Origin of the sequence: Bibersteinia trehalosi, assembly GCF_004346205.1 — a bacterium.
GTDB lineage: Bacteria > Pseudomonadota > Gammaproteobacteria > Enterobacterales > Pasteurellaceae > Bibersteinia > Bibersteinia trehalosi.
Genome location: NZ_SMAM01000006.1, coordinates 1 through 215,371 on the forward strand (window position 1 = coordinate 1; position 215,371 = coordinate 215,371).

Here is a 215,371-nt window from a genome sequence, read left to right on the forward strand (position 1 = left end):
TCCCACCTGACTCCATACCGAACTCAGAAGTGAAACGCAGTAACGCCGATGGTAGTGTGGGGTTTCCCCATGTGAGAGTAGGGCAACATCAGGGTATTATTTTAATGCGGAGCGGTAGTTCAGCTGGTTAGAATACCTGCCTGTCACGCAGGGGGTCGCGGGTTCGAGTCCCGTCCGTTCCGCCACTTTATTTGATAAGCGAATAGAAAATTCGCTTATTTTATTTTAGAAATACGATAAAATTTAACAGGATTTTCCTGATGTCCATAGTGCTGTGGCTCCACCTGATTCCATTCCGAACTCAGAAGTGAAACGCAGTAACGCCGATGGTAGTGTGGGGTTTCCCCATGTGAGAGTAGGGCAACATCAGGGTTTAATTTAAAGGGAACCCCAAGTCGTAAGGCTTGGGGTTTTTGCTTATGTGTTATTTATAAAAATATTTATTTGTAGTTTAAGCTATTATGAATATGTTTATGAAATAGTAGCTTAATAAAATAATAGTGATAAGATAATTTTATAATGCGAATACATAGCTAGGAGATAATTTATGAAATGCAATAAGGTATTACAAATATGGTTTGCTATATTGTTTAATCTATTAACTGCTTCAGCTTTAGCAGAGGTATCTTTAAAAGAAATCTTGCTAATTGCTCTAGAAAGAGATCCTAGTTTAGATGAAGCAAGAGCAAATATTTTAATGGCGGAAAGCCAGACTAAAATTTCAGAGGCAGGGCATGAGCCTGTGATTTCTCTGGTAAATACAGGTGTGCTTGCTCAAAAGCATACAAATTCTAGCAATCGTCGCTCAGGACCTAGTGTTATGGGACGGATTAATCTTTATTCTTGGGGAGCAATTGAATCAGAAATTGAACGAGATAAATATAAAGAAGATTTTTTCCGCTATAAATTCTATGAGATTCGTGAACAGTTAGGGCAGCAGATTGGGAGTCTATATTTAGCAGCATTACGGGCAAAAGAAAATATTTCGATTTATAAAGAAAGTTTACAGCGTCATGAGAAGATGATTAAAGAGCTTAAAGTTATTGTTACCTACGATGAGGGGAGAATTTCTGAATTGAATGAAGCGCTTTCTCGTCGTAATCAGGTAGAATCTACTCTTTTGCAATATGAACGAACGATGTATAACGCATTGAGCCGCTTAAGCCGTTATACGCCTAAAAATTTAATGCCAGCTGATTTAGTTGATCCATTTTTGAATGTGTCAGCAGAACATTTTATTGCGAAATATCGTAATTCAAATATACAGTCTAACCCCACTTTTGTGGCACAAAAGAAAGAGTTTGAAGCAGCAAGGGCAGATGCCAATTCAGTAAAAGCGCGTCGCTTACCTGCAATTAATTTGGAAGGTTCCGCAAGTCGTCGTGAAAGAGAAGTTTATATTAATATGTCTTGGGATTTATATAACCCTGCGAGCAAGTATCAAGAACGCAATAGCTATTATTCACAAAAAGCAGCGGAAGCAAGAATGCAAGAGATCGAACTGGAGGTTGCTCAACAAGCACATACAGCAGAAATTGATATGGTGCATAATCAACAATTAGCTAAAGTGGCACATAAACAGATTGCATTACAGAAAAATGTGGTTACAGATACGGAATTGCAGTTCCAAATTGCAATGAAATCACTTTTAAATGTATTAGATGCTTATCAAGAACTCACAACGGTTCAAGCAACAGAAATTGCTGCTCGTAATGATTTTCGAGATGCTGCACTATTATACCTTGTTTCACAAGCTAGAGTATCCGTTTGGTCGGGTATTGCCCCCCTTTCTTTAGATAAAGAGTAATAAATGAAGTCTATTATTGAACATATTGCGTTAGTCACGCAGATTTATGGTAATCCTATTGCGAAAGAAGCATTAACTGCTCAAATAGTGCGAGATACTAAGAATAAAGTGAATTTTCACTCAGTTATTGAAGTATTAAGAAGTTATGGTTTTGAAAATTCCATTTCTCAGCGCCCTTTGGAAGAAATACCTAGCTTATCTGTGCCGGTTGTTGCTATTTTGCAAAATGAAGAGGCGGTGGTAATTACAAAAATTGAAGGTAAGGGGTTAGAGCGACGTTACTATATTCGCCAATCTGGTGATGCAGAACAAGTCATTGAGCACAAAGTATTAGAACAGAGTTATCTAGGTTACTGCTGGTTTATTAAACCAAAGATGGTCTCAGACATTCGTTCGGAACTGCCTGAATATGATATGCCAAAGGCATGGTTTTGGAAGGTAATTTGGCGTTTCCGTGGCTACTATTATCAGGTAATTCTAGCAAGTTTCATTATTAATTTTTTAGCGTTAGTCAATTCATTATATGTAATGAATGTGTATGACAGAGTTATTCCTAATCAAACATATGAAACTCTTTGGGCATTAACTATTGGGGTAGTGATTGCTATTGGTTTCGAATTTGTTGCGCGTATGATTCGAGGACATTTAACTGATGTCGCGGGTAAAAAAGCAGATTTAATTATTAGTTCAGCACTCTTCCGCCGAGTGATGGCATTACGTTTAATTGATAAACCAATCTCCTCAGGTTCTTATGCAAATAATTTGCGTGAATTTGAGTCAGTGCGTGAATTTATGACTAGCGCGAGCCTACTGGCTTTGGTTGATTTGCCTTTCCTATTGTTATTTGTTTTTGTGATTTATTTGATAGGTGGCGTGTTAGCGATTGTTCCGCTCATTGTGATTACAATTGTGATTATCGTCAGTTTTGCAGTACAGCCTAAATTGGCTGCGCGTTTGAATGATTCTATGAAAGAATCTTCTCAACGACAAGGCTTAATTGTTGAAGCGCTAGATGGGATTGAGACACTGAAAGCAAATAATGCGGTGAACTGGGTTCAACAACGTTGGGATGCATATACGGCAAAAGTTTCAGCTGCTCAAATTAAAGTCAAAGACTTAAGTAATTTTGTTACTAACTTTTCAACTAAAATGCAACAACTCAATACAGTCTGCCTTGTTATGGTAGGTGCATATTTAGTTCATGCAGAAGTGGAAGCTGAACGTATTACAATTGGTGCGATAATCGCTTCAGTTATTCTTTCAGGAAGAGCTTTAGCGCCCGTAGGGCAAATAGCTTCTCTTGCTATTCGATTTCAGCAAGCTAAATTAGCCTTAAAAGGTGTAGATAATATTGTCAAGCGACCAATTGAGCGAGACACTTCTCGTCAATACATTACTTTAAAGCAAGTTCAAGGCAAATTAACATTCCATAATGTTGCTTTTCAATATGAGCAGGCTATTCCTGATACATTGAATGGAATTAATCTCAATATTCAGGCAGGAGAAAAAGTTGGGATTCTCGGTAAAGTGGGGAGTGGTAAAAGTACTTTACTGAAACTTGCATCTGGTCTATATGAGCCAACTAAAGGCGGTGTAACTTTAGATGACGTGGATATTCGTCAGCTTGATCCAAATTATCTACGTAGTCAAATAGCCTTATTAACTCAATCAGAACGATTATTCCTAGGCACTTTACGTGAAAATTTAGATATGGCTCGTACTGATAATCTCACAGATGATCGTATTTTAGTGCAGGCTTTACAACGTTTTGGGTTATTACCGTTAGTACAGCGACATCCGAAAGGATTGGATATGCCATTAGGTGAAAATGGGTTAGGCTTATCTGGGGGACAAAAGCAGCTAGTTGCATTAGCACGTATGACGATAAAGGAACCAAAGATTGTTTTACTAGATGAGCCAACCAGTGATCTGGATCAGGGAACAGAAGATATGGTGCTACGTGCATTAGCTCAATGGCTGGCAAAGCGTACCTTAGTAGTAGTCACTCATCGCCCACAGGTATTGAAATTAGTTAATCGTATAATTGTCATGGATAACGGTAAGGTGGTTATGGATGGTCCGCGTGATGAAGTATTGGCTCGATTACAAAGTCAGCATAAGCAGCAGGTAACTTCAATGAAAGAACCAATGTTTGCTAAAGAAAAGCATAACACAACAGAGGAAAAATAATGCGTCAGAATCAAACACAGGAAAAAGTTAAACAAGCTGACTTATCCTTAATTAATGATTTAAATGCTGCTTTGCAAACAGAAAAACATCATAAATCTTTTGCGGTAATTATTTTATTTGCCATTTTTCTGATTGTTTTTGTCATTTGGGCTTACTTTAGCCCATTGGAAGAAGTTACTCGTGGGCAGGGGAGTGTTATTCCAAGCAGTCGAGAGCAGATCGTTCAAAGTTTGGATCCTGGTATCATTAGTGAAATGAAGGTGAAGGAAGGAGACATTGTAGAAAAGGATCAAATTTTACTGACTCTTGATGACACACGTAGCTCTGCTATTTTGCGTGAAAGTGAAGCAAAAGTACACAATCTTGAGGCTATCGTTAGTCGTTTACAAGCAGAAGCCTATGGGGTGGCATTGAAATTTCCTGCCGGGATAGCACAAGAGGTTAGAGAGCGTGAACTTGCTGCTTATCATGCTCGCCGTCGTGCGATGCAAGATGCAGTCAGTGGTCTCGCTAAAAGTAAAGCGCTGCTGGATCGTGAAATTGCAATTGTTGCTCCGATGGTAAAGCGTGGGGTGATGTCGGAAGTTGAACTATTGAGAATGCAGCGCCAATCTGCGGAGCTTGCAAATCAAATTACTGAACGAAAAAATCAATATGCGGCAAATGCCAGCAATGAATTGGTTCAGGCAGAATCTGAGCTTGCTCAGGCTCGTGAAAATATGGTTATGCGAGCTGATCCAGTAGAGCGATCACAAATTAAAGCACCACTACGTGGTGTGGTTAAAAATATTCGGATCAATACTGTTGGTGGTGTAGTGCAAGCAGGGCAAGATATCTTAGAAATTGTACCGCTTGATGACACTTTAATTGTACAAGCCTATATTAGCCCGAAAGATGTTGCTTTTATTCGTGTTGGACAAGAAGCATTGATTAAAGTTAGTGCTTATGACTATGCCATTTATGGGGGCTTAGAAGGTAAAGTAATTTTACTTAGCCCAGACACACTGCAAGATGATCGTCGTCCAAGTGAGTTGAAACTTAACCCAGATCAGGCATATTATCGAGTATTAGTTGAGACGTCTGGCAGTTATATTACAGACAAAGCTGGCAATCGTTTAGATATTTCACCAGGTATGACGGCAACGGTAGATATTAAAACAGGTGAGAAAACGATCTTTCAATACCTGATCAAACCGATTACACGTATGAAACAGGCATTACAAGAGCGCTAGGACGCTTAATTATGCAACATTAATTAGCGTAGAGCCTATACAAGCGGTGAAAAATTACCGAAATTCTGCAAAATTATGAGTACAGTTTAGGGAGATGAATTCATCTCCCTTTTTCTTTAATAGAGAAAAAAAATAAACCTTACCGTTTTAGTCTGGTATACTGCACAAATTAAACACAACTTAAGACTTGAAAGGAACTCAACTAATGTCTATCACTGTAAAAATATTGGATTCATCGAAAATTGTTGCAGAATATCAGCCTGTTGCAACAGAAACTATCGTTATACCTGCACAGCAGCATGTCAATTATCAACTCATTGATCATCTTAGTGGCTATGCACCACAAAATATTACCGCATTACGTAGTGGTTCTGACTTAACTATTATGTTAGAGGGCAGTGATAGTGTGCCTGCGATCATCATCGAAAATTATTATGAACAAGAGCAGGCGCAAACCAATTTATTAATTGGCATACATGAGAATGGGGCTATTTATGCTTATGTTCCTGAATCGGGTGTGGCAAGTGATGCGGTCTCTGTATTAGCTGAAGAAATGGTTGCACCACAGATTTTAGCTGGTGAGAAATTATCTACATTATTCTGGAGTACTTATCCAAATTGGTTATGGGGCTTATTACCTGTTGCCGGAGGGTTGACCGCTTTAGCTATTCATGGCGACTCCTCCTCTGCACAGCATGATGCGACATCGGAAGATCAGGCTGTAACGGATTATGATCAGCCGATTGAGCCAGAACAACCGTCTGAACCAGAACAGCCAACTGAGCCAGAGCAACCAACTGCGCCAGAACAGCCGCCTGAACCAGAACAACCGTCTGAACCAGAGCAGCCAATTGAGCCAGAACAACCGTCTGAACCAGAACAGCCAACTGCGCCAGAACAACCAACTGCGCCAGAGCAACCAACTGCGCCAGAGCAACCAACTGAGCCAGAGCAACCAACTGCGCCAGAACAGCCGTCTGAGCCAGAACAGCCAACTGAGCCAGAGCAGCCAGTTGAGCCAGAGCAACCATCTGAGCCAGAGCAACCATCTGAGCCAGAACAGCCAACTGAGCCAGAGCAACCGTCTGAACCAGAGCAGCCAATTGAGCCAGAACAACCGTCTGAGCCAGAACAGCCGTCTGAACCAGAGCAACCATCTGAACCAGAGCAACCGTCTGAGCCAGAGCAACCGTCTGAGCCAGAACAACCATCTGAACCAGAACAACCATCTGAGCCAGAGCAACCAACTGTGCCAGAGCAACCATCTGAGCCAGAGCAACCATCTGAGCCAGAGCAACCATCTGAGCCAGAGCAACCATCTGAGCCAGAGCAACCATCTGAGCCAGAGCAACCATCTGAACCAGAGCAACCGTCTGAACCGGAACAACCGTCTGAACCGGAACAACCGTCTGAGCCAGAACAGCCGTCTGAGCCAGAGCAACCGTCTGAGCCAGAGCAACCGTCTGAACCGGAACAACCGTCTGAGCCAGAACAGCCGTCTGAGCCAGAGCAACCAACTGTGCCAGAGCAACCATCTGAGCCAGAACAGCCAACAGAACCACAGCTGACCATAAATGCCATTACAGAGGATAACCGCATCAATATGGTGGAAGCTCAAGGTAAATTGTTATTAAACGGTACAGTCATTGTAGATACAGGGAATGATGTGCGTGTTGAAGTTGAGCTAAATGGTCAAAATTATCTAGCGAATGTGAATGGCGAAGCTTGGGAACTAGAAATTGAGGCTACTACTTTAGCTTTACAGCAAGGCGAAAATAGCCTGAAGCTCAAAGCAACAGCAACAAGTGCCTCAGGTTTAGAAGCCTCGAGTGAATTGGTGCATATCTATGATGTGGATACACTTATTGTGGATCCGCTGATCCAGCTTGAGCCAATTACAGGGGATGACATTATTCAGTATGCAGAAAGTAAGCAAGCAACCACAACGATTAGAGGAAATGTGGTAAATGTGGAACACTCAGCAGCAAAAGCGGGTGATATTGTAGAGATTAAAGTTGGTAATACCGTCAATCACAATGTATTAAAAGATGATGGTAATGGCGGGCTTACTTTCGAAGTAGAGGTAGGTACGATTGCCTTAATTAATCACGCAGCAGAAGGGATCAGCATTACACTTGCAACCTCCGATGATAGTGGAAATACATTAACTACTGCTGCATCACATAATTATAGAGTTGAGCAGCGAGATATTCGTATTGAGCTGACTTCAATTGCCGAAGATGACATTATCAATAGAGTAGAGAGCCAAGGTGAGATTGATATTGTCGGCTCTGTGGCTAATGGAGAGGAAGGCGATAGCATTGAGATTTATTGCTCTTGCCCTGAATGTGAAACAGGTTGGAAATTAATTCAAGAAGCCCGTTTAAGAGAGAGCGGCGATTTTAGTTTAACCGTAAATGGTGAGTTACTCTCACAAACAGGTGATAAAGCACCAACCATTAAGGCAGTATATAAAAATGACCCAAGTGTTGAAAATAGCCGTAACTATACAGTAGATACGGAACTAAGCGTGCCTCAAACTACGCTGACGATTGCTGGTGATAATAAAATTAATACGCTGACAGAGAGTGGAAATATCACGATTGCAGGGCAACTTAGTCAGATTGATAGTGATGTGACTGAGCTAGATGTTGTTGTGACGATCAACGGCAAGCAGTACTCTGCGACTATCAATGAAGAGAAGTCTGCGTGGACATTAATACAATCGGGCGCGGAGCTTGCTCAATTAGATGATAAATCAGTAAGTGTTAAAGTCACGGTTAAAGATCAAGCGGGCAATAGTGAAGAGAATTCTGCAAACCAAGTTTATACAGTCACTTCAAGTAAAGAAGCCCCTGTAATTATTTTTGATTCCGTTACCGGAGATGATTTTATTAGTCAGCCAGAAGTTGAAGCTGGATTAACTTTCTCTGGACGTGTTGAGAATGGTATTGCTGGGCAAACTATGCAAGTCGGCTACGTCTTTGCTCAAGTAAGACCATGGTCTTTTGTTTGGAAAGATGTTGTTATTCAAGATGATTTAACTTTCAAGGTCAGCTATACCGCGGAAGAATCAGCGATTATAGCTCATGCTGATAATAGATGGGGAACGAACTGGAACAACCAAAAATTCCCACTTTATCGTATTGGTGCAAAATACAGTGCAGATTATGGTGATGGTGTACCTGTTGTGGCAACGGGTTCTGCAATAATGCCAGATGGTAATGGTGGAACGAATAATGTGGTATATCGCCAATATTTTAACGCGGTATTTGAACCGTTGTTACAGTTAGAGTTAGATCCAATTGGCAATGAGGGCATCCTGAATGCAGAAATGGAACAATCAGGTGTTGTGAAGCTAACAGGCTATTTCCATAGTGGTTACAATGGACATAATAATGCGTTTGCTGACCGTGCCGAGTCTGCTAGTGTGAGCATTAATGGTGTCGTTTATGAGGGTAAAATTACAGGTAATCCTCTCTACCACAGTAATAGTAATGCCAAAATTGCAGTGGAATTTGAAGTACCATTTGTTGCATTGCAAACGGCTTTAACTGAGGGGAAAGGTGCAATTGTCCTTGATGCTATTGTGAAAGATGGCTATGGCAATGTGAAGGCGATTCAATCGGATACGGAGAATTATACAATTGATATTACAGCCCCTGAGCTTAGCGTTCATATTGAGCCTATTAGTTCGGATAGTATGATTAATCTTGCGGAATCTCGCCAAGATTTAACTATCTCTGGTTCATTAGCTTACGACAAAGCAGATGTAAAAGCGGGGAGCGTGGAAGTGATCCTTGAGTTTGATGGCAAGGAATATGTGGCGGAAGTTAATGAAGATACACAAACATGGTCATATACTTTCCCTGCTAAGCCAACCATCTTACTCGCTGCCAATGAAGGACAATTTGATATTGCAGTCAAAGCGAGCGCAAAAGATGTGGCGCATAACGTAGCAAATGCAGAAAGTAATGCGAACTTCACGGTCGATCTTACATTGCCAGCAGTGCAAATCACGCTAAATCCAATAGCAGAAAATGGTGTGCTTGATGTGGACAAAGCAGGTGAAAGTGTGATGGTAAGCGGTCAAGTTTCGGGTGAATTTTACCAAAATGACAAAGTAACACTTATTGTCAATGGGCAGACTTATCGTACAGAAATTACCGACAGTACAGGTCAGTTCTCTGTTGCCGTTAAAACAAGCGATTTGACTGAAAATACAGTGCCAGCAATACTTGCAACAGTTGTCACTCAAGATCCTGCTGGAAATAGTGCAGATGCCCAAGCTACAATCAGCTATGACGTTGTAAAAGGTGATATTCAAATTGAGATTGTTTCTGTTGCAGGGATCGATAATTTCATTAATGTGACGGAAGCAAGAGCAGAAAAAACGGTTATCCAAGGAAAAATATCAGGTTCTGCGGCAAGCCCAAGTAGTGTTGTACTTATTAGCCTAAATGGCAAAGATGTAGTGGCAACGGTTAAAGATGATCTCACTTTCAGTGCTGAAATAACGACAAGTGAATTGGTAAATAATAAAGGCTACTTAGTCAAAGGTTCTGTGACAGGTTCAAATGCTGCACATGCAAGCACAGCTCAAAGCTATACTGTTAGTCCAGATGCGTTAGCGAAAGTTGATATTACTGAGATCAATAGTAATTTTGCAGCCTACTCAGAATTAGGTGGCATGATGACTATTACTGGTAAAGTAGAGCTCAGTGGTCTTTTCAAACGAGGAATGAATGCCTCTGCCGTAAGTAGCTTTAAAGTGCTTATTGGTGAGAATAGCTATACAGCCTCATTAGATTACAAAACACAAACTTTCGAGTTAAAAATGCCAGTAGCAGAAGTCGCGGCAATGGATGGTAGCGCGATCAGTTTTGATTTTGGTACAACTAGTAATGTTTTTACTCCGGCAAGTGATGATAGAGGTTACTGGTTCCGTCGACATAACAATACCAAAGTGACTTATGATAGCCTAACTTTAACGGGGGATTATGTTGTAGATAATGGCAATGGTTCATATAGCATTAAAGTGCCAAATGAACAAATGGCAACTATTAGCGGTAAGGTGTCAGGCTTAGTACCAAAAGCTGGTGATATTGTCGAAATTGAGCTGGGTGGCAAACTATATCAAGCGGAGGTACAAGCAAATAATACCTTCAATGTGAATGTACCAGCGGCTCTACTTGCTGAAAACAATGAAAAAGTAGTAACCGCAACTTTAATTACCACTGATTTGGCAAATAACACGATTCAAGTGAGTGATATTGAGGCTTACCTTACACCAGAAAATGTGAGCAGCGACTATGTTCAGCCACTGCATGCAGATATACCGACGGATAAGCGTAAATACAACCATTTAGAACAAGAAAACCCAGAGGAATTTAATTATCCTTATTTTATGGATATGTTCCGTGGTGCGAGTTATGGTTACAACCATTACAGCAAAGTGCCATTTGGTGGCGGTGAAAATGCGGTGATTAAATACCACTTTGTTTCTGCGGATGAAGGTAATGGGCAATATGCAAGCAAAATGAGAGATGGTGCGATTGCAGGAACATATTTGGATCTTGATGATGAGCATAAAGAATTATTGCATCAAATTTTTGCTAAATTCGATGAGTATGTGAACGTAAAATTTGAGTACAGCAATGATTTCATTTTGGATAGCACCGGCATTAATATTTCGAAAGGTAAACACCCGAATACAGCAGCTTCTGCATTTGCTACTCAAGGTGTGGATCTCATCTTTAATGCTCATGGTGGCGGTGGCGTATATTGGGGAAATACCGGTTGGTCTGCTTATATTTCTATCCACGAATTAACTCATAACTTTGGTTATAACCACACCTCCTTGTATTTCACGGATGAAAAACGAGATACAACCTTTGGTGGGATGGGAGCTGGCTCTATTGAAGATACCACGCTATTGAGCTATATGTCTTACAACTATGGGGATAAAACAGCATTTGCTGTTACTGGTTATGATCTTGCTGCAATGCATTATCGCTATGGTGTGAATCCAAATACTCGTGCTGGTGATGATGTTTATTCATTCCAACGTTTTGCGGATGCAGAAGATTTTGGCGGCATTTATATTTGGGATGGTAATGGCGTTGATACCTTTGATGCATCAATGGAAAACGACAAAGTTTATATCAACCTCAAGCCTGGCTCATGGATTTATCGGGGCACACAAGAGAAAATGCTCACGATTAAATCAGCCACTAAATATAATGCAGTAGAATGGTTCGCTGATGAACTTGATCCAAACGCTAAAGTTTTAGAAAGCGATACGCGCACGGTAAAAGAATTTGTGGAAGGTCAAGCCTTTATTGGATACGGTACACAAATTGAAAATGCCATTGGTTCTGACTATGACGATATCCTTATCGGTAATGAAGCAGACAATAATTTATTGGGCGGTAAGGGCAACGATGTATTGAAAGGTGGTAAAGGGAATGACTACCTAGATGGCGGTGCGGGTAACGATGAAATGCATGGTGGCGAAGGCAATGATATCTATGTGGTTGATAGTGCAGGTGATAAAGTCATTGAACTTGTAAATGAAGGGACTGATACTGTAATCAGCTTTATTGACTACACACTTGGCGATCATGTTGAAAATCTCACCCTCATGGGCACAACTGCAACAATCGCTACGGGTAATGAGCTAGATAATACTTTGGTTGCTAATAATATTGGCAATAATTTAAACGGTGGCGCAGGTAATGACCGTTTAATTGGTGGTTTAGGCGCTGATACCTTAACCGGAGGTGATGGCAATGATACTTTCGTATTCAATACCGCGCTAAATGGCAATGTTGATACTATTGTTGATTTTAGTGAGGGCGATAAAATCGAACTTTCTAAAGCCGTATTTAGTGCAATTGATAGTGTCGAAAATGTCATGAATTACATTAAATACGATAAATCAAATGGCGAATTAAGTTACCAAGAAAGTAGCAATGTAGATGCAGTTCATTTTGCTACGGTACAAAGCCTATATGCTTTGGATCAGAATCATTTCACCTTAGTGTAATGAGCTAAGAATAAATCCCCATCATCCTAAAGATGATGGGGATTTTTTATACGAATGAGATTTTGCAAAAAATTTGTTAAAAGCGAGCGCTTGCTATCAAGACTAAGGCATAAAACGTTAATAGAGTAATCTTGCGCGAATAGTGCCTTCAATCGCTTTTAACTTATTAAGCATATCTGCACTATGCGGTGTTTCAACATCAATCACAACATAGCCAATCGCAGGATCTGTCTGCAAGTACTGCGCAGCAATATTCACATTCGCTTCAACGAAGATCTGGTTGATTTTATTTAGAATACCTGGGCGGTTTTCATGAATATGGAGTAAACGGGTTGTACCTGCGTGTTCTGGCAGAGAAACTTCTGGAAAATTGACTGCAGACAATGTTGAGCCATTATCAGAATATTTCACAAATTTACTCGCTACCTCAGTGCCGATATTGGCTTGGGCTTCGGCGGTTGAGCCACCAATATGCGGTGTAAGAATAACGTGATCAAATTGGCAAAGTGGAGAGTTAAAAGGATCATGAGCAGAAGCCGGTTCTTCAGGAAATACGTCTAATGCTGCTCCACGCAGTTTGCCATGAGAAAGCGTTTCTACCAATGCATCTAAATCAACCACAGTACCTCGAGCGGCATTAATCAAAACAGCATCATCTTTCATCTGAGCTAAGCGTTCGGCATTGATCAGGTTTTTGGTGGTTGCATTTTCTGGCACATGTAGTGAAACTGCATCACTGATACTGAGCAATTCTTCTAGGCTATCGACTTGCTGTGCATTGCCTAAAGGGAGCTTTGTTTCAATATCATAGAAATAAACTTGCATACCAACCGATTCAGCTAAGATGCCGAGCTGAGTACCGATATGCCCGTAACCAATAATCCCAAGTTTTTTGCCGCGTACCTCATTTGAGCCACTGGCTGATTTATTCCACACACCTCGGTGTACTTCAGCATTAGCCTTTGGCACTTGGCGCATTAACACAATGATTTCACCCAATACTAATTCAGCAACAGAGCGCGTGTTCGAGAATGGCGCATTAAAGACAGGAATGCCTAACGCTTTTGCTGCTTCAAGATCGACTTGATTCGTACCAATACAAAAGCAACCAATAGCAATAAGCTTATCTGCTTGTGCTAAAATTTCTTTTGTTAAATGGGTGCGAGATCGAATACCAACAAAATGCGCATCTTTAATCGCCGCAATTAATTCGGCATCATCTAACGCTTTTTTATGGTAATCAATATTGCTATAGCCAGCCGCTTTTAGGCTATCTACCGCATTTTGGTGTACACCTTCTAGCAGTACAAACTTAATTTTGCTTTTGTCGAGAGAGAGTTTAGTCATTGTGTTTGCTTCCTATATCTGTGAGGTTATTCGATAATTTTTGCCCCATCTGGTGTGCCAACGATAGTAACATTTGCATAACGTTGCGCAAAAATCCCATTAGTTACGACACCAGCAATATTGTTGAGCGTATGTTCCATTTTCAACGGCTCTATAATTTTAAAATTATGCACATCTAAAATAACATTACCGTTATCGGTCACTACGCCTTCGCGATACTCAGGGTTACCACCTAATGCGACAATCTGGCGAGCAACATAAGAACGAGCCATTGGAATGACTTCAACGGGGAGCGGGAATGTAGAGCCTAACACATCGACTTGTTTTGAGCTATCCACTATACAGATGAATTTTTTTGCCAGTGAACTCACAATTTTTTCACGTGTGAGTGCTGCACCGCCTCCTTTAATCATATAGCCTTGCGGCGTAATTTCGTCTGCACCATCAATATACACATCCAGCGAGCTCACTTCATTCGCGCTAAATACTTCAATCCCTTGAGCTCGGAGTAATTCCTCCGAATTTTTAGATGCAGCAACGGCCCCTTTGATTTGATCAGACATTTCGCCCAGTGCTTCAATAAAGCAGTTTACGGTAGAACCGCTACCTACGCCAACAATCGTATCAGGTTGTACAAACTGTAATGCCGCACGTGCAGCAATTTTTTTCATTTCAAGTTGATCCATTTTCATTTCCTCTAAAAAAATCAAGCGGTGCATTTTGCAAAATTTTCTGCAAAATGCACCGCTTGTTATCAGTTGCGTTTTACCGCATCCACAATTTCTTCTGCACTGCGTTGGGCTAGTTCGCCATCTTCGCATTCTACCATTACGCGAATTAATGGCTCAGTACCTGATTTACGCAGTAGAATGCGCCCTTTGCCGGCTAAACGTTCTTCAACCGCTTTTGCTACCGCTTTAACCTCATCGCTTTCTAGAGGATTTTCACCACCCTCGAAGCGAACATTTAATAATACTTGCGGGAAAAGCGGCACCGCTTTGGCAAGCTCATTTAGACTTAACTTATGTGCCGCCATTGCGCCTAATACTTCTAATGAAGCAATAATTCCATCGCCAGTGGTATTTTTATCTAGCACGATGATATGCCCTGAATTTTCACCGCCCAATTTCCAGCCTTTTTCTTTTAATAATTCCAATACATAACGGTCACCAACATTGGCGCGCGCAAATGGAATAGCCAGTTGTTTGAGCGCAATTTCTAGGCTCATATTGCTCATCAATGTCCCGACAACACCACCTTGTAATTTACCTGCACGCAAGGCTTCGCGTGCAATAATAAACAGGATTTGGTCACCATCGACTTTATTACCTAAATGATCGACCATAATCAAGCGGTCACCATCGCCATCATAAGCTAAACCAACATCTGCTCCCGCTTCAAGCACAACTTTTTGTAAGGCTTGAATATCGGTTGCGCCACATTTTTCATTAATATTTAGGCCATCTGGGCGAGTACCAATCTCAATGACTTCTGCGCCTAATTCACGCATAACGCTTGGAGCGATATGGTAGGTTGCGCCATTTGCACAGTCCACTACGATTTTCATGCCTTCCAAGCTTAAATGTGCAGGGAAAGTACTTTTACAGAATTCAATATAGCGACCAGCAGCATCGTTAATTCGGCTTGCTTTCCCTAGCTCGGCTGATTCAACACAATCCATTGGTTGCTCAAGCAGGGCTTCAATCGCTTCTTCTACTTCATCGGGTAACTTCTCACCTTTTGCAGAGAAAAATTTGATGCCGTTATCGTAGTAGGGGTTATGAGAAGCGGAAATTACAATCCCGGCCTCTGCTCGGAATGTCCGAGTCAAATAGGCTACAGCCGGTGTTGGCATCGGGCCAGTAAATGCTGCGGATAAGCCAGCAGCAGCAAGGCCTGCTTCTAATGCAGACTCCAACATATAACCAGAAATACGGGTATCTTTACCGATCAATACTTTTTTTGAGCCTTGAGTCGCGAGGATTTTTCCTGCTGCCCAACCGAGTTTTAATGCAAATTCTGGAGTAATGGGGAATTTGCCGACTTTGCCGCGTACACCATCGGTGCCGAAGTATTTGCGTTCAGCCATACGATAAATCCTTATAATAAACATAAAAATTAACGCTATCTTAACTTTTCTTGCTAAGTATTGCCAGTTTAAAGCTTGCAAGCGGGCGAAATCTCAGGAAATTTTGCGAAATTTTGTCCCCTGCCATAGCCAAAACCAAGGAAAACTGCTAAGTTAGCAGCATGTTGAAAACTATTCGTATTTTGCAGGTTGAGTAAAATGTTGTTTGCGATTTTGACGATTCTGGTCTATCTAATTGCTTTGCATTTTGGGGTGCTAGCAGGGATTGCGCCTGTACATAAACATATAGAAAAAAGCAAAGTGAGCAGCAGATTTAATTTAAACATGGTGGTAATCGCAGGTAGCCTAGCGACTTTGTTGCACTTAGTCGATCTGTCCCACCTTTTTATCGCTCAGAATGGGCAAAATTTCACATTAGCTAATGTAGCATCTCTGATTAGCGTGATTATGAGTTTACTGGCGACAATAGCGTTGCCGCGCTGGAAAACGATCTGGTTTCCGGTATCGATTATTTATGCCTTAGGCATTGTGAGCGTTGCTGTATCAAGCTTTGTGGAAGGCAGTGTAATAAAGCAGCTTACCGAAGATAAAGGTTTGTTGTTCCATTTAGCGATGGCGCTATTTTCTTATGCACTGTTTTTTATTGCACTGCTTTATGCATTTCAGCTTAAATGGTTGGATCGCAAATTAAAAGCTAAACAATTTTCACCAGATTTGCCGGCATTAATGACCGTTTCCCGCCATTTCTTTAATTTAACATTAGTTGCTCAGATTTTGCTGACTTTGGCATTAATCACAGGCATGATTTATCTGCATAATTTCTTTGCAAATGAGCATATCCATAAAGCGATTTTCTCCTCTATTGCTTGGTTAGTCTATGCGATCTTACTATTAGGGCAATGGAAACTGCATTGGCGAGGAAATCGGGTGCTTATTTATTCACTTTCAGGTATGATATTGCTCACATTTGCTTATTTTGCGAGCAGAATGGTGTAAGGTAACAAATTGTCGGGGCGAATAGTTATTCGCCCTTGTCGTTTCATATTGTGCTTTACGGTGATTAACTTATAAAGGATTTTTAATTTTGGACAGTATTCCCTTGAGCAGTTTATTTATTGCTCTGGCTATTCTTCTTTTTCTTTCTGCCTTTTTTTCTAGCTCAGAAACAGGGCTGATGTCTTTAAACCGCTACAAAATGCGCAATCTTGCCAAGCAAGGTAATCGTGGGGCCAAGCAAGCAGAAAAGCTACTTGAGAAAACCGATATTTTGCTTAGTCTCATTTTAATTTGTAATAACTTGGTTAATATTGCTGCTTCTGCTATTGCAACCATGATTGGTATGCAACTTTCAGGAGAAGCTGGTGTAGCGATTGCTACCGGATTGCTTACCTTTGTGATGTTGGTATTTGCCGAAATTCTGCCGAAAACAATTGCCGCAATTTATCCTGAAAAAGTTGGCTTTTTTGCCAGCTATATCCTTACTCCGCTTAAAAAATTGTTGCTCCCTGTCGTATTTCTGATGAATTTAATCATCAGTGGGCTCATGAAATTACTGCATATTCGCCGTTCTGAACAAGCAGGTTTAAGCCCTGAAGAGCTACGTAGTGCGGTGCTAGAAGCGGGTAAATATATTCCAAGTTCGCACCAGGAAATGCTGGTTTCCATTTTAGATATGGAAAAAGTGACGGTTGATGACATTATGGTCCCCCGAAACGATATTGGCGGCATTGATATTGATGATGATTGGAAAGCAATTATGCGACAGCTCACCGGAGCTGCGCACGCACGGGTTGTGATCTACAAAGGCAATATGGATAAAAATATTCTTGGAATGTTACGAGTGCGTGAAGCCTTCCGACTAATGCTTGAACGTAATGAATTTACCAAAGAGCAGCTCATTCGTGCGGTTGATGAAGTTTATTTTATCCCTGAAGGCACACCATTGAACACGCAGCTTATTAATTTTAAAGAGAATAAAGAACGTATTGGCTTGGTAGTGGATGAATATGGCGACATTAAAGGACTCATTACGCTTGAAGATATTTTAGAAGAGATTGTGGGGGAATTTACCACCTCTACAGCACCAACGCTTGAAGAAGAAGTTAAACCACAATCTGATGGTTCAGTACTGATCGAAGGTTCAGCAAACTTACGAGATCTGAATAAATTATTTGACTGGAATTTGCCATTAGATGAGGTCCGTACTTTTAATGGATTAATTTTAGAGCATTTGGAAAAAATCCCCGATGAAGATACGCAATTCATGCTATTAAACCTAAAAGTCACTGTTTTAGAAGTGGCGGATAATATGGTGAAATTGGCGCGAGTTGAACCAATGTTAGAGGTTGTTGAGCATTCGCATTGATTAGGAAAAAGCGCAATTCATTTTTAGTTGAAACATCAATGTGTCTGAGCGCAAATCATATTTTATCTCCCCTTATCACAAAGGGGGGATTCTCTTTTGTAAAATTCTCATCGGATCAGACCGCTTGTTACCATTCTTTTTTTGCCGTTCTGACTGCTTTCAGGTAAAATCTACGGTTATTTTCTATCGTAAACACAAAAATCAATGACTAGCCAACTCTCTCTCGAACAAATTGCGATGCTTGCTCAAAGTGATATGCAAGCAGTCGATCAAGCCATTCTTGCCCAACTGAATTCTGAAGTGGTGCTGATTAATCAGCTAGGGCATTATATTATTGCGGGTGGTGGCAAACGTATTCGTCCGTTAATTGCTGTGCTTGCGGCAAGAGCTTTGGGATATCAAGGGCAAGATCATATTACATCAGCAGCGTTTATTGAGTTTGTACATACTGCAACTCTTCTACACGATGATGTGGTTGATGAATCAGATAAACGTCGTGGGCGTGATACAGCAAATGCGGTATTTGGTAATGCAGCAAGCGTACTCGTCGGCGATTTTATCTACACTCGTGCTTTCCAAATGATGGCAAGTTTGCAATCCCTTGCAATGCTGAAAGTCATGTCAGATGCGACCAATGTGATTTCTGAAGGTGAAGTACAGCAATTGATGAATGTCAATGATCCGAATACAACCGAAGAAAACTATATGATGGTGATCTACTGTAAGACTGCTCGCCTATTTGAGGCGGCAACACAATGTGCAGCGATTGTAGCAAATGCTAATGAAAACCAAATTGAAGCAATGAAAATGTATGGGCGCTATCTCGGTACCGCATTCCAGCTAGTTGATGATGTGTTAGATTATTCTGCCAATGCGGAGAAATTGGGTAAAAACGTGGGTGATGATTGGGTAGAAGGTAAGCCAACATTGCCATTGCTACATGCAATGCGACATGGCACGGAAAGCCAAGCAGAATTGATTCGCTACGCCATTGAAAACGGTGGTGAACGTGAAAAAATTGGCGAAGTGTTAGCGATTATGGCAGAAAATAAATCGCTTGATTACGCCATGCAAAAGGCTCGTGAAGAAGCCCAAAAAGCAGTGGATTGCTTAAAAGATTTACCTGAAAGTGATTATAAACAAGCCTTGATCTCGCTGGCATATTTGTCGGTGGATCGTTCTTATTAATCTGCTAAATTGAATTATTTGTAGGGGCGAATGATATTCACCCTAAATAAAAATGGATATTGGGCGAATGACATTCGCCCCTATAATAAAAATGACTGAACAAAATCAACAACCCATTGAACATATTCAAAGTGTGCGAGCAAGACGCCGTGCACAAAATCAAAAAAAAGATCCTAATGCCCCTTTTGTGCGTCCAAAATTAGAATTACCAAATGGGCATAACAAATTACTGCTTCACTCTTGCTGTGCACCTTGCTCAGGTGAAGTGATGGAAGCCATTCATGCATCAGGGATTGAATTTACGATTTATTTCTATAATCCGAATATCCACCCACTGAAAGAGTATCTAATCCGCAAGGAAGAAAATATTCGCTTTGCTGAAAAGTGGGGTATTCCGTTTATTGATTTAGATGATGACTACGAAAACGACCGCAAAGAGTGGTTTAAAAAAGCCAAAGGTATGGAATGGGAACCTGAACGTGGTATCCGCTGCACAATGTGCTTTGATATGCGTTTTGAAAAAGCAGCGGAATATGCCCATAATAATGGTTTTCCAGTCTTTACCAGTTGTTTAGGGATTTCTCGTTGGAAAGATATGAATCAAATTAACGACTGTGGACATCGTGCAGCTGCCAAATATGATGATGTAGTTTATTGGGACTACAATTGGCGCAAAGGCGGCGGATCGCAGCGTATGATTGAAATCAGTAAGCGAGAGCGTTTCTATCAACAAGAGTATTGTGGTTGCGTATATTCATTGCGTGATACTAATAAATGGCGGTTAGAAACAGGGCGTGAGCGGATTGAAATTGGGAAACTTTATTATTCACCAGATTAAACAGAGAACCACAAACGGTGGTTTTTAATCTATTTTTTGCAAAATACATTGTAGGGGCGTACTGCGTACGTCCGTGGACGCAAGCATTGCGTCCCTACATATGAACATCATTCATATTCAAATTTAAAAAGGAAAAAACAATGTCAAAATTCGCGATGGTTTTCCCAGGGCAAGGCTCACAAGCGGTTGGTATGCTTGCAGATCTTGCTCCTCTTTATCCAGTGGTAGAAGAAACCTTCCAACAAGCAAGCCAAGTGCTTGGCTATGATTTATGGGATTTAGTGCAAAATGGTACGGCTGAAGATTTAGGTCAAACTCATCGTACTCAACCCGCGCTCCTTGCGGCAAGTGTTGCATTATTTCGCATTTGGCAACAGAAATTCCCTGAACAAAAACCGTCTGTAATGGCAGGGCATAGCTTAGGTGAATATTCAGCTCTGGTTTGTGCTGGTGTATTGGATTTCCAAGATGCAATTAAATTAGTGGAATTGCGTGGTAACGCAATGCAAGAAGCTGTGCCAGCAGGTAGTGGTGCAATGTATGCCATTATCGGTTTAGATAATGAGGGTATTATCAAAGCCTGTGAACAGGCGGCAAGTGAAACAGGTGAAGTAGTTTCAGCGGTAAACTTCAACTCACCGGGGCAAGTGGTCATTGCTGGCACGAAAACGGCAGCAGAACGTGCAGGTGCATTATGTAAAGAAGCTGGAGCAAAACGTGCATTACCATTGGCGGTAAGCGTACCTTCACACTGTGCATTAATGAAACCAGCAGCAGATAAACTCGCTGAGGCGTTAGTTTCTTTAACATTAAATGCACCACAAATCCCTGTTATTAATAATGTGGATGTGCAAGAAGAAACGAATCCTGCAAATATCCGCTTAGCCTTAGTTCGCCAACTTTACAGCCCTGTGCGTTGGACAGAAACAGTAGAAAAAATGGCGAAAGAAGGCATTACAACGTTATATGAAATCGGGCCGGGTAAAGTATTAACTGGTTTAACTTCTCGTATTATGAAAGAATTAAATGCGAAAGCGGTGAATGACGTGGCTTCATTTGACGCAGTAGAATTTTAATACGGGCTAATGCCCATTGTTTAATGAAGATTGTAGGGGCGTATTGCATGCGCCTACGGACGTACGCAGTATAACCCTGCAATTTTATCAAAATAGGAAAGAAAAAATGCAAAATAAAATCGCATTAGTAACAGGCGCAACACGTGGTATTGGGAAAGCGATTGCTGAAGAATTAATCGCGAAAGGTGCTTTTGTTATCGGCACCGCAACCAGCGAAAAAGGCGCAGAATCTATCTCTGCCTATTTAGGCGAAAAAGGTAAAGGCTTGGTACTTAACGTAACCGATGAAACCTCTATTGAGCAAGCATTAAAAGCCATCAAAGAGCAGTTTGGCGACATTGATATTTTAGTTAATAACGCAGGGATTACGCGTGATAATCTGTTAATGCGAATGAAAGATGATGAGTGGTTTGACATTATGCAAACTAACTTAACTTCCGTTTATCGCCTATCAAAAGCGGTAATGCGTTCAATGATGAAAAAACGTTTCGGTCGTATTATTTCTATTGGCTCGGTCGTTGGTTCAATGGGTAACCCAGGACAAGCGAACTACTGTGCGGCAAAAGCAGGTGTGATCGGCTTTTCTAAATCACTTGCCAAAGAGGTGGCAAGTCGTGGTATTACGGTAAATGTTGTAGCTCCGGGTTTTATTGCCACTGATATGACGGATGAGCTAAACGAAGAACAACGGAATGTGATTTTAAGCCAGATTCCATCTGGTGAATTAGGTTCTCCGTCTGATATTGCCAAAGCTGTCGCTTTCTTAGCATCTGAAGATGCCCGTTATATCAACGGTGAAACGCTACATGTTAATGGCGGCTTATACATGAGCTAGATAATTTTGAAGAGGTCGGATTTTGTAAAATATAACTAAAATCCGACCGCTTGTTTTTTTAGGTTTTACCTATTTTGAGTTTGCGGATAGTGTTTATCCGAGAGGATAACGTGTTTTACATTATGGAGAAGTGTGTATGACCAAAAATACATTTGTGGTCGGCTTTATGCTATTTGCCATTTTCTTTGGAGCGGGTAACTTAATCTTTCCTCCAAAACTTGGTTTGGACAGTGGCGTGGAATTTTTACCATCCATTATTGGCTTTGTAGCAACTGGTGTTGGTTTGCCGTTGTTGGGGATTGCTGTGAGCGGGTATTATCAAGGTGGCTATAAAGAAGCCTTGAGTCAGAATGTGCACCCTTATTTCTCACTGATTTTTTTAATGGTGATCTATCTCACAATTGGGCCTTTTTTTGCTATTCCGCGCACGGGCGCAACGGCTTATCAAATGGCAATCTTACCATTTAGCGGCGAGAGTAATGCCGTATCGTTATTTTTATTCACCTTAGTTTATTATCTTATTGCCGTATGGTTTAGTTTAAATCCATCTAAAGTGGTGGCGCGTATTGGTTCAATTTTAACCCCTGTACTATTAATTGCGATTCTTGCTTTAGTGGTTAAAGCATTCTTTTTGTTAGATGGTGATAATCTACAACAAGCTAGTCAATTAGAATCACCGTTTTTTAATGGTATTGTTGAAGGCTACCTGACCATGGATGCGCTTGCTTCTATCACTTTCTCTGTTATTGTGATTAAAGCGATTAAGGCACGGGGTAATCATGGCAGTGCATTATTAAAGCAAACTGCAATTGCTGGGATTATTGCCGCGGTAGCGTTAGGAGCAATTTATATCGCTTTAGCTTGGATTGGTAATCGCTATCCAATTAGTGCGGAGACTTTAGACGAGTTAAATGCAAAAGGACAAAATATTGGTACATTTATTTTAAATAGTGTGGCAAGCGATACCTTTGGCGATTTTGGACGCTCATTATTAGGGATTATTGTAACACTCGCGTGTTTAACCACTTCAATTGGGTTGATCGTGACTACAAGTGAATACTTCCATGAGGTATTTCCGAAAATTCGCTACCGCGTGTATGTGTTAATTTTTTCACTGATTAGCTTTATCATCGCTAACCAAGGGCTTGATTTTGTGATTTCAAAATCAGTGCCTGTGCTTTTAGTGTTATATCCTATTGCAATTACTGTCATTTTCTTAATGTTGATCAACATCTTTATTAAATTATCGCCAATCGCACAGCGTTTACCGCTCGCTTTGGTCACCATTGTTGCGATTTTATCGGTTTCAGGTGTAGAAATGATGAATAGCCTACCGCTGAAAGACATTTCAATGGAATGGTTACCTTTCGCTGGCGCTGGCTTTTTAGTGGGCTACTTGCTCTCTAAGTGTCGCGTTTTATCTCAGGAGTCATAATGTCAGAACCCGTTGAGCAAGCTGCTGCCGAGCTAGATTTACAGGCAGAGGCCGTAAAAATTATCGAAACTGTTGAAAATAGTAGTTTAGAAAGTATTCTGCAAGAATGGATTATTCCTTATGGTACTAAGCTGCTTTTAGCTATCGCTATTTTTTTCATCGGCAGATATATTGCACGTTTTGTTAGCCGTTTACTCGGTAAGGCAGTTTTAGCCTCTAGTAAAGATGAAATGTTGCAAAGCTTTGTCACTTCTATCAGTTATTTCTTATTTTTACTGATTACGGTCATTGCTGCACTTTCGCAGCTTGGCATCAACACTAGTTCATTAGTGGCATTGATTGGTGCAGCGGGTTTAGCGATCGGGTTGGCATTACAAAACTCTATGCAGAATTTTGCTGCTGGTGTCATGATCCTTATTTTCAAACCTTTTAAAAAAGGTGATTTTATTGAAGCCGCAGATGTCGCGGGCAAAGTTGAGCAAATGGGATTATTGATGTTAGAGCTACGCACTAATGATAATAAAACTATCTTGGTGCCGAATGGCAAAGTGTTTGCCGATAGTATTACAAACTATTCGCGTAATGAGATTCGCCGTATTGATTTTATTTTTGATATTAGCTATGACTCGGATATTGCTCAAGCGAAACAAATTATTGAACGTGTTTTTGCTGAAGATGAAAATGTCTTGGACTATCCTGAAGCGAGTGTTGCTGTTGGTGCATTAGCTTCTAGCAGCGTACAATTATTTGCCCGCCCTTGGGTGAGAACAAATCAGTATGTGCCGACACAGTTTGCTTTACTTGAAAAAGTAAAATTAGAGTTTGATAAAGCAGGGATTAGTATTCCATATAACCAGCTGGATTTACATTTGCCTGATAACCAGTCGATTAAAATTGAAACGCGACCTTAAGTTCACAAGCGGTCAAAAAAGCGGAATTTTTTGCAAATTCCGCTTTTGTTTTTCATGAAAAACCCTACTTTTTACCTTTCTATTCCTTGTTGAAAATGCCATAATACAGCGTTTTTCTGTCTTTCAGAACGGGCAACCGTCTTTGCAAAAAATAGGCAGAAAGCACCCGCTTGTATCGGGTATAAATATGCAAGCTAAGCATTGATATGCAGTCGAAAATTGAGTGTAAGACATAGAAAGCTTGGCATAAAAACATGATACATTCCCTTAGACAGTCGAGAGATTGACTTGCGAATATTCAAGAAACCAAAGGGAAGTTGATAAATCAAAACAATAAAATGAGAAAACACAATGAAAAGAATGTTAATTAATGCCACGCAAAAAGAAGAGTTGCGTGTAGCCCTCGTTGATGGGCAAAGATTGTTCGACTTGGATATCGAAAGCCCAGGACACGAACAGAAAAAAGCTAATATCTACAAAGGAAAAATTACCCGTGTCGAGCCAAGTTTAGAGGCTGCATTCGTTGATTATGGTGCTGAACGTCACGGTTTCCTCCCATTAAAAGAAATTTCCCGTGAATACTTCCCACAAGGTTATGTATTCCAAGGCCGCCCAAATATCAAAGATATTATTCAAGAAGGGCAGGAAGTTATTGTTCAAGTGAGCAAAGAAGAGCGAGGCAATAAAGGTGCAGCATTAACCACCTTTATCTCCCTTGCGGGCAGTTATCTTGTCTTAATGCCAAACAATCCTCGTGCAGGCGGCATTTCTCGTCGTATTGAAGGCGATGAGCGTTTAGAGTTAAAAGAAGCATTAGATTGCTTAGATGTGCCAGAAGACGTAGGACTTATTGTGCGTACTGCGGGTGTTGGTAAATCACCTGAAGAGTTGCAATGGGACTTAAAAGTGCTGTTGCACCATTGGGAGGCTATCAAGAAAGCGGCTGAATCTCGCCCTGCGCCATTCTTAATCCACCAAGAAAGCGATGTGATTGTACGTGCAATCCGTGATTATCTTCGTCGTGATATTGGTGAGATCTTAATTGATAGCAAAAAAGTATTTGAGAAAGCCAAAAATCATATCCGCTTAGTTCGCCCTGATTTTATCAACCGTGTTCGTTTATACGAAGGCGAAGTGCCGTTATTTAGTCATTATCAAATTGAATCGCAAATCGAATCAGCATTCCAGCGTGAAGTGCGTTTGCCATCAGGTGGATCAATTGTGATTGATGTCACTGAAGCATTAACTGCAATTGATATCAACTCTGCGCGTGCAACCCGTGGGGGAGATATCGAAGAAACGGCATTAAATACGAATTTAGAAGCGGCAGATGAAATTGCTCGCCAATTGCGTTTGCGTGACTTAGGCGGTCTAATTGTAATTGATTTTATTGATATGACCCCTGTGCGTCACCAGCGCGAAGTAGAAAACCGTATTCGTGAAGCGACTCGTCAAGACCGTGCGAGAATTCAATTTGGCCGAATTTCTCGTTTCGGCTTGCTTGAAATGAGTCGTCAGCGCTTAAGCCCATCATTAAGTGAAGCATCAAGTCATGTTTGTCCTCGCTGTCAGGGTACGGGTAAAGTACGTGATAATGAATCCATCGCACTTTCAATTTTACGTTTAGTCGAAGAAGAAGCGATTAAAGAAAATTCAGCACAAATTCATAGTATTGTGCCAGTACAGATTGCAACGTATTTACTTAATGAAAAACGTAAAGCGATCAGCGATATTGAAAAACGTCATGATGTACAAGTGATTGTTGTACCAAGTGAAAGTATGGAAACCCCGCACTTTAGCGTTTATCGCCTACGTGAAAATGAAATTGTGCCAGCACTTAGCTATGATTTAGCGAAGCGTTATCAAGATCGCCAAGAAGAGCAAATGCCGCACAGCCATTCAGATGAAGCGTTAGTGACTCGCAATGAACCGGTGATCACTGTTGAAAGCGTGCTACAAAATGCGGAATTAAATATTCAGCCAGCACCAACGCCAGTTAAACCAGCTAAGCCATCGCTACTGAGCCGTTTCTTTGCGGCAATTAAAGGTTTCTTTGCTGAGGAAGAAGAGAAAGCGCCAGAGAAAAAAACGCGTAATAAAACACGTAATCAGCGCGATCGCCGTAATCAGCGTCGTGAACGCCCAAATCGCGAGCGTAACCCAGAACGTAATGAGCGTAATGCTGTGCAAGCGGTTAAAAATGAAGAAAAATCTGCAAATATTAGCGAACCGAAAAAGCGTCGTGAGATTGTGGAAGAGATTGCTGGTAGCTCACCGCAAGCCGAGCAACAAGCAAAAGTAGCAGAACGCCGTCAGCGCCGTGAACTGCGTAAAAAAGTGCGAATTGAAGCAGCACCAGCGGTGGATGCAGGAGTAGTTGAACCGCGTGTTGAAAAAAATGAGCTAGAGACGACATCTGTCGCACCGGTAGCAAATGTTACGCTTGCCGAAGTCGTGATTCCTGAGGCAAAAGCCGATACATTGGAAATGAAAGGCGAAAATGACAATCGTGAAAATGGACGTCGTAGAATGCCACGTCACTTACGAGTGGGTAATCAACGTCGTCGTGAGCGTCGTGAAACAAGCCAAGTTGTCGCGCCAATGCCATTAACGGCTGCTGTAATGTCGCCAGAACTGGCTAGTGGTAAAGTTAGTGTTGCCTTAGCGAATACAAAAGTAGAAGAGAAACCGAGTTTCTTATCTGTTGATGAGATGCTGCAGCAAGAGCAAGTTGTTGTTACAACAGCAGAAACAGAAAACGCGACACATCAAGAATCTGCTCAGCCTTTCGTTGATTTCGTCACTCAAGGTACAAACCGTGACTTAGTGAAAGAAAACAAAGAGCGTAAAGAGCAAACTCGCGCTCAAACGGATGAGCATGTCACAAAATCGGTAAAACCAGAAATGCCAACTGCACAACCATTTGGTTTAGTGGTTAGTCAGCCGAGTACTCGTGATTTAGTGAAAGAAAACCATGAGCGTCGTGGTATTCCTGCAGGAAGCGCAAATTCTGTGGCGGCTCAGACTGTAGCAGACACAGAACTTGCACCAATGGACATGCCAACGTCCACTTATCAAAGTGAATACCAATTTAGCGGTAAACTTGGAACGGTGTCTCGTGTAGAACATACTACCGCAGAGAAAACCTTGGCTGCAGCGCCAAGTGAAGAAATCCATTTAGTTCAACTACATGAGTGGCAACATTCAAAATACTATTTCTTCGGTAAAGGCTTTGGTGGGCACACTAGCGCAATGAGCCATGTTTATTCGGTTGCGAGACAGCCTGAGTAAAATTCATGCAAATGATATGGTTCGAATGAACTATTATTCGAACCATTACTCTAAGACTAGTATTTTTTATACTTTAATAAGGACTCTTTTTTATGAAAAAATCACTCTTAGCATTAGTATTCGGTGCAGCATTGACATTAACTGCTTGTGATCAAGCAAAGGAAACAGCAAAAGATGTTAAACAAGCTGCAGAAGCCGCAACAGCAGAAGTAAAAGAAACTGTTGCTGAAGCAAAAGATGCCGTAGTAGAAAAAGCAGGAGAAGCCAAAGCTGTTGTTGCGGAAGCTAAAGATTCTGCAACAGCAAAAGTGGAAGATGTGAAAGAGGCTGTTTCAAATGCCGCAACAGAAGTGAAAGAAGCGGCGGTTGCTAAAGTTGAAGAAGTAAAAGAAGCAGCAACTAATGCAGTGGCAGATGCAAAAGAAACGGCAGTTGCGAAAGTTGAAGCGGCAAAAGAAGCTGCAACTAATGCGGTAGTGGATGCAAAAGATGCAGCAACAGCAAAAGTTGAAGAAGCAAAAGAAACTGCAACTAACGCAGTGGCAGATGTAAAAGAAGCGGCAGCAGCGAAAGTTGAAGCAGCAAAAGAAACTGCAACTAACGCAGTGGCAGATGCAAAAGAAGCGGCAGCAGCGAAAGTTGAAGCAGCAAAAGAAACTGCAACTAGTGCAGTAGCAGATGCAAAAGATGCTGCAGCAGAGAAAGTTGAAGCAGTTAAAGGTGCTGCAACTGATGCGATGAAAGCAGTAAGTGATAAAGCAGAAGAAGTAAAATCTGCGGTAGAAAGCAAATAATTTTAACTTGAAATAAGGCGTAGATAAGTTTCTACGCCTTTTATTTATGAGGATAAAAATGAGAAAATCACTGTTAGCATTGAGTGTATTGGGCTCAGCAGTTGCGCTTACTGCTTGTGATAACGGAAAAACCGAACTGCAAGCAGAAGTACAACATCTTAAAGCACAATTAAGTGAGCTACAAAAAACAAGCGATGAGAAAATTGCAGAAATCCGCAAAGAAGCTGAAGATGAAATTGCAATAGCCCAAAGGTTAGCGGATGAAAAAGTAGCGGCTGCACAGAAAAATCTTGAAGAAAAATTAGCAAGCTTACAAAAAGAAGTAGAAGCTGCTAAAAAAGAAGCAGAACAAGCACGGAAAGAAGCAAATGAAAAGAAAGATAAACTTTCTGATGCTCTAAATGGTTTGAAAGAAAGTTTTGGTCATTCTATGAATGAGGCAAAATCAGCCGTTGCTGATAAGATGAATAGTTTCGGCAAAGTGATTCAGAATGTGGCATCAGAGTTACAATCTGATGATAAAGAGATAGGTAAAATGCTTGAAAAAGCGGTTTCTGATGTGAAAAAAGAGTTAGCGGCAGATGCTGCTACATTAGAAGCAAAACCTGAAACAAAAAGTGAGTAGTCCACATACATTGCCCGCTTTTAAGCGGGCTTCATTTAAAGTATCAAAGCAACTTATTTTGCTAATTTAATCAACACGCCACTTCCTGGTATAAAGGAACTTGCTGCTTCAGCAGCAATATCAATAATCACTTCTTTAAATTTCTCATTAGATAAAAGCTCAATATTTTGCTCATTTTCGAGTCGCTCCCCATTTACGGCATTAATACGCATATAAACAGTTTCTTGAGTCGATTTTTTATAACATTTGAAAATATGTATTGGCACTAAATAAAGTTCAAATTTACGGTAACGAATAGTATCACTAATAATTCTGTGTGATTTTATTTCAGCCAATAATCGTGTATTAATTTTTTGTACCATATCTACTTTTGATAGAGCAGGTTTAATTAATTTATCATTATCTAAAGCAAAATCATATTTTTTGGGCTTAAATTTATTAATGAAATGGTTATGAAAGTTTTCGTCAGTCAGACCATTTTCATTATCAAATATTTGTGAAAGAATATTTTCTCGGACACAGCTTTCAGTAAATTTTAAGGTAATATTACCATTATCTACTGGATAAGAGGCTACTTGCATAGAATCATCACGAATAATACTGATGTTTTTGGCATCTGTATTAGAAATAGTGATTTTCTCTTCCCTATTATATTCATATTCAGTATGGCGTTCAGCCATAATTTTCCAGTAAGATTTCAAAAAACAACCTTCATAAGAAATATCAATATCATCATTTTCTTGCGAGGTATTCTTATTGACAAAACTTTTAATAAATTTTGTTGTTCTATTTTTGAGCATATCCAGTTTGCCAAAAGCTTCTTCTTTTAGCTTGGTTGCTTCGTTAATAGCTGCATCTTTACTGTAAATTTCTTTAAATTTAAAAATTTCTGTGGGAGGAATGGCTTCAAATTGTGTTTGCGTTGGAATTTCTGTTAAAGACATTTTCATATTCCTTAATATATTAAAGCGGTCGAAATATTGTAAATTTTTACAAAAATCCGACCGCTTGTTAATTAATTACAGGGTTTCAATTTCTTGATATTGCTGCTGTAATTTGGCAAGTCCGTCTAAGTAGCCTTGCATTTTTTCACGCTCTTTGGCGATAACTTGCTCAGGAGCTTTGGCAACAAAGGCTTCGTTTGAGAGTTTGCCTTCAATGCGAGCCACTTCACCTTTGAGTTTATCCATCTCTTTGGTTAAGCGTGCGAGTTCGGCTTCTTTGTTGATAAAGCCTGCCATTGGGATCAAGATCTCACCATTTGCCACCAGTTTTGCCACCGATAGCGGTGCGTTCTCGCCATTTTCCAGCACTTTCACGCTATCTAATTTCGCCATTGATTTGAGCAATACTTCGTTAGCGTTCAAGATTGCAACTTCGTTCGCTGAGAAGTTACGGGCGATTAAATCTAAGCCTTTGCTTGGGGCAATGTTGCTTTCTGCACGAATGTTACGCACCGCCACAATCACCTCTTTGATGAAGTTGATTTGTGCTTCTGCGGTTTTATCAATGCGTGTAGCGTCCACTTTCGGGAATGCTTGAAGCATAATGGTATCCGCTTCAATTCCCACAAAGCCTTTCACTTTCTGCCAGATTTCTTCAGTAATAAACGGCATTACTGGGTGGATTAAACGTAGAAGTTTTTCCAATACGTTTACCAACGTGCGACTTGCCCCACGACGTTGGGCATCTGTACCTTTGAAGAAAATTGGTTTGGTTAGCTCTAAATACCAGTCGCAGAATTGATCCCAAGTAAATTCGTAGATCGCATTTGCCACTAAGTCAAAACGGTATTGGGCAAGAGCGGTGCGGAAAGTTTCCACCGTGCGGTTGAATTGGCTTTCAATCCAACGATCGGCAAGGCTAAATTCCACTTCACCTTCACTTAAATCTAACTTATCGTTAGTCAGCACATAACGGCTGGCATTCCACAATTTATTGCAGAAGTTACGATAGCCTTCTAGACGTTTCATATCCCAGTTGATGTCTCGACCGTTACTTGCTAATGCCGCAAGGGTGAAACGTAGAGCATCTGTACCGTGTGCTGCAATGCCGTCAGCAAATTCTTTGCGGGTTGCCTTAGCAATTTTTTCCGCTAGTTGCGGCTGCATCATATTGCCGGTGCGTTTTTCGAGCAAATCGTCGAGGCTGATGCCGTCAATCATATCAATCGGGTCTAAAACGTTCCCTTTCGATTTCGACATTTTCTGCCCTTGCTCGTCACGGATCAAGCCCGTCACATACACGGTTTTGAACGGCACTTGCGGTTTGCCGTTTTCATCTTTGATGAAGTGCATCGTGAACATAATCATTCGAGCAACCCAGAAGAAGATGATGTCGAAACCGGTAATCAGCACATCGGTCGGGTGGAACATTTTCAGCTCTTTGGTGTTTTCAGGCCAGCCGAGCGTTGAGAATGTCCAAAGTCCTGACGAGAACCAAGTATCCAGTACGTCTTCATCTTGTTTTAATGGTAAGTCCGCAGGCAAGTTGTGTTTCGCGCGCACTTCCGCTTCATCTCGTGCTACATAAACATTGCCTTGCTCGTCATACCATGCCGGAATGCGATGTCCCCACCAAAGTTGGCGAGAGATACACCAGTCTTGAATATCACGCATCCAAGAGAAATAGAGGTTTTCGTACTGTTTCGGCACGAATTGGATTTCGCCGTCTTCCACCGCTTTGGTAGCGACTTCGGCAAGCGGTTTTACGCTCACATACCATTGATCGGTGAGCATCGGCTCAATCGGCACGCCGCCACGGTCACCATACGGCACTTTTAAGTCGTGCGGTTTGATTTGATCTAAAAGACCGAGGGCTTCAAAGTCGGCAACGATTTTCTTACGCGCAGCAAAACGTTCTAAGCCTTGATACTCGGCAGGAATTGGGGCGGCATAGTCCGCAAGCGGTTTACCGTCAGTGCCGATAATTTCCGCTTCCGCACGAATATCCGCATTCAAGGTCATTACATTCACCATCGGCAGTGAATGACGTTTACCCACTTCATAGTCGTTGAAATCGTGGGCAGGGGTAATTTTCACCACGCCCGTACCGAACTCACGATCCACATACTCATCGGCAATAATCGGGATTTCACGGTTAGCAAGCGGCAGAATTACGCTCTTACCAATCAAGGCTTGATAACGCTCATCTTCAGGGTGAACCGCAACCGCAGTATCGCCCAACATGGTTTCAGGACGGGTCGTTGCCACCACTAAGTAATCTAAACCGTCAGCGGTTTTCGCACCGTTGGCGAGCGGATAGCGGAAATGCCACAGCGAGCCTTTGCTCTCTTTGTTTTCCACTTCCAAATCAGAAATCGCGGTATGCAGTTTCGGATCCCAGTTTACCAGGCGTTTGCCACGGTAAATCAAGCCCTCTTCGTGTAAGCGAACGAACACTTCTTTCACCGCATTAGACAAGCCCTCGTCCATTGTAAAACGCTCACGATCCCAGTCAATCGAGTTGCCCAAGCGACGCATTTGCTGGCTGATTGTGCCGCCCGAATAGGCTTTCCAATCCCAAATTTTGTTGATAAACGCCTCACGCCCGTAATCGTGGCGGGTTTTGCCCTCTTCCGCAGCGATTTTACGCTCCACCACCATTTGGGTTGCAATCCCCGCATGGTCAGTCCCTGTTTGCCAAAGGGTATTGTTGCCCTCCATACGGTTAAAGCGAATCAGCGTATCCATCAACGTCTGCTGGAAAGCGTGCCCCATATGCAACGAACCCGTTACATTCGGCGGCGGAATAGCGATACAGTAGCTTGGAACATTCGGGTTTTCATTCGGCTTAAAATAGCCTTGCGATTCCCAGTGTTGGTAGAGCGCTTGCTCTACGGCGGAAGGGTTAAAACGGTCTTCCATTGTGAATTGTTTTGTCATTGGTTTTTCTCTTTTTTAATTTTATCTATTACTATTAAATTTCATAATGTTCTGAAATTTTACTCCATATCTTATGTAAGTAATCGAAATCTAGTTTTCCATTGTAAGTTACCAATGAGATATCAGAAACTTTTTGATATTCATCATATAATTGGTTTTGTTCATTTTCATAATGTTTTTTAAAAAACTCATCATTTTTAGGTACAGGGTATTTGCCTGCCCATAAAGTATATTCAGACAATATATCTAATAAATTAAATTCTTCTTTAGATAATTTTATACCAGCTTGTATAGCCAAGCTTCTCAGCTTGTGAGTATATTCAAAATCAATATTTTTCTGCTTTAAAATAGATTTAATTAATAATTCAAAAGCCATCCCCATTAACATCTTATATACATTCCAACAGAAAGGTTTTCTATTTAAATTATCCCACAAGACTTTAGCAGAAATGAGTAAATCTCCTGATCTTGAACGCCAATGCCCGTGCTCACTATTCATTCGAGTATAAGTTTTCTTATATTGTTCTATCATATCTTTTTCTTGTAAAAGTACCCTTTATGAATCAACAAAATCTTGTTTAAATTGAGCCACTTGTAACCCCACACGAGCCGTGTGGGGTTACGCATAGCCGAGCCACTTTGTGGCTCTAAGTTACAGCTCCAAAGGAGCTGAGATTATTTAGCCTAGCACGGCTCGTGCTAGGTGATTTCCAATGCATCACGCAAAGTTGATTTGCCCGCACCATTCGTACTGCAGTAGAAAATCGCTAAACTATTGTGCATATTTGATCACTTTTTCCGTACCGTCAGGATAATGCTGAATCAAATCTCCATTCTCACGGCGGTAAGTCAGCACTTCGTGTTTTTTCTTTTCTTCAAACCAAGCAGTGAAGAGAATATCTAGCTCTTGTTGTTTCCTAAGTAGTTCTTCTTTTAAAGTCATCACCTATTCCCCTTGCTCTTCATCAGGCTGCTGCCCATCGTGCTTTTTCCAAACACATTCGTCCATTCGCATTTCGCTGAACACTGCCGTAAAAGACGAATTTTCCGGGCTGCACGCATATAAGCCGAAGCGGATTTTGTCTGTGGCTTTGTTCAAATGGCAAATGCGAATTTGGGCAAAATGTACTCCGTCTTGGGAACACTCAATCCGAAAATCGTCTTTCCTACGGCTTAGACGATACCACATCTGTTTGATATTTAAGCCGATTTCGGTGGTTGCCCAATCCGAGTAGCCATTATTGGTGACTACCGAGCCTAAATGCTGAAACTGTTCATTTTCATATTCAACCGATGCTTTAAGCCAATTTTCACTATCTAGGTAAAGCACTATACCACACTGATCAAAACGCTGTTTTGCACTGCTGAAATCGGTTTTCACGACGAAAGAAAAGTACGGTTCCACAGTTTCAAATTGCAACATTGGAGCATTATCATTTTGAAAATGGTAGTAAGTTTTCTGCCACAAATCGGTATGCGGTTCGGTGGTGATTTCTACTGAATTTTCTGTGATAACAAACTGTTTTGGTGGGTTGAGCCACTGTAATTTTTGTGTATCAAACATCATTTTTCACCATATCCAAATGCGGTATCCCATCTTCCAAATACACTTCTGAAACCGCTTTAAAACCAAAGCCTTCATAGAACGCTTGCAGGTAACTTTGGGCTTGGGCGTGAATGGGTTGAGCAGGGAAATGCTCTTGGCAGTAAGCTATCGCTTTTTGTACCAATTCTCTTGCCAGTCCTGAACTACGAGCCTCTTTGACTACCAACACTCTGCCTATATGCACGCTATCATCACTTGGAATTAAACGGCAGTAAGCGGTGAGTTTTTTTGCATTTTTTGCAAAGAAATGCACCGCTTGTAAGTCTTTATAGTCCACTTCTTGGTAAGCACAATTTTGTTCAACCACAAATACCGCCGTGCGAGCGTAGTAGATCTCAAACAGGTCTAATGAACTTAATTCAGCAAATGTTTTTGCGTGCCACTGCATTAGGCATTCTCCGTGCTTAATTGCCAGCCCATTTGGCGATATTGTTTATAACGTTCACGAGCAATCGCTTTTTCAGCTTCATCGGTTGGTACAAAATCAATCACTTGATTAAAACTGGCAATAAAATCGGGGATTTGGCGTTGCAAGCTAATCAAAACATCTCGGCGTTGCGCATTACGTTTGCCTGCCCATGAGATTTCAATCGGGGTTGGGTAGGGCGTGCTTTCGCCAGATAAATTATGTGGAATAAAATCGTCGGGATTTCTTGCCCAAAGCGCATCATCAATTTGATAGGCTTGTTGTTCTGTTTCACAGGCAATTAACACTTTTTTGCCAGTTCGCCATTGTTTTACGGCTAAATTACATGCCGATTCAGTTATACAATCTTGGCTTAATAGGTAAAAAGTTACTTGTTTCACGCCCGTTATTCCCAATTATCAAAAGTCGGCTATTTTAGCTGAATAATGCTGAAATTAAAACAGAATGCGGCAGTTTATCTGAGAAATAAGTATAAGGAATATTTAGAAGAATGAGAAAGTGGTGGGCGATACCGGTCTCGAACCAGTGACCCCCTCCTTGTAAGGGAGGTGCTCTCCCAACTGAGCTAATCGCCCTTCTCTCGAAATGAAAATCGATATGAAGTTTATGCCTTAAGTCTAAGTGGTGGGCGATACCGGTCTCGAACCAGTGACCCCCTCCTTGTAAGGGAGGTGCTCTCCCAACTGAGCTAATCGCCCACTTGAGACTTAAAACAAAGGGAGTAAACCGAGAGTGGTGGGCGATACCGGTCTCGAACCAGTGACCCCCTCCTTGTAAGGGAGGTGCTCTCCCAACTGAGCTAATCGCCCACATCGGTTTAGTTATTACGACAGTACTTGAAAAGTGGTGGGCGATACCGGTCTCGAACCAGTGACCCCCTCCTTGTAAGGGAGGTGCTCTCCCAACTGAGCTAATCGCCCGTCGCAATGGGGGCGGATTATAGAGATTTGGAAAAATCTCGTCAAATGATTTTTTCAAAAAAATTATTTATTCGGCGGAATTTTCGCCCATTTTTATAAAATTCTGTTAAAATCTCGCCTTTCGTCTGCAAGGAAACATTATGCCATTTCTTCTTTTTATCTTCGGCTTTTTTCTCTACATCTACCTAGAAATTTCGTTATTGGTTTCTGTTGGTTCAAATATCGGAGTGTTACCAATGATTTTGCTGATGGTAGCAATTTCGGTGGTCGGTTTATGGGTGTTAAAGGCTCGTGGTATTTTTACGGCGTGGCAGATTAAAAAACAGCTTGGTGAAGGCAAAATCCCAACTCAGGCAGTTTCATCGTCCATCCTGTTTTTGATTGCTGGGATTTTATTGATTATCCCCGGTTTTATCAGTGATTTTCTTGCGGTACTAGCTTTGTTGCCCTTCTCTCGCAAATTCATTGAAAAACTGGCGAGCCGTTTTATTACCAACAAATTTAAAATTTTCTCTTTTGGCTCAACGGCTTACACGTCTCAATCGCAAGGCACAACCTTTGATGCGGAATTTGAGCGTAAAGCTGATGACGATAAAAGGATAAAATAGTGAATAAATACTCTCTTGCATTGCTGAAAGTCCACGGTACTGCGATTTTCTTTGGGCTTTCTGGCGTATTTGGTGTATTGATAGAAAGCTCATCTGAAGCACTTACTCTTGGTCGGGCGATAATTGCTTTTGCATTCATTGCTTTGTATTTTTTATTCAAAAAGCGACCGCTTACCAAATTAACTTATCAAGAAAAATTAATGCAATTTGTAATGGGAGGATTGCTCGCTTTACATTGGATTAGCTTCTATTTAGGTGTAAAAATTGGCGGTGTTGCGGTTGGTACGCTTGGATTTGCGAGTTTCCCTGCTTTTACTGCGTTATTTGAAATGTTATTTTTTCGGGAGAAACCCCGAGTAAGAGATTTCGTGCTATTGATTGCCATTTCATTCGGTTTAATTTTGATTACACCAGCGTTTGAATTTGGTAATCAAGTGACACAAGGCTTACTTTGGGGCATTTTCTCCGCTTTTTCCTATGGCGTGCTTGCGGTAATGAATCGTCACAGTGCAACTAAACTTTCAGGTGTAGAAAGTAGCTTATGGCAATATCTTGCGATTATGCTGATTTTATTACCGTTTTATAGCGGTGAACTCTTCTTTGCAAGCCTTTCCGACTGGTTTTGGATTGGCTGTATCGGTGTATTTTGCACCACTTTTGCCTATACGCTTTATGTTTCTAGCCTTGATACGATTAACGCTCGCACAGCCGCAATGATTATTTCGCTTGAACCCGTGTATGCCATTTTGGTCGCTTGGCTTTGGTTTGATGACGTACCAAGTTTAAAAATGGTTTTAGGTGGTGCTTTGATTATTGGAGCGGTAGCGTGGGCAAATTTGAAAAAATAGTTCTATTTCACAAACAACGTCACACTTTCCAAATGCCCCGTATGCGGAAACATATCAATCATTGCGGATTTTTCAATACGGTAGCCATTAGCGATCAGTTTTTGGGCATCTCGCACAAGCGTTGCAGGGTTGCAGGATACATAGACGATACGGCTTGGCTTGAGATCGCAGAGGTGATCTAAGCAGAATAATGCACCATGACGAGCGGGATCAAGCAGCACTTTATCAAATGCCTCTTTTGCCCACGCTTGTTCAATAAAAGGCTGGTCGAGATTAGTTTGGTAGAATTCTGCATTTTTTAACCCGCTTGTCTGGGCATTTTGGCGAGCCTGAAGTACCATTGCCTCAACGCCTTCTACACCAACTACTTGCTGAGCTTGTTGAGCAATTGGTAAGGTAAAATTCCCCATTCCACAAAAGAGATCCAAAACGCGTTCTGATCCTGACAAATCAAGCCAATTTATCGCTGTTTCAACCATTTTAGGGTTTAATTCACGATTAACTTGAATAAAATCTCGAATCGAAAAATGCAGCTTTAAGCCTTGAATTTCGTAATAAGGAGCTTCACCCCGCCACTGTTCAATCAGATCTTGTTCATACATGACAAATAGCATTAATTGATGATGTTCGGCAAAATCTCTTAGTTTTTGCTGATCACGAGGTGCAATTGCACCAATGTGGCGTAATAACAGAGCAATGCCATTATCCGCTTGCACAAGCTCTAAGTGCCCAAGCTGTTTTTTATTTTCCCATTGCTGTAGCAGTATTTGAATCTTCGGCAGTAAAGCTGAAAGCTCGGGCTCTAACACCTGGCATTGGTTGATGTGGATAATATCTTGTGAGCCAGCTTGGCGAAAGCCAATAGCCAGTTGATTTTTTTGTAAAGCAATGCTTAATCTTGCGCGCCGGCGATAACCTTCGCTATTGCCAACAATCATGGGCTGAAAGTCAATGGCTTCAGCTTGTAATTTTTGCAGACGCTGAAACAGTGAATTTTGTTTTGTTTGGCGTTGCATCTCCAATGGAATATGCTGCATTTGACAACCGCCACACTGCGAATAAACTGGGCAGAAAGGGGATTGGCGTTTTGCAGATTTTTGCAAAATTTCGACCGCTTGTGCGCGGCCATACTGGCGTTTTTCTTCTAATACTTTGGCTCTTACGCGCTCATTTGGTAGCGCATTTTCAATAAACCACGTTTTGCCATTTAGTTTGGCAACACCTAAGCCTTGATAATCTAAATTTTGAATTTGAAATACTGGGCAAGCGGTGGTTTTGGGCGATTTTTTTGCCAATTTGTCGGAATAAAACAGTGCCATTGGATTAAATTTGAACAGTGAAAATAAAGCGCGTATTATAGCGGGAAATTGGTAAGAAAGGGGAAGCTTTATGACTGACACAATCTGGACAGCACGTATTTCTGAAAGCCATCAGCGTGAGAAAGATCACCGTTCGCCATTCCAGCGTGATCGTGGGCGGATTTTGCATTCAGAAGCTTTTCGTTGTTTGCAAGCGAAAACGCAAATTCATGCGGTTGGCGAAGATGATTTCTATCGTACACGCCTAACACACTCCTTAGAAGTTGCTCAAATTGGTAGTAGTTTACGTGCAAAATTAGTAGGTGATGTGAGTGGCTTTCAAGCGCTGGCAAAAGAGCAAAAATCTGTAAAAGAGCTAGAAGCGCTGCTGCCTTCTCGTAGTTTAATGGAATCACTCTGTTTTGCCCATGACATTGGGCATCCACCTTTTGGGCACGGTGGCGAAATGGCATTGAATTATAAAATGCGCCAACATGGAGGCTTTGAGGGTAACGCTCAATCATTTCGGATTGTGACGCAGCTTGAGCCCTATACCGCCGATTTGGGAATGAACCTAACGCGGCGTACTTTACTTGGCATTATTAAATATCCTGCTTTTCTTGACCAAACCGCGCCTAGAGAGCCGAAGGCAATGCCTGAAAGTCGTTATATCAATTTGCATAATTTTCCGACTAATAAAGGTCTATACCGCGATGATCAGCGTTTTTTTGATTGGGTGCTTGAGCCGCTTTCTAAGGTTGATCGCCAGCTATTTTGTTTGGTGGCACCGAGCGAAAAAGCAAGCTTTCCTAATAAAACGCTCCATAAATCACTTGATTGTAGTTTGATGGAACTGGCTGATGACATTGCTTATGGGGTACACGATTTAGAAGATGCAATAGTCGGTGGCATGGTAACACCACAAACGTGGCAATACGCTGAATATGAATTTGAAAAGTGCCAGTCGCAATGGATTAAAAACCGTTTACCAAGTTTGCGAGAAAAACTCTTTTCTCTTCACCGCTACGAGCGTAAAGATGTCATTGGTGCGCTGGTAAATTATTTTGTCACCAATGTGCAGTGGAAAGTGAATGATGCGTTTAGTGAGCCGTTACTTCGTTATAATGCCGAGCTACCAAAAGAGGTGCGGGAAGTGCTAGCTGTACTAAAAAATTTCGTTTACCAATATGTGATTTGTGATGTAAAAACACAGCGAGTGGAATACAAAGGGCAGCGAATTTTAATGGAATTGTTTGATATGCTTTCTGTAGATCCCGCTCGTTTATTACCAAAGCCTATTGCGGAACGCTGGCAAAATGCGGAAGAGAAACTGCGTCCAAGGGTCATTTGTGATTATTTAGCGAGTATGTCGGATGGGCAGGCATTCAAACTATATCAGACGTTATAATAAACAGCAGCAATGCCGGTGGAGTGAAGACGAGCGCCATTATTATGTTTGAGTGTATTTTGAGCTGTTTTGGTTTGAGTGTTCAGCAATTTTGCAAATTTTTTGTAAAATTAAACCGCTTGCACAATAATTTTAAAGTAAAATGCACGGCTTTTTAGTGCGCCCCAGAAATGGAAAATTTATAGAATGGTTTTAGTTTATCGAAATCTATAGAGAGGATGAACTAAAGCCTATTTTCTTTGCACGCTGTTATTTTGGAAATACGATTATTTTTGATTGAGATAAAAAATGAATTTTGTAGTTGGACAACGCTGGATCAGCGAAAGTGAAAATAATTTAGGGCTAGGTATTGTACGGGCGGTGGATGTGCGTACTGTAACGATAGATTTCCCAGCCGCAGATGAACAACGCGTGTATGCGGTGGCTGTGGCGCCATTAACTCGCGTGCAGTTTCAGCAAGGTGATACGGTGAGTAGCGCGGAGGGTTGGCAACTTAGCATCAGTGATGTAGTAGAAAATCAAGGCGTGCTTATTTATTTAGGTAAGCGCTTGGATAGTGATGAAGAAGCGGTGCTGCCGGAAACATTACTGGATCACAAAGTGAGTTTTAGTAAACCACAGGATCGTTTATTCTCTGCTCAAATTGATCGTAGCGATCGATTTGCTTTGCGTTATCGCGCATTGCAGCACCAGCAAGCACAGTTTCAATCACCATTGCGCGGATTACGCGGTATTCGCGCAAGCTTGATTCCACACCAGCTGCATATTGCTCAAGAAGTGGGACAGCGTGTAGCTCCTCGTGTGTTACTTGCCGATGAGGTGGGGTTAGGAAAAACGATTGAAGCTGGCATGATTTTGCAGCAACAGCTTTTCTCTGGCAGAGTAGAGCGAGTGCTGGTGCTTGTGCCTGAAAGCTTACAGCATCAATGGCTGGTGGAAATGCTCCGCCGTTTTAATCTCAATTTCTCGTTATTTGATGAAGAACGCTGTGCAGATTTTGACAGAGAAGAGGCAGAAGGGAGCCAAAATCCATTTGAAACGGAAAGTATGGTAATTGCTTCTATCGATTGGTTGGAAAAATCGCCAAAACGTGCCGAACAAGTGCTGGGAAGTGAATGGGATTTAATGATTATTGATGAAGCACACCATTTAGAGTGGAATGAGCAAGCGCCGAGCCTCGCTTATCGTTTTGTTGAACAGCTTGCTGCCAAAATTCCTGCCGTATTGTTGCTGACGGCAACCCCTGAACAGCTTGGGCAAGAGAGCCACTTTGCCCGTTTGAAATTGCTTGATCCAAACCGTTTCTTTGATTACCAAGAATTTGTCAAAGAACAGCAACAATATCAGCCTGTTGCTGATGCGGTTGCAACATTACTCAATGATGCGCCTTTATCCAACTCAGAGCAGAATGCTATTAGCGAATTATTAAGTGAGCAAGATGTTGAACCAATGTTACGCATTATTAATAGCGATGCGGATATTGAGCAAAAACAGGCGGTACGCCAAGAGCTGATCAGTGAACTTATTGACCGCCATGGCACAAGCCGAGTGTTGTTCCGTAACACGCGTCAAGCTGTTAAAGGCTTCCCACATCGTGAGTATCATCAAATTAATTTAGCGATGCCAAAACAGTACGCTAATGCTCTCAAAGTGATGGGCATGATGAGCGGTAAAAAGCTAGAAGATTTGCTCTATCCTGAACGCCTATTCCAACGAATGAATCCGAATGCGGCTTGGTATGATTTCGATCCACGCATTGAGTGGTTAATTACTTTTCTGAAAAGCCATCGAGATGAGAAAATTTTAGTGATCTGTAAACAAGCAGACACCGCCATTCAGCTTGAACAAGCCCTTAGAGAGAAAGAAGCGATCCGTTCCGCTGTGTTCCACGAAAGAATGACAATTGTCGAACGAGACAAGGCTGCGGCTTACTTTGCTGACTTAGAAGAAGGCGCACAGGTGTTGATCAGCTCCAGTATCGGCTCAGAAGGGCGAAATTTCCAGTTTGCTCGTCATTTAGTGCTGTTTAATCTGCCTGATAATCCTGATTTACTAGAGCAGAGTATTGGGCGTTTAGATCGTATTGGACAAAAACATGATATTCAAATTTATGTACCATGCTTTGAACAATCTGCACAGCATGTGCTTGCGGATTGGTATCACAGTGGGTTGAATGCCTTTGAAGAAACCTGCCCAATGGGGGCGGCACTATTCCGAGAATATGCTGAGCAGCTCAATAGCTATCTGCTTGAGCCACAAGCGGTTGAAAATTTCACTGAATTTGCAAAACAGACCGCCAAACGCCGAGAGCAACTGAAAGCAGAGCTAGAGCAAGGGCGGGATCGTTTATTGGAGCTTAATTCTAATGGTGGCGATTTAGCTCAAGAAACGGCAAATGCGATTGCCGAACAAGATAGCGATCCAAAATTGGTGAGTTTTGCACTAAAACTGTTTGATGTAATTGGGCTTGAACAGGAAGATTTAGGTGAAAAAAGCATTGTGATTAGCCCAACAGGGCATATGCTCGTACCAGATTTCCCAGGGCTTTCGGAAGAAGGAAATACGGTCACTTTTGAACGGGAATTAGCCTTAATGCGTGAAGATGTGCTGTTTTTAACTTGGGATAGCCCAATGATTCGCAACGGTATTGATTTAATTACGGCTGGTGATATTGGTAAATCCGCTGTTTCATTATTGGTGAATAAAAATTTACCTGCTGGAACACTATTACTTGAGGCAATTTATGTCGTGGAAGCACAAGCACCAAAAGGTTTGCAGCTCACTCGCTTCTTGCCACCAACGCCAGTGCGAGTTTTACTGGATAATAAAGGCAACAATCTCGCTGCGCAAGTCTCGTTTACCGGTTTGGAAAAACAGCTGAAACCGATGGGTAAACAGATGGCAAATAAAATTGTGAAAATGGCTCGTTCAGATATTGAGAAATTAATTGCCTTTGGGGAACAGAAAATAGCGCCACTTGCAGAAAATTTAATTATGCAGGCAAAAGCGGAATGTGATCGCAAGTTATCCGCAGAATTACATCGCTTGCAATCGCTCCAAGCAGTGAATAAAAATATTCGCGATGATGAAATTGCAATGTTGGAAAGCATTAAAGCGCAATCGCTTGAACAACTCAATCAAGCAAATTGGCGATTAGATAGCTTGCGATTGATTGTGAGTAATCAAGCATAGAAATTCATCTGAAGTCCTATCAATTAGAGTGTTGTATCTTCAAATTTGGTTTGGAACCTTCAAAAATAGAGATGGCGCAAGCTTCCATGCTTGCGCCATTGTTTTTAGCGGTGAACACTTAATTTTTCTGTACTACGATTTCCCAAGATGCTTCACCTGTTTGTGCAAAGTGAGTGACTGGATAGCCCTGCTCTGCCGCCCACTGCGGGATACTTTCTGTCCCTTGGGTGCAATCAAAAGCAATAAATAACTCATCGCCACTGGCAAGTTCTGCCATTTTCTTTTTTGCCTCAATCAATGGAAATGGGCACACCATTCCGCCTGTTTCTAAATTGTAACGCATAGGATTCTCCTAAAGATTCAAATGAAATTTTGTAAATTATGCAGCACAAGCAACCGCTTGACGTTGTGGACGAATGAAAATGAAATATGTCATGCTCCATGCACCTAAGATAGTGAAAGCCAAAGAGAGCCAGCCTTTGCTACTCATCACCGCGGTAGCCGTGAGTCCGTTGCCGATCGTACAACCACCGGCTAATGAAGCTCCAATACCCATCGTAATACCACCAATAGTAGAGTGATAAATCGTTTTGAGATCAGGCAAACGCCATCTAAATTCATGGCTGCCTTTAGCCGCAATGTAAGAGCCAATGAAAATACCAAGTACTAAGAATACTCCCCAGTTCAAACGTTTTTCATTACCGGTAACAAGGAAATTGACAATATCGGCCGAAGGGGTGGTAATACCTAGCCCGCCAACTCTGCCTGTAGAAGTGCTGGTTACCCAAGCTAAAATTGCAAGTACACCAATAATTACGGCTGCAGCAAAAGGGTGGTAGCGTTTTTCAAAGAGCCAATGGCGTAAACCTGTGTATTTAGGAGTAAGGCTTGCGAGAGCAACTTTAGGACGTTTAAGCCAAGTGCGATAGATGCCATAAACTGTTCCAATTAACAATAAAGCAACTAGCCACCATACTGAGATACCCAGTGTCTCTGCAAGATTTTCATTCACTCTGCCATATTGCTCAATGGCTTTTTGGAAATTGTTTAGTGCGCCATATTTCATAATGGATGAAAACAGCATATACATTGCAAGTGCAATCCAGCTACCGATTAAGCCTTCGCCTGCGCGATACCAAGTACCGGTGGCGCAGCCGCTAGCCAGAATAATGCCGATCCCAAATAGAAATGAGCCAAAGATAACGGCTACCAATGAGAACTCTTTGTAGCTCAGAGGAATGTAGCCCGCTTGTACCAAACCGAGTACGCCGAAGCTTTGTACGGTAATTGCGAGCAGAAATGCGTAGAACATTTTGTTATTTTTATTCAGATACATATCGCGAAACCCGCCCGTCATACAAAAGCGTGTTCGTTGTAATACAAAGCCAAGTAAAATACCGACGCTGCCGCCAGCAAAAATTGTCCAAAGCATAGAGCCTCCATGAATCAAAAAATGAACAAGGCAGACTATAGCCAAAGATTTTATAGAACAAAAATAACTAAAAGAATTAATTTATATCGCAAAATAATATAAAAATTAGACTGCTTGAAGCTGACCTTTACATTTTTTACACAGATAAATTCTGCCATTACGCACAATGGCATGATGACGGCGGGTAGAAAGTTGATGAATTTGACAATGGCAACGGTAAGCAAACTGCTTTGCGGCATTCACTGTATCAAAGCAGTGGTAAGTGTTGGCAGATACGCCTAGTACATTTTCCATCATAAATTGCCACTCTTTACCATGGGGGCGGACGCGTCCAAAAAGCTGATAAACCAAAATATGTGCGAGTTCGTGTGGAACGACTTGGTTAATGAAATCTAAACCATTTTCTTGAAGCAGAATGGGATTAAAACGCACTTCATTGCGTTCAAGATAGGCAACACCAGCTTTTAAACCCCGCATATTATAAAGAATGTTTGGGGTATGAAAATCGGTTTGGAAAAATGCAGAGGCCTTTGTTAAATCTTGCTTTAAACGACGCTGCACCTGCATTTTTAGTTGAGGGAGAGAGAGCATTAGTTTTTCGGACAATCAATAACATTCCACTGTTTATCATAGCAGATGTAAAGTTCCGTTTTGCTGGCACCAATATAGGCATTTTTAAGCTGTGGATTGTGCTGTTTCAACCATGCAAAGAGCTCTTTACGGCTCATCGCTTGCTCTGGTAATTTAAGCTGTAAGAATAATTCTTTTTGTTTAGCAAAATAGCTATCGGCAGAATTGAAAGCACAAGCGCCATGTTTTTCCCACTGACCTTGTAATAGGTTAGCGCCCGGAGATTCAGGCATATGTTGTTTAATAAGCTCTTCTGAGAGCGGGGGAAGATCTCCTTGGCAAAAACGTGGATGCTCGGACGGTGAGCGTGCACTTGCCGCTTGAGGCCATAAGCCGTGAATCACCCAGCCAAATTTTTCTGCATTATCGCACTGATAGCGCAGGTGTTTTGGTATATCTCCTTCATTTTTACGTTTTTGTAGTTCACAAAAACTTGGTGACCAAGAAAGAGCCAGCTGGTAATAATCAACCCCTGCTTTTTTATTCTGACCTAAATTGTCATTTGCCATTACAGTATCGTAGTTACCTAAACTTGCAGGCAATTGGATTTCGCTTTTGCTGGTAGATGATTGTTGCGCTTTTTCTTCATTTTTGATCCAAGTAAAGATCGCAAAGATTAAAATAATGATGATAAAAAGCAGCTGGTTTAAGCTGCTTCTTTTGCTAAGTGGTTGAGAATTATGCTTTTTCATAGCTAGATAAATTGGCGACTGAAGATGGCGGTACTATACCAGCAAGCGGTTAGATTTTGTAATTTTTTTGCAAAATCCAACCGCTTGAAAAAGTTGGGATTATCTAAGGCTTAGATTTGTTATCCATTCGGCTGAAAATCATTGCCAAAATAGGGCCGGAGATATTATGCCAGAAACTAAACACCGCGCTTGGTACGGCAATAAGTGGGTTTGCTTTAAAATGTATTGCTGCTAATGCTGCACCTAAGCCAGAGTTTTGCATGCCAACTTCAATGGCAACGGCTTTGCTGTTATACACTTCAAGTTTAAACAGGCGTGCAACCGCATAGCCGATGACATAACCCAAGCCATTATGTAGTGCAACTACTGCAAAAATGAGTAAGCCAGACTCAATAATACGATCTTTGCTTACTGAAACCACCGCGGTGACAATCAGCACGATTGCGATAACTGAAACTAATGGCATTATCTGGCTAAACTGCGCGATTTTTCCTTTGAAGAGAGAGCGAAGCAGTACCCCGATAAAAATAGGCAATAGCACCATTTGTAAGACAGAGATAAACATTGCGCTTGCGTTAATTTCTAACCATTGACTGGCAAAGAGGTAGAATACGGCAGGGGTTAAAATCGGTGCTAATAAGGTTGAGATGGTTGTGCAAGCAACAGAAAGGGCTGTATTGCCTCTAGCAAGAAATGTCATCACATTAGAGGAGGTTCCACCAGGGCAGCATCCCACTAAAATAACACCAATAGCGAGATCGGCGGGGAGTTGGAAAAGCTTAGCCAGTAAGAAAGCAACGCAAGGCATCACCACAAATTGTGCAATAACGCCGATGAATACCGCTTTAGGGTGTCGGGTTACTTCGCTAAAATCGTTAAAGGTGAGTGTTAATCCCATACCTAGCATAACAATGCCGAGTAAATAGGGGATCCAGCCAACAAAAATCTGAAAAGTTTCAGGAAATTGAGCGGCAATAAAGGCAAACAAGATTACCCAAATTGCAAAAGTTTTGCTGACAAACTGGGTAAATTTCAATAAAGCGTGCATAGCATTCTCCGAGCAGATAAAAGAGTACAGAATAATCGAAACTTTTCTAAAAATAAACCACCGCTGTTTTTATTCTTTTTGGTTATATTAAATAGATTCTTTGTCCTTAACATTTCTCAAAAAATCAGTACGCTACCAAAACTTCCATTTCTAAATATAAGGTACGGATTATGAAAATTTATGAAGACAACTCACAAACTATCGGTAATACCCCATTAGTGCGCTTAAAAAATTTTGGTCATAATGGCAATATTTTGGCAAAAATTGAAGCTCGTAATCCAAGCTTTAGCGTGAAATGCCGTATTGGTGCCAATATGGTATGGCAAGCAGAAAAGGATGGCATTCTAACTGAAGGTAAAGAGATTATTGATGCTACTAGTGGTAATACTGGCATTGCATTGGCGTATGTGGCAGCGGCGCGAGGTTATAAATTAACATTGACTATGCCAGAAACGATGAGTATTGAACGCCGTCGTTTACTGCGTGGTTTAGGGGCAACCTTGGTATTAACCGAAGGCGCAAAAGGAATGAAAGGAGCCATTGCGAAAGCCGAAGAGATTCTAGCTAGTGATCCAAATCGTTATGTGATGTTGAAACAGTTTGAAAATCCAGCTAACCCAGCAATCCATGAACAAACAACAGGACCAGAGATCTGGCAAGCAACAGAAGGCGGGGTTGATGTGTTTGTAGCAGGTGTTGGTACTGGTGGGACGATTACTGGGGTGAGCCGCTATTTAAAACACACCCAAGGTAAAGCGGTAGTTAGCGTTGCGGTTGAACCTGCTGAGTCTCCTGTCATTACTCAAACGCGTAACGGCGAAGAAGTGAAACCAGGGCCACATAAAATTCAAGGTATTGGAGCAGGCTTTATTCCAAAAAATTTAGATTTATCTTTAATCGACCGAGTTGAACAAATCGATAGTGAAACGGCAATCGCAACCGCGCGCCGAGTGATGGCAGAAGAAGGAATTCTGGTTGGTATTTCATCAGGTGCAGCTGTTGCAGCGGCAGATCGCATCGCGAAGTTACCTGAATTTGCTGATAAAACCATCGTGGTAATTTTACCTTCTGCTTCAGAGCGTTATTTAAGTACATTGCTCTTTGAAGGTTTTGAAGCTTGATAAACCCTTAAGTGATGCAAAAGGCTGAACGTTTCTTGTTCAGCCTTTTTATTATTGATTGGCGTTGTAAAACTTATAGGCTTCGTCAATATTTTCAAACTGATGCATTACGCCTTTATTCAGCACCATTGCATTATCACAATATTCTTTAATTGCAGCAGGGCTATGTGAAACTAAAATAATTGAGCGGTCTTTGCGTTTTTCAAATAGCTCATGTTTACATTTTGCTGCAAAGCGGGAATCTCCTACGGCAATGACTTCATCAATTAAGTAACAATCAAATTCCACCGAAAGAGATAAAGCAAAGGCAAGGCGAGCTTTCATACCTGAAGAATATTTTTTTACTGGCTCATATAAATAGTCGCCTAGTTCTGAGAATTCCTCGGTAAAGGCTTTCATGTAATCAAAATCTACATCATAAATTCGGCTGATAAAACGTAGATTATCCATCCCTGTTAAGCTACCTTGAAACGCACCACTGAATGCAAGCGGCCAAGAAATACTCATTTTGCGTTCGATTGTGCCTGTTGTTGGCGGTTCTACACCACTCATTAGCCGAATAAGCGTTGATTTCCCTGCACCGTTGCGTCCTAAAATCCCGACTTTCTCGCCTTTTTTGAGATCAAAATTTACATTACTTAGCACAGTTCGCCATCCGGTACGAGTGAGGTAACGTTTGCTCACATTCTTTACACTAATCATCGTGGTTCAATTCCTTTACTGAAATTTCTTACCATCATTAACCCAAACCAAATCATGGCAAGATCGCAAATAAGCAAGAAACTAATATTTTCATAGGTGGGAATCGTATCGCCAAAATAACCATGGCGGAACATCTCCGTGCCATTAATCATAGGTATCCACTGTGCATATTCTCGAGCTTGTTGTGGCAACGTGTGCACAAAGAAAAATGCGCCAGATAACGGCAGCATCAAGAAGCTTAATGTTCCCCATAGTTTGCCAAACATTTCGAATTTTTGTGCGATACTACAGATAATTAATCCTAAACCTAGCGCAAAGAATGCCATCAACAGCCAAGCAAAAATCATATATAGCGCATCTTGTGGCATATCTATCCAACCAATGAGTATAAATAATGCCATAATTAAAATTTGTGCAATACTTGCTCCAGCGACTTCAAGTAACACGCGTGTAATAATTGTATCCAGTACTCGCACATTACGATGATAAAGCAAGCTTAAATTCCCTGAAATTGCTCCGATCGTACGGTTAGACGTATTCCGCCACATCATTGCGATGGGATAACCTGTAATCATAAACGCAATAATATTTAAAGTAGAAAACTTGTCTGCTCGGATAAAGTTCCACATTAACGTAATGAGTAGCGTCATTAGCAATGGCTCAATAAACAGCCATAGAAAGCCTAAGTTTCTGCGGCCATAACGTGTAATCACTTCCCGCATTAATAAGGCACCAATCACGCGCCCTTGGATAGCGAGTGATTGGCGAAAAGTGGTTTGATCTCCGTATTGCATCAGTTTTTATGCTCTCTAATACTTGCGATTAATAAGCCAAATACCCCATACAACATTAAACCGATAATAAAGGTGGCTAAAATGTTATATAAACGATAAGGCTCAACCGCCCAGTCTGGTTTGCTAGGTTGATTAATCACTTCCAAATAAAGTTGTTGGCGATCCGCTTCATTGCGTGTGTTTTGCAACGATACCATTGCTGTGGTTAATTGTTGCTGTGCAAGTTCATTATCTAGTACTAAGCGCTGGTAATCAGCTGCTTGTGTTGCAATGGAGTTACCACTGCCAGCTAAAGATTTAGACTGTTGTTCAAGCTGGGCTTTTAGGCTTTTTTGACGCTGTTTTAGCGCACCAACTTGCGGGTTATCTGGGGTAATAGATTCTAATTGTGCCAACTGGGTTTCAACCCGAATCAGTTCACTGCTCAAATTAGAAACTAACGCAAGCTGCGCATTAGATTGCGCGGGTAAATCAACAAACTTATTTTTTACACGATAATAAGTTAAAGCATCTGCTGTTTCTTTTACCTTTTGTTCTGCAATTTCAACCGCTTGCTCTGCAAATTCAACCGTATCCATTCTTGCCCGTTCATTTAAGCGATTAATCAACTCTTCGCCTTGTTTAATTAAGCGTTCGTTAATTGCAAATCCCTCTTCTGGATCAAAAGCGCGGATACGTAAAGTGGCAATGCCTGCAACAGAATCAAAATCCACATTCAAACGATCTTTAAAATATTTATAGAATGCCTCTTGTGAGTTATTCCAGCCAAAACCGTTAAAGCGGCTTAAAATATCGCCTTTTTCAGAATAGAATTCACGTACAGGCAAAGTTTGTTGCAACTGCTCTAGTGCGGTACGTGAACGCATATATTCTTGCACGGTGTAAGTATCATCTTGCGAACGGGCAAAACCGCTACCTTGCAATAATGCACCAACACCACTTAACGCTGTTTGATTACGCGGAGAGCGCACAACAAAGCTTGATTCTGAAATATAAATATCGGAAGCATAGCCACCAAAATAGATTGCAGAAAAGAGCGTTGGTAAAATAACAGTTAGCCATAACAATGGGCTAAATAGCTTGGATAATTTTTTCTTTTTTTTCGGTTGTATTTGGGCTTCTGCCGTTACATTGTTTTCCATTCTTTACTCCTACAAATTATGCACACTATTTACCGTACTGGTAACTGGCGAGGTGATTGAGAAGATCATTCTCAAGAATTTTTGGAATTCAGCCAGTGGCGCATTTGACACATAGACAATATCTTTATCTTGCATTGGAAAACGCTGCATTAAAAACATTGATTTCGGCTCAAGCAAGTTCACCCGATACACGGTTGGCACATCCATACCTGCGCCATAACCATGTTTTTCCCACTCAATCTGTTTTGCCATATCGAGTTGGCCAAATGGCACATAGCGGAATACGAAAATACCACGAGGATCTGAGCGGGTATCAATTAATCCTCCCATTTTACCAATGGCTTCAGCCAGCGTTAGCCCTTTGGTCGAAAATTTCACTTGCTGATTATTACCTACAGCACCTAAACCGGTAAAACTATAAGGGGTTGTCAGCATAGTGACTACATCGCCTGCGCGCAAAGCGATATTTTGATACGGCTCTGCGATTAAAGTTTCAAATGGCAGTGTTTTTACTTGATTACCCCGGGTAAGCTGAATGGTGACATCTTGGATATCTGCGCCAGAACCACCTACTGCAGCAATAGCATCTAATACGCGTTCATTATTCGCCGTTAATGGCATACGGATACTATTTCCTTGGCGAATAACAGTAACATCGGCAGAATTGTTATTGACAATGCGCACGACTACTTGAGGCTGATTTGCCTTACGTTTTAGGCGATTAACGATTTGTGCTTGAATGGCTTCTGGTGTTTTACCTACCACAGAAATCGCGCCAACAAAGGGGACGGTTACCGTGCCTTTACTATTGACCATCTGCTCTGGCAAGCGGGTTAGATGCCCACTACCTTGCCCTTCACTATCAAAAGTGCCTCCAAATAATACCGCAGGGGGGGCTTCCCAAATGGAAATTTCTAGCACATCGCCCACATTTACCATACCAGCATAGCCCGCGTTTCCACTAGTGCCTGCAAACCCAGAGAATTGCTGACTTTCTTGTAAACGATACATACCATTTACCGTAGCATGATCTAAATCAACAACGTTTACTTCAGGTGTTTGTTGTGTATTGCTATTGACTTCTAACACTCGGCTATGGCTAGGCCCCGAGGTAGGCAAGGAGGAACAAGCGGTCAATAATGCAGAAAAAACTGCAAGAGAAAGACCTTTGACATGGATAAATTTACGCATAAATAACCTTATCGGATGAAAATTGCCACGATTTTACCACAGCTTAGTTAAGGCGCCAAAAGCAGTGATAGTATGTAAAATAATGTAAATTATTTGCTTTACTCATCAAACTTTTAAACCCTTATTATTTTGTGGTAGAATCCTTGCCGTTTTATGGCTTGCAACACAGAGGAATCAATGGGAATAGCGGAGAATCAGCTTGATTCATCAAAGCGCATTGCGTTTCTGATTTGGAATACGTTCCAATTGTTGCACTTTAGATCCCTACTTCTACAGCTACCAACCGCCTTATTAGTGGTCGAACAACGTAAACGTAGCATTCCAATCGCACAAAATATACTCGCTGAAATTCCAAACAATGTTGCATATATTGCACAAAAAGACATTCAAAAAAAACTTGATGGCAAATTTGATGTATTAGTGATACAAACTGTCTTTGAGCAAATTGATTTATTCAAAGAAACGAAAATTGCTATGCTACAATATGGGTATGCTAAAGCACCACATAATTATGGCACTTGGCGAGCATTTGCTGATTTAAATCTTGTTTATGGTCAGCATGCCTATGAGGCTATCAGCTATTTTTCACCAACAGAATCAATCGGTTGCCCGCGATATGATCAATGGTTTGATGTGCATTTCCATCTGCAAAGTTACTATAAATACGCCTCTATCTTAGATAATAGTAAAAAAACGATACTATATGCACCAAGTTGGGGGGAGCTCTCAAGTTTTCACTTCTATATCGATCAACTGTATGCACTAAGCGAACGTTACAATGTTATTGTGAAGATTCATCATAATACAACCTTGCTAAGTAATACTTCACACAACCTGCAAGACCTCTTTTTTGGGGTACACTTTTTCTACGAGAATGAAGATATTATCTCGCTAATCTCCATTGCTGATATTGTGATTTCCGATTTTAGTGGTGCAATTTTTGATGCATTATTTTGCCGTAAACCTGTTGTATTGTTGAATATCCCTAATTCAGTTAAATCGCAAAAACTCGATGCCTTCAGTCTAGAGATTTTTCTTCGCTCACAACTGGGCACAGAAATTCATTCACCTGAAGAATTAGGAAGCGTACTTGATGAAATAACGGCAGCTCCCCAAAAGTACCAACTTGCTCAGGAATTATACGCGAACCTCTTTACCGAAACAGAATATGCAACTAAACAAGCAGTATATTGTCTGAACAGACTTGCAAACGGTGACTATGTACCTTCACAACAACAGCAATATATTCGTCAAACATTGTGTGAGCTCTACGCAGAAAAAAGGAAGGGCGCGGAAAAGCGAAAATCTTTTAGCAAAATGAAACAACTTTCAAAAAAACTACTTTTAGCAAAGTAATACTTGGAGAACCTTATGAAAAAAGTACTCACTTACGGCACTTTCGATTTATTACATCACGGGCACATTCGTTTACTTGAAAGAGCTCGAGCCTTAGGCGATCACCTCACAGTTGCTATCTCGACCGATCAATTTAATCTGGGAAAAGGTAAAACATGTGCCTATTCATATGAAGAGCGCAAGCATATTTTAGAAGCTATTCGTTATGTAGATGCAGTGATTCCCGAAACAAATTGGGAACAAAAAATAGAAGATGTAAAAAATCATGAGATTGATATTTTTGTTATGGGAGATGATTGGGCTGGAAAATTTGATTTTCTACAAGAATATTGTGAAGTAGTTTATCTACCAAGAACACCTGATATTTCGACTACTCAAGTGAAAAAAATGTTAGCAGAGAAAGATCTCGCAGCTGGGCAAAAACAAATTCACGAAACGGAATAATTAGGTATTTTATGTTTGGGATTTCCCCTATAAATTTAGCATTATTTAAGCGCTTATTGCGGGAGAGTGGCTTAAGCCTATCTCCCTTTTCCTACTGGTATGGATTGCAAATGCTAAAAGCGCTGAATAATGCTAACCACCATCAAATAAGAAAATTAGCGCAAAAGCCATGTGCAAAGAATTTGTTGATTAGCCACTATTTCTTAGCGTTAAGCTATTTTTTATGTGGTGAATATGCACAAGCAGAACAAGCGGTCAAAAATATCGAAAATTTTACCAAAATCCCAGAAATTATTTTTCTCTATTCCGAAATTTTACAAAAGCAGAATCGTAAAGCACAAGCACGTAAAATTCTTGAAGAATGCGCTTTAACTTTGCCAAGAAAAAAAGTGTGGGTATATTTGGCTAACCTTGTTGATAGCCCTGAAGAATATCAGCAATTTTGCCAGCACTTAGAATGTGTGCAAAAGAGGACAACATTTTTACAGCAGGATACACAACAGCATCAAAGAGTGAATGCTGCACTAAGGGCAGGTCTAGATGATATTGCTCTAGCGCTGTGCCAAAGTAGCCACAAAGCTAAAAAATCTAAAGTGAGTACTTATAGTGATAAACTTGCTGCTCAAGCATTGAATGATTTAAAGTTTGTGATGGCACAACAAAGTATCCCTTTTTTTCTAATTAGTGGAACACTGCTAGGTTGTATAAGGGAAGGTAAACTATTAGGACACGATAAAGATATTGATGTAGGTGTATGGGATGATTACGATTACGAGCAACTTGCTACATTGCTGGGGCAATCGGGTTATTTTTATATCGTCCCAACACGAACAAAACACTTCGTTATGCTACGTCATCTAAATGGTATAGTGATTGATGTTTTTATTCATTATCGTGAAGAAAATGATTATTGGCATGCAGGCGTTAAAATTAAGTGGCATAATTCAGCATTTGAATTGGCTGAGAAAGAATTTTTGGGGAATAATTATCTAATTCCTAAAGATTATGATCGTTATTTAACCGAAAATTATGGTGATTGGAAAACACCTAAAGTAGACTTTGATAGTGCGTTTGATACACCAAATATGGAAATTTATAATCAAACTGAAATGGCAATTTATAAAATAAAAAATAGACTCTAGGAATTTAATATGAAATATAAAGTTAAATTAAGCTTAATTCCCATGCTGCTAAAAGGTCTTTATGCATATAAACATAAGAACTATAATGAAGCTGAGCGAATTTTTGCATTATTGTTAGATAAGCAGGGTGACAATGCATATTTAAATTTTAGATATGGTATGGCATTGTATAAAAGTAAGAAATGGGATGAAGCAAATTATTATATACAAAAGGCGATTAATATTGATCCTTCTAAAAAATCATGGCAGGTTCAGCTAGCAACAAGTGAACGCTATAAACAAAATAGTGAAAAGGTAAAAGTTGCCGAGGCTAAAAAAGCTGCAATTAAGGATCCAAATAGCCCAGAAGTAATATGGGAGTATGCTATCTCTCTACTTGAAAATAAACAGTACTGGATGGCTAAATTACAATTTGAAAAATATCTGATACTCAAGCCAAATTCGGAGAAAGCATTTGATAACCTTGGTAAGGTCTCTGAAAAATTAAGCGACTATCCTGAAGCAATTAAATATTTTGAGAAAGCCGCCTCACTTTCTCCCTTCAATAGCAATTACAAATATAGAATTGGCTATTCATATGAATGTCTAGGAGATTTAGAAAATGCAAATACTTATTATGAGTTAGTAAGTTCATTTGCAAAGAGTAATGATGATGTAGCCCTTTTTGGAATAGGAGCTTTACATGCTAAAAGAGGTTTATGGGATAAAGCTTTAAATGCTTATAAACAATTTTTAGCTAAAACACAATCCAATAATCCTGAGCTATATTATCGTATTGGTGTTGCTAATGAGCGTCTCTACCTTTGGGAAGACGCGGGTAAAGCATTTGAACAAGCAGTTAAACTATCTGAAATAATTACAGCCCCTTGGTGTTTTAAATGTGGGCAAGCATATGAGCGGGCGAAGAATTATGCAAAAGCAGTGGAGTTTTATCAAAATGCTGTAGCACGTTCAAATAATTACAATGATTATTGGTTGTACCGTTTAGCTTATTCTATGGAAATGATGGGGAATTTTGAACAAGCTGCCAAATATTACCAACAGTCGCGAAGACGTAAGATCGCACATGCCGTGGCACCTAAAGATGTAATTAAAAATAAAGAAGAGGAATACCTAACCTATTATACAGAATATTATGAGACCTTAGCTGTTAATGAAAAACAAGTATTAATTGAAAGTTTCTTTGGCGGTAATATCAGTTGTAATCCATATGCAATTTTATTGTATATGCTAGATCACAACTATGATTTCACCTATATTGTTGTTGTTAAACCAGAAACTGTTATTCCTGATAGTCTTAAATTTAAACAAAATATTATTTTTATTAACCGTGGAAGCGATGCATATTTACGCTATTTATGTACGGCTAAATACCTAATTAATAATGTGAGTTTTCCGTACTACTTCATTCGTAAAGCAGAACAAATATATCTAAATACTTGGCATGGCACACCGATGAAAACACTGGGTAAAGATATTAAGAGCCCATTTCAAGATCATTCAAATGTCAGCCGTAATTTTTTACAAGCAACACATTTGATATCGCCGAATAGACATACTACAGATATTATGCTAGAGAAATATGATATTAAAGATTTATTTAGCGGCGAAATAGCAGAAACGGGCTATCCAAGAATTGACCTTAGCTTTTTATCTGAAGAGCGAAGAAATGAGATTAGAAAAAAACTCGGATTTAAGAATAATAAGCCAGTTGTTTTTTATGCACCAACATGGCGTGGTACATCACAATCTAAAGATTTTGATACTCAAAAATTACAAAATGACTTAAAAAGACTAAAATCGGACAAATACAATTTAGTATTCCGAGGACACCATTTAGTTGAATCTTTATTATCAGAGATCAAACTAGATGTGGTTGTAGCACCTAAAGAAATAGATAGTAATGAATTATTGGGTTACTGCGATCTATTAATTACAGACTACTCTAGTATTATTTATGATTTTCTTGCGCTTAATAAACCTGCTATCAGCTATGTTTATGATTTTGATGAATATAAAGAAGAGCGAGGCTTATATTTTGAAAAAGATGAAATGGTTGGAGCTGTATGTTCAACTATTAGTGAGGTAAGGCAGGCTATTTTAGAGAATCTGAATACAAATAAATCAAATGTGCTTGAAAGAGATATAGAAAAATATTCTTATCTTGATGATGGTCGAGCTACACAGAGAACTATAGATTTTATATTTGATAATGACAGATCAAGTATTTATCAATATAAACGTAGAGCATCTGATGTATTTTTTGAAGGACCATTTATTCCAAATGGCATATCTCGTTCATTTTTGAACTTAATGTCATCTTTAAATAATCATAAGAATAACATTACTCTGTTGATAAATGGGGCAGATATTGCTCAAGATCACAAAAGGATAAATGAATTTAATAACTTGCCAGATAATGTTACTGTCTTATCTCGAGTAGGTCGAACACCTATGACTTTAGAAGAGTTATGGGTAAAAACAAAGTTTGAGGAGACCTATCAATTTTATTCTAAAGAATTTGAAGAGACATTAATTAGAATCTACAAACGAGAATCTAGACGTTTATTAGGTGATTCAAAATTTAATAATGCAATCCATTTTGAAGGATATGCTTTATTCTGGGTGCTTTTGTTTTCTCAGATTAATGCTAATCAACATATTATTTATCAACATAATGATAAGTATAAAGAATGGAAAGGGCGTTTTCCATATCTAGAAGGCGTATTTAATGCATATAAATTTTACGATAAAATTGTGTCAGTCTCAGAGAAAACAATGGAAAATAATATTAATAACTTATCTAAAGAATTTAATCTTTCAAAAGACAAATTTGATTTTTGTAATAATTCCATTAATATTAACCAAGTTATCTCTAGCGCTAAGGATGGTATTGAAATAGAAGATGAATTTGCTAATTTTGCTGGAACTAAATTTATAAATATTGGAAGAATGTCACATGAAAAAGATCAGCTAAAACTTATAGAGGCATTTGCTGAAGTAAATAAAAAACATAAAGACACTCGTTTATTTATTTTGGGTGATGGAGCACTAAAACAAGAATTAATTACACGAATTAAGGAGTTATCACTTGAAAAAGACGTATTTTTATTAGGACAAAAGACAAATCCATTTGCTTATTTAAAGCAAGCTGATATTTTTGTGTTATCCTCAAATCATGAAGGACAACCAATGGTACTACTAGAATCTTTAATATTAGGTACACCGATTATTGCTACAGATATTGTCGGCAATAGAAGTATCTTAGGTAATAAATATGGATTACTAGTTGAAAATAGTAAACAAGGCTTAATCAATGGTATGAATGAATATCTTGAAAATGGCTCAAAACAAGATAATTTTGATCCTATTGCATATCAAAAAGATGCAATGGATAAGTTTTACGCATTGCTTAATGAATAAGGACAAATGTATATGCAAAATTTCCAAAAAATTGATTTTACATCTAATACAAAATATGAAGAGCTCAATATAAATTTTGAAGTAGATGAAATTTATATTGATAAATCAACTATTGGCAAAGATGAAAAAGAAAAATTGAATTTTAATTTTTTGGCTGTTGGACGGGCAAATAATGAAGCTAAGAAGTTAATAGCACAGCTCTCTAATAATAGGTATTTCTTAACAGCCCACTCTAATGGGGTATCCCTATTTAAGAAATTCAATAATGCAGATGATTTTCTACCAAATTTTAATAACAAAGCAGTTAAGACATGGAATGATACATTTTATATATTAGAAGAGCCTATTGAGAAGGAACAATCTAATTCTCGTTTACTTGTTATTTTTTCATCTATTGCGGATCTTCCATTTAACGCATCTATTGATCGTAGAATGTTTTTTAAAAACTTTCCGAAAGTTGGAAAATATATTCCTAAAAATACTTATATCTTACGTATTGCTGATATAGGAGGAGTTTTAGGTAGTTTTTACTTAAATAGCAATTCAGATATGCAATTTGAAAATAAAATTAAGGATTTAATTCATAAAATCCAATTAGAAAATTCTATATCTGATAAGCACACCGTATTATATGGCACTTCAAAAGGAGCGACTGGAGCTCTTTACCATGGTATAAAGATGGGATTAAATACCTTGGCAGTAGATCCTATCATTTCAGATGTACATTATCTAGAAAAGTTTAATGATTTACATTTTGTGTCAGATGTTTTTCCTGAATCAAAGCAGGATAAGTTTGCTAAATTATTTACAGAATACAAAGATAAAGATTTAACTCATATAAAATTAGTTACATCGCCTAACTCTGAACAATTTAATTATATTAGTGAATTAATATTGATTCCAAATATAAGACTCTGCTCATATATATTTAGTAACCCAAATATAAAAGGGCATACAGATATGGGGGAACATACGCTCAATTTTGTTACCTCTATGTTAAACAATATGTTATATGATCTAGAAATAAGAGATAGTTTATCTACGACTTATTGATTATTATAAAAGTTTAATACTATGTTTAATATTCTTAATTAATATGAGGATTCTTATGAAACTTTTAAAATCAATTCTCACTGCTTCGCTTGTCTCTGCATTTATCTGGGGTAACGCACAGGCAAATACACCTAAAAATAATCAGAAGCAATCAACTAAGCAGACACAAGCTAAGCAAACTAAAAAGCAGGCGGCTAAGTCGAAACAGCAAGCTAAAACAGCTCAAAAGAAAGCAACAACGGCTAAAAAAGCTGCTGTTGCAACCGCCGCGGCAGCGGCAGCGCCTGCGGTATTATCTCAAGATGAGGCACTAAAATTATTTAATCAATCTTTTGGTATTCGTTTGCTTGGTTATAAAGTTGATAATAATACAGAGGGCAAGCCACATCTTTACTTAAAGTATGAGCTTAGCAACAAAGGGCAAAAAGATGTTCAAGGAGTGAAATTTATTGGTGCATTTACGCATAATAATCAGATTATTTATGCACAAGAAGTGCCATTAACCTTTAATAATCCATTGAAAGCGCAGGATAAGACTGTAATTGATATGGCTATTCCATTTGAAAATGTGCCTGAAATCGCGCGTCCTCTAATGTTGGATCAAAATGCTCAGCTTGGTGTGGTAACAGGTGCACAAACGCTTGTATTTACAGATAATACCGGTATTCAAATTTACTAAGAACAAGCAGTTTTCTGCCGATAGCGCTAGTCTTTGACTAGCGCTTTTTATTTTATGCTAATAGTGGGAGTCGGCATACTCCTAAGGCAAATTACCAGCTATATCCCAGTTTGAAGCCGGCAAAATGTTGTTTGCCGATTTCGTTACCTTTCAATAGACCAAGGTGAGTGCTTAATTGCCATTGACCTTTTGTGACACCCACGCCCACTTCAGTTTTCAGATAACGTCCGAAACGTTGGCTAAAGGTATTGTCATTGACTGCCACACTCAAGCGTTTGCTGCTCGCATCGACATAATGTGCGGCAAGGCTAGGCTCAACTTTCCAGCCGGAGAGGTCAAAGGCCTTGCTGACTTTCACACCGGCTTGGTACGCCATAAAGTGTGCTTTCGGGCTACGGACTGCTACTTCACCCAGTTTGTAATCTTGTCCGCTGAAGCGATAGTAACGTGTACCCACAGCAGGCTGAACTTGTACGCCGGCTAAGTCGAAGTTATGTCCTATATTTGCCCCGAATGCCATAATATGACGGTTAAAGCGGTTTTCCCCGAATAGATTGATACGGTTTTTCGCTTTACCGTAGCTACTGTCTAGGCTGACGAAAGTCCCGTTTTCCGAATGCCATTTACCATATAGGCTTGCCATCAGTAAGTTGGACTTGCCGTTCACTCCCTCATCAAATTCCGCATTAGCGTGGTTGCGGGATAGCACCACACCGGCATTGATACCGTTTGCAAGCGGTAATTCTACGCCTAACTGAGTGAGGTTGGTTTGTTGCTCATAGGGGCGATATAAATCCGATTTGTGTTCGGTTTTTTGATGTTCGATACTGCTCCAAACGTGGAATGTATCGTGTTTTGCGAACAGTTGGCGATCTAAGCCTTGCCCGATTTGCAACGCAGAATTTGCCTGTGCCGATAGCTCGGAAAGAGCGGTATTGGCATATTGGCTTACCCAGTCGCTTTGGTGAATATTACTACTGTCAGTGTCTGCGTGTGCTTGTAGATGCTCACAATTTGCACCATTCTCTTGGCAAAGTTTTAGTGCCTCAGCGTTTAAAATTGCTTCACTATTTCCAGCCGTTATGCGTAAGGTAGCTAATTTTGCTTCTACTTGTTTTGCAATATTTTGTGCAGTTTCAACCGCTTGTTCTACGTTAGCAATTTGCGCAGCGGCTGCTTTAGCATTGTTTTCTGCTGTAGTGAGTGCAGCACTTGCTTGTGTGACTTTCTGCTTTGCTGTCGTAATTTGCCCTTGGATTTGGCGGTAATATGTTGGATAGTAACGGCGGTAGTAATCAGCATATTGTTGCAAACGGGTTAATTCGCTATTTGCTTGGCTAAGCTGAGATTGTGCGTTTGCAGCGGCTTGTTTAGCATTTTTCTCTGCTTGGCGCTCTTTCTCTGCTTCTGCGTTCAAACGGCTGATTTCCTGTTTTTGTTTATCCGCTTCTGCAATAGCACGGTCTAATTCCGCTTTCGCCGTTGCAATCGACTGATTCCGATCTTTAGCATCTTTTAACGGATTGTATAAGCGATAGTCGTTGCTTCGATTTGCCAGTACATAACGATATGCACCTAAATCAACATAACCATTTTCCAGTGAGACTTTAGCTTTATCGGCTTGCTCGTGGTGCGTTAAAGTTAATAAACTTAACGGGCTAACAATTTCAGCTTCTTTGCCACTGTTGCGTAATGCAAGAGTGAAAGTCCCCTCGGCGAGACCATTTACTTGTAGGTGATCGCCTTTGCCAGCAGCAATATCGGTTAAGTAGTTGATTTTGGCATTCCCTTGGAAATTACCGTCAATAATCAACGTATTAAAACGAGTCGGTATCTCGCCTGTTACAAATTTTTCATTCAGGTTGATGGTTGAACCGTTTTCTGCTACTAAATTGCCAGTACGGCTATCCCCAGTGTTTGTCCAGCTTGCTTGGTTAGCTAAACGAATGCTCGTTGTTGTTGCTGCTTGAATGGTGCCAATCAGGTTCGCTTTGCCGATGTGTAATTGGCTCTGTTCTGCCAAGCTGACATCACCATTAATTTGTGTTGTGGGCAGTGTTGCAAAAATTTCATCAGAAACGACCGCTTGTGTATCACAGCTTGTTTTACCAGTGTACTCAGAATAGTAGCAACTTGGAGTTTGCCCGTTGATAAAGCCTAAATGTAGCTGAGCATGGTCATTCGCTGCCAAGTTTGCTTGCAGGTTTGAGACATTACGACCAACATAAAGCTGAGCGTATTGGTTTAGCTGCATATTATCAGCCTTAAATTGACGATTTTGCCAATCATCGGCATAAACGACATCTTGCTTATTGATCACATCATAAGCGTGAGGAGTCGGTCTGCCGGAAAGTAGCACTTTACCGCCTTTCACAGTGAGATCGCCGTTTAAGTTCAAACCACCAGAGAAGGTATAAATACTATTGAGCTTTTCTTGCTCTATTGGTGCGTTTTTACGGGCTAATACTTTGTTGATCGCTTGATTGCGATCTGCAGCTAAAAATTCCCAATGCTCGCTGCTTAAGCCACCGCGAGGAACAGGTTGTTTTGGATCACCTTTTAATGCAAAGTATTCCCGAATTTTCGTTTTCGGATTGGTGAACAGATAAATATCTGCACCAGCTACTAGCCCCTTACCCCAAGTTACTTCAGAGGCAGTTGCCGGTGGTGTAGAGGCTTTTGGATCATACACCACATTCAAACGACCGTTATGCTGGGTGTTATCTGTTTCGCCAATAAAACCATTAAAGCTATTGTAGCGATGCTCCAGACCTTTTTGCGCGAGTACTTGTTTTACTGCTGTATCCTTGTCAGAAGAGAGGAAGGTCCAGTGGGTATTACTTGCGCCATTCGTTGGCATATATTGGTTTGGATTGCCTTTGAGCGTAAAGTAATCGGTACGGCTATTAGCATGTGGGTTGATATATTCATAAATATCAGCACTGTTTTCTTTCCACGTTCCCCATTTTAAGTCCGTTGCTTCAGGGGCCTTCGGGCCATTAATGGTGAGTGTTGCAGCTTTTTGTAGGTGATTATTAACAATACGCGCACCATCATCACTATTTTGAATACGATTAAACGCAATGTTGTTGCCGTTGAGATCTAAACGACCACCACGGAAGCCAAAGTAAATCTTATTTGGATCGACTTGATCAGCACTGTTTAATACAACGGTTGAACGGCCGCTCACAATACCAACTTGGTTAAATGCAGATTTTTTGCCATTTTCACCCGCTTGTTGGTTTAAAATCACTGTACCTTCGCCCACACTAATATCGCCAAGGTTTTCACCTTTGCCGTTAATATGTAGTGTTCCTTCGCCTAGTTTAGATAAACGGTCACCTTGTGGGTTTTTGACTTGCCAGTTGACTTGCTTATCTTTAGCAACAACTATCCCGGCACCAAGCCAAGTTTGGTCGTTTTCAGGTCGAACAGTAGTATTAGCATTGAAATATAATGCACCAGCACCTTGGTCAATATCGGTTTTTAATACGATAGTGCTATCTTGTCCTTCAATGTTTAGGGTTTTTCCGGTGTTATCTTGCGGAAGTTGTAGCTGAGGTGTGCCACCATAGCCTAATGGAGAAGCGCTATTGTCTTTAATTGAACGATCGGCAAGCGAAACCGTTAAGTTTTGTCCTTTATTACCAATGCTACTGTCTTTACCCTGTGCAGACCATTCAAAGACGGCATTTTGTTGGGCATTGGTTAATGTGCCGGCAATATCTTCAGCAAACTGTTTATCGTGATAATCCTGACGGATAATACCAGCACGGTTATAGTAGTTGTTTGCAGGCGTACCAAAGGTGTAAGTAGCCAGTAGTAGCCAGCGTTTCGTTTTCTGATCGTAGCCATACACACCTGAACCGCTATCACCACGAGTACCAAATGCAGTTAATGCTCCATATGGGCTATTGTTTAATGCATTTCCTCTAAAATCTAGCCAGTAATCGGAATTATGTACCGCGATTGGTAAATGAACTCCCCCGGTTAAATATTGGTAAGATGTTGAAATTTGGTTATCTTGATGCTCGGTATTTTTGACTATTTGACGACCAGAGCCTAAGCGAGCAAAGTGAGTAAAACGACTACTATCTTGGTAGGCTGAAGCGTTATTACCCAGATCAGTCACTGTTGCAGGAGCGACCTCAGTGACTAATTTATTGAGACGTGGCACTTGATAATCTTGATGTTGCCCACCTTCAACAATTCCATAGTCGTTACGATCAACGACTTTGTAAGTGTAGTGGTGTGCATCGGCATTAGTGCCTGGAGCGCCAAATTCCACAGTATTGTATTGTGTATTATGGGCAACGCTGACTAAATATTGCGGTGCAACTAGAGTTGCTATCCCTAAGTTACGGTTTGCAGCACTAAAATCTGGCATCGGTACATTTGGGAAGAGTGCATCTAATGTATTGCCGCTTTTATCTTTAATTTCAATATTGCTTGCACCTACGGTGAATTTACCCTTATTCTCCGCAAAATCACGGTAGTATTGAAGATCGATATCATCTCTGAAAACAGAGGCTGATAAGGGAGAACAAAGCGCTGCGGCAACTAAGCTGGCAAGGTAAGAGAGAGGAAATATTTTTGTATTCATTATTATGTTATTGTCATAAAAAGGGCGCGTATTCTATCGTTAAATAATTATTTAACAATAGGATAAATAGCAATATAAAAATATTTCATGTGGTGTTCTTTTTATGATCAAAATAATGAGAAAATAAAGACAATTCGCCTTTTAAAGTAGGCAAAACAATACATTTTGCCCTGTTTAGATTGGTATTAAATTAAAATTATTGATGATTTGGTATAGGAGGGCTATTAGTTAGCTCTACTGCTTTTGGATCTGCTCCATATTTATTGTTAAAACGTTGTCCGTCTTTGAAAAGGAGGTAGATGAAAAATGCAAAGTAAAATAGCAAAATTAATAATATAAGAGCAAGAAGCCCTTCACCTAATAATGCTCTATTGCTAAAGATAGTGCCTATTTCTGTTGTGAATACCGCTACAACGAGTGATAATGCAAGCGGTAATAGTTGCCACCACCCTGAGTGTCCAACGTCATGCAAGCGTCTGGTTGTTAAACTAACGCTTACTATTCCAAACCAAATGAACAAAATAAAATTGACGATAGACATAACATTCAATAAGTCAATAAGATTTAATGTTTCTGCGGCAATTTCAATAATGTCTAAAACAAAATGAATAAGTGAGTAGATTAGCATAAACCAGCCATATTCTTTTCGCCTTGCTCGACCTTGAAAATTAAAAATATTACGTAATGCTAAAATAAACCAATTCATATTTTTTCCCTTTGAAGATACTTTTGCTATTTTCTAAAAAAATAGCACGCATGTTACTGCGTGCTATTAATTTATTTAGCTAAACATTGGCTGAATTGGTCAGCTAAGTTTTGTAAGAACTGTGGATAAGCATTTTGGCTTAGTTCAATTTTTGCGCCAAGAGGATCCAATTGTCCAACTTGTACGGCAGTACCTTTACTTAAACTTTCAATCACTTTTGGTGTAAACTGAGGCTCCGCAAATAAGCATTGTGCTTTATGTTCTGTTAAGTGCTTTTTGATTTTTGCTAAGGTTTTTGCCCCTGGTGCAACGCTTGGGTTAATGGTAAATGAGCCTAATGGGTTTAGGTGATAAGCGCTCTCAAAATAGCGATAAGCATCATGGAATGTGTAATAACCCTTGCCTTGTGCGCTAATGAGTTGTTTTTCAATTTCTGCATGCTTGGTTGCAAGTGCAGTTTTGAAGTGGCTTAAATTTTCTGCGATTTTTGCTTTATGCTCTGGCATAAGTTGGCTTAAGCGTTCAGCGATCTGTTCAGCGATAGTTTCGCTTGCAATAGGAGAAAGCCAGATATGCCAATCTTCATCATGATCATGGTGGTGTTCATCATGTCCATGTTCATGCTTATGCTCATGTTTATGGGCATGACCATGTTCGTGTTCGTGTTCGTGTTCGTGTTCGTCATGTTCTTTTTTATGGCTTTCAACTAATGTTTTAATTTGTTCAACATCTTCTAGTGTAAGCACTTTCTCTTTAGGTAGCTTATCAAGGGTTTTTTCTAAAAATGTTTCCATTTCATCGCCAACCCATACGACTAATTGCGCTGATTTGAGTTTTTCTACATCAGACGGTTTTAGGCTGTAGTCGTGCGGGGAAGCGCTTGTCGGGAGTAGCACTTGAGTTTCTGTTACACCTTCAGTAATTGCTGCCGAAATAAACCCTAATGGCTTAATAGTTGTGAGTACATTAGCATTGGCGATACTGGCTGCGCTGAATAATGCGAGAGAGAGTAGGCTTTTTTTAAACATAGAATATCCTTAATTAAAATGTGGAATAAAGTGGGCAAAATATTAGCAGAAATCAATAAAAAAGCCATAGATTTTTCATACAAACAAGCGGTGCATTTTGCAAAAAAATCTGCAAAATGCACCGCTTGTTTGATTAAATTAAATTATGCTTTGCAACTTTCTTGACGGCAGTCGCAAGTTGTACCACAACGGCATTCACCTTCTGGGCAGCCGCAGTTTTGACCGCAGATACAAGTTGGGCTGCATTGGCAAGGGTGAGATTTGCATTGTACATTGTCTGTTGGATATACTTTGTTTACTGTCATTTTGAATTACTCCGTAAAAGTGTTTAACTAGTGGTGAGAGAGCTCTCATCAGAACGGCGCAAATCATAAAGATTAACCTAAGGTTAAGGTCAAATATTTTTCTCTACTTTTTTTAAAAAGTTGTCTAAAAGGATAAAAAATGAACATTGGTCAAGCTGCAAAAGCCTGTGGACTCTCTTCAAAGCAGATTCGCGATTATGAAAAATTGGGATTGATTCAGCCATCCTACCGTACAGAATCTAACTACCGAACCTATGCTGAGGCAGATATCCAACGCTTGGGGTTTATTCGTCATGCACGAGAGGTGGGCTTTTCATTAGCACAAATTGGTGAGTTATTGGCTTTCCGTGATGCACCAAGCCATAATTGTGAAGAAATTTTACATTTTACAGATAAGCATATTGCGGATTTATCTGAAAAGATTGAGGCATTGCAGTTAATGAAAGAGAAATTACTTGAATTGCGTGAGACCAGCTGTCTCAGTGGCGGTAATGCAGGCTGTGCGATTATGAGTTTTGAGGTGAAGTAGCCAAGTGCCCTGCAATTTGTTGCGGAATTTGTTGTTGGATCTGGTTTAGGGCATATTCAATAGCATAGTAGTAAGCGTTTACTCCGGCTCCACCATGGCTTTTAACCACGACTTTTGATAATCCGAGCAAGGTTGCACCATTATGGCGATCTGGGTTGATCTGCTGTAGTTTACGCAAATGGCGACGAAAAATAAGCCGTAAAAAAGCATTACGAATTTTTAGACAAATATGTGAATTTTCATCTGAATGGCGGAAAAAGGTAATCACATTTTTTGCGGTGCCTTCTAAGGTTTTTAAGGCAATATTGCCGGTAAAACCATCACATACGATCACATCAGCAAGATTATTCAGCAGCTTATCACCTTCAATAAAACCGAGGTAGTTCAAATGATATTGCTGCTTAAGTTGCTGATTTGCATTTTTCAAAGTTAGCGTGCCTTTATTCTCTTCTGTACCTATGTTTAAAAGCGAGATACGTGGATAGACTAAATTTAGCATAGCTTGTGCAAATACATTGCCCATCTCTGCAAATTGACAGAGTAATTTTTCATCGGCTTCAACATTTGCTCCAAGATCGAGCATAACACTAGATTTACCTTGTAAGGTTGGAATCAATGAGGTTAAGGCAGGGCGATCGATATTTGGAAGTGGGGCAATTAGGTTTTTGGCTAACCCCATCAATAAGCCTGTATTTCCGCCGCTTACGCAACCTTCGGCTTTGCCTTCAGCCACTTGCTCTAAAGCAAGACGCATTGAACTACCACGACTGTGTCGGATTGCTTGTAGAAATGGTACATGCTCATTAATGATTTTATCGGTATGGATAATTTGAATGCGCTTTTTAATATCGGCGGCAAGCGGTTCAAAATAGAGAGAAATTTGCGATTGGTCACCGCAGAGCAAGACATCAAGCGTTGGATGCTTTTCCAATGCTTTAAGTATGGCAGGCATAGTAATACGGGGACCAAAGTCCCCGCCCATTACATCTAACGCTAAAGTTAGACGACTCAATTTTCACCCCAAAGCGAAAATTGATTATTTGATTTTACGACCACGGTAGTAACCGTCTGCACTTACATGGTGACGTAAGTGAGTTTCACCACGAGCATCTACTGAAACAGCAGCGGTGGTTAATGCATCGTGAGAACGACGCATATCACGACGTGAACGAGATTTTTTATTTTGTTGAACAGCCACGGGCTTTCTCCTAGGATTAAAATTTAATTTTTCAATTTAGCTAAAATGGCGAACGGATTTGGTTTGCTTGCCAGTTCTTCTGGCAACTCACCGAAAACCTGTTCGTCTTCGGACACTTCACAGTGTTCTAGTTCATGCATCGGGACTAGCGGCAATGATAAAAGGAATTCGTCTTCTATCATCTCTAGCAAATTTACTTCACCAAAAGAATCAGTTTCAATAGGTTCATAAATTTCAGGCAAATCGCCTGCCTGATCCATATTCTTTACTGGGCTGAAAAGTAATTCACAGCTCAATGTTTGTGTAAAACTATTACTACAACGCTGGCAGTCTAATTCCACATCAATACTTGCAGTACCTTTAATTACTGTAAGACGTTGCGGATCAACATAGACTGACAATGCTACCTGAGCATCACTTTGCACACGGGTTACAGCATCATCCAAACGCTCAAACAATTCAGCCGAGATATAACCGTTATAGTCAATTCGGCGTTGCGCGTCTTTATATGGATCAATCGTTAAAGGGAGTTTTACTTTTTGCATAGGGGCGGAATTTTACCGATTTCGCTACCAATAGTCAAAGGGAAATCGGATTTTCCACAAAAATAGCTAGAATGAACAGCAAGCATTCCTTTACTTTATTACAATAATCAAACAATTTTGATGGCAATTACAGCGACTTTATGTTAAAAAGTTGCCCGTTTTTTTTGTTTAAATCTATTTGAAGGAAGCACAATGTCATTACAAAACATTATTGAAGCGGCATTCGAACGCCGTGCAGAAATTACGCCTAAAACTGTGGATGCAGAAACTAAAGCTGCAATTGAGCAAGTGATCGCAGGTTTAGATGACGGTTCTTTACGTGTTGCAGAGAAAAAAGATGGCGAGTGGGTAGTAAACCAATGGGTGAAAAAAGCAGTATTACTTTCATTCCGTATCGCTGACAACGAAGTGATTGACGGTGCAGAAACCAAATTCTACGACAAAGTACCAACCAAATACGGCAACTACACCGAAGAGCAATTCAAAGCAGACGGTATTCGTGCCGTGCCAGGTGCGGTGGTGCGTAAAGGTTCACACATCGAGAAAAACGTGGTGTTAATGCCATCTTTCGTGAACATCGGGGCATACGTTGGCGAAGGCACCATGGTGGATACTTGGGTAACCGTCGGTTCTTGTGCGCAAATCGGTAAAAACGTTCACCTTTCAGGCGGCGTGGGTATTGGCGGTGTATTAGAGCCATTACAAGCGAACCCGACCATCATCGGCGATAACTGCTTTATCGGTGCACGTTCTGAAATCGTAGAAGGCGTGATTGTAGAAGATAACTGCGTGATCTCAATGGGCGTATTTATCGGCCAATCTACCAAAATTTACGATCGCGAAACCGGCGAAATCCACTATGGTCGCGTTCCTGCGGGCTCTGTGGTTGTATCAGGTTCTCTTCCATCAAAAGATGGTTCACACAACCTTTACTGTGCGGTAATCGTGAAGAAAGTCGATGAGAAAACCTTAAGTAAAGTGGGCTTAAACGATTTATTACGTTCTATTGATGAGTAATCATTAACGTAGAGATCCCCGCTAAAGTGCGGGGATTTTTTATGTTTACAAGCGGTTTATTTTAAGCATTTTTTTGCAAAATTATGCCTCGTCTTGTGGTTTATCAGGGTGATTACCTAAAAATTTACTGATAAGAGCTTTACCTAATTCTGATTGATTTAAGCCTTCTAAAGTTGCTGCAATTTTTGTACCGCCAGTGGAGCTAAAGAGTTCGCCAACACGCTGAATGCCTTTATCTACACGCTCATCATTGATGATAAATTTCATATCGGAGTGAGACAATGCTTTTGCTTGTTCTATGCCGATGGCTTGGTTAGCCTCAATTTGGCGTATGCTGACCAAGTATTGTTGATAGCCTTCATTACCTCCAATTTCACGAGCCAATTCAATTTGTCCTGAAACAAGCGAAATCTCCAATTTCTGTTTGGCTTCGGCTTCTGCCGCCCCGATTTTGGCAATACCTTGAGCCTCTTTATCTTTTGTTTCAAGTAAAGCTTCTGCCTCTAAGAATGCTTTCTGTTTTTCCCCTTCTGCAACGAGAATTTGATGCTGTTTCTCAGCTTCGGAGTCTATAATCAGCGCATTACGGTTAGCTTCCGCTTTGATTTCTTGGGTACGCTTATCTTGATCAGCTTTCACGATTTCTACGTCTTTTTCGATCTCTGCTTGCTTAATTTCGGCCACCCGTTTTACTTCCATTTCACGTTCTTTAGTGATTTTTTCTTGTTGTTTCACTAGTTGCTGTGCTTGTTCATTAGAAACTGCAACTTCACGTTGATTTTCAACGGTTTTTAAGCCTACTTCTTTCTCGGCTTCTTGACGTTTTACATCAGCCTCTTTTTTCGCTTCAATTTCGGCAATTTGGGCTTCTTTTTGGTTACGTGCCACTTCAACACGGCTCTCTTTTTCAATAAAGGATTTTTTAATTTCCATAATATTGAAGATAACTTTCGAACCACCACTATCACGAATATCCATTAATTCAATATTTTTAACTGGCTCAATTCCCCAGTTTTTCAGCTGTTCTTTTACTGCAAGCGTGAAGTCATCTCCCAGTTCAGAGCGCACTTGCAAAATATCGTTTAAATTGCGGCTAGAGAGAATGGAACGTACCGACCCTTGAATAATATCAACAAGTTGAATATTCATATCGTGGAAGTCTGAAACCCGCTGTGCAGCTAGATTGGAATCGGCGACACGGAAGAATGCGGTGATGTCTACAACAAAGGGTAAACGTTCTAAATCATAAGCTTCGTAATTATCAATTTTTATGGAGAACACGGAGACGGGCAATACAATGGTACTTACCCCAATAAGTGGTAACCAAGATGGGAAGGCGTAATAAACGTTGCCATTGCCTGTGTCTTTGCCATAAGAGGTTGTTTTACCCCCTGATTGAACAATATGCACCTCATTTGTTTTGACTACGCGGCGGAAGAGTAAGGCAACTAATAAGGTAATAACCACGAGGGCAATAATGCCAATGATCGTAAGTAGTGTATAAAACTGCATGGAGCTCTCCTTTGTTATGAATAAGAACAATTCACACTTTAAGTGAACAAGCGGTGATTTTCTAGCAAAATTTTGCAAAAAAGCTGAATTTTCTACCGCTTGTATGTGAAATGAAAAAGGCAAATCAATCAAGATTTGCCTTTTAAGATTGCAATTTATTTAGAGCGAGCTAATGAAGATCACGCTAATAATGACAGGAATGACGTAACGCACATAGTTAAACCAAACTTTTGTAAAACCTTCACTGGCGCCAAGTTCTTTTTTCGCTTCATCTTTTAATACATAGCCCACAAAAATGGCGCTACCTAATGCAGTGAGCACAAATAGAATATTGCCACTGATATAGTCGAACGCATCAAAGATGCTCATACCCATAATGCGAATATCTTGCCATAGATTATCACCTAGCACAGAAGGAATATTGCCTACAACAAAAATGCCACCTAGTACGAGTGCAATGGCTCTTTTACGTGAAATTTTCGCTTTCTCAACTAAAGCGGTAATCAGTACTTCGTAAATAGTGATTGAAGTCGTTAATGCGGCGACTACCAATAGGCTAAAGAAGATCGTAGCAAAGACAGTGCCGCCCCACATATTAGAGAATACTATCGGTAGGCTTTGGAATACTAGTGCGGGGCCTGCTGTAGGCTCAATACCAAAGGTAAAGAGTGATGGGAAGATCATAAAGCCGGCTGCGACTGCAATTAAGGTATTGACTACACCTGTAATCGTGGCTGTTTTCACTAAGTTTTCTTTTTTATCTAAGTAGCTAGAAAGTGTAATTAGTACACCAAAGCCCAAACTTAATGCAAAGAAGACCTGACCTAAGACTTTAATAAAGAGCTGTGGAGTAATTTTGGAGAAATCGGGTAAAAGGTAAAATTCGATCCCTTGCGCAGCACCTGGTAGGGTAATATTGCGGATAACCATTACGATGAGAAAAACAAAAAGCAATGGCATTAGGAATTTCACTGCACGCTCAATGCCATCAACGATACCGCGAGCGAGAATAAAGTAGTTGGCAAGTACAAATACACCAGTGTAGCAAAGAATCATGAGTGGATCATTTTGGATATGGTCATTATAGAATTGTGCGGTTAATTCCGGATTAACTGGGGTTGAAAGATCTAAACCGCCACTGATTAGTGCGCCAATATAAGTGAGTACCCAACCGCCAAGTACCATATAGTAAGCAAGAATACCAAAAGCACCGAGTAAACCCATTAAGCCGAGTATTTTCCAACCCTTGTGGATTTCTTTGCCATTTGCAGTACCGCCAAAAGCATCAATTGAGTTAAGTTGCAAACGGCGACCGATAACATTTTCCACTAAAATCATTGGAATGCCGATCACAATCATTGCAATACAGAATAGTAATACGTAAGCGCCGCCGCCGTTTTCTCCTACTAAATACGGAAAACGCCATGTCGCGCCAAAACCAACAGTCGCCCCAGCCACCGTTAGCACATAAGTTAAGCGGCTCGACCAAGAGAGTCTTTGTTCTTTTGTACTCATAAGTTACCTCTTTTTGATAAAAATTCCCCTAACTCTACTGCAAATTAGGGGAAAAAGAGCGGTATTATCTAATAAATTTTAAGATTATCCTAATGATAATGCGTCTTTTGCTGGTGTATAAGCATAACCAAAGGCATCAGAGACCCCTTTGAAGGTGCATTTACCTTCATAGGTATTCAAGCCTTCTAAAATCGCATTATCTACCAAGCAAGCCTGTTTCACGCCGAGTTCTGCAATTTTCAGACCAAATTCAAGGGTCGCATCGGTTAAGCCTAGGGTCGAAGTTCTTGGTACGCTACCAGGCATATTCGCGACACAATAATGTACGATATCATCAACTAAATAGATTGGATCATCATGCGTAGTTGGATGAGATGTTTCAAAACATCCGCCTTGGTCGATAGCCACATCAACTAATACCGCCCCTTTTTTGAGTAATTTAAGATCGGCTTTACGGACTAAATGTGGTGCTTTAGCACCAGGAATTAACACCGCACCAATCACAACATCAGCATTTTTTAAACAGCTTTCAATATTGCCTCGTGAACTTGTTAATGTTGTTACTTTCATACCAAACATGTGATCTAAATAGGCAAGGCGTGCGGCGTTAATATCTAAAATTGTTACGTCTGCACCAATACCTACCGCAATTTGTGCTGCATTCACACCAACAACGCCACCACCCAAAATCACAACTTTTGCTTTTGGGGTACCAGCAGTACCACTTAGTAATAACCCTAAGCCACCGTATTTTTTCTGGATAAATTTTGCTGCCTCTAGTGTTGCCAAACGTCCTGCAATTTGGCTCATCGGGGTTAAGCAAGGTAATCCAGCTGGAGTTTTGATGGTTTCATAGGCGATGGCTTTAATTTTTTTCGCCAGCAACATGTCCGTGAGAGCTTGATCTGCGGCTAAATGTAGGTAGGTATAAAGGGTTTGTCCCTCTCGGAAGAAATCATATTCACATTCTATCGGCTCTTTTACTTTGATGATCATTTCACTGTGGGCAAAGAGCGTTGCTTTATCACTAATAATCGCTCCTGCTTCTTGATACAGTGTGTCAGAAAAACCAATAGCAGCACCTGCATCTTTTTCAATATAAACGGTATGACCAGCTTCAACGTAGCTTTTCACATTGGCAGGAGTTAATCCAACTCGATACTCTTGCACTTTCACTTCTTTTGGGCATCCGATGATCATAGAGATCTCCTTATGTTAGATTTAAGGGCTTGATGATATTGCTACTAAAATATGCAATAATCCTGCTTTTCATTTAGGGTTTGTCGATAATTTAACTAGCAATATTGGCGAATTATAAAAGATAGCTCAGACAAAAAAATGTGATTCACTTAACATTTTTTTTACAAAGTTTTATATTTAGGCAAAAAAATGGGACTTTTTGAATTTTTTATTGTATTGGCATTGCTGATTATTCTCAGCGGAATCATCTCATCGGCAGAAATATCCCTTGCTGGAGCAAGAAAAATCAAACTGCAAAATCTGGCAAATGAAGGCGACAAGCGGGCTGAAAAACTGCTTAAATTGCAAGAACAGCCAGGGCAGTTTATTACCGTTGTGCAGATTGGTTTGAATATGGTTGCAATTCTTGGCGGTATGCTCGGAGAAAGCTCTTTGACCATTTATGTACAACGTTTTTTACAGCAATATAGCCAAGCGGCTTGGGTGGAAAGTGCTTCTTCTTGGATCGCTTTTGGTGTGGTTACGGTGGCATTCATTATTTTGGCAGATTTAATGCCAAAACGCTTAGCAATGGCAAATCCTGAAAAAGTTGCTTTAAAGCTGGTGAATGTGATGACCGTCAGCATTACCTTACTTAAGCCGTTTGTGTTGTTTTTTAATACGATTGCGAATGGCTTATTCCGCTTACTGCGTATTTCAACTGAGCGCGAAGACACCATGACCTCTGATGACATTATTGCGATTGTTGATGCAGGAGCTGAGGCTGGCGTATTGAAAACCCAAGAACAATATTTAATCGAAAATATTTTTGATATGCAACAGCGTACGGTGACTTCTACCATGACCACGCGTGAGAATATTGTTTACTTAGATAAAGCTTATACTCGCCAACAAATTCTTGATACCTTAAGAGAAAATTCTCATTCTAAAGTCATTATTTGTGATAGCAGCTTAGATAAAATTTTAGGCTATGTAGAATCCCATACTTTGCTTACGCGCTATTTACAGGAAGAACAGGTTTCGCTTACTGACAATAAATTACTCCGCAAAGCCTTATATATTCCAGATACACTTTCACTTTACGAGGTGTTGGAGCTATTTAAGTCTTCTGGTGAGGATTTTGCTGTCATTATTAATGAATATGCGTTAGTGGTGGGGATTGTTACTTTAAATGACGTAATGAGTATCGTGATGGGGGAGCTTGTCTCTAACGAAGAAGAACAAATAGTTCAACGTGATGAAAATTCGTGGTTGATTGATGGTGCAACACCTTTAGAAGATGTCATGAGAGCATTAGAAATTAACGAGTTTCCGCATTCAGAGAACTACGAAACTATTGGCGGCTTTATGATGTATATGTTACGTAAAATCCCGAAAAAAACGGATTTTGTGCTGTACGCCAATTATAAATTTGAAATTATTGATACAGAGAATTTTAAGATTGATCAGTTGATGGTTTCTAAGCAGGGAGAAAATTGAATGATTACACTTTACCACAACCCTAAATGTTCCAAATCGCGGGAAACGTTGGCAATTTTGCAGCAACATGGCATTGAAGTTGAGATTGTTGAATACCTTAAAGTACCATTAGATCAAACAACAATTGCTCGTCTTATTCATGATAGCGGCATTATGCTTGAACAAGCACTTCGTACAGAAACAGACGAATATAAAACATTAATTAAAGATAAAAATTTATCCCAAGAGCAAATTATTGCTCTGATTGCCGCACACCCCAAGCTGCTCAATCGCCCGTTTGCAAGCGGTCGAAAAGGCACAAAATTTTGCAGACCACCTGAATTGGTTAAGGAGTTATTATGAAAAAAATCCTATTACTCAATGGGCCAAATTTAAATATGCTGGGCAAAAGAGAGCCAGAAATTTATGGTTCACAGACGCTGGCAGACATTGAACAGCATCTCCAGCAATGTGCGGCAGAGCGAGGTGTGGCATTAGACTATTTTCAATCAAATAGTGAAGAGGCCTTAATTAATCGCATTCATCAAGCTTTCCAGAAAGTCGATTTTATTCTCATCAATCCAGCGGCATTTACGCACACTAGTGTTGCGTTGCGTGATGCTTTGCTATCTGTAGCAATCCCTTTTGTTGAAATTCATCTTTCGAATGTACATGCTCGCGAGTCTTTCCGTCATCATTCTTATCTAAGCGATATTGCTAAAGGCGTTATTTGTGGCTTAGGCGCACAAGGTTATGAATACGCCTTAGACTTTGCATTGAAACAGTTGGAAAAACGGTAAAATTCTTGTATATTCCGCCATTTTTTAACAATGATTAACAAATGGGGAACAAATATGAAACACAACATGGCGAGGAAATTTGGGTTAAAGAAGAGGGTTAGCTTGCTTAGCGCTTGTTTGGCATTCACGAGCTTGGCAAATAATGCTCAAGCCGAAGGCAAGCTGACTATTTATTGCAGTGCACAAAATGCAACCTGTGAAAAAATTACCCAGACATTTGCGAAAAAATATAATGTGGATGCGAAATTTGTGCGTAATAGCACGGGGGCTACACTTTCTAAAATTAAAGCTGAGCAAAATAATCCTCAGGCGGATGTTTGGTATGGTGGAACAATTGAGCAGCATTTCCAAGCAGCAGATTTATCGCTATTAGAAAAATATCGTTCACCGATGCAGCAAGAGACCCTACCTCAATTTAAAACATTGCTGGAGAAAAAAGGCGATTTTACCTCGATTATTTATATGCTAGTGCTAGGCTTTGGCGTAAATACAGAAGTCTTCGCTAAATTAGGGATTAAGGAGTATCCACGCTGTTGGAAAGATTTGACTCATCCACAATTAAAAGGGCATATTCAACTGGCAGATCCCCAATTATCTGGCACGACTTATACTGCAATTGCCACATTGATTCAATTATGGGGTGAAGATAAAGCATTTGAATTTTTGAAACAGCTTGATGCAAATGTTTCACAATATGTAAAAAGTGCGCAAGTGACTTCAAATCTTGCTCGTGGTGAAAGTGCATTAAGCGTTGGTTTTATCCATAACTATGCCACAGAAAAAGAAAATGGCGCACCAGTTGAAGCGATCTTGCCTTGTGAGGCGGATAGTTACTCGTTAGGTGGGGCAAGTATCATCAAAGGCTCACGCAATTTAGATAATGCAAAATTGTTTATTGATTGGGTATTAGGGGCTGAGGCGCAAGAAATTCCATGGCGTGAAGTCGGTGTTTACCAACTGCCAACGAATGTCAATGCTGAGGCAGCACCACAATCGGTCGATCCAAAAACATTAAATCTAATTAAAATGGATTTTGATCGTTTTGGGACAAGTGAAGAAGGTAAGCGTTTAACCGAGAAATGGCTCAAAGAAGTTAAAATCAAATAGTAATTAACTGATACGATGAGTACCAAATTCTGTCGATTTTCACGCATTTTGTAAGATTTTTATCGCAAAATTGCCGAAATTCGGGTAATCTACGCAAGATTTTAATCAGTGCTTTTTTAGCGCTGATTTTCTATTTTCATTTTTAGCATTTACTACGGATCTCATTATGGATATTCGCAAAATTAAAAAACTTATTGAATTAGTTGAAGAATCAGGTATCACTGAATTAGAAGTGACTGAAGAAGAGGGTACTGTGCGTATTAGTCGTGCGGCTCCAGCAGCCCCTGCGGTACAATATGTTGCAGCACCGCAAGCTGCACCTGCCGTAGCACCTGTTGCAGCGGCTGCACCAGCGGCTAGTGCACCACAGGCAGCTTCTGCGCCAAGTGCTGAAGTGAGCGGACATGCAATTCTTTCGCCAATGGTAGGCACTTTCTACCGTAGTCCAAGCCCAGAGGCTGCTCCATTCGTTGAAGTTGGTCAAACAGTGAAAGCTGGCGACACGCTCTGTATCGTAGAAGCGATGAAGATGATGAACCGTATCGAATCTGACAAAGCAGGTGTGGTTAAAGCAATTTTAGTCAATGATGGTGAAGCGGTTGAATTTGATCAAAAACTGTTCGTTATTGAATAATTTTATGAAATAAAAGGGGAATGGATAATCGACAATTTGCAAATTTCGTTTGAAATTTGGGCGCTTGTCATTATCCATTTTCAATTTTCAATGTTCCATTTAAAAGGAAACCCCTATGTTAGAAAAAGTTGTGATTGCTAACCGTGGTGAAATTGCTTTGCGTGTCCTGCGCGCTTGCCGTGAGTTAGGTATTAAAACTGTTGCTGTTCATTCTACTGCTGACCGAGAACTCAAACACGTTTTACTTGCTGATGAAACGATTTGTATTGGCCCTGCACCTTCTACTAAAAGTTATTTAAATATTCCAGCAATTATTGCTGCTGCAGAAGTGACCGGTGCAGATGCAATTCACCCTGGTTATGGCTTTTTATCTGAGAATGCAGATTTTGCTGAGCAGGTTGAGCAGTCTGGTTTTATTTTTATTGGTCCAACTGCTGACGTTATCCGCTTAATGGGGGATAAAGTTTCTGCGATTAATGCGATGAAAAAAGCAGGCGTACCTTGTGTACCGGGTTCTGATGGTCCAGTAGGCAATGATGCAACAAAAAATAAAGAGATCGCAAAACGTATTGGCTATCCAGTGATTATTAAAGCTTCAGGTGGCGGTGGTGGCCGTGGTATGCGAGTAGTACATAACGAAGCCGATCTAGAAGAATCTATTGCAATGACGAAAGCAGAAGCAAAAGCGGCATTTAATAATGATATGGTGTATATGGAAAAATATTTAGAAAATCCACGCCATATTGAAATTCAAGTTCTTGCCGATACCCATGGAAATGCGGTTTACTTAGCTGAACGTGATTGCTCTATGCAACGTCGCCACCAAAAGGTGGTGGAGGAAGCTCCAGCTCCTGGTATTACTGAGGAACTGCGTAAATATATCGGTGAGCGTTGTGCCAACGCATGTAAAGAAATCGGCTATCGTGGTGCAGGTACATTTGAATTCTTATACGAGAATGGAGAATTTTACTTTATTGAAATGAACACCCGCTTACAGGTAGAGCATCCTGTGACAGAGATGATTACTGGTGTTGATTTGGTTAAAGAACAATTACGCGTTGCTGCGGGCTTGCCACTTTCAATTAAGCAGGAAGATATTAAAGTGCGTGGCCACGCGATTGAATGCCGCATTAATGCAGAAGATCCAAATACCTTCTTGCCATCACCAGGTAAAATCAATCGATTACATACTCCAGGGGGATTAGGTGTTCGTTGGGATTCACACATTTATGCCGGTTATTCTGTACCACCACATTATGATTCAATGATTGGTAAATTGATTACTTATGCTGAAAATCGCGATATTGCGATTGCACGTATGCAAAATGCGTTGTCAGAAAGCATTATTGAAGGTATCAAAACCAATATTCCATTGCATGATAAAATTTTAAGTGATGAGAATTTCCGTAAGGGCGGCACAAATATTCACTATTTAGAGAAGAAACTAGGCTTGAAATAATGCCCAAGCCTGATTTTGCAAAAGAAGACGTAAAATCGACCGCTTACTAAAGCAAAAACGCCAATTACAAATATGCAATTGGCGTTTTTCATTTTGAGATTTAGGCAGGCTCTGCTTATTAAGCCTAGCTAGACCTTAAATAAGCACATTGGCGATAGCAATACCAACTACACATGCTGTTACTACGCCGATAATACCAGGCGCCATGAAGCTGTGGTTGAAGTAGTATTTACCAATTTTAGTCGTACCTGTTACGTCAAAGTTTACTGTTGCGATATCAGACGGATAGTTTGGAATGAAGAAGTAGCCGTAAGTTGCAGGCATTAAACCAACTAATAACGGTGCAGGTAAACCTAAGCCGATACCGACTGGCAGCATCATTACTGCAGTTGCAGCTTGACTGTTAATAACTACCGATACGGCAAACAGCGCGAAAGCGAAAGTCCAAGGGTAGTTTTCTACCATCTCTGTAATACCAGCTTTAAATTGTGGCATTGCATATTGGAAATAAGTATCGGACATCCACGCAATCCCGAAAATTGCAATAGCCGCTACCATACCTGATTTAAATACTACACCATTCGGAACTGTTTGAGGATTCGTGCGGGTTAGTATGAGAATCAAGCCACCGAAGCAGAGCATCATAATTTGGATGATTAATGACATACCAATAGGTTTCACTTTTTCACCTTCGCCTACGGTACGAATTTCAGGGAACATTGCGATAGCCACAATCACTACTAGTGCAAGTAAGAAGAGATAAACCGCTTGTTTTGCCCCGGCAGGTAAGGTGTCATTTAATGTGGTGCTGGTTGTATTAGCAATGCGATCACGCCATACAGGATCTTGCAAGCGGCGTTGATATTCTGGGTCATTTTCTAATTCTTTTCCTCGACGTAAGCTATAGAGCGACATAGCAATCGTACCAGCAAGGGTTGCAGGCACTGTAACCCCAATAATGCTTAGTAAGCTAACATGTTCAAAACCTGGTAAGCCACTAATTTGACCGAGATAATAAACTACAGCAGCTGAGAGCGGGCTAGAGGTGATGGCTAATTGTGAAGCGACAGAGGCTGCGGCCATTGGGCGTTCAGGGCGAATTTTATTTTTTAATGCTACATCTGCAATGATTGGCATAACAGAGTAAACAGAGTGACCGGTACCAAGCATAAACGTCATAATGTAAGTGACTAGAGGCCCTAAAAATGTAATACGCTTAGGGTTTTTGCGTAGCACTTTTTCGGCAACTTGTAGCATAAATTTTAGCCCGCCAGCGGCTTCTAAAATAGAAGCACAGGTCACAACTGCCAGAATAATTAACATCACATCGACAGGGGCTTTGCCCAATGGCATACGCAGTATAAATACCTCTATTGCCAAACCGATACCAGAAACTACGCCTAAACCGATGCCGCCATAACGGCTACCAATATAGAGCATTACTAACAAGAATAAAAATTCAAGATAGAGCATATAGACCTCATAAAATATAAAAAAGATAGCATAAATTCTAGCGAGCTTATGTTATTCACAAAAGGGGCAAACTTTATTTAAATCAAATTTTTATTGAATTAATTTCTGTTTACAAAAAATTAACATACTATCCCAATAACAATTTTATGCAAATTTTTTTACAACTTCTTGTTAGAGTTTAACTACTTGCCCGTCTAATACTCCATTAGCACAATTTTGGAGTTTTTATGTCCTGTTACACTGTTAAAAATGTTACCCAAGGAGCTGGTTTACTGGTTTTACGCTTATTTCTTGCCTATGAATTCTTTGAGGCGGGGTGGGAAAAGCTACATGGTGAAAACTGGTTTTCTGCGATTGAGGATAACTTTCCTTTTCCTTTCAATTTATTACCCGCCGATCTGAATTGGTTTACAGCGATGAGTGCTGAACTATTTTTACCTATTTTGCTTATTCTGGGATTATTCACTCGCATCAGTGCTATCAGTTTGATGATTTTAACTTCAGTAGCCTGGTATTCGGTACACGCAGGATTAGGCTACAACGTATGTAGTAATGGTTACAAAATGGCATTAATTTATTTGGTCACGTTATTGCCGCTATTAATGCAAGGTGCTGGAGCACTATCTTTTGATTTTCTGTTACAGAAAAAACAGCCAAGCAGATCTTGGTTGAAATTCCTTTAATTTTGAACTCAACACTATGGAGAATTTTTCATGAAAAAAGCAACTTTAATGGCACTAGCCGGTGCATTAACAATGGCAACAGCAAATGTAAATGCAGAAACTCATGCGACTGAGCATGTAATGGAAGCCAAAATGATGAAAACCAAAGCAGCCGAAGGGAAATGTGGTGAAGGAAAATGTGGCGCGACAAGTGAAGCCAAAGCCGCTGAAGGTAAGTGTGGTGAAGGTAAGTGTGGCGCAACAAACAGTATGAAGGCAGCCGAAGGAAAATGTGGCGAAGGCAAATGTGGAGCGACAGTAGCTGACAGTAATAAAAAAGCCATGAAACCTGCAGCACCAAAAGCGGCAGAGGGAAAATGTGGCGAAGGTAAGTGTGGCGCCAGTAAGTAATCTTTAAGTCCCAACCCCCTCTTTTTCAAAGAGGGGGTAAATTTTCAAAGGAGACATCATGTTCGCCATTTTTTATCAGAAGGTAGTTTACTTCTTATTGAAAAAAGTGGGGATAGTGAGGTGGTTTACAAGCGGTCAAAATCTTTCTATTTTTTGCAAATTATTAAAGGAACAATAATGCTGAAATTTCAAGGTGCAGGTTTGGGCTATCGCCGTGATTTAGCGGATGGTTTTTTAAATTTAACAGATAATAGTGTTATCAATTTTATGGAGGTCGCGCCGGAAAACTGGCTCAAAATGGGTGGTCAGGCGCGTTATAACTTTGATAAAGTCGCGGAGAAAATTCCTTTGGTTATTCACGGGTTATCGCTCTCTTTAGGTGGGCAAGCACCATTGGATATGACATTGCTCAAAGGAATTAAAACCATGCAACAGCAGTATAATTCCTTCTTTTTTTCCGATCATTTAAGTTACTGCGAATGCGAAGGACATTTGTATGACCTATTGCCAATGCCATTTACTGATGAAGCTGTACATCATGTGGCAAATCGTATTAAGCAAGTGCAAGATTATCTTGGTATGCGGATTTCGCTAGAAAACACCTCCTATTATCTCCATTCACCGACAAGTACGATGAACGAAGTGGAATTTCTTAATGCCATTGCACAGGAAGCCGATTGTGGTATCCATTTGGACGTGAATAATATTTATGTGAATGGGGTTAATCACGGCCTATTAGATCCCTTTGTGTTTGTAGATAAAGTGGATAAAAAGCGGGTGGACTATATTCATATCGCTGGGCACGATGAAGAACATGGTGCGGCAGAGGCCGTGAGAATGACAGAGGGCGAGTCATTTAATAAGGTGAAAGGTGAGCTGCGTCATCTGCCGACTTTGCTGGTGGATACACACGGCGAAACGGTGCAGAAAAGCGTATGGGATTTATTAGCATACACTTATGAGTGTTTACCGCATATTCCACCGACATTATTGGAACGAGATTTCAATTTTCCGCCATTTCAAGAATTGCTTGGGGAAGTTCAGCATATTGCGGCGTTGCAGCAGAAATATGCCAAGTAGGAGTGAGTTATGTTACAGAAATCATTAAAAGAAACTCAAACAGAATTTGCCAATGCGATTCGGTATAATGATGCTAGCTTAATGAGTGGTAATATTTCGCCGCAACGTTTGGGAGTGTATGCACGTTTAGTTCGGAATAATACACTGGGTTTTATTGATCGCTGCTATGTGGAATTAGCAAAGCATTTAAGTGCCGAAGATTGGTGGGCAATCAAAGAGAAATTTGTGCGTGAAGGTAAAGCACACTCGCCTTTTTTCCAAGATATTGCCGCTGAATTCTTAGTATTTTGTCGAGAAACGCAGTGTGTTGAGCCGCATTTGTTAGCCCTCATGGATTTTGAAAACGCCCAACTTGCCGTAGAAGTCGCGATGGCTAATGTGCCTGCCGAATTCGAATGGGATAACGATACTATTATGCAATTTTCCAGTGCGGCAGAGTTGCGCCAGTACGGGGTAAATTTTCTGCATAGTGGTTTTCAACAATTTGAAAAAGCACCGACTTATGTGCTGATCTGGCGAGATAGCGAATTTGGCATTTACTACCAAACTTTAGAAGAATTGGATTTCTTTCTTTTGACCTCTTTACAAGAAAAGGCAAACTCTCTAAATGGATTACTGGATGAATTAAGTGCATTTACTGAGCAAAATCCTGCCTTAAAAATGGTTTTAAGGCAGATTTGGCAAAAATGGGTAAATGCGGAGGTAGTTTACCCGTGTTGATTTGTTACTTTTTTTGCACAGGCAAAGAAAAGTAAAAGAATAGAGAGAGAATAATGAAAACAATTCCCCAATCCCAATTAGAAACAATCCGTTTGCAAATGGTGAAATTTGCTACACTTCATCTTAAGAATAGTGAATTAGCCGAAGATGCTGTACAAGAAGCCTTTGTTAGTGCTTATAAATATGCAGATTCATTTAAAGGACAAGCAGCATTAAAAACATGGATTTTTGCTATTTTGAAAAATAAAATCATTGATGTACTACGACGTAAAAATAGAGAAATCATTGTGTCAGAATTACTTGAAGAGGATGATAATGATCTCAGCGAAAAACTTTTCCGCTCTGATGGGGAATGGAATGATGATCTTTATCATTCGAGTGAATGGCGGCAGTGTGATTCGCGAGTTTATTCCAAGCAATTTTGGCAAGTGTTTGAATCTTGTTTGAGTAATCTGCCGACCATGCAAGCGCGAGTATTTATGATGCGTAGCCATTTAGAGATGGATACTGCAGAAATTTGCCAAGCGTGTGAAATATCAAGCGCTAATGTGCATACCTTACTTTATCGTGCTAGATTACAACTGCAAGTCTGCTTAACCCAGAAATGGTTTGGAGAATAACATGTTAAATTGTAAAGAAGCTACTCAGCTATTATCGCTGCGCTGTGAACAAAAATTGCGTTTTAAACAGCAATTGCAACTTAAAGTTCACTTAATGGTGTGTGGTAGATGTAGAGGCTTCGCGAAAAATAATCAATTACTTGATCAGATGATGAAAGAGTTCGCTGAACATAACTCGAAAGAGTAAAATAGCGCTAAATAAAGTAAAATAAAGGGTTAGACTGATTTTAGGTCTAACCCTTTGATTTTTGTGATTTTTTTATAAAATTCACCCGCTTGTTTATTTTGCTAAATCTGCTAAAAATGTGATCTAGATTACAAAACTAAAACGTTTTAGCAAAATTCCCTTTCTTTACTAAAACGTTTTAGCTAGAATGCAATCGGTTACTTTTTAACTTTCTACGAGTATTATAGGTGAACTTATGAACTTTCCTCAAATCGCTCAACAAGTGATTGAAAAACTTGGGGGCAAAGAAAACATCACAACGCTTGCACACTGCGCCACTCGCTTACGTCTAACACTTGCCGATGAAAGCAAAGTAGATAAAGAAGCAATTGAAAATATTGACGGTGTGAAAGGCCAATTCTCAACATCTGGTCAATACCAAATTATTTTTGGTTCCGGAACAGTCAATAAAGTCCATGCCGAAATGCAAAAACAGATGGGCATTGGCGATATGAGTACTTCTGAAGTTGCCGCAGCGGGTGCTGCAAATCAGCCATTATTACAACGCTTAGTGAAAGGCCTTGCCGATATTTTCGTACCGATTATCCCTGCTATTGTGGCGGGCGGTCTTTTAATGGGTATTCACTCAATGCTGACGGCAAACGGTTTCTTCTGGGAAGGCGAATCGGTCGTGAGCCGTTATCCAAATATTGCGGATCTTGTTGATTTCATCAATACTATTGCAAATGCGCCATTCGTGTTCTTGCCAGTATTACTAGGTTTCTCTGCAACGCGTAAATTTGGTGGTAACCCATTCTTAGGGGCTGCGCTCGGTATGTTGTTAGTTCACCCTGCATTAGCTGATGGTTGGAACTATGCCTTAACACTCGCCAAAGGTGAAATCAAATATTGGAATGTTTTAGGTTTAGAAATTGAACGTGTGGGTTATCAAGGTACTGTTATTCCAACGTTAGTATCTGCTTGGGTATTAGCGACACTTGAGAAAACTTTCCGTAAATTTGTGCCAAGTTATTTAGATAACCTTGTTACACCAATGTTCTCACTCTTCATTGCTGGGGTATTAGCCTTTACCGTGATTGGTCCATTAGGACGTGAAGCAGGTGATCTTATTACACAAGGTCTAACTTGGTTATATGATACCTTAGGCTTTATTGGCGGTGGTGTATTTGGTACGTTCTATGCACCAATTGTTATCACAGGTATGCATCAAACCTTTATTGCCGTTGAAACGCAGTTACTTTCTAATATGGCATTATCAGGTGGTACATTTATCTTCCCTATTGCTGCAATGTCTAATATTGCACAGGGTGCAGCGTGTTTAGGCGTGGCGTTTGCATTAAAAGATGCGAAAGTTCGCGGTTTAGCTGTACCATCTGGGATTTCTGCGCTATTAGGTATTACAGAACCTGCCATGTTCGGGGTAAACTTACGTTATCGTCAAGCATTCATTGCTGCAATGATTGGCTCAGGTTTATCTAGTGCATTTATTGCCTTCTTTAATGTAAAAGCGCAAGCATTGGGTGCTGCTGGTTTCTTAGGTGTACCATCAATTAAACCAGATAGCCTTGCTATGTATTCAATTGGTATGGCTATTTCATTTATTGTTGCATTTAGCTTATCTGTGATTATGGTTAAACGTGCAAATGCAAAAGCGTAATTTTGTAAAATTCATCTAAAAAGTCCCCTCTGGGGGCTTTTTTATTTTTAGGCTATAATTCCGTAAATTTTGATAAAGGATAATAGTATGAGCGAGCAGATTATTCGTCAGGTGGTACTAGATACAGAAACCACAGGAATGAACTTTGGTGGCGCACCGCATATTGGGCATAACATTATTGAGATTGGGGCTGTTGAAGTAATTAATCGCCGTTTAACCGGACGAACTTTCCATGTTTATATCAAGCCACCTCGTTTGGTTGAAGAAGAAGCTATCCAAGTACACGGCATTACCAATGAATTTTTACAAGATAAGCCCACGTTTGCTGAAATCGTGGATGAATTTGTTGCTTTCATCAAAGGAGCAGAATTGGTGATTCATAATGCACCCTTCGATGTTGGTTTTATGGATCATGAGTTTTCATTTTTACCAAACCCTCCACCAAAAACGGCGGAAATGTGTATTGTGACAGATAGTTTACAACTCGCACGCAAAATGTATCCTGGTAAGAAAAATAATTTAGATGCATTGTGTAGTCGTTTAGGCATTGATAATAGTAAGCGTGTTTTGCACGGCGCGTTACTGGATGCGGAAATTCTTGCTGATGTTTTCCTCATGATGACAGGCGGACAGATAGCATTGCTTGGTGAGGATGAACAAGATCAGGCAGATAATGGACTATCTGCGATGGCTGAAGAACGTTATAGTGTGCTGGATAATACTGGACTTGTTACGTTGGCATTAGATGATGAAGAGTTAGCAGCGCATAATCAATATTTAGAGTTGCTGACGAAGAAATCGAAAGGAAATTGCTTATGGCTTACTCGAGTGGCAGAAGAGAGAGATGTGCAACATTAAATGCGAATAGCATAAAAAAGATTTGACGAACAGAGTATAAGTCTTTATTATTTATCGCGTTTCACGGAGCGGTAGTTCAGCTGGTTAGAATACCTGCCTGTCACGCAGGGGGTCGCGGGTTCGAGTCCCGTCCGTTCCGCCAATTTATTTAATACGAGCTAAAGCCTTCGATTATTCGAAGGCTTTTTCTTTTTCTTGCTTTTCTAAAACTAATTTTGCTGCAAATCGTTGTGTTAATGTTTGCTGAAACTCTACTAGAATCGCGGGATTTATTGCTAATAGTAGCGTAATTTTATCGCTAAATTGCTGTTCAGCTACTTCAATGTCTTGTTCTGCAAGCAAATGTTGTAAGCTATTAAATTGGTCATATTCGCATTGCAAGCGGTAGTTTTGACGTAAAACTTTGCGAACTTTTTCAACATTCAATAGCGCATGTTGTATGCCATTGCCATAGGCTTTAACCAAGCCGCCTGTACCTAGTAAAATCCCTCCGTAGTAGCGTACTACCACCGCACTAATTTCACCTAATCCAGACCCCAGTAAATAATTAAGCATCGGCTTGCCTGCTGTACCGGAGGGTTCTCCATCATCGGAAAATCCATATTGCTGCCCATCGTTTGGTGCGCCAGCTACTGCAGCCCAACAGTGGTGGCGGGCTTGCGGGTGTAATGCCTTAATTTCTGCCCAAAATGCTTTGGCTTCATATATGCCATTTGTGGGGCGAACATAGGTGATAAAACGGCTTTTTTTGATTTCTTCTTCAAAAATGACTTGTTGCTTTGGGATAAAGTATTCCATCTTGTTTAGTATGTTAAATATCTGTGAACAAAATCATGTTTCTATGATAAACCGTTTGCATAGCGCTGAAAAGTCGAGTATATCTATAGCGTTTTTTCCCAAAAAGTGGGAAACGCTATTTTATCTCTTCTAAAATATAAGGAGCATTAAGATGAAAAAATTGTTGAAACTCTCTTTAGTTGCAACCTTAGCTTCAACAGCATTGTCTGCTCAGGCAGACGAAAAATTCATTACCATCGGTACGGGTGGGCAAACAGGCGTTTATTATGTTGTTGGTCAATCAATTTGTCAGTTAGTGAATCGTGATACTCGAACCACCAATGTAAAATGTAATGCCCCTTCGACAGGTGGATCTGTTGATAATTTAAATTCGATTGCAGCAGGCGAGCGTGATTTAGGTATTGCGCAATCAGATTGGCAATTCCACGCGTACAATGGTTCGAGCTCCTTTGATGGTAAGAAAAATGAAAAGTTACGTGCAGTATTTTCGATTCACCCAGAGCCATTCACCATCATGGCGCGTCAAGATGCGAATATCAATGGCTTTGATGATTTAAAAGCGAAACGGGTGAATGTTGGTGATCCTGGCTCGGGTACGCGTGCAACAATGAAGGTCATTTTAGATGCAAAAGGTTGGACTGAAAAAGAGTTCAAAGTCGCCTCAGAATTAAAAGCCTCAGAAATGGCATCGGCAATGTGTGATAACAATCTTGATGCGATTACCTATAACGTTGGTCACCCAAATGGAGCATTAAAAGAAGCGGCAGCGTCTTGCGATGTAAAATTAGTGCCTGTAACGGGTGAGGCAATTGATAAATTAGTTGCAGAGAATCCATATTATGCTAAAGCGACTATTCCAGGTGGGTTATATAAAGGCGCAGATGAACCAACCGAGACTTTCGGGGTTTATGCGACCTTGGTGACTTCTAGCGATGTTGATTCAGATAAAGTATATGCGGTGGTAAAAGCAGTATTCGATAATTTCGATCGCTTTAAACGTTTACACCCAGCATTTGAAAACTTAAAACAAGAAGAGATGATCAAAAATGCGATCTCTGTCCCTCTTCACGAAGGTGCAGCACGCTACTATAAAGAAAAAGGTTGGATTGAATAGTCTTTTCTAAGTTCTCGAGCATTAGCTCACCTATAGGAACAGCTTAATCGCTGTTCCTAGATCTCTCGTTTCATTTCTTACAAGCGGTTTAAAACAGATGATTTTTTGCAAAATATAGGCAAAAACGATCCGCTTGTTTTTCTCATTTTTAGGAAAGTGTTATGTCTGTTAAGGAAAATTCAGTAACGGCAAACTATGATGATCTACAGGATATGGTTGCCTCCAATGATGCAGGAGGGCGTAACCCAACAGGGTTTACGAAAAAACTGATTGTCGTTACCGCAATAATTTGGTCATTATTTCAACTTTATTACACTTCACCATTTCCATTCTGGTTGCAGGAAGTGGTGCGTAATGTGGGCTTAGAGCTGAATGTGGTGGTTGATGATACGAAAGCACGTTCAATTCATTTAGCCTTTGCCTTATTTTTGGCTTATCTATCATTCCCTGCATTTGCAACCTCACCGAAGCATCGCGTGCCTTATCACGATTGGCTATTTGCTACCCTTGGTGCATTTCTTGGGGCGTACTATATTTTCTTCTATGAAGGCTTAGTGACGCGTTTTGGTGCGCCTATTACTCAAGATATTATTGCAGGTTGCTTAGGGCTTTTACTTCTGCTTGAAGCTTGTCGTCGCAGTTTAGGTTTACCTTTGGTGATTATTGCAGGCGTGTTTCTACTTTATAACTATTTTGGGCAATTCTTGCCAACCAGCTGGATTATCAGCCATCGTTCAGGTACGCTGAACCAAATTATCAACCAGCAGTGGATCACTACCGAAGGGGTATTTGGTGTAGCCCTTGGGGTATCGACAAAATATGTTTTCCTGTTCGTATTATTTGGTGCGCTACTGGATAAAGCCGGTGCAGGGAACTACTTTATCAAAACTGCTTTTGCCTATCTTGGACACTTTAGTGGTGGCCCAGGGAAAGCTGCTGTGGTTTCGTCAGGTTTAACGGGCTTAGTGTCTGGTTCTTCGATTGCTAACGTGGTGACAACAGGGACATTCACTATTCCAATGATGAAGCGTGTCGGCTTAAGCCCAGAAAAAGCGGGTGCGGTTGAAGTCGCCTCTTCCGTAAATGGACAGATTATGCCTCCTGTTATGGGGGCGGCGGCATTTTTAATGATCGAATATGTCAATTTGCCATATAGCCAATTGATCACACACGCCTTTTTGCCTGCCTTTATCTCCTATATTGCGTTGGTTTATATCGTGCATTTAGAAGCACAAAAGCTAGGGCTAAAAGGCTTAGAACGTGTTGAGCCGGTTAGTCCAATTTTAATCACGTTATTAAAAATGGTGAGTTACATCTTGCTCGCAGTATTACTTGCGATTGGGGTGGAGTTTGGCTTAGGTTGGATCAAATCCATCACCCCTGATTTCGCTTTTGTGATTGTGTGTTCTATTCTTGCAGTGCTTTATTTAGTGCTTATTCGCCGAGTAGCACAGTTCCCAGATTTAGAATTAGACGATCCAAATTCGCCAGTTGCCACGTTGCCACGCCGTAAGCCGACAGTAAATGCAGGTTTGCACTATTTGCTACCTGTGATTGTGCTAATGTGGTGCTTAATGGTAGAAAAAATGTCACCGGGCTTATCTGCATTTTGGGGAACACTCACTTTAGCAGCCATTTTGGTAACACAACGCCCATTATTGAGTTTCTTCCGTCAAGATAATGGCAATAAGTTCCAACTTGCAAGACAAGGTCTGCAAGATTTGATTGACGGTTTGGAAACCGGTGCGAGAAATATGATCGGTATAGGTATCGCTACCGCTACCGCAGGTATTATCGTTGGTGTGGTTTCGCTTACGGGTTTTGGGGTACAGCTTGCAGGCATTATCGAAATGCTCTCAATGGGCAACATTCTGTTAATGCTAATTTTAGTGGCAATCTTCAGCTTGATTCTCGGTATGGGGTTACCGACTACGGCAAATTATATCGTGGTGTCATCATTGATGGCATTAGTGATTGTCGAAGTTGGTAAACAGAATGGCTTAATCGTACCACTGATTGCCGTGCATCTATTTGTGTTCTATTTTGGGATTATGGCTGATGTTACCCCACCTGTGGGGCTTGCCTCATTTGCAGCGGCAGCCATTTCTGGTGGTAGTCCGATTCAAACAGGGATGCAGGCGTTCTTCTACAGCTTGAGAACGGTAATTTTGCCATTCCTATTCATCTTTAATACCGATTTATTATTAATTGATGTCGGCTGGGCAAAAGGATTATTAGTCTTTATCACGGCAACCATCGGAATCTTGATTTTTACAGCGGCAACGATGGGCTTTTTCTTTACCAAGAATAAGCTGTGGGAAACTTTTGCATTGATTTTAGCGGCATTTACCTTATTTAGCCCGAGTTTCTTTATGGAATATGTATCGCCTGCCGAACGCCATATTGCACCATCAGCCTTGGTACAAGAGCTTGCGAGTACCCCCGCTGGGCAGAACATGAAACTTAAAGTATCAGGAATGAACCCTTATGGTAAAGAGATCGAATTTTATTCACAATTTACCGTTCCAGAAGGGGAAACAGGTGAAGCTCGCCTACAAGCGTTAGGGTTAGAACTTTTAGATACAGGTGAGACGATCGATATTGATGGTGAACCCACAGCTAAGATTCTAATTGATAATGTGGCGATGGATTCGCCGGCAGCAAAAGCAGGCTTAAACTGGGATCAAACGATTTTGGACGTGATGGTTCCGCAGAATTCGTTACCCAAAGAGCTGATGTTTATTCCTGCATTATTACTTGCCTTTGGCGTAGCATGGAATCAACGTCGCCGTAGAAAAATGGAATAATTCAGGAAGCGGTTTGTTTTGCATATTTTTTTGCAAAATAGACCGCTTGTTATTTAACCTCATCAGTATAAGTGAGAAAAAATGTATAAAAATCTTCTTCTCGCGGTAGATCTGAGTAATCTAACGCAAGCCAAATATGTGGTAGAAACCGCACAGCAATTAACCGCACATAGCCCTGATGCTGTGTATCGTGTAGTCACTATTATTGAGCCAATGGATGACAGCTTTATCTCCGCATTTTTACCGAAAAATTTTGATAAATCGGTAGTTGCGGAGGCGAATAAAGCACTGCATGCTTTTACTCAAGCGAATTTTCCCGCAGGAGCAAAAGTTCAGCACATTGTGGCACATGGCACGATTTATGAAGAGATCAATCAAATTGCTGAACAGAAAAATGTAGATCTGATTATTATGCTAGCCAGCAGCAAACCAAATGCGAAAGGTTTAAGTGCGAATACTGTAAAAGTGGCACGTAACACTGACCGACCAGTTTTAGTTCTGCGCTAGGTCTTTTTTTAAGATACAATATGCCATTCTTTCAGAATGGCATTTTTATTACAGATTATGGCAAAAAAATTAAATATCATTTTCGCAGGTACGCCTGATTTTGCAGCAACCCATCTTCAAGCACTACTAAATTCACAGCATAATGTGATTGCAGTTTATACCCAGCCGGATAAACCAGCGGGGCGCGGCAAGAAGTTACAAGCAAGCCCTGTAAAACAGTTGGCAGAACAACATAACATTCCTGTTTATCAGCCTAAATCACTACGCAAAGAAGAAGCTCAGGCTGAATTGCAAGCACTGAATGCAGATGTGATGGTAGTGGTGGCTTATGGCTTGATTCTGCCAAAAGCGGTATTAGATGCGCCACGTTTAGGTTGCTTGAATGTGCATGGCTCAATTTTACCTCGTTGGCGAGGTGCAGCCCCGATTCAACGTGCAATTTGGGCTGGCGATCAAGAAACTGGCGTAACGATTATGCAGATGGATATTGGTTTAGATACTGGTGATATGTTACATAAAGTTTATACGCCAATTGAGCCAAATGAAACCTCAGCAACGCTCTATCATAAACTTGCAGAGCTTGCTCCTCCAGCACTGATTGAGGTGTTAGATAACTTAGAAAGCGGCAAATTTGTGCCAGAGAAACAGCAAGATGAGTTGGCAAACTATGCGGATAAATTAAGTAAAGAAGAAGCGTTATTAGATTGGAATTTGCCAGCGGAGCAGTTGGAACGTAATATTCGAGCGTTCAACCCTGCGCCTATTGCTTATCTTAATTTAACCGTTGATGGCAAAGAAGAGCGTATTAAAGTGTATCAAGCGGTGGTTTTGGCACATCAAAATGCAAAAGTTGGCACGATTTTAAATGTAGATAAAACGGGTATTCAAATTGCAACAGTAGATGGCGTTCTCAACATTACTCAATTGCAGCCATCGGGTAAAAAACCGATGAGTGTGCAGGATTTCCTGAATGGACGAGGGGATTGGTTTAAAGTAGGACAAACAATTTAATGAAAAAACAATCCGCCCGTGCGGTTGCCGCACAGATCATTTTACAAGTACTAGACGAAGGGAAATCGCTTTCAACGTTGTTGCCTGAAGCGCAGGTTGAAAGTAAAGATCTCCCTTTGGTACAAGAGATCACCTTTGGGGTATGTCGCGTGCTACCGCGTCTAGAACAGATCATTAAATTATTAGTCAGTAAGCCGTTAAAAGGCAAAACCCGTTTGGTGCATTGTTTATTATTGGTTGGGTTATATCAGCTACTCTATATGCGTGTGCCTGAATTTGCAGCGGTAGATGAGGTGGTGAATGCGACTAAAACACTGAAATTAGACAGTTTTCGTGGGCTGACAAATGGAGTATTACGCCGTTTTCTGCGTGAAAGAGAGCAAATTTTAGCCAAAATAGATAAGCATTGGCAGACACTCCACCCTGAATGGTTAGTTAATCAGCTTAAAACAAGCTATCCACATTGGCGTGATATTGTGGAAGCAAATAATCAACGTCCACCGATGTGGATTCGAGTTAATTCACAGTATTCCAGTACAGAAAATTATGGTGAATTACTGGGCGATTTGGTAAAAAATTCCGCTAAAGAGACCGCTTGTACTGCACCAAGCTGTGCGATTTTGCTCGAAAAGCCAGTGAGCGTCAGCCAACTTCCACATTTTGAGCAAGGTTGGGCAACCGTGCAAGATGCTCACGCACAATGGTCGGCAAGCTTACTTGAGCCAAAAAATGACGAACGCATTTTAGATGCTTGTGCCGCTCCAGGGGGGAAAACGACCCATATTTTAGAGTTAGCGCCTAAGGCGAATGTTATCGCATTAGATATCGAGCAGAGTCGCTTAAAGCGAGTGAGCGAAAATTTACAACGTTTAGGGCAGCAAGCAACGGTGATTTGTGGTGATGCTAGCCAGCCTGAAACATGGTTGGAAGAGGGGCTCATGTTTGATCGAATTCTGCTTGATGCACCTTGCTCGGCAACGGGGGTAATCCGCCGTCACCCAGATATTAAATGGCTTCGCCAAGAGCGTGATATTAGCGAGCTTGTGGCGCTACAGGCAAAAATTCTTCATGCATTATGGCAACGCTTAAAACCTAATGGCGTGTTACTCTATGCGACCTGTTCGATTTTGCCACAAGAAAATGATGAGCAAATCCGACGTTTTATTGAAAATACGCCAAATGCTCGTTTAGCTGAAATGGACTTTGGCTTTGAAAAAACCACAACCAAGCAATTTTTTCCAAGTGAAAACGGCGGTGATGGATTTTTCTATGCAAAATTAGTGAAAGTAGCAGTCAATATAGATGAGCCAACAACGTTATAGTAAAAAGAAATTCCTATGAAAATCATCATTCTTGGAGCAGGTCAAGTCGGAGCAACCCTTGCTGAAAATCTCGCGAGTAACGATAACGATATTACCATTATTGATAATGATCAGATTCGCCTAGATAAACTGCGTGATAAAAATGATCTACAAGCGATCAAAGGAAATGCGGCTTCACCTCGTATTTTGCGTGAGGCTGGGGCAAGTGATGCGGATTTGTTAGTTGCAGTAACAGATAGTGATGAAAGCAATATGGTTGCTTGTCAGATTGCTTATACGCTATTTCATATTCCGACCAAAATTGCGCGTATCCGAAATCCAGATTATGTGCGAGAACGTGAAGCGTTATTTAATGATAAAGTCTTACCTATTGACCATATTATCGCCCCAGAAGTGTTGGTGACTCAGGAAATTCTCCGTTTGATCGATTACCCCGGTGCGTTGCAAGTTGCCCACTTTACCAATGATTTAGTGAGCCTTGTGAGTGTAAAAGCCTACTATGGGGGGCCTTTAGTTGGCTACCCAATATCGGCATTAAATGATCATTTACCGCATATTGAGGCTCGTATTGTTTCCATTTTTCGTAATGACAAAGCTTTTGTACCTCAAGGTTCAACGATTATTGAAGCAGGTGATGAAGTCTATTTCATTTGCGCAAGCCATCATATTAAGGCGGTGATGTCAGAGTTACAGCGCCTAGAAAAACCACATAAACGAGTGATGATCGTGGGCGGTGGGAATATCGCCACTGCATTGGCACAGGCTTTAGAGGAAAAATGTAGTGTCAAATTGCTTGAACCTAACCAAGCTAAAGCGGAGAAATTGGCAGAAAAACTGTCGAAAACATTGGTTTTGTGTGGCGATCCATCGGATCAGGAATTGCTTTTTGAAGAACATATCGAAAATATCGATCTGTTTTTGGCCATGACAGGTGATGATGAGGCGAATATTATGTCTTCTCTACTCGCCAAACGACTTGGCGCTAAAAAAGCGATAGTGCTAGTACAGCGTATTTCTTACTTGCATTTAATTCAAGGTGGAACGATTGATATTGCGATTTCTCCGCAGCAAGCAACGATCTCTGCGCTTTCAAGTCATGTTCGTAAAGGCGATATTGTACGAGTTGCCTCGCTTAAACAAGGGATGGTTGAAGGTATTGAAGCGATTGCTCATGGGGATTATGAAACCTCAAAAGTGGTTGGGCGAGCGATTCGAGATGTGAAACTGCCACAGGGGGCAATTATTGGGGCGATTGTGCGTAATGGCGTGCCGATGATTGCGCATAAATCCACTGTGATCGAAGAAGGCGATCACGTCATTGTGTTTGTAAACGATAAAAAACAGTCGGCAGAGATTGAAAAATTGTTCCAGCCGAATGTGTTTTTCTTATAGCCTTTTGCAAATTTTTGCCTATTTTATACCGCTTGTCAGAATCTCATGTCCAATCCAATTTCAGCAAAGTTCAGGCGTTTTTCTGCATGGTCGTTTTATCTCGCGATCATTGCGCTTTATGCTTTTAGCCTTTGGGGGCTATTTACTCATCGTACAGATGAAACCTTTTGGTCATTGGCTGAAACATGGCGAATTGTGCAATATAGCGCAGGACAAGCATTGATTTCAGCGCTCTCTGCGACTTTACTTGGATTGCTCACGGCGCGCAGTTTTTTTTACCTTCCTTTTAAAGGCAAAGCACTTCTTTATAAACTTCTCGCTTTTGTTTGGTCGTTGCCCGCCTTGATTGTAATTTTTGCTTTGATTGGCGTATGGGGAAACAATGGTTGGCTTGCGCAATGCTGGCGGCTAATTGGATTGGAATGGCATTTCTCGCTTTATGGTTTGCAAGGTATTGTCTTGGCACACCTATTCTTAAATATCCCACTTGTCATGAAATATTGCCTTGAAGGTTTAAATCTTATTCCGAGTAGTAGCCACCAATTAGCTGCGCAGCTAAATTTAACCGGCTGGTACTATTTTCGTATTGTGGAATTGCCCGTATTAAGCGGCATTTTGCCCTATGCATTTGGTACGGTTTTTTTACTCTGTTTTACGAGTTTCCCGATTGTGCTCATGCTTGGCGGAGGGCCGAAATATAGCACGTTAGAAGTAGCAATTTATCAAGCGGTGACTTTTGAGTTTGATTTTGCAAAAGCGGTAATCTTAATTTTAGTGCAAGTGGCAATTGGCATACTGTTGCAGTTATTGATGTTATGGGCAAGCCGCCGTGCCTTTGAACAACAACGTTCAAAAGCAGTGATCGATGCAATTTGGCGAGCAGCGCCGCAGGGGACTAAGCGCTTCTTATCTACTATTTTTCTACTGATGATCTGCACAATGATTTTTGTGCCATTATTGAATGTGGTTTTGCGTGGCATTTCTGCATTAAACTGGCAGCGTTTATTGGCATTCGATTTAGTGCAGGCAGTGTGGTTTTCCTTGCTACTCGCTTTAATCTCAGGTATCACAGCTGTAGGTGTAAGCTATCTGTTAGCCTTAGAACATCGGCAACTTGTCTATCATCAACAAAAAGTTTGGCAAAGTATTTTAAGCAGTGTGGTGACTCTGCCACTGATTTTGCCGGTGTTTTTATTATCTGTCGGCTTATTTTTACTGCTAATGTGGCATGACTTAAATCAATGGCAGTTAATTCTTTTGATTGGCATTTGTAATGGTTTAACGCTGCTGCCATTTATCTATCATTTGATATTCTCAGCAATGTGGCAGAGTTTGAAAAACCGCGATAAGCTAGCAAGAAGTCTAGGATTAAAAGGTTTTCAACGTTGGTGGATTGTGGAAAAAAATGCGTTAATTCGACCGCTTGCACAAGCCTTTGCATTAGCTATTTCTGCAAGTTTAGGCAGTTTTACCATTATTGCATTTTTTGGCAACCCAGATTTCGCAACATTGCCTTATTTACTCTATCAGCAGCTGGGTAATTATCGTACAGAAGAAGCGGCAGTTACAGCATTACTGCTACTACTTTGTGCTTTACTACCATTTTTGGCTATAAAACAAAAAGGGAGTTTATGATTGATTTAAATTTGGAATTCGATTACCCAGGTATGCCCATGCAGTTTCAGCTAAAAGTTGCAAAAGGCGAACGAGTCGCAGTTTTAGGTGAGAGCGGCGCAGGAAAAAGTACATTACTTAACTTAATTGCGGGGTTTGAGCAAGCAAATCGTGGTTATTTGCGTTTAAATGGAGAAGAGCATTTGGAGACAGAACCTGCCCAACGCCCAGTTTCAATGTTATTTCAAGATAATAATTTATTTGAACATTTAAGTGTTGAGCAGAATATTGGGCTGGCATTAGTGCCTTGTTTGCGTTTTAGTACTCAACAACAAGCTCAGATTGTGGAAATTGCCGAGAAGATGGGCATTGCGGAACTATTAAAACGCCGAGCGGATCAGCTTTCAGGCGGGCAAAAACAGCGTGTAGCATTGGCAAGAACCTTACTTAGAGATAAACCCATTTTGCTATTAGATGAGCCATTCTCAGCATTAGATCCGAAACGGCGCTCAGAATTGCAAACATTGGTAGCAAATTTGTGTGAAGAAAGGAATTTAACACTGTTAATGGTTACTCACCAATTTGATGAAAGTCGTGCATTATTTCATCGTCGTATCTTGCTTGATGCAGGGAAAATTATGACACATGAAAAGTAAACTTATGCAAGTTTGCTGTTTCTTGCTAGTCAAATAAATCTTTTTTCAGTATTATTTCAAAATTCATTTTTTGTTTATACGATAGTGAGGAATAGTGTGCCAAACCGTGATTATGCTGCTCGTTCAAAAAAGTCGGGTAAAAGCGTAAATAAATTGCTGATTTTAATTATTGTTTTGTTGTTATTGGGGATGAGCGCTTTAGCATTAATGTTATTAAGCTCGAAAGAGCCAGTAAAAACAGAAATTTCCCAGCCTGTTGCGATTCAGCCACAAAAAAGCGAGCTCCCGACACCTCCTGCGGAGATTTATAGTTATATCCGTGATTTAGAAACGCGTGAAGTTCCTGTTGATAAGAATGCGAGAATTGCTCAATTAACCCGAGAACAGGAACAACAATTACAGCGCTTGCAGGAAGAAGAAAAACGTAAACAAGCATTAGCAGAGCTAAAAGAAAATATTCAAATTGAGCAAATGCAGCCTAATATCAATGCAGTAGAGCCAAATGCGCAAGATAAAAAAGTGGTTGCATTAACTGCTGAAGAGTTTGAAGCGAAAACGCAGGCAGAACAAAAAGCCGCAGAAGAAAAGAGTAAGCAGGCAGAATTAAGAAAACAGCAAGATGCGAAGAGAGCTGCTGACTTGCAGGCACAAAAAGCTAAGGAAGTGGCACAGGTTAAAGAGTCTAATGCGACTAAGGTTGTCGCTAAGCCAGCTAATGAAGCACCGAAAGTGATTGGTAAATTTGGTTTGCAATGTGGTGCATTTAAAAACAAGGCACAAGCTGAGAATATGCAGGCACGTCTTGCTATGGCTGGTTATAATGCCAGAATTAATAGTAATGGTGAGTGGAACCGTGTAGTTGTAGGGCCAATTGGTGATAGAGCTGCAGCTTCACAAGCTCAAGCAAATGCTCGCAGTGTTGCAGAGTGTTTAATTGTAGGTATGTAATTTTTAAGGATAACTATGCAATTTAAAGATTTTTTAGCCACATTTCCTAGTGTTGAACATTTAGCCGGATTAGATGTGCTTGATGCAGAAGGACAAGTTATTCATCATATTCCTGCAATTGAGGGAAAATTAGGCTCATTAAAATTGTATAATGCGCTTGCAGAGCAATTCTCAGGACAGCTTAATCAAAAAAGTGCAGAGCAAGGGTTAGTTTGGTTTGCCGAACATCTTCATGACGCGAAACAATTCCCAGGTAAGCATCCAAATATTGATTTGCTATTAGCGGTTGTGTCAGACCAACTGCAATATCGTTTAAATCCTATTGCTAAATAGTCTGTAATTTATTCATATAGTTTTAGTGTGCTATTTTCTATTTGACAATCATACGCAAGACGATAGAATAGTTACCAATTTCAAGCGCTATGGCATACTATAGCGCTTAATGCGGGAATAGCTCAGTTGGTAGAGCACGACCTTGCCAAGGTCGGGGTCGCGAGTTCGAGCCTCGTTTCCCGCTCCATTCTTAATTTAAAATATAGCACCATGGGGTGCTTTTTTTATATCTAAATTTTGCCATCAACCTAATCTAAGTATTTGATATTTATTATCATTTTTACCATTTTAAAAAATTTGATTTACTTCAAAGAAGAATCAAAATCTCATTGTTTTATTATTTTTTTTAATTATTCTCACCAATGGAAGAAATTGTTTTAACTTATTGATTTTTAAGTGATAAACATTCTCAAGTGTTTCGTTTATATTCTTTTGTGGGGGCTCTTATGGAAAGAGTAAATAAAGTATTAAAAAGCGGTTTGGCTTTTGCCGCAATGTTAGGTTTCTGGCAGACATCTATTGCTGCACCGCAGCCAACAGAACTAGAAGGTGCAAAACCTGATTTAAAAATTGAATCTGCAAATCATAAATTTGCAGAAAAATATCCTCTTCAATACAACTCATGGAAAGCGACTTCAGAATCAACAGCACGTGATAGCATGTTAGAAGAAGATCCGCGTTTAGTTGTTCTTTGGGGCGGCTATGCTTTCTCTAAAGATTACAATAAACCTCGTGGTCACTTTTATGCGGTTACAGACGTACGTGAAATTTTACGTACAGGCGCACCTAAAGATGAAAATGGTGGCCCTCAGCCAATGGCATGCTGGACATGTAAAGGTCCTGATGTAGCGCGTATGATTGCAGAAAAAGGTGAAGAAGGATACTTCGATGCTAAATGGGCAAAATATGGTGCCGAAATGGTGAACTCAATTGGCTGTGCAGACTGCCATGATACTACCTCTAAAGAGTTTGAAGAAGGTAAAGCTGCATTGCGTGTTGCTCGCCCACATGTTTTACGTGCATTAGAATCTATCGGTTGGAAATTCGATACCCTTGAAAAACATGGCCAGCGCGCTGCTGTATGTGCAAACTGCCATGTAGAGTATTATTTTAGAGGGGATAAAAAAGTCGTCACCTTCCCTTGGGATAAAGGCATCGATATTGATAGTATGGAAAAATACTATGATGAAGCCGGTTTTACAGATTGGGTTCACTCAATGTCTAAAGCACCAATGTTAAAAGCGCAGCACCCAGATTTCGAAACTTGGGCGATGGATACGCATGGTCAAAATGGCGTGACTTGTATCGACTGCCATATGCCAAAAGTAGAAACAAAAGATGGCAAAGTTTATACCGACCATAAAATTGGTAATCCATTTGATAACTTTGAGCACACTTGCAAAACCTGTCATGAGCAAAGTAAAGAGACTTTACAAGCACGCGTGAAAGAGAGCAAAAAACAGATCAAAGATGCAATGTTGAAATTAGAAGATCAATTAGTTAAAGCGCACTTTGAGGCGAAAGCAGCTTGGGATGCAGGTGCCGCTGAAGACGAGATGAAACAAGCACTTACTGCAATTCGCCACGCTCAATGGCGTTGGGATATGTCCGCAGCAGGTCATGGTGGACATATGCATGCACCAAAAGTGGTTTTACATATGATCGCAACAGGTATGGATAGAGCGGCAGATGCTCGAGCAGCATTGGCTGGTGTACTTGTGAAACACGGTGTAGAGACACCAGTTCAGGTGCCAGATATTTCTACCAAAGAAAAAGCTCAAAAAGTCATGGGCATTGACTTTGATGGTGAAAAAGCAGCTAAAGACGAATTCTTGCGCACAGTCGTTCCACAATGGGAAGAAGAAGCGAAGAAAAAAGGTTTACTCCCTGCGGATAATCAGTAATCCGATAAGGAGAACAATATGAAAGTGATTATTTCAAAATTAGGGCGGTTTGCCGCCCTGCAAGCGGTCGCTTTTGCAGGATTATTTGCAATAGCTACTGCGAATGCGCAAGAAGGAAGTTTTCCTGCTCAGCCTAAACCGTTGTGGGCGGAAACGGCATCAGATGCACAAATTGCTAAAGATGCACGCCGCGACCCAAATAAATATTGTGTTGATTGCCATGGTCATTTATCTGCATTTGAACATGCGGGTAAACACTTTCAACACGGTACGAAAAGCCCAAATACTGGGGAACAGTTAAACTGCACATCTTGTCACGGTAATATTTCCGAAAATCATCGTAAAGGTGTAAAAGATGTAATGCGTTTTAATGTGCATGGTCAGGCAAAAAATCCAGCACTCGAACGTTCACCACAAGAACAAAATGCGGTTTGTTTTGCTTGCCATAATCCAGACAAGCTTCGTGAGACATTCTGGGCACATGATGTACATGCACCAAAAATCGCATGTGTAAACTGCCATAAATTGCACCCAGAAAGTGAGCCAATGAAGGCTAGCGAACCTAAACAGCGCATTAAACTTTGTGTAGATTGTCATACCAAAGTGCATCAAGGTGAATTTAAGAAAGTATTAGCAGGTTCAGAAGGAACTAAGGAGACAAAATGAGTTGCTCCCGCCGTGATTTCGTCTCAGGGGCAGGAGCGCTGATTGCGGTGGCAGGTACAACAGGACTTGCTACCAGCTCTCTCGGGCTTGCTGCTGAAACAGAACAAAAAACGATTCGCTATGCGATGGTACATGATGAGCAAATCTGTATTGGTTGTACGGCTTGTATGGATGCTTGCCGTGAAACCAACAATGTGCCAGAAGGCGTTGCTCGTTTGGAGATGATTAAAAGTGCGCCAAAAGGCGAATTTCCTAACGTACGTTACGATTTCTTCCGCCAATCTTGCCAACATTGTACCAATGCTCCATGTGTTAGTGTTTGCCCGACTGGGGCATCTTATATCGATATTACTAATGGTATTGTAGATGTAAAACCTGATTTGTGTGTAGGCTGCCAATATTGTGTAGCGGTGTGCCCATATCGAGTTCGTTACATTGATCCAGTGAAGAAAACCGCAGATAAATGTAATTTCTGCCGGGATACAAATCTCGCAGCAGGTAAACAGCCAGCTTGTGTTGAAGCCTGCCCGGTAAAAGCATTAACCTTTGGTGACGCAAACGATCCGAATAGTGCGGTTTCTATCAAAATTCGAGAAAATGAGACTTATCGCACGAAAACGCGCTTAGGTACAGAGCCAAATCTATACCATATTCCACGCAAATACGAGGAGGCGGCACAATGATGTACGATCAAGTACCTTTCCAAACGCCTGATCTCGTTTGGGATTCAAGTATCGCAATTTACCTCTTTTTATTAGGGGTGGCTTCTGGTTCTAGCTTGTTAGCGTTAATTTACAAATATACACATAAGCTAGCCAAACCAAGTGAAAACTGGATCATTCGTGCAGCGGCATTCTTAGCACCGGTTTCAGTAACGGTTGGTCTGTTGCTATTAATTTTCCACTTAGCACGTCCTTGGACATTCTGGTTCTTAATGTTTAATTACCAGTTTGATTCGGTGATGTCTATGGGAGTAGCCATGTTCCAGATTTATATGGCGCTAGCTTTCCTATGGATAGCGGTCATTTTCCGCGATGAGATTGCAAGCTTAATTAAACGCTATATCCCTGCACTTGGCTTTATAAACGGTATTATTGATGTTGCGGCCAGATTTACAACTGCGATTGAAGTCTTGTTCTTCATCTTTAATATTCTGTTAGGGGTTTATACGGGATTTCTACTCTCAGATTTGATTAGTTACCCAATGTTAAATAATGGGGTATTGCCTTATTTATTCCTTGCATCGGGAACCTCATCTGGCATTGCAGCATTGATGATTTGTGTTATCGTGTTTGGTAAGTTATCCGCACACAGTGATGAAAGTCATTTTCTACATAAAATGGAATTGCCAACGGTGATAGTGGAAGCTATTTTATTGGTTGCATTCTTTGGCGTACTTTATAGTGCCGGTGGAGATAGTGCATTATCTGCAGATAACGCGCTCTCAGGATTCTGGGGAATGGTATTCTGGGGCGGTGTGGTTGCAATCGGTATGTTATTCCCCCAAGTTGCTAACCTAATTGCAGGAAAATCCTTAAAACAGAATAGAGGCTTTATGGTTTTCTTGGCACTTGCTGGTTTATTTGGGGTTGTCTGTTTACGTTACTTTATCTTATATGCGGGGCAATTAACGATCGCAAGTTAATATTCTTTGGCTTTTCAAGCGGTTGAATTTGGCAAAAAATTTGCAAAATTCGACCGCTTGCTTTTTTTGTGAAGGTGAAAGTGGTAAAGTAGAGCCGCTTTATCATTAGGACAATAAAAATGAATAAACCTATCAAAAACGAAAAACTTATCGTACTTTCTAACGGCTTACTACGTTTAGTTGGTAATATTGTTAAAATTTTTAGTTATGTCGTGCATGGAATTTTCCCGAAAAAACGTTTCACGATACCTGAATTTAGCCCTGCTAAAATTATTTCTAAACGTAATACCAAAATTACGCGTACCATTTGGCAAACTAATTACAGTAATCGTGTTACCTTTCCTGTCTATTGCAATTATCTGTTAAATCGTCTGTTGTCATTAAGCTATGACTATCGCTATGTTAGTACAGAAGAGCGAGCAAGCTATATTCAACAAAATGCCGATGAACGAACTTTTAATGCTTATAGTAAATTAACAGATGGAGCCTCTCAAGCTGACTTTTGGCGTATTTTTACGTTATATAAGGAAGGGGGAATCTATATGGATATTGATGGGCATTTAGTTTGGAATTTAGACGAGATTATTGATGATGAAGATAGTGAAGTGGTGATTACACGTCGCGGTGAATATACTAATTTCTTTTTGGCGAGCGAAAAAGGTAATCAATTTTTGCAAGATACGTTAGATATCATTATTGATAATATTGAGCAACGGCGTATTGATGGTGGTGTTTTTGTGCTGACGGGGCCTGACACATTAAGAAAGGCATTGGAAAATGTAGATGTAAACAGCCGTAGAGATAAATTAACCTGTGCTCAGGGAACGTTTACCAATGAATATTTCCAATATATGGATAAGAAAATGGGAAAATGGAATCACGCAAAAAATGAGGATCTTATTAAGTAAGTCCTTAGACTAAGTTTAATAAATCGGCAACTAAACAAATTTTGTGAGATCTCACTTGCCAAGTGATAGTCGCTTAAGTAATATTAGCACCACATTTGCTCTGGTGGTGGAATTGGTAGACACGCTATCTTGAGGGGGTAGTGTCCATAGGATGTGCGAGTTCGAGTCTCGCCCAGAGCACCAAAATTTTTAGACCCAGCTTTTTAGCTGGGTTTTTTATTTTAATTTTATTTCTAAATAATTGAATTGATAGCCTAGCCAAAGCTTCCCTAAATCGGTACAATCCAAATCTTGCATTTTCTTAACAAATGTCATTTACATTTCTTTGGAGAACACAGCCTTATGTCGTGGAATGATCCACAAGACCCTTGGGGAAAACCAGGGGCAAAAAAGCCGGAGCAAAATGGTACTGATAAACAGCCAGAGCAAGGGCCTCAAAAATCCGAACAGCAACCACCTGATTTAGAAGAAGTATTTAATAACCTATTGAAAAAAATGGGAGGAAATAAAGGTGGTCATTCTCATCAACCCAATCAATCGAATTCTCCTGCTCTTGGTAAATTCTTGCCTGTTGCTTTAGCGCTTGGCGCTATTGTGTGGGCTGCATCTGGTTTTTATACAGTGCAAGAAGCCGAGCGTGGAGTTGTGACTCGCTTTGGTAAACTCTACGATATTGTCCAACCCGGGTTAAACTGGAAACCGACTTTTGTGGATCATGTACGCCCAGTGAATGTGCAACGCGTTTTAGAGCTAAATACCAGTGGCTCGATGCTGACTAAAGATGAAAATATGGTATTGGTTGAAATGACAGTGCAATACCGTATTGAAGATCCTGCAAAATATCTTTTCAATGTCAATAAACCTGATGATAGCTTGAAACAAGCGACTGACAGTGCTTTACGCTATGTGGTCGGTCATATGACGATGGATGATATTTTAACCACAGGGCGAGCGGTAGTACGTGAAAACACATGGAATGCTTTGCGTGAAATTATCAAAACTTACGATATGGGGTTACTCATTACGGACGTAAACTTCCAATATGCTCGTCCACCAGAAGAAGTGAAAGCCGCCTTTGATGATGCGATCAAAGCCCAAGAAGATGAGCAGCGCTTAATCCGTGAAGCAGAAGCTTATGCCCGTGGACAAGAGCCGATCGCTCGTGGGCAGGCACAGCGAATTGTGGAGCAAGCAAACGCGTATAAAGAGCAGGTTGTGCTAAATGCACGAGGTGAAGTGGAACGTTTTACACAAGTGTTGCCAGAATACCGCAAAGCACCTGAAGTGACCCGTGAACGTTTGTATATTCAAACGATGGAAAAGGTAATGAAAAATACGCCGAAACTGATGATGGATAGCGCAAATGGCAATAATTTAACCGTGTTACCGGTGGATAAACTTTTGCAAAATAAAGCGGAAAATCAACCGCTTACACAACCAAAAGTAGTCATTCCATCAGCACCTACAGCAGTTCAACCACAAGTGATACAACCACAAAATCAAGATGTGTCGGCAAGTGAGCCAGTGCGTAAAGGGAGATTTTAATAATGCGTAAATTGTTATTACCCATTTTAGCGGTTGTTGCCTTTATCGTTTATCAATCTGTTGTGGTCATTCAAGAAGGGCAACGTGGCATTATGATGCGTTTTAACAAAGTGCAACGTGATGCCCAAAATCAAGTGCAAGTTTATACGCCAGGGCTGCACTTTAAAGTGCCAGTGATTGACCAAATCAAAACCCTTGATGCTCGTATCCAAACGCTTGATGGTAAAGAAGATCGTTTTGTGACCGTTGAGAAAAAAGACTTATTAGTTGATTCTTATGTGAAATGGCGCATCAGTGATTTTGGACAATTCTATACCTCAACAGGTGGCGATTATCAAAAGGCGTCTGATCTATTACGCCGTAAAGTAAACGACCGCCTACGTTCAGAAATAGGTTCTCGCACCATTAAAGATATTGTTTCTGGTTCTCGTGGTGAGTTAATGGCTGGTGCTCAAAAGGCCTTAAATGCTGGTGAAGATGGGGCAGAAAAACTCGGAATTGAAGTGGTTGATGTGCGTGTCAAACAGATCAACTTACCAAATGAAGTTTCATCATCAATTTACCAACGTATGCAAGCGGAACGTGCGGCGGTGGCTCGTGAACATCGTTCACAAGGTGAGGAAAAAGCGGAAGGTATCAGAGCTGATGTTGATCGTAAGGTGGTTTTAATTCTTGCGAATGCGAATAAAACCGCAGAAGAATTAAAAGGTGCTGGTGATGCTGAAGCTGCCAAAATTTATGCGGATGCTTTCAGTCAAGAGCCTGAATTTTACCGCTTTATTCGTAGCTTAAAAGCCTATGAAGAGAGCTTTGCAGAAGGCAGTAACAATATAATGTTACTTAAGCCAGATAGTGAATTCTTCCGCTTTATGAAAGCGCCGAAGTAATACGTTCTAAGTGATCAAATGGGGCGTATGCTTACGCTCATATAAATTTTAAATGGGCAGAGCATATGCCCTAGTTCTTTTAAGGAGTTCTAAAATGGGAAAAAGTGTCGTAATCCTTGGCGCACAATGGGGCGATGAAGGAAAAGGCAAAATTGTCGATCTATTAACAGACCGTGTGAAGTATGTAGTGCGTTACCAAGGTGGACATAATGCCGGTCATACCTTAATTATTAATGGTGAGAAGACGGTATTACGTTTAATTCCAAGCGGTATTTTACGTGATAATGTAACTTGCTTAATCGGCAATGGCGTGGTGCTTTCTCCAAGTGCATTAATGCAAGAGATGAGTGAATTAGAAAGTCGTGGTATCAATGTACGTGAGCGTTTAAAAATTTCTGAAGCTTGTCCGCTGATTTTGCCTTATCACGTAGCAATGGATAATGCACGTGAAAATGCGTTAGGTGAAAATAAAATTGGTACAACTCGCCGTGGGATTGGACCGGCTTATGAAGATAAAGTGGCTCGTCGTGGTTTGCGTGTTGGCGATTTATTTAACCGTGAAGCTTTTGCGCAAAAACTCAAAACCATTTTAGAGTACTATAACTTCCAGCTCGTAAACTACTACAAAGTTGAGCCGGTAGATTATCAACAAACTTTAGATGAAGTCTTTGCGGTTGCTGATATCATCACTGGTATGGTTGCAGATGTGACAACCTTGTTACACAAAGCTCGTGAAAATGGTGACAACATTTTATTTGAAGGTGCACAAGGTACGATGTTAGATATCGATCATGGTACTTATCCATATGTAACCAGCTCAAATACTACCGCAGGTGGTGTTGCAAGCGGTTCTGGTTTTGGCCCTCGCAATTTAGATTATGTTTTAGGTATTATCAAAGCTTACTGTACCCGTGTAGGCGGCGGTCCATTCACCACAGAGTTATTTGATGAAGTGGGTATGGAAATTGCGAAAAAAGGAAACGAATTTGGTGCGGTAACAGGACGCCCTCGCCGTTGTGGTTGGTTTGATGCAGTAGCGGTTCGCCGTGCGATTCAGATTAACTCTATTACTGGCTTCTGTATGACCAAATTAGACGTGCTAGATGGCTTTGAAGAGATTAAAATTTGTACTGCATATAAAATGCCGAATGGTGAAATTGTGGAACACGCACCAATGGCAGCAGCCGATTGGGAAGGGGTTGAGCCAATTTATGAAACCTTACCGGGTTGGTCTGAAAATACTTTCCGTGTGACGAAATGGGAAGATTTACCACAAAATGCGATTAATTATATTAAACGTGTTGAAGAGATCGTAGGTGTGCCAATTCACATCCTTTCAACTGGTCCGGATCGTGTTGAGACAATGATTTTACAAGATCCTTTTGCATAATTTAGTGGATAATTACCCGCTTGGTAAATTTTAAACTGAATAGCCGATGTATTATCGGCTATTCTTTTTTTCATTTTTACTGATTATGATAGTATTTTTAAGTGATATCTTAAAAGTTATTCCAATGCCAATGTTAGTTGCTGTGATGCTCATGGTTTCTGTCGGTACTTTTAACTGGCAGTCAGTGAAAGAACTAAAAATACATCCGATTGGTTTTAATGTAGTGATGTTAGTTACGATTGCCATTGTAGTTTTAAAATACCGAAAATTGAGGATAGAGGAAATTGATTGGATTGAATGATGCAAGTAAGACTTTAGTTGAGCGATTTGGTGTACATGATAAATCGGAAGAAACAAATATTATTACGCACCCTTAAATAGCTCGACTACTCTTGAATTTTTGATAACTATCCCTATTTTAGGTGTTCGGTTTTTTGCCGAGTTTTATTATTTATTTGGAGAAATATCTATGATGCGAATTGCATTATTCCTTGCGACTAACTTTGCAGTGATGATCGTTTTAGGAATTATTTTAAGTGTAACAGGCATAGCTGGTGACAGCGCAGGCGGCATTTTAATTATGGCACTGCTATTTGGTTTTGCTGGTTCATTAATTTCATTATTCATGTCAAAAACGATGGCATTGAAATCTGTGGGGGCAGAAATTATTCATCAGCCAAGCAATAATGCAGAGCGCTGGCTACTCAATGTGGTTCAACGCCAAGCCCAGCAAGCTGGTATTCCTATGCCAGATGTGGCAATTTACCACTCTGCGGATGTGAATGCTTTTGCAACAGGTGCAACTAAAAATAACTCTTTGGTTGCTGTGAGTACGGGATTATTAAATACCATGACTCAAGATGAAGCAGAAGCTGTAGTAGCACATGAAATTTCACATATTGCTAATGGTGATATGGTGACTATGACCTTATTACAAGGGGTTCTGAATACCTTTGTGATTTTCTTATCACGTATGATTGCTACCGCTGTAGCGACAACACGTAATGATAATGGTAGTGAAGAACGTAGTAGCGGTATCTATTTCTTAGTTTCAATGGTGCTTGAAATATTATTTGGCGTGCTGGCAACTATTATCGCAATGTGGTTCTCTCGCTATCGTGAATTTCGTGCAGATGCAGGTTCTGCAAGCTTGGTTGGTAAAGAGAAAATGATTGCAGCATTACAACGTTTACAAAGTATTCATGAGCCGCAAGAAATGCAAGGGACTCTAAATGCTTTTATGATTAATGGGAAACGACAAGAACTCTTTATGAGTCATCCTCCGTTAGAAAAACGTATTGCAGCATTAAGAAGTTTATAAATATCAGCCGCTCAGATGAGCGGCTATTTTTATCTACTGGATTTCAGGTATAAAAAAAGCACCTCAAGGTGCTATCTTTAAAATTTTGCGGAATTAAAATGGTGCCCGAGGCCAGACTTGAACTGGCACGCCCCGAAAGGCGAGGGATTTTAAATCCCTTGCGTCTACCGATTCCGCCACTCGGGCAAAATGGAGCGGGAAACGAGGCTCGAACTCGCGACCCCGACCTTGGCAAGGTCGTGCTCTACCAACTGAGCTATTCCCGCATTTAAAAACGCTACGAACTTCGTAGCGTCTCAACAGTTGTGCATTCTATAGCATTCTCTGGCGATGTCAAAATAAATTTCTTTTTTAAATAAAGGAAATCGTTTGATCGCTTAAAAACAGCACAAAGTGCCGATATTTTAGCTATTTTATAGTAATGCGTGCAAATTTACGTTTACCTACTTGATAAACAGCAGTACCTTTTTCTGCATTACGTTTCACATCATCGACTTTTTCACCGTTGATTTTTACACCACCTTGTTGTGCTGCACGGATAGCTTCTGATGTTGAAGTGACTAAGCCCGCTTCTTTTAACAATGTGGCTAGACCAAGCTCTCCTTCAAAGGTAAATTCTGGCATTTCATCTGGCATTGCACCTTTTTGGAAACGGTTAATGAATTCTTGTTCTGCCGCAGTTGCTGCAGCTTCATCATGGAAACGAGCAATAATCTCTTTGGCAAGTAAGATTTTCACATCGCGCGGATTTTTACCACTGGCGACCTCTGTTTTGAGCTGCTCAATTTCTACAAGCGGTCGGAAAGAGAGTAAATTATACCAATCCCACATGAGTTCATCAGAGATTGACATAATTTTGCCGAACATTTCGTTTGGCGCTTCTGTAACACCAATGTAGTTACCAAGCGATTTAGACATTTTTTTCTCGCCATCTAAGCCAACTAGTAGCGGCAACGTCATTGCGACTTGGGGTTTTTGCCCAGCAGATTTTTGTAATTCACGCCCAATAAGCAAGTTGAATGTCTGGTCTGTTCCACCTAATTCTACGTCAGCTTGTAAGTGAACAGAATCGTAGCCTTGTAACAGCGGATACACAAATTCATGGATCGCGATTGGTTGTTGGTTCGCAAAGCGTTTTTTGAAATCATCACGTTCAAGCATTCTGGCTACAGTATAGTTACTTGCTAGGCGGATCATTCCTACTGTGCCGAGCTCTCCCAACCATTCTGAATTGAAGACAATTTTAGTTTTTTGCGGGTCAAGAATTTTGAAGATCTGCTCTTTGTAAGTTTCTGCATTTTTTAACACATCTTCACGAGAAAGCGGTGGACGAGTTGTATTTTTACCTGATGGATCACCTACGGTTGCGGTGAAATCTCCAATTAAGAACATGACTTCATGCCCTAAATTTTGGAATTGACGGAGTTTGTTTAACACCACAGTGTGCCCCAAATGAATATCTGGTGCAGTAGGATCCGCGCCAAGTTTAATGCGTAGAGGGCGATTTTCTTTTAATTTCTCAATTAAATCATTTTCAGAGTAGATATCCTCTACGCCACGTTTTAATTCGGCAAGAGTGGTTTCTAAAGATTGGCTCATTATCATTCCTTAAATTTTTGTGAAAAAATGGCTCTATTATAGCGATTCGCCGGAAAAAAGCGAAAAAAAACGCTGCATTTTGTGGGGGAATGCAGCGTAAGAGTTGGAGTGATTACCTATTATTTTTGAAGTGGCTTAATGATAATAATTATCAAAAGTAACTGCAATGTTATTTACATTTCTTTACAAAAGTGTATATAAAGCAATCACTGCTGGTTTTAAGAGCACATCTAAACGAGATTTTGAGTATTAACCTCTAGATGAAAGGCTATAAATTAACAGCCGTTAATCGTTATTTTTTAAATAAAAGCGGTAGTTCACGCTTTCGTCATTAGGCTTACTTAATGGAATTTGGCGAGTCTGTAGAGCTTCGAGCCACAACTTTTGCCATTGTTCGTCAGCAATCTGGGTTACGCCATCGACATCATACCAAAACAGCTTATAGCGCAAGTGTAAATGTTGGGCTGTTAAATTGCTAACTTGCAAGTAGCTATTTTCTGCTTTGATGGAAAGCTTTTCATTTATATCGGCTTCAACATTAACAATTGGCTTTGTTCCCGAAGGTAGATAGCTAACAGGGTTACTTCCACAACCAGCTAATAAGATAGCCCAGCAGCATAAAATCAGTTTTTTCATATTATTTTGCCAACATTGCACCAAGTGGTTCACCCCCGACTAAATGCATATGAATATGGAATACTTCCTGCCCACCATGTTTGTTGCAATTCATAATTAAGCGATAGCCATCTTCCGCGATTCCTTCTTGCTGAGCGATTTTTGCAGCGACGGTGAATAAGCGTCCAAGTGCTTGCTCGTCTTCACTGCTTACATGATTCACGGTTGGAATAAATTTGTTTGGGATAATTAAAATATGCGTTTTTGCTTGTGGGGCAATATCTCGGAATGCGGTTACAAGCTCATCTTGATAGACAATATTCGCCGGAATTTCTTTACGAATAATTTTACTAAAAATAGTTTCTGGGTATTCGGTTGTCATAATCGATCCTTTTTAAATTAAACAAGCGGTATGATTTTGCTTGTTTTTTACAAAATTTGCAAAAATTTCTGTCATTATGACCGCTTGTAAACACTATAACCAGCGTCTTACATGAGCTTGATAGTCTAGATAGGCTTGCCCAAATTTTGCTTGCAGAATGCGTTCTTCAGGAAGAATTTGAAAATGTGTGATATAAGCAACAAATCCCCAAATAAAGAGTATGCCAAATGGATTTGCCTGCCATAGTGAAATAGCGAGCAAATAGCAAGCAAGGCTTAAATACATTGGGTTACGGCTAAAACGATAAACTCCTGTTGTTGCAAGGGTACGCGTATTATTTGGCTTCAATGGGTTAATCGTGGTTTTTTGCTGCCAAAAAGCCCACAAGCTGGCAAGATCAAGATATAGTCCAGCTAGAATTAGCAAAGCGGCTAACAATTGGAGTAACAGGAGCGTTGGACAAGGTGAAGGTAAGCAATAGATAGTAATTGCGCACAAGATAAAGATAAGCGGTGGCGGGAGCTTGAGTTCCATAATTTATCCTAGCAAAATGTGTTTTAAAGGGACATCCCAACTTTGTGTTGGTAATTGTTCAATACATTGGCAGCAATGGGCAAGCCCTACTGTCACGGCATTTGGCATCTGCGCAAGTGTTCGGTCATAAAAGCCGCCTCCCATTCCTAGCCGATTATGCTGTTTGTCGCAGGCAACTAGCGGTACAAAAATCAAATCAATCTCTGATAATGGCACAATTTTTTGTACATTTAGTTTGGGTTCTAAAATAGCAAAACGATTTTTATGTAAATCTTGTTCTGATGAGTAGGCAAAAAATTGTAGATGATTTGGCGTGAAAGGATGCAACACTGGCAAACAGCAGCGGATAGACTGATTTTGCAGGAATTCAAGGATTGCTAGAGGGGAAATTTCACCGTTAAAAGGCAGATAAAGCGCCACCGTGGATGGGTGATAATGTTGAAATAATTCAATGGCTTGGTGCAAAACAGTTTGTGCGGCTTGCGCTTGCTCAATATCAGATAAGGCAAGGCGTTTAGCTCGCATTGTTTGGCGCAAATTTTTGTAGATTTCTAACTGATTTTGACCGCTTGCGGTCATGTGAAAGGCATTTTTAGACATAAAAAAGACCCGAAGTGCCGTTACCAGTAATGGTCCTTGAACCAGACGGTTCAAGGGAGCCGGACGTAACCATTTTTAGGCTTCTCGCAAGCGAGCCTGCTCACCAACAGTTTAATATCCAGCTCAGGGAGATTTTAATATCGGCTCAGGGACGTAACTCGCAACGCACACCTCAGGCGAAATAAATAGTAACGGAATTTATATTTTTTTCCTAGTCTTGACACTAAGAAAATTTAGAAAATTTGATTATTCGTTAGTTTCTTGTCCAATCGAAACGCTTTCATCACCGCTTGATTGAAATTTATGTAACGAGCTATCTAGTTGAGCAATACATGCTTCGAGCACATTTTTATTTTCAGCATTTTTGCGCTGTTCTTGCTCTAATTCATAATTTAAATTTAAGGCAACGATAGATAACACTTTTTCAAGTTGGATAATGCCAGATTGCTCTTTTAATATCCCTACTTTTTCTTCCAAGCGCTGCGCAGAAGCTCGCAAGCTTTCTTGTTGTTCTGGTGGGCAATATAAACGTAGCACCTGACCAAATAGCGATAATTCAATATTATTCTTCGACATTGTCGGGAAATCCTCACTAAAGCAAAAATTTTTGCTATTATGCCACCCTTTGTATAAATCACAAAACAAGCTATGACGATTTCAACCCAAAGTGAATTTTCTCAATTAATCAAAACCTTAGCCATTGATTACTCTGCTGCAGAGTTTCACGGTTTTTTAAGTGGCTTAATCGCAGGGGGGATTCAAGATGATTCTTGGCAAACTTTAACGTATCAATTTACCAATGATGGACACGCTTTTTCACAAACCTCACTAAAAGCACTCAGTGAATTTTATCAACAACTTAGTGAAAGCTTTGATCAAGCGAATACGCTTTTCTCGCTTTGGCAGGTGGATAATGATGATGCTTTTGCACTTGCAGAGGGGATTGCTGAGTGGACAAGCCACTTTTTACTTGGATTAGGTTTGGCACAGCCACAATTAAGCCAAGAGACCGATGAAGTAGGTGAAGCAATTGACGATCTAGATGAAATTGCGAAACTTGGCTACGATGAAAATGATGATAAGGATGAACTACTGGAAGCTGCAGAAGAAATCATTGAATATCTGCGAGTGGTTGCGCTATTTTTACATTCGCATTTTGGCAAACCAACAATGCTTCATGAAGAGAAGCCAAGTATTCATTAATGATAAAAAAGCAGATCACCATGTGATCTGCTTTTGCTTTGTTAATTGGCTTGTACGGCAATGTTCTCGCCAAATTTACGTTTTTCCATCGTACGCTTAGTACGGTCGATTACGTCTCCTGCCAACTGCCCACACGCTGCATCAATATCATCACCACGTGTTTTACGCACGGTCACAGTGAAGCCGTATTCCATCAAGGTTTTTTGGAAGCGGTCGATACGCGTATTCGAGCTTTTCGCATAAGGAGCTTCTGGGAACGGATTCCACGGAATTAAGTTAATTTTACTTGGTGTATTTTTCAATACTTCCGCAAGTTGATGGGCATGTTCTACGCCATCGTTTACTTGGTTGAGCATCACATACTCAATGGTGACCTTACCGTGGTTAGCATTGGAAACTTCCAAGTATTTGTTGATGCTCTCAATCAACATCGCAATGTTGTATTTTTTATTGAGCGGAATTAACTCATTACGCAGTTCATCGTTCGGAGCGTGTAGCGAAATCGCCAGTGCGACATCAATCATTTCCCGCATTTTATCCAACGCTGGCACAACACCCGAAGTAGAAAGCGTTACACGGCGTTTAGATAAACCATAAGCAAAATCATCAAGCATAATTTCCATAGCGGGAATCACGTTATTCATATTGAGCAAAGGTTCACCCATACCCATCATCACCACATTGGTAATAGGGCGAATGCCGGTTACACCAAAATTACCGATAATTTTAGATGCACGCCACACTTGCCCGATAATTTCCGACACGCTTAAATTACGGTTAAAACCTTGTTGAGCGGTTGAACAGAATGTACATGCCAACGCACAGCCCACTTGAGAAGAGACACAGAGTGTTGCACGGTCATCTTCTGGAATGTAAACGGTTTCGATCTGTTGATCACCCACCCACATTGCCCATTTAATCGTACCATCGCTTGAACGCTGTTCCACAGCAATTTCAGGGGCTTTAATTTCCGCAATACTTTTTAATTTTTCACGCAACTTTTTGTTGATGTTAGTCATATTGTCGAAATTATCTTCGCCAAAATGGTAGATCCATTTCATTAGCTGATCGGCACGAAACGGCTTTTCCCCCATGTCAGCAAATAATTCTCGCATCTGCTGACGGTTTAAATTAAGTAAATTGATTTTTTCTTTTGTTTCAGATACAGCCGTTTGGCTGCCACATTGAGTTTCAGACATTGATGAGCCTCGTTATTACACGGATTATGGCAAAAGGTAAGTTTTGCAAAAAAAGCGGTATTTTGTACCGCTTGTAAAAAAAGAGCGTGGATTGTACAGTTCTTACAGTGATTATGCTAGAAAAAAGCAAAAAATATTTGCATTTTTTAAATATTAGGCGTATTGTCGCAAACGTTTTCTTTGGAGTAATAAATTATGATTTCTATGTTTAGCCATCATCATCACCATATCCCTGAATAATCTTTCAGGCATTTGGTGTGCTTGGAAGATATCTTCCGAGCAACGTAACTCCAAAAGCAATTACACCCCTCGGAAGGTCACTTTCGAGGGGTTTTTCTTTATCTATAACTAGCAGGGAAAAATATGCAGAACACAAGATTACGTATTGCGTTACAGAAAAAAGGGCGATTAAGCCAAGATTGCAATGAATTGCTGAAACAATGTGGGGTAAAAATTAATTGGAATGAGCAACGTTTGATTGCCTATTCCGAAAATCTCCCTATCGAAATTTTGCGTGTGCGTGATGACGATATTCCAGGCCTAGTGTTTGACGGCGTGGTGGATCTCGGCATTATCGGCGAGAACGTGCTGGAAGAAGAGGAACTGGGGCGTATTGCGGCTGGTGAGAAAGTGGCGTACAAAAAACTGCGTCAGCTAGATTTCGGCGGCTGCCGTTTGTCGTTGGCGATTGAGCGTGAGCGTGCTTACCACAGCGTGCAAGATCTTGCCAACGCCCGTATCGCCACCAGTTATCCCAATTTACTCCGCCGTTATATGCAGGAAAAAGGCGTGCCGTTTAAAAACTGTTTGCTGAACGGCTCGGTGGAAGTCGCGCCAAGTGCTGGGTTGGCAAGTGCCATTTGTGATCTCGTTTCCTCAGGTGCGACGCTGGAAGCCAACGGCTTGAAAGAAGTGGAAGTGATTTATCGCTCCAAAGCCTGTTTAATCCAACGTCAAGAAGCGCTTTGTGCAGAAAAACAGGCGTTGGTGGATAAGCTCCTCACCCGTATTCAAGGCGTGCAACAAGCCGCTGAAAGCAAATACATTATGCTCCATGCGCCGAAAGATCGCCTCGCTGAAATTACGGCTCTGTTACCCGGAGTAGAAAACCCTACAATCCTACCGCTCGCCAGCGATGCCAGCCGTGTGGCAATGCACGTTGTCAGCCAAGAAAATCTGTTCTGGGAAACCATGGAGCGGCTGAAAGAGGCTGGTGCAAGTTCGATTTTGGTGTTGCCGATAGAGAAGATGATGGAATAGTGCCAAACGTTCCCTCTCCCGTTTACGGGAGAGGGTTAGGGAGAGGGTAATTCTATCTATAAGCTCCCTCCCTCCGAAAGTCTACGACTTTCTCCTCCCTCTCCCACAAGTGGGCGAGGGGAGCCAGAACAACGAAACCCCATTTGTGTGGGGAAGGAGAAAAAATATGCAAACCCTCATTTGGAACCAATTATCCCCCACTGAACAACAAAGCGCTTTGGCGCGCCCTGCCATTTCTGCCTCCAATGAGCTGAAAAGTGCGGTAGAAAATATCTTAGATTTGGTGAAAACCCAAGGCGACAAAGCGCTTTTTGACTTGACCGCCAAGTTCGACAAAACCCAACTTTCAAGCCTCGCCGTATCTGCCGAGCAAATTCAAGCAGCGTGTGAGCGAGTATCCCCCGAGCTGAAAACCGCCATTGCCAATGCCAAAGCCAACATCACCACTTTCCACGAGGCGCAAAAGCCGCAAGAGGTAGACATTGAAACTCAAGCAGGCGTGCGCTGCCAAGTGCTGACAAGGGCGATTGAAAAAGTCGGCTTGTATATTCCGGGAGGTTCTGCGCCTTTATTTTCAACCGTGTTGATGCTTGCCGTGCCTGCCAAAATCGCAGGTTGCAAGAAAATTGTACTTTGCACACCGCCACCGATTGCAGACGAAATTCTCTACACCGCATGGCTTTGTGGCGTGGACACCATTTATGCGGTGGGCGGTGCACAGGCGATTGCGGGTATGGCATTCGGTACAGAAAGCGTGACCAAAGTAGACAAAATTTTCGGGCCGGGCAATGCATTCGTCACCGAAGCCAAACGCCAAGTCAGCCAACGATTTGACGGCGCAGCCATTGATATGCCTGCAGGGCCTTCGGAAGTGCTGGTGATTGCCAACGAATACGCCGACCCTGATTTTGTGGCAAGCGATCTGCTCTCCCAAGCCGAACACGGTGCGGACAGCCAAGTGATGCTCGTGACCGACAGCCTCGAACTTGCCGAAAAAACCAAGCAATCCATTGAACGTCTGCTTGCAGATTTACCTCGTAAAGAGACCGCTTGCAAAGCGCTTTCCCACAGTCGCATCATCGTGGCGGACGACCTCTACCAATGCGCCCAAATCAGCAACGCCTATGCGCCCGAACACCTTGTGGTACAAATCGAAAACCCACGCAATCTGCTTGGCTGGCTGGATAACGCAGGCTCGATTTTCTTAGGAGCGTACAGCCCTGAAAGTATGGGTGATTACGCCAGCGGCACCAACCATGTTCTGCCCACCTACGGCTATACCCGCACCTATTCCAGCCTTGGGCTTGCGGATTTCAGTAAACGTATGACCGTGCAAGAACTCACCCCGCAAGGCTTCAAAGCGCTTGCCCCAACGGTGATGGCAATGGCACAGGCAGAACAACTTGATGCGCATAAATTGGCGGTAGAAGTCAGATTAGCCAAATGAGATACCTAGCACGAGCCGTGCTAGGCTGAATAACCCGTTGCTTAGCGACAGTTACAAAGAGCCGCAAAGCGGCTCGGATTCACGAACCCCATACGGCTCGTATGGGGAGAGAAAACAGGCTTCGGAGTAAGCAATGAGCAATCCAATTGAAATTTACCAAAGCCAAGACGGCAAAACCCAAGTTTCCGTGCAGTTTGACAAGGAAACGGTGTGGCTATCACAGGCGCAAATGGCGAGTATTTTTGATACTTCTAGCGATAACATCAGCTTGCACTTAAAAAATATTTTTGCCGAAGGTGAGCTTGATGAAAATGCAACTACCGAGGATTTCTCGGTAGTTCGTCAAGAGGGAAAAAGGCAAGTTACACGACAACTCAAACATTATAACCTTGATGCTATTATTTCGGTGGGCTACCGTGTGAAATCAAGTTCTGCAACCCAATTTCGTATTTGGGCAACTGCTCGTCTGAAAGACTATCTGGTAAAAGGCTATGCTCTCAACGAACGCCGTTTGCAGGAACGAGGTATTGAGTTTGAACAGGTGATTGGTTTGCTCAGTCAAACCCTTGCCAATCAAGCCTTGGTGACGGCAGACGGGCAGGCGGTATTGAACGTTGTGCAAGATTACGCACGCAGTTGGAGTTTGCTCCAAGCCTATGACGAGCAGAGTTTGCAAAATAATCACCAAAAACAAACGGAGATGATTTCTCTCGATATGGCACAAGTTTGGGCAGCGATTGCACAATTAAAACAAACCCTTATCGAAAAAGGCGAGGCAACCGAACTTTTCGGTAATCCTCGTAATGAGGGCTTGGCTTCAGCGGTGGCGACGATTGAACAAGGTTTTGGTGACGAGTTGTTTTACCCGAATGTCGCCAGCCGTGCCGCCAATTTGCTCTATTTCGTAATTAAAAATCACCCACTCACCGATGGCAACAAACGCACAGGATCATTTTTATTTTTGTGGTATTTACGCCTGAACCAGCATTTACTGGCTAAACCGGTGGAACAACTGATTAACGACAATACACTGGTTGCCTTAGCCTTGTTGGTGGCAGAAAGTTTGCCTGAACAAAAAGAACTGATGATTAAACTGATTGAGCACTTTATTTTATTAAAAGCATAACAGGAAAAAATATGAGCATTAATATTTCGCCGTTAGCCTCCAAAAATCTCACTGAATGGAAACTATTGTGGCAACAATATTTAGATTTTTATCAAGTGAATTTAGCAGATGATATTATTCAATCAACTTGGCAGAAAGTTTCAGAGAGTGAAAATGTAAAGGGATTTGGGGCTTTTGTTGATAACAGAATGGTTGGTTTTGTTCATATTGTGATTCACCCAAATACTTGGAATTTAACTGAATGCTGTTATTTGGAAGATTTATTTGTTTTAGCTGAATATCGCAACCAAGGCATAGGAAAAGAATTAATTGAATATATTTATCGATATGCACAGAAAAAAGGATATAACCGAGTATATTGGGTAACAGATAAAAACAATCATCAAGCACAACAGCTTTATAATAAATTAGCTAATGATAGCGGTATTATTCAATATCGAAAAAATTTCTAAACTATGTATAAATTATACAGGAACACAATATGACAATTTCACAACTCTCTAGAAAAAACATTCAAGCCCTTACACCTTACCAATCGGCACGGCGTTTGGGGGGCAGTGGCGATGTGTGGCTGAACGCCAATGAATATGCCCTTTCGCCAAACTTTGATTTAACCGACCGCACTTTTAACCGCTACCCTGAGCCACAACCGCAGGCGGTGATTGAAGGTTACGCCCGATATGCAGGCGTTGCACCTGAAAATGTGCTGGTTTCCCGTGGGGGCGATGAGAGCATTGAGCTGATTATCCGAGCCTTTTGCGAGGCGAACGACAGCATTCTCTACTGTCCACCGACCTATGGAATGTACGCCGTGAGTGCCGACACCTGTGGCATTGCCACCAAAACCGTGCCTTTAACTGCCGATTTCCAGTTGGACTTAGCCCAAATCAAAGCCAACCTCGAGGGCGTGAAAGTGGTGTTTGTGTGCAGCCCGAACAACCCGACTGGCAACCTGATCAAGCGGTCGGATTTGCTCGAACTTTTGCAAATCACCGCAGGAAAAGCGATTGTGGTGGTGGATGAAGCCTACATCGAATTTTGCCCTGAAGCGAGCTTGGTTAGCGAGCTGGCGAACTTCCCACATCTGGCGATTATCCGTACCCTCTCTAAAGCCTTTGCCTTGGCGGGCTTGCGTTGTGGTTTCACCTTGGCAAACGCTGAGCTGATCGGCGTGTTACAAAAAGTGATTGCACCTTACCCACTGCCTGTGCCTGTTTCCGACATCGCTACCCAAGCCCTTTCGCCACAAGGCATTGAGCAGATGAAAACCCGTGTGGTGGAAGTCATCACCCTGCGTGCCGAATTGCAAAAAAATCTGGAAAACTTACCGCTTGTAGAACAAGTTTTTGACAGCGAAGCCAACTATCTCCTATTCAAATGCCAAGACGGACAAAAAGTCTTCAAAGCGCTTTGGGAGCAAGGCATTATTTTGCGTGACCAACACAAAGCGTTAGGATTGCAAAATTGCATTCGGATTACGGTGGGGACGAGAGAGGAGAATTTGAGGGTAATTAAACGTATTGCAGAGCTACAGAGTAGCTCGGATTAAAGAACCCCGTACGGCTCGTACGGGGTGCCTAGGACGAGCCGTCCTAGGCTCGATAAACCCAGTCGCTCCGCGACTGATAGATTGTGAGGCACTATGAGTTACACAAAACTGTATTACCACATCGTTTTCCGTACGTTGCAGAGTGTTCCTGCTATCAATGAGCAAAACGAAAAAGCGTTGTATCAATACATTTGGGCATTTTGCCAGCAACCAAAATGTACGCTACATCGCATTAACGGAATGCCCGATCATTTGCATTTGCTGGTGGAAATTCACCCGAGTATGGCAGTATCGGATTTTGTAAAGCAGCTCAAAAATGCCAGTCATGAATGGCTTGAACAGCATAGCGATTGGTTTCCCGATTTCTATGCTTGGTCGAAGGGCTACTGTGCTTTGACTTATAGTGAACACGAAAAAGCAAAAATAGTGAATTACATTAAAAATCAGAAGGAGCATCATAAGAACATTAATTTTGTTGATGAAATGAAAGCCTTGATTGTGGATTTTGATGAATATTTAGAACGAGATTTGTAACCAATAAAAGAGAGCTACGGAGTAGCTCAGATTAAAGAACCCCGTACGGCTCGTACGGGGTGCCTAGGACGAGTCGTCCTAGGCTCGCTAAACCCAGTCGCTTTGCGACTGACACAATGAATACAGGAGAAAAACATGCAACCCACCCTTTTTATCGACCGTGACGGCACCTTGATTGATGAGCCGAAAACCGATTTTCAAATAGACAGCCTTGAAAAGCTGAAATTCGAGAAAAACGTGATTCCAGCCCTGCTCAAACTCAAGGGTAAATACCGTTTTGTGATGGTTTCGAACCAAGACGGCTTAGGCACGAGTTCGTTCCCACAGGCAGATTTCGACAAACCGCACAATGCGATGATGGCGTTGTTCAACTCGCAAGGGATTGAATTTGATGATGTGCTGATTTGTCCGCATAAGCCTGAAGACGGCTGCGATTGCCGCAAACCGCACACCAAACTGCTGCAAAAATATATCGACCGCCAACTGTTCGACCCAGCCAACAGCTTTGTGATTGGCGATCGTGCCACCGATGTGCAACTGGCGGAAAACCTTGGCATTCGGGCGTTGCAATATCACCCCGAAAAACTGAACTGGGATTTGATTGCTGAAAAACTGCTGGGCGAAGCCGTCACCAACATTGGCGAGCGACCAAAGCGCTTTGCCGAAGTTATCCGTAAAACCAAAGAAACCGACATCAAAGTGCAAGTGTGGCTAGACGAAACAGGCAACAACGAAATCAGCACCGGCGTGGGCTTTTTCGACCATATGCTCGACCAAATCGCCACCCACGGCGGTTTCAGAATGAACATCACCACCAAAGGCGACTTGTGGATTGACGAACACCACACGGTGGAAGACACCGCACTCGCTCTCGGCACCGCATTAAAACAAGCGATTGGTGACAAACGTGGCATCGCCCGTTTCGGCTTCGTGTTGCCGATGGACGAAAGCCGTGCGGAATGTGCAATGGACTTATCAGGCAGACCGTTCATCAAGTTCAAAGCCGATTTCAAACGCGATAAAGTAGGCGATTTCAGCACCGAACTGACCGAACACTTCTTCCAATCCATCGCCTTCACGATGCTCGCTACCCTACACATCAAAGCTTGTGGCTCCAACGATCACCACAAAATCGAAAGCCTGTTCAAAGTCTTCGGCAGAACGCTTAGACAGTGTATTCGCATTGAAGGGAATGAGTTGCCGAGTAGTAAGGGAGTTTTATAATCACCGTAGGGGTGGTTTTTAACCCGCCCAAAAGTGCGGTTGAAATTTGCAAAGTTTTTGGGGATTTTGACCGCTTGTATATAGCGATATAGGAGAATAATTTATGGATCAGCAGTTAATTGACTTGGGTATAAAGTTATCGGAGGCATTAGTAAAAAATACTGCATCAAGTATTTTTACTAAAATTCGAGCTATTAAAGCTAAAAAAGATGATAAAGAAACCATAAATGAATTAGAAGAGATTATTCAAGAACTTATTGCTGATAAAAATGAATTATTGCAAATATCTCAGGCTTTTCAGCAAGAGTTGATGGCTCAAAAAATAACAGATACAGAAATAGATTATATTACTCAGAAATTAATTCCTAAACTACAAGAATTAGCTGGAGTTACTGGTGGTAATGTAGATGAGATGGTTAGAATACTTTCTCCATTAGTCTCAAAAGAAACTCTAACAATTTTACAATTATTAGGGTTTAATTTTAGAAAAGCTATTGGAGAGCCTTTAACTATTTTGTTAGAAAAAATGATTTTATCCAAATTACCTCTTTCGCCAGAATTACAAGCTGAAATTCAGTTAGAAACAATCAAAGCATTGCAAAATCCAAATGCTGCTAAAGCCATAACTAAAATGAAATAGTATTGAAAATGACCAACCTAACCATCATCGACACAGGCTGTGCCAACCTGTCTTCGGTCAAATTTGCTTTTGACCGTCTTGGCATTCAGGCTGAGATCTCGCGAGATCTCAACAAAATCCAATCTGCCGATAAATTGCTGCTCCCCGGTGTGGGAACGGCAGCGGCGGCGATGGCGATTTTGCACGATCGCCGGCTTATTGACACTATTCGCAATGCCACTCAGCCGATGCTTGGCATTTGTTTGGGTATGCAGTTAATGACCGAATTTTCCCGCGAAGGCGATGTGGCAACACTGAACCTGATGAGTGGCAAAACCGAACGCTTGCCTGAATGCGGTTTACCGTTGCCGCATATGGGCTGGAACAAGGTGCAGTACCAAGCTGACCATCCGCTGTTTCACGGCATTGAGCAAGGCAGCCATTTCTATTTTGTGCATAGCTACGGCGTGCTACCGAATGAAAACACCATCGCCACCTGCGACTACGGCGTGCCGTTTTCCGCTGCCATTGCCAGCCAAAACTTCTACGGCGTACAGTTCCACCCCGAGCGTTCAGGCGAGGCTGGGGCGAAGTTGCTCAGAAATTTTGTGGAAAATATCTGATTTTGTGATCCTGATCGAAAAGTTTGAAAATAGGGCTTGATTTCTCGCTTTATTTCGACAAAATTACTGTTAATTTAACCAGTGAAAGAAGGTGAGAAATGAACGAAATCAAACTATTTGAAAACAGCCAAATCCGCTCAGTTTGGGATAGCGAAAAAGAAGAGTGGTTTTTCTCGGTGGTGGATGTGGTGCAAGCACTAACCGATAGCCTTGATCCTAAGCAGTATGTCAAGAAAATGCGGAGCCGTGACCCGGAACTCAATGCCAAGTGGGGTACAATTTGTACCCCTGTTCCAATGTTGGGGAAAGATGGCAAAAAACGCAACGTGCAAGCAGCAGATTTACAAGGCATTTTCCGTATTATTCAGTCTGTGCCAAGCCCGAAGCTGAGTCTCTAAACCTCGGCAAACCAATGATTACATCATAAAAACCCCCTCTCCCGTTTACGGGAGAGGGAGGAGCAAATCGAAGATTTGCGGAGGGAGAGGGGAATAATATGAGAAAAACAGAAACCCTAAATTTACGACGGAATGCTAAAATTTTACGTTCCAATATGACAGAAGCAGAACGTGTTTTATGGTACCACCTAAGAGCAAAGCGTTTTTGTGGAATCAAATTTTATCGACAAAAAATTGTGGGAAATTATATTGCAGATTTTCTCTCATTAAATCCTAGATTAATTATTGAGCTGGATGGTTCTCAACACGCCGAGCAAATAGAATATGATCGTATTCGAACAACTTATTTAGAAGAGCAACAATTTACCGTAATTCGTTTTTGGAATGACGAGGTATTGAGACATATCAATATGGTATTAGATGTGATATTTGCGGCTATTCACGAAAATATCCCCTCTCCCTCCGAAAATCCTACGGATTTTCTCCACCCAATACTCGCTACGCTCGCTCCTTCGGAGCCGTTGGCAAAGCCAACGTTCAAATGCAAGCATTTGTCCCGAGCGGGCGAGGGGAATATATAACAGGAAAACAATATGAAACACTCTCAAATTATCCCCGCCCTCGATCTTATCGATGGGCAAGTAGTTCGTCTGCATCAGGGCGATTATGCGAAACAGACGACTTATATCGATGACCCGATAGCCCAATTTGCCGATTACTTGGCACAAGGGGCGGAGCAGTTGCATTTGGTCGATCTTACAGGGGCGAAAAATCCGGCTCAAAGACAGACCGCACTTATCGGCAAAATTATTCGTGAAACCCACTGCAAAATCCAAGTGGGCGGCGGTATCCGCACCGAGAAAGACGTAGCAGATTTGTTGGCGGTGGGGGCAAACCGTGTGGTGATTGGTTCGACTGCAGTGAAAGAGCGTGAAACGGTTAAAGGCTGGTTCAAAAAGTACGGTGCGGAGAAATTTGTGCTGGCACTGGATGTGAACATTGATACAAGCGGTCAAAAAATCATTGCGATTAGCGGCTGGCAAGAGGCAAGTGGTGTGTCGCTCGAGGAGTTGATTGAAGATTATCAAACAGTGGGCTTGCAACACGTTTTATGCACCGACATTTCCCGAGACGGCACGCTGGCAGGTTCAAATGTGGATCTCTATCGAGAAATCTGTACCAAATACCCGGAGATTCAATTTCAGTCCTCAGGCGGTATTGGCTCACTTGCGGATATTGCCGCTTTAAAAGGCACGGGCGTGGCGGGCGTGATTGTCGGCCGTGCGTTGTTGGAAGGTAAATTTAATGTAGCGGAGGCAATCGAATGTTGGCAAAACGGATAATTCCTTGTTTAGACGTGCGTGACGGGCAAGTTGTGAAAGGTGTGCAGTTCCGCAACCACGAAATCATCGGAGACATTGTGCCACTTGCTCAACGCTATGCCCAAGAGGGGGCGGATGAGTTGGTGTTTTACGATATTACCGCCTCAAGTGATGGCAGAACGGTGGATAAAAGCTGGGTGGAACGTGTGGCACAAGTGATTGATATTCCGTTTTGTGTGGCAGGCGGGATCAAAACCATTGCCGATGCGGAGCAGATTTTTGCTTTCGGAGCGGACAAAATCTCCATCAATTCCCCAGCCCTTGCCAACCCCGAACTGATTACTCAACTGGCGGATCGTTTTGGTGTGCAGGCAGTGGTGGTTGGCATTGATAGCTGGTTTGAGGCAGAAACCGGCAAATATTGGGTCAATCAATACACCGGCGATGAAAAACGCACTCGCCAAACCGAATGGCAGTTGTTGGATTGGGTGGCGGAAGTGCAAAAGCGAGGAGCCGGCGAAATCGTGCTGAATATGATGAACCAAGACGGCGTACGCAACGGCTATGATTTAGTGCAACTGAAAAAAGTGCGTGAAGTTTGCAATGTGCCTTTGATTGCCTCAGGCGGCGCGGGCGAAATGGTGCATTTCCGTGATGCGTTCGTCGAAGCAAATGTTGATGGAGCTTTGGCGGCAAGCGTGTTTCATAAACAGATTATCAATATTGGGGAGTTGAAGGAATATTTGAAAGCTGAGCAAGTTGAAATTCGTAGATAGTATCAGCAATGAAATAAATAAGGAAACTTATGAGCAAAATTAGTATCACCGAAAGAAGTAATTATGGTCCAATCAGATTTGAGGCTCGTTATTCATTTTTAAATGATATGTTTAATGTTGCACGAAAGAAAATAGTGAATCGTGAAAAAGATAGTTATAAGTTTGTAGGAAATTGGATAGAAAAAAATTTAGATGGAAATAATTTGGAGCTGATTCTCAATGTGGAAGTTTTCACTAGATTTTTAGCTAGTGGTAAAATTATCTATGAATTAGATCCAAGTTTATTTAAAGCATTGGTACTTACTGATGTGGATAATATACCATGCTCATTATTTAATTTAGCTTATAATACTTTTTATATTCAGTTAGGTGGGTATTCTAATGTTTTTGATGGTGTGTATATAGATAAGTGGTCCTCTTCCGAGGATGTTAATGGGAATGAGGATTCTATAGATTTAGTTTTTGTTTATAAGAATTATGCTAAAAAGAAAGTGTCTATTAATAATTTTTTTGAAGAAAAATTAAATATTGTTACATTAGATATAAGTGATCCAAATGCTATGATAAAAGATGTGTTTCAAGATGAAATAATGTCCTCCTTCTATATGCATTACTTAATATCTAAAGAGAGAAATATGCTTGATGATGAGCAAACACAAATTTTTCTTCAAAAGGAACAATCTGAAAATAATGAAATGGCATTGTTATTGCCTTTAATCGTAAATTTAATACTTTATATAAGTAGCTATAATAGTGATGTAATTAATGATTGGAGTAGTGATACTCCAAAGGAAAAAATTTCTAAATTACAGAAAACTACTAATTCAGCTGAACAAAAAAATGTAGAAAACGGTTTGTTGGATGCAGGTTATTCCAAAGTTAAATATCTTGGTAAGAATTTTGCAAAATCCAAAGAAGCTACTTTATTATTGAAAACTTTAGAGGGTGGACGTACGTTATCAACACATTTTAGAAGAGGACATTTTCGCAATCAGCATTACGGTAAAAATAATTCGCTGAGGAAAATTATTTTTATTGCACCAACTGTAGTAAATGAAGGTGGAGAAATTCAAGGTAGGATCATTGAAGTTGGAAATAGGGGATAAACTATGCAAATCAGAAATATCAACTGGCAAAAAGTCGATAACCTTCTGCCTGTTATCGTCCAAAACACTCAAACCTGCGAAGTGCTGATGTTGGGCTATATGAACCAACAAGCCCTCGAAAAAACGCTGGCTGAAAAGCGAGTGACTTTTTACTCCCGTACCAAACAACGACTGTGGACGAAAGGCGAAACCTCGGGCAATTTCCTAAACGTGGTGGATATGAGTTTGGATTGTGATAACGACACCCTGTTAATCCTCGCCAACCCTATCGGCGAAACCTGCCATACGGGGGCGGAGAGCTGTTTTCATCAGTTTGAACAAGAACAGCCGGATTGGATCTTTTTCAGCAAATTAGAACGAATGATTGCGGAACGTAAAAATGCTGATCCGGAAAGTTCTTATACCGCGAAACTTTACGCTAAAGGCACACCGAAAATTGCTCAAAAAGTAGGGGAAGAGGCAGTAGAAAGTGTGATTGCGGCAATGAAAAATGATCGGGAAGAATTGGTTTGTGAGGTAGCGGATCTGGCATATCACTTAACGGTGTTATTGCACAATGCCGATCTCTCGTGGGCAGAAGTAAACGCCAAATTGAAAGAACGCCACGCGGGCATTGGGTTACACCCTGAAGGCTCAAATAAGTAAGATTGTGAACTTTCACAAAATCCTTTACTCTAACGGCTGGATTGAGTGGTTCAATCCAATTTATTTTTAAGAGGACTTTACTATGGGTTTATTTGATTTTGCAGCCAATATCGGCAAAAAATTATTTAACAAAGCTGAAGATGCTTCTAAAGCTGTTACCGATCATATTGCGGAAGATAATCCTGGCGTGGAAAATCTGAATGTTGTGGTTGAAAATGGCACAGCAAAAATTAGCGGAGCAGCATCCACCGCTGTTGCAATTGAGAAGGCGGTATTGATGGCTGGTAATGTTGCCGGTATCAATAATGTGAATATTGATGATGTGGTGATTGCTGATGGCTCAAGCCTTGGTAGTGATGATGAGTTTTATATCATTGAAAAAGGCGACAACTTATGGAAAATCGCTGAGAAAGCTTACGGTAACGGTGCTAAATATAAGGCAATTGTTGAAGCGAATAAAGAAGTGATTAAGGACGAAAATAAAATTTTCCCAGGTCAGAAAATTCGTATTCCAAAAGGCTTATAATTGCTCATAGTGAAAGGGCATTGCTTGCAATGCCCTTTACTTTTGCAAAAAATCAGCGAAAACAGAGCGCTTTTCTTGCCTATTCTTTTATGATGAATTACAATCCAGCCCTATTTTATACCCTAAATTTAACTCAACTTGAGGCAAAACAATGTCAATTTCTATTGAAACAATTCAAGGCTTAGAACGCCGTGCAACCATCACTGTTCCTGCAGATAAAATTAACGCAGCTTACAAAGAACAATTAAAAGGCTATGCGAAAAACGCTCGTGTAGATGGTTTCCGTAAAGGTAAAGTGCCACACTCAATTATCGAACAACGTTTTGGCGTAATGGCTCGTCAAGACGCCCTTTCTGATGAAATGCAACGTGCATTTTTTGAAGCAGTGATCGCGGAGAAAATCAATATTGCAGGTCGCCCAACTTTCACGCCAAATAACTATGAAATGGATAAAGATTTCTCTTTTTCTGTCGCTTTTGAAGTGTATCCAGAAGTTGAATTAAAAGGTTTAGAAAACATTGAAGTTGAAAAACCAGTTGTTGAAATTACTGAAGCAGATTTGGACAAAATGGTTGATGTGCTACGTAAGCAACAAGCAACTTGGACTGAAAGCACAGATGCGGCAAAAGCAGATGATCGTGTTACTATCGACTTTACTGGTTCTATCGATGGTGAAGAGTTTGAAGGTGGAAAAGCGACAGACTTTGTATTATTTATGGGGCAAGGTCGTATGATTCCTGGTTTTGAAGATGGTATCGTTGGTAAAAAAGCAGGCGAACAATTTGATATTGATGTGACTTTCCCTGAAGAATATCACGCTGAAAACTTAAAAGGCAAAGCAGCAAAATTTGCTATTAACCTGAAAAAAGTAGAAGTGATGGTATTACCAGAATTAACAGAAGAGTTCGTGAAAAAATTTGGTGCAGCGAAATCGGTGGAAGAGCTTCGTGCTGAGATCAAGAAAAATATGCAACGCGAATTAAAAAATGCGGTAAATAGTCGCGTTAAAAACCAAGTATTAAACGGTTTAGTTGCTCAAAATGAAATTGAAGTGCCTAAAGCGGCAGTCTCTGAAGAGATCGAAGTATTAAAACGCCAAGCAGCACAGCGTTTTGGTGGTAAACCAGAAATCGCAGCACAATTGCCAAATGAATTATTTGAAGCAGATGCGAAACGCCGCGTTCAAGTTGGTCTTTTACTTTCAACAGTGATTGGTAGCAATAAACTGGCTGTTGATGAAGAGCGTGTAAAAGCACAAATTGAAGAATTAGCTTCTGCTTACGAGCAACCTCAAGAAGTGATCGAATACTATGCGAAAAACCGTCAATTAACTGACAACGTTCGCAATGTTGTATTAGAAGATCAAGCGATTGATGTTGTCTTGAATTCTGCTAAAGTAACAGAGAAAGCCATGTCATTTGATGAAGTGATGGCAGCTGCGCAACAAGCATAATTTTCTCTGATTACGCCTGCATAGGCTCACAAGCGGTGACTTTTAGTGAAAATTTTGCAATTTTTTACCAAAAAGTGACCGCTTTTTTATTAACTAAATTTATTATAGAGAATCGTGATGGAACAACTGACTTTTGCCGAACAGCTTCAGCAATTTATCGCTAATCACACTATTATGGTGATTGCTTGGGTAGCGATTTTCGTTGCTGTGCTTTTCAGCTTTTATAAAAGTGCAACCAGCAAAATTACCGTTGTGGATAATGCACAGGCGACACAATTGATTAATAACGATGAAGCCGTGATTCTTGATGTGCGCTCTGATGAAGAATTCAGAGCTGGGCATATTATTGAAAGCCACCAACTTTATCCAACAGATATTAAAACCAATAAAACTCAGGCAATCGAAAAATATAAAGAACGAGCTTTAATCGTGGTGGACAACAACGGTTTAACAGCTCAAGGTTTAGCAAATACACTGGCTAAACAAGGTTTTACGAAAGTCTATGCATTAAAAGATGGCATTTTAGGTTGGCGTAGTGCTAACTTACCATTGGTGAAAAAACATAAATAATTCAATTAAAGAAGGAATAAACAATGGCTGAAGAAAATCAAGTTGCTGCAACCGAGCAAGAAAACCAAACTCCGTTTGAGATGCAGATCCAACGTATCTATGTGAAAGATGTCTCTTTCGAAGCACCAAACTTGCCACATATTTTTCATCAAGAGTGGAAACCACAATTAGGCTTTGAATTAGATACTGAAACTAACCAAATTGGTGAAGATACTTACGAAGTTATTTTGCATATTAATGTGCAGACGACTTTAGAAGATAGCAATGATGTTGCTTTCATCTGCGAAGTAAAACAAGCTGGTGTGTTTACGATTAAAGGTTTAGAAGGTGTACAATTAGCGCACTGTCTAGCAGCACAATGCCCGAATGTACTTTATCCGTATGCACGTGAGTTAATCGCAAGTTTAGTAAACCGTGGTACATTCCCTGCATTAAACCTTTCTCCTGTGAATTTTGATGCATTGTTCCTTGACTACCTTGAACGTCAGCAACAGCAAGAAGCCGGTGAAACTCCCGCAGTAAACTAATTAAATGCAATAAAATAGGTATGCGGCGCATACCTATTTTTTTAATGCAAACAGAGGAATCTATGACTTATACCGCTCCTGTCACTATACTTGGTGCTGGCTCTTATGGCACAGCATTAGCTATTGCGCTTTCTCGTAACGGACATAAAACCTACCTTTGGGGACATAATCCACAGAAAATGGCACAGATGGCAGCTAGCCGAATGAACCAAGAATTTTTGCCTGATCTCCCATTCCCCGATGCGCTTGAAATTGAAAGTGATCTTGCACAAGCTATTGCAAAATCTCGTGATTTGTTGATTGTTGTGCCAAGTCATGTGTTTGGTGACGTGCTGTTACAGCTCAAACCATTTTTAAGCACTGAGCATCGAATTATTTGGGCAACAAAAGGACTAGAACGCGATACAGGGCGGTTACTACAAGAAGTCGTTTTGCAAATTTTAGGTGAAAATTACCCGCTTGCCGTGCTTTCGGGGCCAACTTTTGCTAAAGAATTAGCCGCGGGCTTACCAACAGCTATTTCACTTTCCTCTGATAACGCTCAATTCGCTGATGAAATGCAGCAGCGTATTCACTGTTCCAAATCATTTCGTGTTTATATCAATGATGACATGGTTGGGGCACAATTGGGGGGCGCAATCAAAAATGTGATTGCAATTGGAGCGGGAATTTCTGATGGTATGGGTTTTGGCGCAAACGCGAGAACGGCTTTAATTACACGTGGTATTGCAGAAATTAGCCGCTTAGGGGCAAGCTTAGGGGCTAACCCTGCTACTTTTATGGGAATGTCGGGACTTGGTGATCTAGTGCTGACTTGTACGGATAACCAATCACGCAACCGGCGATTTGGCTTAATGCTAGGGCAAGGCCGCAATGCCGAAGATGCTATTGCAGAAATTGGGCAAGTGGTAGAAGGTTTTTACAATACGAAAGAAGCTCATTTGCTAGCACAGAAACAAGGTGTAGAAATGCCGATTGTTGAGCAAATTTATCAAATGCTCTTTTGTGGAAAACAGGCAACAGAAGTTGCTAAAACCCTATTAGGACGAGAAAGAAAAGGGGAATAGTGATGGAATTAACGACCGATCAAATTTGGCAAGAAATTCGCCAAGAAGCAAAAAGCCTAACTGAAAGTGAGCCAATGCTAGCGAGTTTTTTTCATGCAACTATTCTTAAGCATTATCATTTGGGTGGTGCACTGAGTTATATTCTTGCTAATAAGCTCGCTAATCCAATTATGCCAGCTATTGCTTTAAAAGAGATCATTGAAGAAGCGTATATTGCTGATCCCAGTTTAATAGATAGTGCTAGCTGCGATATTGAGGCGGTGAGAACACGTGATCCTGCTGTAGATAAATGGAGTACCCCACTATTGTATTTAAAAGGTTTCCATGCGTTACAAAGCTATCGAGTTACTCACTATTTGTGGCAGCAAGGCAGAAAAGCTCTCGCTATTTATCTGCAAAACGAAATTTCTGTCGCGTTTGATGTGGATATTCACCCCGCGGCACGTATTGGTTGCGGCATTATGCTTGACCATGCTACAGGCATTGTTGTCGGTGAAACTTCGGTGATAGAAAATGATGTCTCTATTTTGCAAGGTGTGACACTGGGTGGTACTGGAAAAGAACATGGTGACCGTCACCCGAAAATTCGCCAAGGCGTAATGATTGGTGCAGGGGCGAAAATTCTAGGCAATATAGAAATTGGTCAATACTCCAAAATCGGTGCGAACTCTGTGGTTCTGCAAGCTGTGCCGGAATATGCTACCGCGGCAGGCGTGCCTGCACGCATTATTGGGCAGTCACAAGATCAGAAACCTGCCTTTGAAATGAACCAATATTTTGGTGAAAGCGGAGTATTTGGATTGGATGGTGATGGTATTTAGCCATCCCTTGGCAAGCGGTTTAAATTTGCAGATTTTTTTACAAAATTTGACCGCTTGCCAAAAACTTATGCTAGAATGCTTGCGCTTTTCACAGCTTTCCCGTCAAATTAGCGGCATCAAATTTATCTGTTGCCTTTCATTTTTATTCATATTTGAATGTTCTTTCACGCCTAGCGTGTCTATTACTATAACAAAAACAGTAAGTTATTTTATTAAAGGAATTTTTTATGATACTTGATCCAAATTACCAACAAGAATTAGAAAAATACGAAAATCCTGTACCAAGCAGAGAATTTATTTTACAAACTATCCGTGATTTTGATGCCCCAATGAGTCGCGATGAATTGCTCGATGCTTTCCATATTTATGATGAGGAACGCAGTGAAGCTATTCGTCGCCGCCTGCGTGCGATGGAAAATGATGGCCAATTAGTATTTACCAAGCGTAAACGTTACGCTTTACCAGAAAAAATGGACTTGCTTAAAGGCACCGTGATAGGTCATCGTGATGGTTATGGCTTTTTGCAAGTGGAAGGTTCAGACGACTGGTTTATTCCAAATAGCCAAATGGTGCGTGTATTACACGGTGATTTTGTACTAGCGCAACCGAATGGGACAGACAGACGTGGGCGTAAAGAAGTGCGGATCGTGCGTGTGCTTGAGTCTCGCAAAAAACAGATTGTCGGACGGTTCTTTACCGAAAGCGGTATTAGCTTTGTTGTGCCGGATGATAGCCGCATCAATCAAGATATTTTGATCCCAGAAGAGCATCGCTTGGGGGCAAGAATGGGGCAAGTTGTGGTTGTTGAACTGCAACCACGAAAAGCCGATTTCAAGCGCCCTGTTGGGGTGATTACCGAAATTTTAGGCGATAATCTTGCCCCAGGAATGGAAATTGAGATCGCGCTGCGTAATCACGAGATCCCCCATGTTTGGAGCGATGGCGTAGAAAAGCAGATTCGCCATTTTGAAGAAGAGGTTCCCGAAGAAGCAAAACAAGGGCGAGTTGATCTGCGTGAACTGCCATTAGTTACCATTGATGGCGAAAGTGCCAGAGATTTTGATGATGCGGTATTCTGCCAACGTGAACAAAACGGTTGGCGGCTGTGGGTGGCAATTGCCGATGTGAGCTACTATGTTCGCCCGAAAACCGCACTGGATTTAGAAGCGGCACAGCGTGGTAACTCGGTCTATTTCCCAAATCGGGTGATCCCAATGTTGCCTGAAGTGCTCTCTAATGGCTTATGTTCACTCAATCCGCAAGTGGATCGCCTATGCCTCGTTGCGGAAATGACGATTTCTGAGCAAGGCACACTCACCGGCTATGAATTTTACGAAGCGGTAATGAACTCGCACGCGCGCCTTACCTATACCAAAGTGTGGAATATTCTCGAAGGCGATGAAACTTTGCGTGAACGCTATGCAGCACTAGTTCCCCACTTGGAGGAGTTACATGCGATGTATAAGGTGTTGATGGATACTCGCCAAAAGCGGGGAGCAATTGAGTTTGAAACTATCGAAAATCAATTTGTGTTCAATCCACAAGGACGCATTGAACGCATTGAACCGTTAATCCGTAACGATGCGCATAAAATCATTGAAGAGTGTATGATTTTAGCCAACATTGCTGCGGCACGTTTTGTTGAGAAAGTTGATGAGCCAGCGTTATACCGTATTCACGCTCAGCCAAGCGAAGAAAAACTAACCAGTTTCCGCACCTTCTTGCGTGAATGTGGCTTGTTCCTTGATGGTGGGCTGTCGCCAACGCCAAGTGATTACGCTAAATTGCTTGCCGAAGTACAGGAGCGTCCAGATAAAGAGCTGATCCAAACAATGCTCCTTCGTTCGCTTAAACAGGCAGTTTATTCACCAGATAACGAAGGACATTTCGGCTTGGCATTAGGCGAATACGCGCACTTTACTTCGCCAATCCGCCGTTATCCTGATTTGCTTTTACACCGTGCGATTAAATATTTAATCGAAAAAAGCAAAGGCAACACTCGTCGTTACACCGATGGCGGTGGTTATCACTACAACTTGGACGATATGTACCAATTTGGTGAAAAATGTTCTGCAACCGAACGCAGAGCGGATGAAGCCACTCGAGAGGTTGCTGACTGGCTGAAATGCGAATATATGCAAGATCACGTGGGTGATGAATTTGATGGTGTGATTTCTAGTGTCACAGGCTTTGGGCTGTTTGTGAAACTGAATGAATTGTTGATTGATGGCTTAGTACATATTTCCACCCTTGATAATGGCTACTACCACTTCGACAACGAACGCCAACGCTTAGTCGGTGGCAACGGCGTGATGTATCGCTTGGGCGATCCAGTTAAAGTACGAGTAATTGGCGTTAATCTTGATGATAAGAAGATTGATTTCGCTTTAATTACTAGCTTGAAAACACCAAAATCTGCGGGCAAAACGGCAAAGAAAAAAGCGATGCAAGCGGTGGAAAAAGCGGAAAAATCTGCAAAAGCGAAAGCCAACAAACCGAAAGTGTTTATCGAAGTAGCAAGTGCCAAACCAAATAAAAACCAAGCGAAAAAAGATCGCAAAGCAACGGCGAAAAGCCGGAAAAAGCGTTAAAAAATTGGGGGGAGATGAAAATCTACCCCCAATTTTTACCGATTATTTAGCAAGTTCTACTAACAATTTTGCGTGAATTCCACCAAATGCCCCGTTACTCATTACCAAAATATGATCACCCTGTTTAGCTTCCGCTTTGATCATTGCCACAAGCTCATCAAGGTTGGCTGACCATTCGGCTTTTTGTTTGAGTTCGGCGGTAATCTCGCCCACAGACCAAGGAATGTTATTAGGTTGGTAAATAAAGACTTCATCGGCATCTTTTAGCGATGGTGCGATTTCATCTTTATGTACGCCCATTTTCATTGTATTAGAACGTGGTTCCAGCACTGCCAGAATGCGCTCATCACCAACTTTACCCCGTAATGCAGCAATTGTTGCTTCAATAGCTGTTGGGTGGTGAGCGAAATCATCGTAAACGGTTATGCCATTCACGTTTCCTTTTACTTCTAGACGGCGATTCGCATTCACAAATGTTCCTAGTGCTTCACAAGCAGCGCTAATTTCAACACCAGCATGATTTGCCGCTGCAATTGCCATTAGCGCGTTGTGCATATTATGTGCCCCTAAAATTTGCCATTTTACTGTGCCGGCTTTTTGTCCAAAATGATAAATCTCAAACTCTGTGCAATCGCTTTTTAATGCCTGCGCGTACCATTCTTTTTCTTTGCCGATAAACTGTAATTCGCTATAGTTACCCATTGCGAGTGTATCTTGCGCATGTTGATCTGCACTAGCAGAAAGAATACGCCCGTTTTCTGGCATGGCTCGGATCATATGATGGAATTGGCGCTGAATGGCTTTGAGATCCTCAAAAATATCTGCATGATCAAATTCAATATTGTTGATGATAAGTGTTTTGGGCGAATAATGTACGAATTTAGAGCGCTTATCGAAGAAGGCAGAATCGTACTCATCGGCTTCAATGACAAAAAATTCACTATCGCCCGCACGAGCTGAAATGCCAAAATTACCTGCCACTCCGCCAATTAGAAAACCTGCCTCAATGCCGTTTTTTTCTAAGATCCACGCTAACATGCCTGTGGTTGTGGTTTTACCATGTGTACCAGAAACGGCTAATACCCAGCGATTTTTTAGGAGATTATCGTGTAACCATTGTGGGCCTGAAGTGAAGTTAAGACGGTTATTGAGCACATATTCTACGCATGGATTTCCACGTTTCATTGCATTACCAATAATCACCATATCTGGTGCGGGGTCAAGCTGGGCGGGGTCAAAATGGGGAATAATCTCAATACCGCTATTTTCTAAAAAAGTACTCATTGGAGGGTAAACATTAGTGTCAGACCCAGTTACTTTGTAACCTAGTTCACGGGCAATAATTGCCACTCCTCCCATAAAAGTACCGCAAATGCCGAGAATGTGAATGTGTTTTTTCATCATTAACCTTCTAAAGTGTGATCAATCTCACAAAAACGATTTTCTTCAGCAAATGAAGAAAATCTCTCATCTATAATTTCAGCATTCTAACACACGAAGGACAATAAGAATGAAAACATTAGGTGAATTTATTGTTGAACGGCAAGCGGAATACCCAGGGGCAACGGGGGAGCTCAGCGGTATTCTTTCTTCTATTCGTTTAGCTGCCAAAATTATTCATCGCGATATTAATCGTGCGGGCTTAACCCAAGATATTTTGGGCATGTCAGGTGATGAGAATGTACAGGGTGAAATTCAAATGAAATTAGACGTATTTGCTAATGAAACCCTGAAAAAAGCATTGATCGCAAGGGGGGACGTTGCCGGATTTGCTTCGGAAGAAGATGATTCTTTTGTTGCATTTGATACGGAGCGGGGGCGTAATGCTAAATATGTCTTGATGACAGATCCTCTTGATGGCTCATCTAATATTGATGTGAATGTTTCAGTAGGCACAATTTTTTCCATTTATAAACGTGTTTCACCAATTGGTACTCCGGTAACCATTGATGATTTCTTGCAGGAAGGGCGCAAACAAGTGGCTGCAGGCTATGTGACTTATGGCTCTTCAACTATGCTAGTTTATACTACGGGTAATGGGGTGAACGGGTTTACCTATGATCCATCACTCGGATTGTTTATTCTTTCTCATCCAAATATGCAGATGCCACATATTGGCAAATATTACTCTATTAATGAAGGACAATATGTCACTTTCCCAATGGGAGTGAAGAAATTTATTAAATATTGCCAAGAAGAAGATAAAGCAACCAAACGTCCTTATTCTTCTCGCTATATTGGTTCATTAGTTTCCGATTTTCATCGTAATTTGTTAAAAGGTGGGATCTATATTTATCCAACCTCAACACGCTACCCAAGCGGTAAATTACGCTTGCTATATGAAGGCAATCCAATGGCGTTTTTGGCCGAGCAAGCAGGAGGTTTGGCAACCGATGGGTTTACACCAATCTTAGATATTAAACCAACAGAGCTACATCAGCGAGTGCCACTCTTTGTTGGCTCAAGAGATATGATGGAAAAGGCTCACCACTTTATGCAAGAATTCCTTTAATCATCTCTCAAGCGGTTGATTTTGAGTAAAAAAATGCAAAAACGACCGCTTGTCATTCTTTTATAATATTTTGTTATAACTATATTCCTTTCGTTCTTTACCTATTCATTGGGAATAGGTATCTTTTGCCTGATTTTTCTTTTAGATGGAGTTTTTTATGAAACTACGTACCCCTTTAACCCTAGTTGCGGTCGCAACCAGTGTTTTTTTAACCGCTTGTGATGATAAAAGTACAAGCGCGACAACCACCGCAAAAACAGGCAATAAAACTTTTATTAACTGCGTGAGCCGTTCGCCAACGGCATTTAGTCCAGCTTTAACCATGGATGGTCAGTCTTACAATGCAAGCTCTCAACAAGTGTATAACCGTTTAGTAGAGTTTGTGCGAGGTTCAACTGCGATTGAGCCAGCACTTGCTGAACGCTGGGAGGTCAGTGAAGATGGTTTAACTTATACCTTCTATTTGCGTAAAGGCGTGAAATTTCATACTACGAAAGATTACACTCCAAGCCGTGAATTTAATGCAGACGATGTGTTATTCTCATTCCAACGTCAGTTAGATAAAGAACACCCATATCATAGTGTATCAAAAGCAACTTATCCGTATTTCAATTCAATGAAATTCCCGAAACTGTTGAAAGCTGTAGAAAAAGTGGATGATCATACGGTAAAAATCAGCCTGAACTATGCGGATTCAACATTTCTATCTAGTTTAGGTATGGATTTCATCTCTATTTATTCCGCTGAGTATGCAGAGAAATTACTTGCAGCAGGGACACCAGAGGTCTTAGATACCACCCCAATTGGTACTGGTCCATTTATTTTTGCAGGTTATCAACTTGATCAAAAAGTGCGTTTTCTTGCTAATGCAGAATATTGGAAAGGTAAAGCAGATATTGATAGTTTGATTTTTGATATTGTGCCAGATGCAACTGCTCGTTATGCCAAATTGCAAGCAGGTTCATGTGATATGATTGATTTCCCAAATGTGACAGATCTGGAAAAAATGAAAACCGATCCGAAAGTAAATTTACTTTCTCAAGAGGGATTGAACATCGCTTATATTGCATTTAATACCGAAAAAGCACCATTTGATAATGTTAAAGTTCGCCAAGCATTGAACTATGCGGTAGATAAAAATGCGATTATTGATGCTGTTTACCGTGGAGCAGGTGTGGCTGCGAAAAATCCTCTACCTCCAACGATTTGGGGATACAATAATCAAATTACAGATTATGAATACAATCCAGAAAAAGCTAAAGCACTATTAAAAGAAGTAGGGCTAGAGAATGGTTTTGAAACGCAAATCTGGGTGCAGCCTGTTGTGCGTGCATCTAATCCGAATCCTCGTCGTATGGCAGAGTTAATTCAGGCAGACTGGGAAAAAGTGGGTGTAAAATCTGAATTAGTTTCTTATGAATGGGGAGATTACATCAAGCGTACTAAGGCAGGGGAATTAACGGCAGGAACTTATGGTTGGTCGGGAGATAATGGTGATCCTGATAACTTTTTATCGCCGCTATTTGGCAGCGAGAATGTCGGTAATAGTAACTATGCGCGTTTTAAAAATGCAGATTTAGACGCATTATTAACGAAGGCAGTTAGTCTCTCAGATAAAGAAGCCAGAGCAAAACTCTATGAGCAAGCACAAGTGTTATTACACGAACAAGCGCCATGGATTAACGTAGCCCATTCAATTGGCTTTGCACCTGTAAGTAAACGGGTGATTGATTATAAACAAAGCCCATTCGGTTATTCTTATTTCTATGGTGTGAAATTAGCGGATTAATCAGTTTCTTGAGTATAAAAAATCCACTTAATGATGAATTAAGTGGATTTTTTTATTTAGTTTGTGTTGCCTTAATAAGGGATATACTAAACTTCAATCCCAAATTTTGCTTTAACCAACGCTTGGAAATCGGTGCAACCACCTACGTGTTGATTATCTAAAAAGATTTGTGGCACAGTGGCAACAGGGCCACCAACACGAGGTTCTAAATCGGCTTTTTCAATACCTTTTGCCGGCATATCAATAAATTCAAAATCAAAATCTGGTAATTCAGCTTTCATTTTTTCTGCTAAGGCTTTTGCACGGGTGCAGTATGGGCAAGTATGACGCCCAAAGATTTCTACGAACATAGTTTTTTCCTTTTGACTGGTTTTAATGAACGTAGGGGCGAATTACATTCGCCCCCGAATAATTATCTTGTGCTAGTACTGGTTGTGGTACGACTTGCACGTTTACGCTCAACTTCGGTAAGCAATTTCTTACGAATACGCACAGAAGTAGGCGTTACTTCCACTAACTCATCGTCATCAATAAATTCTAACGCTTGTTCTAGCGTAAATTTCACTGGGGTAGTCAGCGTTAATGCATCATCTTTACCGCTTGCACGCATATTGGTCAGTTTCTTCCCTTCTAGTGGGTTTACGGTTAAGTCGTTTGAACGGCTGTGGATACCGATAACCTGACCTTCGTAAATTTCCGCACCGTGATCGATCATTAACTTACCACGATCTTGTAGATTGTAGAGTGAGTAAGCAAGTGCTTTACCTGTACCGTTAGAGATTAACACACCGTTGATACGCTGACCAATATCACCCGGTTTAACATCATCGTAGTGGCTGAATGAAGAGTAGAGTAAACCAGTACCTGAAGTCATTGTCATAAATTCGTTACGGAAACCGATTAAGCCACGGCTTGGAATCACATACTCTAAACGGGTACGACCTTTACCATCTGGAATCATATCTTTCACTTCGCCCTTACGGATACCCAATGCTTCCATTACCGCCCCTTGATGTTGCTCTTCAATATCAATGGTGACTTGCTCAAATGGCTCTTGTTTGCGTCCGTCAATCTCTTTGAAGATTACTTTCGGACGAGATACCGCTAATTCATAGCCTTCACGACGCATATTTTCAATTAACACAGACAAGTGTAATTCGCCACGACCAGATACGCTAAATACGTCTGCATCATCAGTTTCTTCTACACGCAATGCTACGTTGTGGACTAACTCTTTTTTCAAGCGTTCTAAAATTTGGCGAGAGGTTACAAATTTACCCTCTTTACCACAGAATGGAGAAGTGTTTACACAGAAGAACATTGTTACGGTTGGTTCGTCCACGCTTAATGCTGGCAATGCTTCTACGTTGTTGATGTCGCAAAGTGTATCAGAAATATTCAGTTCGCCTAAACCAGTGATCGCAATAATATCGCCAGCGTAGGCTTCTTCCGCTTCATAACGCTGTAAGCCTAAGTGGCCTAACACTTGCCCCACACGGCCATTACGCGTTTTGCCTTCACGGTCAATAATGGTTACAGGTTGATTTGGTTTTACTGTACCACGTTTGATACGGCCAATACCGATAACGCCTAAGTATTTGCTGTAATCTAATTGTGAGATTTGCATTTGGAATGGTGCGTCTAATTCCACATCAGGCGGAGAAACGTGTTCAACGATCGCTTCAAATAGCGGATCCATATTCGGGGCTAAATCTTCGTGATCTAAGCCAGCCACACCGTTTAATGCTGAGGCGTAAATGATTGGGAAATCTAACTGCTCATCGGTTGCACCAAGATTGACGAACAAATCAAACACTTGATCCACCACCCAGTCAGGGCGTGCACCCGGTCTATCTACTTTGTTGATAACCACAATCGGTTTTAAACCGTGTGCGAAGGCTTTTTGAGTTACGAAACGGGTTTGTGGCATTGGGCCATCAAAAGCGTCCACCACGAGTAGTACCGAATCAACCATAGAAAGCACACGCTCTACTTCACCACCGAAGTCGGCGTGTCCTGGGGTATCTACGATGTTAATGCGATAATCGTTCCAGTTAATTGCGGTATTTTTCGCTAAAATGGTAATACCACGCTCTTTTTCTAGATCGTTGGAATCCATCACTCGCTCGTCCACATCACCACGAGATGTGTCTAGCGTACCAGAAAGTTTGAGAAGTTTATCAACCAATGTTGTTTTACCGTGGTCAACGTGAGCAATAATTGCGATGTTACGCAGTTTTTGAATATCAATTTTTTGCATTGGAATATCTTATATGAGAAAAAATAAAACGCTGGGCGAGCCCAGCGAACGGAAATTCAGATTATGACAATCGTCAAAAATTTGAGTAGATAGAATTATACAGAAATTTCACAAAGTCGCATAGAAAACAAGCGGTCAGTTTTGCGTAAAAATTTGCAAGCTCCTACAAGGTGATATTTGAGCGCCCCATAAAAGAGTGAAGTAATGTTTCACTATCAACCATTTCTAGCTCGCCACCAACAGGGATGCCGTGAGCAATACGAGTCACTTTAATATTATGTACTAAACACATTTCGGCAATATAGTTTGCGGTAACATCACCCTCTTTAGTTGGATTTGTCGCTAAAATCACTTCATGAAACGATTCTTCTTCAAGCCGCTTTTGCAATAAATCTAAGCCAATCTCACGCGGGCCTATACCATCTAATGGGGAAAGTCGGCCCATCAAAACAAAATAACGCCCTGAGAATTGCCCCGTTTGTTCTATTGCTTGAATATCTGCAGGCATTTCAACAATACAGAGTTGTCCACTCATTTGGCGACGTGGATTTTGGCAGATATTGCAATGTTCTTCTTCGGTAAACGTACGGCAAGATTGGCAATGCCCAATGTGGCTCATCGCTTCATTTAAGGCTTTTGCAAGATTGAGACCGCCTTGTCGATTACGTTGTAATAAATGATACGCCATACGCTGTGCGGATTTTGGTCCGACGCCAGGTAGAATGCGTAGGGCTTCAATTAGATTTTCAAGTAAAGGGCTAGTTTGCATTGTTATCCTAAATTCACAGTAAAAATGTAGGGGCGTATGTTATACGCCCCTAAAATAATGTTGTAGCCGCATTAAAACGGAAATTTCATTCCCGCGGGTAACTGCATGCCAGCCGTTACACTAGCCATTTTCTCTTTTTGCATCTCTTCTGCGCGACGCACAGCATCGTTAAATGCGGCAGCGATTAAGTCTTCTAACATTTCTTTGTCATCTTCCATTAATGATGGATCGATTTCAATACGACGACAGTTATGTGCGCCATTGATCGTTATTTTTACTAAGCCCGCACCAGATTCTCCTGTAACTTCTAACTGTGCGATCTCTTCTTGCATTTTTTGCATACGCTCTTGCATTTGCTGAGCTTGTTTCATTAAGCCGCCTAAGCCGCCTTTTCCAAACATGAGTATTCTCCGTAAATCAAAAATAAGGCAGTATTTTACTTTAAGCGCGCTTTCTCTACAATGTTCTTTTATATCCTATTCGGATAGAGAAATACCCTATCAAATAGAGTTGATAGGGTAAAAGGTGAACGTATCAATATTATGAAAAATTATTATCTATAAGCCTTAATTTGTATTTACATTCTTTAAAAATATTTGGCGAGGGGTACTCAAACCTAATTTTTCTGCTTCGTTAATGAGGTTGAGCGCTTTATTTATATCTTTCGCTTTCAACGCTTTTTGCACTGCTTGATTAAAATAGTGCTCAGTATCTTTATCTACTTTGGTTGTTCTCTGATTATGTGCAGATGCTATTTGTGTTTGAGGTTGATGGGAATTAAAAATCGTTGTCGGCAAACCGATAAATTTGCTGTTATTTAACCCATTTACATTAAGATAAATTTCTCCTGATAAGCTATGTTTTACTTCAATATCCTTAATGCTTGGAGGCTGTTTGCCAGTGGCCTTAGCATAAACTTTTGCCGGATGAGGAATAGTTGTACTTTTATCTAAGTCTTGTTTTGTAGTATAGACAAGTAAATAAATGTAGTCTTGATTTGCAAGTGGAGTTAATTTTAATTCAGCGCTTAGGCGATTTCCTTTTAAACCTCGCTCTTCTAGTAATGTGAAATCAGCGGAAGAATAGGTTGCTGCAATATTAAAGTGACTATCCAAAACAATCACATTTGGAACAAAAAGATTTTTTTCTAGTACAGAACTTTCAATTTCAATATTTAACGTGCCTTGGTTTGCTGGAATACGATATGCAGCAACAGGACTTGCTATACCAGCAAAAGCGGTTGTGAATGATTGTTGTTGTTTTTCCACTAAATTGGTTTTTACTTCTTGAGTAAGAGCAACATCTTGCCACTGTATTTTAGCTAATTCTTGTGAGTTAATATGAGGTGTTGGCGTTAAATGCCCAGCTAAGCTAGGGTAACTGAATAGTAAGCTTGCTAATGAAAGTGTAGTAATAAGTCTTTTTTTCATATTAACCTCTATATTGTGATGAAATTTTAACGAGGAGTGGTATCTCTGGGTAGGCATCATTGCCTACCCTTAATATGTTTACCACCATGCTTCAAATTGAACGCCACCAATAAATTCACTGTCTTTCGCTTTATAGCCTAAGTTAGTACGATTTTCAGTATTGAATTTATCATTCCAATGTGCATAGGTGGCAAAGACTCGAATGGCAGGGCGCGCCCAAATACTGTTACCTGCTTGCCATTGTTGCGCAATAGTATATTTCATGAGGTCATTTTTCTTACCAGAAGCTTGATCTTTAATGCGATCATAGCCAACCTCTAATAGTGTACTCATGGTATCAGTCCATTTGTACATTGGACGAATCCCCGCTGAATACCATGTTTTACCTTGTTTATTATCAAGGTCTGTTTTTTCATAGATTAACGCGTACATAAGCTCGATTTTGTCACTAGCTTGCACTACACCCTGATTAATTAAGCGCAGCATATTTCCTTTATTACTGGCAAGTGAGCCTTGAGCATGACCATTATTCCAAGATGTCATGGAATCTGTCGCATACTGTGCGGTAAATTTATTAAAGCCACCAAAGAAATTACCTTGAGTATATTCTGCAGTAACCATGTAGCCGTTTTTAGTGGCTTTATCATTATTAAATTTACTGCCATCTTTTGTATGGGCATTTGCGTAGTCAAAACCTAATTCAAGAGAACCATCTTTCCATAGTTCGATGCCAGCTAAACGAATATCAAAAATGTCGTTATATACCTCTTTTTTGGTGTTACGATCACTGACATACGCTTTTTTTGCATAATCGTAGTAATAAGAGAATGCACCGTCTTTCTCGGTATCTCTCGTGACAGCTAAAGACAATTTACCTATTCCGAGATCAATATTTTCAATCCCCGCACCAGGGCCTGAAATATCCCAGTAATAGAAGTCGTTCATATGAACGTCATGGCGTTGATAAAAACGTTTACCTGCCCATAATGTTGCTCCAGGTAAGCTATCGGCAAAATTCTTAAACTGAACATTTAATTCACGTAGTGCGGGGCTTGTTTCTGTCCAGTCATTGTTATGGAGTGTACCCCCATAGGCAAGGTTAGTATCAAAGTAGATAGATTTTTCACCACTTTTGAAGAGCTCTTGACCTAATTTCAATTCCGCATAAGTGTCTGACTCATTACCTAAACGGTATTTAGAGCCTCCGCCATTTACCGTAAATGCTGATTGCTCTCCACCACCAGATGTCCAGCCAATGCCTGAACGGGCATAACCGTGAAATTCTACCGCTGCGATATTTGTGGCGAATAGCATGCTACCAATTGCCGTTGCTAGAAGTGTTTTTTTCATAGAATGACCTCTCTTAGTCTAATTTAGGTTGTGTATTAATTGGTTTGAAAATAATTTGATTTCAAACCAACAAAGGAATTTAAACTCCTTTTTCGGTAAATAGACGCTGGCAAGCCGTACCATCTTCTCTAAATAGATGGCAACGTTCAGGCACAATGCCGATATCCATTGTTTCCCCTTCTTTTGCTAATAACACATCATTTTGACGATAAATTAATGTAGGTTGTTTAATTTCAGGAATCTCTAAGTGGATTTGTGTTTCGCTGCCTAAAAGTTCGACCGCCTGAACTATGCCGCGTAAAGAGATGGGGGCTTTATCTGCAGGCACTAAATGTTCTGGGCGGATGCCAAGCGATAAAATTTCACCGGCTTTTACTCTATCGCCGGACACTGGAATCCAGAAATTGTGGTGCTCTGCGTTTGGTAATTCAATTTGTACTTTCGCTGGTTCCACATTGGTAATTTTGACCGGTAGGAAATTCATCTTAGGTGAGCCAATAAAGCTTGCTACAAAGCGGTTAGCTGGGTAATGATAAAGCTCTAGTGGCTTACCTACTTGGGCGATTCCCCCTGCATTGAGAACGACTATTTTGTCTGCTAATGTCATTGCTTCTACTTGATCATGAGTAACATAGATCATGGTACGATTTAATCGTTTATGTAGTTTGGAGATCTCAACTCGCATTTGTACACGTAATGCGGCATCAAGATTAGAGAGAGGTTCATCTAATAAAAAGACTTCTGGTTGAGATACTATCGTACGTCCAATCGCAACACGTTGGCGTTGTCCGCCGGAGAGCGCTTTTGGTTTTCGATCTAATAGGTGGGCAAGTTGCAAAATTTCTGCAACTTGATTGACTCTTTGAGTTCGTTCAGCTTTGCTTACTCCAGCTAATTTCAAACCAAATGACATATTTTCGGCTACATCTAAATGCGGATATAGAGCATAGGATTGGAATACCATACCTATGCCACGTTTAGACGGTTCGACATCATTCATTAATTTATCGCCAATATAAAGCTCACCTGTTGTAATATCTTCAAGACCGGCAATCATTCTAAGTAGAGTTGATTTGCCACAGCCTGAAGGGCCAACAAAAACAACAAATTCTCCTTCCTCAATTTCTAAATTAATATTTTTTGAGATATGTACATTGCCATAAGATTTGCCGACATTATGCAGTGACACCTTTGCCATAATAGAACCTCATATCTTTATATCTTTTGCGAATATCTTAATTTCGGCAGGATAATCGCTCTTTCTATGTAAGAAGAAATCCTCCTAAAAGGATTTTTTTAGGGATTAGAAACGAAGAGATATTTATTTTAGGAAAAATAGGAAATAAAGATTTTTTTGTAAATTTTGCTAAGCGATGCTCATTTTTTGTCATGTTTTTTGTGAGCTAGATCACAAATTTAGTGAAAATGTTAATTAGATCATATTTTTGTTTAGGGGGGCGTAGAGTAAAGGCTGATCTCAAATATAAATAACCGCTCATAATTTGATTCGCTCTTAGGGCTGTTGATAATTCAATTTCATTGGTGACAGTGGCAGGTTTTTGACTTGTTGTGAGTAGACCCGAGGAGTGGTATCTATTTCTAATTTTCCTTTCTCTCTTCAGGAGCGTTTTATGAAAAGCAAATACATCAAATTCACGTTAGCTACACTTGCTAGTCTAGTGATTTCTAATGCAGTAATGGCAAAAATGACGGAAGGTAAACTCGTTATTTGGATTAATGGTGATAAAGGCTATAACGGCTTAGCGGAGGTCGGTAAAAAATTTGAGAATGATACAGGTATTCCTGTTTTGGTTGAGCACCCAGATAGATTAGAAGAAAAATTTGCTCAGGTAGCTTCAACTGGGGATGGCCCAGATGTGATTTTTTGGGCGCACGATCGATTTGGTGGTTATGCACAATCAGGTCTCTTAGATGAAGTTCATGTTAGCCAAGAGTTTAAAGACAAATTTGTAGATTTTGCTTGGGATGCAGAAACCTATAATGGCAAAATTATTGGCTATCCCGTTGCAATAGAAGCAATTTCATTAATCTATAACAAAGAGTTGGTGGCTTCAGCACCAACATCATGGGAAGAAATTGTTGAATTAGATAAATCACTCAAAAAAGAAGGCAAAAATGCCATTATGTGGAATTTATCTGAACCATATTTTACTTGGCCTGTGGCTGCCTCTAATGGCGCTTATGCATTTAAATTTACGGAGGGAAAATATGATGTGAAAGACATTGGGGTAAATAACGAAGGTGCAATTAAAGCATTGCAGTTTGTAGTAGATATGGTGAAAAATAAACACATCAATGCAGATATGGATTATGCAGTTGCAGAAGCTTCCTTCAATAAGGGACAAACAGCATTAACAATTAATGGTCCTTGGGCTTGGGGCAATATTGATAAAAGCGGTATTAATTATGGTGTGACGGTGTTGCCAACCTTAAATGGCAAAGCTTCTAAACCTTTTGTTGGGGTGCTAAGTGCTGGTATTAATAGTGCAAGTCCGAACAAAGATTTAGCTAAAGAATTCTTAGAAAATTATTTACTCACAGATGAAGGATTAGATACGGTAAATAATGATAAAGCATTAGGCGCTGTGGCACTTAAATCTTATCAAGCCAAATTAGCTACAGATCCACGTATTGCAGCAACAATGGAAAATGCTAAAAATGGTGAGATTATGCCTAACATCCCTCAAATGGCAGCATTTTGGTATGCTGAAAAATCTGCAATTAATAATGCAGTCACCGGTCGTCAGTCGGTAAAAGAAGCCTTAGATGATGCCCATTCTCGGATTCAAAAACAGCAATAGTTTTCATAATTAAGGGTGGGAAAATAGTTGTGAATTTTTCCCGCTCTAATTTTATATTCGAAAAAACTTAGGAGTAGTTATGCCTATTTTTTCTCCATTAAAATCGACTAACTGGCTGACTTATTTTGTAGCAGGATTAGTATTATTGCTTGATTTTTATCTGGTGGTATTAATGTATTCACAAGGTGAATATCTATTTGCAATCTTAACGCTAGTTATTTTAACCTCAGGCATTTATATCTTTACAAATAAAGATGCTTACGCTTGGCGCTATGTCTATCCAGGCATGTTAGGGATGGTTATTTTTATTTTATTCCCATTAATTGCCACAATTGCGATTGCTTTTACGAACTATAGCGGTTCAAATCAACTTGCTTTTGAGCGCACAGTCACGGTACTGTCTGAACAGCGTTATTTTTCTGGTGATAAATATAATTTCTCACTATATCCACAAGCAGATAATCAATATCGCCTTGTACTAGTGAATCCGAATACGGAACAAACACTTGTCTCTGATAAATTTAATTTAGCTATTGAAAAAAATATTGCTGTAACAGAACAATCCCTTCCTGACGGCGAAAAAGCCCCGCTTAAATTTATTACTCAAAATCGTGCGATACTTCAATCAATAAAGGTGATTTTACCTAATCATAATGAGCTAACAATGAGCTCATTGCGTCAATTTTCAGAACAAAAAGCTCGCTATCAATTTGACAATGAAAACAGCGTATTAGTGAATAATGAAACTGGTAAATTGTATCGCGCGAATGATGAAATTGGTTTTTTTCAAGCAATAGATAGCCGCGGTAATTGGTTAGATGAAAAGCTCGAACCTGGCTATACCGTAACTACTGGCATTAATAACTTTGTTAAAATTTTTACAGATGAAGGGATTCAAAAGCCCTTTATACAGATTTTCATTTGGACGGTTTTATTCTCTTTATTAACGGTTGTTTTTACTGTTTTACTCGGCATGGTATTAGCCTGTTTAGTACAGTGGGATGCGCTGAAAGGTAAAGCAATTTATCGGTTATTACTCATATTGCCTTATGCTGTTCCTTCATTTATTTCTATTCTTATTTTTAAAGGTCTATTTAATCAAAGCTTTGGCGAAATTAATATGATTTTAAACCAATTATTTGGTATTAGCCCAGAATGGTTTAATGATCCATTCCTAGCTAAAGTGATGATTCTTATAGTGAATACTTGGCTAGGCTACCCTTATATGATGATTTTATGTATGGGGCTATTAAAAGCTATTCCAGCAGATCTTTATGAGGCTTCAGCAATGGATGGCGCTTCCACATGGCAAAACTTTAGTCAGATTACCTTCCCATTATTGTTAAAACCGCTCACACCATTAATGATCGCCTCTTTTGCTTTTAATTTTAATAATTTTGTTTTAATTCAATTATTAACCAATGGTCGCCCAGATATGATTGGCACAACTACTCCGGCAGGTTATACCGATCTATTAGTGAGCTATACTTACCGCATCGCATTTGAAGGCAGTGGTACACAAGATTTTGGCTTGGCGGCAGCCATAGCAACCATTATTTTCCTACTAGTTGGTGGGTTAGCATTGTTAAATATTAAAGTTTCAAAAATGGAATTATAAATAATTGAGATAGTTAAATTCCAAATTAAGGAGCATATATGGCTATAGTTCAATCTAAATCCATACGTTATCGAGTATGGGCAACACATTGTATTTTAATTTGTTTTCTTGCACTGATTATTTTCCCCTTACTCATGGTGATTGGCATTTCGTTGCGTCCTGGTAATTTAGCTATTGGTGATATTATTCCAAGCCAAATATCTTGGGAGCACTGGCAGGCTGCATTAGGTTTTAATGTTACTCACGCAGACGGTTCAGTTACTCCTCCACCATTCCCTGTATTACGTTGGCTATGGAATTCAATTAAAGTGGCAACCATTACATCTATCGGAATAGTGACATTATCGACTACTTGTGCTTATGCTTTTGCACGAATGAAATTTAAAGGAAAAAAAACAATTTTGCAGAGTATGCTTATTTTCCAAATGTTTCCAGCCGTGCTCTCTTTAGTTGCATTATATGCACTTTTTGATCGTCTTGGGCAATATGTACCATTTCTTGGCTTAAATACTCATGGAGGGGTTATTTTTGCTTACTTAGGTGGAATAGCTTTACATGTTTGGACGATCAAAGGTTATTTTGAAACTATTGATGGCTCTTTAGAAGAAGCCGCTGCACTTGATGGCGCAACGCCATGGCAGGCGTTCCGGTTAATTTTGCTGCCCCTTTCTGTGCCTATTTTAGCTGTTGTTTTTATTCTGTCATTTATTGCAGCAATTACCGAAGTTCCTGTTGCTTCGCTTTTATTACGGGATGTAAATAGTTATACCCTTGCGGTAGGCATGCAGCAATATCTCTATCCACAAAATTATTTGTGGGGCGATTTTGCTGCGGCTGCGGTGTTATCTGCTATCCCTATTACTTTGGTCTTTTTATTAGCTCAGCGTTGGTTAATTGGTGGTTTAACTGCGGGCGGGGTGAAAGGCTAGAATGATACCTCAAAGGGCACACCTTGGGGATTTTGTAAAATTTTATTTAAAACTCACCGCTTGTAAGTTTGTATTTGGTCAATTTAATGCTCTGAGTATTGCTATGAATAAGTCATTTCTTTATCTCTGCTTATTTGGTGTATCAAATTTATTTGCACAATCTTGGCAACATGCTCATTTTGGTACTTTTAATGATGATGCAGAGCATCATTTATTCCAAAGCTCAGCCATGCTAACCAAGGGGAATTACCCGCTAAATTTTCTGTTTGGGGAGCGGTGTTATCAGCCTCAAACAGTAATGAAATTGAATCAAAGTATGCCGCTTGTTCCTTGCACAGCGGATATTCCAAGCATTCGCCTATTTCGCCAAGGAAATTATCGTGCTCAAATTGATATGCACAATAGTATACCTACACTAAAAATCCATTTAGAACAATTGCCTGAAAAGACAAATGCTGAGTTGCCTTGTCCTCGTTGGAATCATACTCCCCTTGAAATTGATGTTTCTGCAACTTTTTCAGAGGGAGATATTGTGCGGGATTTTTATTCAGGCCAACACGCAGTGGTTAAAAATGGCAAAATTACTTTAATGCCAGCAGAAAACGCAGATGGTTTATTATTGTTAGAAAAGCTTGAGAATCATCAGCAAGCAGTATTTGATTGGAAAAATGCTACCGTTTATTTTGTGCTAACTGATCGATTTTATAATGGGGATCCAAGCAATGATCATAGCTATGGTAGACGTAGTGATGGTATGCAGGAAATAGGTACATTTCATGGCGGAGACTTAAGGGGATTAACTGAAAAGTTAGATTACTTACAGCAGCTTGGTGTCAATGTATTATGGATTAGTTCACCATTAGAGCAGATTCATGGCTGGGTAGGTGGTGGAAATAAAGGGGATTTTTCGCATTATGCTTACCACGGTTACTATCATTTAGATTGGACAAAAATTGATGCCAATATGGGCAGTGAAGCCGATTTAAAAAATCTAGTGCAACAGGCTCATCAACGTGGTATTCGTATTCTATTTGATGTTGTGATGAATCATACAGGCTATGCAACGTTAGCGGATATGCAAGAATTCAATTTTGGTCGTTTTTATTTAAAATCAGAGGAAATATCCAGTGTATTAGGTAAAAATTGGACAGATTGGCAACCGAAACAAGGACAAAATTGGCATAGCTTTAATGATTTTATTCATTTTAGTGATGAGAAAGCGTGGGAAAATTGGTGGGGAAGGGCATGGGTGCGAGCCGATATTGGCGACTATGACAGTCCGAAGTTTGATGATTTAAAAATGTCGTTATCAGCCCTACCTGATCTTAAAACCGAGAGTGAACAAGCGGTTCAATTACCTCAATTTTTTGCAAATAAAGGTACAAATGCCCAAACGCTAGAAAATGGTAAAGTGCGTGATTATTTAATTAGTTGGCTTTCCCATTGGGTTCGTCAATATGGTATTGATGGTTTTAGGGTAGATACAGCAAAACATGTTGAAAAATCAACTTGGCTAGAGTTAAAACAAGCTTCTGAACAAGCGTTAAAAGAATGGCAGCAAGAAAATCCAAAAGAAAGCTTTAATGCGCCTTTTTGGATGGTTGGTGAAGCTTGGGGACATGGTGTATTTCAAAGTGATTATTATCAAAATGGCTTTGATGCGATGATCAATTTTGATTTTCAAGATCAGGCTAAAAATGCATTAGCATGTTTTGCGGATATTGAACCAGCTTACCGCGAAATGAATGATAAGTTACATAGTTTCAATGTATTAAGTTATTTATCTTCGCATGATACTCGATTATTTTTTCATTCAGATAGCGAACAAAATATTCATAAACAGAAAGTAGCTGCAAATTTATTGTTGCTGTCACCAGGAGCTGTTCAAATTTACTACGGGGATGAAAGCGGTCGGGAATTTGGTGCAACAGGTTCAGATCCGGTGCAAGGTACTCGATCAGATATGAATTGGTAAGACTTACAACAGGATCCAGCCAAAAAGGCGCTGCACCAGCACTGGCAAAAATTAGCGCAGTTTAGACAACGTCACCCTGCCATTGGCGCAGGTAAACATCAATTGCTTAGTACTGCGCAATATTTTGCTTTTAGTCGCATATTAAATACTGATAAAGTTATGATTATATGGGCTGGCCATTAAATGTTAGTGATAGCCCATTAAATTTAGTAGCTCCTTAGTATAATTTATTGCTTCTTGGCGATTTGTGACGGCAATTTTTTGATATAAATTGCGAATATGCGTTTTAATTGTTGTTGCGGCAACTTGTAGCTCATCTGAAATTTGCTCATTGCTATAACCAGAATAGATTAAGCCTAAAACTTGCCATTCTCTTTGTGTTAATGGGCTAATTTTTAGGAGCTCTGGTACTTTTGGATTTTTCAGTAATTGATTAACAAAATTTTCATCAAAATGGGCAAATTTATGCCGATAGAATTGATTTATATTTCTTAAGATAAATTGCGCTTTATATAGTGCTAATTCATCTAAAATATTTAATTGTAACAAATGGCGAATTTGTTGAGCCATAATATCACCTTCAATGACGAACGCACTGATACAATTAGTCTGGCGTATTAACTTTAGCGCATTAATGAGATCTTGTTGCGCAAGTTGTTTCTCTCCTTGTAAATAATATAAACGATTGCGCAGAATTAAATTATAATTTAGATCATTAATCAATGAGAGCTTCTCAGCAGTAAAAATTAATGTATTCAGAATATCTCTAGCGCTTTCATAGTCTCCTGATAAAATTTTTGCTCGTACGATATTTCGCCATTGTATTTGTGTAAAATGGTTTTTATTCGAAACAGGGGATGGATTTTGGGCTAACCAATTTTGAGCTGCAGAAATATTATTAGTCATTTGCCAATATAACATTCTTACTTGATCTGCGTTTGCAATCCAGTCATGATGATAAGCATGTGAGCGCTCTAGCTGTTCTACTTCATTTAATAAGCGAGCAGTGTTATCTAAATTTCCTCTCACCAACGAAATTTTAGTTAATAGTGTTAAGCATTGTAGTTGATCTTCAATATTGGATAAAACCTCCATGCCTGCTGTTGCCATTGATTCTGCTTTATCTAGATTATACCATTCGCATAAGATCTTCCCTTTTGAACGTAATAAGAATTCATACATTGGAATTTTTTGGAGATGATTTTCTTTCACAAATTCACTTGCTCTGTCTAAGGTTTCATAAGCAACTTGTGAGAAACCTTGGGCAAGTAAAATTTCGGATTGCTGCAATAAAGACCAGAGAATATGGTGATAAGTATGATGCTGACGCGCCATATTTTCAGCTTTTTGTAGCATAGCTAGTGCTTCGGCAAGGTTACCTTGGCAATGATGTGCTTCACCAATAATAGATATAGCAACAATATAGGCATAATAGGCATTTTCGGATAAGTCTTTTAATGCCGTGGTTGCTAATTGAAGTGCAGTTTCTTCATCGCCATAATTAATGGCGACTTGTGCACGTAATACGTTAAATTCGGCATTCGCTGTTTTACTCAATTCAATTCTGTTTTCAGTTAGAGCTTGAGAAAATGCGGCGAGAATTCCACTAACTTCTGTATAGCGATGTTGGCTTTGTACAAGCCAAGCTTTTAATAATACCAAATTGGTATGTTCGTGTAAGTGTGCATAATCTAAGTTGTTTAAGCTTTCTTCTAATAATTTCAATTCACCTTGGTGAAAGACTGTCCAAGCATGTTCTTCTAAAATACTTAATAGTAATTCTCTATCTGAAAGCTGCATCGCATGGTGCAATGCTTCGGTTACATAACCGAGTTTTAACCAAGCTGAAGCAGCTTTATGATGTAACTGAGGTAATTCTTCATATAATTCTTGTTGGCTGCAAAAATTGAGGAAGGAAGCAAAAAGAGGATGAAATTTCCACCAGCTATCATCAAGTGTTTGCCATTTATCATTAACCATCTGTTGTAGGAATAGCCCTTGTTTTTCAAGTGATTCTAGCTTTTGCAGGCTATTCGGCTCACCCGTAACAGCTTGTACTAAGGATTTATTCATCGAATGCAAAATAGAACAACGTAGAATAAATAAGCGCGTATCTTTATCAACTTTATTGAGCACTTCATCGGCTAAGTATTCATTAATATGGAAACTATTTGATTTAGATAGGCGTTTAGCAATATCTTGCAAAGGAACTTGCCAAGCGTGTGATTTATTTTTGGCAAAAAGGCTAATTAATTGTAATGCTGTTGGCCAGCCTTCAACCTCATTGCATAATGCAATAATATCTTGTTGCTTTAATAATTCAGTACCTAATCTGGCTTGGAAAAATGCGATACTTTCTTGATGATCAAACATTAACTGGTTGATATCTATTTCTAAGAGCTGCTCTTGGACTCTCAAGCTGGCAATGCTTAATGGAGGAACTGAACGAGATATGAGGATTAATGTCATATTAGCAGGTTTGTGTTTAATCCAATATTTCAATGCTTCGTGGATCTCCTCATTATCAATGCAGTGGTAATCATCAATAATTAAATAGAAGTGCTGGGGAAATTGTGAGGCTTTGATAAGTAATTGATTAAATAATGCAAATAAATTTGCTTGATGATTTTCTTCCAATAATACATCGGTTTCAGTATTTATGGCTGCATGCAGTGCGGCACTGAAGTAGGCAGCAAAACGTTCTGGATTATTATCTCCTTCATCTAACGCATACCATCCTATATTTTTTTTCCCTTCACTCCATTGCGATACGAGAGTTGTCTTTCCATAGCCAGCAGGAGCACTTACCAATACAACAGGATATAGCGACGATTTATTTAATTCCTGAATTAAACGTGTTCGGGGAATGCTATTCTGTAAGCGAAAAGAACAAATTAGTTTTGATGGTATTAACATATAAATGTGACTCTCCTCTAATTGTACTAGGACTCAATATATGTAATGAACGAGCCCGTAGGATGATGCCTCATCCTTCTGTCTTTTTACTCCATCCTATCACTCATACCGTATAAGTATGGACAAGGATGATTTGATTTTTATTTGATGAAACATAATACACGACAGTTAATTTTTACTAGGAGATTCCTATGGAATTTAAAGCTATTGTTGAAAAATACTGTCGTTATTTTGATGTTATTGGGCCTGAAAAACTCTCTTTGCAGCAATGGTATCATATTGTTGCAGAAGGTTCTCTTGAACTTATTTATCAGCGACCACCAGTACAAGTTGATGGGACTCGTCATGTAAATTATTTATCAATGGAGTTTTTGATTGGGCGTTTAACAGGCAATAATTTACTCAACTTAGGTTACTATGAACAAGTTCGAGATTATCTTAAACAATATCAGATTGAATTAGTAGATGTTTTAGAACAAGAACGTGATCCAGCCCTAGGGAATGGTGGATTAGGGCGTTTAGCTGCTTGTTTTTTAGACTCAATGGCAACATTAGGACAACCTGCCACAGGTTACGGTCTGCATTATCAATATGGTTTATTTAAGCAGCATTTTGAAGATGGGCAGCAACAAGAAGCCCCAGATACTTGGAATCGTGATCATTACCCTTGGCATCGCTTCAACCCAGCCAAAACTCATCAAATTAGCTTTGGTGGAAAAACTAAGCATATTCAAGCAGATCAGTATGAATGGATTCCTAAGCTTACTCTTCAAGGTAAAGCATTCGATTTACCTATTGTGGGTTATAAAAATAATATTGTTCAAGTACTACGCTTGTGGCAAGCAGACAGCGATCAGGCATTCGATTTCTCAGCATTTAACGATGGAAAATTTTTAGCGGCTGATAAAAATATTGTTAATGCCGCGGCTTTAACACAGGTGCTTTATCCAAATGACAATCATAAGGCAGGGCAAAAATTACGTTTAATGCAGCAATATTTTCATTGTGCGTGTTCTGTGTCTGATATTTTAGAACGCCATCTTGCAGCAGGCTATCCATTAGCAGATTTAGCGAAGCATCAAGTTATTCAGCTAAATGATACGCACCCAACTTTGGCGATCCCTGAGTTAATGCGCTTACTATTGGATGAGCACCATTTTACTTGGAAACAGGCGTGGGATATTTGTTCAAACACATTTGCTTATACTAATCATACGTTGCTACCAGAAGCTCTGGAGCAGTGGGATCAACGCTTATTCAAGCAATTATTGCCTCGTCATTATCAAATTGTAGAAAAAATTAATCACTTATTCCATGAACAGGTGAAATCCGTGTTTGGTGATGATGCTAAAGTATGGGAAAAACTTGCAATACTTTTTGATTATCGAGTGCGTATGGCAAATCTTTGTGTTGTCACTTGTTTCCGTGTTAATGGTGTTGCACAAATCCATTCTGATCTGCTAATTAAGGATCTCTTTCCAGAATATCATCAGCTATTTCCAACAAAATTTTGCAATGTGACGAATGGTGTGACGCCTCGTCGTTGGATTCGACAAGCCAATCCACAGCTCAGTAGCTTGTTAGATCATTGCTTAACGCAAGATTGGACAAGAGATCTTGAACTCTTACAAGGAATAGAAAAATATGTAGATGACATTGGATTTCAAGATAAATATCAGCAGATTAAAACAAATAATAAAATCATTTTGGCAAATGAAATAAACCAAACATTAGGATTAAATGTTAATCCTAATGCTATCTTTGATGTGCAGATTAAACGTTTTCATGAATATAAACGCCAACATCTTAATCTGTTAAATATTATTGCTACTTATCAGGCAATTAAAGAAAATCCAAATCAAGAATATACTCCGCGAGTATTCTTATTTTCTGGTAAAGCTGCGCCAGGCTATTTTTTAGCAAAAAATATTATCCATGCGATTAATAACGTAGCAAGGATTATTAATAGCGATAAACAGGTTAATGATCGTTTACAAGTTGCATTCTTACCAGATTATCGAGTTAGCCTTGCTGAAAAAATTATTCCTGCGGCTGATGTATCAGAGCAAATATCTATGGCGGGTAAAGAAGCTTCGGGCACAGGTAATATGAAATTGGCTTTAAATGGGGCATTAACCTTGGGAACATTAGATGGGGCGAATGTTGAAATTGCAGAAATGGTAGGGGAAGAGCATATTTTTATTTTCGGGCATACGGTTGAAAGCATTCGTGAGTTACTCGCAAGTGGTTATCAGCCTAAGGCATATTATCATCAAGATATGGTGTTAAAAGCAGCTGTGGATTTTCTGGCAACGGGCAAAGCTTCAAAAGGTGATAAAACAACCTTCAAGCTAATGTTAGATAGTCTCTTAGAGCAAGACCCTTTCTTGGTTTTTGCTGATTTCGATAGCTATCGTCAAGCTCAAGCTAAAATTAGTCATGCTTATTTAAATCAGCAAGCTTGGGTACGCAGCGCAATTTTAAATACAGCTCGTTTAGGCATATTTAGTTCAGATCGCTCAATCAGAGATTATCAACAACGAATTTGGCAAGCTAAATAATAATGCTACTAGATGGCTTCTTATTTAGGATATGTTGAACATAAACTTAATGAGAGGCCACTTATTTTCTATGCTCTTTTTTAGGAGAATAATTATGAAAACAATAGAAAGACAGTGTGCTTATGCAGGTATTTTGCCCTATTTTTTTGATGAGAGAGGAATAAAAAAATGGGCAAGATTAGATATAAAAAAAGCGTTGCTTAAAACTTTTAATCACCATTCAAATAGCAATTTTACTCCCATTCCTAGTGTAAAAGTTTTTTACCAGTACCAACCACATTTTTTACCTTTAAACTTAGCAAATAAAAAACAGCCCTTAATTGGTACTTGGCAATTACAACTGGAAAATAGTACACAAATAGTTCAAGGAAAAATAAAAAAACGCGGTATCGCATTACCAGACCATTTGCCTTTGGGCTATCACCAATTAAAAATAATAACAGCTAAGCAAACATTTAATTGCACTGTCATTGTGGCACCAACATGTTGCTATCAACCTCAAGCACTACAGGAACATAAAAAATTATGGGGAACATTTTTACAGCTTTATACCTTAAGATCTGAGAAAAATTGGGGAATTGGTGATTTTGGTGATTTAAAAGATTTTATCCAAAATATTGCGCGACATCAGGCTGATTTTGTCGGTTTAAACCCTATTCACTCATTATTTCCTGCTAATCCAGAGGCTGCCAGTCCTTATAGTCCTTCCTCACGGCAGTGGATAAATATTGCTTATATTGATATTAACCAGCTAATTGAATTTCAGCAAAATGATGAAGCTCAGGCTTGGTTTAATTCAGCGGAAATTCAGCAACAATTAACTCAATTACGTCAGCAAGATTGGTTAGATTACAGCAAAATTTTGCCTTTAAAATTGAAAGGACTGCATTTTGCTTTTGCAAAATTTCAGCAAAATTCAACCGCTTGCTCGGATACTGCGTTTCATGAGTTTATAAAAAAAGGTGGCGAGGGTTTACAAATTCAAGCGACTTTTGATGCCCTACACCAGCATTTAGCCAATCAATATAAAGAGCAATGGGGGTGGGATTTCTGGGCAAGAGAATATCAAGATTATCATTCCGCAGCAGTGCAACAGTTTCGTGTTACACATAAAGATGAGATCGAATTTTATATATGGCTGCAATTTATTGCCGATCAGCAGTTAGCTGAATGTGATGCCATGTGCCGAGAGAAAAATATGCGCATTGGGATGTACCGAGATTTAGCAGTGGGAGTAAGTCATAACGGCGCAGAAACTTGGGGGGATAAACCGCTTTATTGTTTAAAAGCTTCAATTGGGGCTCCGCCTGATATCTTGGGACCACAGGGGCAAAATTGGGGACTCACGCCAATGAATCCGCATGTATTAAAACAGCGTGCTTATCAGCCGTTTATTGAGTTGCTTAGAGCAAATATGCAACACTGTGGTGCATTGCGAATCGATCATATTATGTCTTTATTGCGTTTATGGTGGATTCCGAAAGGTGATAGTGCAATTAATGGCGCATATGTAAGCTATCCTGTTGATGATTTAATTGCAATTTTAGCTTTAGAAAGCCAGCGTCATCAGTGTCTGATTATTGGAGAGGATTTAGGTACAGTCCCTAAAGAAATTGTCAGTAAACTTAAGCATGCGGGTATTTTATCGTATAAAATTTTCTATTTTGAGTTTGATGAACAGGGGCGAAGTCGAGCGCTAAACCATTACCCTTACCAAGCCATGACAACGTTAAGCACGCATGATTTACCTACTATCTATGGTTATTGGCAAGGTTATGATTTCGAATTAGGCAAAAAATTTGGTGTATATCCAAATGCTAAGATACTTACAATCCTACAAAGCCAGCGTGTGCAAGCAAAAGAAAAAATCTTGCAGCGGTTAAAACAATATGGTGTACCTTTCGAGGCAGATATTACGCCACAGCTGAATTCTACGGTTAATACGCAATTTATTCATCAGCTACAACGCTATGTCGCGCATGTAAATAGTGGCTTGTTTGGATTTCAACCGGAAGATTGGTTAGCAATGAGTGAACCGGTAAATATTCCTGGTACAAGTACACAATATGCTAATTGGCGCCGGCGCTTAGCTAAAAATATTACGGATATTTTTGCAGATAATGAGATTAATACATTACTGAATGAGGTGAATAAGATTCGTAAAACTGACTCATGTACTTAGTGAAAATATTAGAACATGCGGTGGCTTGATTAACTACCGCATATCTGGCAGTTATCCTAGTGCTACATCAAGTACCATCATTAATACAAAGCCAAGCATCAATGATAGGGTTGCAATATCGGTATTACCGTTGCTTTGGGATTCAGGAATCAGCTCTTCTACCACGACAAAGATCATAGCCCCAGCTGCAAAGGCGAGAGCATAGGGTAGAATTGCTGTCATTGAAAGGACAAAAATGGCGCCAAGTACGGCCGCAATCGGCTCAACCACTGCTGACATAGAACCATAACAGAAGGCTCTCCAACGGCTAGCCCCTTCCCCTCGAATAGGCATAGAGAGCGCAGAGCCTTCAGGTATATTCTGTAAACCAATCCCAATAGCTAAGCCAATTGCCCCCATTAATGCCGCAGAGGTATCTGTGACAGAAGATAATGCACCGAAGGTAACACCAATCGCTAACCCTTCAGGAATATTATGGATAGTAATGGCAAGGAATAATAGCATCGATTTAGATAAATTTTTATGTGCTATTACGCCTTCAGCATCAGTGATCGAAGTCTTATCTAAGTGCAAATGGGGAACAAGATAATCAATTAAACGAATAAAAAATCCACCCGCTAAAAAACCAATGGCAGCTGGTAACCAATTCCAATCTCCATAACCTTTTTCCGCATATTCCAATGACGGTTCAAGCAACGACCAAAAACTTGCTGCAATCATTACTCCGGCTGCAAACCCCATCATAGAGTCCAGCCATTTTTGATTAACTTGTTTAAAGAAAAAGACAAATGCTGAACCGAAAATAGTACAACCCCATGTAAAAAGCCCCGCGATCAGCGCCTGACTCGCAGGGTGAAGTGTAGAAAAATAATCTAACATCCCTGACCTATTATTTAATTAATTTATTTACCGAGTTAGGGCAACGCCAAACTCAATCCTTGTTAATTCAGTTTAATTTGTTTTTGGTTGTAATACACTAAATATTTTTCGATTTCAGTCTATAAAATTTTGCTATGAAAGTGCTATTTGGGGTGGAATAGTCTCTGATTTCAAAGCAGCAGCGCAACCACTAATTTATTCGGATAAACATCCTAGTGATTTTATTGAGTTAATATCCAAATGCTGGTTTTTCGGAGAATTTTAGTTGGATTACATTATGAAGAAATACATCACATTAGTCGCATTTTTTAGGTGGTTTTCTATTTGTTATTATCCTTTTTGTCATACTGACTATACCAACAGCTTATTTGGAAAAGAAAATACCTTATTAAAACCAAGTGTGCAGTAGGAAGAGCGTTTTATATCACAAACACAAAGTACAAGGGATGAATTCGCTGATTACATATTTTTGCAATCTGGCAGCATCTTTTTCCGTAGGAGTGTTCCTTGTTTATGAAAATGGCTGGGTTTGGGTTAATGTAATAACAGCAGTGATTGCTGGTATCTTTATATGCTATGTATTGAGGAAAGGAGGGCAACAAGCGGTCTAGTATTGCAAAATAATTGCAAAATCTGACCGCTTGTTAAGGAGATTAAATTTTCGTTTTATCTCTCACTGCCCCTTTATCCGCAGAAGTCGCAAAATGTCCATACACTTTTAATGCAAAGGAGACTTCACGTTGGCGGTTGGCAGGCTGCCAGCCTTTGGCATCTTGTTCTGCTCGGCGTGCATCAAGCTCGGTTTGTGGCACAATCAGTTCAATGCTGCGATTTGGAATATCAATTTCAATCTTATCGCCATCTTTCACTAAGCCAATCACACCGCCAGCAGCAGCTTCTGGGGAACAGTGTCCGATAGAAAGCCCTGATGTCCCACCAGAGAAACGTCCATCGGTTAATAACGCGCAGGCTTTGCCTAAGCCCATTGATTTGAGATAGCTGGTTGGGTAAAGCATTTCTTGCATACCCGGCCCCCCTTTCGGGCCTTCATAGCGAATAACAACAACATGACCTGCACGCACTTTACCACCTAAAATACCCGCAACGGCATCTTCTTGGCTTTCAAATACAATGGCTTCACCGCTGAATTTGAGAATGCTTTCATCTACCCCTGCGGTTTTTACAATACAGCCGTCCATTGCGATGTTGCCTTTAAGCATGGCTAAACCACCGTCTTGGCTATATGCAAATTCTTTTGAGCGAATACAGCCGTTTTGGCGGTCATCGTCCACGCTATCCCAACGGCAATCTTGTGAGAAAGCTTTGGTTGTGCGAATGCCAGCTGGCCCTGCTCGGAAGAATTTATGCACGGCTTCATCTTGGGTGAGTTTAATATCATATTTAGCAATCTGGTCGCCAATAGTCATACCTAATACAGTGCGAGTTTGGTTATTGAGCAAACCTGCACGGTCTAATTCGCCTAAAATTGCCATAATCCCACCTGCACGGTGTACATCTTCCATATGGTATTTATTGGTATTTGGTGCCACTTTGCTTAAACACGGCACTTGGCGAGATAAGCGGTCAATGTCTGCCATGGTGAAATCCACTTCCGCTTCTTGTGCAGCCGCCAATAAGTGTAAAACGGTATTGGTTGAACCACCCATCGCAATATCTAAGCTCATTGCATTATCAAATGCCGATTTGCTCGCAATGGAACGAGGCAGAACCGATTCATCATCTTGTTCATAGTATTTTTTGCAAAGCTCAACGATTTGCGAACCTGCATCTAAGAAAAGCTGTTTGCGGTCAGCGTGGGTTGCCAACATTGAGCCGTTACCCGGTAAACTTAACCCTAATGCTTCGGTTAAGCAGTTCATTGAGTTAGCGGTAAACATACCCGAGCAAGATCCGCAAGTAGGACAAGCGGAGCGTTCAATAATCGCCACATCTTCATCAGAGGTTTCAGGGTTTGCGCCATGAATCATCGCATCAACTAAATCTAAACGAATAAGCTGATCAGAAAGTTTCGTTTTGCCCGCTTCCATTGGGCCGCCTGAAACGAAAATAGTCGGAATGTTTAAACGCAATGCTGCCATTAACATTCCCGGAGTGATCTTATCGCAGTTAGAAATACAAACCATCGCATCAGCGCAATGGGCGTTTACCATATATTCTACGCTATCAGCAATTAAATCACGGCTTGGGAGCGAATAGAGCATACCGCCGTGTCCCATTGCAATCCCATCGTCCACTGCAATGGTATTAAACTCTTTTGCCACTCCGCCTGCTTTTTCAATTTGTTCAGCAACCAATTGCCCCATATCTTTTAAATGAACGTGTCCCGGTACAAATTGGGTAAATGAGTTTACCACCGCAATAATCGGCTTGCCAAAGTCGTTTTCTTTCATTCCTGTCGCACGCCACAATGCACGTGCACCTGCCATATTACGACCTTGTGTACTGGTCGCTGATCTTAATTTAGGCATAATCTACTCCAAGTTTTAAATGTTGTGTTTGTGTAAAGAGTCGGATTGTAGCGGTTTTTTGTAAAAGATAAAGGAAATTTGAGCGCTTGTTAGGGTAAGTAAAATATACCGTTAGCACTACAATTACTTTTCTTCCAAATACTTGAGTAACTCCAACTAGCTGAAAGAGTAAGATGGAATTATTTGTTTTCTAAAATAAATTCAACAGCCATTTGTGAATGGAGCTGTGCCGTATCAAAAAACGGGAGTGAGTGATCGTGTTGTTGCACCAGTAAACCAATTTCAGTACAACCTAAAATCACGCCTTCTGCGCCTTGAGTGGCTAGCTTATCAATGACGCTAAGGTAAAAAGCTTTGCTTTCAGGCAGAAATTTTCCTAAACACAGTTCTTCAAAAATAATACGATGAATTTCTGCTTGTTCGACAAGCGTTGGCATGATGGCTGTAATACCACGTTCAAGTAGCCCATCTTGGTAAAAAGGATCTTGCATAGTAAATGCGGTGCCGAGTACACCAATTTTATGTAAGCCCTGTGCTTTAATTGCGTTAGCTGTAGCATCTAGAATATGCAGAAAAGGGATATTAATCGCAGCTTGAATCTCAGGGGCATTTTTATGCATAGTGTTGGTGGCAAGCAAAATAGCCTCTGCCCCCATCTGCTCTAAGCGTTTTGCAGATTTTGCTAGAATTTTGCCCGCTTGTTGCCAGTTTCCACTTTTTTGGCATTGCACAATATCTTCAAAATTTACACTATCAAGCAAAATGGGCGCAGAATAATTTCCTCCTCTTACTTGATTAACTAATCGATTAATTTCTATATAGTAGGTTGCTGTACTTTCTGGCGACATTCCACCAATTATGCCAAGAGTCTTCATTTTACTTCCTCTAGGTTAAACATAAGGCAGACTTATGTCTGCCTTAAGATTGCTTCAGTCAAGCTTATTCTGCTTTAGGTTTGATTAGTGCATAAGTGACACCAGTGATAACTGAGCCAATTGCAATGGCTGCAATATACATCACAGGAGCAGAAACAAATGGAATCACGAATAAACCACCGTGTGGGGCTTGAAGCGTAATACCTAAGCTCATAGAAATTGCACCTGCGACAGCACCGCCTAAGATAGAGGTACCAATTACACGCACAGGATCAGCTGCAACGAATGGTAATGCACCTTCTGAGATGAAGCATAAACCTAATACAAACGATGGTTTACCTGCATCACGTTGGTTTACAGTGAATTTATTGCGAGCAATCATTGTTGCAATTGCCATACCGATAGGCGGAACCATACCTGCCGCCATTACTGCAGCCATTGGTGCATATTGTTGTGAAGCAATTAAGCCCACGCCAAAGGTATAAGCCGCTTTATTCACTGGGCCGCCCATATCCACACACATCATCGCGCCTAAAATCGCCCCTAAGATAAGAGCGTTGGTTTGTCCCATATTGTTCAACCAAGCGACAAGGCTATCCATTAACGCTTTCACTGGTGGGTTGATGAGATAGATCATCGCAAGACCCACAATCGCCGTGCCAAGTAAAGGCAAAATTAAAATCGGTTTAAGTGAGGCAAAACTTGGAGCAAGTTGGATCTTGTCATTTAAGAATTTCACCACATAACCTGCTAGGAAACCGGCAAAGATACCACCTAAAATTCCAGCCCCTGCGGTTGTTGCTAACATACCGCCAGTTAAACCGACAGCTAAACCTGGACGGTCTGCAATAGAGTAGGCGACATAACCTGCGAATACTGCAATCATTAAGTGGAATGCCGCACCGCCACCGATATCCATCAACGCTTTTGGTAAGCCGAATGCAATTGATTCATCTTGGAATGCGGTATGACCAAACATAAAGGAGATGGCAATTAACAAACCGCCTGCGACTACGATAGGCAACATATGCGAAACACCGGTCATTAAGTGTTTGTACACGCCTTTTTTCTCTTGGCTTGCAGATTCATCATTAGCTTTTGCTGCTACTGCACCGCCTGTGTAAACTTTAGCCTCTTTAAATGCTTTATCAAACTCTTGCGCCGTTTTCTTCAAGGCTAAACCCGTAGAAGTACGATACATCGGTTTGCCTTCAAATTTGCTTAAATCCACATCAATATCGGCAGCAACAAACACTAAATCCGCTGCGGCGACTTCTTCTGGGCTGATTGGATTACCTGCGCCCACTTGACCACGAGTTTCTACTTTCACATTCCAGCCCTGTGCTTTGGCATAGTTTTCAATTGCCTCAGCAGACATAAAGGTGTGTGCTACACCAGTTGGGCAAGCGGTAACGGCTACGATATTTTTTACACCGCTAGTTGAAACGGCTGTTGTTGTCGCATTTGCAAAAATTTGAGCAGAATAAACCGCTTGTTGTAATGCTGATTCAGGCTGAGCAAAAGCCTGATCTAAATTGAGCACCGCCCCTTTTTTACCTGCGGCTTGGGCTGGCACTTCGTTATCAAATAAAACGACAAAGTCAGCTTGTTCTGCTGAGACCACATTATATCCCTGCTGTTTTGCTGCTGCCGAAAGCACTTCACTTACTAAGAATTGACGAGCTTTGCCGACATTGGCAGGAAAAAGAAATGAAATGTTCATTTTGAGTTCCTTTTGTTAATGTTGAAAATAACTTTAAATCTCCCCTCTTATCCCCTCTTTTTCAAAGAGGGGACGATCATTCGTGTGTAGAATAATGCACTGAGCAACGATTAATTACTGAACGATCACCCCCTCTTTGAAAAAGAGGGGGAGGGGGGAGATTTTAAATCTCGGTGATCTCCACTTGCTGAGCAAGACTATCAATCACACTGCGATCTGCCACGCCCACATTGCTTTGTGCAACTGCATTGGCAGAGGTTGCAGAAGCAAATTTCAAGGTTTGCGCTTTATCCCAGCCTTGTGCAAAGCCGTAGATTAAACCGGCGACCATTGAATCACCCGCACCCACAGTACTGACCACATTTTCACAGCGTGGTGGACGAGCAATAAGCACACCTTCGTTATTGACCCAAATTGAGCCTTGTTCACCCATTGAAACGATCACGTTTTCAATACCTTTATTGCGAAGTTCTTGGGCGGCGGCGATGACTTCATTAAGATTATCCAATTTACGACCGACTAACACTTCCAATTCACGGCGGTTTGGTTTCACTAACCAAGGGTGTGCTTTTAAACCTTCGGTGAGTGCTTGATTGCTGGTATCTAATACAATTTTGATACCTTGATTATGCAGCTCTATCAACCACTCTTTGAATTGTTCGGCAGAGACACCTCGAGGCAATGAACCACAGACGGCGACTAAATCAAATTGACTTTCCCAGCTTTGTGAAAGGGCAGAGAACTTACGCCAATCATTGGTACAAACTTCAAAACCTAAGAAGTTTAAGTCGGTTACATCGGCTTCGGTTTCCGTGATTTTCACGTTAATACGCGTTTTGCCATTGATACGATAAAAATCATCAACCAGCCCATTCTTGGCAAAAAATTGCACAAAATCACCTTGATTTTCTTCGCCTAAAAAGCCCGTGACGGTTAAATTTGTACCAAGATCGGCAAGCACTTTGGCAACATTGATGCCTTTACCCGCAGGGTAGATACCAAGCGTTTCAACGGTATTGACTTCACCAATCTCAATTTTTGCTAAACGCCCGACTAAATCAAAGGCAGGGTTGAGCGTAACGGTTGCAATGCGTTGTGTCATATTATTCTCCTAATCCTGCTTCAATCGCTTTGCCAATGCCTTCCAACGCTTCTTTGGCTTGCTCACCACTTGCCACAAAGCGTAAGTGATGCCCTTTGGTTACGCCTAATGCCACGATTTTCATCATACTTTTCGCACTGACTAAATCGCTATTGCGATCAACGTTTTGCACTTTGATATCGGCATTATATTTTTTCGCTTCTGCCACAAGCATTGCCGATGGACGAGCGTGTAAACCGTGTTCGTTACGAATCACAAAAGTGGCTTCTAGTTCGTCATTGTTTGCCACAATTTCGCTGGTATTTGCAGGATTTTGCGGATTTTCAACCGCTTGTTGTGCAGCAGATTGCTCAATAATGTCGGCTTCACTTGGTACAAAGCTTACTGCTTCACCTAAACCATTTTCAAAGCCTGCTTTAATTGCTTCAATTGCGGCTAATGCTTGTGCACCTTCGGCGGTAAAGCGTAATTTACTACCTTTCACTGCACCCAACGTTAAAATTTTCATCGTAGATTTGGCACTTACTGGGGCTGTACCACGATCTAAATTTTCAACGGTAACATTTGCATCAAAGGCTTTCACAATTTTGACTAATTCTGCTACTGGTCGAGCGTGTAAACCGTTGTCGTTACGCAATGTAAATGTACCAATCACTTTTTCCGCATTATTGCTTGCAACTTCTGCTACCACATTTGAGGCAACACCAAATAATGCCAGAATTTGCTCAGCCGTACCCGACGTTAAAATTTGCTGATTATCTTGATTGAATAATTTTGCTAATTCACTTTCCAATGCATTATCCACTGCGCTAACAGACACAACTGTTTTGCCTGATTGACTACGAGCCACTGCAATACCATTTTGCACATTGCCTGTTTGTGCATCACTGACGAAAAGATTCGCATTTAATGCCAATGGCTGACTTGCCACTGCTTGGCTAATAAATTGCGGATTAGCGTAACCAAGTTCTGTTAATTTACCTGCATTGATGGCTGAAAGGGTAATTAAACTTTCGCTATTTTCATTTAAAGAAATGAGTTCAGCAGAGATGATAGGAAGGGCTTTTTTACCTGAAAGCGTTGCAATAAATTCATCTAAATTTGCCGTTTTTGCGAGTGTTTCTGCCGCTTGTTCATCGCTTAATACGGAAGTTAATTGACGAAGTAGAGCAAGGTGTTCATCAGATTTAGCGGCAATCCCAATGACCACATAAGCGATATTGCCTTCACCCCATTCCACACCTTGTGGGAATTGATAAACTTGTACGCCTGTATTTTTTACAAGATCACGAGTCTCTAATGTCCCATGTGGAATCGCAATACCGTTGCCTAAGAAAGTGGACGTTTGGTTCTCACGAGCAAGCATTCCATTTTCATAACCCTCAGCAACATTGCCGTTTTTCACTAAGCCTGCCGCCACTAAGCGGATAGCTGTTTCTTTATCAGTAGCAGAGCCATTTAGGCTGATGTTGGATATTGAAAGATTAAGCATTTGGGCTCCTTCATAAATTTTGTTTTTGAAAAAATTTGCAAGATTTTACTTTATTTTTTGCTAAACCGATCTAGCAATGAATAACAAAAAAATCCCTTTTTGTGATCTGACTCACAAAAAAGGGATTTTTTTAAGATACGATTTCGTTTGGCATAAAGAAATAGGCAATTTCGCGTTTTGCTGAAAGTTCAGAATCTGAGCCATGTACAGAATTCTCGCGCATACTTAAAGCAAAGCGATCACGGATTGTGCCTTTTTCGCGTTTTGCTGGATCAGTTGCACCCATTAAATCGCGATAGTGTTGCACGGCATTTTCGCCCTCTAGCACAGCCACAACAATCGGTGCAGAGGTCATAAACTGAACCAATGGTTCAAAAAAATCTTTGCCTTGGTGTTCAGCATAAAAGCCACCAGCCTGCTCTGCATTTAAATGTAACATTTTCAGAGCCTTAATCTTTAATCCACCTTTCTCAATTTCAGCCAGAATTTGTCCAACTAAATTACGACGAGTGGCATCGGGTTTGATGATAGAAAGAGTCTGTTGGATCATACTTTTCATCTCCTCTATAAGGGGAATTATTACCCATGATAGTGATATATCCTGCGGTAGGTAAAAGTTCCTACCGCTTATAAATGTTTGGATAAATTATTTGACCTGCATACCTGCTGTCACACCACTGTCAGCATCAAGCAAGAAGAGATCTGAACCACCTGTGCCAGCAGATAAGATCATTCCCTCTGATACGCCAAACGACATTTTGCGTGGGGCAAGGTTAGCAATCACGACAACAAAACGTCCAATCAACGCTTCTGGATTTGGATAAGCGGCTTTGATGCCTGAGAAAACTTGGCGTTTGTGATCGCCTAAATCTAATTCAAAACGCAACATTTTGTCCGATTTTGGTACAGCTTCGCAGTGAATCACTTTTGCCGCTCGCAGATCTAATTTAATGAAATCATCAATGGTGATTTCAGGGGCAATAGGCTCAATTTTGCGTTCAGTTTGGTTTTCACTTGCGGTCATTTTTTCCTCTTTTTTTGCAGATTTTTGTTTATTTTGCTCCGCTTGCACACTTTCAGCAAAGAGTGCTTTGGTTTCGTCAATCACTGCGTCAATCTGTTTTTTGTCTAAACGAGTAAAGAGTGATTTAAACGGTGCAATGCTGTGGTTAAACAGTGGGGTATCAATGTTATTCCAACGCAATTCGGTTTGTAAAAATGCTTCAGCACGCTCAGCCAATTTTGGTAACACTGGTTTGAGATAGCTCATTAACACACGGAATAATTCCAAGCCCATTGAACAAACCGCTTGTAATTCCGCTTCTTTGCCTTCTTCTTTGGCAATTACCCAAGGGGCTTTGTCGTCAATATATTTATTCGCTTTATCGCATAAAGCCATAATTTCACGGATCGCTTTATTAAACTCGCGTTTTTCAAAACTCGTTGCGATCTGCTCTGATTGTGCAACAAATTCAGCGAATAATGCTGGATCTTCAAGTTCTGCGGCAAGCTTGCCTTCAAAACGTTTATTGATAAAACCTGCGGTGCGAGAAGCGAGATTAACCAATTTATTCACGATGTCGCTGTTTACACGTTGTACGAAATCATCAAGGCTGAAATCCAAATCTTCAATGCGGTCATTGAGTTTTGCCGCATAGTAGTAGCGTAAACATTCAGGATCAAGGTGTTTAAGGTAGGTGCTTGCTTGAATGAATGTGCCACGAGATTTAGACATTTTTTGCCCATCAACAGTAACATAGCCGTGAGCAAAAACATTTGTCGGCTTACGGTAGCCTGCACCTTCTAGCATTGCAGGCCAGAAAAGGCTGTGGAAATAGACGATGTCTTTACCGATAAAGTGGTAAAGCTCAGTGTCTGAATCTTTTTGCCAAAACTCGTCAAAATTCAACCCCGTACGGTCGCATAAGTTTTTAAACGATGCCATATAGCCAATTGGTGCATCTAGCCATACATAGAAGAATTTATTTGGTGCATCTGGAATTTCAAAGCCGAAATAAGGGGCATCACGGCTGATATCCCACTGCTGTAAGCCACCTTCAAACCACTCTTGCATTTTGTTGGCAATTTCTGGTTGTAATGAGCCTGATTTTGTCCACGCTTTCAGCATAGCTTCAAAGGCTGGCAGATCAAAGAAAAAATGCTCCGAATCTTTCATTTCAGGGGTTGCACCTGAAATCGCAGATTTTGGATTGATTAACTCCGTTGGGCTATACGTTGCTGCACACACTTCGCAGTTATCACCATATTGATCTTCTGCTTTACATTTTGGGCAAGTGCCTTTCACAAAACGATCGGGTAAAAACATCTGTTTTTCAGGGTCAAACAGCTGAGAAATGACTTTGCTCTTAATAAAACCATTTGCTTTTAAGGTGTTGTAGATATGGCGAGTAATCGCTTTATTTTCTTCACTGTGGGTAGAATGATAGTTATCAAAGCTGATATTAAAGCCAGCAAAATCGGCAACGTGATCGGCTTTTGCCTTTTCAATCAGTTGTTCAGGGGTAATGCCTTGTTTATCGGCATTGAGCATAATTGGCGTGCCATGTGCATCATCTGCACAAACGAAATGCACTTGGTTGCCTCGCATACGTTGAAAACGCACCCAAATATCCGCTTGGATATGTTCAAGCATATGCCCTAAGTGAATTGCGCCATTCGCATAAGGCAAGGCACAAGTAACAAGAATTTTACGGTTTGACATTCTTCTTTCTCTTCTACATTCAAAATAGACAGATTGTAGCGGAAAAGGGCATTGTTGGGTAGGGCAAGCGAAAACAAGCGGCAGGTTTTTGCAGAAAATTTGCAAAAAACTACCGCTTGTATAAAACCATCAGTAGAGCATTAAACTAATGAAAGAGATCTCTTTGTACTTTTACTCCACGTTTAAACTGAGCAAGCGTGAGTAGCACTAAAATTGTACAGTAGATACCAAAGACAACAATGAGCCACTGCGGCATAATCAATCCTAAAAATTCCCAAGAGATTTTGCTACAGTCGCCGCTGGCAGCAAATAAACTTGGGAGCCATTTATCAAGAGGCAGGGTTGGCGGGAAATCTAAAAAAGGGGAACAAGTATTCCAAGGTGCGGGGTGGAGTTGATAATCTGTGTGTTTGATGGCAAGCATTAAACCTTTAATCGCACCAAACAAGCCAAGTAGTAAAGCTCCCCAACGGATAAGGAAAAAACGTGGCGCAATAATGCCGATTGCTCCTGCAGCTAAGATGGCAAGTAGCGCTAAACGTTCATAAATGCACATCACACAAGGCTGCAAGCCCATACCATATTGAAAATAGAGTGCAGCGGTTTCTAAGGCTAATGCGCTTAGAATGCAAAGTAACCAAGTACTGCGACTAAGAGAGAGTTTTTTTAACCATGCAAACATAATATCCCCTTGTTAGCGGGTAACTATCCATCCAAAATCAAGCATAAGCTGGGTAAGAGGTTGGAGTAAAAATTCAAGAGCTAAGAAGCCCACTATAGATAAAACGGCAGTATAAGGCAATGCCATATATACCATTCTGCCATAAGATAAGCGAATGAGTGGCGCAAAGGATGATGTTAGCAGGAATAAGAAAGCTGCTTGACCATTTGGGGTTGCTACGGAAGGTAAATTCGTCCCCGTATTAATTGCGACAGCAATAAGATCAAACATTTCTCGGCTAATAGTGCCGTTTTCAAGCGCGGTTTTTGCTTCATTGATATAAACCGTGCCGACAAAGACATTATCCGAAATGCTGGATAAAACGCCATTGAATATATAAAACCAAGCAAGCTGTGAATTGGGCTCACTGGTTAGCACAAAATGGATAATTGGTTCAAATAGGTTGAGATCAACAATTACTGAAACAACAGAAAAAAAGACGACTAATAGGGCTGTAAATGGCATAGATTCTTGGAAAGCTTTGCCTAAAGAGTGCTCATCAGTTACCCCATTAAAGGTGCTACAGAAAATGATCACACTTAAGCCGATTAAGCCCACTTCAGCGAGATGGAAAGCCAGTGCAATCACAAGCCAAATACCTGCAATTGCTTGGAAAACCAATTGCATACGGATTTGGGGACTCATTTCTTTTTCTTTACGTAGATTATATTGAGCTAGGATGATCCAAACTTTGCGAGGCAGGCGGTCGCCATAACCGAATAGTCGATATTTTTCTAGGAGATAACATGTTAGAGCGCCGCAAATGAGCACCAAAAGACCGATAGGCGATACGCGTAGGAAAAATTCGCCAAATCCCCAATTAGCTTGGGCGGCAATAATTAAATTTTGAGGTTCTCCAACCATTGTCATTACGCCACCTAGTGCGCTACCTACAGCGGCATGCATTAATAGGCTACGTAAGAAGCCCCGGAACTGTTCTAGAATTTCTCGATGCGATTTAATATTGTCGTCATTGCTGATATTTTCATCATCGTTATCAACATCTTCTAAACCGCCACCGGAGGCAACTTTATGGTAAACCTTATAGAAGCCCATACCTACACTGAGGATCACTGCGATCACGGTTAGAGCATCTAAAAATGCAGATAAAAAAGCCGCGCTTAAGCAAAAGGCAAGAGAGAGCGTTTTTTTGGAGTGGATAACGAGGAGTAGCTTAGTAAAAACATATAGAAGAAGGCGTTTCATAAAGAAAATGCCCGCAACCATGAACATTAACAGCAAGATGACTTCAAAATTCGCCATAATTTCATGCTTAATATGCTCTGGGCTTGTCATTCCGATCGCAACGGCTTCTATTGCTAAAAGCCCGCCAGGTTGTAATGGGTAACATTTAAGTGCCATTGCTAAAGTAAAAATAAATTCAGCAACCAGTAACCAACCTGCGATAAAGGGGCTAATGAAAAAGTAAATGATAGGGTTAAGGATAAGGAAAATAAGAATCGCGGATTTGTACCAGCTAGGGGTTGAACCCAGAAAATTCTTGTGAATAGTTTGGAACGAGTTCATAGGATTATGCCACAATTATAAAACTGTGTGGATTGTAATATAGTTTCGATTAAACGATAATAGTTAGGTTCTAAATTTTTATTATAAAGTCCTAGGATCGTAATGGATAAATCGGAAATCTTAAAAGCACAAAGCCCCGCGGCTCTCGCGGAAGAATTTATTGTTAAAAGCATTTGGAATAATCGGTTTCCGGTTGGTTCTGATTTGCCTGCTGAGAGAGAACTAGCTGACATGATAGGGATTACTCGCACGACATTACGAGAAGTTCTGCAACGTTTGGCGCGCGATGGCTGGTTGAATATTCAACATGGTAAAGCTACTAAAGTGAATAATATTTGGGAAACGGCAGGGCCGAATATTATTGAAACCTTGATTCAATTAGATCATTCAATTATGCCGATGATCATTACCAATGTGGTTTCATTGCGTACTAAAATGGGCGAAATTTATATTCCCGATGCGGTAAAACGCCGTGCAGCAGAGTGTGTTACATTGTTTGACGGGCTTGAGCAGCTGCAGGATACCGCACTTGCTTATGCCGCATTTGATTATGCCTTGTATCGTGGATTTACTTTTATGGCAGATAAGCCAGTTTATGGGCTGATTTTAAATTCCTTTAAAGAGTTGTATCAGAAAGTTGCTACACTTGTTTTTAATAGCGCTGATTTTAGGCAGGAAACCTTTGCATTTTATTGTCAATTACGCACCGCTTGTCAGCAGGCTGATGAGGAGAAAGTCTCAGAATATCTACACGCACACCGCCTACGTAGTAGTGAAATTTGGACAGAAGTCCTTCGCAATTTACCCGCTAGCTTAGGTGAATAGTTAAAAAGTATTGATAAAAGAGGGGAGCAGAACATATTTGCTCCCCTTCTGTTTTTCAATAAACAGCTTGCCCCGCTTGGCTTAAATCTATAAAATCCCGCTGCTTTTGTGGTAAAAAGTGGGATTTTGTGGAAAGGTGCTTTCCAATAGCAATGGTATAAGTTTATGTTCCGTGGTGCAACGTTAATAAATCTTGATAGCAAAGGGCGGTTTTCCATTCCGACCCGCTATCGTACTGAGCTTATAGAACAACATGGCGGTACATTAATTTGCACTGTCGATATACGTCAGCCATGCTTGCTATTGTATCCATTACATGAGTGGGAAATTATCGAACAGAAATTGCTGCAATTATCCAACTTTGATCCGGCTCAACGCCGTGTTCAGCGTGTTATGCAAGGCTTTGCCTGTGAATGTGAGATGGATAGTAACGGTCGGATTTTATTAAGCCCTGTGCTACGCAAACACGGAGCCCTAGAGCGTGAAATTATGCTGGTTGGGCAATTAAATAAATTTGAAATTTGGCAAGAAGCGCAATGGCAAGCCCAAATTGCGGAAGATTTGGCATTTGGCTGTTCTAACGAAATGTCGGACAACGATGTATTAAAACAACTTTCTTTATAACGGATTCATTATGAGCGAGACTCCAAAACACATTACCGTGTTATTGCATGAAGCGGTAGATGGCTTAGCATTAAAAGCCGAGGGCATCTATATTGATGGTACTTTTGGCCGAGGAGGTCATTCGCGTTTAATTCTTTCTCAGTTGGGTGAAAAAGGTCGTTTAATTGCGATTGACAGAGATCCTCGGGCAATTGCAGAGGCAAAAACCATTTCAGATCCTCGTTTCCAAATTGTACATAGTGCATTTTCTGCGATTCCAGATATCTGTGAAGAGCTTGGCTTAACAGGCAAAATTGATGGTATTTTACTTGATCTTGGTGTTTCATCACCTCAGCTAGATGAAGCTGAACGTGGCTTTAGTTTTATGCGAGATGGGCCTTTGGATATGCGTATGGATACCACCAAAGGTTTATCTGCTGCGGAGTGGTTGGCACAGGTTTCAGTAGATGATCTTACTTGGGTGTTAAAGGAATTTGGCGAAGAGCGTTTTGCTAAACGGATTGCGCAAGTGGTCGTTTCTTACAATAAATCTGCAAAAGAAAAAATTTCGCGAACTCTTCAATTAGCTGAGATTATCGCTAGCGCTGTGCCGTTCAAAGACAAACATAAACATCCCGCCACCCGCTCGTTTCAGGCGATTCGAATTTTTATCAATAGTGAGCTTGATGAGTTAGAAAAAGCATTGAATTCTGCATTAAGTGTACTTGCAGCAGAAGGTCGGCTATCTATTATCAGTTTCCATTCTCTTGAAGACCGAATGGTTAAACAGTTTATGCGTAAACATAGTAAGGGAGAACCTGTACCAAAAGGCTTGCCTATTTTGGAAAGTGAGTTAAATAAGAATATTCCATTGCAAACAGTAGGTAAGGCGATTATGCCAAGTGAGGTGGAAATTAGTGCTAATCCGAGATCACGTAGTGCTGTACTCAGGGTTGCTCAGCGGAGAAGTAATTGATGTCAAACGAACGTTATCCACTTAATCAAATTATTTTAGATGACTTTTTTAGCCATAATAAAGTAGCGGTATTGTTATTAATCGCTACTATAATCAGTGCGTTACTCACAATTTGGATTACACACCAAACTCGTTTGCAAACAAGTCAGCAAGGTGTGTTGTTACAGCAAATTCAAGAGCTGGATAATGCTTTTTTGCATTTGCAAGTCACAGAGAATACCCTAGGCTATAAAAAGAATATTGAAGATTTGTCTAAACAATTAGGCTTACAGCCATTAAAAAAAGAACAAGAAGTGATTTTAGTTGAAGAATAATGAAGAAAAGCATCAAACCTAAAAAAGCAGCCCTAGCTGAAAATAGTGCAGAGCATCAGGCAAATGGAAAAGCCAAAGCGAGTTTTTTACCGATTCGCTTTGGCATTATCTATTTATTATTAGGCTTGATGGCAGTTGGTTTACTAGCACAGAGTTTCTATTTGCAGGTAGTTGATTCAGAACGTTTAATTGAGGAGGCGAATAAACGTTCTATTCGTACAGAGCAATTGCCGTTTACTCGTGGCAAAATTTTGGATCGTAATGGGCAAATTTTGTCTGTAAGTGTGCCTATGCACTCAATTACAATGGATCCAAAAGAATATTTTGATGACAAATTACGGAAAGATCGTGTGAGATGGAGACAACTTTCACGTGAAATCGGGATTTCGGCAAGCAAAATGGAAGCTGCGGTCAATAATTTCATTAAGCAACGTACAGCGAAAGATGCACCTAAAAAATATGATCCCCGTGCTCTGTTTAATATCAAAGGTGAAGATTATTGGACGCTGCTTGCACGTTCTAGTGGAGCGGATTATAACTTGCTCATTGAAAAGGTGCGCAACAATCCACAATCAGCATTTCTGCGTTTGGAATACGATGTGATTCGAAGAGAAACAGAAAAATTACAAGCGCTTGCTAAGCAAAGTGGTAAAAAATATAACGAATTACTTGAGTTGCTGTACAAGCGCTCTAATGATCGTTTTACTTATATTGCACGCCATCTAGAAGAAGAAATTGCTGATTATGTGCGTAAGTTACGCATTGTCGGTATTGTGATTAAAGTTGAGCCACGTAGTGTTTATCCACTTGGTGAAATTACGGCACAATTGGTGGGTTATACTAATAAAGAAGGGATTGGGCGAGATTCTCGGGTTGGGATTCCTTTGCAAGATCAAGATAATGGTGCAGGGATTGAATATAGCTTTAACGACATGCTGATGGGGAAAGACGGTAAGAAAGTTGTGCGTCGAGACCGTAATCGTAATATGGTTGGCTTGTTACAGGAGCAAAAAGCGTTTGACCCGAATGATTTGGAGTTAAGTATTGATGCTGAATTACAGTCAATGGCATATGAAGAGATCAAACGTGCTGTTGCTGAAAATAAGGCGGAATCTGGCACAGCGGTATTGGTTGATGTGCAAACCGGTGAAATTCTTGCAATGGCAAATGCGCCATCATTTAATCCAAACGATCCTAATCGTAGGGGATTTGCTACAGCAGCGGCTCGAAATCGTGCAATTACGGATACGTTTGAGCCAGGCTCAACGGTTAAACCCTTAGTGGTTTTAACGGCACTACAAAATAAAGTCACCTATATGGATGAAGTGATTGGCACTCGTCCATTTACTGTGAATGGGCATACAATCAAAGATGTTGCCCCGCGTGAAAGTTTAACTCTGACTGGGATTTTACAAAAATCAAGTAATATCGGGGTATCTCGCCTAGCATTACGTTTGCCTTCAATCGCTTTGCTAATTGATACTTATAATCGAGTTGGCTTTGGTAAAAGCACAGGTTTAGGACTTGGGGGAGAAACACAAGGCTCAAATGGTGATCGTAAGCGTTGGTCAGATATTGAACGTGCTACGCTATCCTATGGCTATGGTTTGAATGTTACTCCTGTTCAACTAGCTCGAGCTTATGCGACTTTAGGCAGTTTTGGGATTTATCGTCCATTATCTATAACTAAAGTTGATCCGCCCGTGATTGGTGAACGAGTGTTACCAGAAAAGATTACCCGAGACGTGGTAAAAATGATGGAGAGTGTGGCACAAAAAGGCGAAGGTGGACAGCATGCGGCGGTTAGCGGATATCGTGTTGCAGTCAAAACGGGTACGGCACGTAAGTTGGAAAAAGGGCAGTATGTAGAAAAATATCTTGCTTATACTGCAGGTATTGCTCCAGCAAGTGATCCGCGCTTTGCATTGGTGGTATTAATTAACGAGCCGAAAGCAGGAGCCTACTATGGCGGTGCAATTTCTGCACCATTATTCTCTAAAATTATGGGCTATAGTCTGAAAGCGAGGAATATTAAACCAGATAATTTAAATTAAGGAGAATATTAGTTTATATAACTAATAGTGAAGTAAGGGATGACATTTATTCACCACAAAAATAATGTATTAAGGAATATAAAATGACGATGCATCTCAAAATTAGTCACGCTGAATTCGAAGAAACTATAGCGGTTACTCCCAACAGTAGCCTCAAGCTTAAATTGCAACCAAATACATCTTACCAATTAGTTGATGAAAATAGCAAAGTATTGGAAATTTCTGCTAGCACGACAAATGGTCAAGATATTGTGCTGTTTGAAAAAACACGTAATGTTCCTATCGTTTATCTTGAAAACCCAGAAGGTTTTGCATGGGGAGAAGCAGAAAATAGTCTTACTATCCCAACAGCGGAAATCCTTGTAGAGCAAGGGGAAAATCGTATCAGTACTGGTACTCTTCTTTATACTACAGGGGGACTACTATTGCTGGGGGGGATTGTTGCTGCAGCATCATCTAGCGGTGGTAAAAGTGGTGGCAATAATAATGGTTCTACTCATACAGACAAAACGACAGTAGAACCTGTTAGATTAGAAACTAAAAAAGCAGAACAATCACGCTTAGAAGCAGAAAAGGCAGAGCAAGTGCACTTCGAAGCAGAAAAACGAGAACAAGCACGTTTAGAAGCGGAAAAAGCGGAACAGGTGCGTTTAGAGGCAGAAAAGGCGGAGCAAGTGCGCCTTGAAGCAGAAAAACGAGAACAAGCACGTTTAGAAGCGGAAAAAGCGGAACAGGTGCGTTTAGAGGTAGAAAAGGCGGAGCAAGTGCGCCTTGAAGCAGAAAAACGAGAACAAGCACGTTTAGCAGCGGAAAAAGCGGAACAGGTGCGCTTCGAAGCAGAAAAACGAGAACAAGCACGTTTAGAAGCGGAAAAAGCGGAACAGGTGCGTTTAGAGGCAGAAAAGGCGGAGCAAGTGCGCCTTGAAGCAGAAAAACGAGAACAAGCACGTTTAGCAGCGGAAAAAGCGGAACAGGCGCGTTTAGAGGCAGAAAAGGCGGATCAAGTGCGCCTTGAAGCAGAAAAACGAGAACAAGCGCGTTTAGAAGCGGAAAAAGCGGAACAGGTGCGTTTAGAGGCAGAAAAGGCAGAGCAGGAACGCTTAGATGTAGAAAAAGAAACAATCCGTCTAGAAATTGAGCGAGCGGAGGAAGAAAAACTTACGCCTAAAGAGCAGTTTATTCGTCGAATATTCCAAGCGGCTTTAAAAGGGGAAGAACGCATTGATGTTAGCGATCTCAACATTAGTGAAACTAAGATAGTCGCAGGGCAGGATTATCTCTATGCTACAGATGCTGAATATAAAAATTGGTATGACAGCTTCAAGATAAAATATCCATTTTTGTTTCATTTGAACCATACAGGGGAGTACTCTTGGCAGTATAAAGCAGAGAATCCTAATGAAGTTAAAAGCTATAATATTGGATATAGTATCCCTACTCAAAAGATTGGTGAATACTATAATCTCATGGAGAAAAGCCTAGAGAGTTATTACAACGATTTGCGTGAAGGAATGGGGCAGGCAGATATTGCTTATGCAATGTACAATCGTCTTATAAAAGAGGTTTTCTACAAAGAGGAGGGACACCCATTTCATTCTGTTGGAGCATTAGTACATCAAAAAGCAGTTTGTGAGGGGTATAGTTCTGCCTATCGCCTATTGATGGATTTATTAGGTATTGAAACACAGATGGTTGTGTCAGCAGTATTACCGAATAGCTCAATGGCTCATGTTTGGAATAGAATTAAGATTGATGGGCAATGGTATAACGTTGATGCGACTTGGGATGATAACCCTCGATTACCTTTTGCGTTAGGCGCATACTTTTTAACTTCAGATAATAAATTTTACTTTAATGAGAAACACCCTCAGCCGTTAAGTTTTTATCAAATTCCGCCAGCGGATAGCTCACGTTTTGATTTTAGTGATACGGCATTTTTTAGAAATAATCTTAATCAAACGGATGCTGTTTTTCATAATGGTTACTGGCATTTTATAAATAAAAGCAGCAAGGAAATTATTAGAGCGAAAATCGGTGAAACAGCCGAAACATTGCATACCATTTCAGCTAAACTGCATAAAAGTGAATTACGCTTAGAACTTGGTAAAGATAAAATCTATTTTGTCGATTTTGATCAAGCTGAGGGAAGATATGCGATTTACTCTATTGATTATCAAGGAAAAAACTTACAAAAAGAAAAGAATATCGGGGTCGATGAAGTATCTAGTATTGCGCTAAAATCAGAAAGTGATATTCCAGAAGCTACTTTGGGCGGTGACATTGCTTTACGAAAAGCATTGGCGCTCGCAAAATTTAAAGATGCTTATTATCCCAATGATGATTATTTTAATCCGCAGGATTCACAGCATATCGCCTTAAAACAAGCGATTAACGAAGCCGAAGGTATATTAAATGAGGCTCCTCTTAATGCATCCCAGATAGAAAATCTTACAGGGCGACTCAATACATTACGGATAAGTAAAGCCGTCACTGAGCTGGATACTACCGAGTTGCATGAACCTGACAATGAGCTAGCTGAAATTACGTTAAATAATCTTACAAATGATGATAACTTGATTAACTTTGAAGAATCAAAGCAGATTAAGCCTAATTCATTAAGTAATAGTAAGCATGCAAGCTTTATGAGTACAAATCCAGATGAGCTAGATATAGGGCGTTATGTGATAGATGAAGAGTATGATCTTCGAGGGGCAAATGATGATCTCATGAGTAGTCTAGCTAATAATATGGATGTTGGGAGTAACAGCGCCGATACATTTGTGTTTGATGCACCTCTGAGTCCAGACAATATTGAGCAATTACCAGAGTTTTCTCTAAGTGAAGATAAAATTCAGCTTGTGACAAGTATTTTTAATAGTGTAACAGCGCAAAATGTACATGAGCAAATTCAATATAATGCTGAAAAGGGGACATTAAGCTACAATGGTGAAGTGTTTGCTGTGTTACCCACAGGATTGGATGAAACACAAATTCAGTATATTGTTGCCTAAGTTATTTAATATTTAAGGCTGCCTTGATGGTCAAGGCAGTTTTGTTATTTTTCTATTCTATTCCTGTTTCGGAAATAAAGGATAAGAACAATGAACCGCTTACTTTCATTTTTCCCTAAGCTTGAGGAATACACGCTATTAACCAAGCTTAATCAAATAGTATTAGACAGCCGAGTTGTTGAGCAAGGTGATCTCTTTGTTGCCCTAAAAGGGCATAACGTAGACGGCAGAAAATTTATTGGTAAAGCCGTAGAACAAGGGGCGGCTTTAGTACTGGCGGAAGCCGAAAACGATGTACAAGCGGTGCAAATTGATGCAAATTTTGCAAATTGCGCGGTGCTCAATGTGCCGAATTTACCTCAAATGCTTTCTGCAATTGCAGGGGCATTTTATGGTAATCCATCGGAAAAATTGACGCTTGTCGGTATTACAGGAACAAATGGTAAAACCACTACCGCACAGCTTTTTGCCCAATGGCATAACCTGCTTGGTGGCAAATCAGCGGTGATGGGAACCATTGGTAACGGCTTATACGGACAAGTTTCTGAGGCAGTCAATACCACTGGTTCAGCCATTGAAATTCAGCGTAATCTGGCGAATTTTGTGAAATTAGGGGCAGATTTCTGTGCGATGGAAGTTTCTTCACACGGTCTCGACCAGTATCGTGCCGAAGCCTTGCAATTTGATTTAGCCTTATTCTCTAATTTAAGCCGTGATCATTTGGATTATCACCACACAATGGAAGAGTATGCGGCAGCGAAATTCCGCCTATTTAGCGAGCTGAATACCAAAGCCCAAGTGATCAATGCCGATGATGAAATCGGGCAACAATGGCTTGTGAAACTGCCTCATGCGGTAGCGGTAAGCTGTGATCCAAATTTCCAACCAAGTCAAAAGCGTTGGATTAAAGCGCTGAAAGTGAGCTACACCTTAAAAGGGGCGAGCATTGAATTTGAAAGCTCGTGGGGCAATGGCAAATTAGAAAGCCGCTTAATTGGGGCATTTAATGTTGCGAATTTATTAACTGCTTTTGCAGGCTTACTGGTACTCGGGCACGATTTCAATAAATTGATTGAAACGGTTTCTCAACTACAAGGCGTCAGTGGACGAATGGAGTGCTTAATCAGCCAAAGTAACAGCAAAGAAATGCCAATGGTTATTGTAGATTATGCACATACCCCAGATGCGTTAGAAAAAGCCCTACAAGCGGCACGCCTACATTGTGAAGGCGATTTATGGTGCGTATTTGGTTGCGGTGGTGATCGTGATACAGGCAAACGGCCATTGATGGCAAGCATTGCTGAGCAGTTAGCGGATAAAGTGATCGTCACAGATGACAACCCAAGAACTGAAGATCCTGATGTGATTTTTGCCGATATTCTACAAGGCTTTCATAAACCAAGAGCAGTGCAAACGATGCATATTCGTCAATATGCGATAGAGCAAGCGATTGAACAAGCCAGCCCAAAAGATGTGGTACTGATTGCAGGCAAAGGCCACGAAGATTACCAAATTATTGGCACGAAAAAATATCATTTTTCGGATCAGGAGTGGGTGAAAAAATTCTTAGGATAAAACCGTAGGGGCGGACCGATGTGTCCGCCCGAATATCTAATGAAATTCAATGGGCGGACACATTGGTTTGCCCCTACAAAATTTTTCAAACATAGAAAACAACAATGATAAAACTCACAACAAAAGATCTCGCCGAAATCTTAAACGGAAAACTCATCGGCGATAATCAAATAGCGGTGGAAACCGTTAGTACCGATACCCGTCAAGCGGTAGAAAACGGCTTATTTTTTGCCTTAAAAGGCGAAAAATTTGATGCCCATCATTATCTTAAACAGGCGGTTGAACAAGGCAATGTGGCAGTGGTCGTAGAAAAACAGTGTGATGTCGCTGTACCACAAATTATTGTTGAAGATACTCGTCTTGCGCTGGGTGAATTGGCAAAATGGCTCAAAGCCAAATTAAGCCCGAAAACCGTTGCGATGACAGGCTCTTCGGGCAAAACTAGTGTCAAAGAGATGACCGCAAAAATATTGCAGCATTTTGTGGGTAACCCCGATAAAGTGCTTTATACCTTTGGCAATCTCAATAATGATTTTGGCGTGCCAATGACCCTACTTCGCTTAACCGAGCAACATCAATTTGCGGTGGTGGAATTAGGTGCAAATCACATTGGTGAAATCGCTTATACCACGGCAATTGCACAGCCCGATGCGTGTTTGGTGAATAATGTGGCACACGCTCACATTGAAGGTTTTGGATCACTTTCTGGCGTGGCACAAGCGAAAGGCGAAATTTATCGTGGCTTGCCTGAAAACGGCATTGCGATTGTCAATCTTGTCCACTACTACTCAGAGTGGCAAAAAGAGATTGGTCATCGTGAATTACGTTCATTTAGCTACACCGAATCTGATCAAGATAGTTATGCGGATTATTGGGCGGAAAATGTTGTGCTACATTTAAATGGTGCAAGATTTACGTTACATACTCCACAGGGCGAAATAGCGATCAATTCACCGCATTTAGGGGCGCATAATGTCAGCAATGCGTTGGCAGCAACGGCGTTAGCGATGGCAGTAGGCGCTGATTTAGCCTCAGTGAAAGCGGGCTTAGAGCAAAAATCGAGCGTAAAAGGGAGATTGTATCCCGTATCAATCAGTGATGATCTGTTATTGATTGATGATAGCTACAATGCCAATGTGGATTCAATGAAATCAGCGATTGACGTGCTAAAAAGCTATTCGGCATACCGCATTTTTGCTGTTGGCGATATGGCAGAGCTTGGCGTGGAAAGTGCCGAGCTACATCAAGCGGTCGCCACTGCGGCAAAAAATGCCAATTTAGATTTAGTGGTTTCATTTGGCAAAGAGAGTGCAGTGATTAGCGATAATCCAGCACACCATTTCACCGATAAACAAGCGATGACGGATTTTTTAATTCAAACGATTTTGCAGAAAAAAGCAGAAAATCAACCGCTTGTATTATTAGCGAAAGGCTCTCGTTCACAAAAAATGGAAGAGATCATCAAAGGAATTTGTGATTATTTTGGCAAAGAATTTTAATTTTGCGATGTAGGGGCGAATGTAATTCGCCCCTACAATAGTTATTTTCAGAGGAAAAACAACAATGTTAGTTTGGCTCGCCGAGTATCTCGTGCAATTTAATACGATTTTCAATGTCGTTTCTTACATTACCTTCCGTTCGATTATGGCAATGCTCACCGCAATGATCATTGGACTGTGGATTGGACCAACTGTGATTCGTCGTTTACAACTGTTCAAATTTGGGCAAGAAGTACGTAATGACGGCCCTGAAAGCCACTATAAAAAGCGTGGTACGCCAACAATGGGCGGGATTATGATTCTGTTTGCCATTGGGGTGAGTACTTTACTTTGGGCAGATCTACGCAATCCCTATGTTTGGATCACAATGTTTGTGCTATTTGGTTATGGGGCAATTGGTTTTGTGGACGATTACTGGAAAATTAAACGCAAAAATACCGATGGTTTAGTGGCTCGTTGGAAATACTTCTGGCTTTCAGTGGTCGCTTTGGTTTCCGCTTTTATTATGTATGCACTCGGCAAGGACACTGCCGCTACTCAATTAGTTGTCCCATTCTTTAAAGATGTGATGCCACAACTTGGTTTGTTCTACATTGTTTTAACCTATTTTGTCTTAGTGGGAACAAGCAATGCAGTAAACCTGACGGACGGTTTAGACGGCTTAGTTATCGTGCCAGTGATTATGGTTGCAGGTGCATTTGGTTTGATTGCGTGGGCGACGGGGAATACCGAATTTGCTAACTATCTCCATATTCCTTATATCCGCTACGCAGGGGAATTAGCGATTATCTGTACCGCCATTATTGGTGCAGGACTCGGTTTCCTTTGGTATAACAGCTACCCAGCGCAAGTCTTTATGGGCGATGTTGGCTCACTTTCTTTGGGCGGTGTACTCGGCGTGATTGCGGTACTCGTTCGCCAAGAATTATTGCTTGTGGTTATGGGTGGGGTGTTTGTAGTGGAAGCCCTTTCGGTAATTCTACAAGTCGGCTCTTATAAACTTCGCCAAAAACGTATTTTCCGTATGGCACCAATTCACCACCACTTTGAACTCAAAGGCTGGCCAGAACCTCGTGTTACCGTACGTTTTTGGATCATTACCTTAATGTTGGTATTGGTGGGGTTATTAACCTTGAAACTTCGTTAATCGGTAAGGGCGTACGTTGTACGCCTTTACAAGCGAGCAGATTTTAAAAAAATTTTGCAAAGGAGAATCAACAGTGGAATTTTGGTACGGATTTGGTGTGATTACTGCTATTCATATTTTGGCGGCAATTTCACCAGGTCCTGATTTTATTTTTGTTTCCCAACAGACATTAAGCCGTGGCAGAGCAACAGGTTTGCTGTGTGCTTTAGGAGTGGCTTTAGGTTTTAGCGTACACATTCTTTACTCAATAATGGGTTTAGCCGTTGTAATTGCTAATGCTGCTTGGCTTTTAACGGCGATTAAAATCGTCGGTGGTGCTTATCTGATTTGGCTCGGTTATCAAGGCTTGAAAGCTCGAGCAAAAAATGAAGTGGTTGAAATTAAACAAGAAAAACTCGCTCCACAAAGTTATGGAAAAAGCATTTGGAAAGGTTTTTTGTGTAACGTATTAAATCCCAAAGCCCCTGTTTATTTAGTTTCTGTATTTACTGTGGTGCTATCGCCAGAAATGCCATTGTGGCAACTCTCAATTTACGGCTTATGGATGATGTTTCTGCTCTTTACTTGGTTTGCCACCGTTGCTTTTTTACTTTCTATTCCACAGGTTAATGCACAGTTTCAAAAAGCAGGACATTGGATTGATCGTCTGCTAGGAACTGTAATGGTAGGTTTAGGCATAAAAGTGATTTCAGGTTAATACAAGCGGTTTAATTTAAGAGAAATTTTGCAAAATGAATTTAGAAAACCGAGCAAAAGGTTGTTTATTAGGTTTAGCTTGTGGCGATGCGGTAGGTGCAACGCTGGAATTTATTCCACGCTCACAGATTGCCGAGCCATTAACCGATATGGTTGGCGGTGGAGTATGGCAACTCAATCGTGGCGAATGGACGGACGACACATCAATGGCACTTTGCCTTGCTGATAGCCTACTCGCTTGCCAAAGTTTTGATGCACAAGATCAGCTTTTTCGTTATTTGCGTTGGGCAACAGAGGGCTATAATTCTGTGCGTCAAGGACAACCTGCTTTTGACATCGGCAACCATACTCGTAACGAACTTACCGATTTTCAACAAACAGGGCGTTCATATAGCAAAGATGATGATCCGAATAAAGCTGGCAATGGCTCACTTATGCGAATCGCTCCCATTTCCCTTTTCTATTTTCATCAACCTGAAAACATCAAACGTTATGCGGTGCTAAATTCCAAAACAACCCATGCCAGCCCCGCTTGCTTAGAAGCCTGCGGTTATTTTGCCGAACTGCTTGCCAATGCTTTACGGGGCAAAGAAAAAACAGTGATTTTTGATGGTTTTGAGCCAAACGATTACCAACATATCGCCCATATTGTGCGTGGCGATTATCAAAGCAAAAATGCTGATGAAATTAAAGGCTCAGGTTATGTTGTAGAAAGCCTAGAAGCCGCACTTTGGGCATTTTGGCATACCGATAATTTCCGAGAGGCGATTTTACTTGCAGCTAATTTAGGCGATGATGCCGACACCACGGCTGCCATCTGTGGACAAATCGCAGGGGCATTTTATGGCGTAGAGAACATTCCTGAAAATTGGTTGAAATGGCTTTATCGTCAAGAAGATATTGCTCAAATTGCCGAACGGTTGATTGCTCATCGTGGTGGCGGAAAATGTGCCTGTGGGTGTGGAATATAAAATAACATGAGTCGGGTGCAACAAGTTGCACCCTATGGAGATTAAAATGCAATACCAAAACCAAACTATCACCATTATTGGTTTAGGCACAACAGGCTTATCCTGTGTGGAATTTTTTAAAGATAAGCAAGCTAATGTGCGTGTGATTGATACCCGAGCAACCCCAGCGGGCGCAGATAAATTACCCGTAGATATTCCATTGCATAAAGGTGGGCTAAATCGTGAATGGTTGCTTTCAAGCGATTTAATTGTGATTAGCCCAGGGCTTGCTCTTGCTACACCTGAAATTCAAGAAGCGATTAACGCAGGTGTGGAAGTGGTGGGCGATATTGAGCTGTTTTGCCGTGAAGCGAAAGCCCCCATTATTGCGATTACAGGTTCAAATGGCAAAAGCACTGTGACTAGTCTTGTTTCAGAAATGGTAACGCAGGCAGGAATGCGTGTGGGAATGGGGGGCAACATTGGCGTGCCTGCGTTGAGTCTGCTAAAAGAGGAGTATGATCTTTATGTATTAGAGCTTTCCAGTTTCCAATTAGAAACCACTTATTCGCTTAAAGCGAAATCGGCAACGATTTTGAATGTGAGCGAAGATCATATGGACAGATATGACAATAAATTAGAAAACTATCGCCAAGCAAAATTGCGTATTTATGAGAATGCGGAAAATGTGATTGTTAATGCGGAAGATCAATTAACTTATCCAGATAAAGAAATGCAAGCGGTGAGTTTTGCAGAAAATAATGCAAATTACACCGCTTGCAACGGTAAACTTTATGCTAATGGTGAAGCGATTATTGCGATTGATGAAATGCTGATTAAAGGCAGACACAACGTAATGAATGCATTGGCGGCCATTGCACTGGCAGAAAAAGCAGAGGTGCCGAGAGAAGGGATCATCAAAGCGTTAAAAACTTACGGCGGTTTAGCTCACCGTTTCCAAGCAATAAAAACCGATGATGGTGTGCGTTGGGTGAATGATTCCAAAGCGACTAATGTGGGGAGTACGGTTGCGGCATTGCACGGATTAGAAGTAGCTGGTACGCTTTATCTCTTGCTCGGTGGTGATGGCAAATCTGCTGATTTTTCAGAGCTAAAACCATTGATCAATAAACCGAACATTGTTTGTTATTGCTTTGGGCAAGATGGGGCAGAATTAGCGAAATTATCACTGCAAAGTGTGTTGGTTGAAACCATGTATCAAGCCGTTGAACAAATTCGCCCACAATTAAAGGCTGGCGATATGGTCTTGCTTTCACCTGCTTGTGCAAGTTTGGATCAATTTAAAAACTTTGAGCAACGTGGTGATGAGTTTATGAAATTAGCGAAAGGAATAGCATAATGCAATTGTTGGAATTTAAAGAGAAATTTCAAACCGAGTGGGTGCGATGGACGAAATTAACGCCATCACATTCGCTTTATGATCGCACGTTGATTTGGTTATTTTTAGGGTTATTAGTGATAGGTTTTATCGCTGTAACATCGGCATCAATTCCATTTGCCACTTCACAATATAATGATCCTTTTTATTTCGCGGTGCGTGATGCTGTATATGTTGCAGCATCACTCATTGCTTTTTTTCTATTTAGCCGAATCCCAAGTGAAAAATGGGAAAAATATAACATCATACTGTTTTTTTCTGCACTAGCGTTGTTGATTGCCGTCCTCATTTTTGGGCGTAATGTGAATGGGGCGACTCGCTGGATTCCGCTTGGCATTTTAAATTTTCAACCGGCAGAATTAGCTAAGTTAGCGGTAATTTGTTATTTCTCTAGCTTTTATGTGCGGAAATTTGATGAAATTCGCAGTAGTAATCTTGGCTTCTGGCGACCTGCTGCAGTGTTAATGTTATTTGGATTTTTGCTGATTTTACAGCCAGATTTGGGTAGCACAGTTGTATTATTTATTCTGACATTCTCGCTGCTTTTTATTATGGGGGCGAGAATTAAGCAGTTTATTTTTCTTGGCATTGCGGGGGTACTGGCATTTATTTTCTTGGTGCTAACTTCAGAATATCGCTTGAAAAGGGTTACCTCTTTTATGGATCCCTTTGCTGATGCTTATGGCGATGGTTACCAGTTGGCAAATTCACAAATGGCATTTGGACAAGGCGAATTTTTTGGCCGAGGTTTAGGAAATTCAATTCAAAAGCTTTCTTATTTGCCTGAAGCGCATACCGATTTTGTGATGGCAGTCATTGGTGAAGAATTTGGATTCTTTGGAATTAGCATTATTGTGTTATTATTATGCGCTTTGACTTTTCGGGCTGTAAAGATCAGCCGTGAGGCATTAATTTTAGAAGAACGTTTTAAAGGCTTTTTTGCTTTTGGGATTGGTATTTGGATCTTTTTCCAAGGCTTTGTAAACCTTGGGGTAGCATCGGGCTTACTGCCAACAAAAGGATTAACCTTTCCATTGATTAGTTACGGTGGTTCAAGTTTGGTTATTATGGCGATTGCGGTTGCGGTGCTATTGCGTATTGATCACGAAAATCGATTAGCACGTATTGGACATGCTTATACAACGGAAGATTAGGATAATAAAGAATGGCGAAAAAATTGTTAGTGATGGCAGGTGGTACGGGGGGACATGTTTTTCCTGCGATTGCCGTTGCAAGAGAATTACAACAGCAGGGTTGGCAAATTCGTTGGCTAGGCACAAAAGATCGCATGGAAGCTGATCTTGTACCAAAGCATGGCATTGAAATTGAATTTATTGAAATTTCGGGGATTAAAGGCAAAGGATTAGCCACTTTGCTTAAAGCCCCATTTGCCATTTTTAAAGCAGTATTACAAGCCCGTAAAATTATTAAGAATTATCAGCCTGATGCAGTACTCGGAATGGGCGGCTATGTGTCTGGACCGGGTGGTATTGCCGCAAAATTGTGCGGTGTACCGGTGATTTTGCATGAGCAAAATGCGGTAGCGGGGTTAACCAATAAATGGTTATCGAAGATTGCTCGCAAAACTTTGCAAGCCTTTCCTACTGCATTTGCAAACGCAGAAGTCGTTGGTAATCCTGTTCGTCAAGATCTGTTTGAAATAGGGGATCCAGCTACACGTTTTGCTGAGCGAGGCTACCCAATCAATATTTTGGTTATGGGAGGAAGCCAAGGGGCTCAAGTCATTAATCAAACTGTGCCTTATGTGGCAGAGAAGTTAGGTCAATATGCTTTTATTAGCCATCAGGTTGGCAAGGGTAAATTGGGCGATGTAGAAACAATTTACCAAGCAACAGGCAATGGTGTGGCAAGCGAGTTTATTGATGATATGAAAGCTGCCTATGAATGGGCTGATTTAGTTATCTGCCGCTCAGGGGCTTTAACGGTGTGTGAGATTGCAGCAGCGGGTTTGCCTGCCATTTTTGTGCCGTTTCAACATAAAGATCGTCAGCAATTTTTGAACGCAGAATACCTTGCCAATGCAGGAGCCGCGGTGATTATTGAGCAGAAGGATTTTACGCCGGACAGCTTATTTAAAGTGCTACAGCCATTGGTAGCAGATCGTAGCCAATTAACCAAAATGGCAATTAAGGCGCGTGAGATGGCAAGCCCACTGGCAGCAAAACGTGTTGCTGAAGTGATTGTGCAAGAGGCTAATTAATAACAAGAGGTTGATTTTGCGAATTTTCCTGCAAAATCAACCGCTTGTTAAGCAAGAATAAAATATAGTGAGATTAATAATGAAGAATTTCCAAGATAAAGTACGAAAAATTATTCCAGAGATGCGTCGCGTAAAGCAGATCCATTTTATCGGGATTGGCGGTGCGGGTATGTGCGGTATTGCAGGTGTTTTACTTAATGAAGGCTACCAAATTTCAGGGTCTGATATCGCTGAAAATGCCGCAGTGCAAGGCCTAAAGGAAGCAGGGGCAAAAGTTTTTATTGGTCATCAAGCGGAAAACGTGCAAGGTGCGAGTGTGGTTGTGGCATCAACTGCAATTAATGAAGATAATCCAGAAATTGTTGCTGCTCGTGAAGCGCGTATCCCTGTGATTCAACGTGCGCAAATGTTGGCGGAGATTATGCGTTTTCGCCACGGAATTGCCATTGCGGGCACACACGGAAAAACGACTACAACCGCAATGATTTCAATGATTTATACTCAAGCGGGTTTAGATCCAACTTTTGTCAATGGTGGGTTAGTGAAATCTGCTGGGAAAAATGCCCATTTGGGCGCAAGCCGTTATCTGATTGCAGAAGCGGATGAGAGTGATGCCTCTTTCTTGCATTTACAACCAATGGTGTCGGTCGTTACTAATATTGAGCCGGATCATATGGACACCTATGGTGGCGATTTTGAAAAAATGAAAGAGACTTATGTGAAGTTTCTGCGCAACTTACCATTTTATGGGCTAACTGTGGCTTGTGCTGATGATGATGTAGTGCTTGAGGTGGCAGCGAAAGCCGGACGCCAAACGCTCACGTATGGTTTTAATGAAAAAGCAGATTACCGAATTGAAGATTATCAGCAAACAGGATTTCAAGGGCATTACACGGTGATTTGTCCGAATGGGGAGCGTATTGACGTATTGCTCAATGTTCCTGGCAAACACAATGCATTAAATGCAACGGCAGCATTGGCTGTAGCAAAAGAAGAAGGCATTGCAAATGATGCCATTTTAGCTGCATTGGCAGATTTCCAAGGAGCGGGCAGACGTTTTGATCAACTCGGTTCATTCATTCGTCCAAATGGTAAAGTTATGTTAGTAGACGATTATGGACACCACCCAACGGAAGTTGATGTGACTATTAAAGCGGCTCGTCAAGGCTGGGAAAATAAACGTATTGTGATGGTGTTTCAGCCCCATCGCTATTCTCGTACTCGTGATTTGTTTGATGATTTTGTACAGGTATTATCGCAAGTGGATGCGCTAATTATGCTGAATGTTTATGCTGCTGGAGAAAGCCCGATTATTGGCGCGGAAAGTAAAGATCTGTGTCGTTCAATTCGCAATCTTGGCAAAGTTGATCCAATTTTGGTTTCTGATGTTTCACAGCTTGGTGAGGTGTTAGATCAAGTGATCCAAGATGGTGATTTGGTATTGGCACAAGGCGCAGGTAATGTTAGCAAACTTTCTCGTGATTTAGCGGAAAGTTGGAAGGCATAACGCTATAAATACAAAAGGAATATAAGATGAGCTTAAAACAAGAAAAAATCGCGGTGCTTTATGGTGGTGTTTCTAGTGAACGTGAAGTGTCGCTTAACTCTGGTGCAGCAATTTACGAAGCATTAAAAAGTTTAGGTTATAACGTTGAAGCGATTGATACTAAGGAATTTCCAATTGAAAAATTAAAAGAACATGGTATTCAACGTGTGTTTAACATTTTGCACGGCGGCATTGGTGAAAATGGCGTATTGCAAGGTGCGCTAGAGCAGATGGGCATTAAATATACCGGTTGTGGTGTTATGGCTTCAGCAGTAACACTGGATAAATTTCGTACCAAATTATTATGGCAAGCGGTAGGGCTACCAACGGCAGAAATGGCAGTGGTACAACGAGGACAAGCGGTTGATTCAGCAGAAATTATTGCAAAATTAGGTTTACCTGTGTTTGTGAAACCTGCTAGCGAGGGTTCTAGTGTCGGTGTAACCAAAGTAAAAACTGAAGCAGAATTACTACCTGCGATTAATGAAGCCTTAAAATTCGATAGTCTTGTATTAGTGGAAGCGTTCTTGGCAGGGGCGGAGTATTCTGTTCCTGTGCTTGATGGTGAAGTGCTGCCAGCGGTACAAATTATTCCTGAAGGTGAGTTTTACGACTATCACGCAAAATATATTTCTGATAACACGCAATACGTTGTGCCGGCACTTGATGCCACACGTCAAGCGGAAGTGGCAGAATTAGTGAAAAAAGCCTATGATGTTGTTGGCTGTCGTGGCTGGAGTCGTATTGATGTGATGGAAGATGCAAGCGGTAAATTTAACTTGGTGGAAGTGAATACTTGCCCTGGTATGACGAGCCACAGTATTTTCCCCAAATCCGCGGCAACAGTGGGTTATAGCTTTGAGCAATTAGTTGAAAAAGTGTTGGAGTTAAGTGCGTAATGGGTGTTGTTTGGCGTAAAAAACACGCTTCCGTTATTCGAACCAAAGCGAGTAAGCCTACGGAACCATTGAATTGGAGGCGTTTTCTGAAACCTGCAATCATGTTGTGTGGTTTACTTTTTACGCTTATTCTTTACTCGAATTGGTCAGAGTGGTTGGAACGTTTGGATAAAACGCCAATCAAATCGTTTGCTTTAACTCATAAGACGCGTTTTACCACTGATGCTGATATTCGTGATATTCTGTCGCAGGAGCCTGCATTAAAAGGCTATTTTGGGCAGGATATTCAAGCAATAAAACAGCGTTTTTTAACTATTCCATGGGTGCGCGATGTTGTGGTTAGGAAGGTTTTTCCAAATCGTTTAAGCATTACTTTGATTGAGCATCAGCCCGTAGCACACTGGAATGGTGAACGATATATCTCTGAACAGGGGGTACCTTTCACATTACCGAAAGAGCGATTTAATGGAGAGGGGCTTCCCATTTTATCTGGGCCGGACATTGAAGGTAAAACGCTGTTAGATGCTTGGAGCAAGATTAAGCAGGATTTACAACTGCGTAATTTGAATTTAAGCTCGGTTACAATGGATTCTCGTGGTGCTTGGACGATCACGTTAGATAATGGCGTACGTTTGATCTTAGGGCGGGGAGATTGGCTACCGAAGATTGACCGTTTTGTGGCGGTTTTCCCAAATATTGAGATGCCAGAAGGCGAACGTTTATCTTATGTGGATTTGCGCTATGAGCATGGGGTTTCAGTAGGATTTGTAAAAAATAAACTTTAAGTTTGGCAGAAAATATGACGAAAGCAGAAGAATCAAAAATTGTTGTAGGGCTTGATGTTGGTACACATAAAGTCGTTGCGGTTATCGGTGAAGTATTACCTGATGGTGTGATTAATGTTATGGGCGTTGGAATTTGCCCTTCAAAAGGCGTTGATAAAGGTGGCGTTATTGATCTTGATGCTGTAATTACATCTATTAGCCGAGCAATTGAGGAAGCAGAATATATCGTTGATGGCTGCAAAGTTGTTGGTGTGACATTATCAATTTCAGGTGAGATTATCGCGTTTAATGAAAGTGGGCAGGTTCCTCTTTCGACAATTGTTCGTCAGGAAGATGTGGACAATGCTATTCATATTGCTCGTTCAGTGAAATTGCCTGATGGTTTGGATATTCTGCATATTATTCCTCAGGAATATCGTGTCGATCGCCTGCCTGCGACTAAAAATCCCCTTAATTTAGCAGGGAATCGCCTTACTGCTCAAGCTCATTTGATTGCTTGTCATAACGACTGGCTACTAAATTTAAAAAATGCGGTAGAACGTAGTAAATATAAAATTGATCAGATTGTTTTTTCTGGCTTAGCCTCAAGTTATTCTGTTCTCACTGAAGATGAAAAAGAATTAGGGGTTTGTTTAATTGATATCGGTGGTGGCACAATGGATGTGCTAGTTTATACCGATGGTGCACTACGTTTTAGTAAGGTTATTCCGTTTGGTGGTAATAATATTACCGATTATATTGCTGAAGTTTTTGCCACTTCGCGCCAACAAGCTGAAAATATGAAAATCCAGCATGGAAGTGCAATTAGCCCTCCTGCGCATTCTTTAGACCGAAAAATTACTGTGGAAGGCTTAGGTGGTAGAGCACCAAGAACTTTTACTCGAACTCAATTGTCTGAAGTAACTGCACGTTGCTATCGCGATTTATTAGGTGTTATCGCGCAAGAATTAGCTCAATTACGAGTCGAACTCTATCAAAAAGGGATAAAACAAGAATTAATTGCAGGAATTGTTTTAACTGGTGGTGGTTCTCAAATTGAAGATATTGTAGAATGTGCAAAATCTGTCTTTAATTCTGAAGTGCGTGTTGGTCATCCGCTCAATATCACGGGATTAACGGATTATGTAAACAAACCGCAATATGCGACAGTTCTTGGATTATTGCAATATAGTCACTATAACGATGTTGATTCTAGCCCAAATGTGGGTGGACATGAAATTGGCACGGCAATTAATGTAGTAGTAAATAAAGCAAAGAATTTAGTCAATTGGATTAAGAAAAGTTTTTAAAGTTTAAGCTGACAGTAGTCGGTCGGTTTTGGGAGAATTAAAGAATGTTTGAACCTATTTTTGATGATTTTAGTAACAACGGTGCGGTAATTAAAGTTATCGGGGTCGGTGGCGGTGGCGGTAATGCATTAAACCACATGGTTTTAAGTGCAGATACCGAAAGTATGTCTGAAAATGATATGGGTAGCGTAGAGTTCTTCTCTGTAAACACCGATGCTCAGGTTTTACGTAGCAGTGCCGTACGTAATACTATTCAAATAGGTGCAAGCTTAACTAAAGGGTTAGGTGCTGGTGGTAACCCTCAAGTCGGTTATGAAGCCGCAGAAGAAGATAGAGATGCCCTCTCTAATATGATTGAGGGAGCAGATATGGTCTTTATTGCTGCTGGCATGGGGGGCGGCTCTGGTACAGGTGCGGCTCCTGTGATTGCTGAAATCGCCAAGAGTAAAGATATATTAACAGTTGCAGTGGTCACTAAACCATTTAAAGGTGAAGGTAGAAAACGTCTAGCTTATGCAGAGCAAGGTATTCGTGAATTAAGTAAGCATGTTGATACGTTAATTATTATTCAAAATGAAAAATTGGCGAAAATCTTGCCTAAAAATGTCAAATTGAATGAAGCTTTTGCTTATGCTAACAATGTGTTACGTAATTCTGTATTAGGTATCACGGAAATGATTACTAAGCAGGGTGTAGTAAACGTAGACTTTGCCGATGTGACAACAGTTATGTCTCAGATGGGACGCGCTTTGATGGGAACTGCAGAAGCTGAAGGTGAAGGTCGAGCAGAACGCGTTATTCAGGAAGCCGTATCAAGCCCATTATTAGAAGATGTGGATTTATCTGGTGCAAAAGGTATTCTCGTGAATATTGTATCTGATGGTGACATTGAACTTGCTGAATACAATACTATCTTAGATTATGTTGAAAGTTTCGCAGATCCTGATGCGGCAATTATTGTTGGGACGGCAGAAGATCCTGATTTGGCGGGTCGTTTACGTGTTACAATTGTTGCAACAGGGATTGGGCAACCAGAAGAAACAGTACCGCAAAAAGTAACGCCAATGTTGGGACGTGATCCGCATACGCAACCTCAGGCTGTGCCACAACCGCATGGTTACCAAAATAATGATCCAATGGCAGCCCATCGGTATGGGCAACCAAACCAATTTGGTAATACTCATCAAGCGGTGAATACGAATACGCCGACATCCGTAGATCGGGGGAGCTTATTCTCTCCAGCTTCAATGCCAGATTTCATGAGAAATCGTAATAACGGTTAAGCCATATTTTAAGAAGGTAAACGATATGATTAAGCAAAGAACGCTAAAACAGGCAGCCAAAGTGACAGGTATTGGTTTGCACAGCGGGAAAAAAGTGACTTTAACTCTGCGTCCAGCACCGGCTAACACAGGGATTATTTATGCACGTACAGATTTAGATCCTGTCGTTTACTTTCCCGCAAGTGCTGATGCAATTCGAGATACAACACTTTGCACGTGTATGATTAATGATGAGGGTGTGCGTATTTCTACGGTTGAGCATCTGAATGCAGCAATGTCTGCACTTGGCTTAGATAATGTGATTGTTGAAGTTGATGCACCCGAAATTCCGATTATGGACGGTAGTGCAAGCCCATTTATCTATTTACTCTTAGATGCAGGTATTGAAGAGCAAAATGCACCGAAGAAATTTATTCGTATTAAAGAAAATGTACGAGTAGAAGAAGGGGATAAATGGGCAGAGTTTAAGCCATATTCAAAAGGTTTAAAACTTGATTTTACCATTGACTTTACGCATCCAATGATTACAAGTGAAGTACGTAATTATAAAATGGAATTCTCTGCCCAGAATTTTATTCAAAATTTGAGTCGAGCTAGAACTTTTACCTTTATGCGAGATGTCGAATATCTCCAATCAATAGGCTTAGCATTAGGTGGTAGTTTGGATAATGCGATTGTATTAGACGAATATCGCATCTTAAATGAAGAAGGCTTACGCTTTAAGGATGAACTTGTTAAGCATAAAATGCTGGACGCTATTGGTGATCTCTATATGTGTGGTTATAACATTCTCGGTGATTTCAAAGCGTATAAGTCTGGACATGGTCTGAATAATAAATTACTAAGAGCGGTATTAGCTAACGAAAACGCATGGGAATTTGTCACCTTTGAAGATAAAGAGCAGGTACCTCAAGGTTACCAAGTTAGTGAACAAATCTTTATTTAATTAAAAGGTATTAAATTAAGGCTGAATACATTGAACTGTATTCAGCTTTTTTTTCGGTTTTTTATGTGTGTGAAATAAATTCATGTTTATTTTGAAAATTATGAATTTGCATAATGTTGAGAAATCTTGGAATATGGAATCAAGTTATTTAGACATATAGACGTCTAAAATTAGATTTTAAATTTAAAGCAGGAGTACAACATGACAATTTCTCATATTCTAGGTTTCCCTCGTGTCGGTGCAAAACGTGAACTAAAATTTGCTGAAGAACGCTATTGGCGTGGTGAAATTGCTGAGCAAGACTTATTAGACTTAGCGAAAGCTTTGAAAGAGAAGAACTGGCAGCATCAAACGAGCAGTAATGTGGATTTTGTTGCAGTAGGTGATTTTACTTTCTACGACCATATTTTAGATCTACAAGTTGCCACAGGAGCAATTCCTGCCCGTTTCGGGTTTGATAGCCAAAATTTAACGCTTGCACAGTATTTTGAGCTTGCTCGTGGTAATAAAACGCAATTTGCGATTGAGATGACCAAATGGTTTGATACCAACTACCATTATCTTGTGCCAGAATTTCATAAAAATACGACGTTTAAAGCCAATCCAGCCCATTATGTAAACCAAATTCGTGAAGCCAAAGTGAGTGGACACAATCCAAAACCAGTGATTGTTGGGCCCCTTACTTTCTTGTGGCTAGGCAAAGAGAAAGGTGAGACATTCAATCGCCTTGAATTATTAGACCGTCTTGTTGCAGTTTATCGTGAAATTTTGACCGCTTGTGCTGCAGAAGGGGTAGAGTGGATTCAAATTGATGAGCCAGCATTAGCTTTGGATTTACCAAACGAATGGATTGCCGCATACAAAACGGTTTATGCTGAATTAAGCCAAGTCTCTGCCAAAATTTTACTTGCAACTTATTTTGGTTCCGTTGCGGAACATGCTGAATTATTAAAATCACTGCCTGTTGATGGTCTACATCTTGATTTAATCCGTGCGCCAGAACAGCTGGCTGCATTTAGTGATTATCGTAATGTGCTTTCTGTTGGTGTGATCGATGGACGTAATATTTGGCGGGCAGACTTAAATAAGCAGCTAGCATTGCTTGAACCATTAAAAGCGAAGCTAGGTGAACGTTTATGGATTGCGCCAAGTTGTTCCTTGTTGCATTCACCTTTCGATCTGAGCGTTGAAACCCAGTTAAAAGAGAAAAAACCGAATCTTTATCAATGGCTCTCTTTTACCTTGCAAAAAGTGGACGAGCTCAATGTGTTGAAACAGGCATTAAATCATGGTCGAGATGTGGTTCAATCGGCGCTTGATGAAAGCCAAGCCGCAGCAGATACACGAGCAAATTCAACAGAGATTCATCGTCCTGAAGTTGCGGAACGTTTAGCCAATTTGCCAAAAGATGCTGATCAACGAAAATCGCCGTTTAGCGAACGTATTGTAAAACAAAATGCGTGGTTAAATTTGCCGCTATTACCAACAACTAACATCGGTTCATTCCCACAAACTGCTGAAATCCGCCACGCTCGAGCTCGTTTCAAAAAAGGGGAGTTAAGTCTTGAAGATTATGAAGGCGCAATGAGAAAAGAGATTGAATATGTGATACGTCGCCAAGAAGAATTAGATCTTGATGTATTGGTTCATGGTGAAGCCGAACGTAACGATATGGTGGAATACTTTGGTGAATTGCTAGATGGCTTTGCTTTCACTAAATTTGGCTGGGTGCAAAGTTATGGATCTCGTTGCGTGAAACCGCCTGTGATTTATGGTGATGTGGTACGCCCAGAGCCGATGACCGTACGTTGGTCTCAATATGCTCAAAGCTTAACAAATAAAGTTGTAAAAGGCATGCTCACCGGACCTGTAACGATTTTACAATGGTCATTTGTGCGTAACGATATTCCGCGTGCTATCGTATGTAAGCAGATTGGCGTAGCACTTTCTGATGAAGTATTAGATTTAGAAAAAGCAGGCATTAAAGTGATTCAAATAGATGAGCCTGCGATTCGTGAAGGTTTGCCACTCAAGCGGTCAGATTGGGACAATTATTTGCAATGGGCAGGCGAAGCATTCCGTTTAAGCTATATGGGCGTACAGGATGATACGCAGATTCATACTCACATGTGTTATTCGGAGTTCAACGATATTTTGCCAGCCATTGCAGGGCTTGATGCAGACGTGATTACCATTGAAACGTCTCGTTCAGATATGGAGCTTTTAACCGCCTTTGCCGACTTTAAATATCCGAACGATATTGGACCGGGAGTTTATGACATTCACTCACCGCGAGTGCCGACTGCGGCAGAAATTGAACATTTACTGCGTAAAGCATTAAAAGTCGTGCCGAAAGAGCGTTTATGGGTGAATCCAGATTGTGGCTTAAAAACCCGTGGATGGAAAGAGACGATTGAACAGCTTGAAGTAATGATGCAAGTCACGAAAAAATTACGGGAAGAATTAGTATAAAACGAAGTAAACAGTAAGCGGGCAAAAGCCCGCTTTTTTATGGGGCAATAAATAGTTGGTGAATATTTTGAGAATAATTCTTGATTACTACTAAAAAGTCAGTAGAATATCAAAAAATTTTGCTGTAACGATTTAGCTGCTTGATTTTTGCTATGGCTTTTCATAAGAACTATTTTTTTTCTGTACTATTTTTTATCCCTTTTCCTATCGCTGCGGAAAGTTTTTCTGCCTCTTTTTCTGTTCCTGAAACAAATCCTGTTTTGTCTGATATTAAATTGCCTGAAACTGTTTTAATTGAAAGACGTTCAGTGGAACCGGCGCAAAATATTGAATTGGATGCGCATTTGCAAAAATTAAAGCAAGATCAAGCATTGACAGAAAAGGTTTTAAATTACCTATTACCTAAAGGGAGCGCTCAAACAATTCAATTGGTATTAGATGTGTACCGCTCCTTTGCACATCCCGATCAGTTATTGATCGCACGAGCAGAAACAAGAATTGCAGAAAGAAATGGCGATCATCAACAGGCAATGTCTCGTTATCAGCAAATTCTTGCCAAATATCCTGATTTTACGCCTATTCGAATTCAATACGCCCAAGGTTTAATGTCTACTCTTCGACATAAAGAGGCACAAACTGAATTTCAGAAAATTTTGTCAAGTCCTGATTTACCACCAGATTTAGCCGCTTTAATTCGACATTATCAGCAGGCAGTTAAGTATCGAGATCGTTGGAAATTCTCAGCGGCAGCAAATTATGTGCGTGAACGTAATGTAAACAATGCGTCAAGTGCAAGCCAAATTGAGAATACAGGGTTTGTGAAAAATAGCTCAATGCTGCCGCAAACGGCACACGGTATAAATTACTATGTTGCAGCAGAGAAAGATTTTAATTTCTATAAAGCGCATTATCTCCACTTTCAAAGTTACTTGAGTGGAGTGAGTTATTGGGATAATCACGACTACGATGAAATGACATCTCGTACTTATTTTGGGTATATTCATAAATGGGCAACAAAGCGTTTGAGTTTTTTGCCTTTCTATGAACGTCACTGGTATGCCAATCATCGTTATAAAAATATCACTGGAGCAAGAATCAGCTTTAATCAGTGGCTGACGCCTAAATTGCAATTAGCACTATCTACAGAATATGGAAAATCTCGTTACTATGATCATCGTGATTTAAACGGGAACGGTAAATTTGTCTCTCTTGCTTTACATTGGTTTCCTACGCAACTACGTCATTTTTCAGTAGGAAGTGATTTCTATCGAGAAAATACTGCGTTACGCAATTATAGCTACGATTTAAAAACAGTTCGTCTAGGTTGGACAGAAGAATGGGGAAAACAGATTGTCAGCCGACTTAACTACAGTTTTAGCGAACGTCATTATAAAGATAATCTGATTTTAGGACGAGGTTTCCGTTTTTCTCGTCCCCGTATCGACCGTATTTATCAAGTCAATGCTACGGTATGGAAAAAAGATTGGGCATTGCCTGTTTTTGAGATTGTGCCGAAATTGCAATTTCGCTGGAAAAAACAACGTAGCACATTTCCAAGTTTATACAATTATACCGACCGTAGTTTAAATCTATTAATCGAAAAAAGTTTTTAAGCGGTCGATTTTTCCAATATTTTTACCAAAATTTTATCTTGAGAGGTTTTATGAAAAGACAGTTTGTCAATGGTGCAATGGCACTCTTAATCGCATTAGGTGTATCGGCATGTTCTGTGAATGCTGGCAGTGGTAGTCAAGGTGATCCTGTTATTCGAGCAACGAGTAGTGCAACAAATACAAACACTAATGAGAATTCGGATACCGAAACGAGTGAAGATAATACATTAGTAGAAGAGCGTGCGGAAAGTACAACGGAGAGTTCATCAACAGAGGGCAGCTCGAAAGATACGACTACAGATGAGCCCAGCCATACAACTACGGAAAATGTTGTAGATAATATCGACAATGAAGACGATGAATCGGAATTAATTGCGATTGGTGGGGTTGGCGTAATGGGTAGTCAGGCAGAGAAATACTTAACTTCTTTAAGTGCACAGGATGAACTTTTTGCCTCAATCAACAAAATGGAGAATGTTGCTACTGGCAGTTGCTCAAATTCAGCTGCTTCTGGTTCAAAATGTGCCGTAGCGAATGCTCAAGAAGGTGATATTCTCGCTGTTTATACGCTAAAAGATAACGCAGCTCAAACACTGGCTGGCTATGCGGTTATTCGTGAAGCTTATACTAGCCGTGAAAATCCAACCAATAGCTATATCACGTTATTATCTGTCCCAACCACGGAAAAGTCAGCCGTGGTTAATGCGACTTATACGGGGAAAGCTTCACTTTCTTATAACAATAGTGCTGCTATCAATACGATGGAGTTTGAAATGACAGCAAGCAATGACACAGTAAGTGGCAAAATTTATACGATAGCAAATACAGGTAAAGAATCTGTCCGTGTTACGCTCAACAGTGGCGATATTAATGTGACTAACGGATTAGTTGGGTTTAATGGTACAACAACCTTTAATAAAACAGCATATGCTGATTTGGCTGATGTAGAAGGTGTTTATCAGGGTTGGTTTGTTGGTGAAAATGCAGAAGGTGTGATCGGCACTATTCATACTAAGAATCAGACTACTTCAGGCGTGCTTCAAGGTGCATTTGCAGGGACAAAATAACGATTTATTTAACATATAAGGAAAATAAAAAATGAAAAAAACTGTCACGAATACTGCTATTGCTCTGCTACTTTCTTTAGGTGTTGCGGCTTGTGGCTCTCGACATAAAGAGACTATTGTGAACACGACACCGAATACATCAGCGGCAGAGCTATCTATCGTAAAACAGCAATTGGCAGATGCTCAACGTGCGTTAGCTACGGCTGAAACCGCAGCAGCTGAAGCCAAAGAGGCTCAAACAACCGTAGAAAACACATTACAAGCGGTACAAATTGAGGCAGAAACGGCAAAATCTACAGCAGCGGTGGCACAAACCCAGCTGACAGCCGCACAGCAAGAGATTGAGAATTTAAAAGCACGGCTTGCGAGCAGTTCCGATTCTACAGAAGTTGAGGCGCTTAAAGCAGCACTTGCAGCGGCAGAGCAGAAAGCTGCTCAAGCAGAAACCGAGCTTGTGAGTGCGAATTCCGCACTAGAAAAAGCCAATAGTGAGCTTGCTGCAACAGAAAGTCAATTAGCCAGCTATGTTGCAAAAGAGAAAGTTGCTGGCGATAAAATTGCTTCAGATTTGACAGCTGGTGGTTTTGCAGCAGATAGCACCTCTTATACTTACGCATATCTGAACGACGAAGTAAAAAAAGCAGAATTAGCAGAAGTGATTGCAAACGGCACAGCGAGTTGCGGTTCTGCAGCAAGCCCTGTGACTGGTGCAGCTGTTGCGGGGTGTTTAAGATTATCAAATACCGCAGCGGGTACGATTTTATTTACAAAAGAGAATGAATATTCTGCTTATGCTGTTGTGCGTGAAGCCTATGATGCAGATAGTGGAGTGAACACGCCGAAAAATTCTTTTATCGCTGTGGTTAAAACGCCAACGATTGATAAAGCTCAAGTATTGGGGGCAACTTATCGTGGTTTAGCAACCTATTCTCAAAGCGCGGGTTTAAGTGGCTCTTCTCTTGTGGGCGAAAACATTGCTGCTACGGCAGGAAAATTGAATGTCGTTACTTTAAATGTGGATCAAAATGGGCAAATTAGTGGCGAAATTTGGAATAAAACCAGTGCGAAAGAAGAGAATCATTACCGTACGGTTGAACTAAAGGCGGCAGATGTCTTAGTCAGCAACAGTGGTGTCGTGTTTGAAGGTGATGCCGCTATTAATGAAAAAATGCTCAAGACAGGGACTCCGTTAGAGGGAACTTATAAAGGTGCATTTGCGGGGCATGAAGGTCAAGAAGTAGTGGGAACATTCCAAACAAACTCGCTTGAAACAAATTATGTGCAAGGTGCATTTAGTGCAACCAAAGATAGTGCTGAGTAATGGAATAGATGGGCATATGGGAGAGCTCTCCCACTTTTATAGGATTAGGGAAGTAAGGTTATGCAGAAAACAAAAATTGCACTTTTTGTTTCCACATTAATGCTACCATCAATGATGGCGTGGGCAGAAGAAATACAGAGCGAGACAGAAGATTTCACTGATGATGTTTTGGTTCTTGATGAAGTGCTGGTTAAAGAGAGCTCATTTAGCCAGCAAATTGGTACACAGCGATTAACCGAAAAAGATATTGCCGCAATGCCTTCAACAAACGGCAACATTACAGATTTGTTGAAAAATAATGTCAATGTACGTTTTTCTAGTGCTGGGGATAATTCAACCAGTGGGGGGGAAATTAAACCAAATGAAGTGTCATTCCACGGTGAACAGTATTACAACAATAATTTCATCGTAAATGGCATGTCAAATAATGACAATATTAATCCAGCCGCAGCCAGCTCCCGTTATGCTGATACAGCACCTGCTGGACGAAATGCCTATGATTTACCAGCTGGTGGCACACAATCATTCTGGATTAACAGTAAATTAGTTAAAAGTATTGAGGTTTTTGACAGTAACATTTCGGCAGAACATGGGCGTTTTACGGGTGGGGTGATCGATGTAATTTTGAAAGATCCCGATCTTGAAAAACATGCAGGCATGGTGGGCTATCGTGTAACAAGTGAGCGATTAGCCAAAATGCATGTTGATGATAATAAGCGTTTTGAAGCGGCGACAGCATTAAATATGCAGCCTAAATTTACCAAGCAAAGTTTCGATTTAATGCTTAATCAGCCATTAAGTGATAAGGCTGCCATTCGTTTTAGTTATAGTCGCATAGCATCTGATATTCAGTATTATCATCCGACTTTGCAAACTTACGATATGAATCGTCAGTTATCTGGGACAGGCACTTTTGCGAATATTCAACGCAGAAGTAATGAGAACTTTATGCTCAATGGGATCTATTTACCAGACAATGGCGATTTGTGGCGAGCAGCTATTACTTATGCACCAAATAAATCGAAATACTATAAACAAAATGTCGTTAATGGTGCTTATACCAATGTTGGTGGTGGTTTCCAATTTGATTTGGAATGGGAAAAAAACTTTGAAAAATTCAAAATGAAAACCAAAGCAGGTTATAAACATTCGGGTAATCGGATTGAGCACGAAGAAGATCACTTTTACCGTTATATGGCGGCAGATTATTTGGATTGGATGAGTCAATCAGGCTTTGCAATGTTTGGTGGCTATGGTAAAAACACCTCAACCACCACAGACTATCTTTTAAAACAGAAAGTTGAGTTGAACGAATTTGATACGGGAGCAATCTCGCATCATCTGAAAATAGGCTGGGAAGTCAAAATTACTCAGGCAGAAAATAAGCGTGATAATGATACCCATAGTTACTATTATAAATATGCCAATAATGTCATTTGTAATGGTGCGGAGCAGTGTATTGACTATAGCCAATATGCTTATAATGATCAGATCTTTGAAGCTCGCCATAAAAAAGTGCGAGATGATGCCTATGCGTTTTTTATTGAAGATCGAATGAATTGGAAAAATTTGGAGTTGATTGCAGGACTGCGTACAGATTATAACCAATTCTTAGGGAAATTAAATTTCGCTCATCGATTATCAGCTTCTTATGATGTATTTGGTGATGAAAAAACTCGTCTATTTACAGGGTTAAATCGCTATTATGCAAATTCAATGCTCACGAATAAATTGCGTCAAGGAGCGAGTGATACTCTGCGTGTTAGCCGAACATTGAATGAAGATGGTACATTGAGTGAATGGGGTAATGCCAAGTATAGCTATATCAGTCGTTATGATGTATCCAAACTAAAAAATCCCTATTCCGATGAAATTGTTGGCGGGATTGCTCAAGATATCTTTGGTAGCTTGTGGACGCTGAAATGGGTACATCGTAACAGCCGTAAGAGCTTCCGTTCTGGCTATGATGTGAATGATGCGGGACAAAGTATTCGTGTTTACAATAACAGCGGTTGGTCGAAGAGTGATAGCTATTCTGTAGAAGTGAAACCTAAAAATAGCGAACATGATTTTGGCATGGCGAAGTTAAAATATACGATTGGTTTTAGTTATCAACGTAGTAAAAGAAATTACAACTATACCGAGACGGATGATTCGACTTATGAATATATGATCTACAATGATCGGTTAGTGCCGGCATTGGGCGGGGCAAAACCAAATGATTTTGCTAACCCATGGACAGTAAATGCGACGATAACCACAGAATTTCCGAAGATTCGTTTAACTTGGGGACAAAGTATTCGCTTTGTTGCTGGGCGTAAATATATCTATACAGAGAATGGCAGTGGTATTCAATGTAATGGCTCATCAACTATCGCTGCTTACCGAGAAGCTTGTGGGGATTATGTTGGGCAGGTACAAGTCTACAAAGATGCCTATGAAGGTAGCCACCTATTATGGGATTGGAAATTCTCTTATCAACAACCGACTATCAAAGGACAATATATCCAATTAGATGTGGATATTAATAATGTCTTAAACCGTCGTGCGGTAGCAAAATCGGCAGGGGGGAATACCGTCTATAAAATGGGACGTAATTACTACTTGGGTGCAAGCTACAACTGGTAATATAGATGATTACAAGCGGTCGAGTTTTGCAAAAAAATTGCAAAATTCGACCGCTTGCATTTAAGAAAAAGAGTTATTTGATATTGATAGGAAAAATAATGCAAAAATTTTGGGCAATTTTTTGCCTTTTTTTCATAAACCTAGCACAAGCAGAAGTTAGCCAGCCAGTGCAAGGAAAGCTAGAAAACGGTTTACGTTACACCATTTTGCCGTTGCACGAAGATAAAGGGCGAATTGAAATTCGAATGAAAGTCTATGCAGGATCGGTCGATGAAACGGACGAGCAGGCGGGTGTGGCACATATGGTAGAGCATTTGGTTTTTCGTGGAACACAAAAATATCCCCATGGCTTAATGCCCTATTTACACGAACAAAAATGGGTTCGGGGGCGGAACTATAATGCGGTAACGAGTAATGACAGTACAACCTATATGCTTACACCGCCGAAAGCATCGGATTTAAATCAGAGTTTAGACGTGCTATCTCAAATGCTCTTTTTTGCGACGATGAGCCAGCAGGATCTTGATGATGAACGTAAAGTCATTTTAGAAGAGTGGCGTGCAGGGCAAGGCATTGGACAGCGAATGAATCGTGCTAGAACCAATGTCGTGCGAATGGATTCTCGTTATACTCGCCACCCTGTTATTGGCACGCAAGAAAGTATTCAAACAATGCCCGCCCAGCAGCTGCAACAATTTTATCGAGCGTGGTACGCCCCGAATAATATGCAGCTGTTGATTGTGGGAGATACTCATGTAGAAGAGGCGAAAAAGTTAATTAAGCAGTATTTTGAGGCAATTCCGAATCGAGCAGTAGCAAAACGGGATTATTTAGACCCCAAGTTAAGCAACGCATTACGCACAGTGCAAATTCAAGATGAACAGAGCGGTGTGAGCCAAATTGCCTATATTTTACGCTTTGACGAAAGTCGGCTACGCCAACAAACGGATGAAGGACGTTATGCCCGCTTACTCGACCGCTTAGCTGTTGCCACTGTTGCTCAGCGCTTGCGCAATGAGCAGGAAAATTTGCCGAATGGCATTCGAAGTATGGTGTTACGCAAATCAGATATTGGGCAAAATAGTGTTGCATTAGCTCTGTTTGCAGGTGTCGATGAACAGTCGCATCAGCAAGGTTTGCAACAAATTTTTATGGAAATTGAACGCTTGAGACGTTTTCCGATCACACAAGCAGAATTAGATCTACAAAAAGAGAAAATTCAAGCACAAATTGAGCGAGCGAAAACGCATAAGAGTGATCGTGATTTTAGCGGTTGGGTTCAGGCAATGGTCAATAGCGTGCTGATGGATTACCCTTATTTAACTCAGCCAGAAATTGCCGCACGAACTGAGCCAATGTTGCATCAAATTACTATTGAAGCATTAAATCAACATATTCAAAGCTGGTTTGCTCAACAGGATCGCATTGTGCAATATCAAGCACCACGTCTTACACATATTGAGCCAATCACGGCGGATTTGGTAAAAAATTGGCAAAAACAGACCGCTTTACAGCCCATTTCTGCTCCTACGGCAGAAAAAATGATTGAGCCAATGTCGTTAGAAAAGGTGGTGTATCAAGGCAAAATTCTCACCCAACAGCATTTTTCAGCAGAAAATGTACACTATTTTACCCTCTCAAATGGTGATCGTGTGGTATGGCTAAAATCACCCACTGCCAAAGAAAAAAGCTACTTTGAGGCTCGCAGTCAAGCGGGCTTTAAAGCAAAAAATCTTGGGCAGTGGCAAAGCCAAATTGCGGTACAGTTAATTGCTCAAAATGCTCCGCTTGATTGGGAAATTGAGCAGTTAAATCGTTGGAAAGCCTTGAAAAAGGTGAATTTAAATCTTAGCCAAACAGCCGATGAATTAGTTTATAGTGGTACGGTTGATAATGCCCATTTAGCGGATCTATTACGCCTTTATTACGCTTATCAGCAAGAAACACAAATTAAAGCAGGCGTTGATGAAACAAAAGAAGCGATCGCTGCAAGCATTGATCTCGCACAAGCAGAGAGTATGGAGAATCAGCGGCTAAAAGCACTCAATAGGTTGCGTTTTGGGCGTGAGCAAACTGACATTTTGCCAGATAAAACAGGGCTGGCAAATTTATCCGAAAATGAGCTTAACCATCTTTGGCAAAAGATAAAAAATGCACCGACTACCTATTATTTTGTGAATGATTTAACTGAAGCTCAAATGGAGACCTTAATTTCTCAATATCTTGCTGGAATTCCACGCCAGCAGGCATTGGAAATGGAAGATTTGTTACCTATCGCAGGGCGTGAGATGATGCGTTTTTCGATGAATCTTGAGCCAAAAGATAATGTTCAAATGTGGTTTTTTAACGAACATCAATGGCAGGGAAAAGATGCGGTATTGGTCTCTTTATTGCGTTCTATCGTTGCTAATAAACTTAAACTGGTTTTACGAGATGAACATTTAGGCATTTATAGCTTACGTTTCGAGAGTAGCTTAAATCCGAACTCACAGCGGATTGAAAGCCAGTTAAGCTTTAGCACTTCACCGGAAAATAGTGAGAAAATGGTGGCGTTAGCCGAAGACGTTCTGAAAAAGGTTGCCAAACAAATTAAGGAAGAAGACATACAAACGGCAAAAGCTCAATTCTTACTGAGTGAAAAAGAGCGGTTAAAATCACCACACGCTTGGTTGAATCGTTTGATTTTAAGCGATAAACAGTATCATTCACCTCGTTATTTGGGCGAAGTGGAACAGCTAGCAGAAGCAATCACGCTGAAAAACATTCAGCAAATGGCTGATAAACTTTATAATGAAAATAATCTGAAAGTGTTTATTACCACACAAAAACAAAAATAAGGAAAGCAATGCGAAATTTTTTTAAAGCGCTTTGGGAGCTATGTAAGCCATTTTGGGGAACAAAACAGAATTGGCTGGCGTGGCTCATTTTTATTACCGTCATTTTAATTGGCTCAGGAATTACTTATCTCAATGTGAGAATTAATGACTGGCAAAAAGTTTTTTATGATGTGCTGGCAGAGCTTAAAACCGATCAAATTGTGCCATTGATGATGGAATACGGTATTTACATCGGCATTTTCGTGATCATTAATGTTTATCGTACTTGGTTACGCAAATTATTGATTATTCGTTGGCGAGAGGCGATGACCGAGCAGTTTATTGATAAATGGCTTTCTAAACAGATTTTCTATAAGCTGGCTCATCGCAAAAAAATGGATAACCCCGATCAACGTATCGCTGAGGATATTCGAATTTTTATTGAATACAGCATTGAACTCACGGTTTCGTTACTGTTTAACGTTATTCAGCTTTTCTCATTCTTGATGGTATTGTGGCGATTATCAGGAAAACCTGAATTTACTCTTTTTGGAGAAACCTTTGTGATTGAGGGGTATCTCGTTTGGGTTGCTTTAATTTATGCTGTTGTTGGTACGGTGCTTACCCACTTAATCGGGCGAAAATTACACGGTTTAAACTATCAACAACAAGTTTATGAAGCAAACTTTCGGAGTAGTTTGATTCGTAAACAGGATAATGCCGAGCAAATTGCATTGTATAAGGGTGAGAAAACAGAAAAGGCGACACTTGGACGTGAATTTGCTGAAATTGTACGAAATTGGCGTATGCTGATGGATAAAGAACGTAATCTCGGCTTTTTTACTGTTGGCTATAGCCGTTTCTCCATTTTATTACCTACCTTGCTCTCAATCCCACTTCTGATAGCAAAAATTGTTACCATTGGGGGCTTAATGCAGATTCGTACCGCTTTCCAAGTGGTACTCAATTCCTTTAGTTGGTTTATTTATGCTTATTCATCTATTCCAAAGTGGACATCAGCAGTAGTGCGTTTAAACCAATTAAAGCAAGAAATAGATGCGCTAGAGAATGCCGTGAAAATGGAGATTGCTGAAACAGATAAGGCCATTGATACCGAAAAACTGGCGATTTTTACGCCCGAAAATAACCGTTTATTGCATGATATTTCACTCTCTATTGAGCAAAATAAATGGATTTATCTTAAAGGGCAAAGTGGATTGGGCAAATCAACGCTACTTCGCGTGCTTAGCGGTATTTGGGATTATTATGATGGACAGTACCGTTTACCGAATCAGAAATCATTACTCATTCCACAGCGTAGCTATTTAAATCGAGGCACATTGGCTGATGTATTAAGCTATCCCGATAGTGGTATTTACACCGAACAGCAACTCAATAATGTACTTGAAAAAGTAGGAATGACTCGTTGGGTAGGCTATCTTGACCAAGAACAGAATTGGGCAGCGGTTTTCTCGGGGGGAGAACAGCAGCGTATTGCTTTCGCACGCATTTTGCTCAGCAAGCCAAATTTACTCTATTTAGATGAAGTTACATCTAGCTTAGATATGCATTCAGCTGGGGAGTTAATGCAATTATTGAAAGATGAATTGCCTGAAAGTACGGTGATTTTTATCTCTCATCAACAAGGTATAGCGCGTTTTGCAGATATAGAAGTGGATTTAACCCAGTTTAAATCGACTAACCAAGCGGCCTAAAATGCATAAAAAAATGCAAAACAAAAGGCATTGGGTTTCCAATGCCTTTCTTTTGCAAAAAAATGAGAAAATTGACCGCTTGTTAAGCTTTATGTGGATTACGAGTATTCACGCCTTCCAAATTTCGCATTAATAACGCAAAATCCAGCTCCACATCAGCTGGCACATCTAAGAAAACAAAATGCCCATCACCAAGTGCTGCTTCTACATTTTCATTTTTGCGATTTTGCATACGCTCGATTTTAAAGACGATATTGCCTTTTGGTGTCATCATTTCCACGCTGTCGCCGAGCAAGAATTTATTTTTCACTGCCACTTCTGCCATTCCTTGCGCATTGCGTTTACCTGTAAATTCCCCGACAAACTGTTGGCGCTCGGAAATGGAATAGCCGTAGTCGTAATTTTGATATTCATCGTGAGTATGGCGGCGTAAGAAACCTTCGGTATAACCACGATGTGCAAGGCTTTCAAGCGTATCCATCAAACTTTCATCAAAAGGCTTGCCAGCTGCGGCATCATCAATCGCTTTACGGTAAACCTGTGCGGTTCTTGCACAGTAGTAAAACGATTTGGTGCGACCTTCAATTTTAAGTGAATGTACACCAATTTTAGTCAGCTGCTCTACATGTTGTACCGCTCGTAAATCTTTGGAGTTCATAAAATAGGTGCCGTGTTCATCTTCAAAAGCGGTCATTTGCTCATCGGGGCGATTTGGCTCAGTATAGAGGAAAACTTTATCGGTCGTTTGCCCTTCGCCTAAGGTCGGTTCAACATTTTTGATCGCAATTTCTGGTTGATATTTTTGCACCGTGTCCATTGGCACAATGTTGCCCACTTCATCTGTTGTACCTTCTTCCATTTTATATTCCCAACGGCACGCATTGGTACAAGTGCCTTGGTTTGGATCGCGTTTATTGATATATCCTGAAAGCAAGCAACGCCCCGAATATGCCATACACAATGCACCGTGTACGAAAATTTCTAGCTCCATATCCGGCACTTGTGTACGAATTTCCGCAATTTCATCAATAGACAACTCACGAGATAAAATCACACGAGTCAGCCCCATCTGTTTCCAAAATTTTACGGTTGCCCAGTTTACCGCATTGGCTTGCACCGAAAGGTGAATATCCATTTCAGGAAAATGCTCACGCACGAGCATAATTAACCCTGGATCAGACATAATCAGTGCATCGGGTTTCATATCCACCACGACTTGCAAATCTTTGATAAAAGTTTTGAGCTTAGAATTGTGTGGTGCGATATTCACGACTACATAAAATTTCTTGCCGAGTGCGTGTGCCTCGTCAATGCCGATTTTGAGATTAGCGTGATTAAATTCATTGTTGCGAACACGCAATGAATAACGAGGTTGCCCTGCATATACGGCATCTGCCCCATATGCAAAGGCATAACGCATATTTTTTAAGCTACCTGCGGGCGATAAAAGTTCGGGTTTGTTTAACATAAGTTATTCTCTTCTGATGACAAGTCAGTGCTTTCCTAAGGGAATGCATAAAAAAGGCGCTATTTTGCAGAAATAACGCCTTAGGAGCAAGAATTATCTCACTTGCTGAATGAGTGCTGAAATATCTTGATTAAATTGCTCTTTTTCTGCCATCTTAACAATTTGCTGGTGGCTATATTGCTGAGCGTTATAGACGACAACGATACTTGTGTCGCCAATTTGCAAGAAATTATGCTCGCCAAATTCTGTATAACGAGTTGCACCAATACTGATCACTGCTTTGTCTGGATAATTGGCTTTTTCTAGTAAATCAGCAATATTATTCATAGGATTTTCATCCGGTTGATTATTCATTCGGTCGATGATCCAATCCAATAATTTTTGGTGGAAATAGCTATAACTAATAGTTGGGCTATCAACGCCATATTCTGATAATTTCCCATCACGTTTATGAAAACAAGCAATACGGTAGTTATCTATATTCCCACCTTGTGCAAATTTATCTAACGCAATCCAAGTAGATGATAGGCCTTTGGAGTTCTTTCCCCAATTTTTCTTTTCACAGATTTTGCTTGCATTCGGACGTCGGATTGAACAGTCGTTATACGCTGCAAAATGGGTTGGTTTTAGCGAGATGACTTTTCCTTCTTTGTAAGCAATATCGCAAAGCAGTGCGACTTCTGGTTCAATCTGCAGATTATCTGCATCACTAGGAAAGTTAATGGTATTAGTAGAGAGAGGGTAAATGCTTAAAAATTGAAAATCATCTAATTGTTGAGCTGGAACATAGAAAGGAAAGATTGCTTTTGGTTGTGAGGCTTCACTTGTTTTTACATTAGCAAAGTCAGATGCCTCGCCCGCTTGTTCTAAATGTCCTGCGAAATTGCCGGCTACGCCTAGGCCGATAATGTGCTGTATTCTCATTTTTTTCTCCATTTGCAAAAAATACAGAAGAGTTTACCGCTTGTCTGTGAAAAAGCTATCATAATTTGTGCGATTTGCTGGGTATTTAAGCGAATGATAATAGGGTTGAAATTTTTTGCAAAAAAGCGCTTGCAAAGGATTTTGAAATCTCTATAATGCACGCCATCGCAACGACGCACTGTTGCAAAGATAAATTTTCCAGTGCGT

The 215,371-nt window shown here is 40.6% G+C and carries 179 protein-coding genes, 10 tRNA genes, 2 rRNA genes, 1 other RNA gene, 1 pseudogene and 1 other annotated feature; of the genes and pseudogenes, 126 read left to right on the forward strand and 67 right to left on the reverse strand.

All coding sequences use genetic code 11. The annotated features are described in order from the left end of the window. From rrf (EDC51_RS11065) to EDC51_RS07065, 7 genes are all read left to right on the forward strand, one after another. Nucleotides 1-94: ribosomal RNA gene (gene rrf, locus EDC51_RS11065) — 5S ribosomal RNA — on the forward strand; the annotation flags it as partial. A 14-nt stretch (nt 95-108) separates the two neighbouring features. After that, a tRNA-Asp gene (locus tag EDC51_RS07040) sits at nt 109-185 on the forward strand. A gap of 71 nt (nt 186-256) precedes the next feature. Next, a 5S ribosomal RNA gene (gene rrf, locus EDC51_RS07045) occupies nt 257-372 on the forward strand. 175 nt (nt 373-547) lie between these two features. Further along, nucleotides 548-1,807 (forward strand): TolC family protein, encoded by a 1,260-nt coding sequence (locus EDC51_RS07050; RefSeq protein ID WP_249038485.1) that lies wholly within the window; start codon nt 548-550, stop codon nt 1,805-1,807. 3 nt (nt 1,808-1,810) lie between these two features. After that, nucleotides 1,811-3,997: a type I secretion system permease/ATPase gene (locus EDC51_RS07055; RefSeq protein WP_131928542.1), complete on the forward strand. Its 2,187-nt coding sequence runs from the start codon at nt 1,811-1,813 to the stop codon at nt 3,995-3,997. Then, complete coding sequence (locus EDC51_RS07060; RefSeq protein ID WP_015431799.1) at nt 3,997-5,229, forward strand: HlyD family type I secretion periplasmic adaptor subunit; 1,233 nt, start codon at nt 3,997-3,999, stop codon at nt 5,227-5,229. The genes EDC51_RS07055 and EDC51_RS07060 overlap by 1 nt, the downstream gene beginning before the upstream one ends. Nucleotides 5,230-5,434: 205 nt before the next feature. Beyond that, the gene (locus tag EDC51_RS07065; RefSeq protein WP_131928543.1) at nt 5,435-12,277 is read left to right on the forward strand and encodes an Ig-like domain-containing protein; all 6,843 of its coding nucleotides are present in this window, start codon (nt 5,435-5,437) and stop codon (nt 12,275-12,277) included. 117 nt (nt 12,278-12,394) lie between these two features. On the opposite strand, the gene serA is transcribed toward EDC51_RS07065, so the two are convergent. From serA to glmM, 3 genes are all read right to left on the reverse strand, one after another. Further along, nucleotides 12,395-13,624 carry a phosphoglycerate dehydrogenase gene (serA, locus tag EDC51_RS07070; RefSeq protein ID WP_015431802.1) on the reverse strand — a complete coding sequence of 410 codons (1,230 nt, stop codon included), beginning with the start codon at nt 13,622-13,624 and terminating at the stop codon, nt 12,395-12,397. Nucleotides 13,625-13,650: 26 nt separating this feature from the next. Further along, nucleotides 13,651-14,310: a ribose-5-phosphate isomerase RpiA gene (rpiA, locus tag EDC51_RS07075; RefSeq protein WP_025267363.1), complete on the reverse strand. Its 660-nt coding sequence runs from the start codon at nt 14,308-14,310 to the stop codon at nt 13,651-13,653. A gap of 68 nt (nt 14,311-14,378) precedes the next feature. Then, nucleotides 14,379-15,713 carry a phosphoglucosamine mutase gene (glmM, locus tag EDC51_RS07080; RefSeq protein WP_015431804.1) on the reverse strand — a complete coding sequence of 445 codons (1,335 nt, stop codon included), beginning with the start codon at nt 15,711-15,713 and terminating at the stop codon, nt 14,379-14,381. 198 nt (nt 15,714-15,911) lie between these two features. Between glmM and EDC51_RS07085 the strand changes: the two genes are divergently transcribed. The 11 genes from EDC51_RS07085 to EDC51_RS07135 all read left to right on the forward strand — a co-directional run bounded on the left by EDC51_RS07085 (nt 15,912) and on the right by EDC51_RS07135 (nt 29,071). Beyond that, nucleotides 15,912-16,709 (forward strand): cytochrome C assembly family protein, encoded by a 798-nt coding sequence (locus tag EDC51_RS07085; RefSeq protein ID WP_015431805.1) that lies wholly within the window; start codon nt 15,912-15,914, stop codon nt 16,707-16,709. Nucleotides 16,710-16,797: 88 nt separating this feature from the next. Continuing rightward, nucleotides 16,798-18,078, forward strand: coding sequence for an HlyC/CorC family transporter (locus EDC51_RS07090; protein WP_015431806.1), 1,281 nt, complete (start codon nt 16,798-16,800; stop codon nt 18,076-18,078). Between the two features lie 204 nt (nt 18,079-18,282). After that, entirely contained in the window at nt 18,283-19,266 is a 984-nt protein-coding gene (ispB, locus tag EDC51_RS07095) for an octaprenyl diphosphate synthase (protein ID WP_025288915.1), read from the forward strand. A 91-nt stretch (nt 19,267-19,357) separates the two neighbouring features. Beyond that, nucleotides 19,358-20,104, forward strand: a complete 747-nt coding sequence (locus EDC51_RS07100; RefSeq protein WP_025267361.1) for an epoxyqueuosine reductase QueH — start codon at nt 19,358-19,360, stop codon at nt 20,102-20,104. A gap of 140 nt (nt 20,105-20,244) precedes the next feature. Then, nucleotides 20,245-21,180, forward strand: coding sequence for an ACP S-malonyltransferase (gene fabD / locus EDC51_RS07105; RefSeq protein WP_131928544.1), 936 nt, complete (start codon nt 20,245-20,247; stop codon nt 21,178-21,180). A gap of 106 nt (nt 21,181-21,286) precedes the next feature. Continuing rightward, the gene (gene fabG / locus EDC51_RS07110) at nt 21,287-22,015 is read left to right on the forward strand and encodes a 3-oxoacyl-ACP reductase FabG (protein ID WP_025267359.1); all 729 of its coding nucleotides are present in this window, start codon (nt 21,287-21,289) and stop codon (nt 22,013-22,015) included. 136 nt (nt 22,016-22,151) lie between these two features. After that, nucleotides 22,152-23,450, forward strand: a complete 1,299-nt coding sequence (gene brnQ / locus EDC51_RS07115) for a branched-chain amino acid transport system II carrier protein (RefSeq protein ID WP_131928545.1) — start codon at nt 22,152-22,154, stop codon at nt 23,448-23,450. Next, complete coding sequence (locus EDC51_RS07120) at nt 23,447-24,361, forward strand: mechanosensitive ion channel family protein (RefSeq protein ID WP_025267358.1); 915 nt, start codon at nt 23,447-23,449, stop codon at nt 24,359-24,361. Before brnQ ends, EDC51_RS07120 begins: the two co-directional genes overlap by 4 nt. A gap of 351 nt (nt 24,362-24,712) precedes the next feature. Next, entirely contained in the window at nt 24,713-27,652 is a 2,940-nt protein-coding gene (gene rne, locus EDC51_RS07125) for a ribonuclease E (RefSeq protein ID WP_211335000.1), read from the forward strand. Between the two features lie 92 nt (nt 27,653-27,744). Beyond that, nucleotides 27,745-28,446: a hypothetical protein gene (locus tag EDC51_RS07130; protein WP_131928546.1), complete on the forward strand. Its 702-nt coding sequence runs from the start codon at nt 27,745-27,747 to the stop codon at nt 28,444-28,446. A gap of 58 nt (nt 28,447-28,504) precedes the next feature. Further along, nucleotides 28,505-29,071, forward strand: a complete 567-nt coding sequence (locus EDC51_RS07135) for a hypothetical protein (protein ID WP_015431815.1) — start codon at nt 28,505-28,507, stop codon at nt 29,069-29,071. Between the two features lie 53 nt (nt 29,072-29,124). Here the strand turns inward: EDC51_RS07135 and EDC51_RS07140 are convergent, their stop codons facing one another. From EDC51_RS07140 to EDC51_RS07185, 11 genes are all read right to left on the reverse strand, one after another. Next, a complete protein-coding gene (locus EDC51_RS07140) occupies nt 29,125-30,015 on the reverse strand; it encodes a hypothetical protein (RefSeq protein ID WP_131928547.1) in 891 nt (296 codons plus the stop codon). 75 nt (nt 30,016-30,090) lie between these two features. Beyond that, complete coding sequence (locus EDC51_RS07145) at nt 30,091-32,955, reverse strand: valine--tRNA ligase (RefSeq protein WP_131928548.1); 2,865 nt, start codon at nt 32,953-32,955, stop codon at nt 30,091-30,093. A 34-nt stretch (nt 32,956-32,989) separates the two neighbouring features. Continuing rightward, nucleotides 32,990-33,487: a HEPN domain-containing protein gene (locus tag EDC51_RS07150; protein WP_131928549.1), complete on the reverse strand. Its 498-nt coding sequence runs from the start codon at nt 33,485-33,487 to the stop codon at nt 32,990-32,992. A 240-nt stretch (nt 33,488-33,727) separates the two neighbouring features. Next, entirely contained in the window at nt 33,728-33,898 is a 171-nt protein-coding gene (locus EDC51_RS10865) for a hypothetical protein (protein WP_170169278.1), read from the reverse strand. A 3-nt stretch (nt 33,899-33,901) separates the two neighbouring features. Further along, nucleotides 33,902-34,519, reverse strand: coding sequence for a DUF1349 domain-containing protein (locus tag EDC51_RS07155; RefSeq protein WP_131928550.1), 618 nt, complete (start codon nt 34,517-34,519; stop codon nt 33,902-33,904). Beyond that, entirely contained in the window at nt 34,512-34,949 is a 438-nt protein-coding gene (locus EDC51_RS07160) for a GNAT family N-acetyltransferase (RefSeq protein ID WP_131928551.1), read from the reverse strand. The genes EDC51_RS07155 and EDC51_RS07160 overlap by 8 nt, the downstream gene beginning before the upstream one ends. Continuing rightward, a complete protein-coding gene (locus EDC51_RS07165; RefSeq protein ID WP_015431823.1) occupies nt 34,949-35,368 on the reverse strand; it encodes a DNA polymerase III subunit chi in 420 nt (139 codons plus the stop codon). Before EDC51_RS07165 ends, EDC51_RS07160 begins: the two co-directional genes overlap by 1 nt. Nucleotides 35,369-35,487: 119 nt before the next feature. After that, nucleotides 35,488-35,563: transfer RNA gene (locus tag EDC51_RS07170), tRNA-Val, on the reverse strand. 47 nt (nt 35,564-35,610) lie between these two features. Next, a tRNA-Val gene (locus tag EDC51_RS07175) sits at nt 35,611-35,686 on the reverse strand. A 35-nt stretch (nt 35,687-35,721) separates the two neighbouring features. Beyond that, nucleotides 35,722-35,797 (reverse strand) — tRNA-Val (locus EDC51_RS07180). Between the two features lie 35 nt (nt 35,798-35,832). After that, nucleotides 35,833-35,908: transfer RNA gene (locus EDC51_RS07185), tRNA-Val, on the reverse strand. Between the two features lie 140 nt (nt 35,909-36,048). On the opposite strand from EDC51_RS07185, the gene EDC51_RS07190 reads away from it, so the two are divergent. Together EDC51_RS07190 and EDC51_RS07195 are read left to right on the forward strand one after the other, a co-directional pair. Next, a complete protein-coding gene (locus EDC51_RS07190) occupies nt 36,049-36,516 on the forward strand; it encodes an FxsA family protein (RefSeq protein WP_131928552.1) in 468 nt (155 codons plus the stop codon). Continuing rightward, on the forward strand, nt 36,516-37,364 hold the full coding sequence (locus tag EDC51_RS07195) for a DMT family transporter (protein ID WP_015431825.1): 849 nt from the start codon (nt 36,516-36,518) through the stop codon (nt 37,362-37,364). Before EDC51_RS07190 ends, EDC51_RS07195 begins: the two co-directional genes overlap by 1 nt. 2 nt (nt 37,365-37,366) lie before the next feature. On the opposite strand, the gene rlmD is transcribed toward EDC51_RS07195, so the two are convergent. Then, nucleotides 37,367-38,683: a 23S rRNA (uracil(1939)-C(5))-methyltransferase RlmD gene (gene rlmD / locus EDC51_RS07200; protein ID WP_131928553.1), complete on the reverse strand. Its 1,317-nt coding sequence runs from the start codon at nt 38,681-38,683 to the stop codon at nt 37,367-37,369. A gap of 70 nt (nt 38,684-38,753) precedes the next feature. Between rlmD and EDC51_RS07205 the strand changes: the two genes are divergently transcribed. Both EDC51_RS07205 and rapA read left to right on the forward strand, forming a co-directional pair. Then, the gene (locus EDC51_RS07205) at nt 38,754-40,070 is read left to right on the forward strand and encodes an anti-phage deoxyguanosine triphosphatase (protein WP_064318317.1); all 1,317 of its coding nucleotides are present in this window, start codon (nt 38,754-38,756) and stop codon (nt 40,068-40,070) included. A 288-nt stretch (nt 40,071-40,358) separates the two neighbouring features. After that, nucleotides 40,359-43,262 (forward strand): RNA polymerase-associated protein RapA, encoded by a 2,904-nt coding sequence (gene rapA, locus EDC51_RS07210; protein WP_131928554.1) that lies wholly within the window; start codon nt 40,359-40,361, stop codon nt 43,260-43,262. A 118-nt stretch (nt 43,263-43,380) separates the two neighbouring features. Here rapA and EDC51_RS07215 read toward each other — a convergent pair whose 3' ends face one another. The 5 genes from EDC51_RS07215 to EDC51_RS07235 all read right to left on the reverse strand — a co-directional run bounded on the left by EDC51_RS07215 (nt 43,381) and on the right by EDC51_RS07235 (nt 47,064). Next, nucleotides 43,381-43,605 carry a sulfurtransferase TusA family protein gene (locus EDC51_RS07215; protein WP_015431830.1) on the reverse strand — a complete coding sequence of 75 codons (225 nt, stop codon included), beginning with the start codon at nt 43,603-43,605 and terminating at the stop codon, nt 43,381-43,383. Between the two features lie 36 nt (nt 43,606-43,641). Beyond that, the gene (locus EDC51_RS07220) at nt 43,642-44,694 is read right to left on the reverse strand and encodes a YeeE/YedE family protein (protein ID WP_131928555.1); all 1,053 of its coding nucleotides are present in this window, start codon (nt 44,692-44,694) and stop codon (nt 43,642-43,644) included. A gap of 105 nt (nt 44,695-44,799) precedes the next feature. After that, nucleotides 44,800-45,285, reverse strand: a complete 486-nt coding sequence (locus EDC51_RS07225; protein ID WP_131928556.1) for a SprT family zinc-dependent metalloprotease — start codon at nt 45,283-45,285, stop codon at nt 44,800-44,802. After that, nucleotides 45,285-46,016 carry a ribonuclease T2 family protein gene (locus EDC51_RS07230; RefSeq protein WP_131928557.1) on the reverse strand — a complete coding sequence of 244 codons (732 nt, stop codon included), beginning with the start codon at nt 46,014-46,016 and terminating at the stop codon, nt 45,285-45,287. Before EDC51_RS07230 ends, EDC51_RS07225 begins: the two co-directional genes overlap by 1 nt. A 103-nt stretch (nt 46,017-46,119) precedes the next feature. Then, nucleotides 46,120-47,064 carry a bile acid:sodium symporter family protein gene (locus EDC51_RS07235; protein WP_131928558.1) on the reverse strand — a complete coding sequence of 315 codons (945 nt, stop codon included), beginning with the start codon at nt 47,062-47,064 and terminating at the stop codon, nt 46,120-46,122. Nucleotides 47,065-47,234: 170 nt separating this feature from the next. On the opposite strand from EDC51_RS07235, the gene cysK reads away from it, so the two are divergent. Next, complete coding sequence (cysK, locus tag EDC51_RS07240; RefSeq protein ID WP_025288932.1) at nt 47,235-48,185, forward strand: cysteine synthase A; 951 nt, start codon at nt 47,235-47,237, stop codon at nt 48,183-48,185. A gap of 51 nt (nt 48,186-48,236) precedes the next feature. Here the strand turns inward: cysK and EDC51_RS07245 are convergent, their stop codons facing one another. Genes EDC51_RS07245 through EDC51_RS07260 form a run of 4 tightly spaced genes read right to left on the reverse strand, consistent with a single transcriptional unit; the run spans nt 48,237 to nt 52,014 of the window. Next, nucleotides 48,237-48,887 (reverse strand): ABC transporter ATP-binding protein, encoded by a 651-nt coding sequence (locus tag EDC51_RS07245; protein WP_131928559.1) that lies wholly within the window; start codon nt 48,885-48,887, stop codon nt 48,237-48,239. Next, nucleotides 48,884-49,681: an ABC transporter permease gene (locus tag EDC51_RS07250; protein WP_015431837.1), complete on the reverse strand. Its 798-nt coding sequence runs from the start codon at nt 49,679-49,681 to the stop codon at nt 48,884-48,886. Before EDC51_RS07250 ends, EDC51_RS07245 begins: the two co-directional genes overlap by 4 nt. After that, complete coding sequence (locus EDC51_RS07255) at nt 49,681-50,823, reverse strand: capsule biosynthesis protein (protein WP_025267344.1); 1,143 nt, start codon at nt 50,821-50,823, stop codon at nt 49,681-49,683. Before EDC51_RS07255 ends, EDC51_RS07250 begins: the two co-directional genes overlap by 1 nt. A gap of 9 nt (nt 50,824-50,832) precedes the next feature. Beyond that, nucleotides 50,833-52,014: a polysaccharide biosynthesis/export family protein gene (locus tag EDC51_RS07260; protein WP_025329008.1), complete on the reverse strand. Its 1,182-nt coding sequence runs from the start codon at nt 52,012-52,014 to the stop codon at nt 50,833-50,835. A gap of 177 nt (nt 52,015-52,191) precedes the next feature. Between EDC51_RS07260 and EDC51_RS07265 the strand changes: the two genes are divergently transcribed. The 6 genes from EDC51_RS07265 to EDC51_RS07290 are packed head-to-tail and all read left to right on the forward strand — an operon-like array spanning nt 52,192 to nt 60,111. After that, nucleotides 52,192-53,370 (forward strand): CDP-glycerol glycerophosphotransferase family protein, encoded by a 1,179-nt coding sequence (locus EDC51_RS07265; protein ID WP_170169279.1) that lies wholly within the window; start codon nt 52,192-52,194, stop codon nt 53,368-53,370. Between the two features lie 15 nt (nt 53,371-53,385). Next, nucleotides 53,386-53,814 (forward strand): glycerol-3-phosphate cytidylyltransferase, encoded by a 429-nt coding sequence (gene tagD / locus EDC51_RS07270; protein ID WP_015431841.1) that lies wholly within the window; start codon nt 53,386-53,388, stop codon nt 53,812-53,814. Between the two features lie 11 nt (nt 53,815-53,825). Beyond that, the gene (locus EDC51_RS07275; RefSeq protein WP_131928560.1) at nt 53,826-54,956 is read left to right on the forward strand and encodes a LicD family protein; all 1,131 of its coding nucleotides are present in this window, start codon (nt 53,826-53,828) and stop codon (nt 54,954-54,956) included. 9 nt (nt 54,957-54,965) lie between these two features. Next, nucleotides 54,966-58,379 (forward strand): CDP-glycerol glycerophosphotransferase family protein, encoded by a 3,414-nt coding sequence (locus EDC51_RS07280; RefSeq protein WP_131928561.1) that lies wholly within the window; start codon nt 54,966-54,968, stop codon nt 58,377-58,379. 12 nt (nt 58,380-58,391) lie between these two features. Further along, the gene (locus EDC51_RS07285) at nt 58,392-59,432 is read left to right on the forward strand and encodes an XcbB/CpsF family capsular polysaccharide biosynthesis protein (protein ID WP_131928562.1); all 1,041 of its coding nucleotides are present in this window, start codon (nt 58,392-58,394) and stop codon (nt 59,430-59,432) included. A gap of 55 nt (nt 59,433-59,487) precedes the next feature. Next, nucleotides 59,488-60,111 carry a hypothetical protein gene (locus EDC51_RS07290; RefSeq protein WP_131928563.1) on the forward strand — a complete coding sequence of 208 codons (624 nt, stop codon included), beginning with the start codon at nt 59,488-59,490 and terminating at the stop codon, nt 60,109-60,111. A 91-nt stretch (nt 60,112-60,202) separates the two neighbouring features. On the opposite strand, the gene EDC51_RS07295 is transcribed toward EDC51_RS07290, so the two are convergent. The 4 genes from EDC51_RS07295 to EDC51_RS10815 form a co-directional block, all read right to left on the reverse strand. Further along, a complete protein-coding gene (locus tag EDC51_RS07295; RefSeq protein ID WP_131928564.1) occupies nt 60,203-64,714 on the reverse strand; it encodes a S6 family peptidase in 4,512 nt (1,503 codons plus the stop codon). 196 nt (nt 64,715-64,910) lie between these two features. Continuing rightward, nucleotides 64,911-65,420 carry a DUF805 domain-containing protein gene (locus tag EDC51_RS07300; protein ID WP_131928565.1) on the reverse strand — a complete coding sequence of 170 codons (510 nt, stop codon included), beginning with the start codon at nt 65,418-65,420 and terminating at the stop codon, nt 64,911-64,913. Nucleotides 65,421-65,491: 71 nt separating this feature from the next. Continuing rightward, on the reverse strand, nt 65,492-66,448 hold the full coding sequence (gene znuA, locus EDC51_RS07305; RefSeq protein ID WP_131928566.1) for a zinc ABC transporter substrate-binding protein ZnuA: 957 nt from the start codon (nt 66,446-66,448) through the stop codon (nt 65,492-65,494). A gap of 133 nt (nt 66,449-66,581) precedes the next feature. Beyond that, complete coding sequence (locus tag EDC51_RS10815) at nt 66,582-66,722, reverse strand: hypothetical protein (protein ID WP_170169280.1); 141 nt, start codon at nt 66,720-66,722, stop codon at nt 66,582-66,584. Between the two features lie 170 nt (nt 66,723-66,892). Between EDC51_RS10815 and EDC51_RS07310 the strand changes: the two genes are divergently transcribed. Next, on the forward strand, nt 66,893-67,282 hold the full coding sequence (locus EDC51_RS07310) for a MerR family DNA-binding protein (protein WP_131928567.1): 390 nt from the start codon (nt 66,893-66,895) through the stop codon (nt 67,280-67,282). Here EDC51_RS07310 and plsX read toward each other — a convergent pair. Genes plsX through yceD form a run of 3 tightly spaced genes read right to left on the reverse strand, consistent with a single transcriptional unit; the run spans nt 67,260 to nt 69,025 of the window. Further along, nucleotides 67,260-68,294 (reverse strand): phosphate acyltransferase PlsX, encoded by a 1,035-nt coding sequence (gene plsX, locus EDC51_RS07315; protein ID WP_025267334.1) that lies wholly within the window; start codon nt 68,292-68,294, stop codon nt 67,260-67,262. The genes EDC51_RS07310 and plsX overlap by 23 nt on opposite strands. A gap of 24 nt (nt 68,295-68,318) precedes the next feature. Next, entirely contained in the window at nt 68,319-68,480 is a 162-nt protein-coding gene (gene rpmF / locus EDC51_RS07320) for a 50S ribosomal protein L32 (protein ID WP_015431862.1), read from the reverse strand. A gap of 23 nt (nt 68,481-68,503) precedes the next feature. Further along, a complete protein-coding gene (yceD, locus tag EDC51_RS07325) occupies nt 68,504-69,025 on the reverse strand; it encodes a 23S rRNA accumulation protein YceD (protein ID WP_015431863.1) in 522 nt (173 codons plus the stop codon). A 192-nt stretch (nt 69,026-69,217) separates the two neighbouring features. Between yceD and dapD the strand changes: the two genes are divergently transcribed. Beyond that, complete coding sequence (dapD, locus tag EDC51_RS07330) at nt 69,218-70,042, forward strand: 2,3,4,5-tetrahydropyridine-2,6-dicarboxylate N-succinyltransferase (RefSeq protein ID WP_025267333.1); 825 nt, start codon at nt 69,218-69,220, stop codon at nt 70,040-70,042. A gap of 81 nt (nt 70,043-70,123) precedes the next feature. Here dapD and EDC51_RS07335 read toward each other — a convergent pair whose 3' ends face one another. The 3 genes from EDC51_RS07335 to ald all read right to left on the reverse strand — a co-directional run bounded on the left by EDC51_RS07335 (nt 70,124) and on the right by ald (nt 74,269). Next, complete coding sequence (locus tag EDC51_RS07335) at nt 70,124-71,554, reverse strand: SPFH domain-containing protein (RefSeq protein WP_025267332.1); 1,431 nt, start codon at nt 71,552-71,554, stop codon at nt 70,124-70,126. Nucleotides 71,555-71,713: 159 nt separating this feature from the next. Then, nucleotides 71,714-73,069 carry a sodium-dependent transporter gene (locus EDC51_RS07340; protein WP_015431866.1) on the reverse strand — a complete coding sequence of 452 codons (1,356 nt, stop codon included), beginning with the start codon at nt 73,067-73,069 and terminating at the stop codon, nt 71,714-71,716. 84 nt (nt 73,070-73,153) lie between these two features. Then, nucleotides 73,154-74,269, reverse strand: coding sequence for an alanine dehydrogenase (gene ald / locus EDC51_RS07345; RefSeq protein WP_131928568.1), 1,116 nt, complete (start codon nt 74,267-74,269; stop codon nt 73,154-73,156). A 189-nt stretch (nt 74,270-74,458) separates the two neighbouring features. Between ald and EDC51_RS07350 the strand changes: the two genes are divergently transcribed. The 6 genes from EDC51_RS07350 (at nt 74,459) to accC (ending at nt 79,727) form a co-directional block, all read left to right on the forward strand. Next, nucleotides 74,459-75,748 carry a polyamine export protein PaeA gene (locus tag EDC51_RS07350; protein ID WP_015431868.1) on the forward strand — a complete coding sequence of 430 codons (1,290 nt, stop codon included), beginning with the start codon at nt 74,459-74,461 and terminating at the stop codon, nt 75,746-75,748. Next, complete coding sequence (gene arsC, locus EDC51_RS07355; protein WP_025267331.1) at nt 75,749-76,090, forward strand: arsenate reductase (glutaredoxin); 342 nt, start codon at nt 75,749-75,751, stop codon at nt 76,088-76,090. Then, nucleotides 76,087-76,527: a type II 3-dehydroquinate dehydratase gene (gene aroQ, locus EDC51_RS07360; RefSeq protein ID WP_015431870.1), complete on the forward strand. Its 441-nt coding sequence runs from the start codon at nt 76,087-76,089 to the stop codon at nt 76,525-76,527. Before arsC ends, aroQ begins: the two co-directional genes overlap by 4 nt. Nucleotides 76,528-76,581: 54 nt before the next feature. Continuing rightward, nucleotides 76,582-77,634, forward strand: a complete 1,053-nt coding sequence (locus EDC51_RS07365) for an ABC transporter substrate-binding protein (protein WP_231882697.1) — start codon at nt 76,582-76,584, stop codon at nt 77,632-77,634. A gap of 166 nt (nt 77,635-77,800) precedes the next feature. Continuing rightward, nucleotides 77,801-78,268 carry an acetyl-CoA carboxylase biotin carboxyl carrier protein gene (gene accB / locus EDC51_RS07370; protein WP_015431872.1) on the forward strand — a complete coding sequence of 156 codons (468 nt, stop codon included), beginning with the start codon at nt 77,801-77,803 and terminating at the stop codon, nt 78,266-78,268. Between the two features lie 115 nt (nt 78,269-78,383). Continuing rightward, nucleotides 78,384-79,727, forward strand: a complete 1,344-nt coding sequence (gene accC, locus EDC51_RS07375) for an acetyl-CoA carboxylase biotin carboxylase subunit (protein ID WP_015431873.1) — start codon at nt 78,384-78,386, stop codon at nt 79,725-79,727. Nucleotides 79,728-79,862: 135 nt separating this feature from the next. Here accC and EDC51_RS07380 read toward each other — a convergent pair whose 3' ends face one another. Next, complete coding sequence (locus tag EDC51_RS07380) at nt 79,863-81,200, reverse strand: anaerobic C4-dicarboxylate transporter (RefSeq protein WP_015431874.1); 1,338 nt, start codon at nt 81,198-81,200, stop codon at nt 79,863-79,865. A 227-nt stretch (nt 81,201-81,427) separates the two neighbouring features. Here EDC51_RS07380 and EDC51_RS07385 point away from each other — a divergent pair, with 227 nt between their 5' ends. The 9 genes from EDC51_RS07385 (at nt 81,428) to EDC51_RS07425 (ending at nt 87,537) form a co-directional block, all read left to right on the forward strand. After that, nucleotides 81,428-81,883 carry an HvfX family Cu-binding RiPP maturation protein gene (locus tag EDC51_RS07385; protein ID WP_131928569.1) on the forward strand — a complete coding sequence of 152 codons (456 nt, stop codon included), beginning with the start codon at nt 81,428-81,430 and terminating at the stop codon, nt 81,881-81,883. A 30-nt stretch (nt 81,884-81,913) separates the two neighbouring features. Next, on the forward strand, nt 81,914-82,273 hold the full coding sequence (gene hvfA / locus EDC51_RS07390) for an oxazolone/thioamide-modified RiPP metallophore HvfA (RefSeq protein WP_131928570.1): 360 nt from the start codon (nt 81,914-81,916) through the stop codon (nt 82,271-82,273). A gap of 180 nt (nt 82,274-82,453) precedes the next feature. Further along, nucleotides 82,454-83,353 carry an HvfB family MNIO-type RiPP peptide maturase gene (locus EDC51_RS07395; protein WP_172635297.1) on the forward strand — a complete coding sequence of 300 codons (900 nt, stop codon included), beginning with the start codon at nt 82,454-82,456 and terminating at the stop codon, nt 83,351-83,353. 9 nt (nt 83,354-83,362) lie between these two features. Then, entirely contained in the window at nt 83,363-84,073 is a 711-nt protein-coding gene (locus EDC51_RS07400) for an HvfC family RiPP maturation protein (protein WP_131928571.1), read from the forward strand. Between the two features lie 53 nt (nt 84,074-84,126). Then, on the forward strand, nt 84,127-84,693 hold the full coding sequence (locus EDC51_RS07405; protein WP_131928572.1) for a sigma-70 family RNA polymerase sigma factor: 567 nt from the start codon (nt 84,127-84,129) through the stop codon (nt 84,691-84,693). 1 nt (nt 84,694) lies between these two features. Beyond that, a complete protein-coding gene (locus EDC51_RS07410; RefSeq protein WP_131928573.1) occupies nt 84,695-84,880 on the forward strand; it encodes a zf-HC2 domain-containing protein in 186 nt (61 codons plus the stop codon). 235 nt (nt 84,881-85,115) lie between these two features. After that, nucleotides 85,116-86,537 (forward strand): sucrose-specific PTS transporter subunit IIBC, encoded by a 1,422-nt coding sequence (locus EDC51_RS07415; RefSeq protein ID WP_025288954.1) that lies wholly within the window; start codon nt 85,116-85,118, stop codon nt 86,535-86,537. 87 nt (nt 86,538-86,624) lie between these two features. After that, nucleotides 86,625-87,395: a DNA polymerase III subunit epsilon gene (dnaQ, locus tag EDC51_RS07420; protein ID WP_025288955.1), complete on the forward strand. Its 771-nt coding sequence runs from the start codon at nt 86,625-86,627 to the stop codon at nt 87,393-87,395. Nucleotides 87,396-87,460: 65 nt separating this feature from the next. Next, nucleotides 87,461-87,537: transfer RNA gene (locus EDC51_RS07425), tRNA-Asp, on the forward strand. 29 nt (nt 87,538-87,566) lie between these two features. Here the strand turns inward: EDC51_RS07425 and EDC51_RS07430 are convergent. Further along, nucleotides 87,567-88,193 (reverse strand): YigZ family protein, encoded by a 627-nt coding sequence (locus tag EDC51_RS07430; protein WP_025267327.1) that lies wholly within the window; start codon nt 88,191-88,193, stop codon nt 87,567-87,569. Between the two features lie 151 nt (nt 88,194-88,344). Between EDC51_RS07430 and EDC51_RS07435 the strand changes: the two genes are divergently transcribed. From EDC51_RS07435 to htpX, 22 genes are all read left to right on the forward strand, one after another. Then, nucleotides 88,345-89,307 carry a TAXI family TRAP transporter solute-binding subunit gene (locus EDC51_RS07435; RefSeq protein WP_025267326.1) on the forward strand — a complete coding sequence of 321 codons (963 nt, stop codon included), beginning with the start codon at nt 88,345-88,347 and terminating at the stop codon, nt 89,305-89,307. A gap of 161 nt (nt 89,308-89,468) precedes the next feature. Continuing rightward, nucleotides 89,469-92,114 (forward strand): TRAP transporter permease, encoded by a 2,646-nt coding sequence (locus EDC51_RS07440; protein WP_131928574.1) that lies wholly within the window; start codon nt 89,469-89,471, stop codon nt 92,112-92,114. An 81-nt stretch (nt 92,115-92,195) separates the two neighbouring features. Next, nucleotides 92,196-92,621 (forward strand): universal stress protein, encoded by a 426-nt coding sequence (locus EDC51_RS07445; protein ID WP_015431885.1) that lies wholly within the window; start codon nt 92,196-92,198, stop codon nt 92,619-92,621. Between the two features lie 36 nt (nt 92,622-92,657). After that, nucleotides 92,658-93,632: a methionyl-tRNA formyltransferase gene (gene fmt / locus EDC51_RS07450; RefSeq protein ID WP_249038486.1), complete on the forward strand. Its 975-nt coding sequence runs from the start codon at nt 92,658-92,660 to the stop codon at nt 93,630-93,632. Then, on the forward strand, nt 93,632-94,954 hold the full coding sequence (gene rsmB, locus EDC51_RS07455; RefSeq protein ID WP_131928575.1) for a 16S rRNA (cytosine(967)-C(5))-methyltransferase RsmB: 1,323 nt from the start codon (nt 93,632-93,634) through the stop codon (nt 94,952-94,954). The genes fmt and rsmB overlap by 1 nt, the downstream gene beginning before the upstream one ends. A 15-nt stretch (nt 94,955-94,969) precedes the next feature. Next, a complete protein-coding gene (trkA, locus tag EDC51_RS07460; protein ID WP_131928576.1) occupies nt 94,970-96,346 on the forward strand; it encodes a Trk system potassium transporter TrkA in 1,377 nt (458 codons plus the stop codon). 45 nt (nt 96,347-96,391) lie between these two features. Further along, nucleotides 96,392-97,981 (forward strand): thiamine/thiamine pyrophosphate ABC transporter permease, encoded by a 1,590-nt coding sequence (gene thiP / locus EDC51_RS07465; protein WP_131928577.1) that lies wholly within the window; start codon nt 96,392-96,394, stop codon nt 97,979-97,981. Continuing rightward, complete coding sequence (gene thiQ / locus EDC51_RS07470) at nt 97,978-98,616, forward strand: thiamine ABC transporter ATP-binding protein (RefSeq protein WP_025288961.1); 639 nt, start codon at nt 97,978-97,980, stop codon at nt 98,614-98,616. Before thiP ends, thiQ begins: the two co-directional genes overlap by 4 nt. A gap of 96 nt (nt 98,617-98,712) precedes the next feature. Then, on the forward strand, nt 98,713-99,564 hold the full coding sequence (gene ftsN / locus EDC51_RS07475; RefSeq protein ID WP_064318286.1) for a cell division protein FtsN: 852 nt from the start codon (nt 98,713-98,715) through the stop codon (nt 99,562-99,564). Nucleotides 99,565-99,579: 15 nt separating this feature from the next. Further along, nucleotides 99,580-99,897 (forward strand): DUF2322 family protein, encoded by a 318-nt coding sequence (locus tag EDC51_RS07480; RefSeq protein WP_015431892.1) that lies wholly within the window; start codon nt 99,580-99,582, stop codon nt 99,895-99,897. Between the two features lie 111 nt (nt 99,898-100,008). Then, nucleotides 100,009-100,084 (forward strand) — tRNA-Gly (locus EDC51_RS07485). Between the two features lie 259 nt (nt 100,085-100,343). Next, on the forward strand, nt 100,344-101,801 hold the full coding sequence (nrfA, locus tag EDC51_RS07490; RefSeq protein ID WP_025267318.1) for an ammonia-forming nitrite reductase cytochrome c552 subunit: 1,458 nt from the start codon (nt 100,344-100,346) through the stop codon (nt 101,799-101,801). An 18-nt stretch (nt 101,802-101,819) separates the two neighbouring features. After that, nucleotides 101,820-102,467 carry a cytochrome c nitrite reductase pentaheme subunit gene (gene nrfB / locus EDC51_RS07495; protein ID WP_015431894.1) on the forward strand — a complete coding sequence of 216 codons (648 nt, stop codon included), beginning with the start codon at nt 101,820-101,822 and terminating at the stop codon, nt 102,465-102,467. After that, the gene (nrfC, locus tag EDC51_RS07500; protein ID WP_025329001.1) at nt 102,464-103,150 is read left to right on the forward strand and encodes a cytochrome c nitrite reductase Fe-S protein; all 687 of its coding nucleotides are present in this window, start codon (nt 102,464-102,466) and stop codon (nt 103,148-103,150) included. The genes nrfB and nrfC overlap by 4 nt, the downstream gene beginning before the upstream one ends. Next, the gene (gene nrfD / locus EDC51_RS07505) at nt 103,150-104,112 is read left to right on the forward strand and encodes a cytochrome c nitrite reductase subunit NrfD (protein ID WP_170169283.1); all 963 of its coding nucleotides are present in this window, start codon (nt 103,150-103,152) and stop codon (nt 104,110-104,112) included. Before nrfC ends, nrfD begins: the two co-directional genes overlap by 1 nt. A 119-nt stretch (nt 104,113-104,231) precedes the next feature. Further along, nucleotides 104,232-105,020 (forward strand): glycosyltransferase family 32 protein, encoded by a 789-nt coding sequence (locus EDC51_RS07510; RefSeq protein WP_131928579.1) that lies wholly within the window; start codon nt 104,232-104,234, stop codon nt 105,018-105,020. Nucleotides 105,021-105,117: 97 nt separating this feature from the next. Next, nucleotides 105,118-105,203: transfer RNA gene (locus tag EDC51_RS07515), tRNA-Leu, on the forward strand. 159 nt (nt 105,204-105,362) lie between these two features. Then, entirely contained in the window at nt 105,363-106,565 is a 1,203-nt protein-coding gene (gene hflK / locus EDC51_RS07520; protein WP_131928580.1) for an FtsH protease activity modulator HflK, read from the forward strand. Nucleotides 106,566-106,567: 2 nt separating this feature from the next. Next, on the forward strand, nt 106,568-107,452 hold the full coding sequence (hflC, locus tag EDC51_RS07525; RefSeq protein WP_131928581.1) for a protease modulator HflC: 885 nt from the start codon (nt 106,568-106,570) through the stop codon (nt 107,450-107,452). A 94-nt stretch (nt 107,453-107,546) separates the two neighbouring features. Then, nucleotides 107,547-108,842, forward strand: coding sequence for an adenylosuccinate synthase (locus EDC51_RS07530; protein ID WP_131928582.1), 1,296 nt, complete (start codon nt 107,547-107,549; stop codon nt 108,840-108,842). Between the two features lie 124 nt (nt 108,843-108,966). Then, on the forward strand, nt 108,967-109,143 hold the full coding sequence (locus EDC51_RS11070) for a hypothetical protein (protein WP_457911972.1): 177 nt from the start codon (nt 108,967-108,969) through the stop codon (nt 109,141-109,143). Nucleotides 109,144-109,311: 168 nt separating this feature from the next. Further along, the gene (gene htpX / locus EDC51_RS07540) at nt 109,312-110,163 is read left to right on the forward strand and encodes a protease HtpX (protein WP_025288968.1); all 852 of its coding nucleotides are present in this window, start codon (nt 109,312-109,314) and stop codon (nt 110,161-110,163) included. 99 nt (nt 110,164-110,262) lie between these two features. Here the strand turns inward: htpX and EDC51_RS07545 are convergent. The 9 genes from EDC51_RS07545 to EDC51_RS07585 all read right to left on the reverse strand — a co-directional run bounded on the left by EDC51_RS07545 (nt 110,263) and on the right by EDC51_RS07585 (nt 114,469). Further along, nucleotides 110,263-110,349 (reverse strand) — tRNA-Leu (locus tag EDC51_RS07545). A 4-nt stretch (nt 110,350-110,353) separates the two neighbouring features. Next, nucleotides 110,354-110,429, reverse strand: a tRNA-Gly gene (locus EDC51_RS07550). A 142-nt stretch (nt 110,430-110,571) separates the two neighbouring features. Further along, the gene (tyrS, locus tag EDC51_RS07555; protein WP_025288969.1) at nt 110,572-111,762 is read right to left on the reverse strand and encodes a tyrosine--tRNA ligase; all 1,191 of its coding nucleotides are present in this window, start codon (nt 111,760-111,762) and stop codon (nt 110,572-110,574) included. A 285-nt stretch (nt 111,763-112,047) separates the two neighbouring features. Then, nucleotides 112,048-112,398 carry a YcfL family protein gene (locus EDC51_RS07560; RefSeq protein ID WP_015431905.1) on the reverse strand — a complete coding sequence of 117 codons (351 nt, stop codon included), beginning with the start codon at nt 112,396-112,398 and terminating at the stop codon, nt 112,048-112,050. Nucleotide 112,399: 1 nt separating this feature from the next. Continuing rightward, complete coding sequence (hinT, locus tag EDC51_RS07565) at nt 112,400-112,759, reverse strand: purine nucleoside phosphoramidase (protein ID WP_015431906.1); 360 nt, start codon at nt 112,757-112,759, stop codon at nt 112,400-112,402. 93 nt (nt 112,760-112,852) lie between these two features. Further along, a complete protein-coding gene (locus EDC51_RS07570; protein ID WP_125135386.1) occupies nt 112,853-113,293 on the reverse strand; it encodes a methyltransferase family protein in 441 nt (146 codons plus the stop codon). A gap of 3 nt (nt 113,294-113,296) precedes the next feature. Then, nucleotides 113,297-113,872 carry a 5-formyltetrahydrofolate cyclo-ligase gene (locus tag EDC51_RS07575; RefSeq protein WP_131928634.1) on the reverse strand — a complete coding sequence of 192 codons (576 nt, stop codon included), beginning with the start codon at nt 113,870-113,872 and terminating at the stop codon, nt 113,297-113,299. A gap of 23 nt (nt 113,873-113,895) precedes the next feature. After that, nucleotides 113,896-114,075: non-coding RNA, 6S RNA (gene ssrS / locus EDC51_RS07580), on the reverse strand. Between the two features lie 64 nt (nt 114,076-114,139). Beyond that, nucleotides 114,140-114,469 carry a cell division protein ZapA gene (locus EDC51_RS07585; protein ID WP_025267311.1) on the reverse strand — a complete coding sequence of 110 codons (330 nt, stop codon included), beginning with the start codon at nt 114,467-114,469 and terminating at the stop codon, nt 114,140-114,142. 72 nt (nt 114,470-114,541) lie between these two features. Here EDC51_RS07585 and EDC51_RS07590 point away from each other — a divergent pair, with 72 nt between their 5' ends. Then, nucleotides 114,542-115,096 (forward strand): UPF0149 family protein, encoded by a 555-nt coding sequence (locus tag EDC51_RS07590; protein ID WP_015431910.1) that lies wholly within the window; start codon nt 114,542-114,544, stop codon nt 115,094-115,096. Nucleotides 115,097-115,137: 41 nt separating this feature from the next. Here the strand turns inward: EDC51_RS07590 and EDC51_RS07595 are convergent, their stop codons facing one another. Next, nucleotides 115,138-116,295, reverse strand: coding sequence for a bifunctional tRNA (adenosine(37)-C2)-methyltransferase TrmG/ribosomal RNA large subunit methyltransferase RlmN (locus EDC51_RS07595; protein ID WP_015431911.1), 1,158 nt, complete (start codon nt 116,293-116,295; stop codon nt 115,138-115,140). 215 nt (nt 116,296-116,510) lie between these two features. Further along, nucleotides 116,511-116,634, forward strand: a sequence feature (His leader region). A gap of 24 nt (nt 116,635-116,658) precedes the next feature. Here EDC51_RS07595 and hisG point away from each other — a divergent pair. The 22 genes from hisG to rnr all read left to right on the forward strand — a co-directional run bounded on the left by hisG (nt 116,659) and on the right by rnr (nt 136,479). Then, nucleotides 116,659-117,555, forward strand: a complete 897-nt coding sequence (gene hisG, locus EDC51_RS07600; RefSeq protein ID WP_131928583.1) for an ATP phosphoribosyltransferase — start codon at nt 116,659-116,661, stop codon at nt 117,553-117,555. Nucleotides 117,556-117,721: 166 nt separating this feature from the next. After that, nucleotides 117,722-119,002 carry a histidinol dehydrogenase gene (gene hisD, locus EDC51_RS07605; RefSeq protein ID WP_131928584.1) on the forward strand — a complete coding sequence of 427 codons (1,281 nt, stop codon included), beginning with the start codon at nt 117,722-117,724 and terminating at the stop codon, nt 119,000-119,002. Between the two features lie 133 nt (nt 119,003-119,135). Continuing rightward, nucleotides 119,136-120,128, forward strand: a complete 993-nt coding sequence (gene rhuM / locus EDC51_RS07610; protein ID WP_131928585.1) for a virulence protein RhuM/Fic/DOC family protein — start codon at nt 119,136-119,138, stop codon at nt 120,126-120,128. 11 nt (nt 120,129-120,139) lie between these two features. After that, nucleotides 120,140-120,580: a GNAT family N-acetyltransferase gene (locus EDC51_RS07615; RefSeq protein ID WP_131928586.1), complete on the forward strand. Its 441-nt coding sequence runs from the start codon at nt 120,140-120,142 to the stop codon at nt 120,578-120,580. Between the two features lie 29 nt (nt 120,581-120,609). Continuing rightward, nucleotides 120,610-121,677, forward strand: coding sequence for a histidinol-phosphate transaminase (hisC, locus tag EDC51_RS07620; protein WP_131928587.1), 1,068 nt, complete (start codon nt 120,610-120,612; stop codon nt 121,675-121,677). A gap of 93 nt (nt 121,678-121,770) precedes the next feature. Further along, complete coding sequence (gene tnpA / locus EDC51_RS07625; RefSeq protein WP_131928588.1) at nt 121,771-122,211, forward strand: IS200/IS605 family transposase; 441 nt, start codon at nt 121,771-121,773, stop codon at nt 122,209-122,211. 135 nt (nt 122,212-122,346) lie between these two features. Continuing rightward, nucleotides 122,347-123,435 (forward strand): bifunctional histidinol-phosphatase/imidazoleglycerol-phosphate dehydratase HisB, encoded by a 1,089-nt coding sequence (gene hisB / locus EDC51_RS07630; protein WP_125135389.1) that lies wholly within the window; start codon nt 122,347-122,349, stop codon nt 123,433-123,435. 103 nt (nt 123,436-123,538) lie between these two features. Continuing rightward, nucleotides 123,539-124,075 (forward strand): hypothetical protein, encoded by a 537-nt coding sequence (locus EDC51_RS07635; RefSeq protein ID WP_131928589.1) that lies wholly within the window; start codon nt 123,539-123,541, stop codon nt 124,073-124,075. A gap of 8 nt (nt 124,076-124,083) precedes the next feature. Continuing rightward, nucleotides 124,084-124,677 carry an imidazole glycerol phosphate synthase subunit HisH gene (gene hisH, locus EDC51_RS07640; RefSeq protein ID WP_131928590.1) on the forward strand — a complete coding sequence of 198 codons (594 nt, stop codon included), beginning with the start codon at nt 124,084-124,086 and terminating at the stop codon, nt 124,675-124,677. A 98-nt stretch (nt 124,678-124,775) separates the two neighbouring features. Beyond that, the gene (locus EDC51_RS07645; protein ID WP_131928591.1) at nt 124,776-125,075 is read left to right on the forward strand and encodes a BRO-N domain-containing protein; all 300 of its coding nucleotides are present in this window, start codon (nt 124,776-124,778) and stop codon (nt 125,073-125,075) included. A gap of 98 nt (nt 125,076-125,173) precedes the next feature. Beyond that, entirely contained in the window at nt 125,174-125,656 is a 483-nt protein-coding gene (locus tag EDC51_RS07650) for an endonuclease domain-containing protein (protein WP_131928592.1), read from the forward strand. Nucleotides 125,657-125,668: 12 nt separating this feature from the next. Beyond that, on the forward strand, nt 125,669-126,418 hold the full coding sequence (gene hisA, locus EDC51_RS07655; RefSeq protein ID WP_131928593.1) for a 1-(5-phosphoribosyl)-5-[(5-phosphoribosylamino)methylideneamino]imidazole-4-carboxamide isomerase: 750 nt from the start codon (nt 125,669-125,671) through the stop codon (nt 126,416-126,418). Beyond that, entirely contained in the window at nt 126,400-127,173 is a 774-nt protein-coding gene (hisF, locus tag EDC51_RS07660) for an imidazole glycerol phosphate synthase subunit HisF (protein ID WP_131928594.1), read from the forward strand. The genes hisA and hisF overlap by 19 nt, the downstream gene beginning before the upstream one ends. Nucleotides 127,174-127,202: 29 nt before the next feature. Then, a complete protein-coding gene (locus EDC51_RS07665) occupies nt 127,203-128,279 on the forward strand; it encodes a hypothetical protein (protein ID WP_131928595.1) in 1,077 nt (358 codons plus the stop codon). Nucleotides 128,280-128,282: 3 nt separating this feature from the next. After that, nucleotides 128,283-128,924 (forward strand): bifunctional phosphoribosyl-AMP cyclohydrolase/phosphoribosyl-ATP diphosphatase HisIE, encoded by a 642-nt coding sequence (gene hisIE / locus EDC51_RS07670; RefSeq protein WP_131928596.1) that lies wholly within the window; start codon nt 128,283-128,285, stop codon nt 128,922-128,924. Between the two features lie 82 nt (nt 128,925-129,006). After that, nucleotides 129,007-129,450, forward strand: coding sequence for a peptidoglycan-binding protein LysM (gene lysM, locus EDC51_RS07675; protein ID WP_015431926.1), 444 nt, complete (start codon nt 129,007-129,009; stop codon nt 129,448-129,450). Nucleotides 129,451-129,601: 151 nt separating this feature from the next. Continuing rightward, nucleotides 129,602-130,903, forward strand: a complete 1,302-nt coding sequence (gene tig, locus EDC51_RS07680; RefSeq protein ID WP_015431928.1) for a trigger factor — start codon at nt 129,602-129,604, stop codon at nt 130,901-130,903. Between the two features lie 117 nt (nt 130,904-131,020). Further along, the gene (locus tag EDC51_RS07685; RefSeq protein ID WP_015431929.1) at nt 131,021-131,473 is read left to right on the forward strand and encodes a rhodanese-like domain-containing protein; all 453 of its coding nucleotides are present in this window, start codon (nt 131,021-131,023) and stop codon (nt 131,471-131,473) included. A gap of 23 nt (nt 131,474-131,496) precedes the next feature. Next, nucleotides 131,497-132,000 carry a protein-export chaperone SecB gene (secB, locus tag EDC51_RS07690; RefSeq protein ID WP_015431930.1) on the forward strand — a complete coding sequence of 168 codons (504 nt, stop codon included), beginning with the start codon at nt 131,497-131,499 and terminating at the stop codon, nt 131,998-132,000. Between the two features lie 44 nt (nt 132,001-132,044). Continuing rightward, a complete protein-coding gene (gene gpsA / locus EDC51_RS07695) occupies nt 132,045-133,067 on the forward strand; it encodes an NAD(P)H-dependent glycerol-3-phosphate dehydrogenase (RefSeq protein ID WP_131928597.1) in 1,023 nt (340 codons plus the stop codon). Continuing rightward, nucleotides 133,067-133,888 carry a serine O-acetyltransferase gene (gene cysE / locus EDC51_RS07700; protein ID WP_375804323.1) on the forward strand — a complete coding sequence of 274 codons (822 nt, stop codon included), beginning with the start codon at nt 133,067-133,069 and terminating at the stop codon, nt 133,886-133,888. The genes gpsA and cysE overlap by 1 nt, the downstream gene beginning before the upstream one ends. A gap of 227 nt (nt 133,889-134,115) precedes the next feature. Continuing rightward, nucleotides 134,116-136,479, forward strand: a complete 2,364-nt coding sequence (rnr, locus tag EDC51_RS07705) for a ribonuclease R (RefSeq protein WP_131928598.1) — start codon at nt 134,116-134,118, stop codon at nt 136,477-136,479. Nucleotides 136,480-136,521: 42 nt separating this feature from the next. On the opposite strand, the gene mpl is transcribed toward rnr, so the two are convergent. Beyond that, nucleotides 136,522-137,883 (reverse strand): UDP-N-acetylmuramate:L-alanyl-gamma-D-glutamyl-meso-diaminopimelate ligase, encoded by a 1,362-nt coding sequence (gene mpl, locus EDC51_RS07710; protein ID WP_131928599.1) that lies wholly within the window; start codon nt 137,881-137,883, stop codon nt 136,522-136,524. A 106-nt stretch (nt 137,884-137,989) separates the two neighbouring features. On the opposite strand from mpl, the gene fbp reads away from it, so the two are divergent. After that, the gene (fbp, locus tag EDC51_RS07715) at nt 137,990-138,991 is read left to right on the forward strand and encodes a class 1 fructose-bisphosphatase (RefSeq protein WP_015431935.1); all 1,002 of its coding nucleotides are present in this window, start codon (nt 137,990-137,992) and stop codon (nt 138,989-138,991) included. 157 nt (nt 138,992-139,148) lie between these two features. Beyond that, nucleotides 139,149-140,780, forward strand: coding sequence for an ABC transporter substrate-binding protein (locus EDC51_RS07720; RefSeq protein WP_064318262.1), 1,632 nt, complete (start codon nt 139,149-139,151; stop codon nt 140,778-140,780). An 86-nt stretch (nt 140,781-140,866) separates the two neighbouring features. Here the strand turns inward: EDC51_RS07720 and EDC51_RS07725 are convergent, their stop codons facing one another. The 7 genes from EDC51_RS07725 to malK all read right to left on the reverse strand — a co-directional run bounded on the left by EDC51_RS07725 (nt 140,867) and on the right by malK (nt 147,787). Further along, nucleotides 140,867-141,130 carry a GrxA family glutaredoxin gene (locus tag EDC51_RS07725; protein ID WP_064318261.1) on the reverse strand — a complete coding sequence of 88 codons (264 nt, stop codon included), beginning with the start codon at nt 141,128-141,130 and terminating at the stop codon, nt 140,867-140,869. A 62-nt stretch (nt 141,131-141,192) separates the two neighbouring features. Continuing rightward, nucleotides 141,193-143,040 (reverse strand): translational GTPase TypA, encoded by a 1,848-nt coding sequence (gene typA, locus EDC51_RS07730; protein WP_015431938.1) that lies wholly within the window; start codon nt 143,038-143,040, stop codon nt 141,193-141,195. Between the two features lie 163 nt (nt 143,041-143,203). Further along, nucleotides 143,204-143,809 (reverse strand): recombination mediator RecR, encoded by a 606-nt coding sequence (gene recR, locus EDC51_RS07735; protein WP_015431939.1) that lies wholly within the window; start codon nt 143,807-143,809, stop codon nt 143,204-143,206. Nucleotides 143,810-143,880: 71 nt separating this feature from the next. Next, nucleotides 143,881-144,210, reverse strand: coding sequence for a YbaB/EbfC family nucleoid-associated protein (locus EDC51_RS07740; RefSeq protein WP_015431940.1), 330 nt, complete (start codon nt 144,208-144,210; stop codon nt 143,881-143,883). A 165-nt stretch (nt 144,211-144,375) separates the two neighbouring features. Next, complete coding sequence (gene malM, locus EDC51_RS07745) at nt 144,376-145,239, reverse strand: maltose operon protein MalM (protein ID WP_131928600.1); 864 nt, start codon at nt 145,237-145,239, stop codon at nt 144,376-144,378. 78 nt (nt 145,240-145,317) lie between these two features. Beyond that, on the reverse strand, nt 145,318-146,589 hold the full coding sequence (locus EDC51_RS07750) for a maltoporin (RefSeq protein ID WP_025267296.1): 1,272 nt from the start codon (nt 146,587-146,589) through the stop codon (nt 145,318-145,320). A gap of 79 nt (nt 146,590-146,668) precedes the next feature. Beyond that, a complete protein-coding gene (gene malK / locus EDC51_RS07755; protein WP_131928601.1) occupies nt 146,669-147,787 on the reverse strand; it encodes a maltose/maltodextrin ABC transporter ATP-binding protein MalK in 1,119 nt (372 codons plus the stop codon). A 433-nt stretch (nt 147,788-148,220) separates the two neighbouring features. On the opposite strand from malK, the gene malE reads away from it, so the two are divergent. From malE to EDC51_RS07775, 4 genes and pseudogenes are all read left to right on the forward strand, one after another. After that, complete coding sequence (malE, locus tag EDC51_RS07760) at nt 148,221-149,411, forward strand: maltose/maltodextrin ABC transporter substrate-binding protein MalE (RefSeq protein WP_025267294.1); 1,191 nt, start codon at nt 148,221-148,223, stop codon at nt 149,409-149,411. A 79-nt stretch (nt 149,412-149,490) separates the two neighbouring features. Further along, complete coding sequence (malF, locus tag EDC51_RS07765; RefSeq protein ID WP_131928602.1) at nt 149,491-151,029, forward strand: maltose ABC transporter permease MalF; 1,539 nt, start codon at nt 149,491-149,493, stop codon at nt 151,027-151,029. 38 nt (nt 151,030-151,067) lie between these two features. After that, a complete protein-coding gene (gene malG / locus EDC51_RS07770) occupies nt 151,068-151,958 on the forward strand; it encodes a maltose ABC transporter permease MalG (RefSeq protein ID WP_025328997.1) in 891 nt (296 codons plus the stop codon). 103 nt (nt 151,959-152,061) lie between these two features. After that, nucleotides 152,062-154,116, forward strand: a pseudogene (locus tag EDC51_RS07775) (alpha-amylase). A gap of 3 nt (nt 154,117-154,119) precedes the next feature. Here EDC51_RS07775 and malT read toward each other — a convergent pair. Further along, a complete protein-coding gene (gene malT / locus EDC51_RS07780) occupies nt 154,120-156,849 on the reverse strand; it encodes an HTH-type transcriptional regulator MalT (protein ID WP_131928603.1) in 2,730 nt (909 codons plus the stop codon). Nucleotides 156,850-157,040: 191 nt separating this feature from the next. Between malT and glgP the strand changes: the two genes are divergently transcribed. Together glgP and malQ are read left to right on the forward strand one after the other, a co-directional pair. Further along, nucleotides 157,041-159,410 carry a glycogen/starch/alpha-glucan family phosphorylase gene (gene glgP, locus EDC51_RS07785; RefSeq protein ID WP_131928604.1) on the forward strand — a complete coding sequence of 790 codons (2,370 nt, stop codon included), beginning with the start codon at nt 157,041-157,043 and terminating at the stop codon, nt 159,408-159,410. 94 nt (nt 159,411-159,504) lie between these two features. After that, entirely contained in the window at nt 159,505-161,592 is a 2,088-nt protein-coding gene (gene malQ / locus EDC51_RS07790; RefSeq protein WP_131928605.1) for a 4-alpha-glucanotransferase, read from the forward strand. Between the two features lie 51 nt (nt 161,593-161,643). Here the strand turns inward: malQ and EDC51_RS07795 are convergent, their stop codons facing one another. From EDC51_RS07795 to nhaB, 10 genes are all read right to left on the reverse strand, one after another. Beyond that, a complete protein-coding gene (locus tag EDC51_RS07795; RefSeq protein ID WP_015431951.1) occupies nt 161,644-162,471 on the reverse strand; it encodes a ZIP family metal transporter in 828 nt (275 codons plus the stop codon). A 653-nt stretch (nt 162,472-163,124) separates the two neighbouring features. Continuing rightward, nucleotides 163,125-164,960, reverse strand: coding sequence for a dihydroxy-acid dehydratase (ilvD, locus tag EDC51_RS07800; RefSeq protein WP_131928606.1), 1,836 nt, complete (start codon nt 164,958-164,960; stop codon nt 163,125-163,127). 179 nt (nt 164,961-165,139) lie between these two features. Further along, on the reverse strand, nt 165,140-165,835 hold the full coding sequence (locus EDC51_RS07805) for an aspartate/glutamate racemase family protein (RefSeq protein ID WP_131928607.1): 696 nt from the start codon (nt 165,833-165,835) through the stop codon (nt 165,140-165,142). A 64-nt stretch (nt 165,836-165,899) separates the two neighbouring features. Then, the gene (locus EDC51_RS07810; protein ID WP_131928608.1) at nt 165,900-167,558 is read right to left on the reverse strand and encodes a fructose-specific PTS transporter subunit EIIC; all 1,659 of its coding nucleotides are present in this window, start codon (nt 167,556-167,558) and stop codon (nt 165,900-165,902) included. A gap of 163 nt (nt 167,559-167,721) precedes the next feature. Next, on the reverse strand, nt 167,722-168,660 hold the full coding sequence (fruK, locus tag EDC51_RS07815) for a 1-phosphofructokinase (protein WP_131928609.1): 939 nt from the start codon (nt 168,658-168,660) through the stop codon (nt 167,722-167,724). Nucleotide 168,661: 1 nt separating this feature from the next. Beyond that, complete coding sequence (gene fruB, locus EDC51_RS07820; protein ID WP_131928610.1) at nt 168,662-170,152, reverse strand: fused PTS fructose transporter subunit IIA/HPr protein; 1,491 nt, start codon at nt 170,150-170,152, stop codon at nt 168,662-168,664. Between the two features lie 130 nt (nt 170,153-170,282). Next, nucleotides 170,283-170,702, reverse strand: coding sequence for a nucleoside-diphosphate kinase (gene ndk, locus EDC51_RS07825; protein ID WP_025267285.1), 420 nt, complete (start codon nt 170,700-170,702; stop codon nt 170,283-170,285). A 96-nt stretch (nt 170,703-170,798) separates the two neighbouring features. Beyond that, nucleotides 170,799-172,874 carry a methionine--tRNA ligase gene (gene metG, locus EDC51_RS07830; RefSeq protein WP_131928611.1) on the reverse strand — a complete coding sequence of 692 codons (2,076 nt, stop codon included), beginning with the start codon at nt 172,872-172,874 and terminating at the stop codon, nt 170,799-170,801. Between the two features lie 145 nt (nt 172,875-173,019). Next, nucleotides 173,020-173,556 carry a disulfide bond formation protein DsbB gene (gene dsbB, locus EDC51_RS07835; protein ID WP_015431959.1) on the reverse strand — a complete coding sequence of 179 codons (537 nt, stop codon included), beginning with the start codon at nt 173,554-173,556 and terminating at the stop codon, nt 173,020-173,022. A gap of 12 nt (nt 173,557-173,568) precedes the next feature. Beyond that, a complete protein-coding gene (gene nhaB / locus EDC51_RS07840) occupies nt 173,569-175,122 on the reverse strand; it encodes a sodium/proton antiporter NhaB (RefSeq protein ID WP_015431960.1) in 1,554 nt (517 codons plus the stop codon). A 102-nt stretch (nt 175,123-175,224) separates the two neighbouring features. Here nhaB and fadR point away from each other — a divergent pair, with 102 nt between their 5' ends. The 27 genes from fadR to EDC51_RS07975 all read left to right on the forward strand — a co-directional run bounded on the left by fadR (nt 175,225) and on the right by EDC51_RS07975 (nt 212,772). Next, entirely contained in the window at nt 175,225-175,947 is a 723-nt protein-coding gene (gene fadR / locus EDC51_RS07845) for a fatty acid metabolism transcriptional regulator FadR (RefSeq protein WP_025267281.1), read from the forward strand. Nucleotides 175,948-176,112: 165 nt separating this feature from the next. Next, nucleotides 176,113-176,571, forward strand: a complete 459-nt coding sequence (gene mraZ / locus EDC51_RS07850; protein ID WP_015431962.1) for a division/cell wall cluster transcriptional repressor MraZ — start codon at nt 176,113-176,115, stop codon at nt 176,569-176,571. A gap of 10 nt (nt 176,572-176,581) precedes the next feature. Further along, the gene (rsmH, locus tag EDC51_RS07855; RefSeq protein WP_131928612.1) at nt 176,582-177,526 is read left to right on the forward strand and encodes a 16S rRNA (cytosine(1402)-N(4))-methyltransferase RsmH; all 945 of its coding nucleotides are present in this window, start codon (nt 176,582-176,584) and stop codon (nt 177,524-177,526) included. Next, complete coding sequence (ftsL, locus tag EDC51_RS07860; RefSeq protein ID WP_197017026.1) at nt 177,526-177,840, forward strand: cell division protein FtsL; 315 nt, start codon at nt 177,526-177,528, stop codon at nt 177,838-177,840. Before rsmH ends, ftsL begins: the two co-directional genes overlap by 1 nt. Next, on the forward strand, nt 177,840-179,894 hold the full coding sequence (locus EDC51_RS07865) for a penicillin-binding transpeptidase domain-containing protein (protein WP_131928613.1): 2,055 nt from the start codon (nt 177,840-177,842) through the stop codon (nt 179,892-179,894). The genes ftsL and EDC51_RS07865 overlap by 1 nt, the downstream gene beginning before the upstream one ends. Before the next feature lie 83 nt (nt 179,895-179,977). Continuing rightward, complete coding sequence (locus EDC51_RS07870; protein WP_131928614.1) at nt 179,978-182,905, forward strand: transglutaminase domain-containing protein; 2,928 nt, start codon at nt 179,978-179,980, stop codon at nt 182,903-182,905. A gap of 90 nt (nt 182,906-182,995) precedes the next feature. After that, on the forward strand, nt 182,996-184,480 hold the full coding sequence (murE, locus tag EDC51_RS07875; RefSeq protein WP_131928615.1) for a UDP-N-acetylmuramoyl-L-alanyl-D-glutamate--2,6-diaminopimelate ligase: 1,485 nt from the start codon (nt 182,996-182,998) through the stop codon (nt 184,478-184,480). A gap of 104 nt (nt 184,481-184,584) precedes the next feature. Continuing rightward, nucleotides 184,585-185,979: a UDP-N-acetylmuramoyl-tripeptide--D-alanyl-D-alanine ligase gene (gene murF, locus EDC51_RS07880; protein ID WP_131928616.1), complete on the forward strand. Its 1,395-nt coding sequence runs from the start codon at nt 184,585-184,587 to the stop codon at nt 185,977-185,979. 64 nt (nt 185,980-186,043) lie between these two features. Continuing rightward, complete coding sequence (gene mraY, locus EDC51_RS07885) at nt 186,044-187,126, forward strand: phospho-N-acetylmuramoyl-pentapeptide-transferase (protein ID WP_025267274.1); 1,083 nt, start codon at nt 186,044-186,046, stop codon at nt 187,124-187,126. 73 nt (nt 187,127-187,199) lie between these two features. Beyond that, complete coding sequence (locus EDC51_RS07890; RefSeq protein WP_170169281.1) at nt 187,200-187,823, forward strand: LysE family transporter; 624 nt, start codon at nt 187,200-187,202, stop codon at nt 187,821-187,823. A 34-nt stretch (nt 187,824-187,857) separates the two neighbouring features. Beyond that, entirely contained in the window at nt 187,858-188,793 is a 936-nt protein-coding gene (locus tag EDC51_RS07895) for an ADP-ribosylglycohydrolase family protein (protein ID WP_131928618.1), read from the forward strand. Nucleotides 188,794-188,833: 40 nt separating this feature from the next. Next, on the forward strand, nt 188,834-190,132 hold the full coding sequence (gene murD / locus EDC51_RS07900) for a UDP-N-acetylmuramoyl-L-alanine--D-glutamate ligase (protein WP_131928635.1): 1,299 nt from the start codon (nt 188,834-188,836) through the stop codon (nt 190,130-190,132). Beyond that, nucleotides 190,132-191,325: a putative lipid II flippase FtsW gene (gene ftsW, locus EDC51_RS07905; RefSeq protein WP_015431973.1), complete on the forward strand. Its 1,194-nt coding sequence runs from the start codon at nt 190,132-190,134 to the stop codon at nt 191,323-191,325. Before murD ends, ftsW begins: the two co-directional genes overlap by 1 nt. Before the next feature lie 11 nt (nt 191,326-191,336). Further along, on the forward strand, nt 191,337-192,392 hold the full coding sequence (gene murG / locus EDC51_RS07910) for an undecaprenyldiphospho-muramoylpentapeptide beta-N-acetylglucosaminyltransferase (RefSeq protein WP_131928619.1): 1,056 nt from the start codon (nt 191,337-191,339) through the stop codon (nt 192,390-192,392). Nucleotides 192,393-192,471: 79 nt separating this feature from the next. Then, nucleotides 192,472-193,899 carry a UDP-N-acetylmuramate--L-alanine ligase gene (gene murC / locus EDC51_RS07915; RefSeq protein WP_015431975.1) on the forward strand — a complete coding sequence of 476 codons (1,428 nt, stop codon included), beginning with the start codon at nt 192,472-192,474 and terminating at the stop codon, nt 193,897-193,899. 26 nt (nt 193,900-193,925) lie between these two features. Next, nucleotides 193,926-194,837, forward strand: a complete 912-nt coding sequence (locus EDC51_RS07920) for a D-alanine--D-alanine ligase (protein WP_131928620.1) — start codon at nt 193,926-193,928, stop codon at nt 194,835-194,837. Beyond that, nucleotides 194,837-195,622 (forward strand): cell division protein FtsQ/DivIB, encoded by a 786-nt coding sequence (locus tag EDC51_RS07925; RefSeq protein WP_025289015.1) that lies wholly within the window; start codon nt 194,837-194,839, stop codon nt 195,620-195,622. The genes EDC51_RS07920 and EDC51_RS07925 overlap by 1 nt, the downstream gene beginning before the upstream one ends. A 14-nt stretch (nt 195,623-195,636) precedes the next feature. Continuing rightward, nucleotides 195,637-196,911 carry a cell division protein FtsA gene (gene ftsA, locus EDC51_RS07930; RefSeq protein ID WP_025289016.1) on the forward strand — a complete coding sequence of 425 codons (1,275 nt, stop codon included), beginning with the start codon at nt 195,637-195,639 and terminating at the stop codon, nt 196,909-196,911. Nucleotides 196,912-196,955: 44 nt separating this feature from the next. Further along, the gene (gene ftsZ, locus EDC51_RS07935; protein WP_015431979.1) at nt 196,956-198,194 is read left to right on the forward strand and encodes a cell division protein FtsZ; all 1,239 of its coding nucleotides are present in this window, start codon (nt 196,956-196,958) and stop codon (nt 198,192-198,194) included. 25 nt (nt 198,195-198,219) lie between these two features. Further along, nucleotides 198,220-199,140 carry a UDP-3-O-acyl-N-acetylglucosamine deacetylase gene (gene lpxC / locus EDC51_RS07940; protein WP_025267265.1) on the forward strand — a complete coding sequence of 307 codons (921 nt, stop codon included), beginning with the start codon at nt 198,220-198,222 and terminating at the stop codon, nt 199,138-199,140. Between the two features lie 201 nt (nt 199,141-199,341). Further along, on the forward strand, nt 199,342-201,612 hold the full coding sequence (gene metE, locus EDC51_RS07945; protein ID WP_131928621.1) for a 5-methyltetrahydropteroyltriglutamate--homocysteine S-methyltransferase: 2,271 nt from the start codon (nt 199,342-199,344) through the stop codon (nt 201,610-201,612). 152 nt (nt 201,613-201,764) lie between these two features. Beyond that, nucleotides 201,765-203,225 carry a porin family protein gene (locus EDC51_RS07950; RefSeq protein ID WP_025267263.1) on the forward strand — a complete coding sequence of 487 codons (1,461 nt, stop codon included), beginning with the start codon at nt 201,765-201,767 and terminating at the stop codon, nt 203,223-203,225. A 50-nt stretch (nt 203,226-203,275) separates the two neighbouring features. Then, nucleotides 203,276-204,292 carry a hypothetical protein gene (locus EDC51_RS07955; RefSeq protein ID WP_025267262.1) on the forward strand — a complete coding sequence of 339 codons (1,017 nt, stop codon included), beginning with the start codon at nt 203,276-203,278 and terminating at the stop codon, nt 204,290-204,292. Nucleotides 204,293-204,323: 31 nt separating this feature from the next. Beyond that, nucleotides 204,324-205,613: a HupA family protein gene (locus EDC51_RS07960; RefSeq protein ID WP_131928622.1), complete on the forward strand. Its 1,290-nt coding sequence runs from the start codon at nt 204,324-204,326 to the stop codon at nt 205,611-205,613. 60 nt (nt 205,614-205,673) lie between these two features. Continuing rightward, nucleotides 205,674-208,241, forward strand: coding sequence for a TonB-dependent receptor plug domain-containing protein (locus EDC51_RS07965; RefSeq protein WP_131928623.1), 2,568 nt, complete (start codon nt 205,674-205,676; stop codon nt 208,239-208,241). 98 nt (nt 208,242-208,339) lie between these two features. Then, complete coding sequence (locus EDC51_RS07970; protein ID WP_131928624.1) at nt 208,340-211,078, forward strand: M16 family metallopeptidase; 2,739 nt, start codon at nt 208,340-208,342, stop codon at nt 211,076-211,078. Between the two features lie 8 nt (nt 211,079-211,086). Then, the gene (locus tag EDC51_RS07975) at nt 211,087-212,772 is read left to right on the forward strand and encodes an ABC transporter ATP-binding protein/permease (RefSeq protein WP_131928625.1); all 1,686 of its coding nucleotides are present in this window, start codon (nt 211,087-211,089) and stop codon (nt 212,770-212,772) included. 82 nt (nt 212,773-212,854) lie between these two features. On the opposite strand, the gene trhP is transcribed toward EDC51_RS07975, so the two are convergent. Continuing rightward, a complete protein-coding gene (gene trhP, locus EDC51_RS07980) occupies nt 212,855-214,240 on the reverse strand; it encodes a prephenate-dependent tRNA uridine(34) hydroxylase TrhP (RefSeq protein WP_131928626.1) in 1,386 nt (461 codons plus the stop codon). Nucleotides 214,241-214,333: 93 nt separating this feature from the next. Next, nucleotides 214,334-215,164, reverse strand: a complete 831-nt coding sequence (locus tag EDC51_RS07985) for a DUF5718 family protein (protein ID WP_131928627.1) — start codon at nt 215,162-215,164, stop codon at nt 214,334-214,336. Nucleotides 215,165-215,371 lie beyond the last annotated feature (207 nt).

Bases quoted from the DNA above. Each gene is read 5' to 3' on its own strand.
- EDC51_RS07050 (WP_249038485.1), top strand. From the start codon at position 548: ATGAAATGCAATAAGGTATTACAAATATGGTTTGCTATATTGTTTAAT.
- EDC51_RS07055 (WP_131928542.1), top strand. From the start codon at position 1,811: ATGAAGTCTATTATTGAACATATTGCGTTAGTCACGCAGATTTATGGT.
- EDC51_RS07060 (WP_015431799.1), top strand. From the start codon at position 3,997: ATGCGTCAGAATCAAACACAGGAAAAAGTTAAACAAGCTGACTTATCC.
- EDC51_RS07065 (WP_131928543.1), top strand. From the start codon at position 5,435: ATGTCTATCACTGTAAAAATATTGGATTCATCGAAAATTGTTGCAGAA.
- serA (WP_015431802.1), bottom strand. From the start codon at position 13,624: ATGACTAAACTCTCTCTCGACAAAAGCAAAATTAAGTTTGTACTGCTA.
- rpiA (WP_025267363.1), bottom strand. From the start codon at position 14,310: ATGGATCAACTTGAAATGAAAAAAATTGCTGCACGTGCGGCATTACAG.
- glmM (WP_015431804.1), bottom strand. From the start codon at position 15,713: ATGGCTGAACGCAAATACTTCGGCACCGATGGTGTACGCGGCAAAGTC.
- EDC51_RS07085 (WP_015431805.1), top strand. From the start codon at position 15,912: ATGTTGTTTGCGATTTTGACGATTCTGGTCTATCTAATTGCTTTGCAT.
- ispB (WP_025288915.1), top strand. From the start codon at position 18,283: ATGACTAGCCAACTCTCTCTCGAACAAATTGCGATGCTTGCTCAAAGT.
- EDC51_RS07100 (WP_025267361.1), top strand. From the start codon at position 19,358: ATGACTGAACAAAATCAACAACCCATTGAACATATTCAAAGTGTGCGA.
- fabD (WP_131928544.1), top strand. From the start codon at position 20,245: ATGTCAAAATTCGCGATGGTTTTCCCAGGGCAAGGCTCACAAGCGGTT.
- fabG (WP_025267359.1), top strand. From the start codon at position 21,287: ATGCAAAATAAAATCGCATTAGTAACAGGCGCAACACGTGGTATTGGG.
- brnQ (WP_131928545.1), top strand. From the start codon at position 22,152: ATGACCAAAAATACATTTGTGGTCGGCTTTATGCTATTTGCCATTTTC.
- rne (WP_211335000.1), top strand. From the start codon at position 24,713: ATGAAAAGAATGTTAATTAATGCCACGCAAAAAGAAGAGTTGCGTGTA.
- EDC51_RS07130 (WP_131928546.1), top strand. From the start codon at position 27,745: ATGAAAAAATCACTCTTAGCATTAGTATTCGGTGCAGCATTGACATTA.
- EDC51_RS07135 (WP_015431815.1), top strand. From the start codon at position 28,505: ATGAGAAAATCACTGTTAGCATTGAGTGTATTGGGCTCAGCAGTTGCG.
- EDC51_RS07140 (WP_131928547.1), bottom strand. From the start codon at position 30,015: ATGTCTTTAACAGAAATTCCAACGCAAACACAATTTGAAGCCATTCCT.
- EDC51_RS07145 (WP_131928548.1), bottom strand. From the start codon at position 32,955: ATGACAAAACAATTCACAATGGAAGACCGTTTTAACCCTTCCGCCGTA.
- EDC51_RS07150 (WP_131928549.1), bottom strand. From the start codon at position 33,487: ATGATAGAACAATATAAGAAAACTTATACTCGAATGAATAGTGAGCAC.
- EDC51_RS10865 (WP_170169278.1), bottom strand. From the start codon at position 33,898: ATGACTTTAAAAGAAGAACTACTTAGGAAACAACAAGAGCTAGATATT.
- EDC51_RS07155 (WP_131928550.1), bottom strand. From the start codon at position 34,519: ATGTTTGATACACAAAAATTACAGTGGCTCAACCCACCAAAACAGTTT.
- EDC51_RS07160 (WP_131928551.1), bottom strand. From the start codon at position 34,949: ATGCAGTGGCACGCAAAAACATTTGCTGAATTAAGTTCATTAGACCTG.
- EDC51_RS07190 (WP_131928552.1), top strand. From the start codon at position 36,049: ATGCCATTTCTTCTTTTTATCTTCGGCTTTTTTCTCTACATCTACCTA.
- rlmD (WP_131928553.1), bottom strand. From the start codon at position 38,683: ATGGCACTGTTTTATTCCGACAAATTGGCAAAAAAATCGCCCAAAACC.
- EDC51_RS07205 (WP_064318317.1), top strand. From the start codon at position 38,754: ATGACTGACACAATCTGGACAGCACGTATTTCTGAAAGCCATCAGCGT.
- rapA (WP_131928554.1), top strand. From the start codon at position 40,359: ATGAATTTTGTAGTTGGACAACGCTGGATCAGCGAAAGTGAAAATAAT.
- EDC51_RS07215 (WP_015431830.1), bottom strand. From the start codon at position 43,605: ATGCGTTACAATTTAGAAACAGGCGGAATGGTGTGCCCATTTCCATTG.
- EDC51_RS07220 (WP_131928555.1), bottom strand. From the start codon at position 44,694: ATGCTTTGGACAATTTTTGCTGGCGGCAGCGTCGGTATTTTACTTGGC.
- EDC51_RS07225 (WP_131928556.1), bottom strand. From the start codon at position 45,285: ATGCTCTCTCTCCCTCAACTAAAAATGCAGGTGCAGCGTCGTTTAAAG.
- EDC51_RS07230 (WP_131928557.1), bottom strand. From the start codon at position 46,016: ATGAAAAAGCATAATTCTCAACCACTTAGCAAAAGAAGCAGCTTAAAC.
- EDC51_RS07235 (WP_131928558.1), bottom strand. From the start codon at position 47,064: ATGCACGCTTTATTGAAATTTACCCAGTTTGTCAGCAAAACTTTTGCA.
- cysK (WP_025288932.1), top strand. From the start codon at position 47,235: ATGAAAATTTATGAAGACAACTCACAAACTATCGGTAATACCCCATTA.
- EDC51_RS07245 (WP_131928559.1), bottom strand. From the start codon at position 48,887: ATGATTAGTGTAAAGAATGTGAGCAAACGTTACCTCACTCGTACCGGA.
- EDC51_RS07250 (WP_015431837.1), bottom strand. From the start codon at position 49,681: ATGCAATACGGAGATCAAACCACTTTTCGCCAATCACTCGCTATCCAA.
- EDC51_RS07255 (WP_025267344.1), bottom strand. From the start codon at position 50,823: ATGGAAAACAATGTAACGGCAGAAGCCCAAATACAACCGAAAAAAAAG.
- EDC51_RS07260 (WP_025329008.1), bottom strand. From the start codon at position 52,014: ATGCGTAAATTTATCCATGTCAAAGGTCTTTCTCTTGCAGTTTTTTCT.
- EDC51_RS07265 (WP_170169279.1), top strand. From the start codon at position 52,192: ATGGGAATAGCGGAGAATCAGCTTGATTCATCAAAGCGCATTGCGTTT.
- tagD (WP_015431841.1), top strand. From the start codon at position 53,386: ATGAAAAAAGTACTCACTTACGGCACTTTCGATTTATTACATCACGGG.
- EDC51_RS07275 (WP_131928560.1), top strand. From the start codon at position 53,826: ATGTTTGGGATTTCCCCTATAAATTTAGCATTATTTAAGCGCTTATTG.
- EDC51_RS07280 (WP_131928561.1), top strand. From the start codon at position 54,966: ATGAAATATAAAGTTAAATTAAGCTTAATTCCCATGCTGCTAAAAGGT.
- EDC51_RS07285 (WP_131928562.1), top strand. From the start codon at position 58,392: ATGCAAAATTTCCAAAAAATTGATTTTACATCTAATACAAAATATGAA.
- EDC51_RS07290 (WP_131928563.1), top strand. From the start codon at position 59,488: ATGAAACTTTTAAAATCAATTCTCACTGCTTCGCTTGTCTCTGCATTT.
- EDC51_RS07295 (WP_131928564.1), bottom strand. From the start codon at position 64,714: ATGAATACAAAAATATTTCCTCTCTCTTACCTTGCCAGCTTAGTTGCC.
- EDC51_RS07300 (WP_131928565.1), bottom strand. From the start codon at position 65,420: ATGAATTGGTTTATTTTAGCATTACGTAATATTTTTAATTTTCAAGGT.
- znuA (WP_131928566.1), bottom strand. From the start codon at position 66,448: ATGTTTAAAAAAAGCCTACTCTCTCTCGCATTATTCAGCGCAGCCAGT.
- EDC51_RS10815 (WP_170169280.1), bottom strand. From the start codon at position 66,722: ATGTACAATGCAAATCTCACCCTTGCCAATGCAGCCCAACTTGTATCT.
- EDC51_RS07310 (WP_131928567.1), top strand. From the start codon at position 66,893: ATGAACATTGGTCAAGCTGCAAAAGCCTGTGGACTCTCTTCAAAGCAG.
- yceD (WP_015431863.1), bottom strand. From the start codon at position 69,025: ATGCAAAAAGTAAAACTCCCTTTAACGATTGATCCATATAAAGACGCG.
- dapD (WP_025267333.1), top strand. From the start codon at position 69,218: ATGTCATTACAAAACATTATTGAAGCGGCATTCGAACGCCGTGCAGAA.
- EDC51_RS07335 (WP_025267332.1), bottom strand. From the start codon at position 71,554: ATGCAGTTTTATACACTACTTACGATCATTGGCATTATTGCCCTCGTG.
- EDC51_RS07340 (WP_015431866.1), bottom strand. From the start codon at position 73,069: ATGAGTACAAAAGAACAAAGACTCTCTTGGTCGAGCCGCTTAACTTAT.
- ald (WP_131928568.1), bottom strand. From the start codon at position 74,269: ATGATCATCGGATGCCCAAAAGAAGTGAAAGTGCAAGAGTATCGAGTT.
- EDC51_RS07350 (WP_015431868.1), top strand. From the start codon at position 74,459: ATGGGACTTTTTGAATTTTTTATTGTATTGGCATTGCTGATTATTCTC.
- arsC (WP_025267331.1), top strand. From the start codon at position 75,749: ATGATTACACTTTACCACAACCCTAAATGTTCCAAATCGCGGGAAACG.
- aroQ (WP_015431870.1), top strand. From the start codon at position 76,087: ATGAAAAAAATCCTATTACTCAATGGGCCAAATTTAAATATGCTGGGC.
- EDC51_RS07365 (WP_231882697.1), top strand. From the start codon at position 76,582: ATGAAACACAACATGGCGAGGAAATTTGGGTTAAAGAAGAGGGTTAGC.
- accB (WP_015431872.1), top strand. From the start codon at position 77,801: ATGGATATTCGCAAAATTAAAAAACTTATTGAATTAGTTGAAGAATCA.
- accC (WP_015431873.1), top strand. From the start codon at position 78,384: ATGTTAGAAAAAGTTGTGATTGCTAACCGTGGTGAAATTGCTTTGCGT.
- EDC51_RS07380 (WP_015431874.1), bottom strand. From the start codon at position 81,200: ATGCTCTATCTTGAATTTTTATTCTTGTTAGTAATGCTCTATATTGGT.
- EDC51_RS07385 (WP_131928569.1), top strand. From the start codon at position 81,428: ATGTCCTGTTACACTGTTAAAAATGTTACCCAAGGAGCTGGTTTACTG.
- hvfA (WP_131928570.1), top strand. From the start codon at position 81,914: ATGAAAAAAGCAACTTTAATGGCACTAGCCGGTGCATTAACAATGGCA.
- EDC51_RS07400 (WP_131928571.1), top strand. From the start codon at position 83,363: ATGTTACAGAAATCATTAAAAGAAACTCAAACAGAATTTGCCAATGCG.
- EDC51_RS07405 (WP_131928572.1), top strand. From the start codon at position 84,127: ATGAAAACAATTCCCCAATCCCAATTAGAAACAATCCGTTTGCAAATG.
- EDC51_RS07410 (WP_131928573.1), top strand. From the start codon at position 84,695: ATGTTAAATTGTAAAGAAGCTACTCAGCTATTATCGCTGCGCTGTGAA.
- EDC51_RS07415 (WP_025288954.1), top strand. From the start codon at position 85,116: ATGAACTTTCCTCAAATCGCTCAACAAGTGATTGAAAAACTTGGGGGC.
- dnaQ (WP_025288955.1), top strand. From the start codon at position 86,625: ATGAGCGAGCAGATTATTCGTCAGGTGGTACTAGATACAGAAACCACA.
- EDC51_RS07430 (WP_025267327.1), bottom strand. From the start codon at position 88,193: ATGGAATACTTTATCCCAAAGCAACAAGTCATTTTTGAAGAAGAAATC.
- EDC51_RS07435 (WP_025267326.1), top strand. From the start codon at position 88,345: ATGAAAAAATTGTTGAAACTCTCTTTAGTTGCAACCTTAGCTTCAACA.
- EDC51_RS07440 (WP_131928574.1), top strand. From the start codon at position 89,469: ATGTCTGTTAAGGAAAATTCAGTAACGGCAAACTATGATGATCTACAG.
- EDC51_RS07445 (WP_015431885.1), top strand. From the start codon at position 92,196: ATGTATAAAAATCTTCTTCTCGCGGTAGATCTGAGTAATCTAACGCAA.
- fmt (WP_249038486.1), top strand. From the start codon at position 92,658: ATGGCATTTTTATTACAGATTATGGCAAAAAAATTAAATATCATTTTC.
- rsmB (WP_131928575.1), top strand. From the start codon at position 93,632: ATGAAAAAACAATCCGCCCGTGCGGTTGCCGCACAGATCATTTTACAA.
- trkA (WP_131928576.1), top strand. From the start codon at position 94,970: ATGAAAATCATCATTCTTGGAGCAGGTCAAGTCGGAGCAACCCTTGCT.
- thiP (WP_131928577.1), top strand. From the start codon at position 96,392: ATGTCCAATCCAATTTCAGCAAAGTTCAGGCGTTTTTCTGCATGGTCG.
- thiQ (WP_025288961.1), top strand. From the start codon at position 97,978: ATGATTGATTTAAATTTGGAATTCGATTACCCAGGTATGCCCATGCAG.
- EDC51_RS07480 (WP_015431892.1), top strand. From the start codon at position 99,580: ATGCAATTTAAAGATTTTTTAGCCACATTTCCTAGTGTTGAACATTTA.
- nrfA (WP_025267318.1), top strand. From the start codon at position 100,344: ATGGAAAGAGTAAATAAAGTATTAAAAAGCGGTTTGGCTTTTGCCGCA.
- nrfB (WP_015431894.1), top strand. From the start codon at position 101,820: ATGAAAGTGATTATTTCAAAATTAGGGCGGTTTGCCGCCCTGCAAGCG.
- nrfC (WP_025329001.1), top strand. From the start codon at position 102,464: ATGAGTTGCTCCCGCCGTGATTTCGTCTCAGGGGCAGGAGCGCTGATT.
- nrfD (WP_170169283.1), top strand. From the start codon at position 103,150: ATGTACGATCAAGTACCTTTCCAAACGCCTGATCTCGTTTGGGATTCA.
- EDC51_RS07510 (WP_131928579.1), top strand. From the start codon at position 104,232: ATGAATAAACCTATCAAAAACGAAAAACTTATCGTACTTTCTAACGGC.
- hflK (WP_131928580.1), top strand. From the start codon at position 105,363: ATGTCGTGGAATGATCCACAAGACCCTTGGGGAAAACCAGGGGCAAAA.
- hflC (WP_131928581.1), top strand. From the start codon at position 106,568: ATGCGTAAATTGTTATTACCCATTTTAGCGGTTGTTGCCTTTATCGTT.
- EDC51_RS07530 (WP_131928582.1), top strand. From the start codon at position 107,547: ATGGGAAAAAGTGTCGTAATCCTTGGCGCACAATGGGGCGATGAAGGA.
- EDC51_RS11070 (WP_457911972.1), top strand. From the start codon at position 108,967: ATGCCAATGTTAGTTGCTGTGATGCTCATGGTTTCTGTCGGTACTTTT.
- htpX (WP_025288968.1), top strand. From the start codon at position 109,312: ATGATGCGAATTGCATTATTCCTTGCGACTAACTTTGCAGTGATGATC.
- tyrS (WP_025288969.1), bottom strand. From the start codon at position 111,762: ATGAGCCAATCTTTAGAAACCACTCTTGCCGAATTAAAACGTGGCGTA.
- EDC51_RS07560 (WP_015431905.1), bottom strand. From the start codon at position 112,398: ATGAAAAAACTGATTTTATGCTGCTGGGCTATCTTATTAGCTGGTTGT.
- hinT (WP_015431906.1), bottom strand. From the start codon at position 112,759: ATGACAACCGAATACCCAGAAACTATTTTTAGTAAAATTATTCGTAAA.
- EDC51_RS07570 (WP_125135386.1), bottom strand. From the start codon at position 113,293: ATGGAACTCAAGCTCCCGCCACCGCTTATCTTTATCTTGTGCGCAATT.
- EDC51_RS07575 (WP_131928634.1), bottom strand. From the start codon at position 113,872: ATGACCGCAAGCGGTCAAAATCAGTTAGAAATCTACAAAAATTTGCGC.
- EDC51_RS07585 (WP_025267311.1), bottom strand. From the start codon at position 114,469: ATGTCGAAGAATAATATTGAATTATCGCTATTTGGTCAGGTGCTACGT.
- EDC51_RS07590 (WP_015431910.1), top strand. From the start codon at position 114,542: ATGACGATTTCAACCCAAAGTGAATTTTCTCAATTAATCAAAACCTTA.
- EDC51_RS07595 (WP_015431911.1), bottom strand. From the start codon at position 116,295: ATGTCTGAAACTCAATGTGGCAGCCAAACGGCTGTATCTGAAACAAAA.
- hisG (WP_131928583.1), top strand. From the start codon at position 116,659: ATGCAGAACACAAGATTACGTATTGCGTTACAGAAAAAAGGGCGATTA.
- hisD (WP_131928584.1), top strand. From the start codon at position 117,722: ATGCAAACCCTCATTTGGAACCAATTATCCCCCACTGAACAACAAAGC.
- rhuM (WP_131928585.1), top strand. From the start codon at position 119,136: ATGAGCAATCCAATTGAAATTTACCAAAGCCAAGACGGCAAAACCCAA.
- EDC51_RS07615 (WP_131928586.1), top strand. From the start codon at position 120,140: ATGAGCATTAATATTTCGCCGTTAGCCTCCAAAAATCTCACTGAATGG.
- hisC (WP_131928587.1), top strand. From the start codon at position 120,610: ATGACAATTTCACAACTCTCTAGAAAAAACATTCAAGCCCTTACACCT.
- tnpA (WP_131928588.1), top strand. From the start codon at position 121,771: ATGAGTTACACAAAACTGTATTACCACATCGTTTTCCGTACGTTGCAG.
- hisB (WP_125135389.1), top strand. From the start codon at position 122,347: ATGCAACCCACCCTTTTTATCGACCGTGACGGCACCTTGATTGATGAG.
- EDC51_RS07635 (WP_131928589.1), top strand. From the start codon at position 123,539: ATGGATCAGCAGTTAATTGACTTGGGTATAAAGTTATCGGAGGCATTA.
- hisH (WP_131928590.1), top strand. From the start codon at position 124,084: ATGACCAACCTAACCATCATCGACACAGGCTGTGCCAACCTGTCTTCG.
- EDC51_RS07645 (WP_131928591.1), top strand. From the start codon at position 124,776: ATGAACGAAATCAAACTATTTGAAAACAGCCAAATCCGCTCAGTTTGG.
- EDC51_RS07650 (WP_131928592.1), top strand. From the start codon at position 125,174: ATGAGAAAAACAGAAACCCTAAATTTACGACGGAATGCTAAAATTTTA.
- hisA (WP_131928593.1), top strand. From the start codon at position 125,669: ATGAAACACTCTCAAATTATCCCCGCCCTCGATCTTATCGATGGGCAA.
- hisF (WP_131928594.1), top strand. From the start codon at position 126,400: ATGTTGGCAAAACGGATAATTCCTTGTTTAGACGTGCGTGACGGGCAA.
- EDC51_RS07665 (WP_131928595.1), top strand. From the start codon at position 127,203: ATGAGCAAAATTAGTATCACCGAAAGAAGTAATTATGGTCCAATCAGA.
- hisIE (WP_131928596.1), top strand. From the start codon at position 128,283: ATGCAAATCAGAAATATCAACTGGCAAAAAGTCGATAACCTTCTGCCT.
- lysM (WP_015431926.1), top strand. From the start codon at position 129,007: ATGGGTTTATTTGATTTTGCAGCCAATATCGGCAAAAAATTATTTAAC.
- tig (WP_015431928.1), top strand. From the start codon at position 129,602: ATGTCAATTTCTATTGAAACAATTCAAGGCTTAGAACGCCGTGCAACC.
- EDC51_RS07685 (WP_015431929.1), top strand. From the start codon at position 131,021: ATGGAACAACTGACTTTTGCCGAACAGCTTCAGCAATTTATCGCTAAT.
- secB (WP_015431930.1), top strand. From the start codon at position 131,497: ATGGCTGAAGAAAATCAAGTTGCTGCAACCGAGCAAGAAAACCAAACT.
- gpsA (WP_131928597.1), top strand. From the start codon at position 132,045: ATGCAAACAGAGGAATCTATGACTTATACCGCTCCTGTCACTATACTT.
- rnr (WP_131928598.1), top strand. From the start codon at position 134,116: ATGATACTTGATCCAAATTACCAACAAGAATTAGAAAAATACGAAAAT.
- mpl (WP_131928599.1), bottom strand. From the start codon at position 137,883: ATGATGAAAAAACACATTCACATTCTCGGCATTTGCGGTACTTTTATG.
- fbp (WP_015431935.1), top strand. From the start codon at position 137,990: ATGAAAACATTAGGTGAATTTATTGTTGAACGGCAAGCGGAATACCCA.
- EDC51_RS07720 (WP_064318262.1), top strand. From the start codon at position 139,149: ATGAAACTACGTACCCCTTTAACCCTAGTTGCGGTCGCAACCAGTGTT.
- EDC51_RS07725 (WP_064318261.1), bottom strand. From the start codon at position 141,130: ATGTTCGTAGAAATCTTTGGGCGTCATACTTGCCCATACTGCACCCGT.
- typA (WP_015431938.1), bottom strand. From the start codon at position 143,040: ATGCAAAAAATTGATATTCAAAAACTGCGTAACATCGCAATTATTGCT.
- recR (WP_015431939.1), bottom strand. From the start codon at position 143,809: ATGCAAACTAGCCCTTTACTTGAAAATCTAATTGAAGCCCTACGCATT.
- EDC51_RS07740 (WP_015431940.1), bottom strand. From the start codon at position 144,210: ATGTTTGGAAAAGGCGGCTTAGGCGGCTTAATGAAACAAGCTCAGCAA.
- malM (WP_131928600.1), bottom strand. From the start codon at position 145,239: ATGAAAAAAAGACTTATTACTACACTTTCATTAGCAAGCTTACTATTC.
- EDC51_RS07750 (WP_025267296.1), bottom strand. From the start codon at position 146,589: ATGAAAAAAACACTTCTAGCAACGGCAATTGGTAGCATGCTATTCGCC.
- malK (WP_131928601.1), bottom strand. From the start codon at position 147,787: ATGGCAAAGGTGTCACTGCATAATGTCGGCAAATCTTATGGCAATGTA.
- malE (WP_025267294.1), top strand. From the start codon at position 148,221: ATGAAAAGCAAATACATCAAATTCACGTTAGCTACACTTGCTAGTCTA.
- malF (WP_131928602.1), top strand. From the start codon at position 149,491: ATGCCTATTTTTTCTCCATTAAAATCGACTAACTGGCTGACTTATTTT.
- malG (WP_025328997.1), top strand. From the start codon at position 151,068: ATGGCTATAGTTCAATCTAAATCCATACGTTATCGAGTATGGGCAACA.
- malT (WP_131928603.1), bottom strand. From the start codon at position 156,849: ATGTTAATACCATCAAAACTAATTTGTTCTTTTCGCTTACAGAATAGC.
- glgP (WP_131928604.1), top strand. From the start codon at position 157,041: ATGGAATTTAAAGCTATTGTTGAAAAATACTGTCGTTATTTTGATGTT.
- malQ (WP_131928605.1), top strand. From the start codon at position 159,505: ATGAAAACAATAGAAAGACAGTGTGCTTATGCAGGTATTTTGCCCTAT.
- EDC51_RS07795 (WP_015431951.1), bottom strand. From the start codon at position 162,471: ATGTTAGATTATTTTTCTACACTTCACCCTGCGAGTCAGGCGCTGATC.
- ilvD (WP_131928606.1), bottom strand. From the start codon at position 164,960: ATGCCTAAATTAAGATCAGCGACCAGTACACAAGGTCGTAATATGGCA.
- EDC51_RS07805 (WP_131928607.1), bottom strand. From the start codon at position 165,835: ATGAAGACTCTTGGCATAATTGGTGGAATGTCGCCAGAAAGTACAGCA.
- EDC51_RS07810 (WP_131928608.1), bottom strand. From the start codon at position 167,558: ATGAACATTTCATTTCTTTTTCCTGCCAATGTCGGCAAAGCTCGTCAA.
- fruK (WP_131928609.1), bottom strand. From the start codon at position 168,660: ATGACACAACGCATTGCAACCGTTACGCTCAACCCTGCCTTTGATTTA.
- fruB (WP_131928610.1), bottom strand. From the start codon at position 170,152: ATGCTTAATCTTTCAATATCCAACATCAGCCTAAATGGCTCTGCTACT.
- ndk (WP_025267285.1), bottom strand. From the start codon at position 170,702: ATGATCCAACAGACTCTTTCTATCATCAAACCCGATGCCACTCGTCGT.
- metG (WP_131928611.1), bottom strand. From the start codon at position 172,874: ATGTCAAACCGTAAAATTCTTGTTACTTGTGCCTTGCCTTATGCGAAT.
- dsbB (WP_015431959.1), bottom strand. From the start codon at position 173,556: ATGTTTGCATGGTTAAAAAAACTCTCTCTTAGTCGCAGTACTTGGTTA.
- nhaB (WP_015431960.1), bottom strand. From the start codon at position 175,122: ATGAACTCGTTCCAAACTATTCACAAGAATTTTCTGGGTTCAACCCCT.
- fadR (WP_025267281.1), top strand. From the start codon at position 175,225: ATGGATAAATCGGAAATCTTAAAAGCACAAAGCCCCGCGGCTCTCGCG.
- mraZ (WP_015431962.1), top strand. From the start codon at position 176,113: ATGTTCCGTGGTGCAACGTTAATAAATCTTGATAGCAAAGGGCGGTTT.
- rsmH (WP_131928612.1), top strand. From the start codon at position 176,582: ATGAGCGAGACTCCAAAACACATTACCGTGTTATTGCATGAAGCGGTA.
- ftsL (WP_197017026.1), top strand. From the start codon at position 177,526: ATGTCAAACGAACGTTATCCACTTAATCAAATTATTTTAGATGACTTT.
- EDC51_RS07865 (WP_131928613.1), top strand. From the start codon at position 177,840: ATGAAGAAAAGCATCAAACCTAAAAAAGCAGCCCTAGCTGAAAATAGT.
- EDC51_RS07870 (WP_131928614.1), top strand. From the start codon at position 179,978: ATGACGATGCATCTCAAAATTAGTCACGCTGAATTCGAAGAAACTATA.
- murE (WP_131928615.1), top strand. From the start codon at position 182,996: ATGAACCGCTTACTTTCATTTTTCCCTAAGCTTGAGGAATACACGCTA.
- murF (WP_131928616.1), top strand. From the start codon at position 184,585: ATGATAAAACTCACAACAAAAGATCTCGCCGAAATCTTAAACGGAAAA.
- mraY (WP_025267274.1), top strand. From the start codon at position 186,044: ATGTTAGTTTGGCTCGCCGAGTATCTCGTGCAATTTAATACGATTTTC.
- EDC51_RS07895 (WP_131928618.1), top strand. From the start codon at position 187,858: ATGAATTTAGAAAACCGAGCAAAAGGTTGTTTATTAGGTTTAGCTTGT.
- ftsW (WP_015431973.1), top strand. From the start codon at position 190,132: ATGCAATTGTTGGAATTTAAAGAGAAATTTCAAACCGAGTGGGTGCGA.
- murG (WP_131928619.1), top strand. From the start codon at position 191,337: ATGGCGAAAAAATTGTTAGTGATGGCAGGTGGTACGGGGGGACATGTT.
- murC (WP_015431975.1), top strand. From the start codon at position 192,472: ATGAAGAATTTCCAAGATAAAGTACGAAAAATTATTCCAGAGATGCGT.
- EDC51_RS07920 (WP_131928620.1), top strand. From the start codon at position 193,926: ATGAGCTTAAAACAAGAAAAAATCGCGGTGCTTTATGGTGGTGTTTCT.
- EDC51_RS07925 (WP_025289015.1), top strand. From the start codon at position 194,837: ATGGGTGTTGTTTGGCGTAAAAAACACGCTTCCGTTATTCGAACCAAA.
- ftsA (WP_025289016.1), top strand. From the start codon at position 195,637: ATGACGAAAGCAGAAGAATCAAAAATTGTTGTAGGGCTTGATGTTGGT.
- ftsZ (WP_015431979.1), top strand. From the start codon at position 196,956: ATGTTTGAACCTATTTTTGATGATTTTAGTAACAACGGTGCGGTAATT.
- lpxC (WP_025267265.1), top strand. From the start codon at position 198,220: ATGATTAAGCAAAGAACGCTAAAACAGGCAGCCAAAGTGACAGGTATT.
- metE (WP_131928621.1), top strand. From the start codon at position 199,342: ATGACAATTTCTCATATTCTAGGTTTCCCTCGTGTCGGTGCAAAACGT.
- EDC51_RS07950 (WP_025267263.1), top strand. From the start codon at position 201,765: ATGGCTTTTCATAAGAACTATTTTTTTTCTGTACTATTTTTTATCCCT.
- EDC51_RS07955 (WP_025267262.1), top strand. From the start codon at position 203,276: ATGAAAAGACAGTTTGTCAATGGTGCAATGGCACTCTTAATCGCATTA.
- EDC51_RS07960 (WP_131928622.1), top strand. From the start codon at position 204,324: ATGAAAAAAACTGTCACGAATACTGCTATTGCTCTGCTACTTTCTTTA.
- EDC51_RS07965 (WP_131928623.1), top strand. From the start codon at position 205,674: ATGCAGAAAACAAAAATTGCACTTTTTGTTTCCACATTAATGCTACCA.
- EDC51_RS07970 (WP_131928624.1), top strand. From the start codon at position 208,340: ATGCAAAAATTTTGGGCAATTTTTTGCCTTTTTTTCATAAACCTAGCA.
- EDC51_RS07975 (WP_131928625.1), top strand. From the start codon at position 211,087: ATGCGAAATTTTTTTAAAGCGCTTTGGGAGCTATGTAAGCCATTTTGG.
- trhP (WP_131928626.1), bottom strand. From the start codon at position 214,240: ATGTTAAACAAACCCGAACTTTTATCGCCCGCAGGTAGCTTAAAAAAT.
- EDC51_RS07985 (WP_131928627.1), bottom strand. From the start codon at position 215,164: ATGAGAATACAGCACATTATCGGCCTAGGCGTAGCCGGCAATTTCGCA.